A 223,957-nucleotide genomic window follows, 5' to 3' on the forward strand; every position below is an offset into this window, starting at 1 on the left:
TCCCACAAATTGAATTGCGCCAGCATTCAGAGTTTTTTGGAAGACAGTTTCCACAGGCTCTTGGGTTGTCTGAGATGGGAACCCGCCGCACGCGCCTACGACCAAATGACGAGCCGCCCCCTGCCAACGATGCATTCGCCCCCCTGCGCGGGCTTCATACCATCGCTGCATCGCCTGTCGCTGGACAGGCATCGACCCGCAGAGGCTCAGCATGATCTACGCACAACCCGGAACCCCAGGCGCCGTCGTGTCCTTCAAGCCACGCTATGGCAACTTCATCAACGGCGAGTTCGTTGCGCCGGTGGCTGGGCAGTACTTCACCAACAGCTCGCCCGTCAACGGCCAGCCCATTGCCGAATTCCCGCGCTCCACGGCCGCAGACGTGGACAAGGCCCTGGACGCTGCCCACGCTGCAGCCGACGCGTGGGGTAGAACCTCGGTGCAGGACCGCGCCCTGGTACTGCTCAAGATCGCCGACCGCATCGAGCAGAACCTGGAGCTACTGGCGGTGACCGAGACCTGGGACAACGGCAAGGCTGTGCGCGAAACCCTCAATGCCGACGTGCCCTTGGCGGCGGATCACTTCCGCTACTTCGCCGGCTGCATCCGCGCCCAGGAGGGTGGAGCGGCCGAGATCAACGAAGGCACGGTCGCCTACCACTTCCATGAGCCCCTGGGCGTGGTGGGCCAGATCATCCCCTGGAATTTCCCGCTGCTGATGGCCGCCTGGAAGCTGGCTCCGGCGCTGGCTGCCGGCAACTGCGTGGTGCTCAAGCCGGCCGAGCAGACGCCGTTGTCGATTACCGTGTTCGCCGAGCTGATCGCCGACCTGCTGCCGGCGGGGGTGCTCAACATCGTGCAAGGCTTCGGCCGCGAGGCAGGGGAGGCGCTGGCCACCAGCAAGCGCATCGCCAAGATCGCCTTCACCGGCTCTACCCCGGTGGGTTCGCACATCATGAAGTGCGCTGCCGACAACATCATCCCCTCTACCGTGGAGCTGGGCGGCAAGTCACCCAACGTGTTCTTCGAAGACATCATGCAGGCCGAGCCTGCGTTCATCGAAAAAGCCGCAGAAGGCCTGGTACTGGCGTTCTTCAACCAGGGTGAGGTGTGCACCTGCCCCTCACGTGCGCTGATCCAGGAATCGATCTACGAACCCTTCATGGCCGAGGTCATGAAGAAGATCGCCAAGATCACCCGTGGCAACCCGCTGGACACCGACACCATGGTGGGCGCCCAGGCATCGGAGCAGCAGTACGACAAGATCCTCTCCTACCTGCAGATCGCCCAGGACGAGGGTGCGCAGTTGCTCACCGGTGGCAGCGCGGAGCGGCTGCAGGGGGACCTGGCAAGCGGCTACTACATCCAGCCGACCCTGCTCAAGGGCGATAACAAGATGCGCGTGTTCCAGGAGGAAATCTTCGGCCCGGTGGTGGGTGTAACCACCTTCAAGGACGAGGCCGAAGCCTTGGCCATTGCCAATGACAGCGAATTCGGCCTGGGCGCCGGTGTGTGGACCCGCGACATCAACCGCGCCTACCGCATGGGCCGGGGCATCAAGGCCGGGCGCGTGTGGACCAACTGCTACCACCTGTACCCGGCCCACGCTGCCTTTGGTGGCTACAAGAAGTCTGGCGTGGGGCGTGAAACCCACAAGATGATGCTCGACCACTACCAGCAGACCAAGAACCTGCTGGTGAGCTACGACATCAACCCGTTGGGCTTCTTCTGAAGTAGTGCCGCCGCCTGTCCCTGCCGGGGGAAAGTTCGTTCCAAAGTAGCATTTGGCCGTGACGCCCCCCGTGCATTAATGCCGTTACCGGAATCGCCCGGCACAAGAAGAGGACCTGCCCATGTGGACCCGACCCGCCTATACCGACTTGCGCATCGGCTTTGAAGTGACGATGTATTTCGCCAACCGTTGAGGCATCAGGCACCGGCCGCCACGACGGCGGCCGGCGCCGGCCACACGCCTGGTTGGCACTTTGGTCTGGTTGCTTTCGCTGGGGGATGCATTACGCTGGCGGCTAACCTTCCAGAACAATAAGAACAGGCTTGCCCATGAGCCAGAGTTTCAGCCCGCTTCGCAAGTTCGTCTCGCCTGAAATCATCTTCGGTGCCGGTTGCCGGCACAACGTGGCCAATTACGCCAAAACCTTCGGCGCGCGCAAGGTACTGGTGGTCAGTGACCCCGGCGTGATCGCTGCCGGTTGGGTCGCGGACGTCGAGGCCAGCCTGCAGGCGCAGGGCATCGACTATCGCCTGTACAGCGCGGTATCGCCCAACCCCCGGGTTGAAGAGGTGATGCTCGGCGCCGACCTCTACCGCGAGCACCACTGCGATGTGATCGTTGCGGTGGGTGGCGGCAGCCCCATGGACTGCGGCAAGGCCATCGGCATCGTGGTCGCCCATGGCCGCAGCATTCTCGAGTTCGAAGGGGTGGACATGATCCGCGTGCCTAGCCCGCCGCTGATCCTCATCCCGACCACTGCCGGTACATCGGCGGATGTGTCGCAGTTCGTGATCATCTCCAACCAGCAGGAGCGCATGAAGTTCTCCATCGTCAGCAAGGCGGTGGTGCCCGATGTGTCGCTGATCGACCCGCAGACCACCTTGAGCATGGACCCCTTCCTGTCGGCCTGTACCGGCATCGACGCGCTGGTGCACGCCATCGAGGCGTTCGTTTCCACGGGGCACGGCCCGCTGACCGACCCCCATGCCCTGGAAGCCATGCGCCTGATCAATGGCAACCTGGTGGAGATGATCGCCAACCCCCGCGACATTGGCCTGCGCGAGAAAGTGATGCTGGGCAGCATGCAGGCGGGGCTGGCGTTTTCCAATGCCATCCTGGGTGCGGTGCACGCCATGTCACACAGCCTGGGCGGCTTTCTCGACCTGCCTCATGGGTTGTGCAATGCCGTGCTGGTCGAGCATGTGGTGGCATTCAACTACAGCTCGGCGCCGGAGCGGTTCAAGGTGATTGCCGAGGTAATGGGCATCGACTGCCGGGGCTTGAACCACCGGCAGATCTGCGCGCGCCTGGTGGAGCACCTGATCGCCCTCAAGCACGCCATGGGCTTCCATGAAACCCTGGGCCTGCACGGTGTGCGTACCAGCGACATACCGTTTTTGTCCCAGCATGCCATGGGCGACCCGTGCATTCTTACCAACCCCCGCGCTTCCAGCCAGCGCGACGTGGAGGTCGTGTATGGCGAGGCCCTCTGAGGAGCAGCAGCGGGCGCTGGCCGGGTTGCTGGGCCTGGGTGACCACTCGGCGCGCAAGAGCCATTACCCCGAGCTGGCCGCCCGGCTGGATGAACTGGAGGCAGAGCGAAACCGCTACAAGTGGCTGTTTGAAAACGCAGTTCATGGCATTTTCCAGGCCAGCCTGGAAGACGGCATGCGCGCCGCCAACCCGGCGCTTGCGCGCATGCTGGGGTATGACGACCCGCAGGCTGTGCTGGTCAGCCTGAAGGACCTCGCCGCCAACCTGTTCGTCGGCGGCGCTCAGGAGCTGCAGGCGATTACCGCCACCCTGGCCCGCGAGCACAGCCTGCATGGCTACGAAACCCGCCTGCGGCGCCGGGACGGTAGCCCTGTCGATGTGCTGATGAACCTGCTGCTCAAGCCCGGCCAGCAAGCCTTGGTCGAGGGGTTCGTGGCCGATATCACCGAGCGCAAGCTGGCCCAGCAACACCTGCAGCAGCTCAATGACCAGCTTGAGCAGCGGGTAGCCGCCCGCACCGACGAGCTGCTGGAGGCCAACCGCAACCTGCAGCAGCAGATTGCCGAGCGCAAGCAGATTGCCCGGGCGCTGCGTGATGCCAGGGACGCCGCGCAAACCGCCAACCGCAGCAAGGACAAGTACCTGGCTGCCGCCAGCCATGACCTGCTGCAACCGCTGAATGCCGCCCGGCTGCTCATCTCGACCCTGCGCGAGCGGCAGCTGCCCCAAGCCGAGCAGGTGCTGGTGGAGCGTACCCACCAGGCCCTCGAAGGCGCCGAGGATTTGCTTACCGACCTGCTGGACATTTCCCGCCTGGACCAGGCGGCGGTGAAGCCGGACATTGCCGTGTATCACCTGCAGGCGCTGTTCGCGCCGCTGGTGTCGGAATTCCGCTCGGTGGCCGATGCAGCAGGCATCGCGTTGCGTGCCCGGTTCGGGCAGCATGCCGTCAGCACCGACCTGCGGCTGATGACCCGTATCTTGCGCAACTTGCTCAGCAACGCATTCCGCTATACCGCCGAGGGCCGAGTATTGCTGGGGGCAAGGCGCCGCGGGCGGTACCTGCGGCTGGAAGTCTGGGACACCGGGCGGGGCATCGCCGAAGATCGCCTGGGGGCCATCTTTCTTGAGTTCAACCAGCTGGATGTGGGCCGCGCTGCCGACCGCAAGGGTGTGGGCCTGGGGCTGGCCATCGTCGAGCGCATCGCCAAGATCCTCGGCCATTCGGTACAGGTGCGCTCCTGGCCGGGGCGGGGCTCGGTGTTCAGCATCGAGGTGCCATTGGCCGATGCACTGCCAGTGGAGGTTCGCCCCTGCCAGGTGCTGCCGATGGCGGGGGACCCGCTGCCGGGGCGGCGCCTGCTGGTGCTGGATAACGAAGCGAGCATTCTGCAAAGCATGGGCGCGTTGCTGGGCCAATGGGGGTGCGAAGTGGTCACCGCCACCGACCAGCAGGCTGCCTTGCTGGCCTTGCAGGGCCAGGCGCCTGAATTGATTCTGGCCGACTACCACCTTGACCATGGTGTGCTGGGCTGCGATGTGGCTTGCCGGCTGCGGGCGCATTTCGCCCAGCACATCCCTACGGTAGTCATCACGGCAGACCGCAGCGACCCGTGCCGCCGTGCGCTGCAGGCGCTGGGCATGCCGATACTCAACAAACCGGTCAAGCCGGGCAAGTTACGGGCGGTGTTGAGCCAATTGCTGGCCTGACGCTATTTGGCTGACAACGTCAGGGCATTGTCAGGGAATTTTAAGGTTGGCATGGATATCTCATGTAATGCGGGCACGGCGCAGCCGGGTTGACCTTGCAGCTGCTCGCAGCTGAACAAGAACAATAGGGGGCTAACATGAGTTGTCTGATATGCGCGGGGCAGGCCGAGTCCATCGAGTGCAGCAGTGGCTGGGAGCAGCGCCAATGTGCGGTGTGCGGGTGTTACCGAATGTCCCAGGACCTGATACTGGCAATGATGGAAGAAGGGCAGATATTCGATACCGTGCGTATGCGCGAGTGGCTGATGGCCAACCGAAGCCTGGTGCCCGTGCCCTGCATCGATCACCCCCAGGCCATTCTGATGCCGTGATGGCGTGTGCAGGCAAGCCATTCCGGCTTGCCTGACGTCGCTTTACAGGATTGGCTTGCCGCCAGTGACGGCATAGCGCGAGCCGCTGATGTAGCTGGCCTCGTCAGACCCCAGGAGGACGTAGATAGGGGCCACCTCCACCGGCTGGCCCGGGCGACCCATGGGGTAGCCAGAGCCGAAGTTTCGAACGGCCTCATCAGGCATGGTGGCGGGGATGAGGGGTGTCCAGATCGGGCCCGGTGCCACGCTGTTCACCCGCACGCCGCGCTTGGCGAGCGATTGCGCAAGGCCTGCCGTGAAGTTGGCGATGGCGCCTTTGGTGGCGGCATAGGCCAGCAGCGATGAAGACGGGTCGTCCGAGTTGACCGAGCTGGTGTTGATGATCGAACTGCCCTTGGGCATCGATGGCAGGGCGGCCTTGCAGATGCGGAAAATCGCGGTGATGTTGGTGTCGAAGGTTTTTACCCATTCATCATCGTCGATGTCTTCGAAGGCCTCGTGGGCCATCTGGAACGCTGCGTTGTTCACCAGGATGTCAATGCGCCCGAACTGGGCGACGGTTTGCTCGACGATAGCCCGGCATTGCTGCTTCTGGGCCAGGTCACCGGGTAGCAGCAGGCACTTGCGCCCGGCTTCTTCCACCCAGCGGGCGGTTTCCTTGGCGTCTTCGTGTTCGTCCAGGTAGGAAATGGCCACGTCGGCACCTTCTCGCGCATAGGCAATGGCCACTGCACGGCCAATGCCGCTGTCGCCGCCGGTGATCAGCGCTTTTTTGCCCTCCAGCCGGTTATGGCCTTTGTAGCTATGCTCGCCGCAATCGGGTACCGGCTCCATCTTGCGCTGGGAACCTGGCACGGCCTGGGGCTGGGATGGGAAGGGCGGGGTAGGGTATTCGCGCATGGTAGAAGCTCCTGCAGTTGAGAATGCTCATACCTGTTCGAATGGGTAGCGCCGGTTGCGTTGAGTCTGATTGGGCTTGGCACGACGAGCGGCGCAGGGGCAGGTTGCCTGCAGGGCAGTGAAACCCGCTGCGCCGTGGCGCAGCGGTCACGTCACTGGTCAGGCCTTGCGTACCCTCAATACTCCCCACACCAGCCCCAGTACTGCGGCGATGACGGAGGCTGAGAGCACACCCAGCTTCGCCGCCCCGAGCGTTGCTGGGTCGATGAAGGCGAGGTTGGCGATGAAGATCGACATGGTGAACCCGATGCCGGCCAGCAGGCCGATCAAGGTGATGCCGCTCCAGGTGACGCCTGCGGGCAGCGAGCAGAACCCCAAGCGCACCATCAGCCAACTGACACTGATGATGCCGACGGGCTTGCCCACTACCAACGCCAGCATTACCGCCAGCATCACCCCGTGAGGCGCCTGGGCCCCCAGGTCTACGCCCCCCACGCTCACCCCGGCATTGGCCAGTGCAAACACCGGCATGATCGCGTAGGCCACCCACGGGTGCAGGGCGCTTTGCACGCGAACCACAGGCGGCAGCAGTTCCCGTTGCGCCAGGCGCAGGTGCTTCAGCGGGCTGAGCAAGTCGCCAGGGGCCTTGCCGGCGTTGCGGGCGCGGCCCACCAGCTCCTGGGTGAAGCGGGTCACTGCTTCGAGTGGCGTTTCGCGCATAGGGCGGGCAGTGACCGGGGTCATCAGGCCCAGCACCACGCCGGCGAGCGTCGGGTGGGCACCGGTCATCAGCACACCCACCCAGGTAATGGCGCCCGGGATGACATAGGCGTAGGCGGAGCCGACACCAATGCGCTGCAGCCCTACCACCAGCGCAAGGCCCAGGGCGGCGACCGCGAAACCGCTGTAGTCCAGCCCACCGGAATAGAACACGGCGATGATCAGCACGGCGATGATGTCATCGATGATCGCCAGGGCCAGCAGGAAAACCCGCACGTTGGACGGGATCGACTTGCCGAGCAAGGCCAGTACCCCAACGGCGAATGCGATGTCGGTGGCGGTCGGTACCGCCCAGCCCCGCTGATCGTCAGCTGCGTGGCCAAAGCCCAGGTAAACCAGTGCCGGCACGGCCACCCCGCCAATGGCGGCAACCATCGGCAAGGTTGCCTGGCGCAGGTTGGCCAAGGCGCCTTCATGGATCTCGCGGCGGATCTCCATGCCGACCACCAGGAAGAAAATGGTCATCAGCCCATCGTTTACCCAAAAGTGCAGCGGTTGGGCGTACACCAGCGAACCTACACCCAGGGTTATCGGGGTGTGCCACAGGGCTTCGTAACTGTCAGCAGCAGGTGAGTTGGCCCAGACAAGGGCGGCGATGGCAGCGATCAGCAGGACGACGCCACTGACCGCCTCGATGTGAAGGAAGTGCTCGAAACGGGCGAGGGCACGTTCGGCCAATTGCTGGGCTCGGGGCAGTTGGGTGTTATGCATAGGCGCAGGAACTCCCGCATGGCGGCCCGACCTGCGTAGTTTTTTAACCTGCATCACTGCACCACGCAGCTAGCACCCGGGCGCGATTGTAGCGGATGTGGTGGTAGGAGGGGAGGGTAAGCTTGCAAGGTATTTCTGATGCAAGCGTAGATAGATACCGCTGCACCGGCGTGTGATCCAGGCTCCATGAGGGTTTCGCCATGACGGAGCTCACCATGGATACACTTCCTTTTGCAGATACATCTGTCGATACCTTCATTGCCAGCCGCTTGCCAGCGTGGCTGACCAACGCTACTGCCGAGCAGTTGACGGCGCTGCAACAGGCGCTTGCCGAGCAGCAGCGTGCACGCGAGGCCGTTCAGGCGTTGCTGCGCCAAATTCAGCCGCTGGACACCTTCGCCAGTACGCTCCTCAGCGAGGCGCTGGCCAGAAAAGTGCAGCCGCCGCTGGACGTTCGCCTCGCCACCCTACGCCGCGCCGTGCATATCCGTTACCCCTCCAGCGTAGGCTTGGCGCCCGACGGCATTGTCCCCGTTACCTTCGAGCAGAGTTTGCTCGCCTGCGCACTGCACAATTTCACCTTGCATGAAACTGCCGAAACAGCCTGGCTGCAGAACTCGACGTTGCTCGACGCACAGGCCCAGCCGGTCGCCTGGCGGCCCCGGGCATTCGCCGGCCTGTGCCGGTCACTGGATATAGGGGGCGCCTACCAGCAGCATCTCAAGCAGGTGTTGCTGGCGGACAACACCCGCCGTCACCAAACCGAGTCGGTGCTGGAGGAGGGTTGGCGCGCCCGGCTGGTAGCCGCCGCGCACATGGCTTGCGCTCAAGGCAACCTGGATGCGCGAGCAGTTGCGCTTGTGACGAACGCCGTACGTGCATCCAGTGACTCGGCAGGGTGGGCTGCCAACGATGTCCGTTTGCTTGGCCGCCAGATGTGCGGCCTGGTGGTGTTCGAGGAGCATGACGATGCCTCGACACTGCAGCGGATAGTTGCCTGGGTGCCGGATGATCCCGCGGGCGCGATGCGTACCTATGCCTCCTGGGCACAGTGGTTCAGTGCGTTGGGCGCACGCTTGCGCGACCCAGGTTACCGAAGGTTCTTCGAGCGCTTCATCAAGGAACAGGACCGCGTCCCTTTCAGCCAGGCGTTACAGCGTTTGCTGGGCACCGGAGGCGCGCAGGACGCCATCGAGCTTGATGGGCGCTGGCAGCGTATCGAGGGGCCATTGTGCGCTCACCTGCGCCAAGTGCAGGTAGACACACTGCTGGAGGATGCACAGGCACTGGCCGTACCTACCACCAAGGTCGACAGCGTGGAGCGCGACCGCCGCATGCACTGGCTAAAAGGGGTAGGGCTCGACGCGCTGGGGATCGCGAGCTTTTTCGTCCCGGGGCTGGCCTTGCCCTTGCTGGGGCTGACCGCAGTGCAGTTGGCGGACGAGGTGTACGAAGGCTACCAGGACTGGACGCTGGGCGACCGCGAGGCGGCCTTGGCGCACCTGATGGCAGTGGCCGAGAGCGTTGCGATGATGGCCGGCGGTGCTGCGGCCGAGGCAGTGGCCGTCAAGCTGGCGGCGCGGGTGGCTGCGGTGGACGATCTGGCCCCTGTGCGCCTCTGGAACGGCGAACTGCGCCTGGCCCGCACCGACCTCCCGGGCTACGCAGAGCCAGAGCAGACACTTGCACACGGGCAGCGGGGCACGCTCCAGGGCCGGTTACATGTGTCTATCTCGAACAAGGCGTACCCGCTGGGCGACGACAATCACGTGCCGACGGTGATCCATCCGTCACGGCCCGACGCGCCGGCCATCACCCTGCACGATAACGGCGCATCCGGCGTCCGGCATGGGTTGGAACGCCCCCAGGACTGGCAAGGGGCAGGCCTTTTGGTGCGGCGCCTGGGGTCCAACCTGGGGGCAGTGAGTGACGCGTTGGCCAAGCGGCTCTTGCGCACGGTGGCCATGAACGAAAACCAGGTGCGCCTGTTGCAGCTCGATAACGCCCCCGCACCTGCGCGGTTGTGTGATGCCGCTCAACGCCATGAGCTGCATGAGTGGTTCCCCAGGCTGCGCGGTGAGGCCTTCGAGTCCCATTGGCAGCACATGCAGGGCACCCCCAGCCGCGCCGCGCAGCCGTTGCATCGCGATTTTCCCACGCTGTCTACCAGGGCTGGGCGCGCGCTGGTGGAACACGCCAGCGGCAGCCAACTGAGCCAACTACTGGAGCAGCAGCGGGTTCCGCTGGCCATGGCCGAGCAGGCGCGCTGGTTACTGCGTGACGCCTGGCTGGACAGGGCTTGTGCGGGCTTCGAGCAGCCGGCGGCTATCACGACCGACACTGAGCAGCTGGCCCTGGGCCTGGTAGATGACTTGGCGCCATGGCCGGCCGGGGTACAGGTTCAGGTACGCGACGCTCGGCTGCAGGGTGATGTGCTTGCGCGGGTAGGCAGTGCGACCGCCCTGGAAACGCGCTGCCTGATTCGCACGCCCCAGGGTTACCTGGCCACCGACAGCGAGGGTGTCGCTCGGCCCGGCGCGCTGGCGAGCGATGACCTGTTCCAGGCCTTGCTCTGGCACATGGATGCTGAACAGCGTCAAGCTGTTGCGGGGGCTGACGCCTCATCTCGCGGCCTTGCCAGCGCCCTGGCGGACCGCGCAAGCGCCGACCGGGATCAGGCAGCCACCTTGTTGGCAATGGCGCCCGTTGCCGGAGGGGTACGCCCGCCCAGGCGGCTGGGCGATGGCCGCCTGGGTTACCCGCTCAGCGGGCGAGCGGAAGGCTCACGCCGCGCCTTGCTGCACGGTTACCAGCAGGTATTCCCGACGCTGAAGGATGTGGACGTTGAGGCCTACCTTGAAACCGTGCGGTTGCGCGGGGACACCCCTTGGGAACACTTGCGGCATCTGCATCAGTGCTTGCTGGACCTGAACGAAAGCCTGGCGGCCTGGCGGCGCGAGGCAACCGCAGCACCGCTGGCGGAGCGTCGTCGGCAGATTGCCCGGCGCATTCGCCACTGCTGGCGGCGCAAGCGCCCGGACGCTGACGGCCAGTACCGTCTGGTCATCGACAGCGAGCGCATCGACAGCTTGCCGGTGCTTCCCGAAGCGATCACCTTCGAGCACGTCAGCCAGGTGTCCATCCGGCGTGCCCACCTACACACCATCACCCCGGGTTTCTTGCAGCGCTTTACCCAGATACAGGCCCTTGATCTGAGTGAAAACCTGCTGGGCGGTATTCCAGATGGCCTGCAGGCCTTGACCCAACTCACGACGTTGTCACTGGCCCGAAACCAGGTGGTGATCGATGAGGCTGGCCTGGCCAGGCTCGCCGCCTTACAGCGCCTGCGCACGCTCGACCTGTCGTACAACCCCATCGCACTTCTGCCCCCGCTTGGCAGCCTGCTCCACCTGCAGCGTCTGTCGCTGCGCAGCACCGGCCTGACCGAGTTGCCGGTCGAGGTCTACATGCACCCCACCCTTGAAGACATCGACCTGCGCGACAACCGTGTCGAGGACATGAGCCCGACCCTGGCCCATTCCCACAGGCGGCTTGCCGGCTTGAGCCTGCATGACAACGCCATGCCTGATGAAGCCCAGCAAACCCTGCGCGAAACGTTGGGGGCGCAAGGCACGGCCATGCTGCCTGTGCGCAGGCATGGGCCGGGGGGGCAGGAGTCGCTGGAGCGTTGGCTGGACGGCCTGGATGCCACTCAGCGTAGGGTTCGCGAAATGCACTGGGCCCAGTTGTCACAAGAACCCGGCAGTGATGACCTGATGCGCTTCATCCACGACCTGGGCCGTTCAGCGGATTACGAGTACCAGGGCATGGACTTGCGCAGACGCATCTGGGCGCTCATCGAAGCCTGCGTGGAAAACACCGAGGTGCGCCAGGCCATGTTCCAGCAGGCGGCAGGCCCCCGCACCTGCTCAGACCAGATGCTGTTGATACTGAGCCTGCTCGAAGTGCGTGCACTGGTGGTCACGCGTATCGCCGGTTTGGCAGCGTCCGACATCGGCCCGGCACTGGTGCAGCTTGGCCGTGAGCTGTATCGCCTCGACGAGGTCGACCGGGTGGCCAGCCAGCACATCGAGCAGGCCCGCGCTGCCAATCCCTATGGCCTGCACGATGAAGTGGAAGTCCACCTGGCCTACCGCGCAGCACTGGTCAGGCCACTGGGGCTTCCGGCGCAACCGCGCTACATGTATCACCGGTTGTTTTCCAATGTCAGCGAAGCCCAGTTGCAACAGGCGGCCAGCACCATCCTGTCGCAGGAAACCGACACCAAGGTCGCCCAGTCGCTGCTGGAGCGGCCTTTCTGGGTGGATTACCTGCACGCCACCTGCGCCAAACACTTCGAGGTGCTCAACCAGCCCTATCACGACCGCCTCGAAGCGCTGCTGGAGCAGACCCAGGCGTCGGCCGAAAAGCCCACGCTCGACGCCATCGGCACGTTGGCAGAGGAGCGTGCCAGGGCCGAGCGCAAGCTGATGTTGGGGCTGACCTTGCAGTGGGTGATGGGGCATCCCTGGGTCGGCTCTGCCTGAGCCCACGGCTTGGTTCAGTAGGTGTAGCGCAGGGTGGTCATGAAATTGCGCGGTGCACCGTAGATACCGCCCGCGGTAGTGGTGAGGTACTCCTTGTCGAACAGGTTGTTGATATTGACCGTGGCTGACAACGCCGGGGTGACCTGGTAGCGGGTCATCAGGTTGACGATCGCGTAGCTGCTCTGGGTAGTGGCGTAGCTCAGTGCATAGCCTGTCTCGCTCTGCCAGTTCACACCGCCGCCCACGGTCCATTTGTCCAGTTCGCCTGGCAGGCGATAGCTGGTGAACACCTTGACGCTGTTGCGCGGAATCTCGGTAACGATGCGCTCATCGTTCGAGTTGAAACTGACGTTGTACGAGTAGCCCCCCATGACCTGCCAGCCCTCGGCCAGTTCACCGTTGACCTCCAGCTCCACCCCCTCACTGGTGGTACCACTTTCAGCCCGATAGGCCTGGAAGCCGTTGGGCTGCAGCAAGCGGCCATCGGCCACCGCAAGGTTGTCCTGCTCGACGCGGAACACGGCCAGGCTGGCGTTCAGGCGCTTGTCGAAGAAGTCTGCCTTCAAGCCCACCTCGTAGCCGGTGCCCTCTTGGGGATCCAGGGGCGAGCCTTTGACATCGCGCACCTGGTTGCTCTGCGGGTTGAAGATCTGCGTGTAGCTGGCGTAGGCCGTCCAGGTGTCGTTCAGGTCGTAGACCAGCCCGGCATAAGGGATCACTACACCGTTCTCGGTGCGTTCGGTACGTTGGCGGGTGCCACTGTACAGTGCGCTCTTGTTTACCCGATTCCAGTCCACTACCCGCGCGCCGAGGATGAAGCTTGCGGCATCGCTCAGGTGCCAGCGGGAGGTCAGGTACGCGGCGTACTGGGTTTCCGTCATGTCGGTGGTGCCGGCCTTGGTGAACACCGGCTTGGGAGAGCGGCCGTTCCAGGTGAAGATATTGTCGATGCTGTCGTCGTAGCCGGTGCGCGCACTCTGCCAGCCGCCGTAGTTGGAGGTGCCGCGCTCTTCGGTGCGTGACAGGGTCACGCCGCCGATCAATTCATGTTCGCGCCCCAGGAACGGGAAGGCACCGGTCAGATAGGCGTCCAGGCTGTCCTGGGTGGGGGCGGCCTTCCAGCGGGTCGGGTTGATGGTGGCGCCACCGCCTGTGGTTGGGTCGATTTCACCGTCTACATAGGCAATGACGGTGTCATAGGCGTTGCGTGCATGGCTGTACTCCAGCTTGCCGTTCCAGCCGTTTTCAAACTGATGCTCCACGGAGGTGAACAGGGTGCTTTGCTGGCGATCGTAATAGCTCCAGCTCGGCGCGGTATTGAACGAGCGGCTGAAGTGCGTTCGCCCACCGTCCTCGGTGAACAACGGAAAGCCCGTACGAATGGGTGCATTGCTGTGGCTGACCTGGTGGCTGAAGCCCAGCGTCAGCAGCGTTGAATCGGTGACGTCCAGTTCGGTGATGCCATACAGCGTGGACAGTTCCTGGCTGAAGCGGTCGATCCAGGCATGCTGGTCCCTGTGGTCGGCAACCAGGCGCCCGCGCAGGGTGCCGGCATCGTTCAACGCGCCGCTCACATCCACGCCCAGACCGTAGCGGTCCCAACTGCCGGCTTCGGCAGACAGCTGTACCTGGGGATCAGTAGTGGGCCGCTTGCGGATCAGGTTGATGGTGGCTGACGGGTTGCCCATGCCGCTGATCAACCCGGTAGCGCCGCGTACGATTTCCACCCGGTCGTACATCGCGGTGTTCTGGGTGTAGTTGTCCATGTTGGCCGAGGTGGGGACGCCATCGATTTCGAAATTGCGAATGGCGAAGCCGCGGGACATGTAGACGGTGCTGTCCGCACCCAGGCTCTCCCTGATGACGGTAATGCCGGTAGTGGCATCGAGTGCGTCGGTGAGGGTATCGAGTTTCTGGTCTTCCATGCGCTGGCGGGTGAGCACGGTGATGGACTGGGGGGTCTCCTTGAGTGAAAGGTTAAGCCGTGTGGAGCTACTGGACGATTCGGTGGTATACGAGCCGGAACCCTCGGTGACTGCCCCGGGAGCTTTACCGGAGATACTCAGTGCAGTCAGCTCCAGGGCGGTGTCACCGCCCTCGGCAAGGGGCATCAGCAAGTAGCCGCCGTTGTTGTCGCGCTGCACCTGCAGGCGGGTACCTTGCAGCAAGTGCGTAAGCCCCCCTGGACGTCGTAGGCGCCTTGCAAGCCGCGAGACTGCAGGCCATCCGTGTATTCGTTGATAAACGACAGGTTGATGCCAGCGCGGTTGGCAAATTGGGCCAGCACGCTGCCCAGTGGCCCTGCCGGGATGTCGAAGCGGGCTGTCTGCTCACTGGCCGACGCAGCAAGCGGCAACGCAGTGGCGGGGGCGACAATCAGGGTGAGCAATGCAAGAGGGATGGCCCTGGCCAAGGGGCTGGCGACGTTAAACGCGCGGCGCATCATGCGTATGTCCTTCATAAATGTGGGCAAAGGTGCGGCCGTACTCGCCGCTTCAATGCATGGCCGGGCGAGAATGAAAATCAGCAACCCTGTTGCTCAAATATTCAGGCCAGGTCAATCCAGGCCCAATACGGGGTCAGGTAGCGCACGCGGATGGGCAGGGCGCCCGCCAGGTTGCCCAACGCTGCATCGCTGTCGTCCAGACGCAATGTCGTGGTTATCCGCAAGCTTGCGGCTGAGGGGGCGCAGCCAAGATAGCCTGGCCGATAGCGGCGTAACTGCTCTACCACCTGGCCCAAAGGCCAGTCAAAGGCCACGAGCATGCCACGGGTCCATGCATCACTGGCCGCCGGTACCAGCGAGGCAGGGCCGCTACCTTTCCGATCAAAGGTCAGCTGATGACCGCTTTCCAGCTGTACTACCTGGGAAGGCGTGTCGAGCGGGCGTACCTCCACTGCGTGTTCGAACACCTGTACTGTGCTGTGGTCGTACTGGCGTGAGACGCTGAACCGGGTGCCCAGCGCTCGCACGCTGCCCTCGGCCGTAAGCACCAGCAATGGCCGGTGCGCCGCATCGGGTGCCGTTTCCAGCAGCAGTTCACCCTCGTGCAGGTACACCTTGCGCCAGTGCTCGGTGTAATCGATATCTACGGCGCTCTGGGCATTGATCACAAGGTGGGTGCCATCGTGCAGCCGCAGGTCCTGTCGCTCGCCCTTGTTGGTACGGTACTGCGCCATGCGGGCGGGCAGCGGTCTGGCCATCAGCGCCCCGGTACCTGCTGCCCCAGCGACCAGCAGCACACCGAGCAATTTCGCCACTTGCCTGCGCCTTGCCCTGATGGAGGCCAACGTAGGCAGGGCCACATCTGGAGTAAGGCCTGCGCATTGCTGATGCAACCTCTGGACCTGGGCCCAGGCCTGGCGGTGTCGCTCGCTAGCCGCCAGCCAGCGCTGCCACGCGGCGATGGTCGCGGTATCCCCGGGCATGTCTGTCATCTGCACGTACCAGGTGGCGGCTTGCTCCAGCTCGTCGCGCTCAAGCATCGTCGTAATGCTGAGCCAGCAGCATGCAGTGGGTCATGGCCCGGATCACGTGTTTTTTCACCGTCGTCACGGAAACGCCATGGCGCTCTCCCGCTGCGCCGTAAGTCAGCCCTTCGAGCTGAACGGCTAGAAAGATCGCACGGGTTCGCGCGCCCAGGCCATCGAGCATGGCATCCATTGCAGTAAGGGTTTCGATGACCAGCAGGCGTGTTTCCAGTGATGGGGTCTGCGGCTCTGGTAGTAGCGCCAGGGTTTCAAGGTAGGCTTGCTCCACCGCCCGGCGGCGAAAGCGGTCGATCATCAGCCCGCGCGCAATGGCGCTCAGGTAGGTTCTGGGCTCTCGGATATCCGGCACATTTCGCGCAGCCAGCACCCGCACGAAGGTGTCCTGTGCGAGGTCGGCGGCATCGCTGGCATTTCCCAGACGCGCCCGCAGCCAGCCTTTCAGCCAGCTGTTGTGGGCCAGGTACAGCTGATGCATTGAGGAAGAGGAGCTCACTGACATGGCAGAGGTTTTATGAGAATGATTCTCTGTAATGATGGCGAAATGTCCGCCGCAAAACAACCCTGCGCCGACCACGTGTTGCATCGCCAGACATCCTGCGGGTTTGAACTTTCGAAGCGTGGTCATTCTCGAAATATTCAGACATAACTTAACGCGAGGCGGCCATGTCGCTCATTCACCCTCAAGCGCGTTTCAAACCCTATGAAGATGCCGCAGGAGGGTGGGGATCAGCGCGATCGGTCATGGCCATCCTCTGGCGTGAACAGGTCATGGCTTCGGCGTCGCTTGCCCTGGTCAAACAGAACAAACCCAAAGGCTTTGCCTGTGTCAGCTGCGCCTGGGCAAAGCCCGGCGACCCCCATGCCCTTGAGTTCTGCGAGAACGGCGCGAAAGCGACCGCGTGGGAGATCACCCGCCACCGTACCGGCCCTGAGTTTTTTGCCAGCCACACGCTCGCCCAACTGCGAACGTGGAATGACCATGACCTCGAACGCCAGGGCCGGCTAACCCACCCTCTGCACTACGACCCGGTCACCGACCGCTACAAGGTCACCACTTGGGAGCAGGCTTACCGCGAGATCGGTCAACAGCTGCGAGGGCTCACGCCTGACCAGGTGGTGTTCTATGCCTCAGGGCGGGCATCGCTGGAAGCGTCCTTCATGTACCAGTTGTTCGCCCGCGCCTACGGCACCAACAACCTTCCGGACAGTTCCAACATGTGCCATGAAAGCACGTCGGTGGGGCTGCAGGAGAGCATAGGCGTGCCAGTGGGCACGGTCACCCTCACGGACTTTGAACACACCGACTGTATCTTTTTCTTCGGCCAGAACGTGGGCAGCAATAGCCCACGCATGCTGCACCCGCTGCAGGAGGCTCGCAAGCGTCATGTGCCGATCATCACCTTCAACCCGCTGCGCGAGCGTGGGCTTGAGCGCTTCGTCAACCCGCAGTCTCCCAGCGAGATGCTTGGGCCGCAGTCGACAGTCATCAGCACCCAGTACCATCAGGTGAAAATCGGCGGCGACCTGGCGGCGGTGACCGGCATCATCAAGGCGCTGCTGGCCATGGAGCAGGCGGCGCTCAAACAGGGCTTGCCGGCTGTGCTCGATCACGCATTCATCGAGGCGCATACCGAGGGTTTTGCGGCTCTTTGCCGGGAAGTGCAGGGCTATGACTGGGACCTGCTGGAGCGTCATTCAGGCATCGGCCGCGCCGCGATGGAAGCGGCGGCAACGGTGTACGCACGCAGCAATAGCGTGATGATCGTCTACGGCATGGGAATGACCCAGCATCGCCACGGCGTCGACAATGTGCAAATGCTGGTCAATCTGCTGCTGCTACGGGGCAATATCGGCAAGCCGGGGGCAGGGATATGCCCGGTGCGGGGGCACTCCAACGTACAGGGGCAGCGCACGGTCGGTATTACGGAAGACCCGTCCAAAGTGCCCGCAGACAAGCTGCAGGCATTGTTTGGGGTGCAAGTGCCCCAGCAAAAGGGCATGGCGACGGTTGACTGCTGCGAGGCGCTGCTGGCCGGCCAGGTCAAGGCCTTCATCGGTCTTGGCGGCAACTTTCTGCGGGCCATCCCCGACACCCGGCGCATGGAGGCTGCATGGCAGCACCTGGCATTGAATGTTCAGGTAGCCACCAAACTCAACCGCACCCACCTCTTGCCTGGCCAGCAGGGCTGGTTGCTACCTTGCCTTGGGCATATCGAGATCGACCGCCAGGAGGGCAGGGTACAGGCCTACAGCACCGAGGACAGCACCGGTGTGGTGCGGGGCTGGGAAGGCACCACTGAGCCTGCCAGCGAGCACTTGCGCTCTGAAGTTGCGATTATCGCAGGGCTGGCTGAGGCCACGCTAAGCGCAGATCACCGCATACCTTGGGACGAATGGCGGCACGACTATGCCCTGGTACGTACCGCCATCAGCCAGGTCTACCCGGAAATATTCCACGACATGGAAACCCGCATGTGGCAGCAGGGCGGCTTCCACCGCCCGTTACCGGCAGGTCAACGCCAGTGGAAGACCCCCTCTGGCAGGGCCCAGTTCGTGGCGCCGCAGCAACTGGAGGCTGATGAAGACGTGCAGGTCAGCCCCCATGCGCACAATGTGCTGCAGTTGATGACGTTGCGCAGCAACGATCAGTTCAACACCACGGTGTACGGCTATGACGACCGCTTTCGCGGGGTGAAGGGCACCCGCAGCGTGCTGTTCATGAACCGCAGCGATTTGGTACGCCTGGGCTTCGCGCCGGGCGACTGGGTGCTGCTGCGCACCGCGGTCGAACCGCAGGTGCTGCGCGAGGCGGGCCCCTTGCAGATCATCGCCTACGACATACCTGAAGGGTGTGCCGGCGCCTACTACCCGGAATGCAACCCGTTGGTGCCGCTCTGGCACCACGCACAGCGGAGCAAGGTGCCCGCAGCCAAGTCGATACCCGTCACCTTGCACGCTAGCCAGCCGCTGGAACGTACCCAGACCCAAACGATCCGTGTCACGGACCAAGTAGTGTGAAGACGGTGGGCAAGTGGCCGAAGCGTTCAGCTCCACTTGTCCGGATTTCCACAAGATGGCTGAACGCTATCGGCTCCCCGGCCCCTCAAACCTGCAAGGGTGACACCTTGCGGCGAGGGCTGCGCGGCGGCACCCAGGTTGCCTTGTTACGAACACCCTAACCGTCCATAGAGACGACCGGAGTAGCCTTGATGAACAATGAGCCCGTCACACCGGCTGCAGGTGCACCGTTGCCGTTCGACCCTGCTTTCGAACAAATCCCTGAAGACGAAGCGCAAACCAGCCAGGAGCTGCAAGACACGCTACGCCAGATCATGGAGATCACGCTCAAAGACAATGGTCACGCCTACCGCAGCGTGCACGCCAAGGGCCATGGCCTGCTGCGGGGCACCATCACGGTCGCGCCGGGCCTGCCATCGCACCTGGCTCAGGGCGCCTTCGCCAAACCGGGGCGGTTCGATGCCTACCTACGGTTCTCCACCAACCCTGGCGATATCCTGGATGACAAAGTGTCCACCCCACGCGGCCTGGCCTTGAAGATGGTCGGTGTGGACGGGCTCCGCCTGCCCGGTAGTGAGGGTGACACCACCCAGGATTTCGTGATGCAGAACGCCAAGGCGTTCACTGCCGCGACCCCCAAGGCCTTCCTGAAAACCCTCAAGATGCTGGCCAAGACAACCGATAAGGCGCCCGGCACCAAGAGAGCCCTCTCTGCCGTGCTGCGTGGTGCCGAGAAAGTTGTGGAGGCGTTCGGCGGTGAAAGCGGGACGCTGAAGAGCCTTGGTGGGCACCCGCAGACGCACATCCTGGGTGAAAGCTTCAGCACCGTAGTGCCGATTTTGTACGGTCCCTATTACGCGAAGCTCGCCGTAGTGCCCGTGTCGGCCCCGCTTACCGCACTGACCGACCAGCAGGTCGATTTGAGCGATGACCCGGATGGCCTGCGCCACGCCGTAGAGGCGTTTTTTGCAACCCAGGGCGGCGTGTGGGAGCTACAGGTGCAACTGGCGACTGACAGCGAAAAAATGCCTGTTGAAGACGCTTCGGTTCAGTGGCCGGAAGACCTCAGCCCCTATGTGACCGTAGCCCGGCTCGAAGTCGAGCCTCAGGCGGCCTGGAGCGAGGAAAAGGTCCGTGCCATGGACGACGGCATGGCATTCAGCCCCTGGCATGGGCTGGCTGCACATAGGCCGCTTGGGGGTGTGATGCGCGTCCGAAAGCCGGCCTATGACATGTCATCCGGCTTCCGTGCCGAACATAACCGTTGTCCCATCCATGAGCCGCGCCCGGAAAACCCGGGTGACCCCAAACCCTTAGTCTGAACCTATCAAGGAGATAACCCTGTGCAACCGAAAACCGCAGGTAACGAAGAGAAGGGCCCGAGCGATGTGCCCTATATCAATGACCCTTTGAAACCTACCTCGCCCGCGCTGAATGATGCTGATGAAACTGACGCGGCAGAAGTGGACGAAGACATCGACGACGGCGAGTCACTGTAAGGGCGAAGAGGACCGATCAGCTGTCACTCAGCGCACCGGCCCATGGCACAGGTGCGCGAGTGATTAGCGTTAAAAATATCCCCGTATTAGGGGGAAACCCTCATTGCGAGTACTGGCCTTGCCTCCTAGGATCAATGTCTTGGACATCCACTGAGGAAACGCGCCATGCAACCTGTCAATTCCGAAGACAAACGCCCAACCGCAGACCCGGCAGAAGACGGTGCGTTCTTTCCATCGCCGTATTCGTTGAGCCAATTTACGTCACCCACATCTGACCTGAGTGGTGCGGACTACCCCACTCCTTACACGGGTGGGCGCTTGAAGGTGCTGGTGATCGGTGCTGATGAGCGTTACCTGCCCACTGACAATGGCACACTGTTCTCCACCGGCAATCACCCAGTCGAAACTTTGCTGCCGATGTATCACCTGGACAAAGCCGGGTTTGCCTTCGACATCGCGACGTTGTCGGGTAACGCGGTCAAGTTCGAGCACTGGGCGATGCCCGCGCAAGACGCCGAGGTGAAGGGCCTTTACAGCAAGTACCGTGATGCCTTCAGGCAGCCGCACAAGCTTGCCGACGTGCTGGAACAGGCGCTTGGCGAGCAGTCGGATTACATCGGTGTGTTCATACCAGGTGGTCACGGCGCACTGATCGGCTTGCCCGAAAGCCCTGACGTGAAGCGTGTGCTCGAATGGGCCTTTGCCCAGGGCAAGTTCATCATTTCGCTGTGCCACGGCCCAGCGGCTTTTCTGGCGACAAGTGCCACCGAGGGTAGCGAGGGCTCGGCGTTCAAGGGCTACAAGATCTGCGCGTTCCCGGATGCGCTCGATGCCAAGACACCTGATATCGGCTACATGCCGGGCCACCTCACCTGGAAGTTCGGTGAGCGGCTCAAGGCCTTGGGTGTGGAAATCATCAATGATGACATCTCCGGGCTCGTCCATCAGGACCGTAAGCTGCTGACCGGTGACAGCCCGTTGGCAGGCAATGCCTTGGGCAAGCTGGCGGCGACCGCGTTGTTGAAGGAAGCCAACGGTCAATGACGCCCGCCGAGGCTGCATTTAGGGCGGTGCTCACGATGCAGCAGGCCTCTGCGCTGCCTGCCATTCAGGGGGCTGTGCGTGAGTTCGCACAGCCTCTGGGCTACGACCGTTACGTGTTGTTTTCGGTATCTGTCACCGCTGAAGACCTTGTTGACCGTGTGTTCTGGGTAGAGGGGCAGTGGTGGGAGGATGGCCAGGAAGTGGATGCCAAGGCTTACGTGCGGCATTGTCCGGTCACCCGGCACATCCTCGAAGCGCGTGAAGCGTTCTTCTGGTCCAAGACCCATCAGGCAGGCACAGAGCGGTATCGGGTGGTCCGCCGCCCGGCAGGGCCCGGCCTGCAGGGTGTACAGGTGCCTGTCTTCGGGCCTGCCGGGCTGGAGGGCGCCATGAGCCTGGGCGGTCAACGTGTATCGAGCGGTTCCGAAGCCTGCCTTGCCCTGGTCATTGTCGCCGAAGCGGCGTTCAGGGCCGCTCGCCGGCTGTCGATGGCACCGGCAACTTCGGCTGCAAGGCTGCTGACAGCCCGGGAACGTGAGGTGCTTACCTGGACGGCGGCCGGCAGCCGACAAGCCGATATTGCCATCAGCCTGGGCTTGTCGGAACGCACGGTGGAAAACCATTTGCGTTCTGCGCGTCGGCGGCTGGGGGTGGCTACGACCGCCCAGGCGATCAAGGTTGCGATTAGCAAGGGGGAACTTGCGCAAGACTGAGCTCCAACCCTCACTAACCGCCGGTGGCGGCTTCGCACCGGTGGCTGGCCGTTTGCAGCTCTGCTTCGAACGCATCCAGCCCCGCATACATTAGCTGGAGGCTGCTGATCTGAGCCATCACTTGTTGTTTCTTGGCCGCGATCGCCTGGGCAGCGACCGACCACGGCAGCTCAAAATCATCCTGCCCTTGCAGGATGCCCTGCATTTCCTTGAGCTTGAAGCCGAGCTGCTGCGCGCACTTGATGAACTTCAGGCGCGCCACCGTTCGCGGGTCATAGACCCGATACCTGCCATGGCGCACGGGCGTTGGCAGCAGGCCGATGGCCTCGTAATGGCGGATGGTTTTGATCGTAGTGCCCGATAGCAGGGCGGCTTTGCCGATGTACATGAAGGTCCTTTTCAGCAAGGGTGCAACGCATCTTGGCACAGGGTTGGCCTGGCTGGAAATCTGGCCGTTTTCAGCGGCGTGCAAGGGTCTCTGCCTGCTTTAGCCAGGCTTCGCGGCGTTGCGCATTGGCACCCAGCACGGGGCCAAACGTCAGCGTTCTCAACGGTCGGATACCACAGAACTGCAAGGTAGTCTTGCGCAGCTGATGCAGCCCAGGCATGCGATATATCCAACGGTAATACCAGGCCGGCGTGTCCAGGGTTACCAGCAGGTCGGCAGTGCGGCCCTTGAGCAGCGGTTTGGGAAACGCCTTACCCGGCTGATAGCGGAATGCGAAGCCCGGCAGGAATACCCGGTCGATGAAGCCTTTCATCAGCGCCGGAATACCGCCCCACCAAATGGGGTAGACGAATACCAGGTGGTTGGCCCACAGCAAATCGGCCTGCGCCGTCAGCAGGTCAGGCTCCAGTGCCTGCACCTGTTTGTAGCCGTGGCGTAGAACGGGGTCGAACGTCAGGTCGCCCAGTAGCAGCACGCGTGATTCATGGCCTACAAGCTGTGCTGCCTCGGTGTACCGATCGGCCAGTGCTGCGCAGAAGCTCTCGGCACAGGGGTGCCCGAGTATGATCAGTATCCGTTTACCCATTGCAGTGTTCACCCCCAGTAAAAGGCAGGACGTTAGAGCCTGCCCCATACGGGAGAGTCAACACCTGTATTCACACCGGCCAAGGCTGCTTCAGATACTCTCCCGCACCACCAGCTGGCACGCCAGCAGGTTCAAGCGTGGTATATCGCCTTCGCCCGCCAGGGCGCCCAGGTGCTGCAACACCCTCTGCGCCGCCACCACACCGATTGCTCGCGAGGGCGGCCGCACGGTGGACAGGCTGGGCAGCAGCATCTGCGCGAAGGCGTAGTCGCCAAACCCCATGACCGCCACGTCTTCGGGCACCCGCAGCCCGGCGCGCTGGCTTGCGAGCAGGGCGCCAGCGGCCAGGTTGTCATTGGCGAACATGATCGCATCCGGGGCGGGGGTGCGGCGCATCAGCGCTTCGAGCGCCTGGCGCCCGGCTTCGAATGGCGCTGCGTCAGCGGGCGGGACGAACACCCAGGGTTCCAGGCCCGCTTCGAACAGCACCTGGGCATACCCGTCACGCCGCTCCAGGGCGCTGAAGTCGCCAGCGACGCTGTTCTGCACGAATGCGATGCGCTGGTAGCCTTTGTCCAGCAAGCAGCGGCATGCCAGTTGGCCCGCCTCGAAATGACGAAAACCCACCTGCAGCGCAGGGCGTTCAGGCACGTAATCCCAGATTTCAACCACGGGTACGTCCGCCTCCGCCAGCATCTTTTCGGTAGCGGGGCTGTGGTAACGGCTGGTGACCACCAGTGCCGCTGGCGACCATCCCAGAAAGGCCCGCACCGCCTGTTCTTCCTGCTCTTGGCTGAAGTAGCTTGAGGCCAGCAGCAACTGGTAGCCGAATGTGCTCAGGGTATCGCTGAAGGCTTGCAGGGTATCGGCGAAAATCGGCCCGGAGATGTTCGGGATGACCAAGGCAACGATGCGCCCGCGCGCGGAGGCGAGGCCGCCGGCCACCCGATTTGGCACATAGCCCATCTGCTGCACGGCAGCTTGGATCCGCTCGCGCAGCGGTTCGGAAACCTGTTCCGGCTGGTTGAAGTACCGCGAGACGGTGATCGACGACACCTTGGCCACTCGGGCGACTTCCGCCAGCGTCACGCGCCCGGCACCGCGGCGCTTTCGAGTGGGTTCATTGGGCTTGTTCACGCTGACGCCCTGGCAATTGTGGCTAAGAGAGGGCCCATGTTAGCGCTAACCAGAGCGCTTGAAGCAAATAGCCAAAAGGCATAAATGGCGCACTTTTCAGTATTTGACGTGCTATGCGGGCCGCTTGGATACTTGCCGTGTTAGCGCTAACAAGCGCTGCTGTTGGCAAGCGCCTGCCACTCGCACGAGCGAGACCAGACACCCACAGCTTCTCTTTCGTCTGGTCTATCAGGGCAGTGTGCATCATGCAGAAAAGCCGCAATCGGTCTTGTTTCAAACCCCCACGCAAACCCCTGGCTACGGCTGTGCTGCTGGCTGCCATAGGGCAGGGCGCCCAGGCAGAAGAGGCCGTGCAGCCTACTGCGCTGGGGGCCGTCACGGTTACAGCCACCCGGCGGGAAGCACCCCTGCAAAAGGTGCCGGTGGCCGTTTCGGTAGTGGAGGGCGAGCAACTGGAGCGGGATAACCGCAACAACGTCGCCAGTATCGTCCAGCAGGTACCCACCCTCAACTACAGGGCCGGTGCTTCCAACAAGGATACTTCGCTGTTCATCCGTGGCGTGGGCACCATTTCGACCTCACCCGGTGTAGAGCCCACGGTCGCCACAGTGGTCGATGGCGTCGTGTTGGGCCGCCCCGGCCAATCTACCCTCGACCTGCTTGACCTCGAACGTATCGAAGTGCTGCGTGGCCCGCAGGGCACACTGTTCGGCAAAAACGCATCGGCCGGCGTACTCAATGTGATCAGCAAGGCCATCCCGGAGCAGGCCCAGGGGTATGTGGATTACGCTCATTATGGTGGTGGCGACGAGAACCGCCTGCGCTTCGGCATTGGCGGGCGCTTCGATGAGCACCTGAAGGGTTCGCTGAGCACGTTGTGGGGCGGCTATGACGGCAACGTGGACAATGTTGCCAACGGCCACCGCGTCAATGGCTACACACGCAAGGGGGCACGCGGCAAGCTTGAGTTCGAGCCAGACGAGGCGCTGCGCCTTACCCTGATCGCGGACTACATGAAAGGCGAAGATACCCTGCCCAGCGGTGTGGTCACCCGTGCGAGCAACGCCTTTGCCAGCCAGTTACGGCCGGTGACCCCCAGTGCCCACAATCGTGACATCAACAGCGACTTCAAGACCCACGTCGAAGATGAAAACCAGGGCTTGTCTGCGCAGCTGGACTGGCAAATGGGCGACTTCACCCTGACTTCGATCAGTGCCTGGCGGGGCTGGAACAACACCCAGTACCAGGACGGTGACCGGCGCGCCTTGCTGCCGCTGACCGCCTCCCATGACAAGGGCACGGTCGATTACGACCAGTACAGCCAGGAATTTCGCCTGACCTCGCCCAAGGGCCAGTTCAACGAATATGTACTGGGCGCCTTCTACATGCACGGCAAGTCGCAGGAAACCTACCAGCGCCTGTCGGTGAATGGCGGCATCGCCAACCTCGGCCGCGCCGATTACGCTACCCGCAACGACAGCGTGGCGCTGTTCGGCGAAAACACCTTCAACTTCACCGACGACTTGCGCGCCATCTTCGGGCTGCGCTGGACCCACGATGACCTCGACTATGATCACCGCCGCGTGTCCACCTCGGCCACCGCCGTGACCGGTATCCAGCCCTCTACCGCCAGCAAAGCGTCGGTGGACGAGGACGGGTGGAGCGGACGGACCGGGCTGCAGTACGATTTCAACGACAACCTGACCGGCTATGTCACCTATTCCCGGGGCTACAAAGGCCCGGCCTACAACGTGTTCTTCAACATGCAGCCGCGTGACACCCAGGCGCTCAAGCCCGAAACCTCCGACGCCTACGAGATCGGCCTGAAGAGCACGGCGCTGGACAATCGCCTCACCGCCAACCTGGCCGTCTTCCACACCGATTACGACAACTACCAGGCGAACTTCTTCGACACCGTGGCCAACCAGGTGGTCACCCGGCTGGTGAACGCCGGCAAGGTCAAGACCCAGGGTGTAGAACTGGATGCCAGCCTGCAGGCCACCTCGCGCCTGAAACTGTCGGCCGCCGTGGCCTACACCAAGGCGCGCGTCGATCACTTCAACTGCCCGCCAGGGGCAGCCGCCAACTGCAATATTGACGGCGGCCACCTGCCGTTCACCCCGGACTGGAAAACCTACCTGCGGGCTGACTACGTGATCCCGCTGGACAACGGCCTGGACGTGGAACTGAGCAGTGATTACAGCTGGCAGGACGCCGTGCAGTTCAGCCTCGACCAGAACCCGGACACCGTCCAGGGCGCGTATGGCATCTGGAATGCCAGCGTTGCCCTGGCCGACTACAACGCCGGCTGGCGCGTGGCGCTGCTGGGCAAGAACCTGGGCGACACGTCGTACGCGCAGATGCTGTCCAGCGGCGGTGACTACATCTACCGCTCGGTGCCCCGGGACGACGGGCGCTACTTCGGCGTGCAACTGCGCAAGGACTTCTGAGCCTCCGGCTGCCGTATTTGTGTATTGAAGGAGAACCCCATGTCCCGTCAAATGAGCCTGGGCGCGTTTCTGATGGCTACCGGGCACCACGTTGCCGCCTGGCGCCACCCGCAGGTGCCGGCGGACCCGCTGGACTTTGCCATCTACCGGCGCACGGCGCAGATCGCCGAAGCGGCGTGCTTCGACGCCCTGTTCGTGGCCGACAGCGTGGCAGCGCCCGCCGAACCCTGGGCGAGCCTGAGCGCCCGCTCGGTGTATTTTGAACCGTTGACCTTGCTGTCGGCGCTCAGCACGGTCACCGAGCGCATCGGGCTGATCGCCACCGCCACCACCAGTTACAACGAGCCGTACCATGTGGCACGTAAATTCGCTTCGCTGGACCACCTGTCTGCGGGGCGTGCCGGGTGGAACCTGGTGACTTCTGACGCGGCCGCCGAGGCCGGTAACTTCGGCCTTGAGTCGCACATTTCGCACGCCGAGCGCTACGCCCGTGCCCGTGAATTCCAGCAGGTCGTGCAAGGCTTGTGGGACAGCTGGGCGGACGATGCCTTCGTGCGCGACAAAGCCAGCGGCCTGTTTCACCCGCCCCATGCGGTGCGCACGCTCGACCACGCCGGTGAGCATTTCCGTGTCAAAGGCCCGCTGAATGTGGCCCGCTCGCCCCAGGGGCGGCCCGTATTGGTCCAGGCGGGTTCCTCAGAAGCCGGCCGCGCGTTGGCGGCACAGAGCGCCGAAGTGGTGTTCACTGCACAGCCCAGCCTGGAAACGGCGCGGGCGTTCTACGCCGACGTAAAAGGGCGACTGGCCAGTTACGGGCGGGATCCGAACGCCCTTAAGATCATGCCCGGTGTGTTCGTGGTAGTGGGGCAAAGCCAGGCACAAGCCGAAGACAAGTACCAAGCGTTTCAGGACCTGGTCGACCCCCGTGTCGGGGTGGGCCTGCTAGGGCGCATGCTGGGCAACTTCGACCTGTCCGGCTACCCGCTGGACGGCCCGCTACCACCGCTGCCGCCCACCGACAACGGCCAACGCAGCCGCCAGGCTTTACTGACCGAGCTGGCCGGCAGCGAGCAACTGACCTTGGCGCAGCTGGGCCGGCGCATCGCCGGGGGGCGAGGGCACCACAGCGTGGTGGGCACGCCGTCGCAGATTGCCGATGAACTGCAGGCCTGGTTCGAAGGCAGTGCAGCCGATGGCTTCAACGTACTGGTCCCCCACCTGCCGTTGGGGCTCGAAGACTTCGCCCTGCACGTGGTGCCCGAACTGCAGCGACGTGGCCTGTTCCGTCGCCACTATCAAGGCAAGACGCTGCGCGAGCATCTAGGCCTGCAACGCCCGGCCAACCCCCATTTTGTTTGACGAGAATCCCCATGAGCTATCACGCAAACCCCGACCGTTATGCACGCATGCCCTACCGCCGGGTAGGGCGCAGTGGCTTGGTGCTACCGGCCCTCTCACTGGGGCTGTGGCACAATTTTGGTGATGCCACGCCCATCAGCACCCAGCGCGCCTTGCTGCATACCGCCTTTGATGCCGGTATCAACCATTTTGACCTGGCCAACAACTACGGCCCGCCGTACGGCAGCGCCGAGGTGAATTTCGGCCGCCTGCTGCGCGAGGACCTGCGCAGCTATCGGGATGAACTGATCATCTCCAGCAAGGCTGGTTGGGACATGTGGCCCGGGCCGTACGGGCAGGGCGGCAGCTCACGCAAATACCTGATCGCCAGCCTGGACCAGAGCCTGGCGCGCCTGGGGCTGGACTATGTGGATATTTTCTATTCCCACCGCTTCGATGCCGATACCCCGCTGGAAGAAACGGCCATTGCGCTGGCCGATATCGTGCGCCAGGGCAAAGCGTTATACATCGGTATCTCGTCCTACTCGGCAGGCAAAACCGCCGAGATGGCAGCGCTGCTCGACACGCTCAACGTGCCGCTGCTGATCCACCAGCCGTCCTACAACCTGTTCAACCGCTGGATAGAGCGCGACCTACTCGACACCACTGCGGCCGTGGGGGCCGGGGTGATCGTGTTCACCGCGTTGGCCCAGGGGCTGCTCAGCGACAAGTACCTTGACGGCATTCCGGCCGATGCACGGGTCAACCGCGCAGGCGGCGGGTCGCTGCTGCCCCAGCATTTGTCTGAAGCCAACATCGCCCGTGCGCGCGCCCTGAACGCCATCGCCCACCAGCGTGGCCAGAGCCTGGCCCAGCTGGCATTGGCCTGGACCTTGCGCGACCCACGGGTGACCTCGGCACTGATCGGCGCCAGCCGGCCGGAGCAGATCACCGAAAACGTCGCGGCCCTCGACAACCTGGCGTTCAGCGCCGAGGAACTGGCTGCCATTGACCAGTACGCCGTTGAAGGCGGGATAAACCTCTGGGAAAAACCTTCGACCGACTGGAAGGAATAAACCATGGCGCTTGCACGTGTTGCCCTACTGCTGCTGGCAGCGCTGGCGGGCCTCGCCCATGCCGGCGACCCGCCCAGCCTGCGCATTGGTTATCAAAAGGGCTCGATCAGCCTGGTGCTGGCCAAGCAGCACCAGTTGCTGGAACAGCGCTTCCCGAACACTCAGGTCCAGTGGCTGGAGTTTCCCGCGGGGCCGCAGATGCTCGAGGCGCTGAACATTGGCAGCCTGGACATTGGCGCCACCGGTGACATACCTCCGATCTTCGCCCAGGCAGCAGGGGCCGACCTGCTGTACATCGGGGCTGAGCCCGCCAAACCCCAGGCCGAAGTGATCCTGGTGCCCAACGGCAGCCCGATTACCCAGGTGGCCGGGCTCAAGGGCAAGCGTATCGCCCTGCAGAAGGGGTCGAGTGCGCACAACCTGGTGCTGCGTGCGCTGGCAAAGGCAGGCTTGAGCACCCGCGACGTACAGTGGGTGTTCCTGGCCCCGGCTGACGCCCGCGCTGCCTTCGAGCGTGGCAGCGTGGATGCGTGGGCGATCTGGGACCCGTTCTATTCGGCCATGGAACTTGAGGGCAAGGCGCGGCTGCTGGCCGACGGGCATGGGTTGGGCTTGAGTGGCCCCTTCATGCTGGGCGCCCGGGCCTATGTACAGGGCCACCCACGGTTCGTCGCGCAGGTGCTTGACCAAATCAGCCGTGCCGAGGCGCTGACCCGCAGCGACGAAGCCGGCAGCGTGCGGTTGCTGGCGGCGTTCATGGGCCTGCCGGAGGCGGTGGTGCAGCGCAGCTTCAGCCACCGGCCGCCATCACCGGTACTGCCGGTAAGTGACGCTTTGGCTGCGGCTCAGCAGAAAACGGCTGACCTGTTTTTCGAGCACAAACTGCTCCCGAAGCGGGTGCGGGTGGATGCATCGATTTGGCAAAGGCCATGAGGGATCGTGAGACTCGCGGGTATTTCCAGTGTGGCTGTCGGAAAGTTCGGCGGTGCTCGCCTGCGATCAGCCCCAGAAAACCAGGTAGATCTTGCAGGCCACCATGATGACCAGCAAACCCAGCACCACCCGCGCTAACCAGGGTTTGCTGGGTGGTGCGCCGTCCGGGAAGTGGTCAGCGGGGGTTGCCGGCAGTACGCCTTTGCGTTGCAGGCGCATTTCATGCAAGCGCTGGCGCATGCCGCGATGGCGTTTGCTGTTGATCACCAGCAAACCCAGCAGGGCCAGTGCCAGCACCGCCAGTTGCCCTGGGCCGGCGTAGCGAGTACCGAACAGGCTGGCGGCTACCAGCGCGGGCGCCAGCAGGCAAGGCACTACCAGCCAGATGCCCCAACGCAAACCCCGGATGAAGGCGAACTGACCTGTGCACAGCAGTAGTACCAGGCCCAGCAGTACTGCCATGGCGTAGTTCCCGCTGTCAGGCACACCACGCAGATAACTGTGTTGCCAGAGCGCGATGCCGCTTCCTGACGCCAGCGCACAGAGCAAGAAGCCGCCCGCAAAGCTTGGGAAAAACCGCGCCATGAACGCGTCGAATTGGCCGCCGCTCAGCCGCCCTGGGTGTTTCATCGCAACGCTCCTTGTCAGTGATTCAGGCTGTCATTGCCTGGATACAGGGCGCGAACAATAGCAGATTATGCGTTTGTGCCCGAAACCCCTGCTGCACTGCCAAGGACGCTCAGCCTGATGCCGAGACAAGTCACGCGCTGGCGGGCAAGAGGATCACAAAATTCTTTTTCATGTTTTCGAGCACCGTCCATTTGCCCTTGGCGCCTGGTTCGATAATGAACGTGTCGCCAGCGGCGAGTGTGACCGGGGCGCAACCCTCGAGCTCGATCACGCAGCGCCCACCCAGAACGTGGCAGAACTCCCAGACTTTGTAGTCGATGCGCCAGGCGCCGATGCTGGCTTCCCACTCCCCGGAAATGCGACCTTGCTGTTCATCGTGATAGTACTTGGAGGTCAGCGTGTGGGGGTCACCTTCCAGGACTTCTTCGAAAAAGGGAAGGTCGCGCACCGGTTGGATATCCAGGTCGCGGAATACGGTCAGCGTCTTGTTCATCATTATTTCTCGAGCAGGTTGTGGGTAGGGCGATACATCAAGTAGGCGTCACCGGTTACGCCCAGCATCGGGTGCGCAACGATCTGGCAGGTTTTAACAACCTGGAAGCCATGGCGTTCATAGAACCGGCGTGCGCCGTGGTTTTCTGCATAATCGATCAGGCATAGCCCCTCCAGCCCGGCAGCATCGGCGCGCTGCTGGGCATGGCGAAGAAACTGCACGCCAAGCCCTTGGCCGCGCCAGGCCTCATCCAGGGCCAGGCTGGAGATGTACAAGGTGTTGGGTATTTCCATGTCGGCATAAGGCGCAAGCACCGGGTCGGTCTCGACATGCCCGTCAGGCGTGGCGTGCAATGCATAGCTGTGCATCATGCCGATGACGCGCCCTGCGTCGGTGGCCATCAGGCAGTTCTTGTAGGAGAAGTCGCCCTGCTCCCGGGCATAGCGGGCCGCACCGACACTGAGCAGTGCTTCACCCGGTGCGGCAAGCTTGCTCCATATGTAATCGGCCATGCCCTCTGAGGTCAGTTGAAAGAAGCGCGCGATATCGTGCGCATCCGAGGCTTGAGCGGGTCTGAATTCGATGGGCATGCAAGGTGCTCCCGTGGCATCGGGTGGTTAGTTTCTAAAGGGTTACGCCTTTGGCAAGGTGGCAGATTAGGAGGTTGGAAACGTTGCCATCATGCTCTGGGCGAACACTGTCAACACAAGGTGCGACGTTGGCTTCCTGCTCCGACCTTTACCTGGGATGCCTTCAAGGGTGTACAGAATGGCGTGTCTATTTTTGACAAGGGCACGTCCTCTCAAGGCGATAGAGGCCCCTCTTGGCGGGCCATAATTCACATAACGGCTTACTGCGCGCTATCGGTAAGCCGCTGCACTATCTGCGAGTAAGCAGCCTCGTCTCATAATTCCAACGCTGCAGCGCCCCGCACCGGCCCGCCGGTAGCACCTCATAACTATAAATTTCCAATCACACTCAACGCCGCGCTGCGACTGTGCGGATTGCGTTCGCGCACCTTTTGAGACGACTGCCATGATCGCTACTTCTGTTTCTGCGGCCGGTGTTGCCCCCGGTCATCGTAATGCACTGCTCTGGGCGCATATCGCTGCCTTGCTGTTCGGCCTTACCGGTATCCTCGGGGCGTTGATCCTGGCAGACGCCAGTATCATCACCTTTGGCCGGGCGACCTTTGCCTTCATTGCGCTGGGTTTCGTTGCGGGCCTTAAAGGGACGCGTCTACTCGACGCCCTGACCTGGCGCAACGTGCCCGTGCTCGGCCTTACCGGCACGTTGTTGGCAGCACACTGGGTGACATTCTTCATTGCCGTAAAGGTCGGAGGGGTAGCGGTAGCCACGCTCGGTTTCGCCAGCTTCCCGGCCTTCATTGCCCTCATTGACCTGCTGTTCTTCCGCGAACGCATCAGCCGTAGCGAAGGGCTTTTACTGCTGATGGTAACGGCTGGCCTGGTACTGGTGGTGCCTACGTTCGACCTGCTCAACGAGGGTACTGTCGGGCTGATCTGGGGGCTGGGCTCGGGCGTTTCATTCGCGTTGCTGGCAGTGGTGAACCGGCGGCACACCACGCACATGAAAGCCTTGCAGGTGGCATTCTGGCAGAACGTTGTGGTTGCCCTGCTGATGGTGCCCTTCGCGTTTGATCATCTGCCGGCTATCGGTCTGCATGCACAGGACTGGATGTACCTGGCGCTGCTCGGCGTGTTCTGCACCGGGCTTTCGCAGGTTCTCTTCGTCAAGAGTCTGGAGGGTTTGCAAGCTCGCACCGCGGGCATGATCATCGCCCTGGAGCCCGTTTACGCCATCCTTGGCGCGTGGTGGCTGTTCGAGGATGAGCCATCGCTGCGCATGGCTGCAGGGGCATTGCTGGTTGTTCTGGCAACAGTACTCGGTGCGCGCTGCAAGCCTACCCCCCATTAACGCCGCGAACCGGGCACTGAGCCCCAGGTGCGCTGTTGATGGGGCCGGGGCTCACTTCACTTCACGCTGCATGCTTTTAATGCACCCAAAGCGTTTTTCCTTGGAAGGGCTGTAGCCGAAGAATGCCGTATAGCATTTGCTGAAATGGCTCGCCGAAACGAAGCCGCAGGCGATTGCCACACTCAGTAGTGGCAGCTCTGAGTACTGCAGCAGGCGGCGGCTTTCGGTAATGCGCAGCTCCATATAGTACCGAACTGGGGTAGTGCCCAGTTGGTGCTGAAACAGGCGGCCTATCTGCCGCTTCGAACGGCCTACATAGCTGGCCAGCTGATCCTGGCTCAAGGGCTCTTCAAGGTTGGCGCTCATCAGGTTGATGGCCTCGCGCAAAGGCTCGCTGATGTTCGCATGGGGAGCGGGGCTGGCGCGGCGGTAGCGCGACGCCTCGAAAGCCAGGATCGCGGTGATGCCGTCGGTGAGTTGCGTACCCCGTTTCGTGCCCAGCCATTCGAGCACCATATTGAACGCGCCGGCAGGGCTGGCAGCGCTCAAGCGGTCCCGGTCCACCACGAAGCTCTCGGAGCTGACATGGCTGCGCGGCGCTGTCTCGGCCACTGCGGCCCGGTGCTCTGGGTGCACGGTGCAGCGGTAGCCATCCAGCAGGCCGGCCTGGCTCATGAACCATGCACCATTCCAAAGCCCTGCAAGTGCGACGCCTTTGTGCGCGAGCGCCTGCAGCCAACCCGTCAATTGCACCGAAGCGACCAGTGGGGTGCGCAACCCTGCGCAGATCACCAGTAAGTCGAGTGGCTGCTGAAGGCCTGCGGTGATGGCTGCTGCGGGGCAGATCACAATGCCCAGGTCGCTGGTGACGGCGGCCCCGTCAACACTGAAGGTGCTGCTGGCGCAACTTCCGGGCTGGATCAGGTTGGCGGTGACGAGTGTATCCAGCGCCTGCGTGAACGCAGGAAGGGAAAAGTGCTCAAGCAGCAGGAAGCCAACCTGCGTCTGCTGCCTGACACCAGCATCGACCGGGGGCGTGAAGCGTGAGTTGTGACCGCTGAGGGTATTGCTGAAGTTGCGCGTCGGGTTCACGGCGGATTTCTCGAATATTCAAGGCGGGTTAAACGCACTGGCAGAGGGTGCTAGGGCAGGCAGCGGCTAATGTATACCAAAGATAGACAATGAATACAGTAGATGGGTATGGAGCCTGCGGCGGTATTTAAAACGTGGGTATCCGGTAGCGTTCAGGCGTAAATAGACATGATTGAGTCGCTAACAGACGTGCCGCGCGCGTGCGGCTGTGAGCGGTATCGAAAGCAGAAAAATATCTGTAGACACACTGTCTAACGCTGCCTATATTCAGTATACAGACTGTAGACATAGCGCCATCGCACGACCTCCGCGAGCTTCGATAACTCGGGCCGTGCAGGCTCGGTTCACCGATTGCCACGTGATCGCGAGGCGGGATGAGGAACAGGCGCTAACAACAACAACTGGTTCCTGAAATGATAAAAATAAGTTCGTTGCCCGCTGACGACACAACATGCGGCTGGTACCACCTCAGTAAAGGGCGGCAGATCAAGCTCCCGCATACCGGCCACACCCATGCTCGCTGGGTGGTGGTGGGTGCTGGCTTTACGGGCCTGGCCGCTGCTCGGCAATTGGCATTGCATTTTCCGGACGACCAAGTCGTTCTGCTGGAGGCCCAGGAGGTGGGTTACGGCTCGTCTGGGCGTAACGCCGGCTTTGCCATCGACCTGCCGCACGATATCGGCGCCGAAGACTACATCGGTGACATTGGCATTGCCCGTACCACCCTCAAGCTCAATATCAGTGGCCAGTCGTTGCTCAAGGACCTGGTGGAGCGTTACCAGATCGACTGCCAGATGAAGCATTGCGGCAAATACCAGGCGGCCGTCGAGCCGCGCGGTATCGCGGTGCTGGAAGCCTATCGACGGGGCCTGGACAAACTCGAACAGCCCTATCAGATGATCGAGGCGGATGAGTTGCCTGAGCACATCGGCACCCACTTCTATCGCAAGGCGCTGTTCACACCAGGTACCTCGCTGGTGCAACCGTCGGCACTGGTCAAAGGCCTGGCAGATCACCTGCCCGCCAACGTCACGTTGTACGAACACACGCCGATCACCGACGTCGCCTATGGCGCTCAGACCGTGCTCAAGCATGCCAACGGATCGATTACCGCCGACAAGCTGGTGCTCACTACCAATGCCTTTGGCATGAGCTTCGGGTTCCTGAAAGGGCGCATGTTGCCGGTGTTCACCTACGCCAGCCTGACCCGGGTAATGACCGATGAGGAACAAGCGCGCCTGGGCGGCAAGCCTTATTGGGGCGTGATCCCTGCAGACCCGTTCGGCACCACGGTGCGGCGTACGCCGGACAACCGCCTGCTCATTCGTAACAGCTTCAGTTTCAACCCGGATGGCCGCGCAAACCGCAAGTTCATCGACAGGTTCGCGGCCCGTCATCGCGACGCCTTCACGCGTCGTTTCCCGATGTTGCCCAACGTGCCGTTCGAATACACCTGGGGCGGCGCCCTGGCCATGTCGCGTAACCACATGGGGTTTTTTGGCGAACTGGCGCCAAACGTGTACGGCGCCCTGTGCTGCAACGGCCTGGGTGTGACCCGGGGCACGGCCACCGGAAAACTGTTGGCCGACTGGCTGGCGGGGGAGCACAACGAGCTCATCGACTTCGTGCGCAAGACGCCCGGGCCCAATGCCAACCCGCCCGCACCCCTCATGTCGCTGGGCTTGAACATGAACCTCAGGTGGGGGCAATACCGGGCGGGCAAGGAGAGCTGAGCCCTTTCAATGCCTTGAATGCCGTGGCCGGCCTTGGCCGCTGGCTGAACAGGTCGGCACTACAGCGGTAGCAGGAGAAAATAATGACAAACTCTGATGTATCGATTGAAGACGTTCCTATCAGCCGCTTTCACCAGTTGCTGACGGTCAGGTCCGGCGGCGGTTCGTTCGTGGACGGCTATGTCCTGAGCATTATTGGCGTGGCTATGTCACAGATGTCCGTGGGCCTGGGGCTGACCAGTTTCTGGCAGGGCATGATTGCGGCCTCCGCCCTGATGGGTATCTTCTTCGGCGGGTTTTGCGGCGGGTGGTTGACTGACCGGTTTGGTCGCAAACGGGTCTTTTTCGTCGGGCCCACCTTCTTCATCCTCGCTTCATTGGCCCAGCTTTGGGTCGACTCGGCGCTCGCGCTGTTCCTTTTGCGCTTCGCGATCGGTATTGCAGTCGGGATTGAATACCCGGTGGCGACTTCGCTGTTGGTGGAGTTTTTGCCCAAGAAAAGCCGTGGCCCACGGCTGGCGACGCTGACGGTGCTGTGGTTCGCAGGCGCCGCAACGGCCTACATGACCGGTGAGACCATTCTGCTGCAGGGTGGGGAAGATGCGTGGCGCCTGGTGCTGGCCAGTGCCGCCGTGGTCGGCGCCGTGTTGTTTGCGCTGCGCCTGGGCACCCCCGAATCACCGCGGTGGTTGATCAGCAAAGGCAGAACCGCAGAGGCCGAGCAGGTCATCAAAAAGGTGTATGGCCAGGCGTTCTCGCTGCGCAACCTGCCCGAAGAGCCCAAGACCCGCAAGCTCTCGTTCCTTAGCCTGCTGCACTCGGGTTACGGCAAGCGCATGTTGTTCGTCACGATGTTCTGGACCTGCTCGGTGATCCCGGTATTCGCGGTTTATGCATTCGCGCCGAAGGTGCTGGGTGCGCTCAACCTCAAAGGTGAGTGGGCGTCGATAGGCTCTGTGGCCATCACCAGCCTCTTCGTGGTCGGCTGCATCATCGCCACCCGTTTGCTCAACACCTTGGGCCGACGCACCACACTGCTGCACAGCTTTCTGTGGTCGGGGCTGGCGCTGCTTGGCCTGGGTGCCTGCAGTGCCGGCTCCGAGATGCTGATTTTGGTGCTGTTCGGTGCGTACGCCTTGTTCATTGGCGGCGCCCAGGTACTGCAACTGGTCTACCCCAACGAGTTGTTCCCGACCGAGATCCGCGCTGGCGCAGTAGGCGTGGGTACCTCCCTGTCTCGCGTAGGGGCGGCGGTGGGCACCTGGCTCGTGCCAATTGGCCTCGACACCTATGGCATCGGCGCAACGATGTACGCAGCGGCGGGGGTTACGTTCATCGGCCTGGCGTTCTCGTACGCACTGGCGCCTGAGACGCGCTCCATGAACCTGCAGCAGGCGGCGTCACTCGCTTGACCCAGCCAAGCCGCGGCGTGCGTGCGTCGTGGTTTTAATCCAACGACATACTGGAGATATACCGTGAAGTTCGAAGGCATCTACACACCTGCAGTGACCCCGTTGTCGGCCGACGGCTCGATCGACAAAGCGGCCTTTGCCGACGTTCTCGAGTACCTGGTCGATTCGAAGGTGCACGGGGTCATCATCGGCGGTTCAACCGGCGAATACTACGCCCACACCTCCCAAGAGCGCGTTGAACTGGCCGCACAGGCCAAGGACGTGCTCAATGGCCGCCTGCCATTGATCGTGGGCACCGGCGGCATCCGCACCGAAGACGCCGTGGCCTTCGCCCAGCACGCCAGGGACATCAAGGCCGATGCACTGCTGGTGGGCACCCCGCCGTATGCACTGCCGACCCAGCAGGAAATCGCCCTGCACGTCAAAGCGGTCGATGCCGCTGCCGGCCTGCCGATCATGCTGTACAACTACCCAGGCCGCATGAGCGTGAGCATGGGCGAAGCGTTCTTCGACGCCGTTGCTGACGTGAAAAACATCGTCGCCATCAAGGAAAGCTCAGGTGACATGGCCCAGTTGCACCGCCTGGCCATCAAGCGGCCGAACATCCAGCTTTCCTGCGGCTGGGACGATCAGGCCCTAGAATTTTTCGCCTGGGGCGCCAGGAGCTGGGTCTGCGCCGGTTCCAACTTCATCCCGCGTGAGCACGTGGCCCTGTACGAGGCCTGCGTGATCGAGAAGAACTTCGACAAGGGCCGCAAGATCATGGCCGCGATGATGCCGCTGATGGATTTCCTCGAGGGTGGCAAGTTCGTCCAGGCCATCAAGTACGGCGTTGCCCTCAATGGCCTGAATACCGGTGGTGTGCGCAAACCGTTGTCCGACCTGGATGCCGCCGAGAAAGACACGCTCAAGCAGGTTGTAGCTGAACTGAAAGCCACCATCGCCCAGATCAACTAAGGAGCCTTGAACATGGCTGACTTGCTGAGCAAGGATCAATACGCGGCCATCGCCGCCGACCTGCAACTGCGCACCCAGGCGTTCATTGACGGTGAATTCCGCGACGCGATCTCGGGTAATACCTTCGTCACCACCAACCCGGCTACCGGCGAGCAGTTGGCCGAGGTCGCAGCCTGCGATGTCAACGACGTCAACGTCGCCGTGGCCGCAGCCAAACGTGTGTTCGAGAAGGGCACCTGGTCGAAGATGCAGCCGAACGACCGCAAGCATGTGTTGCAGAAGTTCGCCCAGTTGCTCGAAGACAACGCCCACGAGTTGGCAGTGCTGGAAGCCTTGGACAGTGGCAAGCCGGTCAGCGAGTGCCAGACCGTCGACGTGCCGGAGACCATCCACACTGTCCGCTGGCACGCCGAACTGATCGACAAGATCTACGACGCTACCGCCCCGACCGGCAATGCAGCAGTGACCATGGTGGTGCGCGAAGCAATCGGTGTGGTCGGCCTGGTGCTGCCGTGGAACTTCCCGCTGCTGATGCTGGCCTGGAAGATCGCCCCATCCCTGGCTGCCGGGTGCTCGGTAGTGGTCAAGCCCGCCAAGGAAACCACCCTCAGCGCCTTGCGCGTGGCGGAGCTGGCCCATGAAGCGGGCATTCCTGCTGGGGTGTTCAACCTGGTGCCTGGCGGCGGCCGCGAAGTGGGCGAAGCCATCGGCCGCCATATGGATATCCCGATGGTGAGCTTTACTGGCTCCACCGATACGGGGCGGCTGTTCCTCAAATATGCCGCAGAGTCCAACCTCAAACGCATCGTCCTGGAGCTAGGTGGCAAGAACCCGGCGGTGGTCATGAACGACTGCGAAGACCTAGATGAAGTGGCCCAGTTCGTCACTGCCGGCGCGTTCTGGAACATGGGCGAGAACTGCTCGGCGTCCTCGCGCCTGATCGTGCACAAGGACGTGAAGGATGAGCTGCTGGCGCTGATCGGCAAGCACCTGAAAGCGTGGAAACTGGGCGACCCGCTCGACCCGGAAAACCGCCTGGGGGCGATGGTCAGCAAATCGCATTTCGAGAAGGTCAAGTCCTACTTGGACTACGCCAACGAGCACAAGCTCAACGTGGTGCAGGGTGGCCATACTGAGAGCGGCCTGCGTGTGCAGCCGACCATCGTGGATGGCGTTACCCGCGACAGCAAACTGTTCGTAGAGGAAATCTTCGGCCCGGTGCTGAGTGTGACCAGTTTCGAAACCCTCGACGAGGCGATCGAACTGGCCAACGATACCGTTTACGGCCTCGCAGCGTCGGCGTACACCGGCAGCCTGCGCAATGCGCTGCGCCTCTCGCGTGAAATTCGTGCCGGCGTGGTGACCGTGAACTGCTTTGGCGAAGGTGACGTGAGCACGCCGTTCGGTGGCTACAAGGAGTCTGGTTTTGGTGGGCGCGACAAGTCCATCTGGGCCCATGACCAATACACGGAGTTGAAGACCATCTGGATCAACGCTTCGTGATCCGAGCAGTCGCGTTGCTGTTCTGACGGCGTTCGGCACGCAACTGGCCACTGCCCTTTGGGGCAGTGGTTTTTTGGTGGCAGCCCAGGCGCCGACATCAGTAAGCCAAGGCGACCTCAACACCGCTGGGTGCGGTGTATTCGGCCATCCGCCTGCGGGACAGCTCCCAGTGGGCCTGGACGATCTGAGTAGCAGCCTGCGGGTCGCGGCGTTCGATGGCGTCGATCATCTGATCGTGCTGGTCGCAGGCCAGTTCAAGGTCGCGTTGCATGTCATCGGTGGTGGGGTGGCGGTAGAAAATCCGCCCCAGGCGCGCGTGATCAATCAGCAACCGGCGCAGGCTGGGCATCAGGTACTCGTTGTGGGCCATCTTGCCAATTTCGAGATGGAACGCGTCGTTGAGGATGACGCGGTTTTCAACGTCTTTACTGTCGATCGCCTGGCGAAACTGCTGCTGGATACGCTTGAGCTGTTCGATCTCCGCGTCGCTGGCGTGCAGCGCAGCCAGTTGGGTGGTGGCGATGTAGATAAGCGGTGCTGCAAGAAAGAAACTTCGCAGGGAGTCGTGGTTCATCGCTGCGACCCGCGGGGCGCGGTTGGTTTCCAGCTCGATGTAGCCCTCTGCTGCGATCTGGCGTAGCAACTCGCGCACCGGCGGCCTGGACAGGCCGAATTCATTGCCAAGGGCGATCTCGTCGACGACTGCGCCAGGCGCAAGCTCCATATTCAGGATGCGGCGACGGAGTGCCTCGCTCAATACCACTTTGCGATCAATCGGGATATCCGTGGCCTTCGGCGCATTCATGGAAGACTTCTTGTTGGTCATGAGGTTGTCTACGGTTTGGATAAGGGCTTTAGAAGGTGATTAGACAGTAAGCCTACACACAGTCATGAAGGTTTTTCGCCGTCAGTCTACGGTATTGGCTTTGCCATCGCTGCTTTTATCAGGGGGGCACGCTGCTGCGCTCGGTGGCGTATCTGCCGTTCATATTGCTCCGACGCTGTACACCCTACGCCCAAGCCCAGGCGGTAGCGCTGTTCAATTCACGACAGAACAATTCCTGATTACGACTGGCCCTGGCCTCGGCGCCCAGCACCTTGACGTGCTCAAGCGCAGAAGATTCAAAGGTTTGAGTCGGATTAATGAATTCTATCTGTATACACATAGAATTCAGTGAGTATTGACCGGCTTGTGCGCCCGTGCCAGTCTCGCTGCACGCGCCCGGTGGGGAGCCCTCGGCAAGCCCGGGCGTGTACTCGGCATAGGCGTCACTTATAAATTCACAATAAAGGTAAGAGCCAATGGGTTACATGAAGAAAGCGCTCTGTGCGCTCGCGATGTTAGGCGCAGCGGTGCTCAACGCGCAGGCGGAAGACAACGTGATCCAGATGGGTACCTTGTCGTGGGAAGACCTGACACCCATTACCGGTATTACAAAGAAAGTGCTCGAAGACTCCGGCTATACGGTCAAGGTGACATCGTTTTCCGAATGGGGCATTGCCTACGCTGCACTGAGCAAAGGCGATATCCAGATTCTGGCGTCGCAGATCGACTACGTCGCCCAGGATTACTGGAACCGCAACAAGAACCGGCTGGAGAAGTTGTCCCCGGTTTCACACGGGTTGTACCAGGGCATCGCGGTGCCCAAGTACGTACCGATCGACTCCCTCGAACAACTCAACGACCAGGCCGATAAGTTCAGCAATAAGATCATTGGCATTGAGCCAGGCTCTGGGCTGATGAGCGACGCGGCGAAAGCGGTCACCGAGTACGGCATCCGGCTCAACCTGCTGGAGGGCAGCTCTGCGGCTATGACCGCGGCGCTCAAGTCGGCCATCGACCGTAAGGAATGGGTGGCGGTGACGATCTGGGAGCCTTCCTGGATGTCGCAAAAGTATGACCTCAAGTTCCTCAAGGACCCCAAGGGGGTGTTCCCGCCACCTCAAGGCTACTACTGGATCGGGCAAAAAGGCTTCTCGGAAAAGAACCCCCACGCCCGTGAACTGCTGGCCGGGGTCTACGTGCCGCTCAGCGATATCACCGCCATCAATGGTGAAGTCAAGGACGGCAAGACCATGGACCAGGCCGTTGCAGACTGGACATCGCGTAATGCCGAGCTGATCAAACGCTGGGAAAACATTAAAAAGCCCTGACCTGAAGTGTGACCGCTGAAGGGGGCGGTCACGTCATTCTTGCCGATCTGCCACTGACACTGCCGTAAACGACTTAAACAATAAAACCAGAACTTGCTGGGTTGACGGGTGTGAAATGAAGAGTTCAGTTAGTTGCGCTGATGATGTGCTGGTAAGTTGCCGTGGTGTGTGGAAAGTGTTCGGCGAGCATATTGAAGACGCTATCCAGGCGAGCCGTGATCAAGGCATCTCCAAAAAGCAGATACTGCAGGACCATGGCTGCGTTATCGGCGTGTCCGACGTAAGCCTGGACGTCAAACGGGGCGAGATTTTCTGCATCATGGGGCTCTCGGGCAGCGGCAAGTCGACCCTCATCCGGTTGCTGAACAAGCTGATCGAACCCAGTGCAGGGCAGGTGCTGGTCAAGGGGCAAGACCTGGCCACGCTCGATGGCCCTGCCTTGCGCAACGTCCGTTCGCAGCACATCGGCATGGTGTTCCAGAGCGTGGCGCTGCTACCCCATCGGACTGTTCTGGAGAACGTCGCGTTTGGCCTGGAGGTACAGGGCGTCGCCAAGGCGGAGCGGCTGTCGGCGGCCCAACGCTCTCTGGACAAGGTGGGTTTGAGCGATTGGGCCTCGCGCTACCCAAGCGAGCTGTCCGGGGGCATGCAGCAACGGGTGGGGCTTGCCCGGGTGCTGACCTGCGACCCTGAGATCATCCTGATGGATGAACCGTTCAGCGCGCTGGATCCGTTGATTCGTCGCCAACTGCAGGATGAGTTTCGCAGCCTGACGAAATCCCTGGGCAAGTCGGCAGTCTTCATTACCCACGACCTGGAAGAGGCCATCCGCCTGGGCGACCGTATCGCGATCATGAAGGACGGCGTGATCATCCAGGTCGGTACCGCTGAAGACATCGTATTGAACCCGGCCGATGGCTATGTGGCCGACTTCGTTGCCGGGATCTCACGCTTGCATCTGGTGAGGGCGCACTCGGTGATGGCGTGTCACGCAGCGTGGGGCATGCGCCACCCGCACATCGACCTCGCTACGCTGCCCGTTGCAGGCCCGCAGGCCGACCTCGACGAGCTGATCAATTGCCTGGTCTTGTCCAGGCGTGAAGCCTTGCTGATCGTGGACGACGGCCAGCCCATCGGTATTGTCACACCCACCGACCTGCTCCGTGGGGTGCAAGGCGCTGAGCGGGAGGCGAGGGCATGAACCTGTCGACCTTTCCCGCCAATTTCGATGCCGCTGTGGACGCCGGGCTGGAATGGTTGACCGACAGCGGCGCCCAAGTATTCGACTGGATCAACGGGGTGCTCACCAGCCTGGTAGATGCTTTGTCATGGGTGCTGAACCTGGCGCCGTTTTACGTCGTGGCGTTGGCGATCGGCGCACTGGCCTGGCGGCTGTCGGGGCACTGGCGATCAGCAGCGCTGACGGTCATCGGTCTGCTGGTATGCGCACTGATCGGCATGTGGGGCGAAACCATGAGCACACTGGCGCTGGTCCTGGCGGCAACCACATTGGCATTGCTGGTCGGCATCCCATGCGGTGTGATCGGTGGGCTGTGGCCCAAGCTCGACGGTGTGGTCGAGCCAGTGCTGGACCTCTTGCAAACCCTGCCACCCTATATCTACCTGCTACCGGCTATCGCCTTGCTGGGTTATGGCTCGGCGACCGCCTTGGTGGCGACGTTCATTGTCGCTATCCCGCCGGTGCTGCGCCTCACTGCGCTGGGTATTCGCATGACCCCACGCGCCTTCATCGAACTGGGCGAGGCCAGCGGCACCCGCCCAATGCAGCTGTTCTTCAAGATCCGCCTGCCGTTCGCCTTGCCCAGCATCATGACTGGCGTCAATCAGAGCCTGATGATGGCTTTCGGCATGGTGGTGATTGCGGGGATCGTAGGCTCGGGCGGGCTTGGCGAAGCCATCTACGGGGCCATACGCACGCTCGATATTGCCCGCTCCATTGATGCCGCCCTGGCGATCGTGACCCTTACCCTGATCCTTGACCGCCTGGCACAGAACGCCACCCCTTCGCAGCGCGAGGCCCAGAATAATGCTCACTGACATGCGCTTTTCTCCGGGTGCCGTGCTGGCGCCAGGGGTCGACTGGCTCAATGCCAACTTCCACCCGTTGTTTGCGTTCATCAGCCGTGTGGTCGACGCCGTGCTGGGCGGTTTCGAGGCGGCGCTGCTGGCGCTGCCTGCGTGGGGGGTGATTGCATTGGTCACCGCGCTCGCCCTGGTGATGATCAACGTGCGTACGGCCGTGCTGGCCGCCGCCATGCTGGGCTTCTGCCTGCTTTCGGGGTTGTGGACGGCATCCATGCAGACACTCGCACTGGTATCAGTGTCCGTGTTGCTGTCAGTGATGATCGCGTTCCCGCTGGGCATTCTCGCGGCTCGGTTCAAGCGTTTCGAGCAGGCCTCCAGCCCCGTGCTGAACATCATGCAGACCGTACCGCCGTGGGTCTACCTGATACCTGCGGTGATGATTTTCAGCCTCGGCAAGGTGCCCGCCATCATGGCCACCGTGATCTACGGGGTGGCACCCATGATGCGCCTGACCACATTGGCGTTTCGCCAGGTGCCGCGCCACCTGCTGGAACTGGGCCAGGCACTGGGCGCTACGCCCCGGGTGATCCTGTGCAAGATCGAGATTCCTTCGGCTGCCCCCACACTGCTGGTAGGCCTGAACCAGTGCATCCTGCTGTCCCTGGCCATGGTGGTACTGGCCGGCCTGGTGGGCGCTGGCGGCCTTGGTGCTGAAGTGACCCGGGGCCTGACGCGCATGGAGATGGGCCTGGGGCTACGGGCAGGGCTGGCCATCGTGGCCGTTGCGTTGCTGCTGGACCGTCTGTCACGCGGCTTGCTGCAGCGTAAACCGGTACGCCAACACTAAGGAGATCTGCATGCGCAAGACGTTCTTCTGCATCGATGCCCACGCCTGTGGCAACCCGGTGCGTGTAGTGGTCGGGGGCGCGCCGTTGCTGCCCCATGTCTGCATGGCCGAGCGCCGTGCCCTCTTTCTGCGTGATCACGACTGGATGCGCAGGGCACTGATGTTCGAACCGCGCGGGCATGACGTGATGTCTGGCGCCATGATTTACCCGACGGTGCGTGAGGACTGTGATTTCGCCGTGCTGTTCATCGAAGTCAGCGGCTGCCTGCCGATGTGCGGCGCCGGCACCATCGGGCTTAGCACGGTGGTGCTCGAGCACGGGCTGGTATCACCCCGAACGCCGGGGCGGCTGGCTATCGAAACGCCAGCCGGCAAGGTGGAGGTGGAGTACGTTGAAGCCCAGGGCAAGGTGAGTTCGGTGCGGTTGATCAATGTGCCGAGCTACCTCCACCAGGTTGACCTCGAAGTATCAGTGCCAGGCCTTGGGGTACTAAAGGTAGACATCGCCTACGGGGGCAATTATTACGCCGTCGTCGAACCTCAGCCTGGCTGGCCCGGGCTGGATGGCCTGTCGGCGGCGCAGATCGTCGACCAGAGTCGGCGTTTGCGCAGTGCACTTGCCCCGCTGTGCGACCCCAGGCACCCGGAGCACGATGACATCCGCGGGGTGCACCATGTGCTCTGGTGTGATGCAGCGCGGCAAGTCGAAGCCAATGGGCGCGGTATCGTCTTTTATGGTGACAGTGCCCTGGACCGTTCGCCAGGCGGCACCGGCACTTCCGCTCGGCTGGCACAGTTGTACGGCAGAGGGCGGCTAGGGGTGGGCGATACGTATTGCAGCGAGAGCTTGATCGGCACCACATACCTTGGGCGTATCGAGTCGGCCTGTAAGGTGGGTGAGTACGATGCCGTTATCCCAAGCGTTTCTGGGTGGGCCCGTGTGACAGGGCTGAACACGCTGTTCGTGGATGAGCGTGACCCTTTGGCGCATGGTTTTCAGGTACTGTGACAGACGTGTAGTTGCAGTGACAGGTCGAGGCCAGGGCATATAGCGGCACAGGCCTCGTCCTGTTTACGATCTACCTGGAGGGTAGGGGCGCTTAGCTTTAACCTCCGCCACCCGCGCCACCCGTGCCGGAGCCGTTTGAGCCGCCCGTGCCACCGCCCATGTTCGACCCACTACCGTTGCCGTTTCCGGTATCGGTCTCTGAGCCGTCGGTAGTGCCATCCCCACCGGTGTTGTCGGTGCCGTTGCTCCCGGTACCGCTAGCGCCGGTACCCATGCCATCTCCGGGCGTACCTGAGCCTGTGGCTCCGCCATTGCCATTCATGTGGCCGCTGTCTTGGGTTTGCGCGCCCGGTGCGCGTTGGTCGTTCATGTCGGTCGCTGCCAGCGCCAGGGGCGCGCTGGCGCCAAGACACAGAGCCAGCACTAGCGATTGGGACTTGAGGATCTTCATGGTGTATCTCCTTTTGGATGCTCACCCTTGCTTTGTCCTGCCCGCCGGGCGACCTGTGCGATGGGGCCGACGTAAGGGACGAACAGCCTCGGCGCCACACTTTGCGGCGCACGTAAGCACGGCTCCTTGTCTCGCGCACACATTGCGGTTGAACATCGCGCCAAGCCCAGGCTCTGACCAGTAATGGTCAAGCGAGGACGTTCAGATGAGCATCGAACGCAGCATCCCCGAACTTGCAGCTTGGTATGCCCAGTACGACGACATCAGCTACCGGCAGGCGTCGCCGGACGCCTACCACCATGAACTGGTTCGCACGGCTGAGGCCCTGCGTGACGACGGCATCATTGACTGGGACGACTGGCTAGCGCTCAAGTCGCTGGCCGACCAGGCGCATGTGCGCGCACTTGAAGATGCAGTGGCGGCCCACGTCAGTGACCCGGACGCATGAAAGCCCTGAAGATCGCCACCTTCAACATCAACGGTATCCGCAGCCGCCTGCCGGCGTTACTGGCCTGGCTGGCGCGTGAACGGCCCGACATTGCCTGCCTGCAGGAACTGAAGGCAGCGGATCGGCAGTTCCCGCGCCAGGAAATCGAAGCAGCGGGGTACGGCTGCCTTTACCTGGGGCAGCCGGCGTGGAACGGCGTGGCCGTGCTGGCCCGTGACAGCGAGCCGCTGGAAGTTGCCCGGCACCTGCCCGGCATGCAGGACGATGACCAGAGCCGCTACCTGGAAGCTGCCGCCCATGGGGTGCTGGTGGGCTGCCTGTACCTGCCTAACGGCAACCCGCAACCCGGCCCTAAGTTCGACTACAAGCTGCGCTGGTTGGGCTGCCTGGTCAGGCATGCACAAACGCTGTACGACAGTGGTCATCCAACGGTGCTGGCCGGTGATTTCAATGTGGTGCCGACTGACATGGACATCTATAACCCGCGCTCATGGGGCAAGGACGCGCTGGTCCAGCCTGAGTCCCGTGCGGGGTTCGAACAGCTGCTGGCGCAGGGCTGGGTCGACGCCATCCGCCATGTGTACCCTGATGAGCGCATCTACACGTTCTGGGATTATTTTCGCAACCACTGGGCCCGCAATGCCGGGTTGCGGATTGACCATCTGTTGCTCAATAGGGAGCTTGCGGCCTATCTGAAGAGTGCGGGGGTCGATGCCTGGGTGCGGAATGAAGTGAAGGCCAGCGATCATGCGCCTGTCTGGATAGAGTTGGGTGCGCGTCGACGACGTCGCTAGTGCACTTTGCCCAAGCGATCACGTCTAGGGGCTTTGGCTATGACAGGTTCTGGATGAGCACACTCTCTCGGGTAATCCCTCGGTCGCTAGAAATACGATAAGGGTAATACGTTGATATCCCTAAAGCCGATTGGTCGGGTCTGTCTTTCAGCACCTGTCTTGACGTTGACTAGCGAGATGCCCTTGCTCTGCAGGATGTTGCCAGGGCGCTGGTCGCTAGGGGGCATTGCAGCAGCATTGCCAAGCTCAGAACCTACGGCGGGACACGGGGGACGTCCAGGAGGAACGGCGACACGATGGTAAAGAGTGAACTAACTGACCTGAGCGGCAAGCATCCCCTCGACCCGGGGAGCGGCCTTGAAGTCGAGCATGGAAATGAAGCTGTCCATCAACGGTGATTCGTTGTGGATGTTCCAGCTCATGTACAGGCCGATGGCCGGGTTGGGGGAGGCGGTCACGGGGTAGATCCGGCGGAACAATACCTTGTCACGCATGATTGAGTTGGCAATCGACTCGGGTACCAGGGCAACGCCGAAACCGCAAGCCACCAAGCCGATCAAGGTATGGATCTGCGCGGCCTCCTGCACCACCTTGGGGTAGAAACCGGCGGCTTCACACAAGGCGATCAGCTGACTGTGATAGCCGGTGCCCAGGGCTTCGGGGGTGAATACAAAGTCTTCCCCGGCGAAATCCCTCAAATCGATCTGATCTTCTTTTGCCTTGGGGTGGTGGGCGGGCAGCGCCATCATGATCTCCTCGTCCAGCAACAGGCGTGACTCGACGTTTTCCGCCGAGATCGGCAACTTGCGCATGAAGGCAATATCTGCTTCTCCCGACAGAATCGCCTTGGCCTGGCTGGAAGAAGGCATTTCCCTGATGATCAACTGGACTTTGGGGTAGGTCTCGCGGAACTGGCGCAGGGTACTGAGCAGTGACTCGTAGTAGGCGATGGACACCGCCGTCACCGTGAGTTTGCCGGCAATGCCCTCGGACACCTGGCGTGCGTGTTCGATGCCCAGTTCCAACTCTTTCAACGTGCTATAGGCCGCATTCAGGAATGCACCGCCAGCGGGAGTCAGCTTGACCCCGCGTTTATTGCGCGTGAACAGGCTGAACCCCAGTTTGTCTTCCAGCCGATTGATGGCTTGGCTCAACGGCGGCTGGGCCATGTGCAGGCGAATGGCGGCCTTGTGGAAATGCAGCTCTTCAGCCACGGCGATGAATTGGCGTAGCAGGCGGGTTTCGATCATTTCTTCTGTTCCTTCATTTGAACTGATCTGTGGGCGGGTGCGGCAATGTCACCGGTAAATGGGCGCTCGCCTAAAGAATACACAGGGCTAAGTTGAACTTCGGATCCAAAAATTGCAAGGGCTGTCGGGCAGGTCCGAATGCCGTGGCGTAGTGTTAGGAAGAGCCTTCAGATGAATCATCATCAAGGGATCATTCGGATTGAACATCAACTTGATATGAGCCAGGTATCAACCTGCGCCGCCGTTAGTATTAAACAGCGTGGCTGTTCATTGTTAAGGTGAGGCGGCACTCAAGAGGAAACAGCCAATGAATTTTACAGGAAAGACCGCGGTTGTAACGGGCGCTGGCCGAGGGCTCGGTTTAAGTTATGCGCACGCATTGGCCACGCTGGGCGCCAACGTGGTGATCAGTGATATCGGCGCAGATAAGCTGGGCGCTGGGGGCGACAGTTCCATCGCCATGGAGGCTGCGAGAGCCCTCAGGGACAAAGGTTTCAACGTGGTGGGCCATCATGGGGACTTGTCCAGTGAGCAGGGTTGCGAGCAATTGGTGGCAACGGCCATCGACGCATTTGGCCAACTCGATATCCTGATTCACAACGCCGGCTGGGTCGGTTATCAAGCGATTGAAGAGGCTGATGCAACATTCATCGGCCGCGCGGTGGACATCAATATCTATACCCCCGTGTGGTTATGCAAACACGCCTGGAAACACCTCAAGCAGTCTGCTGCCGCACGGGTCGTGCTGACGTCATCCGACCGCGCGATGTACCAGCAGTATGCCCAACCGGGCCTGGTGGCGTATGCCGCTGGCAAGATGGCACAACTGGGCATCATGAATGCGCTAAGCATTGAGGGTACGGAAGCCGGCATTCTCGTCAATGCGGTGTCCCCAGTGGCCAAGACCCGCATGTGGGGCGTGACGGGGGAACCGGAGAACCTTAAGCCTGAATGGGTGACCCCTGGCGTGGTGTTCCTGGCGTCGCAGCAGTGCCAGGACTCCGGTTATGTCCTGCGTGCCAGCAATGGCCAGTTTACGGCGACGCGGTTTGTCGAAAACCCGGGGGTCGATTACCCGGTTGATCTGGCCCGAGTGAAGGCCGCCAGTGCTGAACAGGTTGCCCAGCTTTGGGGCCACATCAAGGAGCGTTGAATATGCCTGCTCAGGAAGAGCTCAAACTGTTTTCACCGTGCCAGGCCGATCTGGGTGAGAGCCCGGTCTGGGATGAAACCCATCAGTGCCTGCTCTTTGTCGACATCAGTGGCGGCCAGATCAATGCCCTGGACCTGCACGGGCAACTGACGCGCCTGTATGACTCGCCTGCGCGCATTGGCGCCTTGGCATTGACTGAAAAGGGCAACCTGATTTTCACCCAGAATGCCGGGGTTGCCATCTTGGACCGCACCAGCCTGCGGGTCACCCAGAACTCAAAGCTGGCCATCACGCTGTCGTCCTATCGTTTCAATGATGGTGCGTGCGACCCGCAGGGCCGCTTCATCACCGGCTTGATGGATGAAGGTCACAGCAGCAATACGGGCAAGCTCTATCGCTACGACGCCGGCCTGAACGCCTCGGTGATTCTGGACAGTATCAGCCTGCCCAACGGACTGGCATGGGCCAGTGGGGGCGACGCGTTGTTTTTCGTCGACTCGGTGGCCCGCACGCTCTACCGCGCTCCTTACCTGGCGAATGGCAACTACCTGCAACAGGTATCGGTGTTCGCCCGGACACCGGAGAAACTGGGCCGACCTGACGGCCTGGCGCTGGATATCGAGGATAACCTGTGGGTTTGCCAGTTCAACGGAGGCTGCCTGCTGCAATATGACCGCAATGGCGCCCTCCTGCAGACCTTGCCAGTGCCGGTGCCACGGCCCACCAGTTGCTGCTTTGGCGGACCGGATATGCGTACCCTGTTCATTACCACCGCCAAATTCGGCATGTCGGCGGACGAGCACGCAGACTATCCGGCAGCGGGCAATATCTACAGCATCCGGTTGCCGGTGCCTGGAAGGCCGCGCCACCGTTTCAAGGAACTGTAGTCGCACATGCTTCAAGGCCGAGGCAGGGCGGCAGATATCCGTGAATAGTCGGTCAACACCATCACCTTTTCCTGAATCCGGCCCACCATTGCGCCGTGCTCCGCGGCGCTTTTTTCCTTGATGGCAGACCATTCCCGGTCAGCCATCAGGTTTGCCCAACCCTGGCGCATCCTCTCGGTATCCGGCCATCTGATCAGGTAGACAAACTCGGTACGCTGGTCGGTCCTGGCTTCCCACAGCGAGATGATGTCGAACCCATGACGGGCCATGATGCGCATGGCGTGATCACGAAGTCGTTCATTGCTCAGGGTGATCCAGAAGGGTGGTTGAAGCATCAGATCGCGACCTCACCATCGATATCTTCGTCCAGGTCTACCCAGTGGTTTGCGTTGACGAGCATGGTTTGCGCCAAGTCGTCCTTTAGGGTGGTGAGATTGCGTCCGCTTCGGATATCAGCCTCCAGCAAACCCAGGAACGCACCGATGGCAGGGTATTCGTAGATGGTATCTAGGCAGATGACCATGATTTCCCCCTGCGTACGTCGAATGCAATCTTGCCACTGGAAGTGGATGGATTTTCATGGCCTATAAAGGCAGAAATGATCAGCTAAATAGCCTGCCCGACGAAGCTCAAAGACTATCCGGGTCCCCAAAGAACATCTGTATCCGCGACCGCAACCACCGCTCCGCCGGGTCATTATCCTGCGCCCCTCGCCACGCCATATGCAGTTCAAAACTCCGTACCTCCAACGGCAGGTCCTCGGCGCGCAGCCCCCCAGCGGCGGTAAGGGCGTCTGCCGTATAGTCCGGCACCGTGGCGACGATGTCGGTACCTGCCAGCAAACTGCCCAGGCCATTGAACTGCGGCACCGCCAGCACCACGTGGCGCCTGCGCCCAAGTTCCTGCAGGGCTTCATCGATAAACCCCGACAGGTCACCTGCAAACGACACCAGCGCATGGGGGCGGGCGCAGAAGTCGTCCAGCGTGATGCTGCCTGGCACGCTGTCGGCCCTGAGCAGTTTTGGCCTGCTGCGGCGCAATACCTTGCGTTTGGCGTTGGCAGGCAGTTCGCTGGTGTAACTCACACCTACCGAGATCTCGCCAGAGGCCAGCAGGGTGGGCATCAGCAGGTAGTTGACCCGCCGCACTACCAGCACAATCCCCGGCGCCTCGGCACGGACGCGTTTCAACAACGGCGGCAGCAGGCCGAACTCGGCGTCGTCCGACAGGCCGATGCGGAATACCGCGTTGCTGGTGGCGGGGTCGAACTCGGCGGCGCGGCTGACGGCGGTGGAGATGGAGTCCAGCGCGGGGGATAGCAGGGCGAAGATTTCGTTGGCGCGGGCGGAGGGCTCCATGCTGCGGCCCGTACGCACGAACAGCGGGTCGTCGAACAGGTTGCGCAGGCGTGCGAGCGCCGCGCTGATGGCCGGCTGGCCGAGGAACAGCTTTTCGGCAGCACGGGTGACGCTACGTTCGTGCATCAGCGTTTCGAACACGATCAACAGGTTGAGGTCTACGCGACGGAGGTCGTTTCGATTCATCGGTGCGCTTCGCCTGAATGGGGGCAGGGGTGAATCTTAAGGCCAAAGGCTGGTAACCTGCACCCGTTTAGGTGGCCAATGCCAGGGAAAGTCAGGTGCCCAATCGATGACAGGCATGTCGACTATTAATGACCACTGATGGCCTAACCGCTAAAGCCCGGATAGAGTCAATGGTAATTAGCGTTTCACACAGGCGAGGTATGCGATGTCCCGCATGATCCGTTTCCACAAGTTCGGCGCTGCCGACGTGCTCCGTTGCGAGGAGCAGGCCGAGCCGACACCCGCCGCCGGTGAGGTGCAGGTCCGCGTTGAAGCGGTAGGTATCAGCTGGTATGACGTGCTCTGGCGCCAGAACCTGGCATCGTCCCGTGCACGGCTGCCTGCCGGCATCGGTCATGAGATGGCCGGCGTGGTGACGGCAGTCGGGGAGGGCATTGACGATATCGCTGTTGGCGATCGGGTGGCGAGCTTCCCGGCCACCAGTGCCAACGACCACCCGGTATACGGCGACGTCATCGTGCTGCCGCGCTCGGCGATCACCCGTTACCCGGATGTACTCACCCCCATCGAAGCGAGCGTGCACTACACGCCGTTGCTCATCGCCTATTTTGCCTATGTCGACCTGGCCCGCGCCAAGGCAGGGCAGACGGCATTGGTGACTGATGCCAGCCACTGTGCGGGGCCGGCCTTCGTTCAGCTGGGCAAGGCGCTGGGGCTCAAGGTGTTCGCAGCTACCAAAGATGCCGAGCAGCGTGAATACCTGTTGGGGCTTGGGGCGGACAAGGTGATCGTCACCGAAGAGCAGGACCTGGTGATGCAGGTGGGCAAATACACCGACGGGCGCGGCGTGGACATGGTGCTCGACGGCCTTGGCGGGCCACAGATGTCGTTGCTGGGCGACGTGCTCGCCCCGCGTGGCAGCCTTGTGCTGTATGGCCTGCAAGGCGGTAACCAGACGCCGTTCCCAGCTTGCGCAGCGTTCCAGAAGAACATTCAGTTCCATGTGCATTGCATCGGCAATTTTACCGGCAAGCCCGAGCTTGGCATTGCCCAGGACCAAGTGGCGCTGCACCGCGCACTTCGCGATATCAACCAATTCACCGCCGACCAGTTGCTGACCCCGCAAATCATCAAGGTGTACCCCTTCGAGCAGGTGGTGGAGGCGCACCGGTACATGGACCAATGCCCATGTGGCGGGCGTGTGGTGCTGGATTTGTCGCAGCCTTGAGCGCACTGCCGTTCATCCACGAACCCGGGCTGGCCCCGGGTTTTTTGTGGGCGATATCATACGATTATTTATTATAAAAAAGAACATTCCTACAACTAGAGCAGTGCTGGACTACATTCCATAGATTGACTAACCAGCTGTTAGTAATATCTCGCCAACTATCCTCGCTTGAACTATCTCGGTCGACTCATCAAGCTGTCTATTCATCTTTGCTGACTGCTTTTTTTACCCCTATCTGTATCTTCAATTCGTTTTCCGTACCTCGATAATGGCCTAATGATAGTTTGCGCAAGGAGCGAGTGATGAACATGGCCAGGCCTGGTCCACGGATATGTGCAGCAGTTAAGTGGCGCCGTATTGCGGTGTTCTCGATGGTATGGCGACAGTGATGGGGCGTGTGCCCTGACCGATTTGCCGTACCCCTCGCGGGGGGACCCCGCAGCGTGCCGGAACAATAAAAGTGTGTTCGGCAGTGCTGGCCGCATGAAGTTGATGAGGTGATACCGTGACTGCTATTCACGACCAGGCGATGCACTATATCTACCAGCAAGTGCTGGAACGTTTGTTGAACCATATGTCGCAAGCCCAGCGCGCGGCCTTGCAGTTGTTGATACAGCGGTTGTTGGTGGCTGCGGGGGGCGCCGAATATATCGGCACCTTTCGTTTGTTGGTACTGCACGGCAGTGACCGGCGCAGTATCCGGTTGCTGGCCATGCTCCGCGCTGCGCAATTGAGCATCGCCCTGCGCGGGCCGGTGACGTTCCAGTTGCGGGTGCTGGTGGTCAGCTTGCCGGCGGCGGGCGAACCGTTGAGGTCTTGTCATGAGCGAAACTTCAGTGCGCTGTTCTTGCAGGATGACCCACGGGTACAGCTGCAGATGATGGAGGGGCGAGGGGTGGTGCCGTTCAGCAGCGTCGGCGTGTCACAGCCACCGGCCTCAACCGTTGCCAAGGATGCCATGCTGGTGTTTGGGCATTTGATCGACGCCAGGCCAGAGGCCTTGCTGGGTAGCCGCCTTCACCTGGAGGTGGCGATGGCAGTGGGTGCTGCCCTGCAGTCACAGGCCAGTGCGGATGTACTGGTCACCGCGATTGCTGCACGCCAGCGGCGGCGGTTTCTGGCCTGGGCGCGGCGTAGCCTGCTGCTGGCGGGGGAGCGAGGGGTTCATGAAACGCACCATTGCCTGGGGGCACTGACCCAGGCGCTCATCCGCCTGGGTAACGCCGCGCAGGCCCCTACGGCGGCCCACGCGGTACCTGAGCCCCAAGCCACCACCGAAGCAGCATCGGTGCGGGTGATGCCCATGGACGATTTTCTGGAGCAGTTACTGGAGGGCCAGAAGCTTGACGTGATGCTCGGCTCCATCGATGAGACTGCCAGGGATGCCTGGCCCTTCGGGGCATTTGTCGACCCTGTGGCGTTGGCACAGTTGCACGAGTTGCGCGCCCGCAGCCAGGAACCGCAGCCCGGTCGCCCGGCGTTGCGCCTGGCGTGCCCGGCAGCGGAGGGCAAACGGCGAGACTCGCAAAGCCTGCAGGTGGGCAAGGCCTACGGTATCGACCATGGCCAACTGACGTGCCTGTGCTTCAATCCCTTCGCCAGGCAAGGCAAGAACCTCGAGCGTTTTTTGCAGTGTCGCCATACCGACATGCTGGTGGCGCTGCCCTACCTGCACAGGGCCCTGCAGGGTAAACCCTGCCCAGAGGCGGTGAAGGCCTGGCTGGTGAACATCAGCGGCTTGCAACTGGGGCAACTGAAGTGGATATACGAAGGGCGGCTGCCGCTTTCAGCCTGGCGCGTACTCAGTAACCTGGCCCGCCGTGATATCCACCTGAGGCTGTTGCCCCGGCGCCTGCCAAACCGACCGCGCAGCCCGGCGGAGATCACTTGATGCACGGCGACATGCCCCGGGAGTTCGCCTACCGCAAGGTGCGCAGGTACCTGGAAGCATTGATCGGCCAGGCCTTGGCCGCGGGTACCTGTCGGTTGCCCTCATTACGTACCCTGTCGAGCAGGTTGCAGGTATCGCTGGCAACCGTGCAGCATGCCTACAACCTGCTCGAAGAAGAGGGCCGCGTGCAGTGCCTGCCACGGTCGGGCTACTTCGTGCACAGTGGCCCCAGCCAATTGCCAGCGACCATGCCTGGCCATCCACCCTTGCCGCTTCGGCCGGTATTGCAGGGCAGCTTGTTGAACCATGAGCGGCGGCTGGCCCGGCAGAAAGCGAGCACCTCGGGCCCATGGGCCGACCCTGCCAGTGCCCGCCTTCGCCTGGTGCTGGCCGAGCGCTACACACGCTCGTGCAGCCGCTACTGGCGCGCGGGTGACGTGCAGTTGGCGCCGGACGTGACGGCACTGCTGGATACATTGCTCAAGGCGCTGGCCCTGGAGGGTGCCACGGTACTGGTGCAGTCCCCGTGTTGCAGGCAGGTATTGCGGGCCCTGACCAACGCCGGTTTACGCGTACTCGAAGTGCCCGTGGATGGCCGTGGCAGCCCGAACCTGCGCGCACTGGCCGGCCTGCTCGACAGCGAGCCTGTGGGCATGGTGGTCATGCCTTCCTGCCTGGGCATGCCCCAGGGCCGGTTGGTAGCTGCCGCCTGCCAGCAACAGATCGGTCACCTGCTGTCACAGCACCCGTTGTGGGTGTTGGAAAACGATCTGGACAGCGACCTGTGCCACGCCGGGCCGCCGATGACCCGGTTGCGTGACTGGGTAGAGCCGCGCTGGCTGCTGGTGTTGGGGGGATTCGAGGCCGCGTTGGGGCCCGAGGTGCCCTACGCGTATGTCTTGGGCCCTGCCGAGGTACTGGAACAGACCTTCATCGAGCGTGCCTACCGGCTGGCGCCGCTGCGGCTGCTGGCACTCGCCTGCATGCTCGGCAAAGGTGAGGTCGACGCCCAGTGGCTTCAGGTGCGCACGGGCCTGCTGCGGCGTGCGCAAACCCTGTCGCGTATGCTGGAACTGCAGTTCGGCCCAAGTGCCGCTGTGCACCCACCCCAGGGTGGCCTGCTGCTCTGGGTACGCCTGCGCCGGGCACCGCAGTGGGGCCGCGTGATGGCTGCCGTGGCAGGGTCTGAGCTGTATGCAATGCCTGGGGCGGAGTTCAGCCTGCAAGGCCGCTATCGGCATTATCTGGCGCTGGGGTGGCTGGGCGACGACCCGGTGGAACTACAGGCGGCTGTAGAGCGTTTGGCGAGGGCCGCAGACAGTCGCTAGCGTGTATGGCCCGACCCGCGGCACTTGCCAGGCTGGCAGGTCTGTATGTATAAACAGTGTCCCTGAGAGCCGCCGCCTGCCCTGATTTCCGTGATTGCCCATTCCGTCGACGACCCTTTCTACTACCTGCACAACTTCCGCCAGGTGCTGGCGTGGGTGGGGCAGCGCTACGAAGACCTCCTCGATGAGCAAGAGAAGGCTTTCATCGCTGCCTTCACTCAGCTTGAGGCGCCTGCCCAGGCGCTGCTGGTGCGCATGGTGATGCGCAAGGGCGAGCTGTTTCGCGGTGATCGCCTTGAGTATGACGAAATAGGCGATACCTGCCAGGCCCTGCAACCGCTGCAGGCGCTAGGCTGGGTACGCGAACCCGAGCGGCTTGAACTTGAGCAATTGTTCGCCCTGTTGCGCAAGGACGAACTGGCCGACTGCTTCGCTGACCGGTTGAGCCGGCCGCGGGCGGCCAAGTATGAATGGCTGAGCCACCTGCAAGAAATGGCCTTGGCACCGCGGTCATTGGCCGAATGGTTCCCTGCCACCGGCGTGCGCATTTATGAGTGGTGCCTGCAACCGGTATGCGACCGGATCCGACTGCTGTTTTTCGGCAACCTCTACCAGGACTGGTCCGACTTCGTGCTGGCCGACCTCGGGGTGATGCGCTACGAACACGTGCCGTTCAGTGCCGACTCTCGTGCCCTGCAGCAGCGCACTGATCTGGACTTGGCCATGGCACTGCATCGATGCGCCGAGCGGCTGGACCAGGGCGACGACACCCTGTCGATACTGGCAACGCTGCAGGGGCTGCGCAGTGAAAACCCATGGTTGGCACGGCGGCAGGCGCGGCTGTTGTTTGCGCTCGGCCAGCAGTGTGAACGGCAGGGTGAGTGGGACCAGGCCATGGCGGTGTACACCCAGTGCAGTCATGCCCAGGCACGCATCCGCCAGGTGCGCGTGCTGGAACGCACCCAGTGTTGGGCCCAGGCGCACGCGTTGGCGCTGCAACTGGCAGCAGCGCCAGCCAATGCCCTGGAGGTGCAGGCGCTGGAGCGCATGCTGCCGCGGCTGGCGCGCAAGCTTGGCGGCCCACCGCAGCGCCGCCAGCGGGCGGCGCCGCTGGAGCTGATTGAGCTGGAACTGCCCCGGGCCCATGCAGCACTGGGTGTTGAAGAGGCCGTACGCCAGCACTTGGCGCAGGCGGGCGGGCAGGTGCATTACGTAGAGAACACGCTGTTCAACAGCCTGTTCGGCCTGTTGTGCTGGGAGGCCATTTTTGCGCCGGTGCCGGGCGCGTTCTTTCACCCGTTCCAGGCGGCGCCCCAGGACCTGCATGACAGTGACTTCCAGCACCGTCGCAGTGCGGATTTCGCCCGCTGCCTGGGCCGCCTCGAAGACGGCAGCCACCAGCAGGCGATTCTCGATTGCTATGCGGCCAAGCGGGGGTTGCAGTCACCGTTCGTGTTTTGGGGCATGCTCAGCGAAGCGCTGCTGCAGCAAGCCTTGGCGTGCCTGCCCGGCGAGCACCTCAAGCAATGCTTTTTGCGCTTGTTGCAGGACATACGCAACAACCGTACCGGCATGCCGGACCTTATCCAGTTCTGGCCAGAGCAGGGCCGCTACCGCATGGTCGAGGTGAAAGGGCCGGGTGACCGCCTGCAAGACAACCAGTTGCGCTGGCTGGAGTTCTGCCGCGCCCATGGTCTACCGGTGGCGGTGTGTCACGTGCGCTGGAGCGATGCGGCGTGAGCTACAGCGTGGCGGTGCGTGCCTTGTGCGAGTTCAGTGCCAAGGTGGGCGACCTGGACCTGCGCTTCACGCCTTCGCCCACCGCACAGGAAGGCATCGAAGGCCATCGCCGGGTGGTCGCACGCCGGGCGGCTGGTTACGAATCGGAAATCCCCCTGGAAGGTGAATACCAGGCCCTGCGAGTGCGCGGCCGCGCCGACGGCTATGACCCTGCCTGCAATCGCCTCGAAGAAATCAAGACCCACCGCGGTGACCTGGCGCGCCAGCCCGCTAACCATCGCCAGCTGCACTGGGCCCAGGCCAAGGTCTATGCGTGGCTGATGTGCCAAGCCCGGCAGCTGCCTGCGATCGAGGTGGCGCTGGTGTACCTGGATGTGGACAACGATGGCCAGACACTGATCAGCGAGCACCACACAGCGGGCGACCTGCAGGTCTTTTTCGAGGCCCAGTGCCAGCGGTTTCTGGCGTGGGCACATTACCAGCAACAGCGCTTGGCCGAGCGTGACCACGGGCTGCAGGCGCTGACCTTTCCCTACCCGCAGTTCCGCCAGGGCCAGCGGCAGTTGTCCGAAACCCTGTACAAAGCCGTGAGCACCGGGCGCTGCCTGATGGCGCAGGCGAGTACGGGGATTGGCAAGACCTTGGGCACGCTGTTCCCGCTGCTGAAGGCAATGGTGCCGCAACAGTTGGACAAGGTGTTTTTCCTGACCGCCAAAACCCCAGGGCGGGCGCTGGCGCTGGACGCTATCGGCCAGATCACTGCCAGCGCCCCTCAGCCCGCCCTGCGCACACTTGAGCTGATCGCCCGTGACAAGGCGTGTGAACACCTCGACAAGGCTTGCCATGGTGAGTCCTGCCCCCTGGCTGCGGGGTTCTACGACCGGCTGCCTGCCGCACGGCAAGCGGCGGCCGGCTTGCCCCTGCTTGATCGTGCCCGGCTGCGGGAAGTGGCCCTGGCCCACCAGGTGTGCCCCTATTACCTGGGGCAAGAGATGGCACGCTGGGTCGATGTGCTGATTGCCGATTACAACTACTACTTCGACGCGCATGCGCTGTTGTTCGGGTTGAGCCAGACCAACCAGTGGCGGGTAGCCGTGCTGGTGGATGAGGCGCATAACCTGGTGGAGCGCGGCCGCAGCATGTACAGCGCCAGCCTGGACCAAAGCCAGCTGCTCGCGTTGCGCCAGGCCAAGCCGCCAGGCCTCGGCAGTGCACTGGACCGCGTGAACCGGCAGTGGAATGCGCTGTACAAGGAACAGCGTGCGCCCTATGAAGCCAGCGAGCACCTGCCAGAGGGGCTTCTACGTGCGCTGCAGCAGTGCGTGGGGTTGATTCAGGAACAGATGAACCAGGCACCTGTGCACATTGACCCGGCGCTGCTGCAGTTCTTTTTTCAGGCCCTGCAATTCACCCGCGTGGCAGAACTGTTCGATGAACACTTTCTGTTCGACATCACCGTGCGCCAGGGCCCGCGCAAGCGGCGCCTGGCAACCCTGTGCCTGCGCAACGTCAACCCTGCGCGGCTGCTGGGCCCACGCATGCGCGCGGCACGCAGCGTGACCCTGTTCTCCGCCACCCTGAGCCCGCAACGCTTCTACCGTGACCTGCTGGGCATGCCTGCCGACACCGCCTGGCTGGAGGTGGCCGCGCCGTTTCGTGCCGAGCAGCTGCAGGTACGCATCGCCAGCCAGGTATCCACCCGCTATCAGCAGCGTCACGCTTCGCTGGCCCCCATCGTCGAGTTGATTGCACAGCAGTACCAGGCCCAGCCGGGGAACTACCTGGCGTTTTTCAGCAGCTTCGAATACCTGCAACAAGTGGTCGGGTTGTTGACACAGCAGCACCCGCAACTGCCCGTGTGGGCCCAGGCGCCTGGCATGGACGAGGCTGCGCGTCAGGGTTTTCTCGATCGCTTCGTTGCCGATGGCCGGGGTGTGGGGTTTGCGGTACTGGGTGGGGCATTCGGTGAGGGGGTGGACCTGCCAGGCACCCGGTTGATCGGGGCGTTCATCGCCACATTGGGCCTGCCACAGGTCAACCCGGTCAATGAGCAGTTCAAACAGCGCTTGGGCCAGCAGTTTGGTGCAGGGTTCGATTATGCGTACCTGTACCCGGGGGTGCGCAAGGTTATCCAGGCGGCGGGCAGGGTGATACGCGGGGACCAGGACCAAGGCGTGCTGGTACTGGTTGACGAGCGCTTCACCGAGCCCCGGGTCCAGCAGATGTTCCCCGGTTGGTGGCCGCCTGCAACCCGCTAACCCGGCAGGCCATCCGCCCGGGGTTGCAGCAGTATCGGCAGGTAGTGCCTCACGAACAACAGCAGTGCCATGCACCAGCACAAGGCAGACAGGCTGAAAGCCAGAGGGGTGAGAAGGGGTAATATCACCCGCGCCAGCGCCGCCAGGTGCAGCAGTGCGAACCCAACGGCCACGCTGGCCGGCACGCTCAACGGGCGGCCTGTGTGCCCCAGGCTCACCCGCGCCATCATTGCCAGCATCAGGCCGCTCATCGCGCCCACGGTCAATGCGTGGGTTACAAGGCTAGGGCTGACGTTCACTCCAGCGTGCCATAACGCCATGCCCAGGGTGGCCACGGCAAGCCAGGCATAGGCCAGGTGCAGCGACCACAGCAGCGGTATGCCCCAAAGCCTGCGGTCATGCCACAGCAGCAGGCGGGCAGCGTGCAAGGCGAACAGGCCACCAAACAGCACGGCCAGGCCCCACTGGGGCGCCTGGCCGAAGCCTGCTGCCATGGCCAGTGCCGCCGTGACACTGAGCACCAGGCAGCTGCGGTCCAGCCAGGGGCGTGGTGTGCTTGCCGTCATGATGCCCAGCCCGCGTTGGGTGAAGAACGGAATCACCCGGCCACCCAATACAGTCATCATTGCAGCCACCAGCCACAACCCGGCCAACACGCCTTGCCGCTGCAACGGCTCGTCCTGGCGCAGGAAGCCTGCGAGGGTGAGCCATTGGCAGCCCGTAAAAACCAACACCAACACCACAATCGGGTAGTTGTTGCGCAACCGCCGCTGCACGATTGGCCTGGCCAGCGCCAACGTCACCAAAGGCAGAAAACCACCCTCGATCACCACAAGCCACTCAACAGGCAGCGGCAGAAACCAGGCCGCGCGCCCCAGCAGCCATATCAAGAACAGTGCCTGAAGGCTTCTCCCATGCAGGCCGGGTAATCCGCTCCAGTTCTGCACCGCCGTTAGCAGAAAGCCGCCGACGATGGCTGCGGTAAAACCGTATAGCATTTCGTGACGGTGCCAGGCCAGCATGCCTCCGCTGGGCACGGGTGCGGACACGCCGGCCAATGTGCCTGCCCATACCATCACAGCGATCAGCGCAAACACAGTGCCGGCCAGGAAGAACGGGCGGAACGCGAGGTTCCACAGCGGTCGGCAACGGCGGTACTCCATCAAGTGTACGAGCATGGTGATGCCTTAGATCTACCAGGGTGATTCAGGTAACATCAGGATCTGTGCCAATGCTGCAGCCCTTGAATATCAAGGTGATGGCACTGCTCAAGGTCGTAATGACCCTACCAGCCGCGAGTCCTAATGACTGGCATCATGTCGCTTTGACTCGTTTCGTTTCAAGATTGCCCTGGCCACTTGCCGCTGCCACAGGATCCACGTTTTGCCCGATCTTCCGAACAACCCGTTGCTGCAGTACATGGCCCGGCTGGCGCCGTCCAGCCAGCAGACCATGCGCTACGTTCTTCAGGACACAGCCGACCGGCTTGGCTTCGTCGACTGCAACCTTGCCGACGTCCCCTGGCACAAGCTGGAGCCTGGCCACGTGATTGGGCTGGTGTCGGCCCTGCGCGAAGACGGCTATGCCCCCAACAGCTCATCGCTGTATGTGAATGCCATTCGTGGGGTGATGAACGAAGCCTGGCGCCAGGGGCTGATCGAGCATGAACACTTGCAGCGCATGCGCGAGGTGAAGCCTGCCACAGGCACCCGGTTGCCGCCTGGGCGCAACCTGCGGCGCAGCCTCATTCGCGAGCTGATGGATGCCTGCGCCGCCGACCCCCGCCCGCAAGGGGTGCGGGATGCGGCAATCATTGCCCTGCTGTATGGCACCGGCATGCGCAAGTCCGAGTCGGTGGACATCAACCTGGACCAGGTGGATTTCCAGGAGCGCAGCCTGCAAGTGGTGGGCAAGGGCAACCACCAGCTGATCAAGTACGCACCGCCTTGGGCCTTCGAAAAGCTGCAGGCCTGGTTGAGCCTTCGCCGCGAGGCGTTACCTGCCGGCGCAGAAGACGACCCGTTTCTGTTCAACCGCATCCGCCGTGGCAACCACATCACCCGCGCACGCATCACCAAACATGCGATTTACTACATCGCCCGCCAGCGGGGTGCACAGGTGGGGGTGAAAATCATGCCCCATGATTTTCGCCGGGCCTTCATCACCCGCGTCATCGAAGAGCATGACCTGTCGATCGCCCAGAAGCTCGCCCACCATGCCAATATCCAGACCACCGCCATTTATGACCGGCGTGACGACAACGAGCGGCGTCGTGCGGTAGACCGTTTCGACTATTAACCCGCCAGGCACTGAAACAGCGCCGCCAGCCGCCCTTGGATAGTGCGCCGTGCCCGACACCGGCGCAGGCCTGCCACAGGTTTAATCTGAGTTCACCTGCGGAGTTGGCCCGCAACCTGCTATATCCAGCCTGAGAATTTGATCGAGTGGTCAGGCCGGGCGCATACCGATATGCGCCAGCCTGGCCCTCGCAACGGCCATCAAGGCCACGGATTTCAGGGGCCGCAGGATGTCGCTGGCGGAGCATATTGCAACACATACCGATGAAGCCGGGTGGAGCGCCTACCTGCAACTGCGCTTCATTGTGCGCGATGGCGTGACCCGCCTTGGTGCGCGACGCCATTACGGACCCCTTTTGGTGCAAAGGCCGTTTTACCCGGAGGGTGCGCCATGTCATGTGTACGTGCTGCACCCGCCTGGGGGCATTGTCGCTGGGGACCGGCTGGAGCTGGACATTCACCTTGAGCCCGGCACCCACGCGTTGCTGACCATGCCCGGCGCCAGCAAGTTCTATCGCAGCATTGGCCCCACCGCGCGCCTTGCCCAGCACTTTCACCTGGGCGCTGGCAGCACGCTGGAATGGCTACCCCAGGACAGCATCTTCTTCTCTGGCGCCCGGGCCAGCCTGGACAGCCGTTTCACCCTGGCGCCAGGCGCAAGGCTGCTGGCTTGGGAAACCCTGTGCCTGGGCCGGCCGGTGATGAACGAGCAGTTTTTGCAGGGGGCGCTCGACAGCCGGCTGCGCATCGAACTGCCCGGCGAGCCTGGCCTGCACGAGAGGCTGCGTATTACGGGGGGCCGCCTTGAAAAGCTGGGTGGCTATCCGCTGCTAGCGACCCTGTGCGCTGCACCTGCTGATCAGCACACCCTCGACCAGGTACGGCCCTTGCTCGAAGCCCTGGGTAACCCGGGTGGCGCCACATTGCTGGGGTCGCTGCTGGTGATCCGCCTGCTCGACCACGACAACCAACACTTGCAACACACCCTGCAATGCCTGTGGCGAGTGCTGCGCCCGGCCGTTCTTGGCCTGCCAGCCTGCCCACCGCGTATCTGGGCTACCTGAGAGAGCACCCATGGAGCTGACACCAAGAGAGAAAGACAAGCTGCTGCTGTTCACTGCAGCGTTGCTGGCAGAGCGGCGCCTGGCCCGCGGCCTGAAACTCAACTACCCCGAAGCGGTGGCGTTGATCAGCGCCGCTGTGCTGGAGGGCGCACGCGATGGGCGTACGGTCGCAGAACTGATGAGCCTGGGGCGCGAAGTGCTGACCCGGGAGCAGGTGATGCCCGGCATCGCCGAAATGCTCCACGACGTGCAGGTGGAGGCCACCTTCCCCGACGGCACCAAGCTGGTGACCGTGCATGAACCCATTGTCTGACTACGCCCAGGGTACCCCCATGATTCCAGGTGAAATCCAGGTCGCCGAGGGCGACATCGAACTCAACGCCGGCCGTGACACGGTCAGTGTCAGCGTGGCGAACCACGGTGACCGGCCGGTGCAGGTCGGCTCCCATTACCACTTCTATGAAGTCAACCAGGCCTTGGTGTTCGACCGTGAGCCCACTCGCGGTTTTCGCCTGGACATCCCGGCCGGTACGGCGGTGCGTTTCGAGCCGGGCCAGGCGCGCACCGTGCAGTTGGTGGCCTATGCCGGCAAGCGCGAAATCTACGGGTTCCAGGGCAAGGTGATGGGCGCGCTGGAGGGCAGGGCATGAGCCGTATTTCCCGGCAGGCCTATGCGGACATGTTCGGCCCCACCGTGGGGGACAGGGTGCGCCTGGCCGACACGGCACTGTGGGTCGAAGTAGAACAGGACTACACCCTGTACGGCGAAGAGGTGAAGTTCGGCGGCGGCAAGGTGATCCGCGACGGCATGGGCCAGGGGCAGATGCTGGCGGCGGACGCCATGGACCTGGTGCTCACCAACGCGCTGATCATCGACCACTGGGGGATCGTCAAGGCCGATATCGGCATCAAGCACGGGCGCATCGCTGTCATTGGCAAAGCCGGCAACCCGGATGTGCAACCTGGCGTCACCGTACCGGTTGGCCCGGGCACCGAGGTGATCGCGGCCGAAGGCAAGATCGTTACCGCAGGTGGGGTGGACTCGCATATCCATTTCATTTGCCCGCAGCAGGTGGACGAAGCCCTCAACAGCGGTGTCACTACGTTCATTGGCGGCGGCACAGGCCCCGCTACCGGCACCAATGCCACCACGTGCACCCCTGGCCCCTGGTACCTGACGCGCATGCTGCAGGCGGCCGACAGCCTGCCGATCAATATCGGCCTGCTGGGCAAAGGCAATGCCTCGCGCCCCGAAGCCCTGCGTGAACAGATCGCCGCAGGGGCCGTGGGCCTCAAGCTGCATGAAGACTGGGGCTCGACGCCAGCGGCCATCGACTGCTGCCTTGGCGTGGCCGAAGAGATGGACATCCAGGTGGCCATCCATACCGACACCCTGAACGAGTCAGGGTGCATCGAGGACACCCTGGCGGCCATCGGTGACCGCACCATCCATACCTTCCACACCGAAGGCGCCGGCGGCGGGCACGCCCCGGATATCATCCGCGCGGCAGGGCAGGCCAACGTACTACCGTCTTCCACCAACCCGACGCTGCCCTATACGGTCAACACGGTGGACGAGCACCTGGACATGCTGATGGTCTGCCATCACCTGGACCCCAGCATCGCCGAGGATGTGGCGTTCGCCGAATCGCGCATCCGCCGTGAAACCATCGCCGCCGAGGATATTCTCCACGACATGGGCGCCTTCGCCATGACCTCGTCCGACTCCCAGGCCATGGGCCGGGTAGGGGAAGTGGTGCTGCGCACCTGGCAGGTGGCGCACCAGATGAAGCTGCGCCGGGGCCCGCTGGCCCCGGATACCGCCTACAGCGACAACTTCCGGGTCAAGCGCTACATCGCCAAGTACACCATCAACCCCGCGGTTACCCACGGTATCGCCCATGAGGTGGGCTCGGTGGAAGCCGGCAAGCTGGCCGACCTGGTGCTGTGGTCGCCGGCGTTCTTCGCGGTCAAGCCGGCCCTGGTGATCAAGGGCGGGATGATCGTGACAGCGCCCATGGGCGATATCAACGGCTCTATCCCCACCCCTCAGCCTGTGCACTACCGGCCCATGTTCGGGGCGCTGGGCGCAGCCCGGCATGCCACGCGCATGACGTTTCTGCCCCAGGCCGCCCTCGACCGCGGGCTGGCACAGGAGTTGAACCTGCGCAGCCTGATCGGTGTGGCCCGGGGTTGTCGCCGGGTGCGCAAGGCCGACATGGTCCACAACACCCTGCAGCCAGTGATCGAAGTCGATTCGCAAACCTACCAGGTGCGTGCTGATGGCGAACTGCTGGTGTGCGAGCCGGCCACGGAACTGCCCCTGGCCCAGCGTTATTTTCTGTTCTGAAGGAGCACTGATGATTGTCCTTACCCGCCGTATTTCAGACCCCGGCGCCCATGCTGAAACCGGCACCGTCACCCTGGACGTCGACAGCCGTATCAAGAGCCGCCTGCGGGTGACCCTGGACGATGGCCGCGAGGCCGGGCTGATGCTCGAGCGTGGCCACCTGCTGCGTGGGGGGGAGTGGCTGGCCGACGCTGCGGGTACCCAGTGCATTCGTGTGCTGGCGGCGCCGGAGGCGGTGTCGACGGTGCGCTGCAGCGACCCGCACCTGCTGGCCCGGGCTGCCTATCACCTGGGCAACCGCCATGTGCCGCTGCAAATCGAGCCCGGCCTGTTGCGCTTCCAGCATGACCATGTGCTGGACGACATGCTGCGTGGCCTGGGGCTGACGGTGGAGGCCGAACAGGCCCCCTTTGAACCTGAGGCGGGGGCCTACCAAAGTGCGCCCCATGGCCACAGCCACGGCCATGATCATCCGTTCGTGCGCCTGCCTGCCCATTCCTGAACTGCACTGGAGCTGATAATGAAAAAGACCCTGCCACTGTTGCTGCTGATGCTGGCCGTACCCGCTTTCGCCCACCCTGGGCATGACACCAACCCCTTGCAGGATGGCCTGCTGCACCCGCTCACCGGCCTTGACCACCTGCTGATGCTGCTGGGTACCGGCGTGCTGGCCGCCCTGACCCGGCGCAACCTCACCCTGCCACTGGCGACCCTGGCCGCGATGTTCGCTGGTGCCGTGTGTGGCCACCTGTTCGGTGGTGTGCTGGGCATGGAAACCCTGATTGCCGGCTCGCTGGTAGTCGCCGGTGCTGCCCTGTTGCTGCCAGGGCGGCAGGTGCTGCTGGCCATGGCCATGCCAATGTTCGCGTTGTTCCACGGTTGGGCTCACGGCGTCGAAGCCACGCCAAGTGCGTTCTGGCAGTTCAGCGCAGGCTTTGTGCTGGTCAGTGGCCTGCTGTTGGCCGGCGGTTTTGCCGTTGGCTGCCTGCTGCGTCGCCACACCGGGTTGCAGAAACTGTTCGGCGGCGGCTTGCTGGCCAGCGCCGCCATGGTGCTGGTCGGTTGATGAGCAGCGACCTGGCGTTACTGCGCTTGCTGCAGCTGGTCAGCCCTGGCCTGCCGGTAGGTGGTTTTACCTATTCGCAAGGCCTTGAGTGGGCGGTGGAAGCTGGCTGGGTGAAGGACCTGGCCGGGTTCACTGCCTGGCAGCGCGAGCAGATCGACGACACATTGGCCTGCCTCGACTGGCCGGTGCTGGTACGCCTGTACCACGCCTGCCTGGCCGAGGATGCTGCGGCGTTCGAGCACTGGAGCCGTTTCTTGCTGGCCAACCGCGAAACCGCCGAATTGCGCCTGGAAGAGCAGCAGCGCGGGGCTGCGCTGGCACGGCTGCTCGACGGCTGGCGGTTGGGCCAGGCCCCCGCCTGGCGAACCAGCCTGGAGATGACCCAACTGGGTGGCATGGCCTGGTTGGCAGCCCAGTGGGCCATCCCCCTGCGCCAGTTGGCCCTGGGCCATGGCTTTGCCTGGCTGGAGGGCGCCGTCATGGCCGGGGTCAAGCTGGTGCCTTTTGGCCAGCAGGCGGCCCAAACGCTCTTACGCGACTTGAGTGTTGAGTTACCTGCAGCCTTCGACCACGCGCTGATGCTGGAGGATGAGCAGATCGGCGGCGGCTTGCCGCTGTTGGCCATCGCCTCATCGCGTCACGAAACCCAATACACCCGTTTGTTCCGTTCTTGAGGACTGCCTGAAATGCAAAGCTATCAACAACCCCTGCGCGTCGGTGTCGGTGGCCCGGTTGGCTCTGGCAAGACCGCACTGCTCGAAGCGCTGTGCAAGGCCATGCGTGACCACTACCAGATCGCCGTGGTCACCAATGACATCTACACCAAGGAAGACCAGCGCATCCTCACCGAGGCCGGCGCCCTGGAGCCCGAGCGTATTGTCGGCGTCGAAACCGGTGGTTGCCCGCACACGGCGATCCGCGAAGATGCCTCGATGAACCTGGCGGCCGTAGAGGCACTGGCGCGCAAGTTCGGCAACCTGGAAGTGATTTTCGTCGAGAGCGGCGGTGACAACCTGAGCGCGACCTTCAGCCCAGAGCTGGCTGACCTGACGATCTACGTGATTGACGTGGCCGAAGGCGAGAAGATCCCGCGCAAGGGTGGGCCAGGTATCACCAAATCGGACTTCCTGGTCATCAACAAGACCGACCTGGCGCCCTATGTGGGCGCCTCGCTTGAGGTCATGGAACGTGATACCCAGCGCATGCGGCCACAACGGCCCTGGACCTTCAGCAACCTGAAAAAAGGCGAGGGCCTGCAGGCGGTAATCGATTTCATCGTCGAGCGCGGCATGCTGGGTGTGCGCACCTAGCCGGCCATGCCGTCAACCCGAATGGGCGACAGGGTCCTCGGTCAACTCATCCAGGCCATCATCCTCACCCGGCAGCGCGGTGATCACGCTGAAGTCACTGACTTCTACCTGGCCACCGCCGTAGCCGAGCAGGTGAAATGAAAAGGCCTTGCGCTCAACGGGGTTGTCGAAACGGAACTCCATTTCAAGCGGCTTCTTGGCGGTCACCTTCACCTCGGCGGGCAGGCCCAGGGCCACTTCCTGCTCCATCTGCTTGGCCTTGAGCTGGATGAATGCTGCACGCTTGGGGTCGAGTGAGCGCACCTTGACCCTGACACGTGTGTGCGAGCCCTGTGGCATTTCCAGATACTGTGCGCCAATCAGGTTGTCGGCCCAGTCGTCGTGAATACGCTTGCGTAGCTGGATGGGGGAGGGCCCACCGAACTGGTAGCGCAGGTTCAGTGGGGTCTGCAGCAAAGACTGGTCGAGTACCGCCGCCAATGCACCGACCTGCTGGCCCAGGTAGCTATCGCCCTGGCCCAGATAGCGGGCCTTGTCGGCGATGAAACCGTCGCTGGCATAGCGCCGGCAGCGCTGCTGGAAATCACACTCGGTGAACACCCCCTGCCCGTTGTGATAGCGCAGCATGCCATTGGTGAACGAGATCATCTCGCGGCCAGTGTCGTAATCCCGATACAAGGAGCGCCCACTCAGGGCCAGGGGGATGGGCAGCGCGAAATAGTCGAGTACGGAGGTGGCCAGGTCAACATGGCCGTAGGTGCCTGACTTGAGGGTTGGCAGCAAACGCTGCTCGGGTGCCAGGGTCAGGTTGAAGCCCCAGGACGAGGCAAGGCGCACACCGTCGATGCCATGGGATTCATCCGAAGTGACCACCACCAGGGTGTCCTTGAGGACGCCCTGGCGCTCCAGGGCGTCCAGGAAGCCGCCAAGGGCGTCGTCCAGGTAGGCGACGGCCGCCTGTTTGGGGGTGTCGTAACGGGCCAGGTAATCCGCCGGTGCCGAATAGGGCTGGTGAGTGCCGACCGTGAGCAGGGTCAGCATCCAGGGCTGGTCCTGTTTGCGCAGCTGGCCCACGTAGTCCAGAGCACCTTCGAAGAAGGCGCGGTCATCCTTGCCCCACGGGAAATCCAGGTAGTTACGGTTGCCGAACCATTCCACGCCATGCACGGATTCAAAGCCGATATGCGGCATGATGCGGTCCTTGGCCATGAAGCGCAGACCCGCCCCTTGCAGGTAATGGGTGGTAAAACCGGCCTGGCGCAGTTGGGCAGGCAGGCACGCCTGGTTGCGCTCGGCCTGGGTCAGCAGCTCTACGCCTTTGGGGGTGCCATTGGCCAGCTTGTCGTAGTCGCCGCACAGCATGGCATAGAGCCCACGGATGGTCTGGTGGGTGTGCAGCACGTAGTCCGGTGTGTTCATGCCCCGAGCCGCCCACTGGCCAAGCCTGGGCATGAGGTCTTCATCGAAGCGGCTGTGCAACGCCTCGCGATTAGGGCGCAGGTAGGCCCCTGGGATGCCTTCTACAGTGATGATCAACACGTTGCGGGCGCTGCCGGTGGCGGCCAACAGGCGCTGGCCGTTCAGGTCGGCCTGGGTCAGCCCGGTGCTGGGCAGGGGTGTGAAGGGCGCGCGCCCCTCGACAAGACGCTGCAGGTTGCCCACGCCCGCTGACAACACCTGGTGGCCAAGGTTGTACTGGCGCCATTGATCGGCATCCGAGGGCGCCAACTGCTGGCTGCCCCAGTGAATGGCGAACAGGCCCATGACACCGACCCACGCACTGCGCGGCAACGGCGCGCCGGGTTGGCCACGGCTGCGCCATGCGCAGACCAGCCAGGTTAGCAGGCCTGCGCCCAGCAGGCCGGGCAGCCAGGCGTGGGCCAGGCTGCCGCCGGTGGAGTTTTCCATGAATTGCGGGTCGAACAAATAGGTGAGGTCGGCACTGGTCGGCAGCCTGCCCACCGCGCTGACCAGCTCGGCCGAAGCCACCCAGAGGCCCGCCCAGGCCAGCAAAACCGGCAAGCCCAGCCACCAGGGGCGGCGATACAGCAACAGCAGCAGAACCCCGCCCAGGGCAAGGTCCGACACATAGCCAAGCGGGTTCGACCAGCCAAGCACGGTGCGCGCAACCAGGGGGATCACCAGCACCAGCATCGCCAGGGCGATCAACCGGGTGCGTGGGCGGTCTGACAGGCTCTTCACAAAAACTTCCCTTTTGCCATTAAAACGTCATGCATCTGTGCTGGATGATAACAGGCAAGGGCGCTCGGAAGCCTTTGTGCAAAGGCCTGCCACACAAAAACCGAGCCCGCACAGGCGGGCCCGGTGTGTGCAACCATCAGAAGTAATAGGGAAATTTCAGGCTGAACGAGAAGTCCGGGGCGTCATCGGTCAGACCGATGGACAGGTTGGGTACGATCGTAAGGTTGTTGCTGGCAGCGAAGGTCATGCCGATGTTGAAGTTGGCGGCGTTGTAGTCGCTGTTGGAGACGGTTTGCCAGTCACCCCCATCGGGCTTGATCTTGCTCTTGCGGCCGATCTGGTCCGACACCGAGAACGACATGCTCATTTTTTCGTTCAGGGCAAAGGCGATACCGCCACCGATCTGCCACGAGTCACCCAGCTTGACGTCGCCCGGCACTTTGCTGTTGACCTGAGGGCTGATGTCACTGAACGAGTCTTGCAGGTTGTAGGTATAGGACAGGCTGCCGAACAGCACCGCCGGGTCGAACGTCTTGACCAGCGAAATACCGGGGGTGATGGACCACACGCCATTGCCGGTCGGCAGGCTTTCAGGTACCGAGAGGTTGTCGTTGCCAGCCACCTGGCGCAGTTTGATGCCATACGGGTCCTTGCCGGTAGGGGCCTTGACCCGCAAGGTGGCAACGGCATCCGGCCAGCTCTCGGACTCGTCGAGGAACTTGTAGGCAACACCCACGTTGATGTCGCCGATTTCCGGGTCACGGGTCACGCTGGCATCGGACGTGGTGGGCCCGGCGCCACCGGCCCCCCCTGAAGAGTAGGTGGACTCGCGGTAGATCACGGGTACGTTGACGTCGAACTGCCAGCGTTGAGCCAAGTTGTAGCGGGCGGTCAGGTCCAGGGTCCAGTTATCGGCCTTGATGCGGTCCAGGTTGATGTTGCCGAGGAAGATCGAGTCCAGGGCCAGAAAGCCGTTGAGGGTCAGTGCACGGGTGTCGTAATGGGTGTAGGTCAGGCCGGTTTCCAGGCTGAACTTGCCACCGCCGAAGAAGCCACTGGCCTCGTCGTACAGGTTGGACACGCTCTGTGCAGGCTCCGAGTCGGCTGCCAACGCCTGGCCGTAGGAGCTGCCGGTGGTGCCAGGGGCCCCGGTGGCCACGGTCTGGCCACCCTTGACGCGTTCAGCCGGGGACTTCACGAGGCGCTTAGGCGGTGGGGCGGCAGGGGTTTCTTCAACCTGACGCACCCGCTGTTCCAGCACCATCAGCGCCTGCTGCTGGGCCTCGTAGCGGCGCTTAAGCTCTACCAGTTCCTGTTTCAATGCTTCTACCTGCGGATCTACAGCGGCGTACAGCGAGGTGGCGGGTGCCAAGGTAGTCAAACAAACAACCGCTTTGAGCGTTAACGATCGTTGCATGGAATTGCCGTCCCTTCCGACTGCTTTGATGAGACTGAGCGTAGATCAGTATCCGAAAGTGCGAAGACCTTTAAGTTGGTCCAGGCTGCCATTGAGCGACGCGGCTGCTGGCAGGTTGTCGCGCATCACCACATTCAACGAGGTCACGTTGTTCACGAAGTTGCCATTGCCCAGCAGGGTGGTGTTCTGCATCAGCCCGCCCTGGGCCAGCCGTTGCACGGTGCTCCCCTGATTATTGTTGGCGTTGATGTTCAACTGCACGCCCACGCCGCTGGACGATACGCTGAGCGCACCGGCGCCATTTTCACCCACCAGCGTCTGGCCGGCGGCCAGCGCCTGGCCCTGGGGCTGGAAGACGGGCGCCTCGTTGGCCTTGGTGACGTTCACATCGACATTGTTGTAGGCGCTGTTGTTGTCACCGGCGGCGCGTACCACCTGGGTGACCCCTTGAGTCGTCCCCAGCCCGCCGCCACCGGTTACCGTACCGGTACCTTGAGCGCCCGCCGGGGTACTGGCATGGGCACTGGTGGGGACTTTTTCATCGATCATCGATACGTAGAACTGAGGTTTGATTGTGGATTGCTGCACCTGCAGGCTGCTGGTGGCGCCAATCACCTCACCCTGGGCGTTCTGCCAGGTGCTGCTCATGACAATGCCGAAACTGACGATGCGCCCTGGCATCACGAAGCGCCCGCGCAGGTTCGCCAGCTCCTGGTCCTTCAGTTCGATGGGCTCGAACGTCTCGGCGTGGATGGGCAGGCTGGCGGCAAGACAGGCCATGGCCAGCCAGATTGGGGTCTTCATGGAATGCTCCCCGGCGCATCATGCACCTTGTCATTGGAAGAGGCGTTAGAAGAAGTCGCTTTTGATGAAACCAAAGTCCAGCAGGTCTGCGTCTTTGACTGGCGTGAAGCCATCCAGGCGGCCCTTGGCGGTGAGCGGCAGCGGTGGGTCTATCAGCGCGTTGTCCTTGTCGTACCCTTGGCCGATCACGGCAAAGATGATGCCGTTCCAGCCTTTGATGAAGTCATCGACCCTGTAGCGTTTGTGCCCCAGCACGGGGTCACCGATGTATACCCAGCCCCTGTCGACCTTCTGCATGACCACGAAGTGCTTGTAGCCACGGATGTCCATCAGCACCACCACCGGGATGCGCACGTCGTGCAGGGTATCGGGTGCTACCCGGTAGCCCCGGGCACGCATGCCCAGGCTCTCCACGTAGCGTTTCATGTCGAGCATCGAGAAGCCTTGCGTACGCACCAGGTCCTGGTCGGCGTGGGCCAGCATGCCCTCGATGATCTGATGTTCGTCCACATCCAGCCAGTAGGCCTGGCGCAGGATGGTGGCCAGCGCGGCAGCACCGCAGCTGAAATCGGTCTTTTGTTGCACCAGGTCGACGAACTTGCGTTCGCGCACACTCTGGATCGGTTTGAACACCACGGCACCGCCCGGCAATACGGACAGCGGCATCTGCGCGGCTTCGCTCACGCAGGCCACGCACAACAGGAACGCCAAGGCGATGGTGCGCATGATCGGTTGCCTTCTGGTGTGTTGGGGATAGGCCCTCCGAAGAGGGCCTTTGGCACGCCACTTAGAACGAGGTGTTGGAGATGGCCAGCGAGTTGCTCTGCTGGTTGCCCACACCTGCCGCCACGTTCACGCCCAGGTTGCCGCTGCCGCCGTTCACCGAACCGCTGAGGGTTGCAGTGTTGGTAACAGGGTTGGCCCAGCCGGTCGGGGTCAGCACTTGGAAGGACACGGTATTGCTCAAGTCGTAAGCGCTGCTTTCGCTGTAGCTCTTGGCAACGTCGTTCGAGGACTGACTGGCTGCTTGGCCAGACTTCTGATACGCCGAGGCCGAGGCGTTCTCGTACGACGAGTCATGCGACTTGGTGTACGAAGAGTCACGCGACTTGTCATAGGACGATTGGTGGGTTTTCTCGTAGTTCGAATCGAAGGCTTTTTCGAACGAGGAGTCATAAGCGCTTTGCTGCGACTTGTCGATCGAGGCGTTCAGCGAGGCATTCAGCGAGCCGTCGACGCTGTTGGTGCGGGTGCGGTCGCCGTTGCCATTGTTGACGGTTACGGTGCGCGTGGCATCCGCTGCAGCTGCGAGGGTGGCTGTCAGGTTGGCACTGCTGGACGAGCTGGCGCTGCCGCTGGCCGAGCCGTTCATGCCCCAGCTGTTCGAGCCGCTGGCACTGCCGCTGTTGGAACCGCTGGCGTTGCTGGAGTGCGAGCCGCTGGCGTTCCAGCCGTTCGAACCGCTGGAGCTCGCGCTTTGCGAGCCGGCCAGGCTGAAGTTGGACGATGCGCTGCGGTTGTCCGTGGAGTTCAGGGTGCCTTCGCGCGAACTCGAGCCGGTGGCCGAGGTGGTGAAGGTCAGGGTGTCGACACGGTAAGTGCGGTCGGCGCCGTTGTTGACCACCAGGCCTGGGCCATTCTGGTCGGCCTTGGCGGTGGCCGTGGCGTTACCGATGCCAGCATTGGTGTTGGCGATGGCCATGCTGTTTTTCTGTTGGTTCAGGTCGCCGCCGGCAATGTTGATGCCCACGTTACCCGAGCTGCCCTCGCCCGAGCCGCTCATCACGGCCGAAGACTGGGTAGACCAGTTGTCGACACGGTTGTTGTTGCTGTACTGGCTGACATCGGCATTGGCTTCGGCAGTGCCGAACACGAAGCTGTTGTCCAGGGTGGAATCAGCCGCCGCATTGGCGATCGCCGACGCGTTGCCCTGCTGGTTGCCATTACCGGACGCCACGTTGACACCCACGTTGCCGCTTGCGCCCGTGGCCGAGCTGCTCATCTCGGCCTGGTTCACAGTGCCCTGGTTGGTGATGGTGTTGCCGGTGCTGCGCTGGGTATCCAGTGCATCGGCTTTGGCCGAAATGGGCAGCCAGGTGGTGCTGCTGCCGTTGTGGTAGGTGCGGCCGTTCTGATCAGCTTGTGCAGCTACAGCCATGACCGCCGCAATTGCGAAAACCAGAGGCTTGAGTGCCATCGAAGGTTTCATGGTGATTCTCCGTGCTCTTAAGGGTTAAGTGTCGTGCTTAACGAAAAGGGTCAATCCGCGACCCGTATGCTCAAGGTGTTGGCCATGCGGTTTCCCACCCCGGCACTCTGGTTCAGCTGTACCACCCCACGGCCACCGGTGAACGCCTGGTCACTGGTCGTGACCTGGCGATGGCCGGCCGAGATGGCAGCTGAATCGGAGTTGTTGAGCAGCGCCACGTTCTGTTGCATGAGGACGCTGTCGTCGATGCTTTGCGGTTGTGCCCCGATACTGATACGCAGGGCGTTGGCCTGCTGCGTGCCGGCACCGGCACTCTGGTTGACGCCCAGGGCGCCACTGCCATGGCTGAACGCAGTGCCGCCGATACTGGCCTTGGCATCCATGGCAGGGTCAGCCGGTACGTTCAGGCGCTGGCGGATCTGGGTACTGGCGCTGGCGCCGTGGCCGGCTGCGAAGGCGCGGGCGTTGGCCTGCTGCTGCATGTCGCCCGCCGCCTGGTTGACCGTCATGTTGCCTTGGTAACCGCTGCCCGAGTTGTCGATGTCGGCGGTGTTGTCGACCGCAGCCGGTGGCTGGGCGAAGGCCGGTGCGCCGCACAGCGCGGCCAGCAGAAGCAGCATGGGCTTCATCTCACTTGCCTCCCGTCAGGATCTGCAGTGGGGCCAGGCCTTTCTGCACGCTTGAATTGACCATGTTCGAAATACCGTTGCCCGAGCCTGTCCCTCTGCCTGCGGCCAGGTTGGGCAGTTGGTTCTGATGCGACAGGTTGCCCCCCAGGTGGTCGGTCTGTTGGGTGATGAGCGAATTGATGCCAGCGCCGCTGCTGATGTTGGCGAAGTCGCCATCGCTCAGTTCGTTGGTTTGCCTGAGCACGTGAGCGACGGGGTTGGCGTTGACGGTGGTCGGGGAGGGGTCAGGCTGCAGAGGAGGCACTACCGCGTTGCGGGTCTGCACATCACGGGTGATCACGATGATGCCGTTGTCAGCCTGGGCCGACAGGCTCAGCGAGCCCAGCACGCACCCGATCAGCATCAGGTGGTTGAGGCGGTGGTTGATCTTCCTCACGACGGCGTTCCCTCTTTAGCCGCTGGCCTTGTTCAGCGATGCGCTAGGCAGAGCAGAAGCCGTGCCGCTTTTTATAACTGCACCAATATCAAGGGCTTGAGCGTTCAGGAGGGGTGATGAGGTGGGGATGTGTGTCAGCCCTGATACAGCGCACCGGCGCCCAGGGTGGGCGGACAGCTGCAATGGCCTCAATCTTGAGGGGGAAACTTGGCTGTTTCAGCGCCTTGACACTCTGCGGCAATTAACACCAAAGCCCCTGAATGCGGGGTATTCGGAGGCTGGCGTGTGTCATGTGCTTAACACTGGGGCGGTTATGACGTCGCGCAGCGCCCCATCAGGGTGGCGACTTGCTCGGCGGCCACCTGCTGACGCTGTTCCCAGGTGCCCTCGATAACATGGTAGGCCTGCTGGTGGCGTTGCAGCCACTGCAGGCTGTCGTCGAAGAACTGCTGGCGGTCCTGCAGCGCCGGCTGGCTGCGTTGGCCATCCGCTACCCAAGGTACCCCGTGAGGGCTGAGCAACAGGTGCAGGTCGTAATGCCGCGCCAGCAATGCCTGCTCCAGCCACGGCGGGCACGCCGCAAACAAGGCTTGGCTCCACAGCATGTTGCTGAGCAGGTGGGTGTCGAGGATCAGCAGTGGCGGGGCCTCTGCACGTGCGTCATCTTCCCAGGCCAGTTGGCCGCGGGCGATGACCGGGATATCGGCATAACAGGTGTCCCGCCCTTGCTGGTCGATGAAGTAGCGCACGTACTCGCCTACCACCACACCCCCGAAACGGGCCTGGATCAACCCGCTCAACCAGCTCTTGCCACTGGATTCCGGCCCGCACAACACCACGACCTTCATGGTTGCGCCAGCGCCGGGTCACGGCGCCACTCCAGCCAGCCGCGTAGGGCGAGCAAGGTCAGCACTACGAAGAAACCCGCCGTGAAGTAAAGTTGCTGATGAAGGTACTGGCCGACGTAGGCGATATCGACCACCACCCACAGCGGCCAGCACTGCACACGCTTCTGCGCCATCCACAGTTGCGCGACCAGGCTGAACCCGGTCAGAGTGGCATCCAGCCACGGCAGCGCGGCATCGGTGAAGCCGGCCATGCTGGCGCCCAGCCCTGCGCTCAGCACCAGGCCGGCAGCCAGGCCGGCGACCATTGGCAATGGCGCCAGGCGCGAGACCCGGCGCGCCTCTTCGGCGCGCCCAGGCCGCTTCCATTGCCACCAGCCGTACAGCTGCAAACCGGCGTAGGCCACCTGCAGCAACATGCCTGAGTACAGCTTGACCTCATAGAACAACCAGCCGTAGATCAGCACAGCGATCAGGCCGATGGGCCAGCACCAGGTGTTCTGCTTGACCGTCAGCCATACAGCGGTAACGCCGAGGACGGCGGCGATGAGTTCAAGGCCGGACATCGGCGATCCTTGGATAATCGGGGAGGGGCGCGATTGTAGCCGTTCGCAGGGGTAAGGTGTAGGGCACAGGCTGCGGTCCAGCCTGTGCCTAGCGTGCTGCGTGCATCAAACCCGGAACTGGCGCAGCAACTGCTCAAGGTCCTGGCTCAGGCGGCCCAGGGCCAGGCCCGCATCGCTGGACTGGCGCGCCGCTTCGGCGGCCTGCTGAGAAAGCCCAGCGGTATCCAGTACGTTGCGGTTGATCTCTTCCACGACGTGCGACTGCTGTAACGTGGCGCTGGCGATGGACGCGTTCAATGCGGTGAGGTTGTTCAACACCAGGTTGATTGCATCCAGGCTGGCGCCAGCTTCACGGGCCTGCTCGACGGTTTGGCGCGACGCTTCGCTGCTGGTGTCGATGGCCTTCACCGCCGCATCGGACTGGCTTTGAAGGTGCTCGATCATGGTGTGGATCTCAGCCGTCGACTGGGCGGTCCGCTGGGCCAGCAGCCGCACTTCGTCAGCGACCACGGCAAACCCTCGGCCCTGTTCACCGGCGCGGGCGGCTTCGATGGCGGCGTTGAGTGCCAGCAAATTGGTCTGCTCGGCGATCGAGCGGATCACCTCCAGCACACCCCCTATACGCGTGCTGTGCCCGGCCAGTTCACGAATGACCTGCACGGCCTGGTCGATGGTCATCGATAGCCGGTCGATTTGCGCCAGGCTGCCGTGGATAGCCTGCTGCCCATGGGCCACCTGCTGCTGGGCTGTGCGCATCTCGCCTGCCGCCTGCTCGGCCGTCTTGGCCACATCCTGCACGGCGTAGGTGACCTCGTTGACCGCCGTGGCTACTTGGTCCATCTGCAGCGACTGCTGCGCACTTTGATGTTGAGCGGCCCCGGCGTTGTCGCCCACATGGCCGGCCGAACGTGCCAGTTCATGGGCCGCCCCCTGCAGTTGGCCGACCACGCCCTGCAGCTTGCCGTTGAAGCGGTTGAAGTGTTCACCCAGGTGAGTGATTTCGTCCCGCCCATGGGTGTCCAGGCGCCGGGTGAGGTCGCTCTCGCCGCTGGCGATGGTGCCCATGGCCTCTACCGCTTCTTGCAAGGGGCGCGCGATGCTGCGGGCAATCAGCCGCACCACCAGGGCCAGCACCAGGGCGATAACCAGGCCCAGCAGCGATGCATCGCGCACCTGGCGGGCAAATTCGGCCTGCACGCCGTCAATGTATACACCTGAACCGATGATCCAGCCCCAGGGCTTGAACAGCTGAATATAGGAAGTCTTGGCAACCGGTTCGCTGGCACCGGGCTTGGGCCAGCGGTAATTGACCGGCCCGGCATCCTGGTGCCGTGCGAGCGCGACCATTTCGTTGAATACAGCGAACCCGTCCGGGTCCCGGATACCCGACAGGTCCTGGCCGTCGAGCTTGGGGTTGGTCGGGTGCATGACCATTTTCGGCCCCAGGTCGTTGATCCAGAAGTAGTCGTCGTGGTCGTAGCGCAGCGCCCGCACCACCTGCAACGCCTGCTGCTGAGCGGCCTCCCGGCTGAGCGTGCCTGCTGCTTCAAGCCCCTGGTAATACGCCAGCACCCCGGCCGCAGTCTGCACCACGTGGCGGGTTTTTTCGGCCTTGGCCTGGTACAGGTCGCCGTGGATCTGGCGCAGCATCAGCAACCCCAGCACCACCAGCATGGCCACCGACACCAGCAGAATCAGCCACAAGCGGCTGCTGATCGACATCGATCTCAACGTCTTCATTCAGGTGCTCCCGTTTGTTCTTTTTATTCAGGTGCATCCAAGCACGGCTGGCTACGTGGCCCCACTCGACCAATGGCTAAGTGCTATCTCAGAAATAGTCTGCAGCAGGTCGCGTAAAGCCAATGCAAAGAGCCTCTGCTAGCATCTCGGCCGCGCAAGATGAAACCTTTAGGGGGCGTGAACTTTTCTTCTGGCTTTGTGACCAACAGGCGCTGTAAAAATGCCGGGCCGCGTGCGGCGACCTAAGCAAATCAAGAACAAGGGGCTTGTCATGCGCAAGCTTCATCGGGGGAATGATGGATTTTTGGACTGCCTTTCAGGCAATCATATTGGGCGTGGTCGAAGGGCTGACGGAGTTTTTGCCAATCTCCAGTACCGGCCACCAGATCATCGTTGCCGACCTGATCGGGTTTGGCGGCGAACGGGCCATGGCCTTCAACATCATCATTCAGCTGGCCGCCATCCTGGCGGTGATGTGGGAATTTCGCAGCAAGATCTTCGATGTCGTCCGGGGCTTGCCCAGCCAGCCGCGGGCAAGGCGCTTCACCGGCAACCTGCTGCTGGCTTTCCTGCCTGCGCTGGTGCTGGGTGTATTGTTCGCCGACATGATCCATGAATACCTGTTCAACGCCATCACCGTGGCAGCGGCGCTGGTGGTGGGCGGGGTGATCATGCTCTGGGCCGAGCGCCGCCAGCACACTGTGGAGGTGGACCATGTGGATGAAATGGGCTGGGGCCATGCGCTGAAAATTGGCTTCGTCCAGTGCCTGGCGATGATCCCGGGTACTTCACGTTCCGGCTCCACCATCATCGGCGGCCTGCTGTTCGGCTTGTCGCGCAAAGCGGCCACCGAGTTTTCATTTTTCCTGGCAATGCCAACCATGGTCGGCGCAGCGGTGTATTCCGGCTACAAGTACCGGCACCTGTTCCAGCCGGGTGACTTGCCCGTGTTCGCATTGGGGTTCGTGACCTCGTTCATTTTCGCCATGATCGCCGTGCGCGCCTTGCTCAAGTTCATTGCCAACCACAGCTACGCAGCGTTTGCCTGGTACCGGATCGTGTTCGGGCTGCTGATCCTGGCCAGTTGGCAGTTCGGCTGGGTCGACTGGACCACCGCCCATGCGTGAGCAGCCAAGCCGCCACGCTCAGGCGGGTGTGCGCAATGTGCGCCTGAAGCTGCTGCTGTTGGGCGTATTGTGCCTGCTGCCGGGGCTTGGGGCTGCGCGCATGGCCTGGAACGATCAGACCTGGTGGCCACTGGCGCTGTACCCGGCCATGAGCCTGATCAGCCTGCTGCTGTACTGGCGGGATAAGCGCCAGGCCATCAGCCAGGGCTGGCGCACGCCCGAGAAGCTGCTGCACGCCAGCGAGCTGTTGGGCGGCTGGCCGGGCGCACTCGTGGCGCAGCAACTGTTCAGGCACAAGACACGCAAGGTGTCGTACCAGTTGCTGTTCTGGCTCATCGTGTTGCTGCATCAGGTGTTCTGGGCCGACTGGTTGTTTTTCGAGGGGCGCTATCTGCCCTTGGGTTGATCGGTCGTTCACAGGCCTGCGGGTGGGTCAGTGCTTAAGACCCACCTGCAAGCGCTTGGGCAAACGCTGCACCACCAGCTGGTGCGAGCGCAGCAGCAGGTCGCTCAATTCGTCGCGGCCCATGGGGTAGGGCGGCGCCATGCTGACCCAGCGGGCCCGCGCCAGATAAGGCGCAGGCCGTACCCCAGGCCGATCGCAATAGCCCAGAAACAGCTCATCGGCCACCTTGAACGATAGCCCCGCCCCCGCCAGGTCGAGCACGGCGAACATTTTGTTGCCTGCCACCGAAAACACGCGGATACCGCCCCACTTATAGTCCTCGCGTGCCCCAGGCAGGCTCAGGCAGTACGCAGCCACTTGCGCTTCACTCATCGTCTTGGCAGGCATGGTGCTCATCTCTTGCACGGTCACCGTGATCAAACCAGCGCTAGGTGCGCCGCGCAAGCGCTGCATCACCAGTCCAGGGTATAGGCCAGGCTGAACGTTCGGCCTTCGGCCCTGGGGTAAGGGGTTCTGCCGTTTGCCTGGGTGAGCAGGGTTTCGTAGCTGCGGTTGGTCAGGTTGTGAATGCTGCCTTCCAACCGGCCCTCGGGCAGTTCCACCGAGCCTATCAGGTCGAGCAGGGTGTAGCCGTTGATCTGCCGGCCATTGTTGTCCCGTGCCGCCGCGTTGTAGTCGGCCAGGCGCATGCCTTGCAGGCGCACGCTGTAGTCGTCATTGGCGTACGCCACAAACAGCGTGGTCTTGGCGGGCGCGATGCGGGTGGCCGGCAAGTCGATCCACTTGCCGTTCTGCTCGGTTTCGCCCTTGGAGTAGGCGTAGGTGCCACCGGTAGACCATTGGTCGGTCAGGTACCAGGTGAGGCTGCTCTCGATGCCGCGTACGCGCTCTTTCTGGTTGATCAGGCGCAGGACGCGGTCGTTGGCATCGTAGAACTGGGTTACGTCCGAGGTGTTGTTGTACACCGTCACCTGCGCCTGCACCGGGTTCCAGTTGCCGCGCCAGCCCAGCTCGTAGCTGTCTACCTTGATCGCCTGGGCATTGAGGTTCTGGATGTTATAGGTGCTGTTCACGTCGCGCAGAAAACGCTGGATATCCGGCAGTGAAAAGCCCTGGCTGAAGTTGGCGAACACGTCCTGGTTTTCAGTGAAGTGGTAGACCGCACCCAGGTTGTACAAGGTGGCGTCGTACTTCAGCGTGTCGCCCGGTAGCGTGGCACGCCGGCCGGTCTGGACGATCTCGCCGTAGGCAATGCTGTCATCGACCTTGCTCTGCACCCACTCACGGCGCACGCCGCCGCGGAATGTCCAGTCCGACACATCCCAGGCCACCTGGGCAAACAGGGCTCGGGTGGTGGTTTCCAGGTCTGGGCCTAGCTCATAGGTGGTGCCGGTTTTACGGTAGTTCAGGCCATTGACGGCGTACTGATCGCCGCGCTGACGCGCAAACTCGTGGCTGTAGTCCGCACCCCATACCAAATTACCGGAGCCAGAGCCGATGGCTGGCAGCGGGGTATCGATGGCCGTGCGCAGGCCATACACCGTGGTTTGGCTGTCGGTGGCCGATACGCCGGCGCGGCCCCGGGAAATGTCGGGAAAAAACAAGGCATCGGACTTGCGCCAGTAGCTTTCTACGTTCAGGCCCTGGCCAAAGAAGTCCTTGTCGGTGTAGTTAAGGTTGGCGGCGCGGTTGTGGGTGGACGGCTGGTCATCCAGGCTCAGGCCTTTCACCGCCACGGCCTCACGCCTGTTGCTGGGGTCTTTGGTGTAGTCGGTATCCTGCTTGTCGCGGTAATCCTGCAGGCCCAGCGTCAGCTTCTTGTTTTCGTCCAGTTCCAAACCGAACCGACCTTGCAGGTCGTAGGTGTCGGTGTCCATGTTCGAGCCCTGGGAGGTGTCCTGAGGGATACGGTGGCCTTTGGCATCGAACTGGTCGTTACGCTGGGTGTAAGCCCCGGACAGGTACCAGTCCGCAGGGCCCTGCCGGCCGGTAGCGCTCTGGAACCCCTCATAGGTGAAACCTTTGCGGCTGAGGTTGTCACCGGCAGTGATCCCCAGCTTGCTGGTGAAGGCCAGTGGCTCGCCCTGGTTGCGCTTGGTGATGATGTTGATCATGCCGCCAGAAGCGCCGGCACCGTACACGCTGCTGGCGCCTGAAATCACCTCGATGCGCTCGATGCTGTCGGGGGAAATGCTGTTCAGTTGGCGGAAATTGTCGCGTGTGGCGTTTTGCGAGACCCCGTCGATCAGGACCAGCATGTTACGGCCACGCAACGTTTGCCCGTAGTTGCTCATGCCGCCACTGGACGGCGCGATGCCGGGGATCAACTGGCCCAGGATGTCGGCGACCCGGCGCCCGGCGCCCATCTGTTCGCGGATCTGGGGCGCGTCGATAACCTGCACTGAGCCGGGAATGGACGCGATGGTGGACTCCACACGCGTGGCGGAGGTTACGGTGGCCTGTAACTGGACAGCGGTGTCGTTCGAGGCTTCCTCAGCCCAGGCAGGCAGGCCAGCGGCGGTTAAGGAAATCAGCAGCGAGAGTCTGGAAAGTTTCATGGCGGTGTTTTCTAGGCGTTATGGGTGGGGTTGGCAGAAACGAAAGAAGCAGAGGCACTGTGGTAGCGGCGCACAAGGCCGATGAACAGCGCAGCACAGAGGTAGGCCGAAGCCACGAACCAGAAAGCGTGGTGCAGGCCGACGGTGGCCATGGCTACCCCGCCGACCACGGTGCCGAGCAACGCACCGGCCTTGGCCGCGCTGTTGCCAAGGCCCATGGCGAAACCTTGTTGCTGGTGACTGACCGTGGTAGCGATGAGCATGTAGGCCACTGGCAGCAGTGCCCCTTGCCAGACACCCCAGACCAGCCGGGTGGCCATGAACGCTGGCCATTGGCCGACGAGCGCGGTGGCTGCCAGCGTTGCCGCACACAGCCAGGTCACGCGCTCGATCACCTTGAGCGTTTGTGCGGGCTGCAGCCGGTCAAACAGGCGCCCCCACAGGGGGGCCGACAACGCCAGGGTCAGTGCGCTGGCCCCATAGGTGGCACCGATGATCCAGCTGGGTGCGGTGAGCACTTCAGCCACATACAGCGCATAGAACGGCTGCGGCATGATCTTGGCAGCCTGAACCAGCACGATGATCAGCAGAATGCCGCCCAGCCAGCGCCTGGGCAGGGGTGACGCCGAGGTGCCCTGGTGTTTCGCGGTGCGGGCACGTGCGGGGTCGGCTGGCAGCCAGGCGCTGACCAAGGCGCACGCCACGCAGATGCCCGTGGCACTGAAGCACAGCACTGCGAAACCTGCGCTGTCCATCAGCCAGCCGCCGAGCACCGGCCCGAGCAGCGAGCCGATCGCGGTGACGGACTGCAGGTGCGCCAGGGTACGGCCCCGGGATGTAGGGGTGCACCAGTACAAGGCATACGCCTGGGCCGCCGCCAGAAAACCTGCCAATGCGCCTTGTGCAATACGCACGCCCACCAGCCCCCACGGGTTACTGATGACCCCCGCCAGCCCTTGGCACAGTGCCAGCGCTAGCAAGGCACGCAGGATCATCGGCTTGTGGCCGGTGCGGTCACCCAGCCGCCCCCACAGGGGTGTCAGCAGCATGGCGGCGATCATGGGGCCGGCATACACGGCCGACGACAGCAGTGCGATCACTCGCGGGTCGTCGCCACCTGACAGGGCCTGAATTTGCAGCGGCCAGAACGGCCCGCTCATCTCCATGGCCCCCATGGACAACAGCTGGATGACGATCAGCAGTCGCAAGGCGAATGCATCAGCCTTCATCAGGTGTGTTCCGCAACGGGTTCGCCAACCGGCCAACGATGTCGGCATGGCTGTCGAGCAAGCGCATGCGCATGAACGACTTGGCCGGCCAATCGTGCTGCAGCAGCGCGTCGTGCTCTTGCTGCCAGCGGCTTGGCAATACCTGGGGTTCAAGGGTATTGAAGCAGCGCTCTATTTCCTCGGCGAGCAAGCCCCACAACGCTGCCTGCGGTGTTTCCCAGTGACGTGCACACAGCAATACCAGCTCGCCCAGGTGGCACATGAACGTGGTATGCAACAGCTTGTCGCGAACGAACGCATCGTCGTCGAACAGTGTCATCAACGGGTCATGCAGTGCCAGGTCCAGACCATGGGCATGCAGGGTGGCACGGTGGATGCGTATATCGCCGAAGTCGCGAATCAACAAGCGGGCGGGAGCGCCATCGGCACCCATGACCATGAAGCTGTTCTGTTGATGGGCCTCGAAAGCCACCCCGTACTTGAGGTACATGCCCAGCAGCGACGGCACGGCGATGCCGATGTAGCGTTGGAAGAAGTCCAGCATGCCGGTACTGTCGTCACACCCTGTGGTCAGCAGCACCCACTGACGCAGCAGTGGCCTGCCTGCTTCGTCGGTGGCGAAGAGGCTGCCCACCGGGATGGCGATTTCCCCTTCAGCCAGACGGCTGGCAGGGTTGTCCCGGTACAGGACACCCAGGTGGCGCGCGCGATCATCGTTGTGAGGTACGGGCGTGTAATGCACGCCAATACGCTCGGGCACGATGTCCAGCAGGGTGGCAATGGCGGGTTCACGCTCAAGCATCTGCAGCAGCAGCTGGCTTACCCTCGGCCCCATGCGCGCCGACCGGGGCGAAACAGTGCGCTGTACGCTGGTCAAGCGCAGCGACACCGGCAGCTTCACCATCGGCGCCGTGAGGCTTGCCTCGGGCAGCACGGTGCGGAATGACATGGTGGGCGCGGCGTTGAAGGCAGTGATGTCGGTCGGCACGAGCAGCCGGTCCGATATCTCCCCGGCAAATGCCTGGTACAGCGATTGTTCAGCCTGCCAGGGGTGCACTGGCAGCGGAACGTAGTCGGCGGCGTTAAGGCCGTTGTCCAGCAAGTGGTCCTGCAACTGGCTGGCTGCCTGTGGGAAGCGCTGCTGCCACCACTGCCAGTAGTCATCGGTGTTGGGCAACCGCTCGATGTGGGCATACTGGCGATGCAGCGCATACAGACGTACGCCAACGTTTGCGCAGAACTCCGGTGAATACTGCACGACCTGCTGCGTGGTCAGGCCAAGTTTGGTCTTGTAGTTGGGGTGCCATGGGTGGCCCAGTGTGCCCCATTGCTCGAGCAGAATGGACGGGTTGGCAGGCGCCTCCATGCGCCTCAGGCCCTGAAGCAAACTGCAACTCGCCATGCTGCGGGAGAGGTCATGCGACCATCGGTTGTGGTAAGCCAGGCACAACGTGTCATTGATCAGGCTGTCGTCAAGTTCGGCGGCCAGCCTGGCAATGATGGCGTCTTCGGGGGCCTGTTCAAAAGTGCCGCTCAATGCGGTGAGCAGTTCGGAAGGCCAGGCGATGCGGTAACTGGCCTGGCCGTCTACTTGATAATTAATGTGGCCGCGAACATCCCAACTATTCATGCGCCCCGGCCGTAAGTAATCGAAGCGGAGTGTTGCGTTGGCGCGTGGCACTTCAATAAAGGGCTGGGCTGCGAATACGGTATCTGTGGCGGCGACCAGACCCTCTCTCAACAAGGCCTGGACCAGGCGCTGGAAACTCCGCGTCTGGGCCGGCTCGAGTGCTGAGTACAAGTCTGAGAGGGTGACGGACCTGGCGGAAAAGTGCGGTGTCGTGAGGGCTTCTGCCCAACGCGCCAATAGAAGTTGCTCGGCGGATTGCGTGAAGGGAAACATGCGAGATCCTTATCGCGGGGTGTCCTGAAGGTGGCAGAGCGTACAAATACGTAAGTGTAAATGCAAGCCAATATCAATAGCATTTGTGTCTGGCGCTCCGTCGCAACTTTCCTGGGTCGCTTCCAGCTCTTTCAACTCGCGCTGTCTGACACTGAAACCTGACGTGATGATCAACTTCAAAGTTGCGTGCCATGCGCAATTGCAAGTTCAGCAAAACTTGCAATGCGGGCAGTGTGCCGGCACTGAGGTAGTCAGGCCTTCACGCGCGGAACCCGAGTTACCAGTGATTGACCTCAACGACCTGTTCATCTTCGTCAAGGTAGTGGAGCACGGCGGCTTTGCGGCGGCCTCCAGGAAAATCGACGTGCCCAAGTCCAGGCTCAGCCGCAGGGTGCTGGCGCTGGAAGAACGCCTTGGCGTGCAACTGATCCACCGCTCTACACGGCGTTTTGCCGTGACCGAGATCGGTATGGACTACTACCGCCATTGCCAGGCCATGGTCGAGGAGGCCGAGGCGGCGGAGGCCAGGGTGCTGTCGGCCAAGCGCGAGCCCCAGGGCATCATCAGGATTACCTGCCCACCGGGGCTGGGGGCCCTCGGCGCCAACGCCATGATTGCCGACTTCATTGCCTTGTACCCCAAGGTGCTCGTGCACCTTGAAAGCACCAACCGTGTGGTGGACCCGTTGAGCGACGGGGTCGACATTGCGTTGCGGGTTCGTTTTCCGCCGTTGGCCGATGATGGCCTGGTAGTGAAGCGCCTGGGGGACAGTTGCCAGCGCCTGGTCGCGAGCCCTGACCTGGCTGCGGGGTACGATCACGGCGACCCGCTGCAGGCGTTGGCGAAACTGCCGACCATGGCGCTCTGGCCTGCCAGGCCGACCCATGAGTGGGTATTGTTCGACGAACTGCGCAATGCCTTGAGGGTGCAGCACGTACCCAAGCTGGTGACTTCGGACCTGAGTGCGCTGCATCATGCTGCGCTGATCGGCGTGGGTGCAGTGCAACTGCCGGAGATCATGGTGCGGGGCGACCTGGCAGCGGGCCGGCTGGTGGAGCTATCGCCGCACTATCGCCCGCAGAGCGGTTTGATTCATGCGGTGTTCACCTCGCGCAAGGCATTGCTGCCAGCGGTGCGTGCCCTGCTGGATATGCTCGGGGAGCGATTTGCGCTGCTTGAAACCTAGGCGCGCAAGCAGGGTTTTTCACGGTCAATCCGCTGGCATTGTCCCACCCATGGAACGAACTGGCACAATTCCACCGCCTTAACAGCGCTTGTCGTTCGACGTAGGATGCTCCCATCCAGGCCGCGCTACATCGCGGTTCTCATTCCAAGGAGCGTCCCATGAAACTGTTGCACATCGATTCCAGCATCCTCGGCGACAACTCTGCCTCCCGTCAGCTCAGCCGCGAAGTGGTCCAGGCCTGGCAGGCCGCTGACCCGAGCGTCGAGGTGGTGTACCGCGACCTGGCAGTAGACGCCATCGCCCATTTCTCCGCAGCTACGCTGATGGCGGCCGGCACAGCCGAAGATATGCGGGACGCCGCTCAGGCGTTCGAAGCCAAGCTCAGCGCCGAAACCCTGGAAGAATTCCTGGCTGCCGATGCGGTGGTGATCGGTGCACCCATGTACAACTTCAGCGTGCCTACCCAACTGAAGGCCTGGATCGATCGCATCGCGGTTGCCGGCAAGACGTTCCGCTACACCGAGGCCGGCCCGCAGGGCCTGTGTGGCGACAAGAAGGTAGTGTTGGTATCCACGGCAGGCGGCTTGCACGCCGAGCAGCCGACTGCCGTTGGCCATGAAGAATTCTTGAAGGTGCTGCTGGGCTTCATTGGTATCACCAACCTGCACATCGTGCGCGCCCATGGGCTGGCGTATGGGCCTGAGCAGCGTACCCAGGCAATTGACGCCGCCCAGGCGCAGATTGCCAATGGGTTGTTTGCTGTGGCTTGAGGGGCAGCGCTTGGCGGGTGAACCCGCTGCCACTGTGGGCATGACGTACTGGCTGTGGCAGTTCTCTGCGCGACAGGTTGCAGCCTCATGGTGGTCGGTGGAATAGGAATACCGTTATGCTGTAACGAAATATATCTAATTCGTTCGCATAAGGAAAACCCACAATGCCGCTCAAGGACCTGCTCATCGCGCTGGTGGTAATCGTCGCGTGGGGCGTCAACTTCGTGGTGATCAAGGTGGGCCTGGACGGCCTGCCACCCATGCTGTTGGGGGCGTTGCGTTTTCTGTTGGTGGCCTTCCCGGCCGTGTTGGTGATCAAACGGCCCAATTTGCCCTGGCGCTGGCTCATCGCCTACGGCGCGACGATTTCCCTGGGCCAGTTCGCCTTCCTGTTTCAGGCCATGTACAGCGGCATGCCGCCTGGCCTGGCATCGCTGATTCTGCAGTCGCAAGCGTTTTTCACGCTGGGTTTTGCTGCGCTGTTTCTGGGTGAGCGCTTGCGCGTGGCCAGTGTGCTCGGCCTGCTGGTGGCCGCCAGCGGCCTGGCGCTGATCGGTAGCGAAGATGGCAGCCATGTGCCCGTGCTGGCGCTGGTGCTGACCCTGTGCGGCGGGGCGATGTGGGGGTTGGGCAACATCATCACCCGGCGGTTCGGCTCGGTGAACTTGGTGGCCCTGGTGATCTGGGGCGGGCTGATCCCACCGTTGCCGTTTCTGTTGCTGTCGTGGTGGCTGGAAGGGCCGCAGCGCATCGGCCATGCCTTGGCCAACATCGGCTGGAGTTCGGTATTTGCCCTGGCTTATCTCGCTTTCGTCGCCACTATCATCGGCTACAGCCTATGGAGCACGCTGCTGTCGCGGCACCCGGCGGGCAAGGTAGCACCGTTTTCGCTGCTGGTGCCGGTAATTGGCCTGAGCTCCTCCGCGTTGCTGCTGGGCGAACGCCTGAGCACGGTGCAGGGGTGGGGCGCGTTGCTGGTGATGGCTGGGCTGCTGGTCAACGTGTTCGGCGCACGCATCGGGCAACGGCTATTGGCCGCCCGCGGCTGAGCTGGCCCGGCGGTGCTGAGCCTTGAAGCGCTGCGCGCCCGACGGCGCCCCCGCCCAACGGCGGAGTTTTCTGGCGATTCATTGACACGCCTCAGGGCATTGCCCGGTAGTGCTCGCGTCTTCGTGTGGGCTATGGTCTTCTGACGCAGTCATTGCGTAACGGAGGATTGGACGCTCATGCGAGTCAGGGAACAGACGTATTGGCAATGGGCAGATGCCCATCTTCACAGCCGCTGTCACGATGAGGCGCTTAGTGACGGCACGACGCTGGACGTTCAGGTTCGCCTGTCGCGTCTTGGGGCAACACAGCTGTTTATAGGGTTGTACGCCCGCGATGGGCGCGCGTTGGTGGAGGAATATTACCCGGCGCGCCCTGGTGAAACCATGACCCGCGCCTTGGTATGGGGGGTTGAACGCGCTCGGGCAATGGCCACTGGCGCGTTGCCTGTGCCTACCCCGCGCAAGCGCCGGGCATGAAAAAGCCCGGCACCTGTGGCCGGGCTTTCTGTAGCAAGCCCCTTCAGTTCAGCGGTTCGATGACCTTGACTGCTTGCTGCTGGCGAGCAGCGGGCCATTCTTGCTGCAAGGTCTGCAGTACCCGGCCGACAAACTCCGTGTCGGCGGCAGCCTTCTTGCCGACATAACCCTGACCGCGGCGGTACACCTTGAAGCGGGCACGCATGCTGGGCAAGTGTTCTTCGAATTCGTCTTCGATGGTATTAGGTGGCAGGCGGTCAAGCCGCACTTCGCCGCTCTGGCTGACCCACAGCAAATGGTCATCGAGGCTGTCCTTGCGCAGGGCGAACAGCTCAGCCAATTGATCGATGGTTGGGTTGTCATTCAAGTTCATCATAAAGCCCCCATTACCTATTCTCAGGTGATTTTCACAGTTGGCGCCAACTCGATGTAGCGCATTGACAAGGCTGCTACCGCAGCATCGCAACAGGGGCTTTCTCACGCTGCCTTTTGGACAGATCCCTCTCCACGAACGGCCTGCGTTACCGCGCAGGCCGTCTGGAATACCCTTGCCACCGCTCCCGATCAGGGAGACGGCTCAATCATGCACAAGGCGGATGAACGGCGTCAACCGTTTTGTAGTGATTATTTTAAGGCACTACATTTTTGTCGATTTGTCTGACAAAGGGGATCTGCCGGCCCTCACCAGGCGTGCTACAGGCACTTCAGGTGACCAGGTTTACCCATGGCCAGTACAGCTTTGAATGGGTTCGAATCCAAACGCCGATCCGGGTTGTCCGTTGCGCGACACTGCCAGGGGTTCCGGCGTTAGCAGGGCAGGTCGCAAACCCCTATCCTTCGGCGTTGCACAATGACAAGACGGGAATGTGATGAAGTACCTGCGTATGCTCTTCGACAATTTCACCCTGGCTTTGCTTGGGGTGGTGTTCATTGCCACCGTGCTGCCGTGTTCCGGTGAGGGCGCCGTGTATTTCGGCTGGCTGACCAACCTGGCCATCGGGCTGCTGTTTTTCCTGCACGGCGCCAAGCTGTCACGTGAGGCGATCATTGCTGGCGCCGGGCACTGGCGCCTGCACTTGCTGGTGTTTTCCTGCACGTTCGTGCTGTTCCCGCTGTTGGGGCTGGCGTTCAAGCCGTTGTTCCTGCCGCTGGTTGGCAATGAACTGTACCTGGGCGTGCTCTACCTGTGCGCACTGCCGGCGACGGTACAGTCGGCCATTGCCTTCACCTCCCTGGCCCGCGGCAATGTGCCGGCAGCGATCTGCAGCGCGGCCGCTTCAAGCCTGCTGGGTATCTTCCTGACCCCGTTGCTGGTGATGCTGCTCCTGGGGGCCAGTGGTGACACCGGTTCGGGCCTTGATGCGGTGTTGAAGATCACCCTGCAGCTGTTGGTGCCGTTCGTGGCAGGGCAGATTGCCCGGCGCTGGATTGGCGCGTGGGTCAAGCGCAACGCTCGCTGGTTGAAGGTGGTGGACCAAGGTTCGATCCTGCTGGTGGTGTATACCGCCTTCAGCGAGGCGGTGGTCACGGGCCTGTGGCACACCGTGTCGCCGCAGCACCTGGCCGGCCTGTTTGCGGTCTGCGGCATCTTGCTGGCGGTGGTGTTGCTGGGTACCCACGTGCTGGGCAAGCTGCTGGGCTTCAACTTGGAGGACCGGATCACCATCCTGTTCGCAGGCTCGAAAAAAAGCCTGGCCACCGGTGTGCCCATGGCCCAGGTGTTGTTCGTGGGCAGCGGGATTGGTGCGATGATCCTGCCGTTGATGCTGTTCCATCAGATTCAGCTGATGGTGTGCGCGGTGCTGGCGCAACGTTACGCCAGCAGGGCCCATGAGCCACAGGATGTGCAGGCTGCGTCCTGACGAGGCGTGCGGCCCTCGCTCGAGGGCCGCTGGGCCGGCTTAAAAGTTGGCGGGTGTATTGGCGCTGATGATCTCGGCCTCGTCCGGGCCGATGTTCTTGAAGCTGTGGGGCAGGGTGGTGGGAATGTAATAACCATCGCCCGAGCTGAGTACACTCACCTGGCCATCGACCCACAGTTCCACGGTACCCCGGGTAACCAGGCCACACTCTTCGCCTTCGGCATGCACGATCGGCTCGCCCGAATCGGCACCGGGGGCATACAGCTCGCGCAGCATGCGCATCTGCCGGCCCTCGACACTGGCCCCTACCAGCAACATACGCAGCCCGTTGCGCCCCAGGTCTGGCTGCTCACCCGCCCGGAACACATAGCGCTCCTCGCGCACGGGTTCATCGAAGCTGAAGAACTCTGCCAGGCTCATGGGGATGCCTTCCAGCAGCTTCTTCAACGAGCTGACCGAGGGGCTCACACGATTTTGCTCGATTTGCGAAATGGTCGAGTTGGTCAGCCCGCTGCGGCGCGCCAGCTCACGCTGGGAGAGGTTGTTGCGTTCACGCACCAGTTTGAGTCGTGTCCCCGTGTCCATAGCCGCCTTGTAATCAGAGGTGTCAAGAATAATGAGCGACGCGCATTAAAACACACTCTGAGGGCACACGCGCAGTGCATCTAGGCGTGCCTGGCCCGAGGCATCGGCCACAGCCCCACCAGCAGCAGCAACAGCGCCACCATCACAAAAGGCAGCCGTGGGTCCAGTGCGTACACCAGCGTACCTGCCAGTGGGCCAAGCACTGCCCCCATGCCCTGTGCAGCGCCCACCGAGCCTGCCGTAGCGCCTTGCTCCGAGGCCTGCATGGCATTGGCCGCCAACGCTGAAAATGCCGGGAATACAAAGCCCATGCCAGCAGCGGCCACGAAGTAGCAAGCCCACAGCCAAGGCGCTGTGGTCGCCAGCGCGCCGGCCGCAAAACCAAGGGCCGAAACGGTTGCACCCACCTGGATCATTTTCAGTGGCGGCCATTGCAGCTGCCGCAACAGGACCTGGGCCAGTATCAGTGCCACACCCACCGTGGTCAGTGCGATACCTGCCGCCTGGGCGGCTTCGGCTGCTGCCAGGTGCAAGCGATCCAGCGCGAAAAAGCCAACCACGATCTGTGACACGGTAACGCTGAACATGGCACTGAACGCGACCAGCAGGGGGCGCCGCAGGCGCCGGTCGCTCAACTTGACCGGGCTGGGCGCGTGGCCCTGGGCCGGTGCATGGGGCTTGAGGTTGAACAACAGCACCAGAAACGCCAATGCCGGCAGCACCGACATGACGTGCAGTGGCAGGCTCAGGCTGTGACGGGCCAGCAGCGCCGCGAGTGCCGGGCCTACCACCAGGCCAACCGCATTGGCCGCCCCCAGCGATGCCATGGCCCGTGCCCGACGCTGGGGTTCGATATGGTCAGCGATCAGTGCGTTGCAACCCACCGGGACCGCGGCGTAGAACGCCCCGATGCAGCCGCGGGCAAGCATGAGGCCGATGAACGCCAGTGTCGGGCCTGGCAACCAGCGCAAGGCCCCCTCGACGAACAGGCACAACACCCAGTACGCCAGGGTAAAGCCTGCGCTGCCCAGCAACAGCACACGCCAACGGCCCAGGCGGTCTGCTGCGCGGCCCCACGGCCGCGCCAGCAGCACCCAGACAACGCCCGCCACCGTCACCGCGGCGCCCGCCTGCCAGGTGGCGAGCCCCAACTGGCGTGCCAGCGGGCCTACCAGCACGACGAAGGCCATCATCGACATGGTGCAGGCCAGGTTGGCCAGTAGCAGTGGGCGGAGGTCCAGGGTGCTTGCGGCAGCTGGGGAGGCAGTGTCCTTTGCAGCGATCATGGCGAAGTCCAGGCAGTGCAGATAAGAGGCCGACGATATTAGTAAGAACCATTATCGGCTGTCGAACCCTTTGCAGCGCCCCCTGGGCCCCGGCGGCGCAGAGGCCCGGGCCACATGCTGCGCATCACGCCATCGCGGCGTACCCATGCGTGCATCAGCGCGGCACCCACATGCACCAGCACCGTGGCGAACAGCAGGTAACCTGCCCAGCCGTGGGCCTGGCGCAGCACCGCATACAGTTGCAGGTCATGCGGGGCGATTGCGGGCAGGCCCAGCGGGCGCGGGTAGCCCCCGGCGGACAACATGGCCCAGCCCAGCAGCGGCATGGCCAGCATCAACCCGTACAGCACCCAATGCGATGCCGCGGCTGCCCAGCGCTGCAGCAGCGGCAGGTCACGAGGCAGTGGCGGGTGCGGCAGGCTCAGCCGCAGGATGATACGCACGATCACCAGCACCAGCAGCGCAAGGCCTGTCGCCTTGTGCAGGCTGACCAGCACAGGGTGGCGTACGGACAGGTCCCCGACCATGCTGACACCGATGAACAACATCACCAGGATCATCACGGCCATCATCCAGTGCAGCAGGCGAGCAAGTGGGTGGAAGGCGGTGGGTTTCATGGCTGGGCTCCGGTGTTGAGGGACTCGCGGCTACGGCGGTTGAACGACTCCGAATAGGCCGCCGAGCGTGCCGCAAGAATCGGGTCCGCGCTCGGTTTTATGCCTTTCGGCAGAATCAACGGATCGAAGTTGAGGTCACGGCAGGCCCCCTGCTCGGGGGCGTCCACGCCCTGTAGCACCAGGGTGCCAGCATTCACGCTGGGCCTGTCGGCAGGCCAGGGTTTGGCAGGGTCGTCCACAGCATCACCGGGCTCTGCCAATACCAGGCGCAGCGTCCAGCGCAACGGGCCTTTGGCCAGGCGTGCCTGCAAGTCGTGCTGCAGGAACAGCTTGTCATCCACCTGGGGCGGCAGTGCCGCGAAAGGGCTCTGGGGTTCGAGCTGCCAGCGCACCGGGTGCTCACCCCCTTTGGCGTCAATCAGGCGAAAGGCATTGATGCTGTGGTAGGCGGTGCTGGCAAAACTGTCGCTAGGTTTGTACCCCGCAGCCCACTGGCGAAACGGCGCACTTTCGGGGTGTGCGGCGAAGAACGCCTGGACTTTGGCCGGGTCTGGCTTGCCGGTTGCAGGGTCCGGTGTGTTGGCCAGCACCTGCTCGTAGAACGCTTCGGCTGTGCTCACTGCGAGCACTGGCGGGTTGTTCATGCCGGTGCGCCAGACCTGGCCATCGTCGGTGGATAGCTGGATCGCCAGGCTGCGCACGGGGATGGCGGTGTCGGGTGCGAACGGGTTTGCACCGCCAATGGCGAAGCGGCCGATCACCGGTACCTGGGGCTGGGTGAACGCGCGGGCGGTGGACAGGCTTGCAGCCTGCCCGCTGGGTTCGAAGTAGCCGCTCACGCAAAGGCCCTTGGCGTGGTTCTTGCGGTAGCCAGCGTAGTGCCCAGCTTGCGCCTCGAAGGTGTCGATGATGCGCTGGGGCGTCAGCGCTGGCGTGCCGAGCCAGCCGGCCGCGTAGGCGAAGCCTGCGCCTGCGGCCAGCATCACGGCGCCAATGGCGGCGAAGCGCAAGGCTTTTGCCGGTCCGTGCAAAGGTGCGTTCATGAGGGCATCCGGTTCAGTGAAGATGCCGGTACGACGGTGATGGCAAAAATTTATTCCCTGATCAGGAATAGTTTTTTCCGCCAGGCGTCTGTTCTCTACACTCACAGCCTTTAGGGCCGGACCATAGCCATGCAGGACCTGGACGACCATCAGTGGCGCCAACTGCTTGCCCGCCTGCGGCGCTTTGCCGTGTGGCTGACCCGCGACCCCGGCAGCGCCGACGACCTGGTCCAGGCCACCGTCGAGCGCGCCCTCAGCCGTCGCCAGCAACAGCGCGACGGCGAAGCCCTGCGCGCCTGGCTGTTCACCATCCTTTATCGGCTGTTCCTCGACGGCAAGCGCCGGGATCGCCTGCATGCGCGCTGGCTGGCCTGGTTCGGGCGCGCTGAGCCGGACGCCGAGCCTGTGGGTGACAATCTGGAGGACATCGTCCTGGCCCAGGCCGACCTGCAGGCCTTCGCCCAGCTCAAGGACGAGCAGCGCGCGCTGTTGCTGCTGGTCAGCATTGAAGGGTTGAGCTACAAGGAAGCCGCCCAAGCCCTGGGCATCCCCATTGGAACCGTGATGTCGCGCCTGTCGCGCGCGCGCACCGCCTTGCGTGAACTTACCGAAGGCGCCCCCCAGCCACCGGCATTGCGGAGACTGAAATGACCCGCCTGATCCCCAGCGAAGACGAACTGCACGCTTATGTCGACGACCGGCTTGACGCAGTGCGCAGGGCCGAAGTGCAAGCCTGGCTGGCCAGCAACCCGCAGGCTGCCGAACGCGTGGAAGGTTGGCGCGCCGATGCCCGTCGCCTGCGCGCAGCACTGGCCGGTTACGCCGAGCCTAACGCGGGCACCCCCGTTAACCGGCAGCACCTGCTGCGCCAGGCGCGGCAACGCCGGCAGCGACGTTGGGCCGCTGCTGCAATGGTGGTGATGGCGCTGGGTGTTGGCGGCCTGGGCGGTTGGCACGTGCGTGACGTGTCACTTGCCCGCGCAGATTTGCCCATGGCCGACGCCGTGCAGGCCCACCGGTTGTTTGCAGGCAGCCAAGTGCTGGACATTCAGGCCCGCGACGCAGAGCAGATGCGTGGCTGGTTGCAGCGGCACTTCAGCCAGGTAGGCCAGCTGCCAGACCTGAGCGGCTATGGTTTCACCCCGGTCGGCGCCCGTTTGCTCAGCAATGAGCAGGGGCCGGCTGCACTGCTGGTGTTCGAGGACGGCAGCGGCCGACGTATCAGCCTGTTTCTGCGTTCACCCGGCGAGCATTACCGCCGCATGCCGACCGGGCAGCGGGTCGACGGCCCACTGGAGGCCCGCTACTGGTCGCACGGGGCGTACAACTTTGCGTTGGTCAGCCAGGCAGACGACAGGCGCGGGGCCGGGGTAGGAGAGGCCCTGCGCCTGGGCTTGTAGCAGCGCCCTGCCAGGGCACGGGCTGATCAGCTGAGCTCAAGCCAGATCGGCGCATGGTCCGACGGCTTTTCCATCCCCCGCAGGTCATAGTCCACACCCGCCGCCTTCAGCCGTGGCACCAACTGCTGCGAGGCCATGATCAGGTCGATGCGCAAGCCGCGCTTGGGCTCGTCCTCAAACCCACGGCTGCGGTAGTCGAACCAGCTGAAACGGTCGTTCACCTCAGGGTGTAGGTGGCGGAAGCTGTCCACCAGCCCCCACCCTTTTAGGCGTTCCATCCACTCGCGCTCTTCTGGCAGGAAGCTGCACTTGCCGGTCTTGAGCCAGCGCTTGGCGTTGTCCGGGCCAATGCCAATGTCGCAGTCCTGGGGCGAGATGTTCATGTCGCCCATCACCAGCACCGGCTGGTCCTGCTGGAACTGGCTTTCTAGCAGCGCCTGCAGGTCTGCATAGAAGCGCTGCTTGGCTGGGAACTTGGTCGGGTGGTCGCGGCTTTCACCCTGCGGGAAGTAGCCGTTCATGATGGTGATCGGGTTGCCTTGGGCGTCGGCGAAGGTACCCCAGATAAAGCGGCGCTGGGCGTCTTCTTCATCGGTGGCGAAACCCTTGTGCAGGCTCAGTGGCGCCTGGCGCGACAGCAGCGCCACGCCGTAATGACCCTTCTGCCCATGGTAGTGCACGTGATAGCCCAGGGCCTGCACGTCTGCGAGCGGGAACTGCTCGTCGCTGACTTTGGTTTCCTGCAGGCCGATTACATCCGGCTGATGCTTTTCGATGAGTGCGGCAAGCTGGTGTGGGCGTGCGCGCAGGCCGTTGATGTTGAAACAGACGATCTTCATGGCAAGACGATCCCGGTAAAACGCGCGATGCTAGCGGACATCGCTGTGCATCACCAGCGTGGCGGCTTCGGGGTGTGGCTGCTAACGTGCGTTGCCAGGTGAACGATGCCCGGCGTAGCGCCTCCAAGGCACAGTACGCCCATTCCAGGAGGTCTGCCCGCAATGCCCCACACTACTGCCGCCCCGGCCCGTGTCTGTGTTCTAGATGGTGGTTATCGCCGTGAGGCGCGCGCGCTGCTGTACAACGTGTACCGCAACGACCCTACTTTTGCCTATCTGTTCGATGCCCAGCGCCCAGGCTTTGAGCGGCGCCTGCGTACGCTGATCCGCGAGTGGGTGCGCCAGCATTTCTACCTGCAGTTGCCGGCCGTCGGTCTGCTGCTCGAAGACCGCCTGATCGGCGTGGCGCTGATCGTGCCGCCCCTGCGGCGCCTGGGCGTAGCCGACAGCTGGGCCTGGCGGCTGCGCATGATGCTGGGCGCTGGTGTGCGCTGCACCCGCCGGTTCATGGACTATCAGGCGGCCATCGCCACCTGCATGCCCAGTGACCAGTTGCACGTGTTGCCGCTTCTGGGCGTGCAGGCACAGCATCAGGGCACTCACTACCCCGCGCAATTGTTACAAGCTGTTCAAGAGTGGTGCGCGCAAGACACCGTCACCGAGGGTGTAGTGGTCGATACCGGAAACGAGCACCACCTTGCCTTCTACCAGAGCCAAGGCTATGCGCAGATCGGCGAAGTTGCCGTTGGGCCGATCCGCCAGCGCGTGTTCCTGCACGCCAACCCGACCGCTGCCCGCGCCGCTTCGCTGTAAGCAGTGCACGGGGCGGCTCCCTTGAACGTTTTGGTCTGGTAGCATGCGCCGCATGACTTATTCAGGAAGATTACGCTGGGGCCTGGTGTTCTGGGCTGCCAGTTTTGCTGCATGGGGCCAGAGTGAGCTGTTGGTCAAGGTGAAACCCGCCAACAAGGCGCTCAAGGCCAATGTCGAAGGCTATATCGGCACCTTGGGTAACCGCGACGAAGAGGCGCTTTTGCGTTTCAGTCGCGGGGCAGAGGAGCAGGCGCGCAAAGCCGCTCAGGCACTGGGCTACTACCAGGCCCAGATCAACACCGAGGTCAAACCCTCCAGTGGTGCAGATGGCTCCCCGCAACTGATCATCAGCATTGTCCCCGGCGAGCCGATTCGGCTGCGCAACGTCAACGTGCGCATCGAAGGCCCTGCCAGCGAAATGGCGGCCTTCCGGGTGCCAGACAGCAGGGCCCTGCGCCCGGGCGAGCAGCTCAACCATGGCCTGTACGAAGACGCCAAGCGGCTGATCCAGAACCAGGCATCGCGCTACGGTTTCTTCGCCGGGCGCTTCAGCGAGCAGCGCCTGGCGGTCGACCCCCGGGCCGGAGTGGCGGATATCAGCCTGGTGTACCAGAGCGGCCCGCGCTATCGCCTCGGGGCTGTGTCGTTCAGCGGTGATACCCCGCTGGACGACGACCTGCTGCAGCGCATGGTCGCGTTCAAGCCCGGTACCCCCTACGATTCCGAGCTGATTGCTGAGCTGAACAACGACCTGCAGTCGAGCGGTTATTTCGAGGGTGTGCGCGTCGATGCCGCACCTACCGCCGCAGTGGGTGAAAACATCCCGGTGGACGTGCGCCTCGAGACCCGCAAACCCCGCACCCTGGGGCTTGGCCTGGGCTACTCGACCGACGTTGGCCCACGCGGCAAGGCCAACTGGACCCGGCATTGGGTCAACGCCCAGGGCCACAGCTATGGTTGGGAAACCGAGCTCTCGGCGCCGCGCCAGAACGTAGGGCTGTGGTACGACATTCCGCTTGATCCCCCACTCACCGACAAGCTGCGTTTTGCTGGCGGCTACCAGAATGAGGAACTGGCAGGCACAGACACCCTCAGCAAGCTGCTCACCGTTGGCCCCGAATGGCACAGCAAGTTGCCCAGTGGCTGGCAACGGGTGATATCGCTCAAGTACCAGCGCGAGGAATACCGTCTGGGTGACGATTCCGGCTTGAGCAACCTGCTGATGCCCGGCATCAGCTATTCATTCCTGCGCAGCGACAACCGCATCGATCCCCACAATGGTTACCGCCTGCAGTTCGACGCCCAGGTAGCCAAGGAGGGGCTGGGCTCGGACACCAACCTGGTGCACGGTAACGTGGTGCTCAAGGGCCTGACCACCCTAGGCCAGAACCACCGGCTGCTTGGGCGCGTGCAGTTCGGGGGCAGCGCCAGCAATGGCTTCAAGAACAGCATCCCGCCCTCGCTGCGCTTCTTTGCGGGGGGGGACCAGAGCGTACGTGGGTACGACTACCAGACCCTGTCACCCAAGAACAGTGATGGCGACCGTATTGGCGGGCGGTATCTGGTCGCGGGCAGTGTCGAGTACCAGTATTCGCTGACTGAAAAATGGCGCCTGGCGACCTTCGTCGACCAGGGTAATGCCTTCAACAACCTGGAACTGCCCAGCCTGAAGACTGGTGTCGGGTTTGGCGTGCGTTGGGTGTCGCCAGTAGGGCCGTTGCGCCTTGATCTGGCCAAGGCACTGGACGAAGACGGTGGCATCCGCCTGCACTTTTCCATGGGGCCTGAGCTGTGAAGCGTGTAATGACGTATGGGGTGCTCGGCCTGCTTGGCCTGGTCGTGACAGTGACGCTGGTGGTGAGTGTGCTGGCAGGCACGCAAGCGGGCAGCCGCTGGGTGCTGGGTAAAGTGCCGGGCCTTGAAGTGGTGGGCTTTGAGGGGCGGCTGGGTGGCACCTGGCAAGCGAGCCGGTTGAGCTTCGTCGATGGGCAGACTCGGGTGGAGGTGCAGGCGCCGCTGCTGGCCTGGTCGCCTGCCTGTCTGCTGCGTGGCACGCTGTGCATCGGCCGCCTGCATGCGCAGCGCATCGACATGGCCTTTGCGCCTGCAGCCGAACCCAGCGAAACAGGCCCGTTGCAGTTGCCAGCCTTGCGCTTGCCACTGGCCATCGAACTGGGCGAGGTGAAGGTGGGGCAACTGCGCCTGGATGGCAGTGATCTGTTGGGTGACCTGCAATTGGCGGCCCACTGGGCCCGCGATGGGCTGCGCATCGACAGCCTGCACCTGCAGCGCGATGACCTGCAACTGAGCCTGCAAGGTGACCTCAAGCCGGAAGGTGACTGGCCGGTGCAGCTCGAAGGCCAAGTGCAGTTGCCTGCGATAGAGGGCAAGCCCTGGCAAGTGGTGTTGAATGCCACAGGTGAACTGCAGAAAACCCTTAACCTGACCGGCACCAGCAGCGGTTACCTGGACGCCACCCTCACTGGTCAGTTGCAGGCGCTGGCAGAGCATTTGCCCGCGACCCTGCAGATCCGCTCCGCGGCGTTCAAACCGGCTGACACGTTGCCGGACACCTTGCAGCTCGATCAACTGGTGCTGGATGCACAGGGCGACCTGAATGACGGTTACACGCTTTCCGGCTCCGCCAGCTTGCCGGCCAGGCAGGGTCCCATCCCGTTGGCCTTATCGGGCATCGTCGACAGCAAAGGGGCGAAGCTCAATGGCCTGGACCTGACGGCCAGCGCCACGCAGCGGGTCAAGCTGCAAGCTTCGGTCGACTGGCAGAATGGCCTGGCCGCCGACGCCCAGCTGGCCTGGCAGGACTTCCCGTGGTTGCGCCTGTACCCGCTGGACGCACCGCCACAGGTAAGCCTGAAGCGCCTGGATGCGGTGGTGAACTATCGCGATGGCCATTACCAGGGCACCTTCAAGGGTGACCTGGATGGCCCGGCCGGTGCGTTCAGCCTGGCGAGCCCGTTCGAGGGCGACCTTGGCCAGGTGTCGTTGCCCAAGCTCGCCCTCAGCGCCGGGCAAGGCAAGGCGGCGGGCAGTGTCGCGGTGCGCTTCGCTGAAGGCGTTGCCTGGGATGTCGACCTGCAGTTATCAGCCTTGAACCCTGCCTTCTGGGTGGCCGAGTTGCCAGGCACCTTGGCAGGGCCGCTGCGCAGCAAAGGGGAGATGAAAGGCGAGGCGCTCAACCTCGATGCGCAGCTCGACCTGAAGGGCCGGCTACGGGGGCAGCCTGCCACGCTGAAAGTGCTGGCCGACGGCGCTGGGCAACACTGGACCTTGGGCACCTTGGCCGTGCAACTGGGTGACAACCGCATCAATGGCAGCGGTAGCCTGCAACAACGGCTGGCCGGCAGGGTGGACATCGACCTGCCACGCCTGGGCCAGTTGTGGCCAGAACTGCAGGGGCAGGTCAAAGGGCGCCTGGACGTCGCCGGTACCCTGCAAGCGCCGCAGGGTGTGCTGACGCTTCAGGGCCAGCGGCTGGCGCAGGCGGATAACAGGCTGCAGCAGCTCAACCTCGATGCCCGCCTGGACAACCAGCAGCGCGGTGTCATCGACCTCAAGGCGAGTGGCATACAGGCAGGCGATACCGCACTGGGCACCTTGCAGGCCAATGGCAAGGGCGATGCCCGTCGGCAGGCCCTTACACTGGCCCTGAACGGGCCGCAGCTCAAGCTCGACCTGGGCCTGGATGGCCAGCTGGACAAGGAGGACTGGCGTGGACGCCTGGCAAGCGGGCGCATCCAGGCCGGTGGCCAGGACTGGCAACTGCAAGCGCCAGCGCGGCTACAGCGCCTGGCCAGCGGGCAGGTGGATTTTGGTGCCCACTGCTGGCGTTCCGGCCAGGCCAGCCTGTGCGGTGATGACCAGCGGCTGGCGCCGGAGCCCCGCCTGCGCTACCACCTCAAACGCTTCCCACTGGAAAGCCTGGCACAATGGATGCCCAAGGATTTTGCCTGGCAGGGCTTGCTGAACGCCGACATCAACCTGGATCTGCCAGCCAGTGGCCCGAAAGGTACGGTTGCTGTGGATGCCAGCGGTGGCACGCTGCGCGTGCGTGACAACGAGCGCTGGGTGGACTTCCCGTACAAGGCCTTGCGCCTGGACAGCACACTGGCACCGCGCCGTATCGACACACGCCTGGCCTTTCGCGGTGAGCGCCTTGGCCAACTGACTGTAAATGCCCGTATAGACCCATTGGGCCAGAACAAACCGTTGTCGGGCGACTTCAACCTGGCCGGCCTCGACCTGTCCATCGCTCGCCCGTTCGTGCCCATGGTCGAACGCCTGGCCGGGCAGTTGAAGGGCAGTGGCCAGCTGTCTGGCACACTGCTCACACCCCAGGTCAACGGTAACCTGATGCTCAGCGGGGGTGAGGTGAGCGGTGCCGAACTGCCCACCAGCTTCGAGGACCTCAACCTGCAGGCGCAGATTGCCGGCGAGCAGGTGAAACTTGATGGCAGCTGGCGCAGCGGTGCGGCAGGGCGCGGCCAGGTGGGTGGCAGCCTGACCTGGGGGCAGGCGCTGGGTATGCAGGTACGCATTCAGGGCCAGCAATTGCCGGTCACGGTGGAGCCCTATGCCACGCTCGAAGTCGCCCCCGACCTGACGCTGCAACTGATCGATGACAAGTTGGCGGTGACGGGCAAAGTGCAGGTGCCCAAGGGCAAGATCACCGTGCGTGAGCTGCCGCCTTCTACAGTCAAGGTGTCGGACGACACCGTGATCGTCGGCAACCAGACCGAAGAAGGCAAGCCGCCGATGGCTATGGCCATGGACATCGATGTGGAAGTGGGCCGGGATAAATTGTCGTTCAGCGGGTTCGGCCTCACGGCCAACCTGCTGGGCCATGTGCATATCGGCGACAACCTCGATACCCGTGGTGAACTCAGCCTGGCCGATGGCCGCTACCGCGCCTATGGCCAGCGGTTGACCATTCGCCGGGCACGGCTGTTGTTTGCAGGCCCTATCGATCAGCCCTATCTGGATATCGAGGCGATCCGCCAGGTGGATGACGTGGTGGCGGGCATTCGCTTGAGCGGCAATGCCGAGCAGCCCACCTCCACGGTGTTCTCGGAACCTGCCATGAGCCAGGAGCAGGCACTGTCCTACCTGGTGCTGGGCCGGCCGCTGGGGGCGTCTGGCGAAGACAACAACATGCTGGCCGAGGCAGCACTGGGCCTGGGCCTGGCGGGGAGTGCCGGGTTTACCGGCGGCGTCGCGTCCCGGCTGGGTATCGATGACTTCCAGCTCGACACCGAGGGGTCGGGCAACACCACCAGCGTGGTGGCCAGCGGTAACCTCACGGAGAAGCTCAGCCTGCGTTACGGGGTGGGCGTGTTCGAGCCGGCCAACACCATTGCGCTGCGCTACAAACTCAGCAAGAAAGTATATGTGGAGGCGGCCAGCGGGCTGGCCAGCTCCCTCGACATCTTCTACAAGCGGGACTTCTAGCGGCACCTGGGCGCTGTTCAGCGCACAGTGGCTGCCTCGATGAACTCGTTGCTGTCAGGGGCGGGAGGGGCAGCCGGGGCCCGAACCGGGATGATCAGGCTGGTGTATTCCTCGATCAACCGGTTGAGCGCCTCGGGTGGCTCGCTGGCCTGGAACTGCATGCGAATCTGTACCTCGTCAGGGTCGCGGTTGTCCCCTTGGCGGCCCTGGCCGCCGATGGTGACCTTGAAGCTTGCCGTCTTGTCATCCCCGGCGCTGCGCAGGGCCTGGCGGGCTTCGGTACCTTTCACCCGCACCGACAAGTCCACTTGCATGCGCTCCAGCGCCAGACCCTTGGGCGACACCAGGGCGAACAACGGCACCCGCATGATGTGATGGCCGTCCATGGCCACCTCCACCATCTTGGCTTTCATGGGTGCGCCCAGTGCGTCGGTGTCGCATTCGAAGAACTGATCGAACAGGTTGATGTACTGCTGTGCGATCAGGCTGTTGGCCGCGCTGGCCGCTTCCTGCAGGCCGCGGGTGATCTCGCGCAGGTCGATGGAGGTCATGGGGGCAGGGGGCTTGTTCAAGGGGTCGACTCTTCAGGCCTTGGGGCCCCCGATGCACGGGGGCTGTGGGCGCGATCAAGGGTGGGGTTCAGGTGATTGCTCCGCCCGGAGCGGGCGTGGTGCTGGGAGGTGTCGGGTTGGTTTCAGGGGCCTTGAGCCTGTCTGCCTGCGAAATATGTTCCTGGCTTTCCAGGGCGGCATTCTTGACCACTGTGGGTTTGGTGGCAGCGTCGGTCAGAAAATCAATCACCCTCATCATCGCCTCGGGCGGCTCCTGGCGTTTGAGCGTGGTGTTGAACGCATAGCGGGCGCGGGTATCGGTCTTGCGGGTTTGCGTGGACTTATGGCTCACGCTGCCTTTGACGTTCAGCTTGAATGGCCCCCAGCCCAGGGACGCAGCACCCTCGGCGTTGATGTCCTTGCCCGAGGTTTCTTCGGACACCTGGTTGATGACCAGTTCGAACTCGACAGTGCCTTGTTCGATGGCGATGTTTGGATGAGTGATGGCCGCCACCAGGGGCACCTTCATGGTCTTGCTGACCACACCTTTGTATTCGCCCTGTTCGTCAACGATGGTTTCGTCGTAGTCGAACTGGATGGCTACCGCCTTGCCATCCTGCACACACACCTGCATCAGGAAGTCTGCATAGGATTTGCTGGCGGTAACCTGGGCCTGGACCATGGCTTGCAGTGGGCCTGCGATCATGCGGTCCATGGGCAAGGCGTTGATGACCGATCCAATTAAGCTGTTGTCTATCGACATGCTGGATTCTCTTTTTAGTGGGGGTAGGGGTGAAATGGCGCTTGACGGTCACGCTGTCGTGCTTAGCGTGCAGGCAAGTCCTGGCGGCGGATGTTGCCAATCTGGCGCAGACTAAGGCCGTACTTGTTGGCCAGCAGGCTGCGCGACAGGCCTTTGGCGCTCTCTTCCTGGATTTGCTGATTGCGCAGCTGGCGCAGGAAGTGGTCGGCCTTGGGAATTTCCAGCGCGACGCCAGCGAAACGCTTGATCAGAGCGTCCAGTGCTGCTGGCGGCAGTACGTCGGCAAGCTTGGTGCGTTCGCGGTGCTTGGGGATGTACTTGGGCCTGCCGCCGTAGGCACAGGTGAGCTGGTAGGCGTTGTCGATGCCGATGCAGTCGATCAGGGCCTGCAGTGAGTGGGGCAGTTGGCTGATATCGATATGGCTGAGGTCTGGCATTTCCATATGACGCTCCTTCGGGATGGATGGAATGTGCTACCCGATCACCCGCGGCGTTGTGTCGAAGGTGTGACCGGATTCTCAGCGACAGCCCAAGCTGCTCGCTAGGCGGTATATAGGCTGGGGGTTGTAGCCTCGATGATTAGCTTTTGCAGGCAGTGATATCTGCCGATGTAGGAAATAAACGCCCGATACCGCCGCAGCGGGCTATTTACGTTGGCCGCGCGCTGGCTGCTGCGCGGTGGGTACCACTACCCTCAATCGCAGGGGTAGCTACTGATCAGCCCCGCACTTTTGAGGTAGGCGTCAGGGGCGTCCCGCATGCGGTCCGGCAGGGTGCGCCAATCCACCAGCAGGCACAGTGCATGCAGTGGCTGGCCATCGCGCTGGCCAATCACCTGGTCTGCGAAGCGGCGGCGGTAAACCACCTGAGTGGCATGTAGCGGGCTTGCCTGGTCGGCATCGGCCAAGGTCTGGCGGGCCAACGCCGGCAGCTGTGCAGCGGGTAGGGTAAAGCGCAGCGAAGACCCGCCGGGGTGCAGGTAGCCCGCTTGACGCACACGTCGCCACAACTGCTGCCACTGGCTGCTACCCGCCTGAGCGCTCAGCCTGCTCCCCAACTCAAGCAATTGTTCGGCCGGGAGCTTTTCGGTATCGAGGGCTTGGAGGGAGGGTGAGGTCAGGTACAACGATGCTAACAACAGGGGCTTGTACATAGAGGCTCCGCATGGGCTGTGAAACCCCATGCTTTCAGCCCGTTGCAGGCCAAACCAGCAGGAAATACAGCGCCAGGGCCGATGCGCGTTGTATCATTGCCGCGGCTCGCAGCGAGCCATTTGCCCATGATGTTGCAAGGAACCTCTGATGACACACGTGCAGCGCCTCAAATACTCCCTTCTGATCATTCTGGTGGTGCTTGGCCTGATGCTTGGCCTTTCCCATCTGCAGAAGGCGGGCACCATCAGCGAACAGACCTTCCAGCTGCTGGCCATCGCCATTGCTGTCGTGGTCGTGGTAATCAACGGGATTCTGCGGCGCAAGGTCAGGCGCTGACCCGTGCCGGCCGGCCTGCCGGGCCGGCCATGCCCTCAGCGTGATGCCGTTTGTTCCAGCATCGCCCGCGCCTGGGGGTTGAGGCTATAGCATTTGTCGCTGCCCAGTTCGATAACGCCTTCTGAGCACAGCCGTTTCAGCACTTCCCGCACGCTGAGAAACGACAGCGGTATGTCCAGTTGCTCCAGCTGCGCATGGACCCCGCGCACGCCTATGCTACGGCCGTTGCGGTCGGCGGCATGCAGCGCATCGATCACCTTCAGCCGGATCAGGCTGGTGCGCAGGCCAAAGCTACGCAACAGCTCGCGAATCTGCTCGTTGCCTACACGTTCGTCGGCAAACGCGTCCTGTCCCTTGGACGCTTTCCCTGGGGGGCTCCCCGCGTGAACCGGGGTTTGCGGGTTGTACATGTGAATGCTCCTTTTCGTGGACGAACCCGAAAGTTGGGTGCCTCACTTATTAGGACGAATGAGCCATAAAAATCTGCAACCAAACCGGTTAAAAAAATGCTTAATTTTGTTTCACAATTGCCTGCGGGTCGATTTGGCTAAAAATCCGGCACATCCGCTCGTCTGAACGGGATGACCCCGAACCCGAGGAGTGCCCGTGCTTTCACTTACCCGCCCCATCCATTTCGCAGGCCTGGCCTGCGCGCTGCTCGCGGTGAGCGTTGGCGCGCAGGCGCAGGCCGTGGTGGCCGATGCCAGTGCGCAGATCCGTCGCACCAGTTACGGCGTGCCCCATATCGTTGCCCAGGATGAGCGTGGGTTGGGGTACGGCGTGGGGTATGCCTACGCCCAGGACAACCTGTGCCTGCTGGGCAACGAGGTGCTGACGGTGAGCGGCGAGCGGTCCCGCCATTTCGGTGCTGACGGCCAGACCCTGGAGCAACGGGAGAACCTTGCCAGCGATGTGTTCTTCAGTTGGCTGAATCGCCCGGAGGCGGTTGATGCGTTTCTTCAGGCCCAGCCTGCGGCGGTTCAGGCGCTGCTTGCCGGGTATGCCAGCGGCTACAACAGGGCGCTGGCGGAGCGCCGCAGCCAGGGCCTGCCGGCCGAGTGCGGCGACGGCACGTGGCTGCGCCCCATCACCAGCCAAGACTTGGTCAAACTCACTCGACGCCTGCTGGCCGAAGGCGGTGCAGGGCAATTCGTCGAGGCCCTGGCGGGCGCGCAGCCACCAGGCCAGGCCCGGCAGCAGGCGCAGGCGGCCACCGATTACGCCCAGGCGCTGGCGCAGCAGGCACGCTTTGCCAGCGAACGCGGGAGCAACGCCGTGGCGGTGGGGGCGCAGCGCTCGGCCAATGGGCACGGGCTGCTGCTGGCCAACCCGCATTTCCCCTGGATGGGGGGCATGCGTTTTTACCAGATGCAGCTGACCATCCCCGGCAAACTCGACGTGATGGGTGCTGCGCTACCAGGGCTGCCAGTGATCAACATCGGTTTCAATCATCACCTGGCCTGGACCCACACGGTTGACACGTCCAGGCACTTCACCCTCTATCGCCTGCAGCTGGACCCCAAGGACCCGACCCACTACCTGCTCGATGGCAAGTCGATACCGCTCGCCAAGCACACCGTCTCTGTCACCGTCAAAGCCAAGGATGGCAGCCTGGGCGAAGTGCAACACGTGATCTACAGCTCACAGTTCGGGCCCGTCGTGCAATGGCCGGGGCGCCTCGATTGGGACTCGCACATGGCGTACAGCCTGCGTGACGCCAACGCCGACAACACCCGGGTGTTGCAGCAGTGGTACCAGATCAACCGCGCCGACAGCCTGAAAGGGCTGAAGCGCTCGGTGGATCAGCTGCAGGGCATCCCATGGGTCAACACCTTGGCGGTGGACGCTGCCGGTAGCACACTGTACCTGAACCAGTCGGTTGTACCCTATGTCGACCAAGCCATGCTGGCGACCTGCGGCGATACCCGGGCGCAAGGGACCCTGGTCATCCTGGACGGCTCGCGCAGCGCTTGCCAGTGGAGGGTCGACCCGCAGGCGGCTCAGGCCGGCATCTTCCCGGCGCGTCTACTGCCGAGCCTGGAGCGTGATGACTACGTACAAAACTCCAACGATCCGGCCTGGATGACGAACCCGGCGCAGCCACTGACAGGCTACTCGCCGTTGGTCAGCCGCAATGACCAGCCGCTGAGCATGCGTGGGCGCTATGCGTTGCAGCGCTTGCAGGGCAAGGGGCGGCTGGGTGTGGACGACCTGCAGCACATGGTGCTGGATGACGAGGTGTACCTCGCGCGCCTGGTGTTGCCTGACCTGCTGCAGTGGTGCAAGGCAGCGGGCGCGGACGTGCAATCGGTTTGTGAAAGCCTCGCGGCTTGGAATGGCAAGGCCGACCTGGACAGTGGCATGGGCCTGGTGCATTTCGAGAACCTGCTCGACAGCCTGGCAGAGCACCCGGAGGTCTGGCGAGTGGCGTTCGACGCCAGGGACCCACAACACACGCCGCGCGGATTGGCAGTGGAGCAGGCAGCGGTGAGCAAGCGGGTGCACGAAGCTGCACTGGCGTCACTGGCGCAATTGAGCGAAAGCGGTACCCCGGGGCAGGCGAAGTGGGGGCAGGTGCAGCAGGCCCTCGATGGCACGCCGGTGCCGGGCGGCCCACAAGCCTTGGGTATCTATAACGCGATGTACAGCGTACCCCACGGGGCGGGCAAGCGCCTGGTGGTCAGTGGCACCAGCTACCTGCAACTGGTCAGCTTTACCGACAAGGGCCCTGAGGCGCGGGGGCTGTTGGCGTTTTCGCAATCCAGCGAAGCGGCATCCCCCCACGCCAGCGATCAGACCAAGGCCTTCGCAGCCAAGCAACTGGCGGCGATTCCGTTTACCGAGGCGCAGATCAAGGCCGACCCCGCGTACACAGAGGTAGTGATCAGCGAGCGCGCTGCTGTCAGGTAAATTCGAACGGCGCGAGCTGGAAGCCTTGTTCGTCCACCTGCAAGGCCCAGCCCCGGCGGTCCCAGTCACCCAGCACGATACGCCGCGCCGGCTGGCCGTCGACCACCAGCTTGTGGATCGCCGGGCGGTGGGTGTGGCCATGCACCAGGGTGAGCACACCCTGGGCAGCCATCACCCTGGGCACTTCCTCGGGCGTGACATCGACGATGTCGGTCGCCTTCATCTGCGTCTGTGCGCGGCTTTCACTGCGCAATTTGCGCGCCAGGCGTTGGCGCATCGACAGTGGCAGGTGCGTCAGAACCCACAGGCTGAGGCGGTTGCGCAGCAAGCGGCGCATCTTCATGTAGCCCAGGTCGCGGGTGCACAGGGTGTCGCCATGCATCAGCAATACCCGCTCACCCCCCAGCTCGATCACGCTCGGGTCGCTGAGCAGCGTACACCCGGCAGCGTCGCAGAATGCCTGGCCTATGAGGAAGTCCCGGTTGCCATGCATCAGGTAGACGGCGGTGCCGCTGTCGCTTAGCCGCCGCAGGGCCTGGCAGATCTGCTGTTGGAACGGGGTCATGGCGTCATCGCCGATCCAGGCTTCGAAGAAGTCGCCCAGGATGTACAACGCCCTGGCGTGGCGCGCCCGGCCATCGAGCAGATCAAGAAACGCCCGGGTGATGTCCGGGCGTTCTTCTTGCAGGTGCAGATCGGAGATCAGCAGAATCACTCAATGATCTCGGCTTTCTCGATGATCACGTCGTCTTTGGGCACATCCTGATGGCCGGCGTTGGAGCCGGTGGCGACTTTCTCGATGGCATCGACGACTTCGCGGCCTTCGGTGACTTCGCCGAACACGGCGTAGCCCCAGCCCTGCACGTTCTTGCCACTGTGGTTGAGGAAGTCGTTATCGGAGGCGTTGATGAAGAACTGCGCGGAGGCGGAGTGCGGCTCCATGGTACGGGCCATGGCAATGCTGTACTTCTTGTTCTTCAGGCCGTTGTCGGCTTCGTTCTGGATGGTGGCGCGGGTTTTTTTCTGGTTCATGCCCGCTTCGAAGCCGCCGCCCTGGATCATGAAGCCTTTGATCACGCGGTGGAACACGGTGCCATCATAGTGGCCGTCCTTGACGTACTGAACGAAGTTTTCAGTGGTCGCTGGCGCTTTTTCAGCGTCCAGTTGCAGGACGATTACGCCGTGGTTGGTGGTCAGTTTGACTTTGGACATGCTGAAACTCGCTTTTTGAAGGCAATCGAAAATTGGGGTACGCAGGGCGCACGTTACCACCTGACGCTGGTTCGGGCGGTTACGACACATGGCGCGCACCGGCCATTTTGCCCGGCCGCGGCAAAAAAGCGGTGATAAATCACGCGAGTTTGCCCGGGCCCGACTGTCAGCAGCTTGACTGCTTCGGCTATGATAGGCCCTTTGATTCAATCGGCCTACCCAGGCCGGCTACGTGCATTCAAGGATCCTATGAGCAAGCCCACTGCCGACAACGCGCCCAACGCCGCTGCCAAAGGCGCCCCCGCTGTCCCTGCGAACTTCCTGCGGCCGATCATCCAGGCCGACCTTGACTCGGGCAAGCACACCCAGATCGTCACCCGCTTCCCGCCAGAGCCCAACGGCTACCTGCACATCGGCCACGCGAAGTCGATCTGTGTGAACTTCGGCCTGGCCAAGGAGTTCGGCGGCGTCTGCCACCTGCGCTTCGACGACACCAACCCGGCCAAGGAAGACCAGGAGTACATCGACGCCATCCAGCGCGATGTGAAGTGGCTGGGCTTCGACTGGGCAGGGGAGGTGCGCTACGCCTCCAGCTACTTCGACCAGTTGCACGACTGGGCGGTAGCGCTGATCAAGTCGGGCAACGCCTATGTCTGCGACCTCACCCCGGAGCAGGCCAAGGAATACCGCGGCAACCTCAAGGAGCCGGGCAAGAACAGCCCGTTCCGCGAGCGCAACGTGGACGAGAACCTGGACCTGTTCGCACGGATGAAGGCCGGCGAGTTCAAGGACGGTGAGCGCGTGCTGCGGGCCAAGATCGACATGGCGTCGCCCAACATGAACCTGCGCGACCCCATCCTGTACCGTATCCGCCACGCCCATCATCACCAGACGGGCGACACCTGGTGCATCTACCCCAACTACGACTTCACCCACGGCCAGTCGGATGCCATCGAAGGCATCACGCACTCCATCTGCACCCTGGAGTTCGAAGGCCATCGGCCGCTGTACGAATGGTTCCTCGAGCACCTGCCGGTGCCAGCGCACCCGCGCCAGTACGAGTTCAGCCGCCTGAACCTGAACTACACCATCACCTCCAAGCGCAAGCTCAAGCAACTGGTTGACGAGCAGCACGTCCAGGGCTGGGACGACCCGCGCATGTCCACGCTGTCGGGCTTCCGCCGCCGTGGCTATACCCCGGCGTCCATCCGCAATTTCTGCGAGATGATCGGCACCAACCGCTCCGACGGCGTGGTGGACATGTCCATGCTCGAGTTCAGCATCCGTGACGACCTGGACCGTACCGCCCCACGCGCCATGTGCGTGCTGCGCCCGCTTAAAGTGGTCATCACCAATTACCCCGAGGGGCAGGTCGAACAGCTGGAGCTGCCGCGTCATCCGAAAGAAGACATGGGCGTGCGGGTATTGCCGTTTGCCCGTGAACTGTACATCGACCGCGACGACTTCATGGAAGAGCCGCCCAAGGGCTACAAGCGCCTGGAGCCCAATGGCGAGGTGCGCCTGCGCGGCAGCTACGTGATCCGTGCCGACGAAGCCGTGAAGGACGCAGAGGGCAACATCGTCGAGCTGCGCTGCTCGTACGACCCGGACACCCTGGGCAAGAACCCCGAGGGCCGCAAGGTCAAAGGCGTGATCCACTGGGTACCGGCCGAAGGCAGCGTGGAGTGCGAAGTGCGCCTGTACGACCGCCTGTTCCGCTCGTCCAACCCGGAAAAAACCGAAGAGGGCGGTACCTTCCTCGACAATATCAACCCTGAATCGCTGCACGTGCTGAGCGGTTGCCGTGCTGAACCCTCCCTGGCCCAGGCCCAGCCGGAGGACCGTTTCCAGTTCGAGCGCGAGGGGTATTTCTGCGCAGACCTGAAGGACAGCCAGCCGGGCCGCCCGGTGTTCAACCGCACTGTCACCCTGCGTGACTCCTGGGGCAGCTGAGGAACCGCCGTGCTTACCATCTACAACACCCTGAGCAAAGCGAAGGAAACCTTCAAGCCGCTGGATGGCAATAAGGTGCGCATGTACGTGTGCGGCATGACCGTCTACGACTATTGCCACCTGGGCCATGGTCGCAGCATGGTGGCTTTCGACCTGGTTACCCGTTGGCTGCGCAAAAGCGGCTACGACCTGACCTACGTGCGCAACATCACCGACATCGATGACAAAATCATCAACCGTGCCAACGAGAACGGCGAAACCTTCGATGCCCTCACGGCGCGCATGATCGACGCCATGCACGAAGACGAGCGCCGTCTGAACATCCTGCCGCCCGACCAGGAGCCCCGTGCGACCGACCACATTGCCGGTATGCACGCCATGATCCAGACCCTGATCGACAAAGGCTATGCCTACGCGCCTGGCAACGGCGACGTCTATTACCGTGTGGGCAAGTTCGTCGGTTACGGCAAGCTGTCGCGCAAGAAAATCGAAGACCTGCGCATCGGTGCGCGCATCGAGGTGGATGAAGCCAAGCAGGACCCATTGGACTTCGTGCTGTGGAAAGGCGTGAAACCCGGCGAGCCGAGCTGGGCATCGCCTTGGGGCCCAGGGCGCCCCGGTTGGCACATCGAGTGCTCGGTGATGTCCACCTGCTGCCTGGGCGACAGCTTCGACATTCACGGCGGCGGCAGCGACCTGGAGTTCCCGCACCACGAGAACGAGATCGCCCAGAGCGAGGCGGCCACCGGCAAGCAGTACGCCAACGCCTGGATGCACTGCGGCATGATCCGCATCAACGGCGAAAAGATGTCCAAGTCGTTGAACAACTTCTTCACCATCCGCGATGTGCTGGAGAAGTACCACCCGGAGGTCGTGCGGTATCTGCTGGTGGCCAGCCACTATCGCAGTGCGATCAATTACTCCGAAGACAGCCTGCGTGATGCCAAGGGTGCGCTCGAGCGGTTCTACCACGCCCTGCGCGGTTTGCCGCGTGTGGCAGCCAGTGGCGGTGAGGCGTACGTCGAGCGTTTCAGCGTGGCCATGAACGACGACTTCGGGACGCCGGAAGCCTGCGCTGTGCTGTTCGACCTGGTGCGCGAGATCAATCGCCTGCGCGAAAGCGACCCGCAAGCCGCCGCTGGCCTGGCCGGGCGCCTGCGTGAACTGGGTGATGTGCTGGGGGTGTTGCAACTGGAGGCGGATGACTTCCTGCGCGCCGGCGCCGAAGGCAAGGTGGATGCAACTGAGGTCGAAGCTCTTATCCAGGCCCGCCTGCAGGCGCGTACGGACAAGAACTGGGCAGAGTCGGACCGCATTCGCGACCAGCTGACGGCCATGGGTGTGGTGCTGGAAGACAGCAAGGGCACCACCACCTGGCGCCTGGCTGACTGACAGGGGCGTGGGGGCCGCCGTGTGGCGGCCCTCCGTTTACTGGGTTACCCCGGGTAGCGGGCAGTGCAGCACCAGCCTGGCACCGCCCAACTCGCTTTCGCCGATTTCCAGCCCAAAGCCATGCAAGTCGACGATTGCCGCAACGATCGACAACCCCAGCCCGAAGCCTGCGTGGCGATGGCCTTCATCGCTGCGGTAGAAGCGCTTCAGCACGGCCGCACGCTCTTCCTCCGGGATGCCCGGCCCGCTGTCCTCGACCCCCAGGTGAACACCCTCGTCGTCGTGCCTGGCGTAGAGGCGTACGTGGCCGCCTTCGGGGGTGAACTTGATGGCATTGCCCACCAGGTTGGCCAGCGCCTCGAACAACAGCTCGCGGTCCCCGTGCAGCGCCGGCAATCGCACCGGCTGCTGCAGCTCCAGGCGAATGCCGCCGTCTTCGGCAAGCGGCAGGTAGAAGTCGTGCAACTCCACCAGCAGGTCGTGGGGCGCGAGTTCGACGAAGCCGGCACGGCGTTGGCGGTCCTCCAGCTCACTGATGCGCAGCAGCCCCCGAAAGCGCGCCATCAGGGTATCGGTTTCGCCAATGGCCTGGTCCAGGGCCTCGGCTTGCGCCGGGTCGTGGCTGCTCTGCTGGCGGATGCGGTACAGTTGGGCGCGCAGGCGGGTGAGGGGGGTGCGCAAGTCATGGGCGATGTTGTCGCACACGCCTTTCACCTCATGCATTAGCCGTTCGATGCGGTCGAGCATGGCATTGACGATGGCCGCCAGCATGTCCAGCTCATCGCGCCTGGCCGAAAGGGGCAGGCGATGGGTAAGGTCGCCGGCCACGATCAGTTCGGCCTGTGCCTGAATGGCGCGGATGCGCTTGAGTGGCCGGCGCCTGAGCAGGTACCAGCCAGCAAAACCTGGTATCAGCGTTAACGAGATGCCCCACAGCAACGCGTGAAGGATGATGCGGGTGACCACGAACAGCGAGCCGTTGTCGCGCACCAGTACCAGCCAGCGGCCATCCTGCACCTTGATGGCCACGGCATCGCAGCTGTCGCGGGGCATGCGTGGGTCATCGGCATCCAGGCAGCGCTTGAGTTCGTGGATTCTGCCGTCAAGCCCAAGCTCCGGCGGCAGGTTGCGAAGGGTGCCGCCCAGTGGGTTGAGCTGGGTGTCGAACAGGCCGTAGGCATCGAAACTGCGCTCTTCGAAGGCTTGGCTGGCGATCAGGGCGTCGTCGAGCTGCTTGCCGCTCATGTGGGCGAACAGGTGCTGGCGCTGCAGCATCGAGTGGCGGGTGAGCTTGTTCAGGTAGCTGGACACCTCGAAATACAGCACCCCCATGAGGATGCTGCTCCAGGCCACGAACAGGAAGCTGTACAGCGCAAGCAGGCGGCTGGTGGACGAGCTCCAGCCTTTAGACGGGTTCAGCAATGGCATAGCCGGAGCCCCGTACGGTACGGATCAGCGGCGATTGGCCTGGCATGTCGATTTTCTTGCGCAAACGGCCAATGTGCACGTCGATCAGGTTGGTGCCGGGGTCGAAGTGATAGCCCCATACCTCTTCGAAGATCATCATGCGGGTAATGACCTGGCCGCTGTGGCGCATCAGGTATTCCAGCAGCTTGTACTCGGTCGGCAGCAGGTTGAGCGCCTGCTCGCCACGGCGGGCTTCATGGCTGATCAGGTCAAGCTGCAGGTCGGCGACCTGCAGGCGGGTCTCGGTCAGGGGCACGCTGTTGCGGCGCAGCAGCACCTCGACCCGTGCTGCCATTTCGTCGGAGGCGAACGGCTTGGTCAGGTAGTCGTCCCCACCTGCGCGCAGCCCGCGCACCCGTTCGTCCACATCGGACAGGGCGCTGATCATCAGAATGGGCGTAGTGATCTTGAGGTTGCGCAAGGTGGTGACGATGGTCAGGCCGTCTACTTCTGGCAACATGCGGTCCAGGGTGATCAGGTCATAGCCGCCGGCAATGGCCTTGGCCAGCCCTTCACGGCCATTGTCGGCCCAATCCACCTCCAGGCCGTGGCTGTTGAGTTCTGCGACGATTTCCTGGCCGGTGACGGCGTCGTCTTCGATGGTGAGTACGCGAGGCATGCGGGTTCCCGGGCATCCAGATAGAGACATGATTGTGCCAAATAATAGCTGGCCGGCGATTTAAGAATAATTCATCTAGCGCCATTGGCACGCTCGGATGCACGCTGCCCCCGTGAACACAGGCAAGCATCTGGAATCTGGCTGTGAGAGGATGTACGGCAATACAGCCAGGACCCGAACACAGCCTGATGAAGACCCCTAAAAGAATCGAACCCCTGATCGAAGATGGCCTGGTCGACGAGGTACTCAGGCCGTTGATGAGTGGCAAGGAAGCGGCCGTGTACGTGGTGCGCTGTGGCACCCAGGTGCGCTGTGCCAAGGTTTATAAAGAAGCCAACAAGCGCAGCTTCCGCCAGGCCGCCGAGTACCAGGAAGGCCGCAAGGTGCGTAACAGCCGCCAGGCCCGGGCGATGGCCAAGGGCAGCAAGTACGGGCGCAAGGAGGCGGAAGATGCCTGGCAGAACGCTGAAGTGGCCGCGTTGTTCCGCCTGGCGGGCGCCGGGGTAAGGGTGCCCAAGCCCTACGACTTCCAGGACGGCGTCCTGTTGATGGAGCTGGTGACCGATGCCGATGGCGATGCGGCTCCGCGCCTGAACGATGTGCACCTCGAGGCAGACCAGGCGCGCGACTACCATGGGTTCGTGATCCGTCAGATCGTGCTGATGCTGTGTGCAGGCTTGGTGCACGGCGACCTGTCGGAATTCAATGTGCTGCTGGGCCCCGACGGCCCGGTGATCATTGACCTGCCCCAAGCGGTAGATGCGGCGGCCAACAACCACGCGTTCAGCATGCTGGAGCGGGACGTGACCAACATGGCCCATTACTTCGGCCGTTTCGCCCCGGAACTCAAGGCCACCCGCTATGCGCAGGAAATGTGGGCCTTGTTCGAAGCCGGCGAACTGCGCCCGGACAGCCTGCTGACCGGGGTATTTGAGGATGAGGAACAGGCGGCAGACGTTGCAGGTGTGATGCGCGAGATCGACGCCGCGCGGCTGGACGACGCACGCCGCCGCGAGGCGCGTGCCGAAGCCGAGCAGGGCGCGCCCAAGGCCGAAGAGCCAACCCCACCCTGGATGCGTTGAAACTGCGCCCTGCGATCATTGCCTTTGACGCAGGGCAATAACTCGTCATTTGGCCTTTTCACTGCGCCGCCGCAGGCATAAGGTATACGCCGTTCAAATTCCCTGGAGCTGTCATGTCCAACCGTTTTCCGTCCGTTCGCCCCCGTCGTCTGCGTCAGAGCGAGTCGCTGCGCACTGTATTCCAGGAAACCGAGTTTCGTCTCGAAGACCTGATTCTGCCGATCTTCGTTGAAGAAGGTATCGATGACTTCGTGCCGATCAGCACGATGCCAGGGGTTAACCGTATCCCTGAAAAACGGCTGGCCCAGGAAATCGAGCGTTATGCCCGCGCCGGCATTCGCTCGGTGATGACCTTTGGCGTGTCCCACCACCTGGACGAGGTTGGCAGCGACACTTGGAACGAAAACGGCCTGGTGGCTCGTATGTCGCGCATCTGCAAGGACACCGTGCCGGAAATGGTGGTGATGTCCGATACCTGCTTCTGCGAATACACCAGCCATGGCCACTGTGGTGTGCTGCACGACCATGGCGTGGACAACGATGCCACCATTGCCAACCTGGGCAAGCAGGCCGTCATCGCTGCCGCCGCGGGCGCCGACTTCATTGCACCTTCCGCTGCAATGGACGGGCAGGTCCAGGCGATCCGCAGCGCCCTGGACGGGGCCGGGTTCCATGACACCGGGATCATGGCCTACTCCACCAAGTTCGCCTCTTCGCTGTACGGGCCGTTCCGCGAGGCAGGCGGCACGGCGCTGAAGGGCGACCGCAAGAGCTACCAGATGAACCCCATGAACCGCCGTGAGGCGGTGCGCGAATCGCTGCTGGACGAGCAGGAAGGGGCGGATGTGCTGATGGTCAAGCCAGCCGGTGCCTACCTTGACGTTATCGCCGACATCCGTGCGGCGTCACGCTTGCCGTTGGCCGCCTACCAGGTGAGCGGGGAGTACGCCATGATCAAGTTCGGTGGCCTGGCTGGGGCGATCGATGAAGGCCGGGTGGTGCGCGAGAGCATCGGCGCCATCAAACGCGCGGGTGCGGATGTGATCCTTACGTATTTTGCGATGGATTTGGCGTTGCAAGGTATTTGATCCAAGCGTCGTCCATGCGGTTTGGCTGGGAGGTGTTCTTCTTGACGGGGGCGCCGCGTGGGAGACCGAGCGCCGCCCCCTGCACAAAAAATCACTAAGCGCTGAATTATTTAGTGTCCCTTTGTATCTGATGGCATAGAGCAGTCACCGTCAGGGATACACAAATGAAGTCTCGCAAGAAAAAAGTCCAGCCAATCGGCCTCAAGGACATCACCATCGTCGACGACGCCAAGATGCGCAAGGCCATCACGGCCGCAGCACTCGGCAACGCGATGGAGTGGTTCGATTTCGGGGTCTATGGCTTTGTCGCCTATGCACTGGGCAAGGTGTTTTTCCCCAACGCCGACCCCAGCGTGCAAATGATCGCAGCACTGGCCACCTTCTCGGTCCCGTTCCTGATCCGCCCGCTGGGCGGGCTGTTCTTCGGCGCCCTGGGGGACCGGCTTGGCAGGCAGAAAGTGCTGGCAGCCACCATCGTCATCATGTCGCTCAGCACCTTTGCCATCGGCCTCATACCGTCATACGCCAGTATTGGCATATGGGCGCCGATACTGTTGCTGCTGGCCAAGATGGCCCAAGGCTTCTCGGTAGGCGGTGAGTACACCGGCGCGTCCATCTTCGTTGCCGAGTACGCACCCGACCGCAAGCGCGGCTTCCTCGGCAGCTGGCTGGACTTCGGTTCCATCGCCGGCTTTGTACTGGGTGCCGGCGTGGTCGTGATGATCTCCGCAGTACTGGGAGAAGAGAAGTTCCTTGAGTGGGGCTGGCGCCTGCCGTTCTTCCTGGCACTGCCGCTGGGCATTATCGGCCTCTATCTGCGCCATGCGCTGGAAGAGACCCCGGCGTTCCAGCAACACGTGGAAAAACTGGAGCAAGGTGACCGTGAAGGCCTGGCCTCGGGGCCGAAGGTGTCGTTCAAGGAGGTGGCAACCAAGCACTGGCGTAGCCTGATCACCTGCATCGGGGTAGTGATCGCGACCAACGTGACCTACTACATGCTGCTCACCTACATGCCCAGCTACCTGTCACACAACCTGCATTACAGCGAAGACCACGGTGTGCTGATCATTATCGCGATCATGGTGGGCATGCTGTTCGTGCAGCCGATCATCGGGCTGCTCAGCGACAAGGTCGGCCGCCGTCCCTTCATCATCGTGGGTAGCATCGGCCTGTTCGTGTTGGCCATCCCGGCCTTCATGCTGATTACCAGTGGCGTGCTTGGCCTGATCTTCGCAGGCCTGCTGCTGATCGCGGTATTGCTGAACTTCTTCATCGGCGTAATGGCATCGACATTGCCGGCGATGTTCCCCACGCACATCCGTTACAGCGCCCTGGCCAGCGCCTTCAACATTTCGGTGCTGATTGCGGGCGTGACGCCCACCCTCGCGGCCTGGCTGGTGGAAAGCACTGGTAACCTGTACATGCCGGCTTATTACCTGATGGTCATCGCGGTGATCGGCCTGGTAACCGGCATCACCATGAAGGAAACCGCCAACAAGCCTCTGCGTGGCGCCGCACCCGCGGCATCGGATATTGGTGAAGCCCGTGAGCTGCTGCAGGAGCACCACGACAATATCGAGCAGAAGATCGAGGACATCGACACGCAGATCGCCGAGCTGGAAGCCAAGCGCAAGCTGCTGGTGCAGCAGCACCCGCGCATCGATTGATCAGTGGGGCATATAGCCCCGCTGCCATGAACGCGGTATGAACAGCGACACCAGGGCCAGCAGGCAGGTCAAGGCACAACTGCCTGCCAGGGCTTGCAGGCCCAGGTGTTTCTGCAGCCACGCCCCCAATGCCGCACCCAGTAGCATCCCCGCCCACGGCACCAGTTGCACCCGCCAGCCGTTACGACGCTCCCCAAGCAGCCAGCGCCCCAGGCCACGGCCAAAGCGCGACAGCGCCCCGGTCACATACGTCAGGCCGATGGGCAGCCCGTTCACCTGTTCCACGACTGCGTTGATCATGCCCATGGCCACGGTGGCCGCGAGTAGAGCAGGGAATGTAGCCGGCCACGGCCAGGCTGCGGCGAACGCCAGTAACCCGGCGACCACCACCAATACCGGCCAGGCACGGCGCCGGCATCCGCGCGCCAGCATCACGCCAACGGCGTTCCCGGCCACGAACCCCAGCACCGCGCCACTTAGGCGCAGCACCATGCCCGCGTCTGCCTCGCTGATGGCGACGGCAAGGCGGGTCGTGTTACCGCTCATGAACGACACGAAGTCGCCCAACGCCAGCAGGCCGATGGCATCGGTCATGCCCGCCAGCACCGAAAGGCCAGCCACCAGGCCTAGGCCGACGCGGCCACGCAAGACTTGCAAGCGCAGGCGCCTGGCGGTGCGTGCGGTTGGAGCGTAAGGCAGCATGGGCAGGCCTCAGGGCAGCAGGTTTTCGCGGGCGAGGGTGCTTTTGATGGTGCGTTCAACCACATCCACCAGCACCATGGTGTGGTGATCCACCTCGATGTTCAGCAGGTCGCCGGGCGTGTAGCGGGCGAACGTGGTTTGCCGCAGCGTCTCCGGGATCAGATTGATCGTGACTACGTTGTCGTCGATATCGGCCACCGTCAGGCTGCAACCATTCACGCCGATGAAGCCCCGGGCGAACACGTATTTCCCCCACTCGGCCGGCATGCGGAAGCGCACGAAGGCACCGCTCTCGGCAATACAGAGCTCGACCACTTCGGCAGTGGTGGCGATATGGCCCGCCATCAAGTGGCCGCCGACCTCCGCGTTCATTTTCGCCGAACGCTCGATATTGACCTGTTGCCCTGAAACGAAGGTGCGCAGGTTGGTGCGTTCGAGGGTGGCGGTCATGGCATCGAAGCGAACCTGGGTGCCGTCGATTTCGGTGACGGAAAGGCAGGTGCCCTCGACGCTTACGCTGGCGCCGACCTTGAGGTCGTCCAGCAGCGCAGGGGTGAGGTCGATGGTGAACTGGTTGTGGCCTGGGTGACGGGTCACATCAAGCAAAGGGCGCACGGCCTGGACGATGCCGGTGTACATGGGGGCTCCTGGGCACGGATGGGAACCCCCGCACGCTATGCCTGTAGCGTCGCAAAAGCAAGTTGCCCGGGGTTCAGACGTGCCCGGTGCTGTTGACGATACGCAGGCAGAGCGCCTCGTACGGGTCCAGGTTCACCATCAGGCGGCCGTCTTCGGTGAGGTCGCCCTCTACGGTCTCATTGATCATGTCCACCACGGGCCCCGGTGTGAAACCGGCCAGCTGAAGTTCTTCGGCGATTACCTGCTGGCTGAAGTTCAAGGCGCTTATCTGGATACCCCGGCCGGCGGGCAGCTCGTGCACCATGACCAACAGCCCGGGCGTGGTGACGTCGGGTACCAGCACTTGGCGGCTGGTGGCGATGCCATAGGCCTGGCGCACCGCCAGCAGTTTCTTGACCTTGCTGGCAAAGGAATCGTCGCGTGCAAGTTGCTCATCCAGGCTGCCATACAGGGCACGGGCACGCGGCATGCCCCGCACCGACGCCTGGGCCTCTGGGTCAAGCCCCGCCAGGTCGTAGGCGCCCCTGTGGATCCAGCGCGTGTCCCCATCAGTCATGCGTTCAGCAACAGCTTCTGCCGGCAGTGGCAGGGCACCCACCAGGTCCCAGCCGGAAATCGCTACCACGCCTGGCTGCATGGCGTTGTACATCACCAGCAGCAAGTGCACCTTTTGCACCCACTCCAGCTGATCGGCACTCAGGTCGTCGAGGTCGCGAATGCCCAGAGCTGCCGTGATCAGGCTGGCGGTGGTGCAGGAAATTCCGTTGGTCACAAAGCGCAGGTTGTAGGGCGCATGTTCGCCAGACAGCCGCTCGTAGATCTCTTCGCGTATATGTTCGCGCAGGATGCTGCCAGGCAACGTCTGGCCTTTGTACAGGTACATGTCGTGAGCATGCAGCGTCCAGAAATGCACCAGCTCCACCGTCAGTTCGTCGTGGTTCTGCAGGGCGTGTATCAGCGAGGCCGGGTCGATGCCGAAGCTGTGCATTTCCTTGAGCATCAGGCGCAGGAACTCGGTGTCGCCGGTTAGCAGGGCGTGCTGGTAGGCGGGCCGGGTGATGAAGTCGTAGGACAGGTCGGCCCCGCCGCTGGACATCTGCGCGATGTCGTCGAGGGTCAGGTTGAGTTCCTGGAAGCTGAAGCCGCCCGCCTTGCGGATCATGCCGCCGATCAGCTGGTTGCCGACGATCGACAGGGGGTGGCTTTCTGACCAGGCGGTGCCGGTGGCGCGGGTTTCAACGCCGAGAAAACCATTGGCATCCAGGCGCAAACCCCGTGCGCCCAGGCAGTCCAGTGCGTGCAAGGCATCGCCGATGATCATCTGCTGGGCGGTGAAGGTTGGGTCCAGCCAGTTCAACGAGGGCTGGCCGTCCTTGAAGTAATGCAGGTAGACCCAGCGGCGGGTCTTGCCGTCGACACCGGTAATGGGTGGGGTAGCACTCCAGTCGGTCTCCTTGACGCCGGGTTCGAAGAAGATCACCCGCTGCAGTTGCCCGACGATGTAGTGACGAGCCTTGAGCTCGTCGCATTGCGCTGGCAGCAGGTTGACCGAGTCGCGCCCCGCGGGTACTTCCGGCAGCAGGTCCCAATCTTCCTCGCGCACCTCGACCATATGGTAGAGGCCGGGGTAGGGCGCCAGGCCCAGCTCGGCCAGGCGGAAGTCCGCGCCCTTGCCGGTGTGCGAGGGGATCAGATCGTCGATGGTCACCGCATTGTGGGCAGCGGCCATGCGGCTCATCTGCACCACTTCCTGCTCACTGCCATAGAGCGGGTCGATATCAAAGCTGATGCGGTCGAAGTTGCCGTCGATGCTCGGCGTGACTTCTTGGCCGGTAATGCCCCCCGAGCGCTTGATGGGGCCGGTATGCACACCCTGGATGCCGATTTCAGACAGGCGCTTCCACAGCGCCTCGTGGGCCAGTGCGCCCAGTACCGAACAACCTTCAGGCGCGATGATCGCGTCCGGGTACACGGTCAGCCACACCGAGGCGATCTCGGTAGCGCGGCGGGGCTGCGCTTCGGCATAGGGTTGCTGCCAAAGCCGCGACTGCCCGGAATACAGGCTGGCACGTTCCTGGGAAGCCTTGAGCATGGAACGCTCTTCAAGCCATTTGACGTATGACGGGTCGGGTTGGGTCATGTCGCGTCCTCTTTGCGTGTCGGCACCGGCTCAGGTTATGACGACGACGCACGCGGAACGTTCGGCCTGTATGCGCGTTTGCCCTCAGCGCCGCGTTGCCAACTGCTGTGGCGCCAGGAAGGCATCGCGGAAGTAATTACGCACAGCCTGCATGGCTGGGCTGAAGGCGCGCTCGCGGTGCCAGGCCAGGCCCACGCTCATGGGTGGCACCGGGTTGCTGATGGTCAACGTCTCGATGCGCTTGCCTTCCAGTGACGAGGGGCGGTGCACCAGGTCCGACAAAATCGCCACGCCGCTGCCATTGGCAACCATGCTGCGCACGGCCTCTACCGAGCTGGTTCGCACCCGTACGTTGGGCCGCTGGCCGGCTTGCTTCCAGTAACGCATGGCGCTGTGCTCGGCTTCGTCGACCGTCAGCAGAATGAAGGGCTCGCCTGCCACGTCTTCCAGGCTGACCGCCGAGCGCTCGCACAAGGGGTGTTGCCCGGGCAACCACAGCCTGCGCTCGGAGTTGAACAGGGTTTCAGAGACGATGTCCGGGTGGGTGAGGTTCGCCGTGAGTACGACGGCCATGTCGAAGCGGCCATCGAGCAGGCCGTGCTCGATGGCGCTGCGCTCCTGTTCGTAGAGTTCCAGGGTGACGTCGGGGTGCCAGTGCTCAAGGCGCTGCAAGTGATGGGGCAAAAAGTAGCCGATGACGGTGTAGCTGGCCGCCAGGCGTAGCAAGCCGCTGGCGCGCCCATCCGGCAGCGGGCTGTTCAATGCATCGTCGACGCTGCGCAGAATCACGTAGGCACGGTTGAGAAAGTGCCGCCCGGCCTCGGTCAGGCTCATGCCCTGGGCAGAGCGCTGAAACAGCAGGGCACCCAGTAGCGCCTCCAGTTCCTTGATGGCGGTGGTGATGGCTGACTGCGAGATATTCAGGTGGATGGCAGCCTGAGAGATCTGGCCGATTTCAGCGGTGGCCACAAAGTAGCGAACCTGACGCAAGGTAAGGGACAACGCTACACCTCCACGGGTATCTGATTTTCCGAAGATACCCCCTCTGTTTATAGATCTTCCCAAGGGGGTGGCAGGAATCTACCGTGGCAGGCATGCAGTCACAAGTGCCGGGAGGCAGGCTTATGCAGGTGGTGGACTTCAATTCCGACATGGGTGAAGGGTTCGGGCCCTGGACTATCGGCGACGGCGTGGACAACGAACTGATGACGCATATCAGCTCGGCCAATATCGCGACCGGCTTCCATGCCGGAGACCCAGGCACCATGCGCCGCACTGTTGCCCGGGCCAAGGCGCTTGGGGTGGCGGTTGGGGCGCACCCGGGGTTTCGCGACCTGGTTGGCTTTGGGCGCCGCCATATCAACGCCACGGCCCAGGAACTGGTGGACGACATCCTTTACCAATTAGGGGCACTGCGTGAGATCGCCCGCGCCCAAGGCGTAAGCCTGCAGCACGTCAAGCCCCATGGGGCGCTGTACATGCACCTGGCACGGGACGAAGAAGCCGCGCGGTTACTGGTGCAGAACCTGCAGGCGGTCGAGCCAACCCTGCTGCTGTACTGCATGCCGGGCTCGGCAATCTGCCGTATCGCTCAACAGCTCGGCCAGCCTGTGATTCGCGAGTTCTATGCCGACCGCGAGTACGATGCGAGCGGCTCGATCGTGTTCACACGCAATGTTCGCGCATTGCAACCTGTAGCTGTGGCCGAGCGCGTGGTGCGGGCCTGCCAGCAGGGTATTGTGCGAACTGTTGAAGGCCAGGACCTGGCAATCGCATTCGATTCCATCTGCCTGCACAGCGACACGCCTGGGGCGTTGGACCTGGTTGAAGCTACCCGTGAAGCGTTGAGGGTCGCAGGCATCGAAGTGCGTGCGCCACGCTAGAAAACACGGCCAGCCGGCGCGCAGAAGCCGGAGCCTGCCACAGTTGCTTTTGCCTGCCTTTCTACAAAGAATCCAAAAAAGGAACAGTCATGGCCGAATCGCTCGCTTCAACCCCCGTCCGTTACAGCTTCGGCGCTGACGAGCACCTGTTCGCCGAAGTGAGCGACAGCATGTCGCTCGAGGCCTTTTTCAAAGGCATGGCCATCACCCGTGCGGTGGAGCGCCTTGCCCTAGACGGTGTGCTGGACATCTGCCTGGCCAACGCCTCGTTCCAGATCCGCTTCGACCCGGACCGCATTGCACCGCAGGCCCTGCTGCACGCCGTACAGGGTGCTGAGGCCGAGGCGGTTGCCGAACGCTCCCTGCACACCCGCATCATCGAAATTCCCGTGCTGTACAACGACCCCTGGACCCACGAAACCCTGATGCGCTTTCGCGACCGCCATCAAGACCCGGACAGCACTGACCTCGAATACGCTGCCCGCATCAATGGTCTGCAGGGGGTGGATGCGTTTATAGAGGCCCACAGTGGTGCGCCCTGGTTCGTGTCCATGGTCGGTTTTGTGGCGGGCCTGCCGTTCATGTTCCAGATGGTGGAGCGCGAGCGGCAATTACAGGTGCCGAAGTACCTGCGCCCGCGCACCGACACCCCCAGGCTTACCCTGGGCCACGGTGGCTGCTTCGGTTGCATCTATTCGGTACGTGGGGCAGGGGGTTATCAGATGTTCGGCGTCACGCCCGCGCCCATCTATGACCCTCAGCAAGCGCTTGGCTATTTGAAGGAGCACATGGTGTTTTTCCGCCCCGGTGACATCGTGCAGTTCAAACCCATGGACCGTGCCGCGTACGACCAGGCGGTGGCGGAGGTGGAGCAAGGGATTTTCGATCTGCGCATCCGCCCGGTGGCGTTTTCCCTGGATGCCTTCCTGGCAGACCCAGCGGGGTACCCCAAGTCGCTGCAGGAGGCACTGGCATGATCAAGGTTCTCAAACCCGGCCTGGCCAGCTCTGTGCAAGATCTGGGGCGCGAAGGGTTCTATCACCTGGGCATTCCGCCGTCGGGTGCGCTGGACCAGTACGCCTTGCGGGCGGCCAATCACCTGGTGGGCAACCCGGCTGGCGCCGCCTGCATCGAATGCGCGTTGGTGGGGCCTGAACTTGAGTTTGTACAGGATGCTTTGGTGGCAGTGTGCGGTGCGCAGATGGCCGTGCTGGTCGACGGCCGTGAGCAGCGCCCCGATACCTCGTTCGCCGTGCGTGCCGGGCAGGTGCTGCGGTTTGGCTTCCCGACGGCGGGCGCCCGGGCGTACCTGGCAGTGGCCGGTGGCATCGATGTACCCGAAGTGCTGGGCAGCCGCTCCACTTACGCGTTGGGTGGCCTGGGCGGTTTTCAGGGGCGCAAGCTGATGGCCGGGGACGGCCTTGCGGTGGGCGTACCCAGCGGCAAGGGCCGCGTCAATGCCAGTCTGCCCATGGCCCTGCGCCAGGCGTTGGGGGGCGAGGTGGTGCTGCGGGTGGTGCCGGGGCTGTACTACCACCGGTTGACCGAGGCAGCGGCCCGCCGATTTTTCACGGACGCCTGGACAGTAGGCTCCGAGGCTGACCGTATTGGCTACCGCTACAAAGGGGGCGGCGCTTTGGGCTTCGAGCCGCGGGAGCAGCCCTTCGGGGCAGGGTCTGACCCGTCCAATATCGTCGACAGCTGTTACCCCATCGGTTCGATCCAGGTGCCGGCAGGGCTGGAGCCCATCATTCTGCACCGCGACGCGGTGTCTGGCGGGGGCTATGCCATGATCGGCACGGTGATCAGTGCTGACCTGGACCTGGTGGGGCAGATGCAACCCAACCAACAGGCACGGTTTCTGGCTGTGACCATGGACCAGGCACTGGAGGCGCGCCGCGTGTACAAGAAACGTATCGGCTGCCTGGAGCGGTTGTTCGGTTGAGGCTGGCGGGCCGCGCTGCACTGCATTACCTGCAAGCCGGCTTTATTTGTTGAGTCAGCAGCGGGGTAACCTGTGGGAGCAACTGTCTTCCACAACAATCTACAAGTCAGCGCAATCACTGTGGGAGCGGGCTTGCCCGCGAACACCGGCAAAGCCGGTGCCACACACCGCGTTGTCTGCTTCGCGGGTAAACCCGCTCCCACACGGATTGCGTCGTCTTCAAGAATTCATGGAAAACATTTGCTCGCCCAGGGAGGCCGCAGCCACCGGCGAAGCCGGTGCCAGTCACTGAGTCGGAGGCTTTGCGGCCAACAGCTCACGCTTCATGGCGCTGATCGTTTTCCCGCCCTGGGCCGCCACTTCCTGAGCCTGGCCATCCCGCTGTTTACCTTGCCGCGCCAGGCCTTCGAGCTGGGGAATGAGCATGCCCTCCGGCAGATGCCGCCAGAACCGGCCTGGCATGTGCAAGCGCAGGGCATCCGGGTTAAGCCTGGCCGGGTTGAACGTGTGGCGATAATACGTACGCCACAGTTCGGCACCTGGGTCCTCAGCATTGCGCGCCCACTGCTGCCATAGCGCAGGGCACTGCCTTTGATAATCGAACGCCTGCCCATCGAACCGAATGCCGTCCCGGGGTGTTGCGATCAACCAGCGCAAGCGCCCCAGCCGGTCTGCAAAATGCCCACTGGCGCTTTGCAGAATATCGTGTGCCGGCTCATGGAAGGCCACCAGGTCCAGTTGCAAAGGGCCCACCAATGATTCTGGCAGGGGTACGAAGCGCAGAAACGCATGCAGATGGTGCGCCTCGCGGCTCACCTGCTTGATGCGCCGGTGTAGTTCACTGCCCAGGCGATCACCCGCCAGCATCGCGGTACGGTCGCCGTGGGCCACGCGCCACAGCACTTCGTACAGAAAATTCCAGCGTTGTTCCCCGTGATAACGGGAGGCCTGCTCCAGCTGGCCAAGCAAGGCAGCGGGGATGGATGCGCGGAACGGCCCTTGAACTTCAGGTAGCGCCACTGCCTCTGCCAGCAGATCAGCCACCGGGCCTTGGGACCAGGTGACCTGCGAAGGATCGACGCCGTGGCTCAACAGCATCCGCGCCTGCGAACGCCAGGTGCTGAACAGGTTGTCGCAATCCAGCGCTATCACCCCCACAGCCCCATTTGCACCGGTGCCTGGGGTTCACGAAGGCGGGCGCGTAACAGCCCGCTGCGCAATTCGGCCTGGGCTGGGCGGTAATCGCTGGTGACGATGAAGGGCCTGGCCTTGTCCAGCACACAGCGCAGCTGAATGAGGTCGTCGTAACGAATGCGCCGCTCTCGCCGCAGCGCCACCAAGCGTTGCACGCTGCGCAGGCCAATCCCCGGGATGCGTGCCAGCAGGGCGGGTTCGGCACGATTCACGTCCAACGGGAATACCTCCCGGTTGGCCAGGGCCCACGCCAGCTTGGGGTCGATATCAAGGGCCAGGTTCCCGGCCTGGCCCAGCAGTTCCCCTGCCTTGTAACCATAACCGCGCAACAGGAAGTCGGCCTGGTACAGCCGATGCTCACGCAGCAATGGCGGCGCCGCCAGCGGTACGCTACCCGGGCTGTCGGGGATGGGGCTGAAGGCGGAATAATACACACGCTTGAGCCCATAGCCTTGGTACAGCGATTCGGCATTGCGCAGCAAGGTGCTGTCATCGGTACTGTCTGCGCCCACGATCACCTGGGTGCTTTGACCGGCTGGCGTAAAGCGTGGCGCTTTCGGCTCGTTCGCCACCGCCTGCTGCCCCTGGTGGATCACCCCCATGGCCTGGCGAATGGTGTGCGCATGCTTTTCTGGCGCCAGGCGCTGGAGGCTTTCGTCCGTTGGCAGCTCGATATTCACACTCAGGCGGTCCGCCAGGCGGCCGGCTTCTTCAATCAGCAGCGGGTCCGCGTCGGGGATGGTCTTGAGGTGGATATAGCCGCGAAAGTTGTGTTCCTCGCGCAGCAGCCGCGCAACCCGTATCAGCTGTTCCATGGTGTAGTCTGCCGAGCGAATGATGCCGGAACTCAGGAACAAGCCGCTGATGCAGTTGCGCCGGTAAAAATCCAGGGTCAGGCGTACCACTTCCTCGGGGCTGAAGCGTGCGCGGGGCACGTTGCTGGAGCGGCGGTTCACGCAGTATTGGCAGTCGTACAGGCAAAAATTGGTCAGCAATATTTTCAGCAGCGATACGCAGCGGCCGTCGGGCGTGTAGCTGTGGCAGATGCCCATGCCATTGGTTGCGCCAAGGCCGTCACCACCCCGCGAATTTCGCTTGGGCGCACCGCTGCTGGCGCAGGACGCATCGTATTTGGCGGCATCGGCAAGAATGCCGAGTTTGGCAATGAGTTGCATGGCGCTGACCCTTTATACTGACTATTCATACAGTATTTAGGGCCGGGGCGGATTGCAAGCGTCCTGACAGCCGCCTGTAAGAAATCCGACAAAATTGGTCAGAAACGGACGCTTTTCATCAAGAGCCGAATGCAGACACCCGTTCTCCACGCCCAATGCCGTAATACGTCAAGCCGGCGCTGGCCATGTGTTCGGGCTCGTACAGGTTGCGACCATCGAATACCACTCGATCGGCCAGTTGCCCAGGTACTGTTTCAAGGTTGAGGACCCGATAGTCCTGCCACTCGGTGACGATCACCAACGCATCAGCGCCTGCTAACGCGTGCTCCTTGCTGGCTGCCAAGGTGAGATGGGTTTGAGCGCCGTACAACCGCTGGATCTCATCCATGGCCTGCGGGTCGTGCGCTTGTACACGGGCGCCTGCGGCCCACAGTGCCTCCAGCAGCACGCGGCTAGGTGCTTCGCGGATGTCATTGGTATTGGGTTTGAACGCCAGCCCCCATACCGCAAACACCTTGCCGCCAATACCTGCCGGATAATGTTGTTGAATCTTGGCGAAGAGCAGGCCTTTCTGCCGTTCATTCACCTGCTCAACCGCTTGCAGGATCTGCGGTTGCAAGCCTGCCTGCTCTGCACTGTGGCGCAAGGCCTGCAGGTCTTTAGGGAAACACGAACCGCCAAACCCGCAGCCCGCATAGATGAAGTCGTAGCCGATACGCGAGTCAGAGCCTATGCCCCGCCGCACCATCTCGATGTCGGCACCCAGGTGCTCGGCCAGGCTGGCCATTTCGTTCATGAACGAAATTTTCGTGGCCAGCATGCAATTCGCCGCGTATTTGCTCATTTCGGCACTGCGTGCGTCCATCACCATCAGTTTTTCCCGGTTGCGGCTGAACGGCTGGTACAACTCGCGCAGCAGTGCAAGCGCGTTTGGCCCTGCACCGCCGATGATGATGCGCTCTGGGCGCATGCAGTCGTCTACCGCAGAGCCTTCCTTCAGGAACTCGGGGTTGCTGATCACCTGAAAGCGGCCGGCATCGCTCACGGCTTGCCCAATGCGCGCTTTGATGAGGTCTACCGTCCCGACCGGTACGGTGGATTTGTTGACGATCACCTTAGGCCCGACGGCGTGCTCGACGATGTTATCGACAACGCTGAGTACTTGGGCCAAATCTGCGCTGCCGTCGGCCAGGGCAGGGGTGCCGACCGCAATGAACAGAACAGCAGCGTGGTGGGTGGCTTGGCCAGCATCGGCAGTAAACTGCAAGCGCCCGCATGACAGGTTGTGCTGGAGCATGGCCGGCAGACCTGGCTCGAACAGCGGGCAATTGCCTTGACCGAGGGCTTGAACACGGTCCGTATCCACATCCATGCACATGACCGTATGCCCAACCTGAGCAAGGCACACAGCCTGGGTAAGGCCAACGTATCCGGTACCGAACACCGACACTTTCATCTGACAGCCCCATGGCGAGAACACCGTCAGAACATGGCACAGCGTTATTTACTTTATATGACTTGGGTGAGGCGGGTGCGAGGGGGCGCACTGATGGCGGCCAAAAGAAAGGGGCGCCTTATTGGCGCCCCCTGGGTGTTGCTCAGGCTTCAGCGTCCCATGGACGGTCGCCTTTTTCATCCTTGACGCGGGTTGGCAAACCCATCACGTCCAGCGCCTTGAGGAACGGCTCTGCTGGTAGCTCTTCGACGTTGACCATGCGCTTGGCATCCCACTCCCCACGGGCCACCAACAAGGCAGCTGCCACCGGCGGTACGCCTGCGGTGTAGGAAATGCCTTGGCTGTCGGTTTCGGCGTAGGCTTCTTCGTGGTCGGCCACGTTGTAGATGAAGACTTCCCGCGGCTGGCCGTTCTTGGTGCCTTTGACCAGGTCACCGATGCAGGTCTTGCCGGTGTAGCCCGGGGCGAGCGAGGCCGGGTCTGGCAGCACGGCCTTGACCACCTTGAGCGGCACCACTTCGAGCCCTTCGGCGGTTTTGACGGGTTGCTCGCTGAGCAAGCCAAGGTTTTTCAGCACCGTGAACACATTGATATAGTGCTCGCCGAAGCTCATCCAGAAACGCACGTTCGGCACGTCGAGGTTCTTCGAGATCGAGTGCACTTCGTCATGACCGGTCAGGTACAGGTTCTGCGAACCTACCACCGGCAGGTCGTCAGTGCGCTTGACTTCAAACATGGTGTTGCTGGTCCACTGGCTGTTCTGCCAGCTCCACACTTGCCCGGTGAACTCGCGGAAGTTGATTTCCGGGTCGAAGTTAGTGGCGAAGTACTTGCCATGCGAACCGGCATTGACGTCGAGAATGTCGATCGAGTCGATGCGGTCGAAGTATTGCTGCTGCGCCAGCTTGGCGTAGCTGTTCACCACACCCGGGTCGAAACCGACGCCGAGAATGGCAGTAATGTTCTTGGCCTGGCACTCTTCGAGGTGTTTCCACTCGTAGTTGCCGTACCACGGCGGGGTCTCGCAGATCTTGCCCGGCTCTTCGTGGATGGCGGTGTCCAGATAGGCCACACCCGTATCGATACAGGCACGCAGCACCGACATGTTGAGGAAGGCTGAGCCTACGTTGATCACGATCTGCGATTCGGTCTCGCGGATCAGGGCCTTGGTGGCCTCGACATCGAGGGCATTGAGCGAGAAGGCCTGGATGTCGGCGGGTACCTTGAGGCTACCCTTGGCCTTGACGCTGTCGATGATGGCCTGGCATTTGGAGATGTTCCGTGACGCGATGGCAATACGACCCAGTTCGTCGTTATGCTGCGCGCACTTGTGGGCCACCACCTTGGCGACACCTCCTGCACCAATGATAAGAACGTTCTTCTTCAATTTACCTGTTGCTCCTTACTCGCTGTGCCCGTCTTACGACAGGCTGGAAACGTAATCTTCAAAACCGAACTCGCGTACGACCTCGACGCTGCCGTCGAGTTGTTTGACCGCGATGGATGGCATTTTCAGGCCGTTGAACCAGTTCTTCTTGACCATGGTGTAGCCCGCCGCGTCGACGAACGACAGGCGGTCGCCGATGGCCAATGGGCGATCGAACTGGTACTCGCCAAAGATATCGCCGGCCAGGCATGACTTGCCGCAAACCATGTAGGTGTGCTCGCCGTCGTTGGGCGCCATCTTGGCATTGAGGCGGTAGATCAGCAGGTCGAGCATGTGTGCTTCGATCGAGCTGTCGACCACGGCGAGGTGCTTGCCGTTGTACAAGGTATCGAGCACAGTCACTTCCAGCGAGGCGCTCTGGGTGATCGCGGCTTCACCCGGCTCCAGGTAGACCTGTACGCCGTAGGTTTCCGAGAACGCCTTCAGGCGTGCGCAAAACGCGTCCAGTGCATAGCCTTCACCGGTGAAGTGCACGCCGCCGCCCAAGCTCACCCACTGCACTCTGTGCAACAGGTGACCAAAGCGTTGTTCGATGTGCGACAGCATCTTGTCGAACAGGCTGAAGTCGCCGTTCTCGCAGTTGTTGTGGAACATGAAGCCGGAGACCTGCTCGATCACCTGCTCGATCTTCGCCGGGTCCCATTCGCCCAGGCGGCTGAACGGGCGAGCCGGGTCGGCCAGCGCGTAGTCGGAACTGCTCACCTGCGGGTTCACGCGAAGCCCGCGCACCTTGCCTTCGGACTGAGCAGCAAAGCGCTGCAGCTGGCCGATGGAGTTGAAGATGATCTTGTCGCAGTTCTCCAGCATTTCCTCTACTTCGTCGTCCGCCCACGCCACGCTGTAGGCGTGGGTTTCGCCGGCAAACTTCTGGCGCCCGAGCTTGAGCTCGTAAAGCGACGAAGAGGTGGTGCCGTCCATGTACTGTTGCATCAGGTCGAACACCGACCAAGTCGCAAAGCACTTGAGGGCGAGCAGCGCCTTGGCACCGGAGTGTTCGCGCACGTAGGCGATCTTCTCCATGTTGCCAAGCAGCTTGGTTTTGTCGATGAGGTAGTACGGCGTTTTGATCATTTAGAGGCCCCCGGCCAGGCCGGCCAAAAAAAGGACACGCATTGTGCCTTCACTTGCTGCAGACCGAAAGGGTGCAATCGCATTTCGTCCGGGTATGGCCAGTGCGAAGGAATTTTTTGGCTGACAGCGGGCTCAGTAAAACAACTGGATATGACGATCTCAATCGTCCCAAGCTTGCAGTCCGGAGAATCCGATGAGTCACGCATACAAGGCAGGTGACAAGGTGCAGTGGAATTCCGAAGCCGGCACCATCCACGGTACTGTGGTGAAGGTGCATACCCAGGATGTGGAGTTCTGCGGGCGCCAGCGCCATTGTTCCAAGGACGAGCCGCAATACGAGGTCAAGAGTGACAAGACCGGGCACCTGGCCATGCACAAGGAACAGGCGCTGAAAAAGGGATGAAACACAGGTTACTGCGTTGCTGCTCAGTTGCCCGTGCCTGCCACGGGCTTTTTTATCACTGAGGCCGGGTTGCAGCAGCCCAGGCCTGTATCTGCGCCAGCGTGGCTGTGGCGCCGCCGCACACCACTATCAGTACAGTGCGATACGCGGCCAGCGCCTGGGTGCTGTAGGCGAGCGCCAGGGCTGCACCGCAGGCCGGCTCCACCAGCAGGCGATGGTCGTGCAAGAACTGCTGGCAAGCTTGCACGGCTTGGTGGTCGCTGACCAACTGGCTGACAACGGGATGCTGACGGGTGCAGGCCAGCGCCTGATCGGCCACCCGCTTCGCGCCCAGGCTCGTGGCGATAGAAGTGAGCTGCTGCAACTCCACGGAGTGGCCGGCGTGCATGGCGGCATGCAGCGACGCCGCACCTTCGGTTTCTACCGCCACTACGGGCACATCCACCCACCCATTGCGCTGCAGCCCCTCGACCACGCCGCTCAACAGCCCGCCGCCGCCCACTGACAGCACCACGGCATCAGGTTTCAAGCCGGTTTGCGCCACCTCATCCACCAGGCTCGCATGGCCGGCCCACAGCAAGGGGTCATCGAACGGGTGAATGAAAGCCGCATCGGCGCCTACCAACGTTTGCGCCAGGGCATTGGCCTCGTGCCAGGCGCTGCCGTGGACGATCACCTCGGCGTCTTCCTGGCGCAGCAGTTCTTTCGCCCGCTCGGTGGTGGTCTCTGGCACCACCACGGTCACCGGCACGCCCAGCTTGCGCCCCGCATAAGCCACCGCCAGGCCTGCATTGCCCCCCGACGATGACACGAAGCGACGGGCCCCCCGGGCGTGGTGCACTTCGCAGGCATGGCCCACGCCGCGCAGCTTGAACGAGCCACTGGGTTGCAAGGCGTCGAGTTTCAGCCACACGTTGCTGCCGCATGCCTGGGACAACGGGGGCGATTCGATCAAAGGGGTCGGGATGTGCAAGGTCACTGGCTGGCTCCGCGCAGTTGTTCGAGGTAGTTGTAAATGGTGTACCGGGTCACACCCAGGGCGGCGGCGGCTTTTTCTACGCCGCCTTTGACGATGAACAGCCCGCGCTCCTGCATCACCCGCACGGCGTCGACCTTGGCTTGTTTGGTCATGCGGCCTTGGCCGCTGCGCTGCAGTGCGGCCTGCATTATGTCGGCCATCAGCACCTCGATGTCCGCGGCCTCCTGAGTGACGGGCACCGCGCCCAGTGGCTGGAACTGCTGCAGAAACGCCATGGCGGCGTCCAGACCGGTGACGTCGGTGTTGATGCACAGGCTGGCAAATGCCTTGCCATTGCTGTCACGAAAAATGGCTGTCGCGCTTCGCAGGCTTCGACCCTTCAGTTGCGTGGGGTAATCCGGCAGCACGATGGGCTCACTGCCGCGCTGGTCGGCCGTGGCCTGCATCAGCGCCTTGAAACCTTGGTCCTGCTCGGGGGCTGCCAGGATAGGGCTGCCGATGCGACGGCCAGACAAGTGCCCGTTGACGATTGCAATGACGGATCGCTCCGGTTGCTCGAGGTCATGCAGGAGAATTTCCATGTTCCGCGCAGCGACGCTCCCCATGGCCTGTAAGGCGGCCTTGAGCACGGTCAGGGTGATGCGGCGTTCGTCGTCAGGTTCGATGGGCATTGGTTTCACGCAGTTCAACAATATGTGCATATTTACACAAAATGTTGACCTGCGCGATAGCCGTTTGGGTAACGGTTGCCAGAGGCTTAGCCAAGCGGGGGCGTGCGAGGCGGAATCATGCGGCGGAGCCCGGTAGCTTCGAACGCAGCGCCGTAGGTTAACAGTGCATTGTCGCTATAGGCGCGCCCGGCGAACGTCAGGCCTACGGGCATACCAATGTCAGCCATCACGCCCATTGGCACGGTCACGGTCGGGACCCCCAGGTGACGGATGGCCAGGTTGCCATTGGCGACCCAGACGCCGTTGCTCCAGGCGATGTCAGCTGACGCCAGGTTAACGTCGGCATCCGCCGGGCCCACGTCTGCCACGGTTGGGAACAGCACCGCATCCAGGCCAAGGCTGTCCATCCAGTCTTCAAGGTCCAGCTTGCGGGTTTTCTCCAGCCCTCGCAGGCCGTCCGGCAAGGTGTCGATCTGGTCCCAGGTTTTGAGGCCGCGCTTGGCCATGACGACGTATTGGTCCATGCCCGCCGCCAGGTCATCCTCACGGTTGGGCAGGGTGCCCGGGTCGTGCGGGAAGATCTGCGGGCCATCTACATCGGCCAGGCGATTGAGCGCGGGGTCGTCGTTGGCGCGCAGGAAGTCATCGAACGCCCACCCTGACAGTTCCCACAGTTCGTCGTGCAAGAATGCCTGGCTGACGATGCCCCGGTTGTACACGGTGGGTGCCCCTGGCCGATCGCCCTCGCAATTGGACACCAGCGGGAAATCCACCTCGACCACCTCGGCACCCGCAGCCTCCAGTGCCTTGCGGGCCTGCTGCCACAGCGCGATGACGCTGGCGCGGGTGTGGATGCGTTGGCCGGTCGGGCCGCCAATGCCGGGCTTCTCCGAGGTGCCAGCCTGTTCATCGGCATTGATGTACATGCGCGGTACACCAAAGCGCTTGCCCTTGAGTGCATCGGCCTTGGCAGCCAGCGCCGGGTACGAGGCTGGGCGCACCTCGGAGGGGGCCGGAATGGGCACCCAAGGTTGTAGGCGCCACAGGTCGCCACGAGGGTCGGCGTCGTCGGCCACCACTACGTCAAGGATTTCCAGCAAGTCGGCCATTGTCCGTGCGTAAGGCACCACCACATCCATGGTCGGGGTGAGCGGCCAGTTGCCCCGCACCGAGATGACGCCTCGCGAAGGGGTATAAGCGCACAGCCCGTTGTTGGACGCAGGTCCTCGGCCGCTGGACCAGGTTTCTTCGGCCAGCCCGAAGGCGCTGAAACTGGCTGCAGTAGCAGTACCGGCACCGTTCGACGAGCCCGATGCAAACGGGGCGGTCAGGTAGTCGGCATTGTACGGGCTCTCGGCTCGGCCGTAGACGCCACGCTGCATGCCGCCGTTGGCCATGGGCGGCATGTTGGTCTTGCCCAGGCAAATGGCGCCGGCAGCGCGCAGGCGCTCGATGGTAAAGGCGTCGCGCTGTGCGACCAGGTGCTTGAAGGCCGGACTGCCGGACGCCGCCGTCAAGCCTTTTACCAAATAGCTGTCTTTGGCGGTGTACGGGATGCCGTCGAGCGGGCCAAGCAGCTTGCCCTGCGCACGCCGGGCGTCCGAGGCCTCGGCCTCCGCCAGGGCCTGCGGGTTGCGCACTACCACGGCGTTGAGGGCAGTGGCGGTGTCTGCGCCATCGTATGCCTCGATACGCGCCAGGTAGGCCTTGACCAATTCGACTGCTGTCGTGCGGCCCGCTTCGAGCGCCTCGCGCAGTGCGGCAATGGAAACCTCGGTTACCTCGATCATGCGTTCACCAAAAATGCGGGTTGGGGCTAGTGCGGGGAGTGTACAAGAAGGGGGTCGCGGGCGCAGGCTTGCGCAGGGGCAAATGGGTGCGTGCAGGGGGGCATTGTTGTTGGGGGGGGCGCCACACTGCACGTTCTCAACGTGCATCTTCAGATGGGCAGCATCCTTCCGGTTGCTGCCTGATCACGGGCAGTGGGTGCGTAAATCAGCCCAGATCGCTGGCCGAATGACGTTCAGCCACCTGGCTGTCTTCATCACCCCAAATACGGTTTACCCGTGTACCACGTTGTACTGCCGGCCGCTCGGCAATCTCCCTGGCCCAACGCAATACATGGGGGTATTCGTCTACCGCCAGAAACTCCGCTGCGTTGTACACGGTGCCCAGTACCAACTGCCCATACCAGGACCACACGGCAATGTCGGCGATGCTGTACTGCTCGCTACCCAGGTAGCGGCTTTCGCCCAGGCGGCGATTCAATACGTCCAGTTGGCGTTTGGCCTCCATGGTGAAGCGGTTGATGGCATATTCGATCTTTTCCGGGGCGTACACGTAGAAGTGGCCAAAGCCGCCACCCAGGTAGGGCGCTGCGCCCATCTGCCAGAACAGCCAGTTGAGGGTTTCGGTACGCTCTGCCGGTGCCTGTGGCAGCAGTGCGCCGAATTTTTCGGCCAGGTACAGCAAAATTGACCCAGACTCGAACACCCGCACCGGGGGCTCAACGCTTTGGTCGAGCAAGGCAGGGATCTTGGAGTTGGGGTTGACCTGCACGAACCCGCTCGAGAACTGGTCGCCTTCACCGATACGGATCAACCAGGCGTCGTACTCGGCACCTTCGTGGCCAAGGGCAAGTAACTCTTCCAGCGCAATCGTAACCTTCACCCCGTTGGGCGTAGCGAGCGAGTAAAGCTGCAGCGGTTGCTTGCCGACAGGCAGTTCCTTTTCGTGGGTGGGGCCTGCAACGGGGCGGTTGATGCTGGCGAACTGGCCGCCGGATGCTGCTTCGTTGCGCCAGACCTTGGGCGGTACATAGGCGTGTTTGCTCATGGGCGACTCTCCTTCAAGGGCGCGTGACGATAACTTCAGGTTGACCTGCATGTATGCCACGGGTTCGATGGCCGGCACAAATGCAACCTGCCGCTGCAACCTTGCACCGTCATTTTTTCATCGAGTTTTCACCTGCAGCAGGCCACGGCAGGGCTATGCTGGAGCAGGTAAGGCGCACGTGGAGCTGGCGGCCGATGACTCTCACTCGCTGCTTGATGGCACTGGCATTGCTCGGTGGGCTTCTCGCCCGTGCCGAGGCTAGCCCTTGGGTAGCCGGGTTGCACCACATGACACTCGCTGACCCTGTGGATGCTCGCCCCATGCAGGCCTTGGCTTTCTACCCCGCAACGGGTCAGGCGCACGCAAGCCGCCTGGATGGCTACCCGCTGGACGTTGCAGACGAAGCACCGGTTGCCTTAGGGCGGTTTCCACTGTTGGTACTTTCCCACGGCAACACCGGCAGCCCGCTGGCCCTGCATTACCTGGCCACGTCGCTGGCACGGCAGGGTTTCGTCGTGGTTGCGGTCGTGCACCCTGGCGACAACGCGCGCGACCATAGCCGTTTGGGCACGCTGAGCAATCTGTACGGCCGGCCTCTGCAAATCAGCGCCGCGATCACCGCTGCGCGTGATGATGCCTTGCTAGGGCCGTATCTGAATGAAGGGAAGGTAGGCGTGATCGGCTACTCGGCCGGCGGTGAGACCGCTTTGATACTGTCGGGCGCTCGCCCCGATCTGGACCGCCTTCGGCAATACTGCCTGGAACGCCCCAACGATGCCGATGCGTGCAAGACCCATGGGGTATTGATTGCTGACCGAAGCGAGTTGACCCCACAAGCCGATGCGCGGGTGGGGGCGGTGATGCTCATGGCACCGCTCAGCCTGCTGTTTGGCCGCCATGCCCTGGCCGATGTGCACGTGCCCGCATTGATCTACAGTGGTGACAGCGATCAGCTGGTGGCTGTTGAGCGCAACGCAGAAGCCTTGGCCCGCAAGCTGCCGGACTCACCTGACTATCGACTGCTGGCAGGCGCCGGCCATTTCGTGTTCATGGCCCACTGCGATGCAGAGCAGTCTGCCCGCATGCCGGCGCTGTGCAAGGATGCCGACGGCGTAGACCGTCGGCATATCCACCATTCGCTGCAACGTGACACGGCCGTGTTCTTTGGCCAGGCGCTGGGCGTGCCGGAGCCCGCCGAGCGCTCAGCCGCAGTGCATCAACCCAGTACGCCCTGACTGCGCAGGTAATCGTCGTAGGTCCCGCTGAAATCCACCACGCCGTCGGCAGACAATTCGATGATGCGGGTAGCCAGGGAGGACACGAACTCCCGATCGTGGCTGACGAACAGCAGGGTGCCCGGGTAGTTTTCCAGCGCCAGGTTCAGTGCCTCGATCGATTCCATGTCCAGGTGGTTGGTCGGCTCGTCCATTACCAGCACGTTCGGTTTCTGCAAGATCAGCTTGCCGAACAGCATGCGGCCCTGCTCACCCCCGGAGATGACCTTGACCGATTTCAGGATTTCATCGTTCGAGAACAGCATGCGGCCCAGGGTACCGCGGATGACCTGCTCGCCGGACGTCCACTGGCCCATCCAGTCGAACAGGCTCATGTCCTCTTCGAAGTCATGGGCGTGGTCCTGGGCGTAGTAGCCAACCTCGGCGCTGTCGGTCCACTTCACTTCGCCTTTGTCGGGCGTCATTTCACCGACCAGTGTGCGCAGCAAGGTGGTTTTGCCAATGCCGTTGGGGCCGATGATGGCAACACGCTCGCCGGCTTCGATGGTGAAGCCTAGGTCCTTGAACAGCACCTTGTCGTCGAATGCCTTGCCCATCTTCTCGACGGTCACGGCCTGGCGGTGCAGCTTTTTGGTCTGCTCGAAACGAATGAACGGGCTGACACGGCTGGACGGCTTGACCTCGGCCAGCTGGATCTTGTCGATCTGCTTGGCACGCGAGGTGGCCTGCTTGGCCTTGGAGGCGTTGGCAGAGAAGCGGCTGACGAAGGTCTGCAGCTCGGCAATCTGCGCTTTTTTCTTGGCGTTGTCCGACAGCAACTGCTCGCGCGCCTGGGTGGCTGCGGTCATGTACTCGTCGTAGTTGCCCGGGAACAGGCGCAACTCGCCGTAATCCAGGTCAGCCATGTGGGTGCACACGCTGTTCAGGAAGTGACGGTCGTGGGAAATGATCACCATGGTGCTGTTACGCGCGGTGAGCACGGTTTCAAGCCAGCGGATGGTGTTGATGTCCAGGTGGTTGGTCGGCTCGTCGAGCAGCAGCACGTCCGGGTCCGAGAACAGTGCCTGCGCCAGCAGCACGCGCAGCTTCCAGCCAGGTGCCACTTCGCTCATGGGGCCGAAATGCTGCTCCAGGGGGATGCCCAGGCCCAGCAGCAGTTCACCGGCGCGGGATTCGGCAGTGTAGCCGTCCATTTCGGCAAACTCGGTTTCCAGCTCCGCGACGGCCATGCCGTCCTCTTCGGACATTTCAGGCAATGAGTAGATGCGGTCGCGTTCGGCTTTCACTTTCCACAGTTGGCTGTGGCCCATGATGACCGTGTCGATCACGGTAAATTCTTCGTAGGCGAACTGGTCCTGGCGCAGCTTACCCAGGCGCGTGTTCGGCTCAAGCATGACCTGCCCACCGGAAGGCTCCAGGTCGCCACCGAGGATCTTCATGAAGGTCGACTTGCCACAACCGTTGGCGCCAATCAGGCCATAGCGGTTGCCATTGTTGAATTTTACCGAAACGTTTTCGAACAGCGGCTTGGAGCCGAACTGCATGGTGATGTTAGCTGTGGAGATCAAGTGCTTGTCCTGCGGGGGTTCCAGAGGTGTATTTAGGCCCGCTCGTCATGTCAGGCCAATTCAGGGCCAATTCGACGAGTGGCGGCAGCTTCTCCAGCTCCCTCCAGTCCGAGGAGGAGCTGATCCATTTCGCGTAGGTAGAAAGCAACATCTCAACGCTGTGACCAGGCCGGTTCGCTATGAACGCAGGGTTCATCCCAGACATCAGGCACATCGTTGCGTAGGTGTGGCGGGTGTCGTACTGACGGCGTTCACGGATGTTCAGCGCCTCGAGCGCTGATTTGAAGTGGCGGATTGTAACACTTGGCTCGTTGATCCACAGCCCACCTTTGCTCGGTTGGAACACAAACGGGCTTGCCGGGTGGACAGATTTGGATGCCATGGGTTGAAGAGACGCCATCCACTGGGCTTGGTTTATGACGCTCGGCGCGCGATACAGATAATGCTCATCGTATTCAGCGGCCTTCCAGGAATCGAAAAAACCACTGTTGCCAAAGGGCTGGTCGATACGATGGGCGCGTTCTACCTGCGGATCTATGCGGCAAGGTGTGACTGCGTAACGCTTACCAGCTACGGACCCGGGTGCGATGCCATGGGTGGTGCAGGTTGCAGGTCGACGTGCTCAGCTAGGGCAACAATCGCAAGAGCCAGGCAATTAAACCCCAGCGCCGGGTAACGTAGACCCGCTTGGCCTGCCTGGCAATCGCCCGGTAGATGCATTGCGCCGCCTCGTCTGGGCTCGCGACCCAGAAGGGCTTATCGGCCTTCATCAACGCGGTGTCTACAAACCCCGGGCATGCTTCGGTAACAACAATATTCAGCTGGCGACGATGGGCCAAGTCACGTAGGCCGTCCAGATACATCGCTACGAAAGCCTTGGACGCACAGTACGATGCCGCCTCGCCACTGGCCCGAAATTTCGCAATGGACGAGATCCCCAGCAAGTGTCCGCCACCCTGGTCTACGAACAACTCAAACGCGGCTTGGGCAATCGCAGCAAAACCCACAACGTTCACCGTTAGCGTGTGATGCTCTTGCGTCCAGTCCAAGTGATGATTCACATCACCGGTAGCGGAACCGATCACGACTAGATCCACTCGCCCTAGTTGTCCTGCCATTCGTGCGAATGCTTGTCGACACTCCTCTACGTTGTTCAAGTCGACACTGCACGTCAGTGAAGGCGTCGGCAGTTGACTGGCTAATTCCTGCAATTTATCAAGACGCCGTGCTGCAAGGCCCAAGCGCCAACCTTTCGCGGCCAGTTGGCGGGCGAGGGCTTCACCTATTCCTGATGATGCGCCAACGATGATTGCGCTACGTCCGGGCTGATCCATATGCCGTTGGTCCTGAAAATCCGCAAGCCTACTCTAAAAAACAGCCAGGCAGGTCCAATAAATCCCCTAGGCTACGGGGATCAGCTTGATAGGAGGCTTGCATCCCATGGGATAATCCAACGGACGACACTTCACCAAAAAGGACTTTCCATGGCACTGACCAGCAAAATCACGCCCTACAGTCTTTCCTGGCCAGCCCAATATCTGAAAGACGAGCCACTCATTGCTTCGGCTTTCAACGACGAACTGATTGCTATCCACCACGTTGGCAGTACAGCTGTGCCGGGATTAGCCGCCAAACCGGAAATCGACGTCCTCATCGAGGTAGACGAGCATCGCAACGTGCTTACACGGGACGAAATATTGTTGGGTTTGGGATACGTGCGGGGCAGTGACCTCTCGGAGGGCCACCATTTCTACAGGCGTAACGTGAAGGGTGTTCGTACGCACAAACTCCACGTCTGTGAGCAGGGTCACGTTTCGATCGCCCACATGCTCGGTTTCAGGGACCTGCTCAAACGTAACGTTGTCATTCGGCAGCACTATCAGGCGCTGAAGCTAGAGCTGGAGGCGAGCAACACAGGCGGGATGGCCGAGTACCTGGCGCGGAAGGGGCCCTTCATCATCGCGACGATGCTAGAGGCCGGCATTTGTGCTGCATAAGCGGAGTCGATATCCCGGTCTGTCGGTTGTTGCAATGGACAGTCCCGTATTCTTCATCCCAGCTTATCGAAGCCCACAACTAGGCCTTAGTACGCCAACCGTCTAACCGGCGTGCTCCCCCAACGAAGCTGCTGGTAACCGGTGTACGGAAGCAAGAGCGTGTCCGCCAAGGCCGATAACCCCATGTCCACGAAAACCGTATCTGCCGACCAGTGAGGGCCCGACCGTTCGGGGCTGCTCAGGTTGCAGAACTGGTAAGCAACGCCGCTATAGGCTTGGGGAATCGATCGGCATTCCGATCCCCACTTCGCCAGGTTGTCCACCGCTTTTGACTTGTCGGATACCGTCGCGACCGTGCCGCACCCGCTCAGCACTACTGCCAGTGCGCACCCCATCCATGTTTTCATGGCATTCCCCTTTAGAAAACGCGCCGTCGATGATGGCCGAATCATAGCGCACCCATGCCGGAGTGGTCCCGTGCAGCGCTGAACTCGCTATTGTGAACGCCTTGGCATTCCTCTAGCCTGCCGGTAAACAGGGCAGGCTCGCAGCGGTGGATCAATTGCAACTTGATGATGACTGTAACAACGCTGCCGAACGTGCTGTACAAAATGCCATGCTCAACGCAACCCCTGACTGCGTGAAGATACTGGCACCTGACGGCACCTTGCTGGCAATGAACAAGGCAGGGTGCGCTGCACTGGGGATACCGGCTGAACAGGTTAATGGCCTACCCTGGGTTCCCTTGTTGCCAGTGCCCGTGCAGCCATCCGCCCAGGCGTCTTTGCAGGCGGCATTGGCCGGGCAGGTAGCCAGATTTTCTGGCCACAGCGCCTCTGCACAGCGGGTATTCCACTGGGACAACCTGCTTACGCCCGTAACCGATTTGCAGGGGCAGGTGGTGTCGGTTCACTGCGTTTCCAGGGACGTCACTGAGCAGACGCTGCTGCGCAAAGAACTGGACCTGGCCCTTGAGCGGGAACAGTTGTTGTCCCGCGAGATGCTTCACCGCATCCAGAACTTGCTGTCGGTGGTGCAGGCTGTGGTATCCATGGCGGACCGCGAGGCCAGGGCGACGGCGGCCACCGACAGTGTCGCCAGCATCGTCAATGCCAAGCTGGGTGCGCTGTCACGGGCTTATGGCGTGATACTCGACAACCCTGACGGGGCCGCAGTCGACATGGCGGTTTTGGCAGGCTCGGTGTTGAGCCCTTATGTAGCCCAATGCCGAATCAGCGGGCCTGGGTACCCGTTACCCGCGCGCTTGCGCAACACACTCGCATTGTGTATCCACGAACTCGCCACTAACTCCATCAAGTATGGCGCCTTGGGGGCCATGGAGGGCTTGGTACATTTCCAGTGGTCGATACACGAGCAGGTGCTGCAAGTGGACTGGCGCGAAGCAGGGGGGCCGGAGGTGTCGGCAGACAGCGGCGAGGCCGGCTTCGGCACGACGATGATCGAGCGGCTGGCGAGGGCTGCGGGTGGTGAGGTCATCTGGAACTGGCACCGTGAGGGGCTTGTTGCGCACCTGAAACTGCCGCTCGCAGAATAACGCCGTCAGCGCGACCTCGTCCGTCCGAAATCCGCTTATCCAGATTGACCAGGCTACCGATGCGAGATTTACTGTATATGCATACAGCTCGCATTGGACTTTTTTCATGAGCATCACTTTTCTGGGTTGGCCACTCGGTAGCACTGGCCCATTTCCGCTCTACTCATTCCATGTTCCCGCCGGTTTTCCATCCCCTGCGGCAGATCATATGGAGGGGCACATTTCCCTCGATGAGCTGTTCGATATCCGCGCCCCTCATGTGTATCTGGTGAGGGTGGAAGGGGACAGCATGCAAGGGGCGGGTATCTATTCGGGCGATATCGTTATCGTGGACCGTGGGCGTGAACCGGAGCACGGCGATATCGTCATTGCCGCCCTGAACAGCGAGCCGGTGTGCAAGCGCCTTCATCGCCGTGACGGCGTGGTAATGCTCAAGTCCGAGAACCGTAACTACCCGCCACGTCATGTCGGGGAAGGGGACGATATGGTGGTCTGGGGCGTAGTGCGCTACAGCGTTCGCGACCATGCGCAGTGAGCCTCTATTCGCACTGATCGATTGCAACGCATTCTATGCGAGTTGCGAACGGGTATTCAGGCCAGACCTGGCCAGGACGCCGATCGTGGTACTGAGCAACAACGACGGCTGTGTGATCGCCAGGTCATACGACGCCAAGCCTTACGTGAAAATGGGTGAGCCGTACTTTCAGGCGCGGGAAAAGCTTAGCCGGCATGGCGTTGTCGCGTTCAGCAGCAACTATGCCTTGTATGGGGACATGAGCGAGCGTGTGATGACGCTGATCGAGGGCATGGTGCCAGCGTTGGAGGTTTACAGCATCGACGAGTGCTTTGCCGACCTGTCAGGTATTCAGCAAGGCCTCACGCAGTTCGGTAACAGCCTGCGTACTCGCGTGTTGCAATGCACCGGCATCCCTGTAGGCGTAGGCATCGCCGGTACCAAGACGCTTGCCAAGCTGGCCAATCACATGGCCAAGAGACTGTTGAGCCAGACGGACGGTGTGATCGACATCACCGACCCGGTCAAGCGTGACTGGGTACTGCGTAACTCCAAGGCCAGTGATGTGTGGGGTATCGGCCGCAAGATGACCGCCCACCTGGAGGCCATGGGCATCTACACGGCAATGGACCTTGCCAGGGCCGACGCCCGTACCCTTCGGCAGAAGTTCAGTGTGGTGGTGGAAAAGACCGCCCGTGAACTGGGGGGCACACCGTGCCTGGAACTGGAGGACGTGGAGATGGCCAAGCATGAGATCTGCAGCAGCCGTATGTTTGGCGAACGCTTGAGCGACCTGCCGCCGATCAAGCAGGCAGTGGCCACTTATGTGGGGCGCGCTGCGCAAAAGCTGCGGGCACAGGGCTCGCTGTGCAAGCGCATGCGCGTGAGCATCCGCACCGGCATGTTCAATCCCAAGGAGGCCCACCATGCTCAGGGAGCATTGGTGGAGTTGCCATACCCAACCTGCGACACGTTACTGATGACAAGATTAGCCACCGATGCGGTGTCAAAGATCTTCCGGCCCGGTTTCCGCTATAGCAAGGCGGAGGTCTTGCTAATGGATCTGCGGCAACCTGGTGAGTTCTCGGAGGATTTGTTCGCGCTCAATCAGCCTGTTGCAAGTGGCCGGCTCATGCGAGTTATGGATGACATCAACGACCGCTGGGGCCGCGGGACGATGCGTACTGCAAGTGTGCCTCTTATTCCGGATTGGGGAATGAAAAGAGGGATGATGAGCCAGTCCTACACCACGCGGATTGATCAGTTATGGACTGTCAAATGTTGAGCTTGCCTGCTTAGTAACTCTGTGGCTGTGATGTACGAGCCCAATTTCGGAAGTAGAAATCTCGCTCGTTACCAGTCCTCGAAAGGAAAATGTAGCGTTCTTAACGCGCCCGCCGACCTTGCCGTCGTTCTTGGCTGAACTGGTGGTTTCAGCAAGTGTAGAGGAACACCTCGATCAGTTTTCGGGAAGCGACAATACCTATCTGACTCAAATCTTCCTGTGTTTGCCGTTGGCAAAAGAAAGCCCGCTGTCAGGCGGGCAAAGGAGCATCTATCACGTAGGGATAGCTTGAGTATGCTCGACGCGAAGTAAAAAAGAGTGAAGGAAAAGTATCCCCCGATGTAATGGTTTTGGTTGACTCAGGTGATTGACTGAGTAGTCCTTTGCTTGGCTGACACCCTCATTTCACGTCATACCCGGATCACAGGAAGCGGTCAAAGCTATAGGGACTAGGATCGATCAACGGCGTTTGTTGCGAAACCAGATCTGCTGCTAACTGACCCGCAGCAGGCGAGGTGCCGAAACCGTGACCGGAAAAACCGGTCGCCAGGGTCAGTCCGGGCAAAGTCGATACTGAGCTAATGACTGGGTTTGAGTCAGGGGTCACGTCAATTGTCCCGGCCCACGCAGAAGCGATCCGTGCTTGCTCAAACACCGGCCACGCAGCCCTGAGGTTGCGCAGTGCGTCGTCGTTCAACGCAACATTTGCCTGAGGGTCTTGAACCCGGACTTTTTCAAAGGGCGATACATCCGTGGCCTTCCAGCGCCGCGCCAGGGCAATATCCTTAAGGAAGTATTTGCCCAGACTGATCTGCAGAAAGTCGCGCTGCGCGCGAAGCTGTGGCAAGTAGCGTGTACCCAGCAGCAGGTGATCGAGGGTAAGGAATGCATCCAGTTTCCCACGCTGGGTGATGATGAAGCCTCCATCCTTGTGTTTACGGAATGAAAAGTCTGGAGCGCCCACAGCAATCTCCGTGGGGCCTTCCATCGGTTCTGTGCGCAGCACTGAGCAGGTCAACGGCAAAGTCGGGAGGTCGATTTTCAGGTTGCCGAGGAATTTACGCGACCATAGACCGCCAGCCAGCAGCACTTGATCACAGCGAATCTCGCCTTGTTCGGTGACCACGCCGCTGACGCATCCGGCACTGGTCTGAAGGGTGCGTACCGCGCAGTTTTCAACGATCACTGCTCCCTTGGCCATCGCCGCACGGGCAATTGCGCTGGCCGCCAAGGTTGGCTCCGCACGAGCATCTGAGGCAGTGTAGATAGCACCGGCCCAGTCAGTGCGCCCTCCAGGAACCATTCTGGCGATCTCGCCATTGCTAAGCAGGCGCGAGTCCAGACCAAGGTGTTCGACGCTCTTCAGCCAACCTTCGTGCATGCCCATCTGCGTGTCGTTACGACCCACGAACATGATTCCGGCCTGCCGGTAGCCCACGTCACTCCCGACCCGTTGCGGCATTTCGGCCCAGAGTCGATCGGCCGCCAAGGCAAGAGGGATGTCGTGTGCATGGCGGTTGGTTTTACGCACCCAGCCAAGGTTGCGCGATGACTGCTCGCCTGCGATACGACCTTTCTCCAGCACCACTACCGGGATTTTGCGCTCGGCGAGAGTCAGCGCGGCGGTCAGGCCTATGATGCCACCACCGATGATCACGACAGTGGTCGCTTCCGGTTGATGGGGGCTGGTGATTACAGGGTCGATAGCAGGGGACATGGCATTACTCGGCGGTGATAAGTACAGGTGGCACGGTGCTGGTGTTAGGCGTTACTGGCCGAGGCGAATCAGCTTGACCTCGGCGCGCGAGGCCCCGCGATAGGCAGTGACTTCTAGCTCAACTTTGTAAACGGTAGAACCCAGCGGTGGGCAGGTGACCGTGGTGGCCGGGTCGATGCCACGAAACTTCTCGCCGATCACCTCCATAACGGCTGGCACGTCGCTCGGCTCTTGGATAAACACACGTGAACAAATCACGTCAGCCAGGCTGGCATCGACGGCTGCCAAGGCGTTTTCAATATTGGCGAACACTTGGTGAGTCTGTTCGATCACGTCTTCGGCGATCAGTTGAGTCTGCGGGTTACGGCCAGCAGTGTTGGAGACATAGATCCAGTTATCGACCGCCACCAGGCGGGAGTAGCTGGCCATGTCTTCAAACTTGGAGCCGGTTTTCAGTTTGGTGATTTGGGTCATGGAGAAGCCTTCATTGCGAGAGAAATCGATTAGCTGAGAACGGGTTGTTCCCAAAGATTTAGCTTGACGCCGATGCCTTTCTCGATGGCATTGCGGTACACCACGGTGCCCCAGGCGACGTCCTCCACCGGCATGCCGCCGACGGACATGAGGATGATTTCCTCGTCGTTCAGGCGTCCCGGCGCTTCACCGGCGATGATCTTGCCGATGTCCTCGACCTGCTCGGCCTGCAGGGTGCCTTCGGCAATCATGTCCATGAAGCGCACGCCCACCAGCGGCACATGGTTGTGGGCCGGTTTGGGGAGTTCTTCGAACCAAGCTTCGTAGAGGCCGGTGTTGTCCACCACCTTGCGCACATCGGCCTGTTCCATCCCAGCGTCGATGCTGCACGGGGCGGGCATGGCTAGGAAGGCGCCGGGCTTGACCCATTCGCGCTTCACCAGCGGGTAGAGGGATGGGTCGCCGACTTCACCGGAACTGCAGTAGCTGACCAGGTCGGAGTCGCGTACCACTTCTTCCAGGGTCTGTACCACCCGCACGTTGGTGATCTGCGGGAAGGCGGTGTTCAACCAGCTGACGAACGCGTCGAGATTCTTCTGGCCGCGGCCTTTGATCTTGATCGTATCGACCTGTGGGCACACGGCCATGAACGCGGCGACCGTAGTCTTACCCATCACTCCCGGGCCGGCCAGGCCGATGACCTTTGAATCCTTGCGTGCCAAGTGACGGGCGCCGACGCCCGGGATCGCGCCGGTACGGTAGGCTGAAAGTAGGTTGGCTGACATGTGCGCGAGCGGGGCGCCGGTGTCGGCGTCATTAAGGGTGAGCATCAGGATCGAGCGCGGAAGGCCCTTTTCGCGGTTCGCGATGTTGGAGCCGTACCATTTTGCGCCTGCGGTCTGGAAGTTACCGCCGAGGTAGGCGGGCATCGCCATCATGCGGCGGTCGGCGGTTGGCTTGGGCATGGTGGAGAACGGTGAATGCTCGGGGAAGGTGATCATTGCGCCGTGCGAGTCACTGTTCGGACCGGCCATGCGGTAGTCGCCGTGGTAGAGCAAACCGAACATTTCTTCCATGGTGTCGACGCAGGCGGGCATGTCAGTCACGCCTGCGCGGATCATGTCCTGTTCGGAGAGGTAGATGAAATCGATACGGGTGTCGAAGGTCATAGCGGGTCTCACTGTACGGACGGCACCTAGGGGCCGCCGTATTGGGGTTTTATTGTTGTGTTACCCGGCTGGACCGGGCTGGACAGGTGATCTCAAGGTAATGGGCAGTTTCGCTAACGACTGGTAGGTCGTCTTGTTTGTGTCTGCCAGAGCAATTGATCATCTGTGCCAGCTCAATCGGTTCGTCTTCAATTCGGGTCGTCAGTTGAGGGCCTCGGCCCTTTGGCACGTCTCCATTCGCTTAGGTGGTACACCACGCCAAACACGATAATTCCGCTGCAAATCAAGTAGCCCAGGAAGTGATTGCTCATTGCACTTCCTCAGTGCCCAGCCAATGAATAGCTTGCTGGCACGTCTCGCAGGCTCAGGGTGGTCAGCACGCAGACCAGCAGTGTGCTAACTGCTAGAAGCCCGGCCCAAGCCACCGGGCCGTGTTGCAGAACTACAGCAGCCAATGGCGAGGCGCTGGAAGACACTGATAGTTGGATGGCGCCGAGCAGGGCGGCGGTCGAGCCCAGGGATTTTTCTTGCGATGACATCACCAGCGACATCAGCGTCGATTCTGTTATGCCAAGTCCGAATAGAGCTAAAGCAATGCCACCGGCTACACCGGGCATCCCCAGGCCGATCACTAAGCTGACCAAGGTCAGCAGGGCGCCAGCAACCATGCAACGCACGCCTAGCGCACTGAGCCTGTTCAAGCCAAGGCGCCCGATCAGCCGGCTGGCGAACAGGGCACCCAGCATCACTGACACGCCGGTGGCACCGAAAAGCAGGCCGAAGGCTTGTGCGGTCATGCCAAAGTGCTGCTGGTACACCAGCGTTGCGCCACCTATGTAGGCGAACAGGAAGAAAAACACCGCAGCCACTGCCAGGGCTGGGCGTAGGAACCGCCGGTCAGCGAGGAGGGACAGGTAGGTTCGGCAAGCGCTGCCAAGGCTTAATGCTTCACGCTGATTGTGTGGCAGGGTCTCTGGCAGGTTCAAAAGACTGTTGACCCATACCACCAGGCCCATACCGGCCAGTGCCAGCATCACCGCCCGCCAGCCGAAATGCGCGTCGATCACGCCGCCCAAAGCCGGCGCGAGGATCGGAGCTACACCTTCAATGGTCATCAACAGGGCGAACAGTTTGGTCGCGGCCACGCCATGGCTGACGTCACGCACCATGCTCATGATCACCACCAGAGTCAGAGCACTGCCGAGTCCTTGAAGGAAACGCAGTGTTATCAGAGCGTTCAGGCTCGGCGCCATCGCTGCGCCGAATGAGCACAGGATGAAGAGCAATAGGCCGGCCATCAGTGGTTTACGCCGACCGAAGGCGTCGACGATGGGGCCGAAGACTAGCTGCCCGGCCCCCATGGCAAGCAAGAAGAACGTCAGGGTCAGCTGCACATGGGTGAAGCTTGCCTGATAGTGATCGGCGATCTCCGGGAGACTCGCCAGGTACATGTCGACCGCTGAAGGCCCCAGAGCGCCGATCAGGCCGAGGCTCAGCGCTAATCTGAACGGTACCAAAGAAGACTGATTGGTTTGCATGGTCATCTCTTTCAGTTTGCTACCTACCGGTCGGTAGGTTTGCGAATCGTATGCTTGCGCGCCCGTGAGGTCAAACGCTGTAAACGTGCAGAGTGGCGGTCGTCACGCCCAGACAAAGGCGCTGGCACGCTGAGGCAAGCAGGCTCAGGGAGGAAAGGGGATAGTGACGCCGCCTCACCAGGGCAGCTTTCATACTTCATAGATACAGCGCTTTGACCGCTGGCCATGGGCCGGCGGTTTTTTTATGTCAGAACGGTACCGCCACGGTCAGTTGGCTGTAGACGTTGGTGCCGTTGCCGCCGACCTGGTTGCCACCGTTATCCTGATCCTTGCGCGGCTGATACAGGCCGACCAGAGGGCTGATGATCAGGTGGTCGTTGACGGCCCATTCCAGATACAGGTCGAGTTCGCGGGCATCGAGGTTCAAGCTGTCGCGGGTACGCACGGTATCGAAGTTAAAGTACAGGGCGCCGACCGTGAGGTTTTCCAGGGGTTTGGCTTTCAGGCCAATATGGTGGATGCCGGTGTTGCTGTTGAACGGGCCGGCATAGTTGGCAGCGACTTCACCCTGGAACCAGGTGCCATAGCCACTGGACAGGCCGCTGAATAGAGGATCCCATTCAGCCGAGTAGCGGGTATACCGGTAGGTCAGTTGCGGAGCCCAAGGCAAGTCTGCAAAGGTGTAGCCGGCCTGCAGGTACCAGGCATTTTCCGGGCCCCCGTGTTTGTCCTGCCAGGCATATTCAAAGGCGAAGCTGGCGTTTTCGATACCAGCACTGCCTTCGCCACGCACGCTGTACACATCCATGCCTTCGCGAGCCTTCTGGAAATCGCTGGCCCACTGGTCGGAGACATCGATGCCGTGAATCCAGGTCAGGCCCAGGGTGCCCAGGGCGTGGGTGTAGTCCAGCGTACCGGCAGCCAGTTCGGTTTCGGCCTGGGCGCGGTTGTCGGATTTGAGCCACAACAGGCTGCCGTGCAAACCGTCCTGGCCACCCAAGCGCAGCACTGCCGTGCGGTCGAAGGCATGGCGCGCCGCCAGGTAGTAAGCGCCACCTCGATCCAGCGTACCGTCTGCGACACCATTGCCCAGGTTCGGCCCGTCGTCGTTGATCAAGAAGCCACTGCCGAGGCGGACCACCTGACGGCCGGCGGAAACATCTACACCATCCTTACCCAGTAGCGGCATCAGGTCGCCCGAACGCCAGCCCAAATAGGCGTCCTCGATCTTGGTGGTGCGCTCGGAGCCGTCCGTATAGCCGGCGGCATCACCGTCGCCCCACGTCGCGGAACTTACCCAGTTCAATGCACCATACAGGGTGCCGTTGCCAGTGAGGCCCTGATCACCACTGAGTCCATACTTGATGAAACCCTCGCGCCAGGTCGAGCACTCCTGAAGTGCCGTCATAGTTCTTGCGGCTGTTGAACATACCCCAGACCGCGAGCATGTCAGCATTCAAGTGGCTGTCTTCGTCAGCGTACAGTTCGTAAGCCGGCGCGACCTGGCTGGCGAGTAGGGCCGCCAGGGCCAGGGTCGACAGCGTTTGTGGTTTGACCATTGCACTTTCCCTCGTTGTCAGTCGCCTTTGATAAGGCGCTTTCTTGTACGTGGGCACCCGCATTGGCGGGAGCCGTCGCGGTTGGCTGCGACGGCTTATTAGTGCGTGAGGGGCAGGTCGGGGTCTTGTTTCTGGCTGCCAAGGCGCTTGCACGGCTTGGCCACACGCACAGATTTACAGCGTTCGATCAGGCTGCAGAAGGGTCGTAACATGATTGGCGGCGGCCTTGGCGCAAAGTTTGTCGATGGCCTCGCTGGCACCAGACACGCCTATCGCCCCGATGACCTGCCCGGCATGGCGCAAGGGTTCGCCGCCACCGAACAAGGCCATTCCTGGCTGCAGCGGCAAACCGTTGCGCACCGCCTCGGAGCAGCGCTCCAACCGTTGCTCCCAGTCTGCCGTGGCCATTCCGAACCCCACAGCCGTAACGGCTTTGCGCAACGCTATGGCATGTGCTGGGCGGGGTGCGCCGTCCATATGAGCGGTATGGATCGGTAGACCACTGCCATCGACGATTGCCAGGCTGACTTTGACCTGCTGCTCAGTGGCCGCGTCGAGCGCGGCCTGCAGCGCCTGCATGGCCAGGGGTAGGGTAACGGTGAGTTGTTCGCGTAGCCAGTGTGACATCTCAAGCCCCTCAATAGCGGATCATGACCGATTTGAGTTCGGTGAAATCGTCGATGAACGCCGAACCGAACTCACGGCCGATGCCGGAGGCCTTGATGCCGCCAAACGGTACAGCCGGGTCCAGCAGGGTGTGCATGTTGACCCACAAGGTGCCCGCCTGAATTTCTGGAATAAGGCGCATGGCCTTGCCCAGGTCGTTGGTCCACAGGCTGGCGCTTAGCCCGTAAGGTGAGGCGTTCATCAACTGAAGCAGTTCCTCTTCGCTGTCGTAAGGCAGGAAGGTCGCCACCGGCCCGAATGTTTCCTGATTGAGCAGGGTGTCACTGGCGGACTTGGCCAGAATTACAGTCGGCTCGACGAAGCATCCTGGGCCATCCCCGATATGCCCGCCGTGGATGATCTGGCTGCCCTCGGCGCGAGCCGTGGCGAACAGTTCGGCAAGCTTCAACTGGTGTGACTTGTTGGCCACTGGGCCGAACTGCGTGGTTTCGTCCAGCGGCGAGCCTACCTTCAACTGGCCCAAGCGCTGGGAGAGGGCTTCGAGCAGTGGGTCGATGCGCGAGCGGTGCACATAGAAACGCTCTCCAGCGGCACAGATCTGCCCCGAATGCAGGAAGCCGGCTTCGATGATGCCGTCGACGGCTTTTTCCAGGCCTACGTCTGGCAGGAACGCCACGGCGTTCTTGCCGCCCAGTTCCAGCGTGGCACGGGTAAGCTTTGCGCCCATGGCCGCTTGGCCGACAGCAATACCTGTAGGCACGGAGCCGGTGAACGATACTTTGTCAGTGCCTGGGTGCTCGATCAGGGCCTTGCCGACATGGCCAGCGCCAGTCAGCACGTTCAATGCGCCCGCCGGCAAGCCTGCTTCGGTGGCCAGCTCGGCGATACGCAAAAGCGTCAGCGGCGTGAACTCGCTAGGCTTGATGATGATGCTGCAGCCGGTGGTCAGCGCCGAGGCCAACTTCCAGACGGCGATCATGGTCGCGAAGTTCCAGGGCACGATGCCGACTACCACACCGATTGGCTCGCGCAGGGTGAAGGCGCTGTAGCGCTCACCGGCGAACGAAGGCAGAGACGGAGTGATGGTCTGGCCAGTGATCTTGGTCGCCCAGCCTGCGTAGTAACGCAGGAAGTGTGCAGCCTGTTCGACTTCGAATGCACGCGAGATGCCGATCAGCTTGCCCGATTGCAGAGTTTCCAACTGGGCCAACTCTTCACGATTGGCTTCCAGCAGGTCGGCGAGCTTGAAGAGTACACCGGCACGCGCAGCTGGGCTGGTACGCGACCAACGGGTGAAACCTTGGCGAGCCGAGTCCACGGCACGGTCGACATCGGCTTGGTTGGCGTCGGCGATTTGAGCGATGGTTTGGCCATTGGCTGGGTTGACTACCGCTAAGCGGTTTGAGGACTCGCCGGCGACAGTTTGGCCATGAATGTACAGACCATTATCACGCGCCAGGAAGGCGGTGACTGCTGGCAGCAGGTTGATATCGCTCATGGTGCGCGAACTCCGGGCAGTGAAGAAGGGAATGCTGGAGCCTAGCGTGGTGTCCTGCTCGACATCTTGTCTGAGCCTGTCAGCCGCATGACGCTGAGTGCCAGCGTGATACGTCGCATCCCGAGCATGGGGCCGGCTTGCGACGTATCTTTGGCTCATGCCAGCTGCAAGGTCAGCGTGTCCAGCAACCCGCGTTGAAACGCGCAGGCCTGTGGGTTCGGCTGTTGCGCCTGGATAAATTCAAGCATCGGGTCGATCACGTCTGTGCGAACACCGCTGAGCGCTTCGAGCGTTGCCAGTCCGCAGAAGGGCACATAGGACTCGGAGTACCCGCCTTCATGTACCAGCACCAAGCGGCCGCCACACACGCGGTCGGCGAGGTCGCGCATGCGCTGAGTCATGGCCCGGAAGGACTCGCTGTGCAGCAGCATCCGGGCCAGAGGATCGACGGCATTGGCATCGTAGCCGCATGCAACGACGATCAGCTCTGGCTCGAAGCGTTCGATGGCAGGGATGATCAGCTTATCCATCGCATACAGGTAGGCATCATCACCGCTTCCCGGCAGCAGTGGAACATTGAAATTGGTGCCCCATCCCTCGCCCTGACCTCGGTCGGTTTCGCCGCTGTACCCGGCTGGAAAGCAGCCCTGCTGGTGCAGGGATATGGTCAGTACATCGCCACGTTGCTCGTAGATTGATTGGGTGCCATTACCATGATGCACATCCCAATCCACTACCACCACCCGACCCAGCCCGTGTCGGAATTTTGCAGCTTCGATCGCTACAGGAATATTGGCAAGGAAGCAGAAGCCCATGGCCTGGTCGGCCAGGCAATGATGCCCTGGAGGTCGTGATAGGGAATAGGCATTGCTGGCTTCACCCAGAAGCACGCACTCGACGGCAGCGATGGCCAGGCCGGCTGAGAGCTTGGCGATCTCATAGCTGCCTGCGCCTATGGGGGCATGAGGCCCGAGCATTCCTCCACCCGCGTCGCTTAGCGCCTTGAACTGCTCAAGATACCGTTGCGTGTGCACCCGCAGCAGGTCTTCTTCGCTAGCGGGTGCTGCACTTCTTACGTCCAGTTGACGGGTCAGTCCGCTGACATCCATGAGGTTCTTCAGGCGGCGCTTGGTCTCGGGAGACTCGGCATGCCCCGCAGTGGCAGGTGGCTGCACCCAGCCCCCGACCGGGATGGTAAGTGCGTGTAATCCGGCGCAGTGCCAGAGGCTCAATTCATCGAAAAAGAATGCAGTCTTGTGAGTCATGATCTCTCCATCGAGCATCAATGTGGGGTAGGGGTGCGGCAGGCCATGGCTAGCAGCAAGGATATCAACGTCAGGAAGGCGGCCCCAAGCAGGGTGGACTGATAGCCCCCACTGTGCTGGATAAGGTGTCCAGCAACCGCAGGCCCGGCCGCCAGGCCGGCGCCGATCACCAGGTTGGAGATATTCATCAGGCGGCCCGAGGGGTCCAGGTCTGCCATGCCGGCCAGGACCATCGGGAGAACGAAGGTCCAGGTGAATTTGAAGGTCAGCGCGGCGAGCGCGAACCGTTGCTCATCAGGCTGACCTTGCAGGAGCAGCACGGCAAAGATCATCAGGCCATATCCCCCCAGTAAGGAGAGCGCCCGCGGCAGTCGGCCACCGATCCACGACGCCAGCCCTGCCCCTAGAATTCCCATTACAGTGGCTATGGCCAATACCTGGCCGCTGTTGTAGGCACTGATCGAGGCAGACTCGGCCAGTGAGCCGATGAACGTCCAGACACCGCTCAGGCTTAAATAAAAGGCGAAGATGGCTGCCAGCCCAAGCAGTGCCTTGCCAGTAGGAAGCTGCCGCGTGTTGCCGGGGGCACCTTGCAACAGGTGTGCGGGGAATGCGCGTGTCATCGGCAGAAACAAGAGCATCAGCGCTGCCAGAATCAGATAGCACGCCCCCAGTCCATATCGGGCGAACAAGCCTGGCAGAACCTGCAGGCCAATCGCGCCCAGAACCAGTTGCCCCAGCACCCACAGCGCATAGATCCGGCTGGAATTGGGCAGTGATGCAGCGCAGCTCATGCAGAGAATCATCAGCGAGCCGCCACCCAGGGCTGTCATGCCTCGCAGGATAAGCAATGGCGCATAGCGCTCGGCCTGAGCGGACAGCAGGTTGCCGATGATGAATAGCACGCCTGAAACCAAGGCAGCCTGGCGCAAATTGACACGTTTGAGCCAGAAGGCTGCAGGGATGGTGGCAAGGCTCATGGCACCAAGCTCGACCATGAACAGGTTGCCGATCTGAGAAGGTGTCAATCCCCATTGACTGGCCAACTGAGCTGCCAGGATTGGGGCAGTCATCAGGACAGATGGCACAATGGCAGCAAACAGCACAATTGCCCCCAAAAGCTTCCAGCGCGGGGCTGTGCGGACAGGAGAGGTAGTCGGCGTTTCCATCGATAGGGTCATGGTCGGGGCTCCGAAAGGGTCAGAACACATGGACAAGGCGCAACAGCGTCTGGCTGCCGTGATAGCTGTTATCGCTGTCCACATCCTGGGTGAAAGCGACCAGCGCCTGATTTTGCCGATCGAGCCAATGCCCGACCTCAAACCCCACCTGGGTCACGCGCTTGTGGGTGTTGTCGATGCGTTGGCCGTTGATACGCAATTCACCACCGTCGGCGTGGATCAGTCGCAGTGCGCCGTAGGTCTTCTGGCTGAAGTCGTACGAGGCGAATGCCTGTAGGCGAAAGAGAGGGGCTTGTTCGAGATCGCTGCCGAAGTAGTTATCGTTCTTGCCATAGACTTGGGCCTCAAGGTTTGCCTCCAGCACCCATCTGTCACCCACGCCCTGGGTATGATTGAGGATGAAATGTCCCGCCCAGCGATTCGCCCCGGGCGATACGTCAGGGTTGTGGCTGTGGTATTCGCCCACAGGCAAAGTGATGAGGCTGAGGAGGCCGGTGTATGTCCGGGTGGCCGGCTCATTCACGAGAAACAGCGTGCCACCGATCTGCGGATCGCCAATCCCGCTTTCCCGACTATTGCGCGAGGCGCCTGGCAAACGAGCGTCGATGTCTACCAGCGGTACGATGAACTGTGGCGTGCACAAGGTTCCACACACATCGGTGAAGAGCAGTTGCCGCCAGGCGAAGGCGTTGACCTGGAGGTTTGCTTTGCCCGTGCTATCTGCCGCCCCGTGATACTCGCTGTTGCGTGTCATTGGCATGTAGAACACGCCTAGCGTGGTGCCAACCGGGGCGCTGAAGAAATCCCTGGCGTTAAGGTCAGCAGCCTTGCACGCGCCGGTCGTCAGACCAGCTATCAGCGTGAGCTGGATTGCGCCGGCCAGCCAATTCATATGCTTCTTCATTACGCATTCTCTTATGGTTATTGGATCGAACTTCCTGGCAGATTTCAGGCATGAGCGTGCCTGGGCCGCTCAAGACGAGCGGCAAAATGGGGGCGGAAGATGAGCGATTGTCAGCCAGGGTCTTTGCGCAACAGCTGCGCGATACGGGCCTTGTCCTTGACGCCGAGCTTGCTGTAAATGGAGCGGATGTGGTGGCGCACGGTGTTGGGGGCCAGTCCCAGGTCACGGGCGACCTCCTTGTAGGTCTTGCCTTCACCGAAGCTTTGGGCGACCTCGTGCTCGCGAGGGCTGAGGGTTTCCAGTGGGCTCTGATGGCGCCCTGCGATCAGGAAAAGGTCACCGGCATGTGAGACGCTTAGGTGTATTCGGTCGATGATGAATTCACCGGTCTCAATGGCAATGGGCAGAGTAGGTCCGCTCCACTGTGGCCAACCTTGCAGCAGTAGCGCGATGAAGGCAGGTTCGGCGCAATGCAGCGTACCGTTGCGGTCACACACGGCCAGGGCAAGGTTCTGAGGGTTGCTCAGGGTTTCGCGGATCGAAATCAGCGTTCGGATGCGGTTGGACGCAGCGGCTGCGGACAAGTGGGGCATGAGGGTTTCTAGGAGCAGAACGTCCTGCGGGCTGAAGGATGCGGAGTCCGGGCTGCGATACAACGTCAGGTGCTCGGAAAGCCGAGTTATCGGGTCGCTTACGATGATGCACATCAGTTGGCCGATATGGTGCTTGGCTCCAAGCCACGTCAGACCAGTTGTGGTGCTCATGTCGATGACAACAGCGTGGCCAGGGCGGCTGTGCACGCTGTCGATCGTGACGTCGTCGTGGCTGATCGATTGCCAGTCCAGCAGATACTGCGCTGGAAGCTTGAAAAGCTGCGTACTGCGTTCCACCGGCACCCCGTTGATCAATGCGGCCAGTCCCCACCACGCCTTGTCGAATGCAATGAGTTCACTGAGACGTTCAATCATGCGGTTGTGGAAGTGTTCGATGCTCTGGCTTTGGGCTAAGCGCTGGATGTCGAGCACGGTGTTACTGAAAGCACTCAGTGTTTGGGCGAGACGATCGCTCATACGGGAAGTCTCCGGGCGATTTTTTATTATTGCTGGCAGGCACTTCGAACGTCGTTGATGTCGAGTGGCTTGGTTACCAGTATTTGACCAGCCAGCCGCGGGTGCCATCCTACAGATGCGGGATAAGCGCTTCCCCGGCGAACTGGCTGTCTGGCAGCCTGTAACAAGGGTCTCGGCAGGCAAAGGCAAGACTACGGAGCACGCAGGGCGCACAGTGCAGGTACATGGAGGTAGGTCGGGCCTGCATGTGCAATGGTCCGCTTACCCTCTACCAGCCAACACTGAAGCCAGGGTCTTGATCAAGATGTCAACCAACAATAAGCTCACTGAGCACCTCAACAAAGGCACGGTCGGTTTCCCTACCGCACTCGCCAGCACCGTCGGGCTGATCATGGCCAGTCCCGTAATCCTGACTGCGACGATGGGCTTCGGTATCGGTGGCAGTGCGTTTGCCATCGCCATGGTCATCGCTGCATTGATGATGTTGGCCCAGTCGACCACCTTCGCCGAGGCGGCCTCGATCCTGCCGACCACTGGCTCGGTCTACGACTACATCAACTGCGGTATGGGTCGCTTCTTCGCCATTACCGGTACGCTTTCAGCCTACTTGATCGTGCATGTGTTCGCCGGCACTGCCGAGACAATCCTGTCTGGGGTGATGGCGTTGGTGAATTTTGAACACCTCAACACGCTCGTTGAGTCTGCGGGCGGTTCTTGGCTGTTGGGCGTCTGTTTCGTGCTGTCGTTCGCGGTACTGAACGCGTTCGGCGTCAGCGCGTTCAGTCGCGCGGAGGTGATTCTCACCTTCGGCATGTGGACGACGCTGATGGTGTTCGGTGTGTTGGGGCTCATCGCCGCACCTGCGGTGGAGCTGGAGGGCCCGTTTGGCGTCTCTCTGGTGGGCTCTGATGTGATGACCATCCTTTCACTGATCGGCATGGCCATGTTCATGTTTGTCGGTTGCGAGTTCGTGACGCCGCTTGCCCCCGAGCTGCGTCGCTCGGCCTGGGTATTGCCACGCGCCATGGCGCTGGGGCTGTTTGGTGTGGCCAGTTGCATGTTCATCTACGGCGCGGCGATGAAGCGCCAGGTGGAAAACGTCGTACTCGATGCCGCCACCGGCGTACACCTGCTGGATACGCCCATGGCCATTCCACGCTTTGCCGAACAGGTGATGGGTGACATCGGCCCAGTTTGGCTGGGTATCGGATTCTTGTTCGCCGGTGCGGCAACCATCAACACGCTGATGGCCGGGGTGCCGCGCATTCTTTACGGGATGGCCGTAGACGGGGCGTTGCCTAAGGTATTCACCTACCTGCATCCGCGCTTCAAGACACCACTGCTGTGCATTCTGGTGGTTGCACTGATCCCGTGCCTGCATGCCTGGTACTTGGGTGGCAACCCAGACAACATCCTGCACCTCGTGCTGGCTGCCGTTTGCGCTTGGAGCACGGCCTATTTGCTGGTGACACTGTCGGTGGTGATCCTGCGTATCCGTCGCCCAGACCTGCCGCGCGCCTATCGTTCGCCGTTGTTCCCGTTGCCGCAAATCGTTTCCAGCGTCGGTATCATCATCGGTATGCTGTTTATCACGCCGCCTGGAATGAATCCGGCGGATGTTTACGTGCCGTTTGCCATCATGCTTGGCGGCACGGCAGCCTACGCGCTGTTCTGGTCTGTGTGTGTGCAGAAGGTCAACCCGTTCAAGCCTGCCCGGGTTGAGGATGTGCTGGAAAAAGAATTCGCCGCCGAACCTGGCCACGCTGCGGAGCGTACGCAACATGATCAGACATTTGCGTGAAAGGCTGCTGGCGCCTCGGGCGCCTGCCGGTTATCGGCCCGGTGTCACCTTGGGGCATCTGCTGCGTAATCTCGGCCCGCTGGAGATACAGCGGGCGCAAGCGGGTGTCGCACAGCTGTGTTTCCCGCCCCAGGGTTGGCAGGCCGAGGTGCGTGAGTGCGTCGAAGCGCACCTGCTGATGCACGTCGTGACATGCGAGTTTCGGTTGAGCGTGCCTGCCCTGCAACAGGGCGATGTGCGGTTGGAGCTGCGCCACACCGGGGCGTTTCGGCGCACCGGCGTCACCTGCGTGTTCCGGGGCGGTGACCAGGCCCTCTTTGCCCAAGTACGCGATCATTTAGGCCGAGATGCGACGCTGTTGGCGCAGCTGATGCCGCTGGATTTCAAGCGGTTGACGCTGCAATGCCGCGATGGCCAATGGCAGCTTGCTCTGGAGCATATGGGTGCTAGCGAGGTGGTCAACCGGATGCCGGCGTTTCGTCGCTATATTCAAGTAAGTCCGCAGCAGCGTTCGCATTTACTCGCCTGCCTGTCTGGCCTCAGGGAGTTTCTGCAGCGGATCTGAAGCGACCTGGCATACCCTTTGCTCAGTGTACTCAACCAAATGTGATAGTTGTGCGGCCATTGTTAACATGTTATCAATGGCTGCATAACAACAAATTCGCGCCGAGGCCACTATGCAGACTCAACAACCCGACCATCAGGGACTTGATCGCTGGACCGCTGCCATGCAGGGGATTTGCGGCCGTTTCGAAACGGAATTGGCTTGCAATCATTCGCTCTTCATTGGCGATGTCTCAGCTCATACGCGCGCAGGCTTGCCAGTCGCCTCTTTGCGTACGAACGCCGGCGTCATTCGGCGGCTGGGTGATAATCCCGCGCTGGATGATGACCAGCATTGTTTTCTGGTCCTGCAGCGTTCGGGGCGCTCTACGGTCGAGCAGGGCGGTTTGACCATCTACCTGGCCCCTGGTGATCTCATGCTCATGGACTCGGTGGGGCGCTGCGAAATCAAGCCGGCGGGTCTGATCGAGCATGTTTCATTGGCGCTTTCCCGCGATCAGGTGCGCAAACAGGTTCCTGGCAGAGGAACTCTGGTAGGAAAGATTTCATCCAGCAACGCGTGTGGACGCATGCTTCATGTGTTGATGGATCAGATGTGCAAGGATGAGAACACAGGCGAAGACGGTGCTCAGGGCGCTGCGTTGGAAGCAGCATTCACCGCGCTTTTGGAGCCGGGCTTTGAGTTTGGAGAAGGCAACCTTGGCAGCATAGATGCGCTTAACGGCGGCAATCTGCGCAGTTATGTGCAGAAGGTGATTGACAAGTCGTTGTCACAACCCGGGTTGACGCCTGCTGCGTTGGCTGGCGGGCTTAACATTTCAGTGCGCCACCTCTATCGCTTGTTCGAAGAGGACGGTGACAGCGTGTGCCGCTACATTCAACGAGCCCGGCTCAAGCGGAGCGCCGAGGATCTCGCCAATCCGTTCTTCAGGTGCGAGTCGATTACCTCAATCGCTTATAAGTGGGGCTTCACGGACTCCGCCCATTTCAGCCGCTCGTTCAAAAAGCAGTATGACCAATCTCCAAAGGACTACCGGGCCACGGCTATGGACTCCTGCTTGCGCTAACCCACCGCAGTAAAAACGCCGCCAGCGCGTGTAGCGCTGGCGGCGTTTTTAATACCTGCTTGCGTCAAGCCACGGCGAAGTAGTGCTTGACGAACGACTCGCTCAAAATCTCCCACAGCACCGGCGTGCCCTTGGTTACGAACCAGGCGTCACCGGCTTTGTAGCGAGTGACCTGGCCTGTGGACTCGTCAGTCAGCTGGATTTCGCCTGTGACGATTACCGCCTGCTCGTTGAACGGGTAAACCATGCGGAATTTGCCGCGGGTGGTGCCAAAGTAAGCGCTGCTGACGGCGTCGGTCGGCGCTCCGTGGGTCATTTTGCCAAAGGCTTTGACTTCGCCTTCGAGGATTTCCGAGCCCAGATCGGCAACGGTGCCCCAGGCATCGAGTTCGGACAGTTGTATGCCTTGCTTGGCGGCAGTGAGGGTCATGGCAGTTCTCCAGTGGGTGAAAGATACGGTTAGCGGCGGCCGTTGAAATAGCCCGAAAGCTGGTGCACGGTCTTGCCGGCGGTGAGCAGCAGCGGGCGGAAATGGTCCTTGCCGAGGATCCGTGCGTGTTTGACCGAACTGATCAGGTCGTAGCGCGATGAGCCTTCGTGCATGCCCTCGGCGAGAATCTTGCAAATGATGTGGCTGGGCGTGACGCCAAAGCCCGAATATCCCTGAACGTAAAATGCGTTGGGGCGATTGCTGAGTGTGCCGATCTGCGGGAACAGGTTGGCGCTTGTGGCCATTGGGCCGCCCCAGGCGAGGTCGATCCGCACATCCTTGAGGTAGGGGAAAATCTTCAGCATCAAGGCACGGTTCCAGGTCTTGAGGTCCAGCGGGATGTGCTCGATGAACGGCGTGGCGGCTCCGAACAGCAGGCGGTTTTCGCGGGTGACGCGGTAGTAATCGATCACCGGGCGGATATCGCTGTAAGCGCCGCGGATCGGGCTGATACGCTGTATCAGTTCTTCCGGCAGTGGCTCAGTCATCATCTGGAAGGCGTAGGTGTTGATGGTGCGTGCGTGCAGCTCCGGTTCCATTTTGTTGAGGAAGCTGTCGCAGGCCCACAGCAGCTTGCTGGCTCGTACCGAGCCGCGGCCGGTGCGCACCTTGATACGCTCGCCGTAGGTCACCTCCAGCGCCGGGCTGTGTTCAAAGATGCGCGCGCCGTGGCCTATCAGGGCCTGGGCTTCGCCCAACAGCAGATTGAGCGAGTGCACGTGGCCGCCGCCCATGTGCAGCAGGGCGCTGCTGTAAGCGTCGCTGCCGATGATCTGCTTGACCTCAGAACCACCCAGAAAGCGGATCTCGTCATGGGTGTTGATCGACTTGAAGTCTTTTTCCCATGCTCGCAGGGTCTTTTCCTGGCGTTTATTGAAGCCCATGTAGCCATAGCCGTGGCAGAAGTCGGCATCAATGTTGTAGCGGGCTATGCGCTCTTTGATGATGCCGGCGCCCAGTTCGCTGATCTCGAAAATCTGCTTCAGCCCCTGGTCGCCGACGCTGCTTCTGATCTTTTCCAGATCATGTCCAATGCCGGCCATGATCTGCCCGCCATTGCGCCCGGTACCGCCAAAACCCAGGTAGCGGGCTTCGAGTACCACCACATTGGTGACGCCTTTTTCTGCCAGTTCCAGTGCTGTGTTGATACCCGAGAAGCCGCCACCGATGACCACGACATCGGCGTCGATGTCGCTTTCCAGGGTGGGGAAGCCAAGGTTGTATTTTTTGGTCGCGGTGTAGTAGGTCGGGGTCTCGATGTTGATCATGACGCAGCCTGCTGAATTGGAATTGTGATGGGGCCTTTGCCGAGGCAGTGCACGTGGTGCCATTGAGCACCTAACGATCGGTAGGCGTCTTGCCTGAGCCTGCCAAGGCGTTTGCTCTGCGTGCCAGGGCGCAGTGTAGGTGGAGGCTTGACGTACGTCGTAGACTCCTTGATCATGGATGTCATGAATATGTTAATAAATCTACCACGTTACCGCCGTTACGCCACCTCAAGCTGAGGCGGTCGTGACTGCGTGCACGTCATCCGCCCGGGGCGGCTGGACGTGTGTCTCGCTCCTCGGGCTTTACCCAGGAGTTATCATGAGCGACCTGCATTCCGACCTGATCGGCCACCTGCAAGCCAGGGGCTTCATTCACCAGAGCACTGACCTCGAAGGACTACGCTCTCATCTGCGCGATGGACCGCGCACGTTCTATCTGGGCTTTGATGCCACAGCCGACAGCCTGCATGTCGGGCACCTGCAGGGTTTGATGCTAATGCGCTGGCTGCAGAAGGCTGGGCACCGTCCGATCCTGCTGATCGGTGGCGCGACCACGCGGATCGGTGACCCAAGCTTCCGGGACGAGAGCCGCCCGGTACTCGATGAGGCGCAGATTCAGGCCAATATCGCTGGCATCACGCGGACCTTCGGGCGCTACCTGCGTTTGGGTGAGGGGGAGGGCTTGGTGGTCGACAACGCGCAGTGGCTCGATGGTATCGGCTATCTGCAGTTCCTCGACCAGGTTGGGCGTTACTTCTCGATCAACCGCCTGTTGACGTTCGACTCGGTGCGCCAACGCCTGGACCGGGAACACTCGCTGTCATTTCTGGAGTTCGGTTATACCCTGCTGCAGGCCCATGACTTTACCGAGCTGGCGCGTCAGCACGACTGCACGCTGCAATTGGGCGGTGCTGACCAGTGGGCCAACATCATCAATGGCGTCGAGCTGGCCCGGCGCCGTGATCAGCGTCAGTTGTTCGGTCTGACCATGCCGTTATTGACCAATAGCGATGGCAAGAAGATGGGCAAGTCGCTCAACGGCGCAGTCTGGCTTGACGAGCGTCGCCTGCCGAGCTTCGACTTCTGGCAGTTCTGGCGCAATTGCGACGATCGGGACCTTCCGCGCTTTCTGGCCCTGTTTACAGAACTTTCGCTGGAGCGGATCGCCGAACTCACGCGCGAGGGTGGTGCGGCCTTGAACCAGGCCAAGGCGCTGCTGGCCGATGAGGTGACAGCCCTGGCGCACGGCGCTGAGGCAGCCAAGGCTGCGCGAGAGGCCGCCAGTGGCGTGTACGGGGACGGCAGCGGCGCTGGGTTGACCACTATTACCGTAGCCCGCAGCACGCTGCAGGTCTTGAGCCTGGCCGAGGTACTGGTGCAGGCCGGTCTGCAACCATCGCGTGGTGCGGCAAGGCGACTGGCGGAGGGAGGGGGCTTGCGCCTGGATGGTGAGGTGGTGCTATCAGTGGACGCCGATTTACCGCCTGGCCAGCATCAATGGCGCCTGAGCTTGGGCAAGAAGCGCCATTACCACTTGCTTATCGAGTAATTGGTTAATGTATTAATGAGCGTGTGCTGGCATACTCGCCTGCACGCTTTTTATCGACGAGCCCCCCGTACGAATGACCACGCCACGCCCCTCCCTTACGCTCACGCTGCTGCAGGCTCGCGAAGCCACCATGGCGTTCTTCCGCCCGGCGCTGAACGCCCACGAGTTGACCGAACAGCAATGGCGGGTCATTCGTATCCTGCGCCAGCAGGGTGAGTTGGAAAGCCATCAGTTGGCTGAGCTTGCCTGTATTCTCAAACCGAGCATGAGCGGCGTGCTCAAGCGCCTTGAGCGCGACGGTATTGTCGCGCGGCGCAAGTCTTCTGAAGACCAACGCAGGGTATTCATCAACCTCACGGTCAAGGGGCAGCAGGTGTTTTTGGCCATGAGCGAGGAAATGGGCCGCAACTACGACAAGATCCTGAGTCAGTTCGGCGAGGAAAAGCTTCAGCAACTGACCCGGCTGCTCGAAGAGATGAAGAAGATCAAGCCGTAGGTCCGCGTGGCTGCCCCTCGCCTCAGCGGTTCAGCGACAATGAGTCGTCAAGGATTTTCAACAGCGATGCCGCACGTCGTGCATAGACGGCGGGGTCGGCATACATCAGTTCCACATGCAGGCTGTCGATGATGCCCAGGTAGGCATCGGCATAGACCTCCAGGCGTGTGCTTGCCAGGTCGGCCCAGCTATAGCGCGCATGCAGCGCTTGGCAAAAACCTTCGCGCACGCCGTCCAGATATCGCTCGAACCCTGAGGTGACGGCCTCCTTGATATCGATCGGAGGCAGAAACGCGGTGCGCAGGATGAAACGCAGGTTCTGCGACTGTTGGTAGCGCTCGGCAAGGTGAAGCACCAGCCAGTGCCCAGGCGCTACTGCGCCCGCCGCCTCCTCTCGAAAAGTGCTCTCGACGAATTGGGTCTCCACTTCCAGTGCACGCTGAAACGCTTCCAGGAACAATGCATCCTTGTTCGCGAAGTGCGCGTAGAGCGAGGCTTTACGCATGCCAGCCAGTTGAGCGATCTCATTCAACGAGGAGGCGTCGTAACCGAATGCTGCGAAGTGGCCGACGGCGGCGTCGCAGATACGTGCCGCAGAGGGGGAAAGCGCTTTCAACCAGGTCACTCCATCAATGGCGCGGGTAGGCCACGCGCGCTTCGAGAAGGATTGTGGTGGCGACTGGGGCAGGGGTCAATCGCTTCGAGGTGAACCCAGGGCCGATACCATGGAAAGTACAATTTTCCCCTCGTAACGTGCATTTCTCGACACCTGCCTCAGCCACATACTGAACGCGTCATTGAGACTATTCGGCTGCCCGCTGCCGCGCAGGGGGTTGCACGCTGGTTATCCAATAATAAAGAGACCGTTCATGAAAAAGCCAAATCCTTTGCTGGAAGACCTCAAAGCCATCCTGCCGGCCATTGCTGCCAACGCATTCAAGGCTGAGCAAGACCGCAGTGTGCCAGCAGAGAACATCGCCTCGCTCAAAAGTATCGGCATGCATCGCGCTTTCCTGCCCAAGCAGTACGGTGGCCTGGAAATTTCCTTGCCGCAGTTCGCCCAGTGCATCGCGTTGCTGGCCGGCGCGTGTGCCAGCACCGCTTGGGCTATGAGCCTGCTGTGCACCCACAGCCACCAGATGGCGATGTTCCCGGCCAAGTTGCAGCAGGACGTATGGGGTACTGACCCGGACGCCACGGCCAGCAGCAGCATCGCGCCGTTCGGCCGTACCGAAGAGGTGGAAGGCGGTGTGACCTTCAGTGGTGAAATGGGCTGGAGCTCCGGCTGCGACCACGCCGAGTGGGCGATCCTCGGCTTCCGTCGGCCCAATGACGAAGGCACCCAGGATTACTGCTTCGCGGTTCTGCCGCGCAGCGACTATGAAATCCGTGACGACTGGTATGCAGTGGGCATGCGCGGCAGCGGCAGCAAGACGCTGATCGTACGCGGCGCTTTCGTGCCCGAGCACCGCATCCAGAAGGCCAAGGATATGATGGAAGGCAAGTCCGCCGGCTTCGGTATGTACCCGGACAGCAAGATTTTCTTCGCTCCGTATCGCCCTTATTTCGCCAGCGGCTTCTCTACCGTCAGCCTGGGCATTGCCGAGCGCATGCTGGAAGTGTTCCGCGAGAAAACCCGCAACCGCGTGCGTGCCTACACCGGTGCGGCGGTCGGTGCCGCCACGCCTGCCCTGATGCGCCTGGCTGAGTCCACCCACCAGGTGGCTGCCGCACGGGCGTTGCTGGAAAAGAGCTGGGACGAGATTGCGCAATACAGCGAACGTCATGAATACCCATCGCGCGCTACCTTGGCGTTCTGGCGCACCAACCAAGGCTACGCGGTGAAAATGTGCATCCAGGCGGTCGATCGCCTGATGGAAGCAGCCGGCGGCGGCGCTTGGTTCGATACCAGTGAACTGCAGCGACTGTTCCGTGATTCGCACATGACCGGTGCCCATGCTTACACCGACTATGACGTCTGCGCACAGATCCTTGGCCGTGAACTGATGGGCCTGGAGCCTGACCCGGCGATGGTTTGACCGCCGCCCGGCTGATCCCCCGCAACAACCACAACAACAAACAGGGGCAGGCCCGTTCGGCCTGCCCGGGAGTCTTGCATGTCCAATTCAACCTCTGTGACCGATTTCGATACCCGTGCCTTCCGCCGTGCCTTGGGTAATTTCGCGACTGGCGTGACTGTGGTCACCGCAGCCGGGCCGAGTGGCCGCAAGGTCGGTGTCACCGCCAACAGCTTCAACTCGGTGTCACTGGACCCCGCATTGATCCTCTGGAGTATCGATAAACGCTCCACCAGCCATGAGGTTTTCGAGGAAGCTTCGCACTTTGCAGTGAACATCCTCGCGGCCGATCAGATCGACCTGTCGAACAACTTCGCACGTCCCAAGGACGATCGTTTCGCCGGCATCGAGTACGAGGAAGGGATCGGTGGTGCGCCGCTGTTCGCCGACTGTGCGGCGCGTTTCCAGTGTGAGAAGTTCCAGCAACTGGACGGCGGCGATCACTGGATCCTGGTCGGCAAGGTCGTAGCCTTCGATGACTTTGGCCGCTCTCCGCTGCTTTACCATCAAGGTGCTTACTCGATGGTGCTGCCGCACACCCGCATGACCCGACGGGCGGAAGGGCAGGCGCCGAGCAGTCACTTCCAGGGCCGTCTGCAGCACAACCTGTACTACCTGATGACTCAGGCCCTGCGTGCCTACCAGGCCGACTATCAGCCGCGTCAATTGTGCACTGGCCTGCGCACTAGCGAAGCCCGTATGTTGATGGTGCTGGAAAACGATGCTGGGCTCAGCTTGAACGACCTGCAGCGCGAAGTGGCGATGCCTGCGCGTGAGATTGAGGAGGCCGTAGCCAACCTCAAGCGCAAGAGTTTGATCGCTGACGACGACGGTCGTGTGCGGCTGTCTGCAAAAGGGGTGGATGAGACCGAAGCGCTGTGGGGCATTGCTCAGGAGCAGCAGGACAAGGTGTTCGGGCAGTTCAGTGCTGAGCAGTTGGAGACCTTCAAGACCGTGCTCAAAGCCATTATTCAGATGTGACAATGGTCTTGAACAAAAACGGCGCCCATCGGGCGCCGTTTTTGTTTCTAGCGATAGCGAAGGTTCAGTACACACCGCCTGCGACACTATTGAACGCAGGCGTATCCTTGAACTTGCCCGCCAGGTCCCGCAGCCCGCGCATGAGCACGGTGGTATCGACGCCGACTGCGACAAAGGCCGCACCCAGTCCGATGTAACGACGTGCCAGCTTCTCATCGGCACTGAGAATCCCCGCCGCCTTGCCGGCCTTGCCGATTCGCACAATGGCATCTTCGATCGCTGCCTGCACTTCAGGGTGCCCCGGATTGCCACGGTGGCCCATGGCAGCGCTGAGGTCGGCAGGGCCGATGAACACGCCATCGACGCCGTCCACCGCGACGATGTCGTCCAGGTTGGCCAGGCCTTCCTTGTTCTCGATTTGTACCAGCAGGCACATCTGCGCGTCCGCGTGGTCCAGGTAGCCGGCGATGCTGTTCCAGCGCGACGCTCGCGCCAGTGCACTGCCCACGCCACGTACGCCGGTCGGCGGGTAATGCACGGCCTTGACCAGTTGTCGCGCCTGCTCGGCACTTTCGACCATCGGTACCAGGAGGGTTTGAACACCGATATCCAGCACTTGCTTGATCAGTGCGGTATCGCCGATCACCGGGCGTATTACGGCCTGGCTAGGGTAGGGGGCCACTGCCTGTAACTGCGCGAGCATGCCGCGCAGGTCGTTGGGCGCATGTTCCCCATCGATGAGCAGCCAGTCGAAGCCAGCATTGGCGGCCAGTTCGGCGCAGTAGGCATCGGCCAGGCCGAGCCACAGGCCGATCTGGGCTTGGCCGCTGCGCAGGCGTTGTTTGAAATGGTTGATAGGCATGTCCATGGTCAGTCCTCAGACGAAGCGGCAGGCGATCGAGCCGAGCATGTCGTAGTCGACGTGGAAGGTGTCCCCAGGGCGAGCGGCGACCGGACGAGTGAAGGAGCCGCCGAGGATGATCTGGCCAGGCTGCAGGGTGACGTCGTACGGCGCCAGCTTGTTGGCCAGCCAGGCGACACCTTTGGCGGGGTGATTGAGCACAGCGGCACTCACACCGGACTCCTCGATCACACCATTGCGATACAGCACCGCCGGCACCTTGCGCAGGTCAATGTCGGTAGGGCGCACGGCCCGCCCGCCCATGACCACGCCAGCATTGGCGGCGTTGTCGGAAATGGTGTCGAACACCTTGCGGGTTACCTGGGTCTGCGGGTCGACCTGCTGGATACGGGCGTCGATGATCTCCAGTGCCGGAATCACCCACTCAGTGGCTTCCAGTACATCGAACACGGTGACGTTGGGGCCCTTGAGCGGCTTGCCCAGGATGAACGCCAGCTCCACCTCGACTCGCGGCACGATGAAACGATCGAAGGGGATGTCGCTTCCTTCGTCGAACAGCATGTCGTCGAGCAAGGCACCGTAGTCGGGTTCCGTGATGTTCGACGATACCTGCATGGCGCGCGAGGTCAGGCCAATCTTGTGGCCGACCAGCTTGCGGCCAGCGGCGATCTTCTTGGCTACCCAGGCGCGCTGGATGGCATAGGCGTCTTCGATGGTAATCGCTGGCTGCTCAAGGGATAACTGGCGGACCTGCTCACGAGAGCGCTCGGCCTGGTCGAGGCGTTCGGCGGCCTGCTGGATGAAAGCGTTATCAAGCATGATGACAATCTCTGTGTTCAAGGGTTGACGATGGCGGCCCGGGTGCGTAGCACCAGCAGGCCTCCGAGGGTAATGAAGCAGGCGAGCGCGTAGAGCGCGAGACTTGCGCTTTGCGTGGTGTCGCGTACCCACCCGATGAAATAGGGCGCCGCGAACGAGGCGATGCTGCCCAGTGAACTGATCAGGGCAATACCGGCAGCTTGGGTGCGGGCATTGAGGAACGCTGGCGGTAATTGCCAGAACATCGGCAAGGCCGCGCTGGCTCCCATGCCCGCCAACACCAGCCCGCCCAGTACTGGCCACGGTTGCTGAGGGGCCAAACCGGTGATGGCGATGCCGGCTGCGGCCATCAGCAGTGGCACGCACAGGTGCCAGCGGCGCTCGCGCTGGCGGTCGCTGGAGCGGCCGCACGCGAGCATGAATACGCAGCCAGCCAGGTAGGGGAGAGCGCTGAGCAGGCCGACGCTCGCGTCGCTGCCGATGCCAGCACCATGAATCAGGCTGGGCATCCAGAAGGCCAATGTGTTGACCGCCAGCATCACTGCGCAGTACACAGCCACCAGCAGCCAGATCGCAGAGCTGGAGAGGATGCCGCCCAAGGATGTCACGGTTTTGCGCTGCTCTTCGCTGCCGAACTGGGCACGCAATGCAGCCTTCTGCCGGTCGTCGAGCCAGTGCACCCGCTCGAAGTGTTCAGGCAGTGCAGCGAGTACCACCAGGCCCAGCAGGATCACGGGCGCGCCCTCCAGTAAAAACATCCACTGCCAGCCACGCAGGCCAGCTGCCTCGTGCATGAATGCCAGGATCGCCCCTGACAACGGCCCGCCAACCACCCCGGCCAGTGGCACGGCGATCGCGAACAACGCGGTGACCTGAGCCCGGCGCCCGGCGGGGTACCAGCGATTGAGGTAGACCAGAATGCCCGGAAAGAACCCTGCCTCGGCGGCCCCCAGCGCGAAGCGCAGCAGGTAGAACGCGCTGCTGCTCTCGATCAGCAGCATGCTGGCCGACAGCGCGCCCCATACCACCATCAATGTGGCGATCCAGCGGCGTGGGCCGAAGCGTTCAAGCATCAGGTTGCTAGGCACCCCGAACAAGGCATAGGCAATGAAAAACAGCCCGGCGCCCAGCCCGTAGACCGTGTCGGACAGCTGCAGGTCCTGGCTCATCTGCATCTTGGCAAAGCCGATGTTGATGCGGTCGAGGTGGGCGAACAGGTAGCAGATCAGTAGTAACGGCATCAGCCGCCAGGTGACCGCGCGGTGGGTCGCGTCGGCCAGTTCGGCCTGAGTGTGGGCCGGCGAGGCATGTTCGAGTGTGCTCATGTTTTTGTACTTGTTGTGTGATGAGGCAGCGGGCGACCTGGACTCAGGCCGGGCGGTTGAACAGGGGGTGCAAGGTGCTGTGCTTGGCGTCGTAGACCTGCTGGGTGCTTTCATCGATCTGCAGGGTGATGCCGATCGGGCGTTGGCGCAGCAGTTCATCCAGACGTTGCTTCAACACCTGCAGCAAGTTGTCGCCGACCGCTTTATGTACAGCGGGGCTTCGGCCACTGCCCATGCGCAGGTTGGCGTACAAGAAGCCGTAGTCGCCGTTGCCGTCTGCCACTGCGCAATGGGCGGCAGGGTAGGCGAGTACGCGGGTGCCACCGGTTGGGAAGACCGCCTTGCCGGATGCGTCGTGCTGTTCGAGCATGCAGTCGGCCAGGGCACGGCACAGGCCGGGAATGTCGGCATCGGCTTCCAGGTCAGGGGTATAGAGCAGAACCAGGTGTGGCATGAGGCGCCTCCTTGTGGCGAGGGCACCAGGCCGCCAAGCGGTGGCCTGGCAGGTGGGTCAGAGTCGGCTGGTGGAAACCACACTCGCCGGATTCGCTGCTTGCGCAGGCGGTATGGCCGAGCCGTCCTGAGGCGTGATCGGGAAGATAGCGTTGATCTGCCCGGTACCGGATGAACCGAAGTACGGGGTCACTACCTCGGCCTTGCCGTCGTACTTCGACCAGCCGAGTACACCCAAGAGCATCGCCGTGTCGTGCATGAACCCTTCGCCGTGGCCCTTGGCCGCGTATTCAGGAAGCATCCCGCAGAATGCCTCCCATTCGGCGTTTTCCCACATTTTCACCACACGGTGATCCATGGTTTCGAGGAACGGGCTCCAGACCTTGGTGGCAAAGTCCGGCGCCTGGCCGTTCTGGGCGAAGCGGTGGGAAAGCGAGCCGCTGGCAAAGAACGCCACGGTGCCGTCGTAGTGGTCTTCCACCGCCTTGCGCATGGCCCAGCCGAGGCGAGCGCTGTCGGCCAGGTAGTGTGAGGTGCACAGCGCCGAGACCGAGATCACCTTGAAGTGTTGGTCCTGGTTCATGTAGCGCATCGGCACCAGGGTGCCGTACTCCGGGCCCAAGGTGGTGGCGTGGTGGGCCATGGTCTCGACCCCGAAGGCATTGCAGGCGTCACTCAGGATCAGGCCCAGTTCCTTGTTGCCGGGGAACTCATAGGCCATGTTGCTGATGAAGTGAGGCAGTTCGTTGGAGGTGTATACCCCCTGGAAGTGCTCGCCGCACAGGATGTGGTAGTTGGCATTGACTAGCCAGTGGGTGTCGAACACGACAATGGTGTCCACACCCAGCTCACGGCAGCGGCGGCTGATCTCGTAATGCCCGTCGATCGCGGCCTGGCGAAATCCCTGGCGAGGGCCAGGCATTTCCGATAGGTACATGCTGGGCACGTGCGTGATCTTTGCCGCTAGGGCCACTTTACCCATGATCAGACTCCTTATTGTTGTAGACCCCGTGGCGCCGGGCGGATCAGGCTGTCGTCAGAACATTGGCCCGCCCGGCGCGTTGGGTTGAAAGTCACACGCCCCAGCGCGGGATGTGGTGGCTACCCATGGAAATGCACACGTTCTTGATTTCGGCGAACACTTCAAAGCTGTACTGTCCGCCTTCGCGACCGGTGCCCGAGCCTTTCACACCACCGAACGGCTGACGCAGATCGCGCACGTTCTGGCTGTTGATGAACACCATGCCTGCCTCAATGCCGCGGGCCAGGCGGTGAGCCTTGCCAATGTCCTGGGTCCAGATATAGGAGGCCAGGCCGTACTCGGTGTCGTTGGCCAGTTGCAGCGCTTCGGCTTCGTCCTTGAATGGAATCAGGCAGACCACTGGTCCAAAGATCTCTTCCTGGGCGATGCGCATCTTGTTGTTCACGTCGGCGAACACGGTCGGCTGGACGAACTGCCCTTTGGCCAGATGTGCGGGCAGGTTGGCTGGGCGCTCCAGGCCGCCTGCAACCAGGCGTGCGCCTTCTTCCATGCCGATCTTGATGTAGCCCGTGACCTTGTCGTAGTGCGCTTGCGTGATCATCGAGCCAACCTGGGTTTTCGGGTCGGTTGGGTCGCCGACGATCAGGCGTTTGGCGCGGGCTGCGAACTCGGCGACGAACTGCGGGTACACGCTTTCCTGGATGAAGATGCGGCTGCCGGCAGTGCAGCGTTCGCCGTTCAGCGAGAAGATGGTGAACAAGGCTGCGTCCAGCGCGCGCTCAAGATCGGCATCTTCGAAGATCAGCACGGGCGATTTGCCGCCCAGTTCCATCGAGTATTTCTTCAAACCCGCAGTCTGCATGATCTTCCGACCGGTGGCGGTACCGCCGGTGAAGGAGATGGCGCGTACGTCCGGGTGGCGGACCAGCGCGTCACCGGCGGTGGCGCCGTAGCCCTGGATTACGTTCAACACGCCATTCGGAATGCCGGCTTCTACTGCCAGGCGGCCCAGCTCATTCGCCGTCAGCGGCGACAGTTCGCTCATCTTCAGTACCGCAGTGTTGCCCAATGCCAGGCACGGCGCGGTCTTCCAGGTGGCGGTCATGAACGGTACGTTCCAGGGCGACACCAGGCCACACACACCCACAGGCTGGTACAGGGTGTAGTTGAGCATCTGGTCGTCGACCGGGTAGGTGTGGCCGTCCATGCGGGTGCACACTTCGGCGAAGAAGTCGAAGTTGTGCGAGGCACGCGGGATCAGCACGTTCTTGGTCTGGTGGATCGGCAGGCCGGTGTCCAGCGTCTCCAGTTCGGCCAGTTTCGGCACGTTCTGGTCAATCAGTTCACCCAGCTTGCGCATCAGGCGGGCGCGTTCCTTCGCCGGCGTGTTGGCCCACTTCGGGAAGGCATCCTTCGCCGCAGCTACGGCCTGGGCAACTTCCTCGGCGCCGCCACTGGCGACTTCGCCGATGGCCTCGCCAGTGGCAGGGTTGTAGTTGACGAAGGTGTCTTTGCTCTCGACCTCACGGCCGTTGATCCAATGTTTGATCATGCTGCTCATGCCTTGTTGTTCTTGAAGAAGTCAGCTTCGCTGACGATGCGGTTGACCAGGCGTGCGACGCCTTCGACTTCCACCACCACTTCATCGCCCGGCACCACGTCGGCCAGGCCCTCTGGCGTGCCAGTGGCGATCATGTCGCCCGGTTGCAGGGTCATGAAGCTGGAGAAGTATTCGATCAGGTGCGGAATGTCGAAGATCATGTCCGCGGTGGTGCCTTCCTGCTTCAGCTCACCGTTGATCCAGGTGCGCAGCTTCAGGTTGCTTACATCTGGCACGTCGGCTGCGTCGACGATCCACGGGCCAACGGGGGTGGTGGCGTCGCGGTTTTTTACCCGCAGGTTGGGGCGGTAGTAGTTTTCCAGGTAGTCGCGGATGGCGTAGTCGTTGCACACGGTGTACCCGGCCACGTACTCCATGGCGTTCTCACGCTTGACGTTCTTCGCCGGCTTGCCGATGACAGCCACCAGTTCACACTCGTAGTGCATGTACTCGACGTTGTCCGGGCGCCAGGTGACCTGGTTGTGTCCGGTGTAGGTGCCGGGGGACTTGATAAACGCCAGCGGCTCGGTGGGTGGAGCGAAGGCGAGTTCTTTGGCGTGGTCGGCGTAGTTCAATCCGAGTGCGAACATGCTTCCGTTTGCCGGTGGCAGCCACTCGACCTGCCGCTCACCAAGCACTCGGCCGTCGGCCAGACGAACGGTGTTGTCGGCTTCGACGGTGACAGCATGGACGCTGCCTTCAAAACGGATACGCGCGTGTTTCATGCTGGCTCCCCCGGCTCGGCAACGATGGTGTTGGCCAGGCGGCCAAGGCCAGTGATCTCGACTTCGACGAGGTCACCAGGATGGACGTCGACACGCCCCTCCGGAGTGCCGGTGATCAGTACATCGCCCGCGTGTAGGGTCATGAACTCGCTCAGTTCGGCGATCAACTGCGGGATGCTGCGCACCAGGTTGGCGGTAGTGTTTTCCTGCACCACAGCGCCGTTCACATAGAGCTTGAGGGTCAGTTGGTGCGGGTCGGCGACTGCGGAAACCGGGATCAGGTCGGGACCAATGGAGCAGAAGCCGTCGCGGCACTTGGCCTTGACCGCAGGGCGGTAGTAGCTGTCTTCCGGCAGGCTGTACTCATTGACGATGGTGAAGCCGGCCACGTGGGTCATCGCATCGTCGGCACTCACCCGGGTCGCGTCCTTGCCGATCACCACGCCCAAGGCCGGGCCTGGTTGCAAGCGTTCACCGGCTGGGTGGATTACGTCGCGACCGTGGGCATTACGGGTGTTGGGCGTCTTGATAAAGAGCACCGGCTTGACCGGCGCCTGTTTGTATGGCGGCTTCTCGAATTCGGCCAGACGCTGCTGTAGCAGACCGTTGTAGTTCAGCGCTACGCCGAACACGGTGCCGTTCGCAACGTCATGCAACGCATGGCTCATGCTTTTCTCCTGGCGGTGGTGGAGCAGCATGCTGCCCCGCAAAGTCGTTAATGTGTTAATGTTATAGTTAATATGTTAACGATGGTCAAGGCTTCCGTTGTAGCTCCCGCTTGGCGGGTGCACCATGAGCCTTGGCAATTTGGGTCAAGTCACTGGCGGACAACCAGCAATGAGCAATCGGCATCCCATTCCGAACATCAACATCGGTCAGGTTTACGACCAGCGCTACAGTGAGAGCGAGGTGCATCACGACCGGCTGGGCAACCTCGCCGGATTTTTCGGACGCAACATGCCGGTGCACCGCCACGATCGCTTCTTTCAAGTGCACTACGTGAAGTCCGGCACTGTGCGGGTGTATCTGGATGACCAGCAGTTCATCGAATCCGGGCCGATGTTCTTCCTTACCCCGCCGACCGTGACTCACTCTTTCGTCACCGATCCGGACAGCGACGGGCATGTACTCACCGTACGCCAGCAATTGGTTTGGCAATTGATCGAGGCAGATGCCAGCCTGTTGCCGATGGGAATGCAGGTGCGGCCGGCGTGTGTGGCGCTGGCCAACGTGCCGGTGGCGGATCAGGCCGAGGCGCGGCGCCTGGAAACCTGGCTGGAGGCGCTCAGCGATGAGTTCGCCAGCTCTAATCCGGGACGTGATGCGGCGCTGCAATCGCTCACGCGGCTGATCATGATCAGCTTGTTGCGGCTTTGCCCCAACTCGCGCGAGGCGACTCCGGCCCGTCATGAAGACTTGAAGATATTCCATCGCTTCAACGCGCTGATCGAGGCGCACTATCTTGAGCATTGGCCGCTGGCGAGCTATGCCGCACAGATCGGGGTGACTGAAGCGCGGCTCAACGACATTTGCAGGCGAATCGCCGATCTGCCATCCAAACGCCTGGTGCTGGAACGGCTGATGCAGGAGGCCAGACGCTTGCTGCTTTTCTCCGGCAGTTCGGTGAATGAAGTCTGCTATCAGCTCGGGTTCAAGGACCCGGCCTATTTCAGCCGTTTCTTCAATCGGTATGCGGGACTCACACCGGGCGAGTATCGGCAGCGGCAGGCGGAGTTGCAGTGAGGTGGCCACGTGGCGATACCTGCAAGGAATTGTCGTTGTTTGAGAGCGATGCTCGCAGCTTGCAGGGCGGGCTTGAATGGGTTTTCCGTGGAAGAGATTGCACTTTCCATAGGCTGGGGCAGTTGTCGCACTCGTCAGATGTCCCTAATCTTGGCAGCTGGATCAAATAGCACAGGCTATACTCATGACCGAGACTCGCCCTTCACTGACGCTGAGCTTGTTGCAGGCCCGCGAAGCCGCAATGGCATTTTTCAGGCCGCTGCTCAATGAGCACGATCTGACAGAGCAGCAATGGCGGGTAATTCGCATCCTGCACCAGCAGGGCGAGTTGGAAAGCCACCAGCTGGCGCACTTGGCTTGCATCCTCAAGCCGAGCATGACCGGGGTTGTCAGCCGCCTGGAGCGGGATGGGCTGGTGTGCCGACGCAAGGGCACCGAAGATCAACGTCGAGTGTTCGTGACGCTAACCGATTCCGGCCGCGCGAGTTTCGATGCCATGCGTGAAGGAATGGAAGCCAACTACCGCAAAATCCAGGCGCAGTTCGGTGAAGATAAACTTCAGCAACTGCTGCAGTTGCTTAACGAGCTCAAACGCGTTGAGCCGTGAGCCCGGCCTGCGTTGATCAATCCAGAGGTCAGGGCTGATCACCTGCGAGCAATTGATAGCTGCGCAGTCGGTCTTCGAAGCGATGGGTAACGGTGACGATGCCGATTTCATTGCATTCGAAGTCTCGCGCAAATTCGGCAATCCTGCGTCGGCAGGTCTGCGCCGAGCCCACCACCATACCCGCCAAGGTTTCATCGTAGTTGGCACGTTCAACCTGGTTCATCTGCCTGTAGCGTTGCTGCACCTCAGCAGGGCTGAGGAGAACCTCGCGTGGCGTCCTGCCGGCGCTGAGTTTTCGGTATACCGCCGTGCCGGCGATGTAGCGGGCCTCTTCATCCGTACTCGCGCAGATAGCCGCGACCGCTAGAAGACCGGGGGGAGGGCTGACCCGTGCAGCATGCCGCCATGCCCCTCTGTGATCGTCAAAAATCCGCGGCGTGCAGGCGCTTGGGGTGATGAACTGCGCCAGGGCCAAGCCCATTCCCAGTTGACCGGCCAGTTGGGAACTGCCCCCGCCGGAGCCCAGCATCCAAAGCGAGGGTATCGACTCGGGCGGCAAATCGAAGGTAAGGACGTGATAAGCGTGACCGGCGGGGAAGCCGTCTCGCAGAAATGCACACAGCATGGCGGCCTGCGTAGGGAACTGATCGACATCCGGCACGAAGCCTGGCACGGCCAGCGCGTGGCTGCTCAAGGCGCTGCCGCCGGGCGCGCGTCCGATGCCAAGATCTATCCGACCAGGAAAAAGTCCGCCGAGCAATGCAAAGGTCTCCGCCACTTTATAGGGGCTGTAATGGCTCAGCATTACACCGCCGCTGCCAACGCGCATGCTGCGAGTAGCGCTGGCGATACGGGTGAGGAGGATCTCCGGCGCTGTGCCGCTGAACTGGATACTGTTGTGATGCTCTGCCAACCAGTAGCGGTGGTAGCCGAGCCGCTCGCATTCGATGGCCAGCTCCAGCGAAAGCCCAGGTGCAGTGAGAAGGGTGTGGTGCTGATGAACCGGTGATTGGTCAATTACGGTCAGGAGCAGGGTCACGGGCGTTACTCATCGGGAGATCATTAAATTGTTAACCATTCTGCCGCTTTGAAGGCAGAATGTTAAGAAGTTATCGAATTCATCTCACATGACGGAGCAATGATGTTGAGTCACCCTGGTCGCCTGATCGTCCTGCTCGCCGCCCTTGTGGCGTTCGCCCCCCTGTCAATCGACACTTACCTGCCGAGTCTGCCGACCATTGCGGTTGACCTGGGTGCAAGCGCCAGTGGCGTGCAGCTCACCATCGGTGCGTTTCTCGCCGGATTGTGCATTGGCATGATGTTTCATGGACCCTGCTCGGATCGCTTCGGCCGGCGGCCGGTTCTGATTTGGGGGATGGTCCTGTATCTGGGAGCAACCATCGGCTGCATGTTCGCCGAGAACATTGAAGCGCTGATCGGGTGGCGCTTCTTGCAGGCGTTGGGTGGTGCTGCTGCGTCAGTGTTGGCTCGAACGATCGTGCGTGACGTTTTCTCGATCGGTCAGGCGGCGCGTACGCTATCGCTTATGCACCTGGTCACCATGTTGGCGACGCTCGTCGCACCCTTGGCAGGTGGGTTATTGATGCAATTGCACAGCTGGCGAAGCATCTTTGCCGCATTGTTCGCTTTCGCCGCGGTATGCCTGCTCGCCAGCCTTCGCTATATACCTGAGACTCATCCTGCCGAGCGGCGCGTTGGGTCGCTCGGTACAGCATTGGCCGGATACTGGCAGATCGCGTGCAACGCCCAGGCGCTCGCTTACATCTTGTGCATGGGCTTGTCGTTCGGCGGTATGTTTGCATTCATCACCGCGTCTCCCTATGTGTACATCGAATACTTTCAGATTTCGCCTCAAGGCTACGGCTGGCTCTTCGGACTGAACATTTTCGGAGTGATTATCGTGACGCTCATTAATGCGCGTCTGGTGACGCGTTTCGGACCACTGGCAATGCTGGGCGCTGGTGCGGCGATCGTCAGCGTTGCGGTGCTTGGACTCAGTGTGGTGGCAAGTACCGAGGCGCCTGGTCTGATCGGGATCGTGTTGCCGGTGGTGTTGTTTGTGAGTGTCACTGGCTTGATGGGCGCCAACTGTGTGGCTAGCTTGCTGAAGCTGTTCCCCAACAATGCCGGCGCCGCCGCCGGGCTGGCGGTATCCAGCCAGTTCGCCCTCGGTGCGGCATTCAGCGCATGGGTGAGTAGTTTGGCTGACGGCTCGCCCCGCCCGATGTGCTGGGTGATTGCAGCAGCAGGGGCGGGTTCGGTGCTCTGTTATGTGTGGCTCAGAGCGCGCTCAAGGACCGCTGAGCAGAGGCGAGCAGCCTGATCGCCAGACTCAGACTTTAAAGCGTCCGAGCAGTGCCTGCTGGCCAACAGCAAGAACATTCATTTGCTGGCTGATGGCCGATGATTGCTTGGCCTGCTTCGACAGTTCGCTCACCACTTCGTTGACGGCTTCGACGTTACGGCTGATCTCCTCGGCAACGCTACTTTGCTCTTCAGCAGCGCAAGCGATCTGGGTGTTCATGTCGGTAATGGTACCGACTGCCTGGCGAATTTGATCAAGCGCCTGGAGCGCCTGGCGCGTTTGTTCAACATTACGGTGCGCTTGGTCATTGCTCTGCTGCATGGATTGACTGAGGTCATGGGTACCTTCGCGGAGGTTGTCGATTAAGCCCGCGATCTCACCCACAGAGGCTTGTGTACGCATTGCCAATGCTCTGACCTCGTCCGCTACGACAGCGAAGCCGCGCCCGGCATCGCCTGCCCGGGCAGCCTCAATGGCGGCATTAAGCGCAAGCAGGTTGGTTTGCTGGGCGATGGATAGAATCACGTCGAGCACTGACCCGATCCGCTCGCTGCTCACCGCCAGGCTGCGCAAACGCTCCATGGCTTCGGCCATCCCGACGGCGAGCGCATTTATATTCCCAACCGACTGCTCGATCACCTGCGCGCCAGTCCCCGTGGCTTGCTCGGCATAACGTGCAGCATCTGCCGCGCGTGCCGCACCTTCAGCCGCAGCCTGAGCGGTTGCTGACATTTCCTGAATAGCAGTAGCCATTTGCTCGATTTCCGTGGCTTGTTGGTGCATGCCACGGCTGGTTTCGACCGCGATAGTCTGCGATTTGTCGGCAGTACTGCGAGTATCGTGGACGGCCTGCTGAGCCTGGGCGATGACCGGTTGAAGTCGATCAAGGAAAAGGTCAAAGGCACCGCATAAATGGCCTAGCTCATCACGGCCGCTGTACGCCAGACGTCGTGTGAGATCTCCGTCGCCATCGGCGATGGCATGCAGCAGTTCGGCGACGCGTGAAATCGGGCGGGTCAGGCTGCGAGAAGCCCATCCCATAATCAATACCCCTGTCAGCGTCAGCAGCAAACCTAGGCCGACTGCAACACCGAGGCTTTTCACCTGTTGCGCCTGCATTTGCTCTTTCAAACGTTGCAGCGGGGCCTCAAGAACCCGTGAGGGTACCGATACCTCGATTAGCCAGGGGAGGGCCTCGGCAATCGGCGCGAAGGGGACAGTAACGTTGAGGTAGCCTGAGTGGGCTTGCGACGCCTTCAGCGTGCCGAGTCGCTGCGGCTGACCGGTGTCGGCCGCTACCACGCCCGCGGGGCTCAGAATCGACAACATGCCTTGCCCTTCGTAAAGGCCTGCACTGGCCGCCGCGGCTTCCTCCTGAAGCTTGTCCAGCGCAATATCCAGCCCTAACACCCCAAGCAATTGCCCGTTGACGATGAGCGGTACGGTCACACTGGTCACCAGTCGAGGAGTGCCGCTTGAGTCGTCCAGGTAGGGTTCCAATACGCACGCCTGCAAACTTTTACGCGAGCAGACGTAGAAGGCGTTAGCGGAGGCTCCGGTAGGACCGATTGATGTATCGGCCAATAGGGATTCGTCGGCCGAAACCGCTTGAAGCTGCCCGGGTGTTGGTTGTAGCCAATATTGGGTAAAGCGGCCACGGTCGTTTCCGCCTAGCGCCGTCTGGCCTGCGAAATCTGCGTCATGTCCGTCCAGCGCGTTCCGCTCGAATATCACGAACAGGCCAAGCAAGTCCCTGCGTTCGCCAATGGCATCATGCAGCAACCTTGAGAGCTCCTGACGCATGACAATGGCGGCGGCATAATCGCTTATGGTCTGCGCACGCAGATGGAGGAGATGCCGGGCTACGCCTTGGGCAAATTCGAAGCTCTGGCCAAATCGCTGTTGGACCTTCAGCGCTTGCACTTGCCCTTCGGCCTGCAACGTGTCTTGGGCCGCCGTACGCAAAAGATCGCCCGACGTGCTGGCGATGCTTTGTACGTCGCTACGGCGCTGCTCCTGTGATAGCCAAGCTAGTATTCCCACGACGGACACCAGACAGATGCTGCTCAATAACGTGATCTTGATCCGAATACTTAAATTCATAGTTTCCCTTGCCACCTAAGCCGAGCTGCTCGGCGAAAGGTACCGGGACTGACAACCAAACCCTATAGACTCAGACTCTATGGCAGGGGCGCTCAAATGTACGGCAGGCGTTGACAAGTCGCCGTTCGGTGTATCAAAAGTGGCTACAACTCATCTGGCCTGATTGGAGTTGGCCGCTTGTCAAGCTGGCCAATCACATGGCCAAGAGGCTGTTGAGCCAAACGGACGGTGTGATCGACATTACCGACCCGGTCAAGCGTGACTGGGTGTTGCGTAACTCCAAGGCCAGTGATGTGTGGGGTATTGGCCGCAAGATGAACGCCCACCTGGAGGCCATGGGCATCTACACGGCAATGGACCTTGCCAGGGCCGACGCCCGTACCCTTCGGCAGAAGTTCAGTGTGGTGGTGGAAAAGACCGCCCGTGAACTGGGGGGCACACCGTGCCTGGAACTGGAAGATGTTGAGATGGCCAAGCATGAGATCTGCAGTAGCCGTATGTTTGGTGAACGCTTGAGCGACCTGCCGTCGATCAAGCAGGCAGTGGCCACTTATGTGGGGCGCGCTGCGCAAAAGCTGCGGGCACAGGGCTCGCTGTGCAAGCGCATGCGCGTGAGCATCCGCACCGGCATGTTCAACCCCAATGAAGCGCATCACGCCCAGGGCGCGCTGGTTGAACTGCCGTACCCTACCTGTGACACCTTGTTGATGACGCGGCTGGCCAGCCAGGCGGTCGAGCAGGTGTTCAGGCCCGGGTTTCGTTACAGCAAAGCCGAAGTACTGCTGATGGGCCTGCGAGCCCCTGGCGACTTTTCAGGTGACCTGTTCGCGGCGCGACAGCCGCCGACCCGTGACCGCGCGATGCAGGTGATGGATGACATCAATCAGCGGTGGGGCAGGGGAACGCTGCGGGTTGCCAGCGTGCCGCTGGTACCTGCCTGGGGTATGAAAAGAGAAATGATGAGCCAGTCCTATACGACACGTATTGATCAGCTGTGGACCATCAGAGGCTGAACTGGCCTACGCCGTAATGAACGCGAAGATTTGGCGAACTGCCGGGCTGCCAGGGTGCCCAATGCTCATCAACCCAAGGAGAGCGACATGACCGAGCCAAAACGTGACCAGCAGGACAACCAGGTGCCTGCCCACTCGACCGAAGAAGAGAAGGCACGCCTGAAGGACAAGAACAAAGACGGTATTCCACCCGGCGCCGAGTGATGGCTGAAGCGTTTCTGCCCTGTTTCCCCCGAGCATGGGTGAACTTCTTCACACGGCAGTTGCTCTGATCTTCGCACCGCGTGCCCAGCACGGGGTGAAAGAATATCGACCCTTGCCAACAGGTTCAGTCACATGTTTTCGGAAGACTTTTACGGGGTTTATCTGGTCGTCGAAGCGGTGTTGGTGTTTACCGTGCTGGCGATCGCCGTGCACTGGAATCAGGACGCCTGAAAAAGGGGCGGAACTGGCCCGCCCTTTTTGCTTGCGCCTCATTTGGCGGTGGGCACGTCGTTAACCTCTGATCACTTCAAGACGGGCGCGGCCCGCCTCGGTGATCGCATTCTCACCTTCGTCACTGATGCGGTAGCGTCCTGACGGCATTTTGCTTATCGAGAACCGCACCAGTCCGCTACGCGACAGGGCTTCGCCCGCCTCAAAACTCATGGCGCACTCCAAATCGAATAACTTGATTTCACCGATTTTGTAGCGAGAAAACGCTATCAGGGCGAGGTCTAGCGCCTCTTGATTGACGTTTTGAACATGTTCCATTTGACTTCCTAGTTCGTGAGAGGCCCGGTCCGTGGGCATATGCAACGGACCGAGACAGTTCGTCGAATGGCCAACGCTACTATGCCGGCGTGGGGCGGGGTACTGGCATTGCATCCACACTGGATGCAAACCCAGCGCCGGACCGGGCGTTAAACTATTTTCACATCGTGGTTTATCCGCAAGCCATCATCTATGTTTGGGGTGTGGGAACCTCCACACTTTTTTGAAGGAAGCGCTGAAATGCTCAAAAAAACGGTTGCCGCTGTTGCCATTGCTTTCGCCGCCGTCATGACGATGTCCGCCGCGCAAGCAGAAGGGGATGTAGCGAAAGGTGTTCGCCACGATGTCCGTGAAGTGGATAAAGGCGCCGATCACGCGGGTAAGGAAATCAGCAAAGGTGTTAAGCATGATGGCAAGGAAATTGATAAGGGCGCCAGCCACATGAACAAGGAACGCCACAAGGCGGGCAAGCATATTGATAAAGAGGTCAAGAAAGACTTCTGATCCGGTAAAAGTCGCTGAGGCGTTTTGCGGGCAAGTCCGCTTCCACACGAATGTTGGGGGCGCCGATTTGCCCGCTATTACTGTAGGCAGCGATTTAAAACGCCCGATGCTCAGTGGAGAGGCGTGACGTGGCGATACCGCAAAACAAGCAGCAACTCATCGAGGCCATTCGCCTCAATTATTCGCGTTTGGAGGCAGACCTGGCAGACATCCCCATTGCCCGCACACGTGAAGCTTCTCTGGCGGGGCATGCGCAGGGGACCTCAATGAGTCTCTCGGACCTGCTCGCCTATTTGGTAGGTTGGAACCGGCTGGTGATCAAATGGTGCAACGCCAAAGCCAGGGGGCTGCCTGTCGACTTTCCAGAAACGGGGTATAAGTGGAATGAGTTAGGTCGCCTCGCACAACGATTTTATACGGAGGGGGCAGGGCTTACCTTTATCCAGTTACGTGAGCAACTGGCTTGTGTAAACGCCGAGATTCTGGCCTTGCTTGAACATGAAACCGACGACTCCCTGTACGGCCGCCCTTGGTACGAGCGGTACAGCAAAGGGCGGATGATCCAGTTGAACACGGCGTCCCCTTACGCCAATGCGCGTAAACGCGTGCGTCAGTGGAAGAAAGCGCTGGGCGCCGAACCGACCTCCCTGCGGGCGCCCTGATCAGGTTTTGCATTTGCCCTGCGCGCCCGCAATAATCGGCCCTTTTAACGGAGGTGGTGGTTGTGCAGGCACGAAGCGTTGTAGCCGAAATGTTCATCGGGATACCGACGCACTTCTGGGTGTTGCCCGTTGCCGGCCTGGTCGCGTTTTATGGGCTCAAGTGGTCCGGTAAAGCGGCGGGGCGTGCCAAGGCCATACAGGTGATCACGTACGCGCTGCTGATTGCGTTGGCCGTGGTCCCCAATGGCATTTATGCGCTCCTGCCGCCAGCGCCCGGGCCAGAGCAGCTTATGAATCAGCAGCCACTGCCCAACTATGCAGGGCGCTTTTACCTGGACGCGTTCTATGTCTTCGGCGGCTGGGCCTTGAGCAAAGTCGTGAAGCTCAGGTTTCGCTGAGGATGGCGCGTTGGCTGGAGTCAACCCTATGACTGCGAGCCACCAGGGTGCGTAAAGCTGACCGTCTGTTTCAGCTTGTGAACCTGATCAGGGTGCATCAGCCTATTTCCGCAGAGCGCCTTGCAGAGCGCATGGGTGTTTCAGTGCGTTCCGTTTACCGATATGTAGACGATGTATCTGTTTCGGGCATCCCGGTCTATGGCACGCCAGGTATTGGCTATGCGTTGGATGCCGATTTTGAGATGCCTCCGTTGACCCTGAATCGCCTGGAGGTGGATGCCTTGATGCTGGGGATGGAAATGCTCGCCTGCACGGCTGACCCAGCCATGGCGCAAGCAGCGAACATGCTCCTGAGTAAGGTGGGGGCAACGTTGACCCAGCACAAGATGGACTCAGCAGATGCCAAGGTGCGGGCACTGGGCGGTATGGCATTGAAAACACGCGCACACTTGGCCGATTTGCGCACAGCCTCGGAACAGCAGCGCCCGGTGCAGATCGTGTACACGAGCTTGCACGGCCTCATCTCGCAGCGAAATATCTACCCGCTGGGGCTGTTTTATTGGGGCGGAAAATGGACAGTTGGCAGTTGGTGCTGCAGCAAAGCGGCTTATCGTGATTTCCGGGTAGATTGCATCGAATCGGTTTCGCTGGCCTATCAGCCAATAGCGCTTCCCGCTGGCATCGGGCTCAAGGCCTACATGCAGTTTCAGACAAAACAATGGAAAGCCAAAACACTCACTGACAGTACGCTGTCAGTAGGCATGGCGGACACTGGGCCTTCTCCATAACTGAGAAGGACCCAAGCCATGTACTATCCGGACGCTGTACTGGAAGTCGCCATTTTCACCGTCAAAGCAGAGTTCGAGTCGCAGATGCCCGCGTTGCGCGCGGGGCTGAGGGAAGTATTGAAAGCGTTCCCTGGGCTGGTCCAGTACGGGGCGTATTGCCCAATCAGTAATGACCGTGTATTTGCTGATCTGGCAGTATGGGACAGCCTGGAGAGTGCACGGCGCGTAGCGGATGCGTTCAACGCCGGCGACATGCGATTTGCCCCCTATATGCAGGCCATTGAGCAATTAACGTTCATGAGTCATTTCGCACTAGAGCCGCAAGAGGGCCGGAGGGACTGACGGCAATAGCAAGTCCGGCCCCCTTATTTGCGACCCTACTTTTCAAGCGCTGTCAGGCAGCGCATCGGCCGCCTCGAGTTTGGCCGCAAGGGTGCGAAGTTCATCCACTACGTGGCTAATCGACGCAATATGTGCGTTTACATCGAGGTGCTCTTGCGCACTGCCACGGGCCTGCATGAACCTGACGTGCCCATTCATGGCCTGCCTCAGCCCATCCAGATGGTCTGCGGTTCTGACCAGGTCCGCTTTGATGCTGTGAAGCGTTTCCATAGGGCAAGGCACTCCATTGATAGTGGCTTCAGCGGTACCCAGAGCATCGCTGGTGTACCGCTTGGAGTGCAACTATTTTGTGCTTTGCCGGCTATGGGTAAGGAGGGGCGAATGGCTCAGTTGTCCGGTGCCTGTACGTTCAGCACCGACCCTTTGTCATCCGTTGCCAGTATCCCGCCCGCTGTACCCCCGTGGGCGCTGATTTCAGCCAGGGGCATCTCTGCGTGTCGGAAGATTTGATGACCTTGCTCCCCCACTCTGAGGGTGACGAGTTTTCCGTTTTGATAAAAAAACAATGTGCTGCTGTCCTGTTTAGGCATGGTGCGAACTCCCAGTCGGGTGTGGATCATTGCGGGTGGTCAATGCCACTGTCGCAGCCCTGTGAGTACCGTGCTACTGGTAAAACTGTCAGTTGTCGGCGTATACCCCTGCTTTGGTTTGATTAGCCACCTTCAGTACCACTGGGTAGAATGCGGCAAACTTCAAGGGGCCTCCTGTATATGCCTATCTTTCGTAACGCGCTCTTCGGGGCGTTAGCCATAACCTTGGCGGGGTGTGCAACGCCTGGTAAACCTACGGCAAGCAAATTGACCGGCAAATCCCCGCAGCAGTATGCCGCCTGTGTCATGCCCAAATGGCAGGCCCTGATGCCAAATGCTACGCAGAAATCCATTCCTCATGGCGTGCGCATGACGGCGCCGAGCGCTGTTGCTACCGATGATGTGCTTGAGGTGATAGAGTCGGGCGACGGTAGCCGAGCGACCTTTTACAAAGGGAGTTTCTTGTCTGGAGACAAACTTCGGCAGGCGGCCAAAGAGTGCCTTGACTGATACGGTTTTAGCGTGGCCTCAGGGCAATAAGATCACACCAACCTATAGCGGAAGTAGATATCGGAAGGGGATGGCGGTCCTTCGCCGCTTGCCGGGCCGTTAGTCTGCTGGCGGGTTCCGGGCTTCATTGCAGCAATGCAGGTTTGCGGGCCTTGCGCCGTACCACATTGCATACCCACCGTTTGCCACAGCGGTAGGGTGCTCGGATGAACGTCAGGTCCGAAATCAGGCGCGCTCCTTGGGCCTTGAGCGTTTGGGCGAGCTCCGCCAGTGTCTTGGCTTCAATGGTCATGATTCACCTCGTCATATTGGCTACGTTCATAATTGTTGACAGGGTGGTAATCAAAGTAATTCAGTTCAATTGGGGTTAGTCGGTTGGTGATAGCAGCCATTCGGATAGTGACCGCAAGAATGTGCGCGTTAGCTCGCCGACACAGGCGTACATTGGCCTTGTACCCCCTTCAGGAGCCCAGGAATGACCAGCGTTTTTACACACATGCATTCGCCCGTCGGCAGGTTGATGCTGGTGTCCCGCAATCAGCGGCTGGCCGCTGTGCTGTGGGAAGAAGAACGCGAAAACCGTGTGCGCCTGGGGCCCTTGGTCGAGCAGGAAGACTGCCCTGTACTGATTGATACAGCGTGTCAGCTGGGCGAATATTTCAGCGGCCAACGCCAGCGATTCGAACTGCCACTGGACTTCGCCGGCACCGATTTCCAGCGCCGGGTGTGGAGCGCGCTGCTCACCATCCCTTTCGGTGAAACCCGCAGTTACAGCGAGATTGCGCGGCAGATCGGCAGCCCCAGCGCGGTGCGTGCAGTAGGAGCTGCCAATGGCCGCAACCCGATTTCGATTATCGCCCCCTGCCATCGGGTAATTGGGGCGTCGGGGCACCTCACCGGGTTTGCCGGCGGCCTGCCGGCCAAGCAGTTTCTGCTGGCGCTGGAGGGCCGTCAGAGCCTGGCACTTGACCTGTGAGTGTCAAACCAGCCAATGCACCACCAGGCAGGCCAGTGCCGCTAGCGGCGTGCCAGCAATGAGGGTGTAGTGCTTTTGAGCCAGGCGCATGCGCACGTGCACCGCACGCAGGTATTCGCCGGGGGGCGGCGCGTCGGGGCGGTGACGCAGCCCTTCGGCAATGTCCGCCAGCTGGCCGTTCAACAGCAGCCCGACCACGTAGTAAGTCAGGGCATAGCTCAACAGGGCCAGAAACCCGTAGATCATGCAGACGTGTCCATGGCAAATACCGACGCGCTGGCGGCGTCAGTGTCCAGTAGAAGCAGCCCTTCACGCTGCTCATCAAGGTGCGCCAGCAGGCGCCCGTCGCTGCCCCACGCTGCAGAGCCACCTGCACCGATGAAGGTGTCGGCAGGGCCGACGCAATTGGCCATGAGTACGGTCATCCCTAGCTCCCGAGCCACTTGAGGGTAATGGGTGTAGCCCTCGCGTATACCCTTGGCGGTTTTGGCGACACTGACCATATACAGGTCGGCACCCTGGTCGTGAGCGGCGGCGGCATGGGCCATGAACATCGACTCAAAGCAGATCGCAGGGGCAACACTGTGCCCGGCTATGCGCAGCAACAGGCCCTCGTCGCCAGGGCAGAAATAGGGCAGTTCATCATCGTGCAGGCGGCGTTTGGCATAAGCCTGGCGCTGTGCACAAGGGCTGAAGATGGGCATGCCGATGCGGATGCCATTGGGCGTGGGCAGCGGCAAACCCACTGCCACCGTGACGCCCAGCCTGTCGCAGGCGGCCTGCAACGGGTCAAGGCGGGTCGAGGACAGCGGCAGGGCAGCCTGTCGCGCCAGGGTCGGCTGGTAACCTGTGAGCGACAGTTCAGGGAACACGACGAGTTCGGCGCCCACGTTCGCCGCCTGTTCGATACAGGCCACATGGCGCTGGACGTTGCCCGGCACATCACCTTTGAGCGACGCAAGTTGAACGGCGCACAGTAGCATCGACAGCCCTTCCCTGGTGCAGGTTGAAAGGCCGAGCATACTACCGGCACGCACGTTGTGCCATGCTGAGCAGAGGAGAGCGCACGTGAACCACGTTACCCATTTATTGCATGCTCAGAGGGCCGTATGATGGGGCGTTTCGAACGCATGGCTGCCAACCCCCTTGGCCGGGACCTGGCAGTGGGTGATATCCATGGCCACTTCGACCGCCTGCAACTGAGCCTGGACGCAGTGGGGTTCAACCCGCAGCAGGACCGCCTGTTTAGTGTAGGCGACCTGGTAGACCGCGGCCCGCACAGTCAGGCGGTGCTGCAATGGCTGGCGCAACCGTGGTTTCACGCGGTGCAGGGCAACCATGAGGCGCTGGCGATCACCCTTGTGCGTGGAGGGCGGCTGGACCTGGCCATGTACCACGCCGCAGGCGGGGCATGGTTCATAGGGTTGCCCCGCAACGAACAACTGCGGTTCGTCGAGCAGTTCGAGCAATTGCCTATCGCCCTGGAAGTCGAGACGGCTGCAGGGCCCGTTGGGCTCCTGCATGCGGACTGCCCATTCGACGACTGGGGTGTCTTGCGCACGTGGCTGGAACTGGATGACGACCCCGATGTGCGGGAGGTATGCCAATGGTCGCGGCGGCGGTTGAAGGCAGGTGACACACGGCCTGTGGACGGTTTGCGGGGTCTGCTGGTCGGCCATACGCCAGTACCGCAGGTGAAGCAGCTGGGCAATGTCTGGCACCTGGATACCGGGGGCTGGGCCAACGGCCATTTCAGCCTCCTGGACATGCACACCTTCGAGCTGGTCAGCCCCGCGCCACCTGCACCAGCAGCCCTGTAGCCACCGCCATCAACATGATGCCAGAGGCCCGTTCCAACCAAGGCAAGCTGCGCCCAAAGCGCCGCAGCAACCGTGGGTTGCCTATTGCCACCGCTACCAACAGGTCCCACAGCAGCACTACGCTGAACATCCACAGCGCGTAGGCGGCCTTCCAACCCACACTGCTACCCGCCACCAGGCTGGCCAGGCTGGCATAGAACAGTGCGTTTTTTGGGTTGAGAATACCGGACAACCCACCCATCAGCAGGCTGCGCCACCAGCCGTGGCCGGCATTGCGGCCCGCTACAGCGCCCAGAGACGTGCCGCCCGCGTGCCGCAGGAACAGCACGCCGATGTACATCAGGTACACGGCACCGACCAGTTGCAGGGTATCGAACAGCAGGGTGCCCTCGCGCAACACGGACACACCGGTGAATGCCAGCACTATGAATGCACCATTGGCCAGTGCGATGCCCAGGCACGCACCTGTGGCCACGCGCCAGCCGCTGTTGATGGAGGTGCGTGCTACCAGGAAAAAGTCCGGGCCGGGGGACAACAAGGCCAAGAAATGGGCCAGGGCAATGATCACGAACGCTTGCATGGGGCAGTGGCCTCGACGTTGAAAGCCGCAGTCTGCCCCTCGCTGCACTGCGCGTATTGAACAATATTGCAGCGTTGCGCTGCTTAGCCCTGGCGATACTGGCCTGGGGTAACGCCCACATGGGCCTTGAACACCCGCTGGAAATGGCTCTGGTCAGCGAAACCCAGTTGGTAGGCCACCTGCGCGAGCGGGTGGCCCTGTCCCAGCAGTTGGCGACCACGGTTAACCCGTGCGTTCAGCAAATAGGCATGGGGCGTGAAGCCAGTTGCCGCGCGGAACGCGCGAATCAGTTGGTAACGCCCCAGGTCTGCCTCCTGGGCCAGGGCGTCCAGGCTCAGGTGCGACGGCCCTTGTGCCTCGATCGTTGCCAGCAAGCGGTGAAGGGTTGGCGCCGCGAGGGACGGGGCGGGGGTGAGCGGGGCGTACGCACGCACGTCGATATCACACAGAAAGGCAACCAAGGCCGCCTGTTTTTCGGCAGGTGTGGCCTGGGAAAACAGCAGCGTATTGAGCGCGGTGAACTGGCGGTACACCCCCGGCTCACGGCAGATACGTGCAGGCTCTGCGCTGCCGTACCCTGCAAGCCCCGCCTCCTCGCGCAAGGCGTCCAGCCACTCGGCGTCCACGTGCAGCATCTGATAGCTCCACGCCTGCCCTGGGTCAGGGTTGCAGGCATGCACCCTGTGCGCCGGTACCATCACCAGCGTACCGGGCCCAAGGTGCGCCTGGCCTTTGCCTGCCCCTTCGAAACGGCTGTGGCCAACATCGACAGCCCCGATGGAGAAAGTAGGGTGGCTGTGGGGCTTGTAGCAGGCGCGACTATGGCAGGCGCGGCGGCTTTCTACCTGCGGCAACGCCGGGTCGCGCCAGATGGCAGTGTGTGCACGGGGCATGGCGAAGTCCTCCTTTTGCGCAGCAGAGTAGCAGTTGGCGCCCATCAGTACAGTTGTCGTTGCTGGCTGTACCTTGACCTGAAAGCGGGGAGTGCGGCGCAATACCGGCGAAACCCAGAGGAAAACAACAATGGATCTTGCAAGCCTGCTGCTTTTCATCCCTGCCTGCTTCGCGCTGAACATGGCGCCGGGGCCGAACAACCTGCTGTCGCTGCACAATGCCAGCCGCTATGGGTTGCGCACCGCCTGTGTAGCCGGGGGCGGCCGCTTGCTGGCGTTCAGCGCCATGATCGTGCTGGCTGCCATGGGCCTGGCCGTGGTACTGCATACCAGTGCGTACCTGTTCTGGGTGATCAAGGTGGCCGGGGCCGCCTACCTGTTCTACATCGCCTGGCAATTGTGGCGCGCGCCGGTCGGGCAGGTAGCAGAAGCGGCTGAGCTGCCGAGGGGGACCTGGCAGCTTGCACGGCAGGAGTTTCTGGTGGCAGCCGGCAACCCCAAGGCCATCCTGATCTTCACCGCCTTCCTGCCGCAATTCGTGTCGGTGGGCAGCATCACCCCGGTGAGCGAACAGTTCCTGTGGCTGGGGGTGTTGTTTCTGCTTCTGGAGTGGGTGGCCATCGCACTGTACGCAGGCTTGGGCACCTACCTGCAGCGCTGGTTCGCCCAGCCGCGCCCACGCCGGCTGTTCAACCGGGTGAGTGCGTCACTGCTGGGGTGCGCCGGTATCGGGCTGCTGGCCGCCCGCCGCTAGAATTGCCAGCGCACACCCAGGTTCACGCCGCTGGCTTGTTGCTGGCGGCTGTCCAGGTTGCTGGTGTACTGCACGCCGCCGTGCAGGCTCAAGGCCTGGTTGATTTGCGCCACTACGCCGCCTTCTACCTGCACCGAGGTGTAGCGGTAATCGGTCTTGATCTTGTCGGTATCATCGAAGACCAGGGTGTCGCGCCCCCCGTCGCCATGCCACAGGTTCACCTGGGCATAGGGTTGCAGCAGGCGCCCGCTGCTGCCCTTGAACGCCCCTTCGAGGCGCAGGCCAACCCGCCCGGTCAACTCGACCTGGGCATCATGGCTGATCCGCGCCACGCTATCGCTGGCCGTGTCGAGCTGTACCTTCTGCGCGATCAGCTGTGCCTGTGGCTCTAGGGTCCAGCGGTCGGAGAGGGCTATTGGGTAGCCGCTCTCAACCGAGCCTGTCCAGGCGTGGCCGTCGATATCCAGTGCGTCACCGCGATCCGAACGGGCCCGGCCATCGAGCCGGGTGTACTGGACTACAGCGTCTACGTAGCCGCCTTGCGGCCCTACCAGCGTCCAGTAGGCACCCACGCTGTCGCCGTCAAGCCTCAGGTCACCGACACGGCGGTCTTGCTGGGCCAGGGCGAAGCCTTTCACGTCTGCAGTCAACCGCGCATGGCTCACGTACACGCCCACTTGCTGGCGGTAGCCACGCTCACTGACAGTGGCGTAAAGGTCTTGCCCTACTTTGAAGCCGTACAGGTCGCCATCCAGGCTCGGGTTGACCGTGCCGCTCCATTGCTGGCGCAGGGTGCCGCCATACGCCTGCCCCCAGGCGGCAGGCAGTGCCCCTTCGCCGCCCATCAGTTGCTGGTCGCCCTGACGTTGGTGGAAGGTGCCCAGCGCCTGGCGGGCGATGATGGCTGCGCCTCTGGGGGCAGCGGCATAAACCGGGACTTCAGGGCGGTAAAGTGGCAGGCTTTCAGTACCTTGAACCGGAGTAGGCAAGTCCGGCTGGCCGGGTGCCGGTGCCGCGACGGGAGGCGTAACGGGCGCCGCCACCGGGGGAGTGACGACCGGCGGTGTGCCGGGCTGCTCAGGCACCTCGGTGGGTGGGGAGGGCGGAGCGATAACAGGCGGTGCTAACAGTGTGGAGCGCAAGTACCAGCTGTTTTCGCTGCCGGCAGTTACCCCACCTTTGAACAACCGATAGTCGTAGGCGCCCGCCGAAAGCGTATGGGTTTGCACGAAGGCGGTGGAGGTACTGGTAGCCCCCTCGCGGGCCTCCACCACCTGAATGCCATTTTGCGCGGTGGCCGCACCAGCACCGCCGAGGTTGTTCACCAGCAATCGGGTCGAGCCATCAATGGCACCACCGCTTACCACCAAGCGGTCAGAGGCGGCATCATCGCCGGCCAGCACACTGTTAATGCGCAGTACACCATTTTCGCCGGTGTAGTTGCCCTGAATGGTAAGGCGGCCCAGAGCATCGCTGCCCTCGGTAAGGTTGAGCGTGCCGGCGTTGCTCACCGTCGCGCGCTGCCCTGGGCCAAACGCTGTGATCACTCCCTGCCGGGAGCTGAGGGTGCTGCTGCTGTCCAGGTTGAGGCTGCCGGTGTTGCTGGTGGTGTCGCCCAGTACCAGCGTGTCATCCAGGCCGAGTGAACTGCTGTTGGTCAAGGCCACGCGTTCCCAGTTCACGTAACTGGCCCCGCCCACGGCCTGGCTGCCATTGAACGTGAGGCTGTCGTTACCTTCGCCGCCGTCCAGCGTGATCACCAGTGCATCCGGCCCCAGCCCGGAAAGCAAGGCGGTGTCATCCCCAGGGCCTGCATCCACTTTGCCGCCGATGCGGCCGCCGTCCCAGACGAAGCGGTCGTTACCGGTGCTCAACAGCACGTCACCACCCACTTCGCCACCATGGATCAACACCTGGTCGTCACCCCCGCTGACACTGATATTGCCGCCAATGGTGCCCTCGAAGACTTCGATGTAGTCCGTATCGAATGCGGTGATGATGTTCCGGTCGACGCTGCCGCCGCGCATGATGAAGGTGTTCTTGTCCAGGCGCATGTTCACGTTGCCGATGCGCCCAGCATCCATCTCGGCATAGTCGCCACTGTCGAAGGTGCCCTTGATCCAGCCACCGTTCATGTAGAAGGTGTCCAGGCCGTCGCCCTGGTTGAGGTTGCCTTCGATAACGCCGCCGCTCATGACGAAGTCATCGATGCCGGCACCTTGGTTGACGTTGCCGCCGATGCTGCCGGATGCCATGTCGATGCGATCGCGCCCTGGGCCGAAGCTGACGTCACCGGTGATGGCGCCGGTACCACCTGCGGGCAGCACCAGGCTGTTGTCACCCTCGGTGTCCACCAGCGCGTCGGCCGTGCCGCTGTCGCAGACGAAACTGTCGTTGCCGGGGCCAGGGGTGAAGGCACATGCGGCGTGGGCGGCGGGAAGCGCAGCACCCAGCAAAGGGAGTGAGCCAAGGGTGAGGATCAGGTGCAGGCGCATCGGCAAAGCCTCCAGAGATTGCCCGCGTGCCTTGACTACCGCGCAGGGTCAGGAGGTTTGTATACAAGCCGTCATCAGCGGCACAACTGGCAAAAATGCTAGGCGGCCAAATGCTATTGCCTTAGTCGCGGTAGAAGGTCTGCACCAGGTGGTAGCCGAACTTGCTCTTGATGGGCCCGTGCACCACCCGCAGCGGCTTCTTGAAAATGACTTGGTCAATGGCCCCGACCATTTGCCCGGGGCGAACCTCGCCAAGGTCTCCCCCGCGTTTGCCGGAAGGGCAGATCGAGCACTTCTTGGCGAGCACATCGAACGCTTCACCGTTGGCGATGCGCTGTTTGAGCTTCTCGGCTTCTTCAGCGGTCTTGACCAGGATGTGGCGAGCTTGGGCTTTCATGATGTACCTGTGCGTGTAGCAGCAAAAAAGGATTCATTATGCCCGACTGACCCGCCACCAGTCATTGGGCCAGCCAGCCCCCGTCCATGTTCCAGGCAGCGCCACGCACCTGGCTGCCGGCTTCGCTGCACAGAAACAGCACCAGCTCACCCAGGTGTTGCGGAGTGACGAAGGCCTGTGACGGTTGTTTTTCTGCCAGCAGTTCGCGTTGTGCCTGCTGGGTGTCGACGCCGGCAGCGGCACGGGCGTCGATCTGCTGCTGCACCAGGGGTGTCAACACGAAGCCTGGGCAGATGGCGTTGCAGGTCACGTTGCTGGTGGCCGTCTCCAGGCCTACCACTTTGGTCAGGCCAACCACGCCATGCTTGGCCGCCACGTAGGCGGCCTTGCCGGTCGAGCCCACCATGCCATGCACCGACGCGATATTGACGATGCGCCCCCAGTTGCGCTCGCGCATGCCTGGCAGCACCAGGCGCGTGCCGTGGAAAACCGCCGACAGGTTGAGGGCGATGATCTTGTCCCAGCTTTCCACCGGAAACTGCTCAACCGGGGCCACATGCTGGATGCCGGCATTGTTCACCAGGATGTCCACCGGGCCCAGTTGCCGTTCGGCAAAGGCCATCAGCGCTTCGATCTGCGCCACGTCAGCCAGGTCGGCCGGGTGATGGACGACATCGACGCCGTGCCGGGCAATGCTGGCGATGGCCGCTGTGGGCTCGCCAAAGCCGTTGAGCACGATATTCGCCCCGGCCCGAGCCAGCACGTGCGCAATACCCAGCCCGATACCACTGGTAGAGCCGGTGACCAATGCGGTTTTGCCTGTGAGTGGCATAGCAGACTCCTTGGCAGCACCTTGGGCGCTGCGTAAAAAAGGCGACGGCCAGGCGCAGCTAACTTCTGGGGTCAAGCGCCTGGCGCAAGCCGTCACCGATGAACACCAGCAGCGACAGGATCACTGCCAGCGCGAAGAATGCAGTAAAGCCTAGCCAAGGGGCCTCGAGGTGCTGCTTGCCTTGCGTCACCAGTTCCCCCAGAGACGCGCTGCCTGCCGGCATGCCGAAGCCCAGAAAATCCAGGGCGGTGAGGGTGGTGATCGCCCCGGTGAGCATGAAGGGAACATAGGTAAGGGTGGCATTCAGTGCGTTGGGCAGGATGTGGCGCAACATCACCTGGCTATCCGGCAGCCCCAACGCCCGTGCGGCCTTGACGTACTCCAGGTTGCGCCCGCGCAGGAACTCGGCGCGCACCACGTCTACCAGTGTCAACCACGAGAACAGCGCCATGATGCCCAGCAACCACCAGAAGTCAGGCTCGACGAAGCCACTGAGGATGATCAGCAGGTACAACACCGGCAGCCCTGACCACACCTCCAGCAATCGCTGGCCCAACAGGTCTACCCAGCCGCCGTAATAGCCCTGCAAGGCACCAGCTGCCAGCCCCACCAGCACACTGGCTGCCGTCAGCGCAAAGGCGAACAGCAGCGAGACACGGGTGCCGTACAGTACCCGGGCCAGTACGTCGCGGCCTTGGTCGTCGGTACCCAACCAGTTGCTGGCGCTCGGCGGGCTGGGCGTGGGCACTTGCAGGTCGTAGTTGGGTGTGTCGGCGCTGAAGGGAATGGGGGCGAACAGCATCCAGCCCCCTTGCTGGTCGATCAGCTGGCGCACGTAGGCACTGCGGTAGTCGGGCTGAAACGGCAACTGGCCCCCAAACTGCTGCTCGGTGTAACGCTTCAGTGCCGGCACGAACAGTTCGCCCTTGTAACCCAACAGCAGTGGCTTGTCGTTAGCCACCAGCTCTGCCAGCAGGCTGGTCAGCAGCAGGGCGGTGAACAGCCACAACGAAACCCAACCCAGGCGGTGGCGGCGAAAGCGCTGAAGGCGGCGGCGTAGCAGCGGCGACAGCATCAGTGCGCCCTCGCGTCAAAATCGATGCGGGGGTCCAGCAGGGTGTAGGCTAGGTCGCCCAACAGGCGGATCAACAGCCCCGCCAAGGTGAAGATGAACAAGGTGCCGAACACCACCGGGTAATCACGTGAAACCGCGGCTTCGTAGCTCATGCGGCCCAGCCCGTCGAGGGAGAAGATCACCTCGATGAGCAACGAGCCCGCGAAGAACACGGTGATCAACGCCTGCGGCAGCCCGGCCACCACCAGCAGCATGGCGTTGCGCAACACATGGCCATACAGCACACGGCGCTCACTCAGCCCCTTGGCCCGCGCCGTCACCACGTATTGCCGGGAGATCTCGTCGAGAAAGGCGTTGCGGGTGAGCAGTGTCAGGGTGGCGAAACCGCCAATCACCAGCGCGCTGACGGGCAACACCAGGTGCCAGAAATAGTCGGCCACTTTGCCCAGCAGGCTGAGGTTGTCGAAGTTGTCCGACACCAGGCCCCGCACCGGGAACCAGGCAAGCGAGGTCCCCCCCGCGAACACTACGATCAACAACAGGGCGAACAGGAACGAAGGCAGGGCGTAGCCGATCACGATCAAGGCGCTGCTCCAGGTATCAAAGCGGCTGCCGTGACGCACTGCCTTGCGGATGCCCAACGGGATTGATACCAGGTAGGTAATCAACGTGGCCCAGAAACCCAGGGACAAGGTCACCGGCAACTTCTGCACGATCAGGTCAGTCACCTTGGCGCCGCGGAAAAAGCTGTTGCCAAAGTCCAGCCGCGCATACTGGCTCAGCATCAGCCATAAACGCTCAGGTGCCGGTTTGTCGAAGCCGTACTGGTGTTTAATTTCTTCGATCAGCTTCGGGTCCAGGCCACGGGTGGCGCGGGAGTCGCCGCTCACCACCTCGGCACGGCCACCGGGTACACCACCGCCCAGCCCCTGCAGGCGCGCCACAGCCTGCTCCACTGGCCCACCCGGCGCCGCCTGGACGATGGCGAAGTTGACCAGCAGGATGGCCAGCAGCGTCGGCACGATCAGCAATAGCCGGCGCAGGATGTAGGTGGTCACGGTGTCGCCCTCAGCCGCTCGGCCATCTGCGCATTGGTAAGGGGTGTGGGGCTGACCTCCCACCAGGTGTCCAGCCCCTCGTCATAGGTTGCCTGAACCTTGGGCAGGCCAAAACGGTTCCACCAGGCGGTTGAACTGCCTGGCGGGTAGTAGTTGGGGATCCAGTAGTGGTTCCATTGCAACACACGGTCAAGCGCGTGGGCGTGCCGCACCATGTCGGCCTGAGTAGCGGCACGCACCAGGCCATCGATCAGGTGGTCCACGGCAGGGTCCTGCAACGCCATGAGGTTATTCGAGCCCGGGTCGTGGGCGGCAGCAGAGCCGAAATAGCTGTAGAGCTCAGCGCCGGGTGACAGGCTGACCGGGTAACCGGTCACGATCATGTCGTAGTCACGGGCCATCAGCCGGTTGACGTACTGGGCCGCATCCACGTTGCGGATGTTCAGGGTGATGCCGATCTGCGCCAGGTTACGCTTCCACGGCAGCAGCAGGCGCTCCAGGCCTGCCTGGCCATTGAGAAAGGTGAATGCCAGGGGCACGCCCTGCGCATTCACCAGGTGGTCGCCCTGCGGTGTCCAGCCCGCCTGCCCGAGCAGCTTCAAGGCTTGCAACTGCTGGTTGCGGATGATGCCACTGGCGTCGGTCACTGGGGCGGTGAAGACCGTGGTAAACACCTCGTCAGGTACCTGCCCCCGCAGGGGAGCCAGCAGTTTCAGCTCATCGGCGTCGGGCAGTTGCGTGGCGGCCAAGGGGGTGTTGGAGAAGAAGCTCTGCTGGCGGATGTACAAGTTGCGCATCATCTGCCGGTTGCTCCATTCGAAGTCCCACAGCATGCCCAGTGCCTGACGTACCCGGCGGTCACGGAACTGCGGTTGGTCCAGGTTGAACACGAACCCCTGGGCGACCTGAGGTTTGGCGGGGCCCAAATGAGCACGCTGCAGGCGGCCGTCCTCCAGTTGGGCGCCGTTGTAGCCCAGGGTGTAGGCAGTGGCGGAGAACTCCCGGTTGTAGTCGTAACCGCCACCCTTGAGCACCTGGCGGGCCACTTCGGTGTCGCCAAAATACTCGATGCGCAACTGGTCGAAGTTGTAGCGCCCCCGGTTGACCGGCAGGTCGCGGGCCCACCAGGTGGGGTCCCGTTCGAAGGTGATACTGCGCCCGTTGTCGATGCGACCTAAACGGTAGGGCCCACTGCCCACGGGCTTTTCGAAGCCGGCGCCACTGGCGAAGTCGCGGGCCTGCCAGTCATGGGCTGGCAGTACCGGCAGGCTGGCCAGGTCCAGGGGCAGGGTACGGCCGTGATCGGGCTGCAAATCAAAACGCACCAAGCGCGGCCCTTCGACCGTAACGCCGGTGACCGCAGCGAACTGTGTGCGGTACTTGAGGCTGCCCTTGTTCATGAGCAGTTCGAAGGTGAAGCGTACGTCTTCGGCGCGCACGGGTTTACCGTCAGCGAAGGTGGCGCGAGGGTCGATCTCGAAGCGCAGCCAGGCGTCAGCGGGGCCGCGTTCCATGCGCCGGGCGATCAGGCCATAAACGGTATAGGGTTCATCGAAGGCGCGGACGGCGAGTGGCGCATACAGCCAGCCATCGACTTCGCTCACGCCGGTGCCTTTGTCGATGTACGGCAAGATATGGTCGAATTGCCCGATCTCGATGGCAGAGCGCCGCAAGCTGCCGCCTTTGGGGGCTTCCGGGTTCACGTAGTCAAAATGCTGGAAGCTTCCGCCGTAGCGCGGTGGTTCGCCATAAACGGTAAGGGCATGGCTGGGTGCGGCCTGCGCTGCAAGGCTTGCGCACAACAGCAGCAGGACCCCCAGAAAAAGCAAAAGCGGGTTTGCCCCAGAACAAGCCTGTATACGCAACGAGGTTGCAGACACAGGCCTGGCCTTGGGCAAACCCGCTTTCACCGGGCACATGATCAGCGCCTGGCGATCAGTCCTGGCGGCTGGTCACTTCCAGCAGGTGGTAGCCAAACTGGGTCTTGACCGGACCCTGTACGGTACTGACCGGAGCGCTGAACACGACGGTGTCGAATTCCTTAACCATCTGCCCTGGGCCGAACGAACCCAGGTCACCGCCCTGGCGGCTGGATGGGCAGGTGGAGTTGGCTTTGGCGATTTCGGCGAAGTCGGCACCGCCTTCGATCTGGGCCTTGAGTTCGTTGCACTTCTCTTCGCTGCTGACCAGGATGTGGCGGGCGGTTGCACGGGCCATGGGTACTGCTCCTCGGGGTAAAAAACGCAAGCCTAGCGCACTTGTCCGGGCTGTGTCTCGCAAGCCTTGCCCGTTGTTTCACGAAGTTGCTGTGCGGCCTGTTGCAACAGGCTTTCGGTGCGCGCCCAGCCAAGGCAGGCGTCGGTGACCGACACGCCGTATTTCAGCGCACCCTTGCCCAGTGCCTGGCAGCCGTCGAACAGGTGCCCCTCGATCATCATGCCGATCAGCGAATGGTCGCCAGCCAGGCGTTGCTGCAGCACATCGTTGAACACGGCCGGCTGGCGTGACGGGTCCTTGCCGCTGTTGGCATGGCTGCAGTCGACCATGATGCGTGCTGCCAGCCCGGCCTTCGCCAGCCCCTGACGGGCCAGGGCGATACTGTGGGCATCGTAGTTGGGGCCTTGGTGGCCGCCGCGCAGCACCAGGTGGGTATGCGCATTGCCCAAGGTTTCAATGATCGCGGGGTAGCCTTGGGCGTCCATGCCGAAGTGGCGGTGAGGGTGGGCAGCGCTGCGCATGGCATCGGTTGCGACCGCAACGCCGCCATCGGTGCCGTTCTTGAAGCCCACAGGCAGTTCCAAGCCGCTGACCATTTCCCGGTGCACCTGCGATTCGGTAGTGCGCGCACCAATGGCCGCCCACGCCAGCACATCCTCGAAGTAGCCGGCGGCCATGGGTTGCAGCAACTCGGTGGCCACCGGTAGCCCGCGTTCGATCATGCTCAGCATCAACCCGCGAGACAGCGCGATACCGGCGTGCATGTCATCGCTGCCATCGAGGTGCGGGTCGTAGGCCAGGCCTTTCCAGCCCACTGTGGTACGGGGTTTTTCCACGTAGGCACGCATTACCAGCAGCAGTTGGTCGCCCACCTGGCGGCTGAGGTTGGCCAGCCGGTCGGCGTATTCGAGCGCTGCGCGAGGGTCGTGAAGGGAGCAGGGCCCGACGATTACCAGCAGGCGCTGATCACGGCCCTGGAGGATATCGCCGATGGCTTGGCGGTGGGCCTGGACTTGCTGGGCGAGGGTATTGGCCAGCGGCATTTGCTGTTTGAGCAGGTGCGGGCTGGGCAGGCGCTTGCTGACGGTGGTATTGGCGGCGTGTGGCTGGGTCAGGGCGAGGCTGGTGGCTTGCATGGTGTAGGTTCCTTTGGGCGGACGGCGCGCGCGCCGTCGGCCCTATCGAGGTGTTCGACAGATCGTTGATAGGTTGTTGGCTGTAGCGAGGCCACCTGTGCAGGACCGGTCGGAGGCGGCAGGCTGGCCCGAACGGTTATGGCTAAATCGCCAGGTGTAGGTGCAAGCGCGGTAATAGGTGACGTAGTTCATGGGGTTGTCCTGTGTGAATCGCTGATTTAAAAGGGCCTGAAAAGCAAAACCCCCGGTCGGGAAGCCGACCGGGGGTTGAGTGTTCTCATGTTCGGCGGCCCCTCGAAGGTGGGCGCCGTCTGGGTATCGGCGCCTAGTGGCTAAACCAATACCCAAAGTAATAGCTGGCAGGTGCGACACAGCCGGCAACAGCCAGCACAGGGCGCAGCGTGCGGCCCGTGGGGTTGGCGTGATTGCAGGTAGATGATGGCATGTTGCGCTCCAGTGAATGAGCCCGAGCTTACTGCAGGTGGCGCGGCTGATTCAATGGATAAATGCTATGGCCGTGATCAGTCGTAGAAATGCCAGTGGCGATCACGGCCTGCACAAGGTCAGTTGCTGTCTTGGTCTTCAGCGGTGCCGCCGCTGGCGCCTGCACCAGACCCGGTGGCTTCACCCGTGCTGTTGGAGCCACCACTGGCGCCGTCATGCACGCCGGCGTTGCTGCTGTCGTTGTCGCGGCTGCTGCCGGGGGTGTTGACGCTGCTACCTTCACCGGCGGTTTTACCACCGGATTGATCGGTTTTAGGGTGCATGTCGGTGTTGGTGCTTTCGGTCGCGGCGTAGCTGGTACCGGCCAGGGTGGCCAGGGCGAAGGCGACGGACAGCGAGAGGCTACGGATGCGGATCATGGCAAAGCTCCTGTGCGGATGATCTGTCCTTGCTTGGGCAGGGCTGCGCACAGGAGGTGCTACTGGGGCGACGGATGGTCGTGTAGGGCGGGGCCGGCTTGCGGCCCCGAGTGCCTCAGCGGGCGTCGCTGGGAGCAGCCTCGGCGGGCTCCAGCGGTGGGTGCTCCTGGGCGGCGTGCATGAGGTCTTCGGTGACGCGCAGCTCTGCGCCGGTAGGCGAGAAGGTGGTCGAGGCCGTGAACGGGGCAGGGTGCTCGGCGGCTGGCCGTTTGCCACGGCGCCACAGGAAAAACGCCACCATGAACAGGTTGACCACGGCAAAGGCCCAGAACAGGCCGGCTTCGCCAAATTCGGTCATCATCGGCGAAATCGCCACCGGTGCCATGGCCGAGCCCAGCGAGTTGATCAGCAGCAGGCCCTGGATCATCGGTACCAGCGCATCGGACGGCGCACGGTCGGCGGCGTGGCTGACCGCCACCGGGTACAGGGTGAACACCCCGCCACCCAACAGGAACAACATGGCCGGCAGCAGGAACGAGTCCGACGGCAGGAACACCGTGACCAGCGCCAGCACCACGCACAGCCCTGCCAGGGCAATCAATACATCCTGGCGATCCTTGCGGTCGGACCAGCGCCCGACGGGGTACTGCAGCAACATTGCGCCCAGGATCACCCAGGCCATCATGTTGCCGACCTCGCCCACCTCCAGGCCGATGCGTTGCAGGTACAGCGGCAGCAGGGTGTAAATGCCGGCAATGGCCACGCCAGAGCCAAAACAGCCGACCAACCCGGAGGGCGCGACACCCAGCAGCTGCCGCGGTTTGAGCGGTTCCACTTGCTCCAGCAGCGGCGACACCCGAGGCAGGATCACGATAGGCAGCACCGACAAGGCAGTCAGCACCCCTGCCAGCATGAACGGTGCGCTGTCGCCCAGGCGGGTGATTTCGCCAAGCCCCGCCTGGGCCAGCACGCCCGCCCCGTAGAACGCGATCATGTACAAGGCCAGCAGGCGGCCGCGGATCTTGGCGTCACCGGCCAGCAGCAGCCAGCTTTCAATCACCAGAAACACGCCCACGGCTGCCCAGCCGTTGATCAGGCGCAGCACTGACCACCAGGTGACGTCGTAGAACAGGCCTTGCAGTAGGATGGTCGCGCCGATCAACGAGGCGAAGCTGGTATAGGCGCGGATGTGGCCAATGCGCAGGATCAGCCGGTCGTTGAAGATGGCGCCCAGGGTCAGGCCGATGAAGTAGGTGGACGACACAATACCGATGGTGGTGGCGGACTCGCCGGCATCGCCCAGCCGCAGGGTGGTCAGGGAAGACATGAAGCCGTTGCCCAGGGCAATGATGAACAGCCCGAGCAGGGGCGCCAGCGCCATGGCCAGCAAACGCGGAGACATAGGTACCTCAGGTTGGATAAGCGGGATGTATGCCTTTGCGGACGCGCGCACGGTCTGGCCCGAAAGTGGGCGAGGGCTGCACGGATGGGACCTGGGCAAGACTCAACCGCTTGGCCATCAGGGAGAAGGCTGGGCGGGGAGGGTTGAGCCTATTTCACATGTGCGTTCATGTGGTCAGGCACGGACTCGGTCTTTGCTGCCGGTTGCCACCGTTCAAGGCGACGGGCGAAAAGGAAGCGCGATTCTACGGGCTTGCGCGGTTTTGCCCAAGGGGCCAGGGCCTGCGACGAGATGCCGCACGCCGGGTTGGGCACGTCAATGTCCTGGGCAGACATATGCTGGCCGTTAACGGGTCGCCGATAACCTGCCGGGCTGCGGCATAATGCAGCACCCCCTGCAAGGAAGGCCCTCATGTTCGCTTCGCTGTTCGCGGTTCTGGCCCCGGTGTTCATCGTTGCCGGTATCGGTTTTGCCTGGGCCCGCGCCGGCCTGGAATACCCCACCACCTTCATCGCCCGCATTGTGATGATGGTCGGTACCCCGGCCCTGGTGTTGTCCACCCTTAGCCGCACCGAACTGGACCCCGGCGCGTTTACCAGCATGGCTCTGGCCTGCCTGCTGTGCACACTGGGCATGGCCATTGCCGCGCTGCTGGTGTGCCGGTTATCTGGCATGCACTGGCGGGTGCTGACGCCCGCCTTCATGTTCCCCAATACCGGCAACATGGGCCTGCCGATCAGTCTGTATGCCTTCGGTGAGCATGGCCTGGCGCTGGCGGTGGCCTTCTTCCTCACCTTGTCGATCGTGCAGTTCACCGTCGGCATGGCCATTTCCGGCACGGCCGCTTCGCTCAAGGCCTTGCTGCGCAACCCCATTGTGATCAGCCTGGCGGGGGCGCTGCCCATCATCTCTCTGGATGTGGAGCTACCGCGCTGGCTGGCCAACACCGGCGACCTGCTCGGTGGCATGACCATCCCGCTGATGCTGCTCACGTTGGGGGTATCGCTGGCCAGCATCCGCCTGCAGCATGTGCGCAGCGGGCTGGTGTTGGGCGGCTTGCGGATCGTGCTGGGCGCCGGCATGGGTTGGGCGGTGGGTACGCTGCTGGGGCTGCAGGGCCTTGAGCGAGCGGTGCTGGTGGTGCAATCGGCCATGCCGGTGGCCGTGTTCAATTACCTGATGGCGGTGCGCGCCAACCGGGAGCCCGAGCAGGTGGCCAACCTGGTGATGTGCTCCACGGTATTGTCTTTTGCCTGGCTGCCGGCGGTGCTGGCCTGGTGGATGTAGGCGCTACTGGTCGCCGTTGGTATCGATACTGACCACCACCGACATGCCGGGGCGCAGGTGCCGGGCCTGGGGCTGGTCAGGGTCGACGGTAATCCGTACCGGGATGCGCTGGGCGATCTTGACGAAGTTACCGGTGGCGTTGTCCGCCTGCAGCAAGGCGAATTCAGAACCGGTGGCTGGCGAGATCTGCTGGATGTGGCCATGCAGCTTGAGGTGGTTCAAGGCATCGACGGTGAAGCTCGCCGGTTGGCCGATACGCACGTCAGCCATTTGGGTTTCTTTCATGTTGGCGATGACCCACAAGGTGTCCGGCACCAGCGCCATCAGTTGCGCCCCTGAGTTCACATAGGCCCCTAGCCGTGTGCCGATCTGCCCCAGCTGGCCGTCCCGCGGTGCGGTGACCCGGGTGTTGTCCAGGTCGATGCGCGCCAGGGCGACAGCGGCCTTGGCATTTTCCACCGCAGCCTCCAGTGCGGCGCGGTTGACCACCACCGTCTCGCGGTCCTGCCGGGCGATTTCCAGGGCCGCCTTGGCTTGGGCCAGGCTGGCGACCGCAGCCGCTTCGCTGGCACGGGTAACGTCCAGGTCACGGCGCGACACCGAACCATCGGTCACCAGCGCCTGGTTGCGGGCAAGGTCTGCCCGGGCCTTGGTTACCTGCGCTGCGGCATCGCCGATGGCCGCCTGGCGCTGGGCGATGGTGGCCTCGGCACTTTTGCGTTGCTGGGCGTTATTGGCCAGCGCCGCCTCTTGCTGCTGCTGTTGCGCAATGGCTTGGGCCAGGCGCTGGATATAGATGCGGTCGTCCAGTTGCACCAGCAACTGCCCGGCCTTCACGTGCTGGAAGTCCTGCACCGGCACATCGACGATGTAACCGCTCAGTTGAGGCCCGATGAGCGTTACCTGGCCACGCACCATGGCGTTCTCGGTGCTTTCGATGGCGCTGCTGAATGGCGGCAGGCGCCAGGCGTACAGCACCACCAGCACGCCTGCCAGCGCCACGCAGGCAAAGGTAACTGCCGACATCACCCGCACCCGCCGCGAGCGCCCGGGGCTGGTGGGTTCACTGGGCGGGGCGGTGCCCTCCGGGGCTTCGGCGATGGCGGTGGTGGTCGTGGTGCGGGTATCGTCGGTCATCAGGTGGTTGCGCCGGAGGTGGAGTCGTTAAGGCTGGCCTGGCGCTTGCTGTACCACAGCCAGGTGCCGCGGATGCAAATCCAGACCATGGTCAGAATAGCGATACTGCCGATCAGCATGAACACATCGTTGTAGGCCATTACATTGGCTTCGCGGGTAGCGGCGCTGGCCAGCTGGCGCAAACCGGCTTCGGTGCGCAGGGCCGGGTCTGCCAGGATGTGCGCATACGCGGCGCCACCGCTTTGAACGCGCGCGCTCACCAGCGGTTCCACGGCGCTCAGGTGGTCCATGAGGTGGCTGGAGTGGAATTTTTCTCGCCAGATCTGGAAGGTGCTCAGCAGTGCGGCGCCAATCAGGCCACCCAGGTTGTTGCAGATACCGAACAGCACCGAAAAACTCACCAGGTTGCGCGGGTTGGCGCGTACATGGCTGATGCCCAGCACCATGGACGGCCCCAGGAAGAACGTACTGCCGAACGCCAGCAGGAACTGGCTGAAATACATCTGTGCCGGCCGTGTGAGGTTACTGGATGAGCTGTCCATGAAGGCGCCAATGGCCATCGCCAGCAGCGATATCAAAAGCGGCAATATCAAGTGATTGGGCGAGATGGTCAGGGCGCTGGTGGCAAGCCCGGCTACGGCACCCAGCAGCATGATCCAGTACAGGGTGCGCATCTGCTCGCTGCCCATGTTGAGCATCTGCAGAAAACCCACCGCGCCGGTGGACTGCTCGGACGTGACCATGCGGATCAGAATAACGCACAGCCCCAGGCGGATGATTGCGCCGCTGCCCAGCCAGCGGGTCATCAACAGCGGGTTCTGGCGGTTGTGCTCGATGGCGAGCCCGCTGAAGATCAAGGCAATGGCACCCGCCAGCGCCATGCCGATCCACGGTGCATCCAGCCACCAGTCGATACGCCCCAACGACAGCGCGGCGCAGAGCAGGGCGGTACCACTGGCCATCAGGGCAAAGGTGAGAAAATCCAGGGGTTCAAAGGTTTTGAAGCGGTCGCCCGGGGGCAGCTTCAACAGCAGCACACAACCCAGGGCGGCCAGCGCCAGGCCCATCTCGAACAGGTACAGCCCGCGCCATTCGCCAATCAGCAGCAGGTCTTCGGAAAAGATGCGCGCCAGCGGCAAAGCCAGCTGCGAGGCGCCCAGCCCCAGCACAATCGACTTCAGCCGCCATTTTGCCGGGAAGGCCTGAATCATGTAGTACAGCCCCAGCGAGGTGAGCGCCGCGCCCACCATGCCGTGGGCCGCCCGCACGGCGATGGCCGAGTTGAGGTCGTTGACCAGCAGGTGGGCGAAGGTGACCACTGCATAAAGCACCAGAAACACTTCGGTGAATGCGCGCAGGCCGAACTGCTGGCGAAATTTCACCAGCAGCAGGTTCATGGACACCGTGGTCATCACATAGGCTGCCGGCAACCAGGCCATCTCAGCGGTGGTCGCACCCAGCGCACCTTGCAGAAATACCAGGTTGGCGGTGACCAAGGCGTTCCCCAGGCCACCGGTGATCGCTACCAGCAGGCCCACCAGGCCATAAGCCAGGCGTTTGCCCGGTGCGTGCAGGGGGGTGGAGGGCGAGCCGGGCAGCACGGGCTTTTCGTGGGGCAACCAGTCGCGAGGGGCGTATTTGTCCATGGTGTGTTACAGCGCCTTGGCCAGAAATGCGGCGGTGCGGCTGCCGTCGCAGCGGGCTACGTGCTGCGGCGTGCCGCACGCTACCACCTTGCCCCCGGCGTCTCCGGCACCCGGCCCAATATCGATCACCCAATCGCTTTGCGCTACCATGCGCATGTCATGCTCGACCACCACCACGCTGTGCCCGCTGTCCACCAGCCGGTTCAACTGCACCAGTAGGCGGTCGATGTCTTGCGGGTGCAGGCCGTTGGTGGGCTCATCCAGCACGTACAAGGTCGCGCCGCGTGCCGTGCGCTGCAGCTCGGTGGCCAGCTTGATCCGTTGGGCCTCTCCGCCAGACAGCTCGGTCGCTGGCTGGCCCAGGCGCAGATACCCCAGGCCGATATCCTGCAATACCTGCAAGCAGCGCCGCACGGGGGGCTGCTCGGCAAACGCCTGCAGGGCCTGGTCTACCGTCAGTTGCAACACCTGGGCGATGTTCATGCCCTGCCAAGTCACTGACAGGGTTTCGGGGTTGTAGCGGGCCCCATGGCAGGTGGGGCATGGCGCGTACACGCTGGGCATGAACAGCAGCTCGACGCTGACGAACCCTTCACCCTCGCATGTGGGGCAACGGCCCTTGGCCACATTGAAAGAGAACCGCCCGGCGTCGAACCCCTGCGCCTTGGCCTGTTCAGTAGCGGCGAACAGCTTGCGCACATTGTCGAACAAACCGGTGTACGTGGCGAGGTTGGAGCGGGGTGTGCGGCCGATAGGTTTCTGGTCCACCTGCACCAGGCGCTTGATGCTGCCGAGGCCTGCACTCACATGGCCGCTGCTGGCCTGTTCCGGTTCATCTTCCAGGCTCTGTTCCGCGGGGTCGCCGGCAGGTTCACCCTGGCCCAGGTGTGCGCTCACCAGCTCCAGCAACGCCTGGCTCACCAGGCTTGATTTGCCCGAGCCCGAAATACCTGTCACCGAGGTAAAACAGCCCAGCGGGAAGGCTGCACTCAGGTCGGCGAGGTTGTTGCGGGTCACTCCTTCGAGGGTCAGCCAGTCCTTGGCCTGGCGGCGCTCAGGGCTGGCCTTGGTCTGCTCGCCGAACAGGTAGGCCGCCGTGCACGACGCCTTCACCTGTGCCAGCCCTTGTGGCGGGCCGCTGTACAGGATATTGCCGCCGTTCTCCCCGGCAGCAGGGCCCACGTCCACCAGCCAGTCAGCGCGGCGCATGGTATCCAGGTCGTGCTCTACCACATACACGGAGTTGCCTGCCTGCTTGAGCCGCACCAAGGCATCGAACAAGGCTTCGCTGTCGGCCGGGTGCAACCCCGCAGAGGGCTCGTCCAGCACGTAGACCACGCCGAACAGCTGTGAGTTGAGCTGGGTGGCCAGGCGCAGGCGTTGCAGCTCGCCAGACGACAACGTGGGGGTGCTGCGCTCCAGTGCCAGATAGCCCAACCCCAGGTCGAGCAGGGTTTCGATGCGGTCCAGCACTTCGTGCGCGATCCGTTGCGCGGCCAGGCGCTTCTCTACGGTCAGTTCACCGTGTTGTGTCAGGTAGTCGGACGCAGCCACCTTGCGCAACAGGTGCGCCAGTGCCTGCAGCGGAAGTTGCGACAGCTCGGCGATGTCCAGCCCTGCGAACGTCACACCCAGTGCCTCGCGCTTGAGACGCTTGCCGCCACAGGCAGGGCAGGGGCTTGGACGCATGAACCGGGCGACGCGTTTACGCATCTGCGCGCTCTGAGAATGCATGAACGTATGCAGCACATAGCGCCGGGCGCCCATGAACGTGCCCTGGTAGCTCGGTTCCTGCTTGCGTTCCAGTGCCGCGCGGGTCTGTGCAGGTGTCAGGCCGGCATACACCGGCGCGGTGGGCGTTTCTTCGGTGAACAGTATCCAGTCCCGTTGCGCCTGTGGCAGGTCGCGCCAGGGCACATCCACGTCATAACCCAGGGTCACCAGGATGTCGCGCAGGTTCTGCCCCTGCCACGCCATGGGCCAGGCGGCCACGGCCCGTTCGCGGATGGTCAGCGACGGGTCCGGCACCAGGGTGGCTTCGTTGACCTCGTACACCCGCCCGAGGCCGTGGCATTCAGGGCAGGCGCCCTGGGGTGTGTTGGCAGAAAAATCCTCGGCATACAGCATCGGCTGCCCCGCCGGGTACTGCCCGGCGCGCGAATAGAGCATGCGGAGGGAACTGGACAGCGTGGTCACGCTGCCGACCGAAGACCGTGCGCTGGGCGTGCCGCGCTGCTGTTGCAGGGCAACTGCTGGCGGCAGGCCGTCGATGGCATCCACGTCCGGCACACCCACCTGGTCGATCAGGCGGCGGGCGTAGGGCGCCACGGACTCGAAATAACGGCGCTGGGCTTCGGCGTACAACGTGGAAAATGCCAGCGACGACTTGCCCGAGCCAGATACGCCCGTGAACACCACTAGGGCGTCACGTGGGATGTCTACATCAATGTTCTTGAGGTTGTGCTCGCGGGCGCCGCGCACCTGGATGAAACCGCTAGGGGGGAGGGGGCGTGGTGTCATCGGGGCAGTCTTTGGCGGTAAGGTGAATTTACGTTACCAGTAAAGTCGATGGAGTACAGCATCCACCCTGCGCAGATTAAGCGCGTACCCAGCCCCTCGCCTTCGTGGGTGTTGATTCATACGACAACGCCCACGAAGGCGAGGGGCTTCGCGGGCGCCGTTGTTAAAGCATGCAGGGGTTATTTCAGGTTGCGAATCGTCAACACCGAATCCCGGTTGATTTTCTGAGGCTTACCGTCCAGCAATTTGAACTCAAAGAAGCCGCTCTGCTTGTCGTACTTCGGCGTATCCAGTGTTTGCAGCTCGCGACCGTCTTTGAGGATCATCGAGGAAGGTGTTGCGCATCCGGCCAGAAGGCACAGGCCCACGGTGACGAAGATGCGTTTGAGCGAATTCATGACAAGGCTCCAGGTGTGAAATGTGACCCGTTAGGGGATCGTTGAACTTCAGATCCAACCCAGCCAGCTCCAGTACGTGCTGGCAAACACCAGCAACAGCACATAGCCAACCAGGGTGACGAGTATACCGACACGGGCGAATTGCTTGGGGTTAAAGGTGTCGGTGCCCAGGCAGACCATGTTCTGCGGGGCGTTGATCGGCAGGATGAAACCAAAGCTGACGGCAAAGCCGAGCAGCATGGTCATGCCGACCCGGCTGAATTCGCTGGGTAGTGTAAGCAGCACGGCCATGAGGATCGGCAGCAGCGCCGAGGTGAGTGCGGTGGCGCTGGCAAAGCCCAGGTGAATGACGATCAGGAAGGCGCTGAGTATCGCGAACACGCCCAGTGGTGAAATGCTGTCGAGCCCAGTGTGGCTGACCACTTGTGCGCCCAGCCACTGGCCGGCCTGCGTGGTCAGCAGTGCTGTGCCCAGGCTGATACCCACACCGAACACGATCACCGTGCCCCACGGAATGCGCGACTGTACGTCTTTCCAGGTCATCACGCCGAAACGGGGCAACAGCAGGATGACCAGCCCGGCATAGGTGGTGGTCGTGGTGTCCAGCGCATGCAACCTGCCTTCAGTGGCCCAGGCCAGCAACAGCAACAGCGAAACCATGCCCAGGCGCTTCTGCGCGGCGGTCATGGGGCCGAGCTCGGCCAGGCTCTGTTTCACGGCGTCCAGGCCGCCTGGCACGCTGTCGCTCTCGGGCGGCAGCATTTTCAGCACCACCACGATCAGCACCACCGACATGATCACTGCCCAGGGTGCGCCGGCAACCAGCCAGTCAATCCACGACACGCGCTGGCCGAGCATCTTGTCCATGAAGCCTACGGTCAGCAGGTTCTGCGCCGCGGCGGTCTGAATGCCGACGTTCCAGATGCTGGTGCCCTGGGCAACGATGATCATCAGGCCGGCGGCGATGTGCGAGCGTTTGGCTACGCCAAAGGCTGCGATGACGCCCATCATGATGGGCACTACGCAGGCGCTGCGGGCCGTTGCGCTGGGTACCACCAGGCTCAACAGCACGATCACCAGCATGGCGCCGAACAGAATGCGCCGGGTGCTGGCGCCGACCTTGGTCAGGGTGACCAAGGCGATGCGTTTGTCCAGGCCTGTATGGGTCATGGCCGCCGCGATGAACAGCGCGCCGACCACCAGCGCCAAAGCCGGGTTGGAAAAACCGCTCAGGGCCATCGACACGCCGGCCGATGAACCATAGATGACGGTGGGGTCCTGCAGCGTCGGCGCCATGCCAATCAAGACCGCCATCAGTGAGGTGATCATGATGGCACTGGCTTCGTAGGAAACCGCCTCGGTCACCCACACCGTCACCGCGAATGCCAGTATTGCCAGCATCCGCTGCCCGGCGACCGGTAACGCTTCGGGCAGTGGCAGGAACAGCACGATCACCATGGCCAGCACCGCGACGATCAGTCCAGGCGGAAAACGTAGCGGCTGTGGCGCGGTGGTGGGTGAGGCACGTTCACTCATGGGATTCTCGCAGTACAGTTAAGAGATTCGAGCGCGCGTGGCTGCGCAGCTCGCACTCACTGACGGTAGGCCGCGCCCCAGTGACGCACTGCTTCAATGGCAACGTCTTCAGCACTGCCGCCAGCCAACGCCAGAATACGCTCGCTGGCACGCTCGCTCTTGATGTCGATCAGCTGGTTCGGCAACTTGCGTAGGCCCTGGGGCGTGGCAGACGGCGCATCCGTCAGCCCGCCTCACCGCGTTTGGCCAACAACGCCCACAAAGCTGGCGCTTCAAAATCGTCAATCACCAACCCCGCACCCGCAGCCATCAACCGTTCCGGCGTCTGCGTGGTCGCAACCCCCACCGTGAAAATACCTGCTGCATGCGCCGCCGCCACCCCGGGCAGGGAGTCTTCGAAGGCCAGGGCCTGACCCGCTTCGGCGTTCAGGTACTGCAAGCCGGTGAGGTAGGGCAGGGGGTCGGGTTTGGGGCGGGCCAGTTCGTCTGCCACCACCACGTGCTCGAACCGCTCGGCCAGGCCCATGGCCCCCAGCATGTGCTGCGCATTCAGGCGGGGTGCGTTGGTGACCACGCAGATGCCCATGCCTGACGTGTTGGCGTAATCCAGCAGGCGGAGCAAGCCGGGCAGCGGGTGCAACGCCGGCGAAAGGCTGCGGAACAGGGCCTCCTTGCGGTCAGCCAGCGCTTTGCATTGCTCAGGGCTGGCACCGGCAAACAATTCGGCGAACAACTGGCCGTTGGCGCGGCCACTGACCTGGGCATCGAACTGGGCCTGGGTGAGTTCGCGGCCATCGTGCTCGTTCAGCAACTGGCGAAAAGCCTGCAAGTGCAGGGTGTCGGTGTCGGTCAGGGTTCCGTCGAGGTCGAACAGCAGGGCGGTGAGCATGGGCAATCCAGTGGTGAACGCATGAGCTTCAGGATCATAACCAAACCTGACGACGAAGGGGGCTGTTCAGTGTGCTACGAAAAGAGTACAAATGTGCTCCATGGACAATCTTACCCCCAAACGCCGCGCTATTTTCGAATTCATTCGGGCGCGCATCACCGAACAAGGCCAGCCGCCGAGCTTGGCGGATATTGCCGTGCACTTCGGTTTTGCCTCGCGCAGTGTCGCGCGCAAGCACATAACCGCCCTGTGCCAGGCCGGTTACATCGACGTCACCCCCAACCAGGCCCGGGGCATCCGCCTGGCGCAGCCGGTACGCCGCCCGGAAATCCTCGAGCTGCCGGTATTGGGCCAGGTGGCTGCCGGTGCGCCCATCGGCCCGGACCTTGGCATCCACGAGCAGTTGCTGCTGGACCCGAGCCTGTTCCGGCGCACGCCCGACTACCTGCTCAAGGTGCGGGGCGACTCGATGATCGGCGACGGGATTTTTGACGGCGACCTGGTTGGCATTCGCCAGCAGGGCGACGCCCGCGACGGGCAGATCGTGGTCGCCCGGCTGGACGGCGAGGTCACTATCAAGCGCCTGCAGCGCCTGGGTGAGGGCTATCGCCTGCTGCCCCGCAACCCCGCCTATGCGCCAATCGACGTGCAGCCTGGCCAGGAGTTCTTCATCGAAGGCATCTTCTGCGGCCTGCTGAGGCGCGACTGATGGGCGCTGTCGTCGATCTGGACCGGCTGCTCGACCAGCGTCGGGTATGGCGTGGGCGCCAGGCACAGGTACAACCCAAGGCATTGCAGCCAACCGGGCATGCCCGGCTGGACGAACGTCTACCGGAAGGCGGCTGGCCGGCTGCGGCCCTTACCGAGCTGCTGTTGGCCAGCCCCGGCTGTGGTGAGTTGCAGTTGATGTGGCCCGCCATGGCACGGCTCACCGCCGAAGGTGGGCGTGTGGTGTTGGTGGCACCGCCGTTCATCCCGTTTGCGCCGGCCTGGCAGGCGGCCGGCATTGATTTGCGTTGGCTGGTACAGGTAGATGCCGAGCAGGCAGACACCCTGTGGGCGGCCGAACAATGCCTGCGCTCAGGCAGCTGCGCGGCGGTGGTGTGCTGGCCCGAGCGGGCTGATGATCGGGCCCTGCGGCGCCTGCAGGTGGCGGCCGAAACTGGCCAGGCACTGGCGTTTGCCTGCCGGCCGCACCAGGCGCAGCTGAATGCATCGCCCGCTGCCTTGCGCATCGCCATCGACACACGGCCAGCGCAATGGCGGGTGATCAAAAGCCGTGGGGGCATGCCGCCTGCCGTGCCCATCGCCTGCCCCGGGCAGGGGTGATGCCGCATGCTTTGGGCCTGCATCGTGTTCCCGCAATTGGCGCTGGACAGCATCCTGCGCGAGCGCGACGACCCTGACACGCCGTTGGTGCTGCTGGGCGGCCCCGCCCAAAGGCGGGTACTGCAAGCGGTAAACCCGGCAGCGGCTGCACTGGGCCTGCGGGCGGGGCAAACCCTGACGGCGGCACGGGCCTTGGCTGAGGCCTTCACCTGCCTCGAGGTGGATGCCAAACGCATTGATGCCCTGCAGCAGTTGCTGGCTGCCTGGGCCTATCGGTTCAGCGCCCAGGTCAGCCTGCATTACCCCCGGGCACTGCTGCTGGAGGTGGGGTCGAGCCTTAAGCTGTTCGGCCCCTGGCCCGCGTTTCAGGCACGCTTGCGCGAGGAACTGGCCGAGCTGGGCCTGCGCCAGCGCATCGTGCTGGCCAGCAACCCGGTCGCCGCACGCATACTGGCCAATGCTCATGATGGCCTGGCGGTCAGCGACGCAGACGCCACGCGCATGGCGCTGTTGAGCATGCCGGTGCAACGGCTCGGGCTGCCAGCCGACGCCGCCGAAGCGTTCGCCCGCATGGGCCTGAAGCAGCTGGGCCAGGTGTTGGCGCTGCCCCGTAGTACCCTGGCCAGGCGGTTTCCTGCCCAGGTGCAACTGCACCTTGACCAGTTACTGGGCCTGCGCAGCCTGGGGCTGGACTTTTATCAGCCCCCAGACCGCTTCGAAACCCGGCTGGAGCTGAATTTCGACGTGGCGTCACACCAGGCGCTGCTGTTCCCCCTGCGGCGCATGCTCAATGACCTGGCCGCCTTCCTGGCGGGGCGTGACTGCGGTGTGCAACGTTTTCGCGTGTACCTGGAGCATGCCCAGGGCGCCGATACCCAGCTCGACGTCGGCCTGCTAGCCGCCGAGCGTGACGCCGGCATGCTCCTGGAGCTGGCCCGTGGTCGCCTGGAGCCACTGCGCCTGCCGGCCCCGGTGCGTAACCTGCGCCTGGTGGCAGATGACCTACCCCCATTTGTGCCCCAGCACCAGGCCTTGTTCGACCCCCGTGCCCAGCAGCTACAACCTTGGGAGCAACTGCGCGAGCGCCTGCGTGCACGCCTTGGCGATGAAGCCGTCAAAGGGCTGCTTGCCGCCGCCGATCACCGGCCCGAGCATGCCTGGCAGGCGGTCGAGCAGGGGGCCCTGGGCAACATGCCGGTCGCACCGGGCAGTCGCCCGGGCTGGCTGCTGGCCACGCCCACGTTGCTCGATGGCCTGGCGTATCAGGTGCAGGGGCAGGCCGAGCGCATAGAGTCCGGCTGGTGGGATGGGGGTGACGTGCGCCGCGACTATTACCGCATAGAAACCCGTGAAGGCTTGCGCGGCTGGGCCTACCGTGACCTCAGTCAGGGTGGCCCGTTGTGGCTGCAAGGCTGGTTTGCATGAGCATGACGGGGTATGCCGAACTGCACTGCCTGAGCAACTTCAGCTTCCAGCGTGGGGCTTCCAGTGCTGATGAGCTGTTCAGGCGAGCACGTGAGCTAGGTTACGAGGCGCTGGCCATCACCGATGAGTGCACGCTGGCGGGCATCGTGCGTGCCTGGCAGGCGGCCAAACAGCATCAGTTGCGGCTGATCGTGGGGAGTGAAGTGCAGGTGCACGACGGCCCCAAGCTGGTGTTGCTGGTGCAGGACCTGGCCGGCTACCAGAACCTGTGTGCCCTCATTACACACGCGCGGCGGCGAGCCGCCAAAGGCCAGTACCAGCTGTTGCGTGATGACCTGCAGGCGCACGCCTACGGCCTGCTTGCCTTGTGGGTGCCTGATGGAACCAGCGACGCAGCCACCGGGCAGTGGCTCCAGGGTTTGTTTGATCAGCGCCTGTGGCTGGCCGTGCACATGCACCGCGACCACGACGATGCCCAGCGGCTGCAGCGCCTGCTAGGCCTGGCGCGCACGCTGGGCATCGCTGCGGTTGCCTGCGGTGATGTGCACATGCACATACGCGGTCGGCGCGCGTTGCAGGACTGCATGACGGCCATTCGGCAGCACTGCACGGTTGCCGAAGCGGGGCGGTTCCTGTTCGCCAACGGCGAACGGCATTTGCGTGCTCAAGAGCAGCTCGCTGAACTCTATCCGGCCGATCTGCTCGCTCATACCGTGGCTATTGCGCAATGTTGCCACTTTGACTTGAGCGAACTGCACTACACCTACCCCCAGGAACTGGTGCCAGGCGGCCATACGCCGGCGAGCTGGTTGCGTCACCTGTGCGAGCAGGGCTTGCCGTTGCGCTGGCCCACGGGGCCGACCGCCAAGGTGCGGGCCGTGCTGGAGCGGGAGCTGGGCCTGATCGAAGAACTGGGCTACGAAAGCTACTTTCTTACGGTGCACGACATCGTAGCCTTTGCCCGCAGCCAGCACATCCTCTGCCAGGGCCGGGGTTCGGCGGCCAACTCGGTGGTGTGTTTCGTACTGGGCATCACCGAGCTGGACCCGATGGAACACCGCCTGCTGTTCGAGCGGTTCCTGTCCCGCGAGCGCAACGAGCCGCCCGACATCGATGTGGATTTCGAGCACGACCGCCGCGAGGAAGTGATCCAGTATGTGTTCCGTCGCTACGGCCGGCACCGCGCGGCGTTGACGGCGGTGGTCAATACCTATCATGCAGCCGGTGCCGTGCGGGATGTGGCGCGGGTGCTGGGGTTGCCCGCCGACCAGGTGGATGCCCTGGCCAAGTGTTGCGGGCGCTGGACCGACCGCATCCCGGACCCGCAACGCCTGGCGGAGGCGGGTTTCGATGCCGCCAGCCCGTCGCTGCGCCGGGTACTGGTACTGGCCGGCGAGCTGATCGGCTTCCCTCGCCACCTGTCGCAGCACCCCGGCGGCTTCGTGATCTCCCAACAGCCACTGCACCAGCTGGTGCCCGTGGAGAACGCAGCCATGGCCGAGCGCACGGTGATCCAGTGGGACAAGGACGACCTGGACATGGTCGGCCTGCTCAAGGTCGACGTGCTGGCCCTGGGCATGCTCAGTGCCCTGCGCCGGTGCTTCGACCTGCTGTACCAGCACAGGGGCCGCACGCTTACCCTGGCCACCATCCCCCCGGAAGACCCAGCCACCTACGCCATGATCAGCCGGGCGGAAACCATGGGTGTGTTCCAGATCGAGTCGCGTGCGCAAATGGCGATGCTGCCGCGGCTGAGGCCACAGACGTTCTACGATCTGGTCATCGAAGTGGCCATCGTGCGCCCCGGCCCGATCCAGGGCGACATGGTGCACCCCTACCTGCGCCGCAGGCTGCAACAGGAGCCTGTCACCTACCCATCGCCCAAGTTGAAGGAAGTGTTCGAACGAACCCTGGGTGTGCCGTTGTTCCAGGAGCAGGTGATGGAGCTGGCCATGGTTGCCGCCGACTACAGCCCCGGCGAAGCAGACCAGTTACGCCGCAGCATGGCCGCCTGGAAGCGCCATGGGGGGCTGGAACCGCACCGTGAGCGCCTGCTACAGGGCATGTTGCGCAACGGTTACGAGGTGGCCTTTGCCGAACGCATCTTCGAGCAGATCAAGGGCTTTGGCAGCTACGGCTTCCCCGAGTCCCACGCCGCCAGTTTCGCCCTGCTGTGTTACGCCAGCAGTTGGCTGAAGTGCCACGAGCCCGCCATTTTCACCTGTGCCCTGGTGAACAGCTGGCCCATGGGCTTCTACAGCCCCGACCAGTTGCTGCAGGAGGCTCGTCGCCAGGGGATCGACGTGCGCCCGGTGGATGTGTGCCACAGCCACTGGGATTGCAGCCTTGAGCCTTGCCCGCAGGGCGTGTTGGCCATCCGCATGGGGTTGCGCCTGGTCCGTGGCCTGGCCGAGGGCGATGCGTTGAGGCTGGAGCAGGCGAGGGCACAGCAACCTTGGCGAGATGTAGAAGACCTGTGCCTGCGCGCTGCACTGGGCAGCCGCGCCCGTGCGCACCTGGCTGACGCCGGTGCCTTGCGCTCGCTGGCGCGCCACCGGCACCAGGCCCGTTGGGAAGTGGCCGCCGTGCAGGCGCAGCTACCCCTGTTCGCGAACGTGCAAGCAGTACCGGAAGCGCGGGTTGAGCTGCCCGCGCCAACGGTGGGCGAAGACCTGGTGGCAGACTACCAGGCCCTCGGCACCACCCTGGGCCCGCACCCGCTGACGCTGCTGCGTTCACGGCTGCGCGCACTGGGCTGCCGCAGCTCCGGTGAGCTGGCGGGTGTGGAGCACGGTGATGCCATTGCCATGGCGGGGCTGGTGGTGGGCCGGCAGCGCCCGCAAACGGCCAGCGGCGTCACATTCGTCACACTGGAAGATGAACACGGCATGGTCAATGTGGTGGTATGGCGCGACCTGGCCGAACGGCAGCGGCGGGCCCTGGTGGGCTCGCAGCTGCTCAAGGTCAGCGGGCGGCTGGAGCAGGAAAATGGCGTGCGGCACCTGGTCGCCCGGCGGCTGGAGGATGTCAGCCAGTTGCTGCAGGGCTTGGATGTGCGCAGCCGCGACTTCCACTGACCGCCACTGCAGGCCGCCCGCCAACGCGGGTTTACACCATCGCCAGGCGCTGTTTGCGTACCGGGCCCGGGAAGGCCTGGTCAATCGCTTGTAGATCCTCTTGGGTCAGGGCCAGTTGCCCGGCACCGGCATTGAGCCTTACGTGCTCTGGCGCAACCGCCTTGGGGATGGCCACAACCGTGTCTTGCCGCGTTACCCAGGCCAGGCACACCTGTGCGGGTGTGGCGCCGTGCCGTTCAGCGACCTGGCGCAGTACCGGGTGCTGCAACAATTGCCCGGCCTGGGCCAAGGGGCAGTAGGCCATGATCGGCATGGCCTGCTGTGTGCACCATGGCAGCAGGTCGAACTCGATGCCGCGCTGCGCCGGGTTGTACAGCACCTGATCAGTAGCGCAGCCAGTGCCGTGCAGTTCCTGAAGGTCGTTCACATCGAAGTTGGACACGCCCCAACGGCGGATCTTGCCTTGCTCGCGCAGGCGCTCGAAGGCTTCGACCGTTTCTTCCAACGGGTGCTGGCCAGCCCAGTGCAGCAGGTACAGGTCGATGCATTCAGTGCCCAGCCGCGCCAGGCTGCGCTCGCACGCTGCCGCCATGCCGCGCCTGCTGGCGTTGTGCGGGTACACCTTGCTGACCAGAAACACTTGGTCGCGTCGGCCGACCAGCGCCTGCCCGACCACCTGCTCGGCCCCGCCCTCGGCATACATTTCAGCGGTATCGATCAGGGTCATGCCCAAGTCGATGCCCTGCTGCAAGGCCCGCACTTCTGCAGTTTTCTGCGCCGGGTCTTCCCCCATGTACCAAGTGCCTTGGCCAATGCAGGGCACCTGTTGGCCTGCGAGTGTCACGTTACGCATGTCACCTCCGGTATTCGGGTAGTGGAAAGCAGCACCTCGAGCAGCGCTTGCGCTGCGGTAGACAATTTGTGTTCGCTCAGGGCGATCACGCCGATACGTCGCTCGACCGTGGGCTGTACCAATGGCACACAACAGGCGCCCAGCTCCTGCATCTGGTTGATGCACAGCGCCGGCACCGCACTCACACCCAGGCCGCTGGCCACCATCCGCCCTACGGTAGACAGTTGGTGGCTTTCGAACGCCACCGCCAACCGGCCATGCTGCGCCGCCACGTTCTGCTCCATCAGCAGCCGTACCGCCGACGGGCGTTGCAGGGCGACGAAATCTTCCGCCATCAGTTGCGCCCAACTGACCTCGGCCAAACGGGCCAACGGCGATTCGGCGGGCACCACCGCCACGAAGCGGTCCATGTACAGCGGGTGGAAATGCAGCCCATCGATATTGTCGGGTTCGAAGCCAATGCCCAGTTCGACGCGGCGATGGCGCACCAGTTCCTGTACCTGCTCGTTGATCACGTCGTGCACGGTCACGTTCACTTTCGGGTAACGCTGGCGGAATACCTTCAAGGAGTGGGGCAGCAGGTTACCGGCAAACGAGGGCATGGCCGCAACGGACACCCGGCCCAGTTGCAGGGTGAAACGCTGGCGGAGCATTTCTTCGGTGTCATCCCAGTCGGCCAGCAGGCGTCGGGCCAGCGGCAGCAGCACCTCGCCTTCGGCCGTAAGGCTGACGCTGCGCGTGGTGCGGGTGAGCAGGGCGCCCCCCAGGTTTTCTTCCAGGGCTTTGATGGTGAGGCTCAGCGCCGGTTGTGAAATGTGCAGGTGTTCCCCGGCCTGGGCGAAACTCTGGAACTTGGCCACGGTGACGAAGGCACGCAGCTGTTTGACATTCATGGGGCTCGCCTATGCTTTGATTTGCAAACGTTATCAATCGATGACGAAAACAAAATTAACAAATCAGTTGCTTGCGGTGAAGATGTGTACACACGCTCACCGACAGCCTCGTCGGTTCTACAACTACAAAAGGCGGATCAGCATGGCCGGACTGGACAAGCGCGTTGCAACTTACGAACAGGCCCTCGAAGGCCTGACCGATGACATGACGGTACTGGCCGGTGGGTTTGGCCTGTGCGGTATTCCCGAAAACCTTATCCAGGAAATCAAGCGCCGCGGCGTCAAGGGCCTGACCGTGGTTTCCAACAACTGCGGTGTGGATGGCTTTGGCCTGGGTGTTTTGCTCGAGGGCCATCAGATTCGCAAGATGATTGCCTCTTATGTGGGTGAAAACGCCGAGTTCGAACGCCAACTGCTCAGCGGCGAGCTGGAGGTGGAGCTGACCCCCCAGGGCACCCTTGCCGAGAAAATGCGCGCCGGCGGCGCTGGCATCCCTGCATTCTTCACCGCCACCGGGTACGGCACCCCGGTTGCCGAAGGTAAGGAGGTGCGCGAATTCAACGGTCGCAAGTACATCCTGGAAGCATCCATCACCGGTGACTTCGCCATCGTCAAGGGCTGGAAGGCCGATCACTACGGCAACGTGGTGTACCGCAACACCGCGCAAAACTTCAACCCGCTGGCGGCCACCGCTGGCAAGGTCACCGTGGTGGAAGTGGAAGAGATCGTCGAGCCTGGCGTGCTGCTGCCCAGCGAAATCCATACCCCAGGCATTTACGTGGACCGGGTCATTGTCGGCACCTTCGAAAAACGTATCGAAAAGCGCACCGTCAAGGCCTGAGTGCCACCTTCCAGAACAACAAA

Annotated in this window: 211 protein-coding genes and 6 pseudogenes; 98 read left to right on the top strand and 119 right to left on the bottom strand. The window is 62.3% G+C overall.

The genetic code is table 11. The features are described from left to right. Window positions 1-211: 211 nt before the first annotated feature. The 5 genes from exaC (at window position 212) to PPA02S_RS22925 (ending at window position 5,307) form a co-directional block, all read left to right on the top strand. Window positions 212-1,732, top strand: a complete 1,521-nt coding sequence (gene exaC, locus PPA02S_RS00225) for an acetaldehyde dehydrogenase ExaC (protein ID WP_028634284.1) — start codon at window positions 212-214, stop codon at window positions 1,730-1,732. A gap of 121 nt (window positions 1,733-1,853) precedes the next feature. Then, on the top strand, window positions 1,854-1,925 hold the full coding sequence (gene pqqA / locus PPA02S_RS22410) for a pyrroloquinoline quinone precursor peptide PqqA (RefSeq protein ID WP_080667878.1): 72 nt from the start codon (window positions 1,854-1,856) through the stop codon (window positions 1,923-1,925). A 136-nt stretch (window positions 1,926-2,061) separates the two neighbouring features. Beyond that, a complete protein-coding gene (ercA, locus tag PPA02S_RS00230) occupies window positions 2,062-3,225 on the top strand; it encodes an alcohol dehydrogenase-like regulatory protein ErcA (protein ID WP_028634283.1) in 1,164 nt (387 codons plus the stop codon). Next, window positions 3,209-4,936, top strand: a complete 1,728-nt coding sequence (locus PPA02S_RS00235; protein ID WP_028634282.1) for a PAS domain-containing hybrid sensor histidine kinase/response regulator — start codon at window positions 3,209-3,211, stop codon at window positions 4,934-4,936. Before ercA ends, PPA02S_RS00235 begins: the two co-directional genes overlap by 17 nt. Window positions 4,937-5,073: 137 nt before the next feature. Beyond that, window positions 5,074-5,307: a hypothetical protein gene (locus PPA02S_RS22925; RefSeq protein WP_154660085.1), complete on the top strand. Its 234-nt coding sequence runs from the start codon at window positions 5,074-5,076 to the stop codon at window positions 5,305-5,307. Window positions 5,308-5,349: 42 nt separating this feature from the next. Here the strand turns inward: PPA02S_RS22925 and PPA02S_RS00240 are convergent, their stop codons facing one another. Then, window positions 5,350-6,207, bottom strand: a complete 858-nt coding sequence (locus tag PPA02S_RS00240; protein ID WP_028634281.1) for an SDR family oxidoreductase — start codon at window positions 6,205-6,207, stop codon at window positions 5,350-5,352. Window positions 6,208-6,366: 159 nt separating this feature from the next. Further along, window positions 6,367-7,698: a Na+/H+ antiporter NhaA gene (nhaA, locus tag PPA02S_RS00245; protein WP_028634280.1), complete on the bottom strand. Its 1,332-nt coding sequence runs from the start codon at window positions 7,696-7,698 to the stop codon at window positions 6,367-6,369. Between the two features lie 215 nt (window positions 7,699-7,913). On the opposite strand from nhaA, the gene PPA02S_RS00250 reads away from it, so the two are divergent. Continuing rightward, window positions 7,914-12,245 carry an NEL-type E3 ubiquitin ligase domain-containing protein gene (locus PPA02S_RS00250; protein WP_161629591.1) on the top strand — a complete coding sequence of 1,444 codons (4,332 nt, stop codon included), beginning with the start codon at window positions 7,914-7,916 and terminating at the stop codon, window positions 12,243-12,245. A 14-nt stretch (window positions 12,246-12,259) separates the two neighbouring features. Here PPA02S_RS00250 and PPA02S_RS00255 read toward each other — a convergent pair whose 3' ends face one another. The 4 genes from PPA02S_RS00255 to PPA02S_RS00265 all read right to left on the bottom strand — a co-directional run bounded on the left by PPA02S_RS00255 (window position 12,260) and on the right by PPA02S_RS00265 (window position 16,236). Beyond that, window positions 12,260-14,413 (bottom strand): TonB-dependent siderophore receptor, encoded by a 2,154-nt coding sequence (locus tag PPA02S_RS00255; RefSeq protein ID WP_245614618.1) that lies wholly within the window; start codon window positions 14,411-14,413, stop codon window positions 12,260-12,262. Then, the gene (locus PPA02S_RS23255; protein WP_245614619.1) at window positions 14,356-14,688 is read right to left on the bottom strand and encodes a hypothetical protein; all 333 of its coding nucleotides are present in this window, start codon (window positions 14,686-14,688) and stop codon (window positions 14,356-14,358) included. The genes PPA02S_RS00255 and PPA02S_RS23255 overlap by 58 nt, the downstream gene beginning before the upstream one ends. Window positions 14,689-14,792: 104 nt before the next feature. Further along, complete coding sequence (locus PPA02S_RS00260; RefSeq protein WP_033728067.1) at window positions 14,793-15,731, bottom strand: FecR domain-containing protein; 939 nt, start codon at window positions 15,729-15,731, stop codon at window positions 14,793-14,795. Next, window positions 15,724-16,236, bottom strand: a complete 513-nt coding sequence (locus PPA02S_RS00265) for a sigma-70 family RNA polymerase sigma factor (protein WP_028634278.1) — start codon at window positions 16,234-16,236, stop codon at window positions 15,724-15,726. Before PPA02S_RS00265 ends, PPA02S_RS00260 begins: the two co-directional genes overlap by 8 nt. 164 nt (window positions 16,237-16,400) lie before the next feature. Between PPA02S_RS00265 and PPA02S_RS00270 the strand changes: the two genes are divergently transcribed. The 5 genes from PPA02S_RS00270 to PPA02S_RS00285 all read left to right on the top strand — a co-directional run bounded on the left by PPA02S_RS00270 (window position 16,401) and on the right by PPA02S_RS00285 (window position 22,011). Next, entirely contained in the window at window positions 16,401-18,755 is a 2,355-nt protein-coding gene (locus PPA02S_RS00270) for an FdhF/YdeP family oxidoreductase (protein ID WP_028634277.1), read from the top strand. 191 nt (window positions 18,756-18,946) lie between these two features. Beyond that, window positions 18,947-20,077 (top strand): catalase family protein, encoded by a 1,131-nt coding sequence (locus tag PPA02S_RS00275; protein ID WP_042141101.1) that lies wholly within the window; start codon window positions 18,947-18,949, stop codon window positions 20,075-20,077. Between the two features lie 21 nt (window positions 20,078-20,098). Further along, entirely contained in the window at window positions 20,099-20,254 is a 156-nt protein-coding gene (locus PPA02S_RS23145) for a hypothetical protein (protein WP_169338818.1), read from the top strand. A 165-nt stretch (window positions 20,255-20,419) separates the two neighbouring features. Continuing rightward, window positions 20,420-21,298, top strand: a complete 879-nt coding sequence (hchA, locus tag PPA02S_RS00280) for a glyoxalase III HchA (protein WP_028634276.1) — start codon at window positions 20,420-20,422, stop codon at window positions 21,296-21,298. Further along, window positions 21,295-22,011, top strand: coding sequence for a PA1136 family autoinducer-binding transcriptional regulator (locus PPA02S_RS00285; protein ID WP_028634275.1), 717 nt, complete (start codon window positions 21,295-21,297; stop codon window positions 22,009-22,011). The genes hchA and PPA02S_RS00285 overlap by 4 nt, the downstream gene beginning before the upstream one ends. A gap of 13 nt (window positions 22,012-22,024) precedes the next feature. On the opposite strand, the gene PPA02S_RS00290 is transcribed toward PPA02S_RS00285, so the two are convergent. From PPA02S_RS00290 to PPA02S_RS00300, 3 genes are all read right to left on the bottom strand, one after another. Next, complete coding sequence (locus PPA02S_RS00290; RefSeq protein WP_028634274.1) at window positions 22,025-22,399, bottom strand: MerR family transcriptional regulator; 375 nt, start codon at window positions 22,397-22,399, stop codon at window positions 22,025-22,027. 70 nt (window positions 22,400-22,469) lie between these two features. Beyond that, window positions 22,470-23,045: an NAD(P)H-dependent oxidoreductase gene (locus tag PPA02S_RS00295; RefSeq protein ID WP_028634273.1), complete on the bottom strand. Its 576-nt coding sequence runs from the start codon at window positions 23,043-23,045 to the stop codon at window positions 22,470-22,472. 90 nt (window positions 23,046-23,135) lie between these two features. After that, entirely contained in the window at window positions 23,136-24,182 is a 1,047-nt protein-coding gene (locus PPA02S_RS00300; protein WP_028634272.1) for a LacI family DNA-binding transcriptional regulator, read from the bottom strand. 245 nt (window positions 24,183-24,427) lie between these two features. Here PPA02S_RS00300 and PPA02S_RS00305 point away from each other — a divergent pair, with 245 nt between their 5' ends. Genes PPA02S_RS00305 through PPA02S_RS00320 form a run of 4 tightly spaced genes read left to right on the top strand, consistent with a single transcriptional unit; the run spans window position 24,428 to window position 29,979 of the window. Further along, complete coding sequence (locus PPA02S_RS00305) at window positions 24,428-26,632, top strand: TonB-dependent receptor (RefSeq protein WP_028634271.1); 2,205 nt, start codon at window positions 24,428-24,430, stop codon at window positions 26,630-26,632. A gap of 39 nt (window positions 26,633-26,671) precedes the next feature. Further along, on the top strand, window positions 26,672-27,991 hold the full coding sequence (locus PPA02S_RS00310; RefSeq protein WP_028634270.1) for an LLM class flavin-dependent oxidoreductase: 1,320 nt from the start codon (window positions 26,672-26,674) through the stop codon (window positions 27,989-27,991). A gap of 11 nt (window positions 27,992-28,002) precedes the next feature. Beyond that, window positions 28,003-29,046, top strand: a complete 1,044-nt coding sequence (mgrA, locus tag PPA02S_RS00315; protein ID WP_028634269.1) for an L-glyceraldehyde 3-phosphate reductase — start codon at window positions 28,003-28,005, stop codon at window positions 29,044-29,046. A 3-nt stretch (window positions 29,047-29,049) separates the two neighbouring features. After that, a complete protein-coding gene (locus PPA02S_RS00320) occupies window positions 29,050-29,979 on the top strand; it encodes an aliphatic sulfonate ABC transporter substrate-binding protein (RefSeq protein WP_028634268.1) in 930 nt (309 codons plus the stop codon). 66 nt (window positions 29,980-30,045) lie between these two features. Here the strand turns inward: PPA02S_RS00320 and PPA02S_RS22335 are convergent, their stop codons facing one another. From PPA02S_RS22335 to PPA02S_RS00335, 3 genes are all read right to left on the bottom strand, one after another. Then, window positions 30,046-30,609 carry a hypothetical protein gene (locus tag PPA02S_RS22335; RefSeq protein ID WP_050577099.1) on the bottom strand — a complete coding sequence of 188 codons (564 nt, stop codon included), beginning with the start codon at window positions 30,607-30,609 and terminating at the stop codon, window positions 30,046-30,048. Between the two features lie 130 nt (window positions 30,610-30,739). Further along, a complete protein-coding gene (locus tag PPA02S_RS00330; RefSeq protein WP_028634267.1) occupies window positions 30,740-31,102 on the bottom strand; it encodes a cupin domain-containing protein in 363 nt (120 codons plus the stop codon). A gap of 2 nt (window positions 31,103-31,104) precedes the next feature. Beyond that, a complete protein-coding gene (locus tag PPA02S_RS00335; protein WP_028634266.1) occupies window positions 31,105-31,692 on the bottom strand; it encodes a GNAT family N-acetyltransferase in 588 nt (195 codons plus the stop codon). A gap of 445 nt (window positions 31,693-32,137) precedes the next feature. Between PPA02S_RS00335 and PPA02S_RS00340 the strand changes: the two genes are divergently transcribed. Continuing rightward, a complete protein-coding gene (locus PPA02S_RS00340; protein ID WP_028634265.1) occupies window positions 32,138-33,040 on the top strand; it encodes a DMT family transporter in 903 nt (300 codons plus the stop codon). A gap of 51 nt (window positions 33,041-33,091) precedes the next feature. On the opposite strand, the gene PPA02S_RS00345 is transcribed toward PPA02S_RS00340, so the two are convergent. Further along, entirely contained in the window at window positions 33,092-34,132 is a 1,041-nt protein-coding gene (locus PPA02S_RS00345; protein ID WP_028634264.1) for a GlxA family transcriptional regulator, read from the bottom strand. A 413-nt stretch (window positions 34,133-34,545) separates the two neighbouring features. Between PPA02S_RS00345 and PPA02S_RS00350 the strand changes: the two genes are divergently transcribed. From PPA02S_RS00350 to PPA02S_RS00365, 4 genes are all read left to right on the top strand, one after another. Then, window positions 34,546-35,865 (top strand): NAD(P)/FAD-dependent oxidoreductase, encoded by a 1,320-nt coding sequence (locus tag PPA02S_RS00350; RefSeq protein WP_028634263.1) that lies wholly within the window; start codon window positions 34,546-34,548, stop codon window positions 35,863-35,865. Window positions 35,866-35,948: 83 nt separating this feature from the next. Then, the gene (locus tag PPA02S_RS00355) at window positions 35,949-37,277 is read left to right on the top strand and encodes an MFS transporter (RefSeq protein ID WP_028634262.1); all 1,329 of its coding nucleotides are present in this window, start codon (window positions 35,949-35,951) and stop codon (window positions 37,275-37,277) included. A 63-nt stretch (window positions 37,278-37,340) separates the two neighbouring features. Beyond that, window positions 37,341-38,234: a dihydrodipicolinate synthase family protein gene (locus tag PPA02S_RS00360; RefSeq protein ID WP_028634261.1), complete on the top strand. Its 894-nt coding sequence runs from the start codon at window positions 37,341-37,343 to the stop codon at window positions 38,232-38,234. A gap of 12 nt (window positions 38,235-38,246) precedes the next feature. After that, window positions 38,247-39,737, top strand: coding sequence for an aldehyde dehydrogenase (locus PPA02S_RS00365; protein ID WP_028634260.1), 1,491 nt, complete (start codon window positions 38,247-38,249; stop codon window positions 39,735-39,737). A 97-nt stretch (window positions 39,738-39,834) separates the two neighbouring features. Here the strand turns inward: PPA02S_RS00365 and PPA02S_RS00370 are convergent, their stop codons facing one another. Beyond that, window positions 39,835-40,542 (bottom strand): GntR family transcriptional regulator, encoded by a 708-nt coding sequence (locus tag PPA02S_RS00370; RefSeq protein ID WP_028634259.1) that lies wholly within the window; start codon window positions 40,540-40,542, stop codon window positions 39,835-39,837. Between the two features lie 497 nt (window positions 40,543-41,039). Here PPA02S_RS00370 and PPA02S_RS00375 point away from each other — a divergent pair, with 497 nt between their 5' ends. The 5 genes from PPA02S_RS00375 (at window position 41,040) to PPA02S_RS00395 (ending at window position 45,793) form a co-directional block, all read left to right on the top strand. Next, window positions 41,040-41,891, top strand: coding sequence for a glycine betaine ABC transporter substrate-binding protein (locus tag PPA02S_RS00375; RefSeq protein WP_028634258.1), 852 nt, complete (start codon window positions 41,040-41,042; stop codon window positions 41,889-41,891). A gap of 115 nt (window positions 41,892-42,006) precedes the next feature. Continuing rightward, window positions 42,007-43,092: a quaternary amine ABC transporter ATP-binding protein gene (locus PPA02S_RS00380; protein ID WP_028634257.1), complete on the top strand. Its 1,086-nt coding sequence runs from the start codon at window positions 42,007-42,009 to the stop codon at window positions 43,090-43,092. After that, window positions 43,089-43,949, top strand: coding sequence for an ABC transporter permease (locus PPA02S_RS00385; RefSeq protein ID WP_028634256.1), 861 nt, complete (start codon window positions 43,089-43,091; stop codon window positions 43,947-43,949). Before PPA02S_RS00380 ends, PPA02S_RS00385 begins: the two co-directional genes overlap by 4 nt. After that, window positions 43,936-44,784, top strand: a complete 849-nt coding sequence (locus PPA02S_RS00390) for an ABC transporter permease (protein ID WP_028634255.1) — start codon at window positions 43,936-43,938, stop codon at window positions 44,782-44,784. The genes PPA02S_RS00385 and PPA02S_RS00390 overlap by 14 nt, the downstream gene beginning before the upstream one ends. A gap of 10 nt (window positions 44,785-44,794) precedes the next feature. Further along, window positions 44,795-45,793, top strand: coding sequence for a 4-hydroxyproline epimerase (locus PPA02S_RS00395; RefSeq protein ID WP_028634254.1), 999 nt, complete (start codon window positions 44,795-44,797; stop codon window positions 45,791-45,793). A gap of 97 nt (window positions 45,794-45,890) precedes the next feature. Here PPA02S_RS00395 and PPA02S_RS00400 read toward each other — a convergent pair whose 3' ends face one another. Next, window positions 45,891-46,244 (bottom strand): hypothetical protein, encoded by a 354-nt coding sequence (locus PPA02S_RS00400; RefSeq protein WP_028634253.1) that lies wholly within the window; start codon window positions 46,242-46,244, stop codon window positions 45,891-45,893. 205 nt (window positions 46,245-46,449) lie between these two features. Here PPA02S_RS00400 and PPA02S_RS00405 point away from each other — a divergent pair, with 205 nt between their 5' ends. Together PPA02S_RS00405 and xth are read left to right on the top strand one after the other, a co-directional pair. Further along, window positions 46,450-46,692, top strand: a complete 243-nt coding sequence (locus tag PPA02S_RS00405) for a hypothetical protein (RefSeq protein WP_028634252.1) — start codon at window positions 46,450-46,452, stop codon at window positions 46,690-46,692. Next, entirely contained in the window at window positions 46,689-47,486 is a 798-nt protein-coding gene (gene xth / locus PPA02S_RS00410; RefSeq protein WP_028634251.1) for an exodeoxyribonuclease III, read from the top strand. The genes PPA02S_RS00405 and xth overlap by 4 nt, the downstream gene beginning before the upstream one ends. 311 nt (window positions 47,487-47,797) lie before the next feature. On the opposite strand, the gene PPA02S_RS00415 is transcribed toward xth, so the two are convergent. Then, window positions 47,798-48,736 (bottom strand): LysR family transcriptional regulator, encoded by a 939-nt coding sequence (locus PPA02S_RS00415; protein ID WP_028634250.1) that lies wholly within the window; start codon window positions 48,734-48,736, stop codon window positions 47,798-47,800. A gap of 307 nt (window positions 48,737-49,043) precedes the next feature. Here PPA02S_RS00415 and PPA02S_RS00420 point away from each other — a divergent pair, with 307 nt between their 5' ends. Together PPA02S_RS00420 and PPA02S_RS00425 are read left to right on the top strand one after the other, a co-directional pair. Next, window positions 49,044-49,889, top strand: a complete 846-nt coding sequence (locus PPA02S_RS00420; RefSeq protein ID WP_028634249.1) for an SDR family NAD(P)-dependent oxidoreductase — start codon at window positions 49,044-49,046, stop codon at window positions 49,887-49,889. Between the two features lie 2 nt (window positions 49,890-49,891). Then, window positions 49,892-50,776, top strand: coding sequence for an SMP-30/gluconolactonase/LRE family protein (locus PPA02S_RS00425; RefSeq protein ID WP_028634248.1), 885 nt, complete (start codon window positions 49,892-49,894; stop codon window positions 50,774-50,776). 11 nt (window positions 50,777-50,787) lie between these two features. On the opposite strand, the gene PPA02S_RS00430 is transcribed toward PPA02S_RS00425, so the two are convergent. From PPA02S_RS00430 to PPA02S_RS00440, 3 genes and pseudogenes are all read right to left on the bottom strand, one after another. After that, on the bottom strand, window positions 50,788-51,111 hold the full coding sequence (locus PPA02S_RS00430; protein ID WP_080667866.1) for an NIPSNAP family protein: 324 nt from the start codon (window positions 51,109-51,111) through the stop codon (window positions 50,788-50,790). Beyond that, window positions 51,111-51,340, bottom strand: a pseudogene (locus tag PPA02S_RS00435) (type II toxin-antitoxin system PrlF family antitoxin); the annotation flags it as partial. The gene PPA02S_RS00430 and the pseudogene PPA02S_RS00435, both read right to left, overlap by 1 nt. Before the next feature lie 65 nt (window positions 51,341-51,405). Beyond that, window positions 51,406-52,320: a LysR family transcriptional regulator gene (locus tag PPA02S_RS00440; RefSeq protein WP_028634247.1), complete on the bottom strand. Its 915-nt coding sequence runs from the start codon at window positions 52,318-52,320 to the stop codon at window positions 51,406-51,408. 205 nt (window positions 52,321-52,525) lie between these two features. Between PPA02S_RS00440 and PPA02S_RS00445 the strand changes: the two genes are divergently transcribed. The 5 genes from PPA02S_RS00445 to PPA02S_RS00465 all read left to right on the top strand — a co-directional run bounded on the left by PPA02S_RS00445 (window position 52,526) and on the right by PPA02S_RS00465 (window position 60,765). Further along, the gene (locus PPA02S_RS00445) at window positions 52,526-53,548 is read left to right on the top strand and encodes a zinc-dependent alcohol dehydrogenase family protein (RefSeq protein WP_028634246.1); all 1,023 of its coding nucleotides are present in this window, start codon (window positions 52,526-52,528) and stop codon (window positions 53,546-53,548) included. A 505-nt stretch (window positions 53,549-54,053) separates the two neighbouring features. Beyond that, on the top strand, window positions 54,054-55,439 hold the full coding sequence (locus PPA02S_RS00450; protein ID WP_028634245.1) for a hypothetical protein: 1,386 nt from the start codon (window positions 54,054-54,056) through the stop codon (window positions 55,437-55,439). Continuing rightward, window positions 55,439-56,767 (top strand): aminotransferase class I/II-fold pyridoxal phosphate-dependent enzyme, encoded by a 1,329-nt coding sequence (locus PPA02S_RS00455; protein ID WP_028634244.1) that lies wholly within the window; start codon window positions 55,439-55,441, stop codon window positions 56,765-56,767. The genes PPA02S_RS00450 and PPA02S_RS00455 overlap by 1 nt, the downstream gene beginning before the upstream one ends. Before the next feature lie 90 nt (window positions 56,768-56,857). After that, window positions 56,858-58,507, top strand: a complete 1,650-nt coding sequence (locus PPA02S_RS00460; protein WP_028634243.1) for a VRR-NUC domain-containing protein — start codon at window positions 56,858-56,860, stop codon at window positions 58,505-58,507. Then, window positions 58,504-60,765 carry an ATP-dependent DNA helicase gene (locus tag PPA02S_RS00465; protein WP_028634242.1) on the top strand — a complete coding sequence of 754 codons (2,262 nt, stop codon included), beginning with the start codon at window positions 58,504-58,506 and terminating at the stop codon, window positions 60,763-60,765. Before PPA02S_RS00460 ends, PPA02S_RS00465 begins: the two co-directional genes overlap by 4 nt. Here PPA02S_RS00465 and PPA02S_RS00470 read toward each other — a convergent pair. Further along, window positions 60,762-61,943: an NnrS family protein gene (locus PPA02S_RS00470; RefSeq protein ID WP_028634241.1), complete on the bottom strand. Its 1,182-nt coding sequence runs from the start codon at window positions 61,941-61,943 to the stop codon at window positions 60,762-60,764. The genes PPA02S_RS00465 and PPA02S_RS00470 overlap by 4 nt on opposite strands. Window positions 61,944-62,148: 205 nt before the next feature. On the opposite strand from PPA02S_RS00470, the gene PPA02S_RS00475 reads away from it, so the two are divergent. From PPA02S_RS00475 to ureG, 9 genes are all read left to right on the top strand, one after another. Then, window positions 62,149-63,063 carry a site-specific integrase gene (locus PPA02S_RS00475; protein WP_028634240.1) on the top strand — a complete coding sequence of 305 codons (915 nt, stop codon included), beginning with the start codon at window positions 62,149-62,151 and terminating at the stop codon, window positions 63,061-63,063. Between the two features lie 229 nt (window positions 63,064-63,292). Next, window positions 63,293-64,126, top strand: coding sequence for an urease accessory protein UreD (locus PPA02S_RS00480; protein WP_028634239.1), 834 nt, complete (start codon window positions 63,293-63,295; stop codon window positions 64,124-64,126). A 10-nt stretch (window positions 64,127-64,136) separates the two neighbouring features. Beyond that, window positions 64,137-64,439 (top strand): urease subunit gamma, encoded by a 303-nt coding sequence (locus PPA02S_RS00485; RefSeq protein ID WP_028634238.1) that lies wholly within the window; start codon window positions 64,137-64,139, stop codon window positions 64,437-64,439. A gap of 19 nt (window positions 64,440-64,458) precedes the next feature. Next, window positions 64,459-64,776 (top strand): urease subunit beta, encoded by a 318-nt coding sequence (locus tag PPA02S_RS00490; protein WP_028634237.1) that lies wholly within the window; start codon window positions 64,459-64,461, stop codon window positions 64,774-64,776. After that, window positions 64,773-66,476 carry an urease subunit alpha gene (gene ureC, locus PPA02S_RS00495; protein WP_028634236.1) on the top strand — a complete coding sequence of 568 codons (1,704 nt, stop codon included), beginning with the start codon at window positions 64,773-64,775 and terminating at the stop codon, window positions 66,474-66,476. The genes PPA02S_RS00490 and ureC overlap by 4 nt, the downstream gene beginning before the upstream one ends. A gap of 10 nt (window positions 66,477-66,486) precedes the next feature. Next, window positions 66,487-66,978, top strand: a complete 492-nt coding sequence (gene ureE, locus PPA02S_RS00500; protein ID WP_028634235.1) for an urease accessory protein UreE — start codon at window positions 66,487-66,489, stop codon at window positions 66,976-66,978. Between the two features lie 18 nt (window positions 66,979-66,996). Beyond that, entirely contained in the window at window positions 66,997-67,542 is a 546-nt protein-coding gene (locus PPA02S_RS00505) for a HupE/UreJ family protein (protein ID WP_028634234.1), read from the top strand. Continuing rightward, window positions 67,542-68,216 (top strand): urease accessory protein UreF, encoded by a 675-nt coding sequence (locus PPA02S_RS00510; RefSeq protein WP_028634233.1) that lies wholly within the window; start codon window positions 67,542-67,544, stop codon window positions 68,214-68,216. The genes PPA02S_RS00505 and PPA02S_RS00510 overlap by 1 nt, the downstream gene beginning before the upstream one ends. A gap of 12 nt (window positions 68,217-68,228) precedes the next feature. Next, window positions 68,229-68,852 (top strand): urease accessory protein UreG, encoded by a 624-nt coding sequence (gene ureG / locus PPA02S_RS00515; protein WP_028634232.1) that lies wholly within the window; start codon window positions 68,229-68,231, stop codon window positions 68,850-68,852. 12 nt (window positions 68,853-68,864) lie between these two features. On the opposite strand, the gene PPA02S_RS00520 is transcribed toward ureG, so the two are convergent. From PPA02S_RS00520 to PPA02S_RS23520, 11 genes and pseudogenes are all read right to left on the bottom strand, one after another. After that, entirely contained in the window at window positions 68,865-71,054 is a 2,190-nt protein-coding gene (locus tag PPA02S_RS00520; RefSeq protein WP_028634231.1) for an LTA synthase family protein, read from the bottom strand. 136 nt (window positions 71,055-71,190) lie between these two features. Then, window positions 71,191-72,471, bottom strand: a complete 1,281-nt coding sequence (fapF, locus tag PPA02S_RS00525; RefSeq protein ID WP_028634230.1) for a fibril amyloid transporter FapF — start codon at window positions 72,469-72,471, stop codon at window positions 71,191-71,193. A 45-nt stretch (window positions 72,472-72,516) separates the two neighbouring features. Continuing rightward, window positions 72,517-73,275: a fibril amyloid subunit FapE gene (gene fapE, locus PPA02S_RS00530; RefSeq protein WP_028634229.1), complete on the bottom strand. Its 759-nt coding sequence runs from the start codon at window positions 73,273-73,275 to the stop codon at window positions 72,517-72,519. 45 nt (window positions 73,276-73,320) lie between these two features. Then, window positions 73,321-74,001: a fibril amyloid maturation endopeptidase FapD gene (fapD, locus tag PPA02S_RS00535; protein WP_028634228.1), complete on the bottom strand. Its 681-nt coding sequence runs from the start codon at window positions 73,999-74,001 to the stop codon at window positions 73,321-73,323. 61 nt (window positions 74,002-74,062) lie between these two features. Beyond that, window positions 74,063-75,484 (bottom strand): amyloid-like fimbrin subunit FapC, encoded by a 1,422-nt coding sequence (gene fapC, locus PPA02S_RS00540; protein ID WP_028634227.1) that lies wholly within the window; start codon window positions 75,482-75,484, stop codon window positions 74,063-74,065. Between the two features lie 50 nt (window positions 75,485-75,534). After that, window positions 75,535-76,113 (bottom strand): fibril amyloid subunit FapB, encoded by a 579-nt coding sequence (fapB, locus tag PPA02S_RS00545; RefSeq protein ID WP_028634226.1) that lies wholly within the window; start codon window positions 76,111-76,113, stop codon window positions 75,535-75,537. Between the two features lies 1 nt (window position 76,114). Then, on the bottom strand, window positions 76,115-76,549 hold the full coding sequence (gene fapA, locus PPA02S_RS00550; RefSeq protein ID WP_028634225.1) for a functional amyloid chaperone FapA: 435 nt from the start codon (window positions 76,547-76,549) through the stop codon (window positions 76,115-76,117). A 311-nt stretch (window positions 76,550-76,860) separates the two neighbouring features. Next, window positions 76,861-77,397: an AAA family ATPase gene (locus PPA02S_RS00555; protein ID WP_028634224.1), complete on the bottom strand. Its 537-nt coding sequence runs from the start codon at window positions 77,395-77,397 to the stop codon at window positions 76,861-76,863. Continuing rightward, window positions 77,394-77,960: a nicotinamide riboside transporter PnuC gene (pnuC, locus tag PPA02S_RS00560; protein WP_028634223.1), complete on the bottom strand. Its 567-nt coding sequence runs from the start codon at window positions 77,958-77,960 to the stop codon at window positions 77,394-77,396. Before pnuC ends, PPA02S_RS00555 begins: the two co-directional genes overlap by 4 nt. Before the next feature lie 105 nt (window positions 77,961-78,065). Further along, window positions 78,066-78,800, bottom strand: coding sequence for a methyl-accepting chemotaxis protein (locus PPA02S_RS23515; protein WP_428829806.1), 735 nt, complete (start codon window positions 78,798-78,800; stop codon window positions 78,066-78,068). Window positions 78,801-78,938: 138 nt separating this feature from the next. Then, window positions 78,939-79,700, bottom strand: a pseudogene (locus tag PPA02S_RS23520) (cache domain-containing protein); the annotation flags it as partial. Window positions 79,701-79,996: 296 nt separating this feature from the next. Between PPA02S_RS23520 and PPA02S_RS00570 the strand changes: the two are divergent. Beyond that, entirely contained in the window at window positions 79,997-80,827 is an 831-nt protein-coding gene (locus PPA02S_RS00570) for an undecaprenyl-diphosphate phosphatase (RefSeq protein ID WP_028634221.1), read from the top strand. After that, complete coding sequence (locus PPA02S_RS00575) at window positions 80,820-81,233, top strand: DUF1294 domain-containing protein (RefSeq protein WP_028634220.1); 414 nt, start codon at window positions 80,820-80,822, stop codon at window positions 81,231-81,233. The genes PPA02S_RS00570 and PPA02S_RS00575 overlap by 8 nt, the downstream gene beginning before the upstream one ends. Window positions 81,234-81,260: 27 nt before the next feature. Here the strand turns inward: PPA02S_RS00575 and PPA02S_RS00580 are convergent, their stop codons facing one another. From PPA02S_RS00580 to PPA02S_RS00595, 4 genes are all read right to left on the bottom strand, one after another. Then, window positions 81,261-81,620, bottom strand: a complete 360-nt coding sequence (locus PPA02S_RS00580) for an MmcQ/YjbR family DNA-binding protein (RefSeq protein WP_028634219.1) — start codon at window positions 81,618-81,620, stop codon at window positions 81,261-81,263. A gap of 65 nt (window positions 81,621-81,685) precedes the next feature. After that, the gene (locus PPA02S_RS00585) at window positions 81,686-83,791 is read right to left on the bottom strand and encodes a TonB-dependent receptor (protein ID WP_028634218.1); all 2,106 of its coding nucleotides are present in this window, start codon (window positions 83,789-83,791) and stop codon (window positions 81,686-81,688) included. Window positions 83,792-83,802: 11 nt separating this feature from the next. Next, a complete protein-coding gene (locus PPA02S_RS00590) occupies window positions 83,803-85,020 on the bottom strand; it encodes an MFS transporter (protein WP_028634217.1) in 1,218 nt (405 codons plus the stop codon). Then, a complete protein-coding gene (locus tag PPA02S_RS00595) occupies window positions 85,010-86,923 on the bottom strand; it encodes an IucA/IucC family protein (RefSeq protein WP_028634216.1) in 1,914 nt (637 codons plus the stop codon). Before PPA02S_RS00595 ends, PPA02S_RS00590 begins: the two co-directional genes overlap by 11 nt. Before the next feature lie 283 nt (window positions 86,924-87,206). Here PPA02S_RS00595 and PPA02S_RS00600 point away from each other — a divergent pair, with 283 nt between their 5' ends. From PPA02S_RS00600 to PPA02S_RS00615, 4 genes are all read left to right on the top strand, one after another. Further along, window positions 87,207-88,109: a LysR substrate-binding domain-containing protein gene (locus PPA02S_RS00600; RefSeq protein WP_028634215.1), complete on the top strand. Its 903-nt coding sequence runs from the start codon at window positions 87,207-87,209 to the stop codon at window positions 88,107-88,109. A gap of 158 nt (window positions 88,110-88,267) precedes the next feature. Continuing rightward, a complete protein-coding gene (locus tag PPA02S_RS00605) occupies window positions 88,268-88,879 on the top strand; it encodes an FMN-dependent NADH-azoreductase (RefSeq protein ID WP_028634214.1) in 612 nt (203 codons plus the stop codon). Between the two features lie 164 nt (window positions 88,880-89,043). After that, window positions 89,044-89,928: an EamA family transporter gene (locus PPA02S_RS00610; protein WP_028634213.1), complete on the top strand. Its 885-nt coding sequence runs from the start codon at window positions 89,044-89,046 to the stop codon at window positions 89,926-89,928. 177 nt (window positions 89,929-90,105) lie between these two features. Continuing rightward, window positions 90,106-90,405, top strand: a complete 300-nt coding sequence (locus PPA02S_RS00615) for a hypothetical protein (protein ID WP_028634212.1) — start codon at window positions 90,106-90,108, stop codon at window positions 90,403-90,405. A 43-nt stretch (window positions 90,406-90,448) separates the two neighbouring features. On the opposite strand, the gene PPA02S_RS00620 is transcribed toward PPA02S_RS00615, so the two are convergent. Further along, window positions 90,449-90,781 (bottom strand): hypothetical protein, encoded by a 333-nt coding sequence (locus tag PPA02S_RS00620; protein WP_028634211.1) that lies wholly within the window; start codon window positions 90,779-90,781, stop codon window positions 90,449-90,451. A 493-nt stretch (window positions 90,782-91,274) separates the two neighbouring features. On the opposite strand from PPA02S_RS00620, the gene PPA02S_RS00625 reads away from it, so the two are divergent. Beyond that, complete coding sequence (locus PPA02S_RS00625; RefSeq protein ID WP_028634210.1) at window positions 91,275-92,267, top strand: bile acid:sodium symporter family protein; 993 nt, start codon at window positions 91,275-91,277, stop codon at window positions 92,265-92,267. 39 nt (window positions 92,268-92,306) lie between these two features. On the opposite strand, the gene PPA02S_RS00630 is transcribed toward PPA02S_RS00625, so the two are convergent. The 4 genes from PPA02S_RS00630 to PPA02S_RS00645 form a co-directional block, all read right to left on the bottom strand. Then, window positions 92,307-92,852 carry a cupin domain-containing protein gene (locus tag PPA02S_RS00630; protein ID WP_028634209.1) on the bottom strand — a complete coding sequence of 182 codons (546 nt, stop codon included), beginning with the start codon at window positions 92,850-92,852 and terminating at the stop codon, window positions 92,307-92,309. An 80-nt stretch (window positions 92,853-92,932) separates the two neighbouring features. Beyond that, on the bottom strand, window positions 92,933-94,138 hold the full coding sequence (locus PPA02S_RS00635; protein WP_028634208.1) for an MFS transporter: 1,206 nt from the start codon (window positions 94,136-94,138) through the stop codon (window positions 92,933-92,935). A 38-nt stretch (window positions 94,139-94,176) separates the two neighbouring features. Then, the gene (locus tag PPA02S_RS00640) at window positions 94,177-94,755 is read right to left on the bottom strand and encodes a cytochrome b (protein WP_042141109.1); all 579 of its coding nucleotides are present in this window, start codon (window positions 94,753-94,755) and stop codon (window positions 94,177-94,179) included. Beyond that, window positions 94,752-95,798: a catalase family peroxidase gene (locus PPA02S_RS00645; protein WP_028634207.1), complete on the bottom strand. Its 1,047-nt coding sequence runs from the start codon at window positions 95,796-95,798 to the stop codon at window positions 94,752-94,754. The genes PPA02S_RS00640 and PPA02S_RS00645 overlap by 4 nt, the downstream gene beginning before the upstream one ends. A 129-nt stretch (window positions 95,799-95,927) precedes the next feature. Here PPA02S_RS00645 and PPA02S_RS00650 point away from each other — a divergent pair, with 129 nt between their 5' ends. Beyond that, complete coding sequence (locus PPA02S_RS00650; protein ID WP_028634206.1) at window positions 95,928-96,449, top strand: sigma-70 family RNA polymerase sigma factor; 522 nt, start codon at window positions 95,928-95,930, stop codon at window positions 96,447-96,449. Further along, entirely contained in the window at window positions 96,446-97,198 is a 753-nt protein-coding gene (locus PPA02S_RS00655; protein WP_028634205.1) for an anti-sigma factor family protein, read from the top strand. The genes PPA02S_RS00650 and PPA02S_RS00655 overlap by 4 nt, the downstream gene beginning before the upstream one ends. Before the next feature lie 26 nt (window positions 97,199-97,224). Here PPA02S_RS00655 and xthA read toward each other — a convergent pair whose 3' ends face one another. Next, window positions 97,225-98,037 carry an exodeoxyribonuclease III gene (xthA, locus tag PPA02S_RS00660; protein WP_028634204.1) on the bottom strand — a complete coding sequence of 271 codons (813 nt, stop codon included), beginning with the start codon at window positions 98,035-98,037 and terminating at the stop codon, window positions 97,225-97,227. A 162-nt stretch (window positions 98,038-98,199) separates the two neighbouring features. On the opposite strand from xthA, the gene PPA02S_RS00665 reads away from it, so the two are divergent. From PPA02S_RS00665 to PPA02S_RS00675, 3 genes are read left to right on the top strand one after another with little or no spacing between them, the layout of a single operon-like run. Next, window positions 98,200-98,850 (top strand): N-acetyltransferase, encoded by a 651-nt coding sequence (locus PPA02S_RS00665; RefSeq protein WP_028634203.1) that lies wholly within the window; start codon window positions 98,200-98,202, stop codon window positions 98,848-98,850. Window positions 98,851-98,902: 52 nt separating this feature from the next. Continuing rightward, complete coding sequence (locus PPA02S_RS00670; protein WP_028634202.1) at window positions 98,903-100,645, top strand: autotransporter assembly complex protein TamA; 1,743 nt, start codon at window positions 98,903-98,905, stop codon at window positions 100,643-100,645. 8 nt (window positions 100,646-100,653) lie between these two features. Then, the gene (locus PPA02S_RS00675) at window positions 100,654-104,316 is read left to right on the top strand and encodes a translocation/assembly module TamB domain-containing protein (RefSeq protein ID WP_428829804.1); all 3,663 of its coding nucleotides are present in this window, start codon (window positions 100,654-100,656) and stop codon (window positions 104,314-104,316) included. Between the two features lie 17 nt (window positions 104,317-104,333). On the opposite strand, the gene PPA02S_RS00680 is transcribed toward PPA02S_RS00675, so the two are convergent. From PPA02S_RS00680 to PPA02S_RS00695, 4 genes are all read right to left on the bottom strand, one after another. Then, the gene (locus PPA02S_RS00680; RefSeq protein WP_028634200.1) at window positions 104,334-104,888 is read right to left on the bottom strand and encodes a DUF2589 domain-containing protein; all 555 of its coding nucleotides are present in this window, start codon (window positions 104,886-104,888) and stop codon (window positions 104,334-104,336) included. Window positions 104,889-104,955: 67 nt separating this feature from the next. Continuing rightward, window positions 104,956-105,630: a DUF2589 domain-containing protein gene (locus PPA02S_RS00685; RefSeq protein WP_042141112.1), complete on the bottom strand. Its 675-nt coding sequence runs from the start codon at window positions 105,628-105,630 to the stop codon at window positions 104,956-104,958. A gap of 62 nt (window positions 105,631-105,692) precedes the next feature. Further along, on the bottom strand, window positions 105,693-106,073 hold the full coding sequence (locus tag PPA02S_RS00690) for a Mor transcription activator family protein (protein WP_028634199.1): 381 nt from the start codon (window positions 106,071-106,073) through the stop codon (window positions 105,693-105,695). A gap of 251 nt (window positions 106,074-106,324) precedes the next feature. Continuing rightward, complete coding sequence (locus PPA02S_RS00695; RefSeq protein ID WP_028634198.1) at window positions 106,325-106,783, bottom strand: hypothetical protein; 459 nt, start codon at window positions 106,781-106,783, stop codon at window positions 106,325-106,327. A gap of 148 nt (window positions 106,784-106,931) precedes the next feature. Here PPA02S_RS00695 and PPA02S_RS00700 point away from each other — a divergent pair, with 148 nt between their 5' ends. Beyond that, window positions 106,932-107,120: a hypothetical protein gene (locus tag PPA02S_RS00700; protein ID WP_028634197.1), complete on the top strand. Its 189-nt coding sequence runs from the start codon at window positions 106,932-106,934 to the stop codon at window positions 107,118-107,120. Window positions 107,121-107,155: 35 nt separating this feature from the next. Here the strand turns inward: PPA02S_RS00700 and PPA02S_RS00705 are convergent, their stop codons facing one another. Further along, window positions 107,156-107,530 carry a fe2+ zn2+ uptake regulation protein gene (locus PPA02S_RS00705; RefSeq protein ID WP_028634196.1) on the bottom strand — a complete coding sequence of 125 codons (375 nt, stop codon included), beginning with the start codon at window positions 107,528-107,530 and terminating at the stop codon, window positions 107,156-107,158. Window positions 107,531-107,726: 196 nt separating this feature from the next. Here PPA02S_RS00705 and pvdQ point away from each other — a divergent pair, with 196 nt between their 5' ends. Beyond that, a complete protein-coding gene (pvdQ, locus tag PPA02S_RS00710) occupies window positions 107,727-110,030 on the top strand; it encodes a bifunctional acylase PvdQ (RefSeq protein ID WP_028634195.1) in 2,304 nt (767 codons plus the stop codon). On the opposite strand, the gene PPA02S_RS00715 is transcribed toward pvdQ, so the two are convergent. After that, on the bottom strand, window positions 110,023-110,745 hold the full coding sequence (locus PPA02S_RS00715) for a UDP-2,3-diacylglucosamine diphosphatase (protein ID WP_028634194.1): 723 nt from the start codon (window positions 110,743-110,745) through the stop codon (window positions 110,023-110,025). The two genes, pvdQ and PPA02S_RS00715, sit on opposite strands and share 8 nt — an antisense overlap. Then, on the bottom strand, window positions 110,742-111,242 hold the full coding sequence (locus tag PPA02S_RS00720) for a peptidylprolyl isomerase (RefSeq protein ID WP_028634193.1): 501 nt from the start codon (window positions 111,240-111,242) through the stop codon (window positions 110,742-110,744). Before PPA02S_RS00720 ends, PPA02S_RS00715 begins: the two co-directional genes overlap by 4 nt. 249 nt (window positions 111,243-111,491) lie before the next feature. On the opposite strand from PPA02S_RS00720, the gene PPA02S_RS00725 reads away from it, so the two are divergent. Both PPA02S_RS00725 and cysS read left to right on the top strand, forming a co-directional pair. Then, window positions 111,492-113,195, top strand: a complete 1,704-nt coding sequence (locus tag PPA02S_RS00725; protein ID WP_028634192.1) for a glutamine--tRNA ligase/YqeY domain fusion protein — start codon at window positions 111,492-111,494, stop codon at window positions 113,193-113,195. Window positions 113,196-113,204: 9 nt separating this feature from the next. After that, complete coding sequence (gene cysS / locus PPA02S_RS00730) at window positions 113,205-114,587, top strand: cysteine--tRNA ligase (protein ID WP_028634191.1); 1,383 nt, start codon at window positions 113,205-113,207, stop codon at window positions 114,585-114,587. A 36-nt stretch (window positions 114,588-114,623) separates the two neighbouring features. Here the strand turns inward: cysS and PPA02S_RS00735 are convergent, their stop codons facing one another. Together PPA02S_RS00735 and PPA02S_RS00740 are read right to left on the bottom strand one after the other, a co-directional pair. Continuing rightward, complete coding sequence (locus PPA02S_RS00735; RefSeq protein ID WP_028634190.1) at window positions 114,624-116,015, bottom strand: sensor histidine kinase; 1,392 nt, start codon at window positions 116,013-116,015, stop codon at window positions 114,624-114,626. Then, window positions 115,993-116,673 carry a response regulator transcription factor gene (locus tag PPA02S_RS00740; protein ID WP_028634557.1) on the bottom strand — a complete coding sequence of 227 codons (681 nt, stop codon included), beginning with the start codon at window positions 116,671-116,673 and terminating at the stop codon, window positions 115,993-115,995. The genes PPA02S_RS00735 and PPA02S_RS00740 overlap by 23 nt, the downstream gene beginning before the upstream one ends. 188 nt (window positions 116,674-116,861) lie before the next feature. Between PPA02S_RS00740 and PPA02S_RS00745 the strand changes: the two genes are divergently transcribed. The 3 genes from PPA02S_RS00745 to proP all read left to right on the top strand — a co-directional run bounded on the left by PPA02S_RS00745 (window position 116,862) and on the right by proP (window position 120,510). Further along, window positions 116,862-117,755: a PA4780 family RIO1-like protein kinase gene (locus PPA02S_RS00745; protein WP_028634189.1), complete on the top strand. Its 894-nt coding sequence runs from the start codon at window positions 116,862-116,864 to the stop codon at window positions 117,753-117,755. Between the two features lie 113 nt (window positions 117,756-117,868). Beyond that, window positions 117,869-118,843, top strand: a complete 975-nt coding sequence (hemB, locus tag PPA02S_RS00750) for a porphobilinogen synthase (RefSeq protein ID WP_028634188.1) — start codon at window positions 117,869-117,871, stop codon at window positions 118,841-118,843. 164 nt (window positions 118,844-119,007) lie between these two features. Further along, the gene (gene proP, locus PPA02S_RS00755) at window positions 119,008-120,510 is read left to right on the top strand and encodes a glycine betaine/L-proline transporter ProP (RefSeq protein ID WP_028634187.1); all 1,503 of its coding nucleotides are present in this window, start codon (window positions 119,008-119,010) and stop codon (window positions 120,508-120,510) included. On the opposite strand, the gene PPA02S_RS00760 is transcribed toward proP, so the two are convergent. The 4 genes from PPA02S_RS00760 to PPA02S_RS00775 all read right to left on the bottom strand — a co-directional run bounded on the left by PPA02S_RS00760 (window position 120,511) and on the right by PPA02S_RS00775 (window position 124,993). Next, window positions 120,511-121,212: a YoaK family protein gene (locus tag PPA02S_RS00760; RefSeq protein ID WP_028634186.1), complete on the bottom strand. Its 702-nt coding sequence runs from the start codon at window positions 121,210-121,212 to the stop codon at window positions 120,511-120,513. Window positions 121,213-121,221: 9 nt separating this feature from the next. Next, on the bottom strand, window positions 121,222-121,851 hold the full coding sequence (locus tag PPA02S_RS00765; RefSeq protein WP_028634185.1) for a riboflavin synthase: 630 nt from the start codon (window positions 121,849-121,851) through the stop codon (window positions 121,222-121,224). A 73-nt stretch (window positions 121,852-121,924) separates the two neighbouring features. Continuing rightward, a complete protein-coding gene (gene treS / locus PPA02S_RS00770) occupies window positions 121,925-123,991 on the bottom strand; it encodes a maltose alpha-D-glucosyltransferase (protein ID WP_028634184.1) in 2,067 nt (688 codons plus the stop codon). 84 nt (window positions 123,992-124,075) lie between these two features. Continuing rightward, entirely contained in the window at window positions 124,076-124,993 is a 918-nt protein-coding gene (locus PPA02S_RS00775; protein ID WP_028634183.1) for a LysR family transcriptional regulator, read from the bottom strand. A gap of 122 nt (window positions 124,994-125,115) precedes the next feature. On the opposite strand from PPA02S_RS00775, the gene PPA02S_RS00780 reads away from it, so the two are divergent. From PPA02S_RS00780 to PPA02S_RS00790, 3 genes are all read left to right on the top strand, one after another. Beyond that, window positions 125,116-125,874, top strand: coding sequence for a 5-oxoprolinase subunit PxpA (locus PPA02S_RS00780; RefSeq protein ID WP_028634182.1), 759 nt, complete (start codon window positions 125,116-125,118; stop codon window positions 125,872-125,874). A gap of 89 nt (window positions 125,875-125,963) precedes the next feature. Then, window positions 125,964-126,851: a 5-oxoprolinase subunit B family protein gene (locus tag PPA02S_RS00785; protein ID WP_028634181.1), complete on the top strand. Its 888-nt coding sequence runs from the start codon at window positions 125,964-125,966 to the stop codon at window positions 126,849-126,851. Beyond that, window positions 126,848-127,819: a 5-oxoprolinase subunit C family protein gene (locus PPA02S_RS00790; protein ID WP_028634180.1), complete on the top strand. Its 972-nt coding sequence runs from the start codon at window positions 126,848-126,850 to the stop codon at window positions 127,817-127,819. Before PPA02S_RS00785 ends, PPA02S_RS00790 begins: the two co-directional genes overlap by 4 nt. Before the next feature lie 285 nt (window positions 127,820-128,104). Here the strand turns inward: PPA02S_RS00790 and PPA02S_RS00795 are convergent, their stop codons facing one another. The 5 genes from PPA02S_RS00795 to nspC form a co-directional block, all read right to left on the bottom strand. Next, the gene (locus PPA02S_RS00795) at window positions 128,105-128,977 is read right to left on the bottom strand and encodes a TIGR03915 family putative DNA repair protein (RefSeq protein WP_042141120.1); all 873 of its coding nucleotides are present in this window, start codon (window positions 128,975-128,977) and stop codon (window positions 128,105-128,107) included. Further along, a complete protein-coding gene (locus tag PPA02S_RS00800) occupies window positions 128,968-130,188 on the bottom strand; it encodes a putative DNA modification/repair radical SAM protein (protein WP_028634179.1) in 1,221 nt (406 codons plus the stop codon). Before PPA02S_RS00800 ends, PPA02S_RS00795 begins: the two co-directional genes overlap by 10 nt. 118 nt (window positions 130,189-130,306) lie before the next feature. After that, on the bottom strand, window positions 130,307-131,644 hold the full coding sequence (locus PPA02S_RS00805; protein ID WP_028634178.1) for a UDP-glucose dehydrogenase family protein: 1,338 nt from the start codon (window positions 131,642-131,644) through the stop codon (window positions 130,307-130,309). A 142-nt stretch (window positions 131,645-131,786) separates the two neighbouring features. Further along, entirely contained in the window at window positions 131,787-133,031 is a 1,245-nt protein-coding gene (locus tag PPA02S_RS00810) for a saccharopine dehydrogenase family protein (protein ID WP_028634177.1), read from the bottom strand. A gap of 33 nt (window positions 133,032-133,064) precedes the next feature. Then, window positions 133,065-134,162: a carboxynorspermidine decarboxylase gene (gene nspC / locus PPA02S_RS00815; protein ID WP_028634176.1), complete on the bottom strand. Its 1,098-nt coding sequence runs from the start codon at window positions 134,160-134,162 to the stop codon at window positions 133,065-133,067. Between the two features lie 193 nt (window positions 134,163-134,355). Here nspC and PPA02S_RS00820 point away from each other — a divergent pair, with 193 nt between their 5' ends. Continuing rightward, on the top strand, window positions 134,356-134,565 hold the full coding sequence (locus PPA02S_RS00820) for a hypervirulence associated TUDOR domain-containing protein (RefSeq protein WP_028634175.1): 210 nt from the start codon (window positions 134,356-134,358) through the stop codon (window positions 134,563-134,565). Window positions 134,566-134,620: 55 nt separating this feature from the next. Here the strand turns inward: PPA02S_RS00820 and PPA02S_RS00825 are convergent, their stop codons facing one another. The 4 genes from PPA02S_RS00825 to yghU form a co-directional block, all read right to left on the bottom strand. Next, a complete protein-coding gene (locus PPA02S_RS00825; RefSeq protein ID WP_028634174.1) occupies window positions 134,621-135,544 on the bottom strand; it encodes a pyridoxal-phosphate dependent enzyme in 924 nt (307 codons plus the stop codon). Beyond that, a complete protein-coding gene (locus PPA02S_RS00830) occupies window positions 135,541-136,215 on the bottom strand; it encodes a helix-turn-helix transcriptional regulator (protein ID WP_028634173.1) in 675 nt (224 codons plus the stop codon). The genes PPA02S_RS00825 and PPA02S_RS00830 overlap by 4 nt, the downstream gene beginning before the upstream one ends. An 86-nt stretch (window positions 136,216-136,301) precedes the next feature. Then, a complete protein-coding gene (locus tag PPA02S_RS00835; RefSeq protein ID WP_028634172.1) occupies window positions 136,302-138,005 on the bottom strand; it encodes an amidase in 1,704 nt (567 codons plus the stop codon). Between the two features lie 205 nt (window positions 138,006-138,210). Next, complete coding sequence (gene yghU / locus PPA02S_RS00840; RefSeq protein WP_028634171.1) at window positions 138,211-139,050, bottom strand: glutathione-dependent disulfide-bond oxidoreductase; 840 nt, start codon at window positions 139,048-139,050, stop codon at window positions 138,211-138,213. A 194-nt stretch (window positions 139,051-139,244) separates the two neighbouring features. Between yghU and PPA02S_RS00845 the strand changes: the two genes are divergently transcribed. Next, on the top strand, window positions 139,245-140,285 hold the full coding sequence (locus tag PPA02S_RS00845) for an alpha/beta hydrolase family protein (RefSeq protein WP_028634170.1): 1,041 nt from the start codon (window positions 139,245-139,247) through the stop codon (window positions 140,283-140,285). Here the strand turns inward: PPA02S_RS00845 and PPA02S_RS00850 are convergent. Beyond that, window positions 140,267-141,853, bottom strand: coding sequence for an ABC-F family ATPase (locus PPA02S_RS00850; protein ID WP_028634169.1), 1,587 nt, complete (start codon window positions 141,851-141,853; stop codon window positions 140,267-140,269). The two genes, PPA02S_RS00845 and PPA02S_RS00850, sit on opposite strands and share 19 nt — an antisense overlap. Continuing rightward, window positions 141,837-142,235: a site-specific integrase gene (locus PPA02S_RS00855; protein ID WP_245614621.1), complete on the bottom strand. Its 399-nt coding sequence runs from the start codon at window positions 142,233-142,235 to the stop codon at window positions 141,837-141,839. The genes PPA02S_RS00850 and PPA02S_RS00855 overlap by 17 nt, the downstream gene beginning before the upstream one ends. A 60-nt stretch (window positions 142,236-142,295) precedes the next feature. On the opposite strand from PPA02S_RS00855, the pseudogene PPA02S_RS23260 reads away from it, so the two are divergent. Continuing rightward, window positions 142,296-142,388 (top strand): annotated as a pseudogene (locus PPA02S_RS23260) (AAA family ATPase); the annotation flags it as partial. Window positions 142,389-142,479: 91 nt separating this feature from the next. Here the strand turns inward: PPA02S_RS23260 and PPA02S_RS00860 are convergent. Then, complete coding sequence (locus PPA02S_RS00860; protein ID WP_028634168.1) at window positions 142,480-143,187, bottom strand: SDR family NAD(P)-dependent oxidoreductase; 708 nt, start codon at window positions 143,185-143,187, stop codon at window positions 142,480-142,482. Window positions 143,188-143,337: 150 nt separating this feature from the next. On the opposite strand from PPA02S_RS00860, the gene PPA02S_RS00865 reads away from it, so the two are divergent. After that, window positions 143,338-143,850, top strand: coding sequence for a GrpB family protein (locus PPA02S_RS00865; RefSeq protein WP_028634167.1), 513 nt, complete (start codon window positions 143,338-143,340; stop codon window positions 143,848-143,850). 86 nt (window positions 143,851-143,936) lie between these two features. Here PPA02S_RS00865 and PPA02S_RS00870 read toward each other — a convergent pair whose 3' ends face one another. Further along, the gene (locus tag PPA02S_RS00870; protein ID WP_369403349.1) at window positions 143,937-144,302 is read right to left on the bottom strand and encodes a YceK/YidQ family lipoprotein; all 366 of its coding nucleotides are present in this window, start codon (window positions 144,300-144,302) and stop codon (window positions 143,937-143,939) included. 164 nt (window positions 144,303-144,466) lie between these two features. Here PPA02S_RS00870 and PPA02S_RS00875 point away from each other — a divergent pair, with 164 nt between their 5' ends. The 3 genes from PPA02S_RS00875 to umuC all read left to right on the top strand — a co-directional run bounded on the left by PPA02S_RS00875 (window position 144,467) and on the right by umuC (window position 147,204). Next, a complete protein-coding gene (locus PPA02S_RS00875) occupies window positions 144,467-145,405 on the top strand; it encodes a PAS domain-containing protein (RefSeq protein ID WP_154660084.1) in 939 nt (312 codons plus the stop codon). A 106-nt stretch (window positions 145,406-145,511) separates the two neighbouring features. After that, window positions 145,512-145,940 carry a LexA family protein gene (locus tag PPA02S_RS00880; protein WP_028634164.1) on the top strand — a complete coding sequence of 143 codons (429 nt, stop codon included), beginning with the start codon at window positions 145,512-145,514 and terminating at the stop codon, window positions 145,938-145,940. After that, a complete protein-coding gene (gene umuC / locus PPA02S_RS00885) occupies window positions 145,930-147,204 on the top strand; it encodes a translesion error-prone DNA polymerase V subunit UmuC (protein WP_028634163.1) in 1,275 nt (424 codons plus the stop codon). The genes PPA02S_RS00880 and umuC overlap by 11 nt, the downstream gene beginning before the upstream one ends. 421 nt (window positions 147,205-147,625) lie before the next feature. On the opposite strand, the gene PPA02S_RS00890 is transcribed toward umuC, so the two are convergent. The 11 genes and pseudogenes from PPA02S_RS00890 to PPA02S_RS00940 form a co-directional block, all read right to left on the bottom strand. Then, window positions 147,626-148,921: an NAD(P)/FAD-dependent oxidoreductase gene (locus tag PPA02S_RS00890; RefSeq protein WP_028634162.1), complete on the bottom strand. Its 1,296-nt coding sequence runs from the start codon at window positions 148,919-148,921 to the stop codon at window positions 147,626-147,628. Between the two features lie 51 nt (window positions 148,922-148,972). Further along, entirely contained in the window at window positions 148,973-149,395 is a 423-nt protein-coding gene (locus PPA02S_RS00895) for a RidA family protein (protein WP_028634161.1), read from the bottom strand. Between the two features lie 29 nt (window positions 149,396-149,424). Further along, on the bottom strand, window positions 149,425-150,564 hold the full coding sequence (locus PPA02S_RS00900) for an ornithine cyclodeaminase family protein (RefSeq protein ID WP_028634160.1): 1,140 nt from the start codon (window positions 150,562-150,564) through the stop codon (window positions 149,425-149,427). A gap of 320 nt (window positions 150,565-150,884) precedes the next feature. Then, window positions 150,885-152,102, bottom strand: coding sequence for a multidrug effflux MFS transporter (locus PPA02S_RS00905; RefSeq protein ID WP_028634159.1), 1,218 nt, complete (start codon window positions 152,100-152,102; stop codon window positions 150,885-150,887). Window positions 152,103-152,349: 247 nt separating this feature from the next. After that, window positions 152,350-153,661, bottom strand: a pseudogene (locus PPA02S_RS00910) (alginate export family protein). A gap of 174 nt (window positions 153,662-153,835) precedes the next feature. After that, a complete protein-coding gene (locus tag PPA02S_RS00915) occupies window positions 153,836-154,288 on the bottom strand; it encodes a GlcG/HbpS family heme-binding protein (RefSeq protein WP_028634158.1) in 453 nt (150 codons plus the stop codon). Window positions 154,289-154,298: 10 nt separating this feature from the next. Beyond that, complete coding sequence (locus PPA02S_RS00920; RefSeq protein ID WP_028634157.1) at window positions 154,299-155,786, bottom strand: aldehyde dehydrogenase family protein; 1,488 nt, start codon at window positions 155,784-155,786, stop codon at window positions 154,299-154,301. A 155-nt stretch (window positions 155,787-155,941) separates the two neighbouring features. Continuing rightward, on the bottom strand, window positions 155,942-157,051 hold the full coding sequence (locus PPA02S_RS00925; protein ID WP_028634156.1) for a class II histone deacetylase: 1,110 nt from the start codon (window positions 157,049-157,051) through the stop codon (window positions 155,942-155,944). A gap of 17 nt (window positions 157,052-157,068) precedes the next feature. Continuing rightward, window positions 157,069-158,232 carry an MFS transporter gene (locus PPA02S_RS00930; protein WP_169338817.1) on the bottom strand — a complete coding sequence of 388 codons (1,164 nt, stop codon included), beginning with the start codon at window positions 158,230-158,232 and terminating at the stop codon, window positions 157,069-157,071. A gap of 19 nt (window positions 158,233-158,251) precedes the next feature. Next, window positions 158,252-159,136, bottom strand: coding sequence for a transporter (locus PPA02S_RS00935; protein ID WP_245614622.1), 885 nt, complete (start codon window positions 159,134-159,136; stop codon window positions 158,252-158,254). A 110-nt stretch (window positions 159,137-159,246) separates the two neighbouring features. Continuing rightward, window positions 159,247-160,206, bottom strand: coding sequence for a helix-turn-helix domain-containing protein (locus PPA02S_RS00940; RefSeq protein ID WP_028634153.1), 960 nt, complete (start codon window positions 160,204-160,206; stop codon window positions 159,247-159,249). A gap of 304 nt (window positions 160,207-160,510) precedes the next feature. Here PPA02S_RS00940 and PPA02S_RS00945 point away from each other — a divergent pair, with 304 nt between their 5' ends. The 3 genes from PPA02S_RS00945 to feaR all read left to right on the top strand — a co-directional run bounded on the left by PPA02S_RS00945 (window position 160,511) and on the right by feaR (window position 163,638). Then, entirely contained in the window at window positions 160,511-162,007 is a 1,497-nt protein-coding gene (locus PPA02S_RS00945; RefSeq protein ID WP_028634152.1) for an APC family permease, read from the top strand. A gap of 49 nt (window positions 162,008-162,056) precedes the next feature. Then, window positions 162,057-162,572, top strand: coding sequence for a DUF3156 family protein (locus PPA02S_RS00950; protein WP_345940163.1), 516 nt, complete (start codon window positions 162,057-162,059; stop codon window positions 162,570-162,572). A 112-nt stretch (window positions 162,573-162,684) separates the two neighbouring features. Then, window positions 162,685-163,638: a transcriptional regulator FeaR gene (feaR, locus tag PPA02S_RS00955; RefSeq protein ID WP_028634150.1), complete on the top strand. Its 954-nt coding sequence runs from the start codon at window positions 162,685-162,687 to the stop codon at window positions 163,636-163,638. Window positions 163,639-163,702: 64 nt separating this feature from the next. Here feaR and PPA02S_RS00960 read toward each other — a convergent pair whose 3' ends face one another. Continuing rightward, window positions 163,703-164,068 (bottom strand): cupin domain-containing protein, encoded by a 366-nt coding sequence (locus PPA02S_RS00960; RefSeq protein ID WP_028634149.1) that lies wholly within the window; start codon window positions 164,066-164,068, stop codon window positions 163,703-163,705. Between the two features lie 29 nt (window positions 164,069-164,097). Beyond that, window positions 164,098-165,396: an NAD(P)/FAD-dependent oxidoreductase gene (locus PPA02S_RS00965; protein WP_028634148.1), complete on the bottom strand. Its 1,299-nt coding sequence runs from the start codon at window positions 165,394-165,396 to the stop codon at window positions 164,098-164,100. 319 nt (window positions 165,397-165,715) lie between these two features. Between PPA02S_RS00965 and tyrS the strand changes: the two genes are divergently transcribed. Further along, window positions 165,716-166,945 (top strand): tyrosine--tRNA ligase, encoded by a 1,230-nt coding sequence (gene tyrS / locus PPA02S_RS00970; protein WP_028634147.1) that lies wholly within the window; start codon window positions 165,716-165,718, stop codon window positions 166,943-166,945. 73 nt (window positions 166,946-167,018) lie between these two features. Beyond that, the gene (gene hpaR / locus PPA02S_RS00975) at window positions 167,019-167,441 is read left to right on the top strand and encodes a homoprotocatechuate degradation operon regulator HpaR (protein WP_028634146.1); all 423 of its coding nucleotides are present in this window, start codon (window positions 167,019-167,021) and stop codon (window positions 167,439-167,441) included. Between the two features lie 22 nt (window positions 167,442-167,463). Here the strand turns inward: hpaR (PPA02S_RS00975) and PPA02S_RS00980 are convergent, their stop codons facing one another. After that, window positions 167,464-168,057 carry a TetR/AcrR family transcriptional regulator gene (locus PPA02S_RS00980; RefSeq protein WP_028634145.1) on the bottom strand — a complete coding sequence of 198 codons (594 nt, stop codon included), beginning with the start codon at window positions 168,055-168,057 and terminating at the stop codon, window positions 167,464-167,466. A 253-nt stretch (window positions 168,058-168,310) separates the two neighbouring features. Here PPA02S_RS00980 and PPA02S_RS00985 point away from each other — a divergent pair, with 253 nt between their 5' ends. Together PPA02S_RS00985 and PPA02S_RS00990 are read left to right on the top strand one after the other, a co-directional pair. Next, window positions 168,311-169,480 (top strand): p-hydroxyphenylacetate 3-hydroxylase oxygenase component, encoded by a 1,170-nt coding sequence (locus PPA02S_RS00985; RefSeq protein ID WP_028634144.1) that lies wholly within the window; start codon window positions 168,311-168,313, stop codon window positions 169,478-169,480. Between the two features lie 78 nt (window positions 169,481-169,558). Next, window positions 169,559-170,500, top strand: coding sequence for a p-hydroxyphenylacetate 3-hydroxylase reductase component (locus PPA02S_RS00990; protein WP_028634143.1), 942 nt, complete (start codon window positions 169,559-169,561; stop codon window positions 170,498-170,500). 64 nt (window positions 170,501-170,564) lie between these two features. Here the strand turns inward: PPA02S_RS00990 and hpaI are convergent, their stop codons facing one another. The 8 genes from hpaI to PPA02S_RS01030 all read right to left on the bottom strand — a co-directional run bounded on the left by hpaI (window position 170,565) and on the right by PPA02S_RS01030 (window position 177,934). Next, window positions 170,565-171,368, bottom strand: coding sequence for a 4-hydroxy-2-oxoheptanedioate aldolase (hpaI, locus tag PPA02S_RS00995; protein ID WP_028634142.1), 804 nt, complete (start codon window positions 171,366-171,368; stop codon window positions 170,565-170,567). 9 nt (window positions 171,369-171,377) lie between these two features. Then, a complete protein-coding gene (gene hpaH, locus PPA02S_RS01000; protein ID WP_028634141.1) occupies window positions 171,378-172,181 on the bottom strand; it encodes a 2-oxo-hept-4-ene-1,7-dioate hydratase in 804 nt (267 codons plus the stop codon). Between the two features lie 17 nt (window positions 172,182-172,198). Beyond that, entirely contained in the window at window positions 172,199-173,506 is a 1,308-nt protein-coding gene (locus PPA02S_RS01005; protein WP_028634140.1) for an MFS transporter, read from the bottom strand. 43 nt (window positions 173,507-173,549) lie between these two features. Continuing rightward, entirely contained in the window at window positions 173,550-173,960 is a 411-nt protein-coding gene (locus PPA02S_RS01010; RefSeq protein WP_028634139.1) for a 5-carboxymethyl-2-hydroxymuconate Delta-isomerase, read from the bottom strand. A 57-nt stretch (window positions 173,961-174,017) separates the two neighbouring features. Further along, window positions 174,018-174,941, bottom strand: coding sequence for a 3,4-dihydroxyphenylacetate 2,3-dioxygenase (hpaD, locus tag PPA02S_RS01015; RefSeq protein WP_028634138.1), 924 nt, complete (start codon window positions 174,939-174,941; stop codon window positions 174,018-174,020). 91 nt (window positions 174,942-175,032) lie between these two features. After that, the gene (gene hpaE, locus PPA02S_RS01020; RefSeq protein ID WP_028634137.1) at window positions 175,033-176,493 is read right to left on the bottom strand and encodes a 5-carboxymethyl-2-hydroxymuconate semialdehyde dehydrogenase; all 1,461 of its coding nucleotides are present in this window, start codon (window positions 176,491-176,493) and stop codon (window positions 175,033-175,035) included. 5 nt (window positions 176,494-176,498) lie between these two features. Continuing rightward, the gene (locus PPA02S_RS01025; protein WP_028634136.1) at window positions 176,499-177,266 is read right to left on the bottom strand and encodes a fumarylacetoacetate hydrolase family protein; all 768 of its coding nucleotides are present in this window, start codon (window positions 177,264-177,266) and stop codon (window positions 176,499-176,501) included. After that, window positions 177,263-177,934, bottom strand: coding sequence for a fumarylacetoacetate hydrolase family protein (locus PPA02S_RS01030; RefSeq protein WP_028634135.1), 672 nt, complete (start codon window positions 177,932-177,934; stop codon window positions 177,263-177,265). Before PPA02S_RS01030 ends, PPA02S_RS01025 begins: the two co-directional genes overlap by 4 nt. Window positions 177,935-178,103: 169 nt before the next feature. On the opposite strand from PPA02S_RS01030, the gene hpaA reads away from it, so the two are divergent. Next, window positions 178,104-179,009 (top strand): 4-hydroxyphenylacetate catabolism regulatory protein HpaA, encoded by a 906-nt coding sequence (gene hpaA / locus PPA02S_RS01035; RefSeq protein WP_028634134.1) that lies wholly within the window; start codon window positions 178,104-178,106, stop codon window positions 179,007-179,009. Between the two features lie 184 nt (window positions 179,010-179,193). After that, window positions 179,194-179,616, top strand: coding sequence for a homoprotocatechuate degradation operon regulator HpaR (hpaR, locus tag PPA02S_RS01040; RefSeq protein ID WP_028634133.1), 423 nt, complete (start codon window positions 179,194-179,196; stop codon window positions 179,614-179,616). Window positions 179,617-179,644: 28 nt separating this feature from the next. Here the strand turns inward: hpaR (PPA02S_RS01040) and PPA02S_RS01045 are convergent, their stop codons facing one another. Further along, window positions 179,645-180,655, bottom strand: coding sequence for an MsnO8 family LLM class oxidoreductase (locus tag PPA02S_RS01045; RefSeq protein WP_028634132.1), 1,011 nt, complete (start codon window positions 180,653-180,655; stop codon window positions 179,645-179,647). Between the two features lie 102 nt (window positions 180,656-180,757). On the opposite strand from PPA02S_RS01045, the gene PPA02S_RS01050 reads away from it, so the two are divergent. Beyond that, window positions 180,758-181,960, top strand: coding sequence for a Bcr/CflA family multidrug efflux MFS transporter (locus PPA02S_RS01050; RefSeq protein ID WP_245614623.1), 1,203 nt, complete (start codon window positions 180,758-180,760; stop codon window positions 181,958-181,960). Window positions 181,961-181,969: 9 nt separating this feature from the next. Here the strand turns inward: PPA02S_RS01050 and PPA02S_RS23525 are convergent, their stop codons facing one another. Both PPA02S_RS23525 and PPA02S_RS23530 read right to left on the bottom strand, forming a co-directional pair. Then, on the bottom strand, window positions 181,970-182,725 hold the full coding sequence (locus PPA02S_RS23525; protein ID WP_439646110.1) for a methyl-accepting chemotaxis protein: 756 nt from the start codon (window positions 182,723-182,725) through the stop codon (window positions 181,970-181,972). A 102-nt stretch (window positions 182,726-182,827) separates the two neighbouring features. Further along, window positions 182,828-184,045, bottom strand: a pseudogene (locus PPA02S_RS23530) (cache domain-containing protein); the annotation flags it as partial. A 176-nt stretch (window positions 184,046-184,221) separates the two neighbouring features. Between PPA02S_RS23530 and PPA02S_RS01060 the strand changes: the two are divergent. Next, a pseudogene (locus PPA02S_RS01060) lies at window positions 184,222-185,058 on the top strand (DUF4113 domain-containing protein); the annotation flags it as partial. A gap of 495 nt (window positions 185,059-185,553) precedes the next feature. On the opposite strand, the gene PPA02S_RS01065 reads toward PPA02S_RS01060, so the two are convergent. Then, the gene (locus PPA02S_RS01065) at window positions 185,554-185,811 is read right to left on the bottom strand and encodes a hypothetical protein (protein ID WP_028634129.1); all 258 of its coding nucleotides are present in this window, start codon (window positions 185,809-185,811) and stop codon (window positions 185,554-185,556) included. Between the two features lie 240 nt (window positions 185,812-186,051). Here PPA02S_RS01065 and PPA02S_RS01070 point away from each other — a divergent pair, with 240 nt between their 5' ends. The 5 genes from PPA02S_RS01070 (at window position 186,052) to PPA02S_RS01090 (ending at window position 188,505) form a co-directional block, all read left to right on the top strand. After that, window positions 186,052-186,315, top strand: a complete 264-nt coding sequence (locus PPA02S_RS01070) for a hypothetical protein (protein ID WP_028634128.1) — start codon at window positions 186,052-186,054, stop codon at window positions 186,313-186,315. A 128-nt stretch (window positions 186,316-186,443) separates the two neighbouring features. Beyond that, on the top strand, window positions 186,444-186,977 hold the full coding sequence (locus PPA02S_RS01075) for a ClbS/DfsB family four-helix bundle protein (protein WP_028634127.1): 534 nt from the start codon (window positions 186,444-186,446) through the stop codon (window positions 186,975-186,977). Between the two features lie 89 nt (window positions 186,978-187,066). Next, window positions 187,067-187,375 carry a hypothetical protein gene (locus tag PPA02S_RS01080; RefSeq protein ID WP_028634126.1) on the top strand — a complete coding sequence of 103 codons (309 nt, stop codon included), beginning with the start codon at window positions 187,067-187,069 and terminating at the stop codon, window positions 187,373-187,375. Between the two features lie 47 nt (window positions 187,376-187,422). Continuing rightward, window positions 187,423-188,163: a helix-turn-helix transcriptional regulator gene (locus tag PPA02S_RS01085; protein ID WP_028634125.1), complete on the top strand. Its 741-nt coding sequence runs from the start codon at window positions 187,423-187,425 to the stop codon at window positions 188,161-188,163. 18 nt (window positions 188,164-188,181) lie between these two features. Continuing rightward, window positions 188,182-188,505 carry a hypothetical protein gene (locus PPA02S_RS01090; RefSeq protein WP_028634124.1) on the top strand — a complete coding sequence of 108 codons (324 nt, stop codon included), beginning with the start codon at window positions 188,182-188,184 and terminating at the stop codon, window positions 188,503-188,505. A gap of 42 nt (window positions 188,506-188,547) precedes the next feature. Here PPA02S_RS01090 and PPA02S_RS01095 read toward each other — a convergent pair whose 3' ends face one another. Further along, window positions 188,548-188,775, bottom strand: coding sequence for a hypothetical protein (locus PPA02S_RS01095; RefSeq protein WP_028634123.1), 228 nt, complete (start codon window positions 188,773-188,775; stop codon window positions 188,548-188,550). Window positions 188,776-188,891: 116 nt separating this feature from the next. Then, entirely contained in the window at window positions 188,892-189,095 is a 204-nt protein-coding gene (locus PPA02S_RS01100; protein WP_028634122.1) for a hypothetical protein, read from the bottom strand. Window positions 189,096-189,275: 180 nt separating this feature from the next. On the opposite strand from PPA02S_RS01100, the gene PPA02S_RS01105 reads away from it, so the two are divergent. Beyond that, window positions 189,276-189,605, top strand: a complete 330-nt coding sequence (locus PPA02S_RS01105; RefSeq protein ID WP_154660083.1) for a hypothetical protein — start codon at window positions 189,276-189,278, stop codon at window positions 189,603-189,605. A gap of 124 nt (window positions 189,606-189,729) precedes the next feature. Here PPA02S_RS01105 and PPA02S_RS23150 read toward each other — a convergent pair whose 3' ends face one another. Beyond that, window positions 189,730-189,897, bottom strand: coding sequence for a hypothetical protein (locus tag PPA02S_RS23150; RefSeq protein WP_169338816.1), 168 nt, complete (start codon window positions 189,895-189,897; stop codon window positions 189,730-189,732). 183 nt (window positions 189,898-190,080) lie between these two features. Here PPA02S_RS23150 and PPA02S_RS01110 point away from each other — a divergent pair, with 183 nt between their 5' ends. After that, window positions 190,081-190,581, top strand: a complete 501-nt coding sequence (locus PPA02S_RS01110) for a methylated-DNA--[protein]-cysteine S-methyltransferase (protein ID WP_028634120.1) — start codon at window positions 190,081-190,083, stop codon at window positions 190,579-190,581. Window positions 190,582-190,584: 3 nt separating this feature from the next. Here PPA02S_RS01110 and PPA02S_RS01115 read toward each other — a convergent pair whose 3' ends face one another. Together PPA02S_RS01115 and PPA02S_RS01120 are read right to left on the bottom strand one after the other, a co-directional pair. Beyond that, on the bottom strand, window positions 190,585-190,827 hold the full coding sequence (locus PPA02S_RS01115; RefSeq protein WP_028634119.1) for a hypothetical protein: 243 nt from the start codon (window positions 190,825-190,827) through the stop codon (window positions 190,585-190,587). Continuing rightward, window positions 190,824-191,564, bottom strand: a complete 741-nt coding sequence (locus PPA02S_RS01120; protein WP_028634118.1) for a carbon-nitrogen hydrolase family protein — start codon at window positions 191,562-191,564, stop codon at window positions 190,824-190,826. The genes PPA02S_RS01115 and PPA02S_RS01120 overlap by 4 nt, the downstream gene beginning before the upstream one ends. Before the next feature lie 129 nt (window positions 191,565-191,693). Between PPA02S_RS01120 and PPA02S_RS01125 the strand changes: the two genes are divergently transcribed. Further along, complete coding sequence (locus PPA02S_RS01125; protein WP_028634117.1) at window positions 191,694-192,401, top strand: metallophosphoesterase; 708 nt, start codon at window positions 191,694-191,696, stop codon at window positions 192,399-192,401. On the opposite strand, the gene PPA02S_RS01130 is transcribed toward PPA02S_RS01125, so the two are convergent. Both PPA02S_RS01130 and PPA02S_RS01135 read right to left on the bottom strand, forming a co-directional pair. Further along, window positions 192,367-192,981: a LysE family translocator gene (locus PPA02S_RS01130; protein ID WP_028634116.1), complete on the bottom strand. Its 615-nt coding sequence runs from the start codon at window positions 192,979-192,981 to the stop codon at window positions 192,367-192,369. The genes PPA02S_RS01125 and PPA02S_RS01130 overlap by 35 nt on opposite strands. Before the next feature lie 83 nt (window positions 192,982-193,064). Then, window positions 193,065-193,874: an AraC family transcriptional regulator gene (locus tag PPA02S_RS01135; RefSeq protein WP_028634115.1), complete on the bottom strand. Its 810-nt coding sequence runs from the start codon at window positions 193,872-193,874 to the stop codon at window positions 193,065-193,067. A 130-nt stretch (window positions 193,875-194,004) separates the two neighbouring features. Between PPA02S_RS01135 and PPA02S_RS01140 the strand changes: the two genes are divergently transcribed. Beyond that, on the top strand, window positions 194,005-194,628 hold the full coding sequence (locus PPA02S_RS01140; RefSeq protein WP_028634114.1) for a LysE family translocator: 624 nt from the start codon (window positions 194,005-194,007) through the stop codon (window positions 194,626-194,628). On the opposite strand, the gene PPA02S_RS01145 is transcribed toward PPA02S_RS01140, so the two are convergent. The 10 genes from PPA02S_RS01145 to PPA02S_RS01190 form a co-directional block, all read right to left on the bottom strand. Next, window positions 194,625-197,123: an autotransporter family protein gene (locus PPA02S_RS01145; protein WP_042141129.1), complete on the bottom strand. Its 2,499-nt coding sequence runs from the start codon at window positions 197,121-197,123 to the stop codon at window positions 194,625-194,627. The genes PPA02S_RS01140 and PPA02S_RS01145 overlap by 4 nt on opposite strands. A gap of 121 nt (window positions 197,124-197,244) precedes the next feature. After that, window positions 197,245-197,520 carry a peptidylprolyl isomerase gene (locus tag PPA02S_RS01150; protein WP_028634112.1) on the bottom strand — a complete coding sequence of 92 codons (276 nt, stop codon included), beginning with the start codon at window positions 197,518-197,520 and terminating at the stop codon, window positions 197,245-197,247. 61 nt (window positions 197,521-197,581) lie between these two features. Then, entirely contained in the window at window positions 197,582-198,352 is a 771-nt protein-coding gene (gene hbdH / locus PPA02S_RS01155) for a 3-hydroxybutyrate dehydrogenase (protein WP_028634111.1), read from the bottom strand. Window positions 198,353-198,410: 58 nt separating this feature from the next. Beyond that, a complete protein-coding gene (locus PPA02S_RS01160; protein ID WP_028634110.1) occupies window positions 198,411-199,427 on the bottom strand; it encodes an ABC transporter permease in 1,017 nt (338 codons plus the stop codon). Continuing rightward, window positions 199,427-200,485: a microcin C ABC transporter permease YejB gene (locus tag PPA02S_RS01165; RefSeq protein ID WP_028634109.1), complete on the bottom strand. Its 1,059-nt coding sequence runs from the start codon at window positions 200,483-200,485 to the stop codon at window positions 199,427-199,429. Before PPA02S_RS01165 ends, PPA02S_RS01160 begins: the two co-directional genes overlap by 1 nt. After that, window positions 200,482-202,410, bottom strand: a complete 1,929-nt coding sequence (locus PPA02S_RS01170) for an extracellular solute-binding protein (RefSeq protein ID WP_028634108.1) — start codon at window positions 202,408-202,410, stop codon at window positions 200,482-200,484. Before PPA02S_RS01170 ends, PPA02S_RS01165 begins: the two co-directional genes overlap by 4 nt. Window positions 202,411-202,420: 10 nt before the next feature. Then, window positions 202,421-202,702, bottom strand: a complete 282-nt coding sequence (locus PPA02S_RS01175; RefSeq protein ID WP_028634107.1) for a peptidylprolyl isomerase — start codon at window positions 202,700-202,702, stop codon at window positions 202,421-202,423. 32 nt (window positions 202,703-202,734) lie between these two features. Continuing rightward, the gene (locus tag PPA02S_RS01180) at window positions 202,735-203,838 is read right to left on the bottom strand and encodes a 3-deoxy-7-phosphoheptulonate synthase (RefSeq protein ID WP_042141131.1); all 1,104 of its coding nucleotides are present in this window, start codon (window positions 203,836-203,838) and stop codon (window positions 202,735-202,737) included. A gap of 563 nt (window positions 203,839-204,401) precedes the next feature. After that, window positions 204,402-204,701: a hypothetical protein gene (locus tag PPA02S_RS01185; protein ID WP_028634106.1), complete on the bottom strand. Its 300-nt coding sequence runs from the start codon at window positions 204,699-204,701 to the stop codon at window positions 204,402-204,404. A gap of 115 nt (window positions 204,702-204,816) precedes the next feature. After that, on the bottom strand, window positions 204,817-206,103 hold the full coding sequence (locus tag PPA02S_RS01190) for an MFS transporter (protein ID WP_028634105.1): 1,287 nt from the start codon (window positions 206,101-206,103) through the stop codon (window positions 204,817-204,819). Window positions 206,104-206,514: 411 nt separating this feature from the next. Between PPA02S_RS01190 and PPA02S_RS01200 the strand changes: the two genes are divergently transcribed. Next, window positions 206,515-207,390 (top strand): AEC family transporter, encoded by an 876-nt coding sequence (locus PPA02S_RS01200; RefSeq protein ID WP_028634103.1) that lies wholly within the window; start codon window positions 206,515-206,517, stop codon window positions 207,388-207,390. A gap of 3 nt (window positions 207,391-207,393) precedes the next feature. Here PPA02S_RS01200 and PPA02S_RS01205 read toward each other — a convergent pair whose 3' ends face one another. The 7 genes from PPA02S_RS01205 to PPA02S_RS01230 all read right to left on the bottom strand — a co-directional run bounded on the left by PPA02S_RS01205 (window position 207,394) and on the right by PPA02S_RS01230 (window position 215,516). Further along, the gene (locus PPA02S_RS01205; RefSeq protein WP_028634102.1) at window positions 207,394-208,527 is read right to left on the bottom strand and encodes an HlyD family secretion protein; all 1,134 of its coding nucleotides are present in this window, start codon (window positions 208,525-208,527) and stop codon (window positions 207,394-207,396) included. Beyond that, entirely contained in the window at window positions 208,527-210,173 is a 1,647-nt protein-coding gene (locus tag PPA02S_RS01210) for an MFS transporter (protein WP_028634101.1), read from the bottom strand. The genes PPA02S_RS01205 and PPA02S_RS01210 overlap by 1 nt, the downstream gene beginning before the upstream one ends. A 6-nt stretch (window positions 210,174-210,179) precedes the next feature. Next, on the bottom strand, window positions 210,180-212,693 hold the full coding sequence (gene uvrA / locus PPA02S_RS01215) for an excinuclease ABC subunit UvrA (RefSeq protein ID WP_028634100.1): 2,514 nt from the start codon (window positions 212,691-212,693) through the stop codon (window positions 210,180-210,182). A gap of 179 nt (window positions 212,694-212,872) precedes the next feature. Beyond that, window positions 212,873-213,091, bottom strand: coding sequence for a YgdI/YgdR family lipoprotein (locus PPA02S_RS01220; RefSeq protein ID WP_028634099.1), 219 nt, complete (start codon window positions 213,089-213,091; stop codon window positions 212,873-212,875). A 48-nt stretch (window positions 213,092-213,139) separates the two neighbouring features. Beyond that, window positions 213,140-214,627, bottom strand: a complete 1,488-nt coding sequence (locus PPA02S_RS01225) for a DASS family sodium-coupled anion symporter (RefSeq protein WP_028634098.1) — start codon at window positions 214,625-214,627, stop codon at window positions 213,140-213,142. Between the two features lie 56 nt (window positions 214,628-214,683). Beyond that, entirely contained in the window at window positions 214,684-214,812 is a 129-nt protein-coding gene (locus PPA02S_RS23410; RefSeq protein WP_272867580.1) for a hypothetical protein, read from the bottom strand. A gap of 38 nt (window positions 214,813-214,850) precedes the next feature. Beyond that, window positions 214,851-215,516, bottom strand: coding sequence for an HAD family hydrolase (locus tag PPA02S_RS01230; RefSeq protein ID WP_028634097.1), 666 nt, complete (start codon window positions 215,514-215,516; stop codon window positions 214,851-214,853). A gap of 100 nt (window positions 215,517-215,616) precedes the next feature. On the opposite strand from PPA02S_RS01230, the gene lexA reads away from it, so the two are divergent. From lexA to PPA02S_RS01250, 4 genes are read left to right on the top strand one after another with little or no spacing between them, the layout of a single operon-like run. Further along, window positions 215,617-216,225, top strand: a complete 609-nt coding sequence (gene lexA, locus PPA02S_RS01235) for a transcriptional repressor LexA (RefSeq protein WP_080667877.1) — start codon at window positions 215,617-215,619, stop codon at window positions 216,223-216,225. After that, the gene (imuA, locus tag PPA02S_RS01240; protein ID WP_028634095.1) at window positions 216,225-216,845 is read left to right on the top strand and encodes a translesion DNA synthesis-associated protein ImuA; all 621 of its coding nucleotides are present in this window, start codon (window positions 216,225-216,227) and stop codon (window positions 216,843-216,845) included. The genes lexA and imuA overlap by 1 nt, the downstream gene beginning before the upstream one ends. 6 nt (window positions 216,846-216,851) lie before the next feature. After that, window positions 216,852-218,270, top strand: a complete 1,419-nt coding sequence (locus PPA02S_RS01245) for a Y-family DNA polymerase (RefSeq protein WP_028634094.1) — start codon at window positions 216,852-216,854, stop codon at window positions 218,268-218,270. Then, the gene (locus PPA02S_RS01250) at window positions 218,267-221,347 is read left to right on the top strand and encodes an error-prone DNA polymerase (protein ID WP_028634093.1); all 3,081 of its coding nucleotides are present in this window, start codon (window positions 218,267-218,269) and stop codon (window positions 221,345-221,347) included. Before PPA02S_RS01245 ends, PPA02S_RS01250 begins: the two co-directional genes overlap by 4 nt. Window positions 221,348-221,378: 31 nt before the next feature. Here the strand turns inward: PPA02S_RS01250 and PPA02S_RS01255 are convergent, their stop codons facing one another. Both PPA02S_RS01255 and PPA02S_RS01260 read right to left on the bottom strand, forming a co-directional pair. Beyond that, window positions 221,379-222,200: an aldo/keto reductase gene (locus PPA02S_RS01255; RefSeq protein ID WP_028634092.1), complete on the bottom strand. Its 822-nt coding sequence runs from the start codon at window positions 222,198-222,200 to the stop codon at window positions 221,379-221,381. Next, window positions 222,188-223,093: a LysR family transcriptional regulator gene (locus PPA02S_RS01260; protein WP_028634091.1), complete on the bottom strand. Its 906-nt coding sequence runs from the start codon at window positions 223,091-223,093 to the stop codon at window positions 222,188-222,190. Before PPA02S_RS01260 ends, PPA02S_RS01255 begins: the two co-directional genes overlap by 13 nt. A 142-nt stretch (window positions 223,094-223,235) precedes the next feature. Here PPA02S_RS01260 and PPA02S_RS01265 point away from each other — a divergent pair, with 142 nt between their 5' ends. Then, window positions 223,236-223,934, top strand: coding sequence for a CoA transferase subunit A (locus PPA02S_RS01265; protein WP_028634090.1), 699 nt, complete (start codon window positions 223,236-223,238; stop codon window positions 223,932-223,934). Window positions 223,935-223,957 lie beyond the last annotated feature (23 nt).

This window comes from Pseudomonas parafulva NBRC 16636 = DSM 17004 (assembly GCF_000730645.1).
Taxonomy (GTDB): domain Bacteria; phylum Pseudomonadota; class Gammaproteobacteria; order Pseudomonadales; family Pseudomonadaceae; genus Aquipseudomonas; species Aquipseudomonas parafulva.

Excerpts from the sequence above, each read along its gene's own strand:
- exaC (WP_028634284.1), top strand. The coding sequence starts at position 212 with ATGATCTACGCACAACCCGGAACCCCAGGCGCCGTCGTGTCCTTCAAG.
- PPA02S_RS23255 (WP_245614619.1), bottom strand. The coding sequence starts at position 14,688 with ATGCGCCGCGCGTTTAACGTCGCCAGCCCCTTGGCCAGGGCCATCCCT.
- PPA02S_RS01110 (WP_028634120.1), top strand. The coding sequence starts at position 190,081 with ATGACCAGCGTTTTTACACACATGCATTCGCCCGTCGGCAGGTTGATG.
- PPA02S_RS01200 (WP_028634103.1), top strand. The coding sequence starts at position 206,515 with ATGTTCGCTTCGCTGTTCGCGGTTCTGGCCCCGGTGTTCATCGTTGCC.
- PPA02S_RS23525 (WP_439646110.1), bottom strand. The coding sequence starts at position 182,725 with ATGCACCAACAAGCCACGGAAATCGAGCAAATGGCTACTGCTATTCAG.
- fapB (WP_028634226.1), bottom strand. The coding sequence starts at position 76,113 with ATGAAGCCCATGCTGCTTCTGCTGGCCGCGCTGTGCGGCGCACCGGCC.
- PPA02S_RS00605 (WP_028634214.1), top strand. The coding sequence starts at position 88,268 with ATGAAACTGTTGCACATCGATTCCAGCATCCTCGGCGACAACTCTGCC.
- PPA02S_RS01190 (WP_028634105.1), bottom strand. The coding sequence starts at position 206,103 with ATGTCTCCGCGTTTGCTGGCCATGGCGCTGGCGCCCCTGCTCGGGCTG.
- PPA02S_RS00365 (WP_028634260.1), top strand. The coding sequence starts at position 38,247 with ATGGCTGACTTGCTGAGCAAGGATCAATACGCGGCCATCGCCGCCGAC.
- PPA02S_RS01210 (WP_028634101.1), bottom strand. The coding sequence starts at position 210,173 with ATGGACAAATACGCCCCTCGCGACTGGTTGCCCCACGAAAAGCCCGTG.
- PPA02S_RS00915 (WP_028634158.1), bottom strand. The coding sequence starts at position 154,288 with ATGTCACACTGGCTACGCGAACAACTCACCGTTACCCTACCCCTGGCC.
- PPA02S_RS01095 (WP_028634123.1), bottom strand. The coding sequence starts at position 188,775 with ATGGAAACGCTTCACAGCATCAAAGCGGACCTGGTCAGAACCGCAGAC.
- PPA02S_RS00855 (WP_245614621.1), bottom strand. The coding sequence starts at position 142,235 with ATGGCATCCAAATCTGTCCACCCGGCAAGCCCGTTTGTGTTCCAACCG.
- imuA (WP_028634095.1), top strand. The coding sequence starts at position 216,225 with ATGGGCGCTGTCGTCGATCTGGACCGGCTGCTCGACCAGCGTCGGGTA.
- PPA02S_RS00785 (WP_028634181.1), top strand. The coding sequence starts at position 125,964 with ATGGCCGAATCGCTCGCTTCAACCCCCGTCCGTTACAGCTTCGGCGCT.
- PPA02S_RS00400 (WP_028634253.1), bottom strand. The coding sequence starts at position 46,244 with ATGAAGATCCTCAAGTCCCAATCGCTAGTGCTGGCTCTGTGTCTTGGC.
- PPA02S_RS01005 (WP_028634140.1), bottom strand. The coding sequence starts at position 173,506 with ATGAGCACACTCGAACATGCCTCGCCGGCCCACACTCAGGCCGAACTG.
- fapF (WP_028634230.1), bottom strand. The coding sequence starts at position 72,471 with ATGCAACGATCGTTAACGCTCAAAGCGGTTGTTTGTTTGACTACCTTG.
- nspC (WP_028634176.1), bottom strand. The coding sequence starts at position 134,162 with ATGATCAAAACGCCGTACTACCTCATCGACAAAACCAAGCTGCTTGGC.
- PPA02S_RS00725 (WP_028634192.1), top strand. The coding sequence starts at position 111,492 with ATGAGCAAGCCCACTGCCGACAACGCGCCCAACGCCGCTGCCAAAGGC.
- ercA (WP_028634283.1), top strand. The coding sequence starts at position 2,062 with ATGAGCCAGAGTTTCAGCCCGCTTCGCAAGTTCGTCTCGCCTGAAATC.
- PPA02S_RS00745 (WP_028634189.1), top strand. The coding sequence starts at position 116,862 with ATGAAGACCCCTAAAAGAATCGAACCCCTGATCGAAGATGGCCTGGTC.
- uvrA (WP_028634100.1), bottom strand. The coding sequence starts at position 212,693 with ATGACACCACGCCCCCTCCCCCCTAGCGGTTTCATCCAGGTGCGCGGC.
- PPA02S_RS00940 (WP_028634153.1), bottom strand. The coding sequence starts at position 160,206 with ATGAGCGATCGTCTCGCCCAAACACTGAGTGCTTTCAGTAACACCGTG.
- PPA02S_RS01125 (WP_028634117.1), top strand. The coding sequence starts at position 191,694 with ATGGGGCGTTTCGAACGCATGGCTGCCAACCCCCTTGGCCGGGACCTG.
- PPA02S_RS00790 (WP_028634180.1), top strand. The coding sequence starts at position 126,848 with ATGATCAAGGTTCTCAAACCCGGCCTGGCCAGCTCTGTGCAAGATCTG.
- PPA02S_RS00270 (WP_028634277.1), top strand. The coding sequence starts at position 16,401 with ATGTCGCTCATTCACCCTCAAGCGCGTTTCAAACCCTATGAAGATGCC.
- PPA02S_RS01265 (WP_028634090.1), top strand. The coding sequence starts at position 223,236 with ATGGCCGGACTGGACAAGCGCGTTGCAACTTACGAACAGGCCCTCGAA.
- PPA02S_RS00635 (WP_028634208.1), bottom strand. The coding sequence starts at position 94,138 with ATGATCGCTGCAAAGGACACTGCCTCCCCAGCTGCCGCAAGCACCCTG.
- PPA02S_RS01145 (WP_042141129.1), bottom strand. The coding sequence starts at position 197,123 with ATGCGCCTGCACCTGATCCTCACCCTTGGCTCACTCCCTTTGCTGGGT.
- PPA02S_RS01150 (WP_028634112.1), bottom strand. The coding sequence starts at position 197,520 with ATGAAAGCCCAAGCTCGCCACATCCTGGTCAAGACCGCTGAAGAAGCC.
- PPA02S_RS00905 (WP_028634159.1), bottom strand. The coding sequence starts at position 152,102 with ATGCAAACCAATCAGTCTTCTTTGGTACCGTTCAGATTAGCGCTGAGC.
- PPA02S_RS23515 (WP_428829806.1), bottom strand. The coding sequence starts at position 78,800 with ATGGACCAAGTAGCCACGGCGGTCAACGAGGTCACCTACGCCGTGCAG.
- PPA02S_RS00335 (WP_028634266.1), bottom strand. The coding sequence starts at position 31,692 with ATGCCCATCGAATTCAGACCCGCTCAAGCCTCGGATGCGCACGATATC.
- PPA02S_RS01260 (WP_028634091.1), bottom strand. The coding sequence starts at position 223,093 with ATGAATGTCAAACAGCTGCGTGCCTTCGTCACCGTGGCCAAGTTCCAG.
- PPA02S_RS00985 (WP_028634144.1), top strand. The coding sequence starts at position 168,311 with ATGAAAAAGCCAAATCCTTTGCTGGAAGACCTCAAAGCCATCCTGCCG.
- PPA02S_RS01090 (WP_028634124.1), top strand. The coding sequence starts at position 188,182 with ATGTACTATCCGGACGCTGTACTGGAAGTCGCCATTTTCACCGTCAAA.
- hpaI (WP_028634142.1), bottom strand. The coding sequence starts at position 171,368 with ATGGACATGCCTATCAACCATTTCAAACAACGCCTGCGCAGCGGCCAA.
- PPA02S_RS00295 (WP_028634273.1), bottom strand. The coding sequence starts at position 23,045 with ATGGGTAAACGGATACTGATCATACTCGGGCACCCCTGTGCCGAGAGC.
- PPA02S_RS01220 (WP_028634099.1), bottom strand. The coding sequence starts at position 213,091 with ATGAATTCGCTCAAACGCATCTTCGTCACCGTGGGCCTGTGCCTTCTG.
- PPA02S_RS00890 (WP_028634162.1), bottom strand. The coding sequence starts at position 148,921 with ATGTCCCCTGCTATCGACCCTGTAATCACCAGCCCCCATCAACCGGAA.
- PPA02S_RS01140 (WP_028634114.1), top strand. The coding sequence starts at position 194,005 with ATGGATCTTGCAAGCCTGCTGCTTTTCATCCCTGCCTGCTTCGCGCTG.
- PPA02S_RS00350 (WP_028634263.1), top strand. The coding sequence starts at position 34,546 with ATGATAAAAATAAGTTCGTTGCCCGCTGACGACACAACATGCGGCTGG.
- PPA02S_RS00620 (WP_028634211.1), bottom strand. The coding sequence starts at position 90,781 with ATGATGAACTTGAATGACAACCCAACCATCGATCAATTGGCTGAGCTG.
- PPA02S_RS01065 (WP_028634129.1), bottom strand. The coding sequence starts at position 185,811 with ATGGAACATGTTCAAAACGTCAATCAAGAGGCGCTAGACCTCGCCCTG.
- PPA02S_RS00650 (WP_028634206.1), top strand. The coding sequence starts at position 95,928 with ATGCAGGACCTGGACGACCATCAGTGGCGCCAACTGCTTGCCCGCCTG.
- PPA02S_RS00645 (WP_028634207.1), bottom strand. The coding sequence starts at position 95,798 with ATGAACGCACCTTTGCACGGACCGGCAAAAGCCTTGCGCTTCGCCGCC.
- PPA02S_RS00285 (WP_028634275.1), top strand. The coding sequence starts at position 21,295 with ATGACGCCCGCCGAGGCTGCATTTAGGGCGGTGCTCACGATGCAGCAG.
- ureC (WP_028634236.1), top strand. The coding sequence starts at position 64,773 with ATGAGCCGTATTTCCCGGCAGGCCTATGCGGACATGTTCGGCCCCACC.
- PPA02S_RS00445 (WP_028634246.1), top strand. The coding sequence starts at position 52,526 with ATGTCCCGCATGATCCGTTTCCACAAGTTCGGCGCTGCCGACGTGCTC.
- PPA02S_RS00250 (WP_161629591.1), top strand. The coding sequence starts at position 7,914 with ATGGATACACTTCCTTTTGCAGATACATCTGTCGATACCTTCATTGCC.
- PPA02S_RS01050 (WP_245614623.1), top strand. The coding sequence starts at position 180,758 with ATGTTGAGTCACCCTGGTCGCCTGATCGTCCTGCTCGCCGCCCTTGTG.
- PPA02S_RS00490 (WP_028634237.1), top strand. The coding sequence starts at position 64,459 with ATGATTCCAGGTGAAATCCAGGTCGCCGAGGGCGACATCGAACTCAAC.
- PPA02S_RS01180 (WP_042141131.1), bottom strand. The coding sequence starts at position 203,838 with ATGCAAGCCACCAGCCTCGCCCTGACCCAGCCACACGCCGCCAATACC.
- PPA02S_RS00505 (WP_028634234.1), top strand. The coding sequence starts at position 66,997 with ATGAAAAAGACCCTGCCACTGTTGCTGCTGATGCTGGCCGTACCCGCT.
- PPA02S_RS00640 (WP_042141109.1), bottom strand. The coding sequence starts at position 94,755 with ATGAAACCCACCGCCTTCCACCCACTTGCTCGCCTGCTGCACTGGATG.
- PPA02S_RS00945 (WP_028634152.1), top strand. The coding sequence starts at position 160,511 with ATGTCAACCAACAATAAGCTCACTGAGCACCTCAACAAAGGCACGGTC.
- hpaH (WP_028634141.1), bottom strand. The coding sequence starts at position 172,181 with ATGCTTGATAACGCTTTCATCCAGCAGGCCGCCGAACGCCTCGACCAG.
- fapC (WP_028634227.1), bottom strand. The coding sequence starts at position 75,484 with ATGAAACCTTCGATGGCACTCAAGCCTCTGGTTTTCGCAATTGCGGCG.
- hemB (WP_028634188.1), top strand. The coding sequence starts at position 117,869 with ATGTCCAACCGTTTTCCGTCCGTTCGCCCCCGTCGTCTGCGTCAGAGC.
- PPA02S_RS00960 (WP_028634149.1), bottom strand. The coding sequence starts at position 164,068 with ATGACCCTCACTGCCGCCAAGCAAGGCATACAACTGTCCGAACTCGAT.
- PPA02S_RS00690 (WP_028634199.1), bottom strand. The coding sequence starts at position 106,073 with ATGGAAATGCCAGACCTCAGCCATATCGATATCAGCCAACTGCCCCAC.
- lexA (WP_080667877.1), top strand. The coding sequence starts at position 215,617 with ATGGACAATCTTACCCCCAAACGCCGCGCTATTTTCGAATTCATTCGG.
- PPA02S_RS00275 (WP_042141101.1), top strand. The coding sequence starts at position 18,947 with ATGAACAATGAGCCCGTCACACCGGCTGCAGGTGCACCGTTGCCGTTC.
- PPA02S_RS00580 (WP_028634219.1), bottom strand. The coding sequence starts at position 81,620 with ATGCCTGCCAAGACGATGAGTGAAGCGCAAGTGGCTGCGTACTGCCTG.
- PPA02S_RS00900 (WP_028634160.1), bottom strand. The coding sequence starts at position 150,564 with ATGACCTTCGACACCCGTATCGATTTCATCTACCTCTCCGAACAGGAC.
- PPA02S_RS01070 (WP_028634128.1), top strand. The coding sequence starts at position 186,052 with ATGCTCAAAAAAACGGTTGCCGCTGTTGCCATTGCTTTCGCCGCCGTC.
- PPA02S_RS00820 (WP_028634175.1), top strand. The coding sequence starts at position 134,356 with ATGAGTCACGCATACAAGGCAGGTGACAAGGTGCAGTGGAATTCCGAA.
- PPA02S_RS22925 (WP_154660085.1), top strand. The coding sequence starts at position 5,074 with ATGAGTTGTCTGATATGCGCGGGGCAGGCCGAGTCCATCGAGTGCAGC.
- PPA02S_RS01245 (WP_028634094.1), top strand. The coding sequence starts at position 216,852 with ATGCTTTGGGCCTGCATCGTGTTCCCGCAATTGGCGCTGGACAGCATC.
- PPA02S_RS00895 (WP_028634161.1), bottom strand. The coding sequence starts at position 149,395 with ATGACCCAAATCACCAAACTGAAAACCGGCTCCAAGTTTGAAGACATG.
- PPA02S_RS00670 (WP_028634202.1), top strand. The coding sequence starts at position 98,903 with ATGACTTATTCAGGAAGATTACGCTGGGGCCTGGTGTTCTGGGCTGCC.
- PPA02S_RS01115 (WP_028634119.1), bottom strand. The coding sequence starts at position 190,827 with ATGATCTACGGGTTTCTGGCCCTGTTGAGCTATGCCCTGACTTACTAC.
- hpaA (WP_028634134.1), top strand. The coding sequence starts at position 178,104 with ATGAGCAATCGGCATCCCATTCCGAACATCAACATCGGTCAGGTTTAC.
- PPA02S_RS00865 (WP_028634167.1), top strand. The coding sequence starts at position 143,338 with ATGGCACTGACCAGCAAAATCACGCCCTACAGTCTTTCCTGGCCAGCC.
- PPA02S_RS00835 (WP_028634172.1), bottom strand. The coding sequence starts at position 138,005 with ATGATCGAGGTAACCGAGGTTTCCATTGCCGCACTGCGCGAGGCGCTC.
- PPA02S_RS22335 (WP_050577099.1), bottom strand. The coding sequence starts at position 30,609 with ATGAAACACCCAGGGCGGCTGAGCGGCGGCCAATTCGACGCGTTCATG.
- tyrS (WP_028634147.1), top strand. The coding sequence starts at position 165,716 with ATGAGCGACCTGCATTCCGACCTGATCGGCCACCTGCAAGCCAGGGGC.
- PPA02S_RS01185 (WP_028634106.1), bottom strand. The coding sequence starts at position 204,701 with ATGATCCGCATCCGTAGCCTCTCGCTGTCCGTCGCCTTCGCCCTGGCC.
- PPA02S_RS00625 (WP_028634210.1), top strand. The coding sequence starts at position 91,275 with ATGAAGTACCTGCGTATGCTCTTCGACAATTTCACCCTGGCTTTGCTT.
- PPA02S_RS00675 (WP_428829804.1), top strand. The coding sequence starts at position 100,654 with ATGACGTATGGGGTGCTCGGCCTGCTTGGCCTGGTCGTGACAGTGACG.
- PPA02S_RS00685 (WP_042141112.1), bottom strand. The coding sequence starts at position 105,630 with ATGTCGATAGACAACAGCTTAATTGGATCGGTCATCAACGCCTTGCCC.
- PPA02S_RS00415 (WP_028634250.1), bottom strand. The coding sequence starts at position 48,736 with ATGATCGAAACCCGCCTGCTACGCCAATTCATCGCCGTGGCTGAAGAG.
- PPA02S_RS01080 (WP_028634126.1), top strand. The coding sequence starts at position 187,067 with ATGTTCATCGGGATACCGACGCACTTCTGGGTGTTGCCCGTTGCCGGC.
- PPA02S_RS00555 (WP_028634224.1), bottom strand. The coding sequence starts at position 77,397 with ATGAAGGTCGTGGTGTTGTGCGGGCCGGAATCCAGTGGCAAGAGCTGG.
- PPA02S_RS00610 (WP_028634213.1), top strand. The coding sequence starts at position 89,044 with ATGCCGCTCAAGGACCTGCTCATCGCGCTGGTGGTAATCGTCGCGTGG.
- PPA02S_RS00990 (WP_028634143.1), top strand. The coding sequence starts at position 169,559 with ATGTCCAATTCAACCTCTGTGACCGATTTCGATACCCGTGCCTTCCGC.
- PPA02S_RS00375 (WP_028634258.1), top strand. The coding sequence starts at position 41,040 with ATGGGTTACATGAAGAAAGCGCTCTGTGCGCTCGCGATGTTAGGCGCA.
- PPA02S_RS01010 (WP_028634139.1), bottom strand. The coding sequence starts at position 173,960 with ATGCCACACCTGGTTCTGCTCTATACCCCTGACCTGGAAGCCGATGCC.
- PPA02S_RS00780 (WP_028634182.1), top strand. The coding sequence starts at position 125,116 with ATGCAGGTGGTGGACTTCAATTCCGACATGGGTGAAGGGTTCGGGCCC.
- PPA02S_RS00290 (WP_028634274.1), bottom strand. The coding sequence starts at position 22,399 with ATGTACATCGGCAAAGCCGCCCTGCTATCGGGCACTACGATCAAAACC.
- PPA02S_RS00510 (WP_028634233.1), top strand. The coding sequence starts at position 67,542 with ATGAGCAGCGACCTGGCGTTACTGCGCTTGCTGCAGCTGGTCAGCCCT.
- PPA02S_RS00240 (WP_028634281.1), bottom strand. The coding sequence starts at position 6,207 with ATGCGCGAATACCCTACCCCGCCCTTCCCATCCCAGCCCCAGGCCGTG.
- PPA02S_RS00585 (WP_028634218.1), bottom strand. The coding sequence starts at position 83,791 with ATGAAACTTTCCAGACTCTCGCTGCTGATTTCCTTAACCGCCGCTGGC.
- PPA02S_RS00570 (WP_028634221.1), top strand. The coding sequence starts at position 79,997 with ATGGATTTTTGGACTGCCTTTCAGGCAATCATATTGGGCGTGGTCGAA.
- feaR (WP_028634150.1), top strand. The coding sequence starts at position 162,685 with ATGCAGACTCAACAACCCGACCATCAGGGACTTGATCGCTGGACCGCT.
- PPA02S_RS00440 (WP_028634247.1), bottom strand. The coding sequence starts at position 52,320 with ATGAATCGAAACGACCTCCGTCGCGTAGACCTCAACCTGTTGATCGTG.
- PPA02S_RS01175 (WP_028634107.1), bottom strand. The coding sequence starts at position 202,702 with ATGGCCCGTGCAACCGCCCGCCACATCCTGGTCAGCAGCGAAGAGAAG.
- PPA02S_RS01250 (WP_028634093.1), top strand. The coding sequence starts at position 218,267 with ATGAGCATGACGGGGTATGCCGAACTGCACTGCCTGAGCAACTTCAGC.
- PPA02S_RS00630 (WP_028634209.1), bottom strand. The coding sequence starts at position 92,852 with ATGGACACGGGGACACGACTCAAACTGGTGCGTGAACGCAACAACCTC.
- PPA02S_RS01105 (WP_154660083.1), top strand. The coding sequence starts at position 189,276 with ATGCCTATCTTTCGTAACGCGCTCTTCGGGGCGTTAGCCATAACCTTG.
- PPA02S_RS01205 (WP_028634102.1), bottom strand. The coding sequence starts at position 208,527 with ATGACCGACGATACCCGCACCACGACCACCACCGCCATCGCCGAAGCC.
- PPA02S_RS00265 (WP_028634278.1), bottom strand. The coding sequence starts at position 16,236 with ATGTCAGTGAGCTCCTCTTCCTCAATGCATCAGCTGTACCTGGCCCAC.
- PPA02S_RS00575 (WP_028634220.1), top strand. The coding sequence starts at position 80,820 with ATGCGTGAGCAGCCAAGCCGCCACGCTCAGGCGGGTGTGCGCAATGTG.
- PPA02S_RS23150 (WP_169338816.1), bottom strand. The coding sequence starts at position 189,897 with ATGACCATTGAAGCCAAGACACTGGCGGAGCTCGCCCAAACGCTCAAG.
- ureG (WP_028634232.1), top strand. The coding sequence starts at position 68,229 with ATGCAAAGCTATCAACAACCCCTGCGCGTCGGTGTCGGTGGCCCGGTT.
- PPA02S_RS00595 (WP_028634216.1), bottom strand. The coding sequence starts at position 86,923 with ATGTTTCCCTTCACGCAATCCGCCGAGCAACTTCTATTGGCGCGTTGG.
- PPA02S_RS00655 (WP_028634205.1), top strand. The coding sequence starts at position 96,446 with ATGACCCGCCTGATCCCCAGCGAAGACGAACTGCACGCTTATGTCGAC.
- xth (WP_028634251.1), top strand. The coding sequence starts at position 46,689 with ATGAAAGCCCTGAAGATCGCCACCTTCAACATCAACGGTATCCGCAGC.
- PPA02S_RS00485 (WP_028634238.1), top strand. The coding sequence starts at position 64,137 with ATGGAGCTGACACCAAGAGAGAAAGACAAGCTGCTGCTGTTCACTGCA.
- PPA02S_RS00615 (WP_028634212.1), top strand. The coding sequence starts at position 90,106 with ATGCGAGTCAGGGAACAGACGTATTGGCAATGGGCAGATGCCCATCTT.
- PPA02S_RS00700 (WP_028634197.1), top strand. The coding sequence starts at position 106,932 with ATGACACACGTGCAGCGCCTCAAATACTCCCTTCTGATCATTCTGGTG.
- PPA02S_RS00805 (WP_028634178.1), bottom strand. The coding sequence starts at position 131,644 with ATGAAAGTGTCGGTGTTCGGTACCGGATACGTTGGCCTTACCCAGGCT.
- PPA02S_RS00370 (WP_028634259.1), bottom strand. The coding sequence starts at position 40,542 with ATGAATGCGCCGAAGGCCACGGATATCCCGATTGATCGCAAAGTGGTA.
- PPA02S_RS00310 (WP_028634270.1), top strand. The coding sequence starts at position 26,672 with ATGTCCCGTCAAATGAGCCTGGGCGCGTTTCTGATGGCTACCGGGCAC.
- PPA02S_RS01255 (WP_028634092.1), bottom strand. The coding sequence starts at position 222,200 with ATGCGTAACGTGACACTCGCAGGCCAACAGGTGCCCTGCATTGGCCAA.
- PPA02S_RS00470 (WP_028634241.1), bottom strand. The coding sequence starts at position 61,943 with ATGCTCGTACACTTGATGGAGTACCGCCGTTGCCGACCGCTGTGGAAC.
- hpaE (WP_028634137.1), bottom strand. The coding sequence starts at position 176,493 with ATGATCAAACATTGGATCAACGGCCGTGAGGTCGAGAGCAAAGACACC.
- hchA (WP_028634276.1), top strand. The coding sequence starts at position 20,420 with ATGCAACCTGTCAATTCCGAAGACAAACGCCCAACCGCAGACCCGGCA.
- PPA02S_RS00340 (WP_028634265.1), top strand. The coding sequence starts at position 32,138 with ATGATCGCTACTTCTGTTTCTGCGGCCGGTGTTGCCCCCGGTCATCGT.
- hpaR (WP_028634133.1), top strand. The coding sequence starts at position 179,194 with ATGACCGAGACTCGCCCTTCACTGACGCTGAGCTTGTTGCAGGCCCGC.
- PPA02S_RS00735 (WP_028634190.1), bottom strand. The coding sequence starts at position 116,015 with ATGCCATTGCTGAACCCGTCTAAAGGCTGGAGCTCGTCCACCAGCCGC.
- ureE (WP_028634235.1), top strand. The coding sequence starts at position 66,487 with ATGATTGTCCTTACCCGCCGTATTTCAGACCCCGGCGCCCATGCTGAA.
- treS (WP_028634184.1), bottom strand. The coding sequence starts at position 123,991 with ATGACCCAACCCGACCCGTCATACGTCAAATGGCTTGAAGAGCGTTCC.
- fapD (WP_028634228.1), bottom strand. The coding sequence starts at position 74,001 with ATGCGCACCATCGCCTTGGCGTTCCTGTTGTGCGTGGCCTGCGTGAGC.
- PPA02S_RS00765 (WP_028634185.1), bottom strand. The coding sequence starts at position 121,851 with ATGTACACCGGCATCGTCCAGGCCGTGCGCCCTTTGCTTGATGTGACC.
- hpaR (WP_028634146.1), top strand. The coding sequence starts at position 167,019 with ATGACCACGCCACGCCCCTCCCTTACGCTCACGCTGCTGCAGGCTCGC.
- PPA02S_RS01025 (WP_028634136.1), bottom strand. The coding sequence starts at position 177,266 with ATGAAACACGCGCGTATCCGTTTTGAAGGCAGCGTCCATGCTGTCACC.
- fapE (WP_028634229.1), bottom strand. The coding sequence starts at position 73,275 with ATGAAGACCCCAATCTGGCTGGCCATGGCCTGTCTTGCCGCCAGCCTG.
- pnuC (WP_028634223.1), bottom strand. The coding sequence starts at position 77,960 with ATGTCCGGCCTTGAACTCATCGCCGCCGTCCTCGGCGTTACCGCTGTA.
- PPA02S_RS01135 (WP_028634115.1), bottom strand. The coding sequence starts at position 193,874 with ATGCCCCGTGCACACACTGCCATCTGGCGCGACCCGGCGTTGCCGCAG.
- PPA02S_RS00720 (WP_028634193.1), bottom strand. The coding sequence starts at position 111,242 with ATGTCCAAAGTCAAACTGACCACCAACCACGGCGTAATCGTCCTGCAA.
- PPA02S_RS00590 (WP_028634217.1), bottom strand. The coding sequence starts at position 85,020 with ATGAAGGCTGATGCATTCGCCTTGCGACTGCTGATCGTCATCCAGCTG.
- PPA02S_RS00260 (WP_033728067.1), bottom strand. The coding sequence starts at position 15,731 with ATGCTTGAGCGCGACGAGCTGGAGCAAGCCGCCACCTGGTACGTGCAG.
- PPA02S_RS00380 (WP_028634257.1), top strand. The coding sequence starts at position 42,007 with ATGAAGAGTTCAGTTAGTTGCGCTGATGATGTGCTGGTAAGTTGCCGT.
- PPA02S_RS00925 (WP_028634156.1), bottom strand. The coding sequence starts at position 157,051 with ATGACTCACAAGACTGCATTCTTTTTCGATGAATTGAGCCTCTGGCAC.
- PPA02S_RS00880 (WP_028634164.1), top strand. The coding sequence starts at position 145,512 with ATGAGCATCACTTTTCTGGGTTGGCCACTCGGTAGCACTGGCCCATTT.
- PPA02S_RS00480 (WP_028634239.1), top strand. The coding sequence starts at position 63,293 with ATGTCGCTGGCGGAGCATATTGCAACACATACCGATGAAGCCGGGTGG.
- PPA02S_RS00875 (WP_154660084.1), top strand. The coding sequence starts at position 144,467 with ATGCTCAACGCAACCCCTGACTGCGTGAAGATACTGGCACCTGACGGC.
- PPA02S_RS00920 (WP_028634157.1), bottom strand. The coding sequence starts at position 155,786 with ATGAGCGATATCAACCTGCTGCCAGCAGTCACCGCCTTCCTGGCGCGT.
- PPA02S_RS00420 (WP_028634249.1), top strand. The coding sequence starts at position 49,044 with ATGAATTTTACAGGAAAGACCGCGGTTGTAACGGGCGCTGGCCGAGGG.
- PPA02S_RS00800 (WP_028634179.1), bottom strand. The coding sequence starts at position 130,188 with ATGCAACTCATTGCCAAACTCGGCATTCTTGCCGATGCCGCCAAATAC.
- PPA02S_RS00385 (WP_028634256.1), top strand. The coding sequence starts at position 43,089 with ATGAACCTGTCGACCTTTCCCGCCAATTTCGATGCCGCTGTGGACGCC.
- PPA02S_RS00235 (WP_028634282.1), top strand. The coding sequence starts at position 3,209 with ATGGCGAGGCCCTCTGAGGAGCAGCAGCGGGCGCTGGCCGGGTTGCTG.
- PPA02S_RS01130 (WP_028634116.1), bottom strand. The coding sequence starts at position 192,981 with ATGCAAGCGTTCGTGATCATTGCCCTGGCCCATTTCTTGGCCTTGTTG.
- hpaD (WP_028634138.1), bottom strand. The coding sequence starts at position 174,941 with ATGGGTAAAGTGGCCCTAGCGGCAAAGATCACGCACGTGCCCAGCATG.
- PPA02S_RS01225 (WP_028634098.1), bottom strand. The coding sequence starts at position 214,627 with ATGAGTGAACGTGCCTCACCCACCACCGCGCCACAGCCGCTACGTTTT.
- PPA02S_RS00740 (WP_028634557.1), bottom strand. The coding sequence starts at position 116,673 with ATGCCTCGCGTACTCACCATCGAAGACGACGCCGTCACCGGCCAGGAA.
- PPA02S_RS00965 (WP_028634148.1), bottom strand. The coding sequence starts at position 165,396 with ATGATCAACATCGAGACCCCGACCTACTACACCGCGACCAAAAAATAC.
- PPA02S_RS00405 (WP_028634252.1), top strand. The coding sequence starts at position 46,450 with ATGAGCATCGAACGCAGCATCCCCGAACTTGCAGCTTGGTATGCCCAG.
- PPA02S_RS01160 (WP_028634110.1), bottom strand. The coding sequence starts at position 199,427 with ATGCTGTCGCCGCTGCTACGCCGCCGCCTTCAGCGCTTTCGCCGCCAC.
- PPA02S_RS00395 (WP_028634254.1), top strand. The coding sequence starts at position 44,795 with ATGCGCAAGACGTTCTTCTGCATCGATGCCCACGCCTGTGGCAACCCG.
- proP (WP_028634187.1), top strand. The coding sequence starts at position 119,008 with ATGAAGTCTCGCAAGAAAAAAGTCCAGCCAATCGGCCTCAAGGACATC.
- xthA (WP_028634204.1), bottom strand. The coding sequence starts at position 98,037 with ATGAAGATCGTCTGTTTCAACATCAACGGCCTGCGCGCACGCCCACAC.
- PPA02S_RS00330 (WP_028634267.1), bottom strand. The coding sequence starts at position 31,102 with ATGAACAAGACGCTGACCGTATTCCGCGACCTGGATATCCAACCGGTG.
- PPA02S_RS00695 (WP_028634198.1), bottom strand. The coding sequence starts at position 106,783 with ATGTACAAGCCCCTGTTGTTAGCATCGTTGTACCTGACCTCACCCTCC.
- PPA02S_RS01100 (WP_028634122.1), bottom strand. The coding sequence starts at position 189,095 with ATGCCTAAACAGGACAGCAGCACATTGTTTTTTTATCAAAACGGAAAA.
- PPA02S_RS00935 (WP_245614622.1), bottom strand. The coding sequence starts at position 159,136 with ATGAAGAAGCATATGAATTGGCTGGCCGGCGCAATCCAGCTCACGCTG.
- PPA02S_RS00870 (WP_369403349.1), bottom strand. The coding sequence starts at position 144,302 with ATGATTCGGCCATCATCGACGGCGCGTTTTCTAAAGGGGAATGCCATG.
- PPA02S_RS00425 (WP_028634248.1), top strand. The coding sequence starts at position 49,892 with ATGCCTGCTCAGGAAGAGCTCAAACTGTTTTCACCGTGCCAGGCCGAT.
- mgrA (WP_028634269.1), top strand. The coding sequence starts at position 28,003 with ATGAGCTATCACGCAAACCCCGACCGTTATGCACGCATGCCCTACCGC.
- PPA02S_RS00455 (WP_028634244.1), top strand. The coding sequence starts at position 55,439 with ATGCACGGCGACATGCCCCGGGAGTTCGCCTACCGCAAGGTGCGCAGG.
- PPA02S_RS00705 (WP_028634196.1), bottom strand. The coding sequence starts at position 107,530 with ATGTACAACCCGCAAACCCCGGTTCACGCGGGGAGCCCCCCAGGGAAA.
- PPA02S_RS00665 (WP_028634203.1), top strand. The coding sequence starts at position 98,200 with ATGCCCCACACTACTGCCGCCCCGGCCCGTGTCTGTGTTCTAGATGGT.
- PPA02S_RS00355 (WP_028634262.1), top strand. The coding sequence starts at position 35,949 with ATGACAAACTCTGATGTATCGATTGAAGACGTTCCTATCAGCCGCTTT.
- umuC (WP_028634163.1), top strand. The coding sequence starts at position 145,930 with ATGCGCAGTGAGCCTCTATTCGCACTGATCGATTGCAACGCATTCTAT.
- PPA02S_RS00430 (WP_080667866.1), bottom strand. The coding sequence starts at position 51,111 with ATGCTTCAACCACCCTTCTGGATCACCCTGAGCAATGAACGACTTCGT.
- PPA02S_RS00845 (WP_028634170.1), top strand. The coding sequence starts at position 139,245 with ATGACTCTCACTCGCTGCTTGATGGCACTGGCATTGCTCGGTGGGCTT.
- PPA02S_RS00930 (WP_169338817.1), bottom strand. The coding sequence starts at position 158,232 with ATGACCCTATCGATGGAAACGCCGACTACCTCTCCTGTCCGCACAGCC.
- PPA02S_RS00860 (WP_028634168.1), bottom strand. The coding sequence starts at position 143,187 with ATGGATCAGCCCGGACGTAGCGCAATCATCGTTGGCGCATCATCAGGA.
- PPA02S_RS00830 (WP_028634173.1), bottom strand. The coding sequence starts at position 136,215 with ATGCCCATCGAACCTGACGACGAACGCCGCATCACCCTGACCGTGCTC.
- PPA02S_RS00305 (WP_028634271.1), top strand. The coding sequence starts at position 24,428 with ATGCAGAAAAGCCGCAATCGGTCTTGTTTCAAACCCCCACGCAAACCC.
- PPA02S_RS01030 (WP_028634135.1), bottom strand. The coding sequence starts at position 177,934 with ATGAGCCATGCGTTGCATGACGTTGCGAACGGCACCGTGTTCGGCGTA.
- PPA02S_RS01120 (WP_028634118.1), bottom strand. The coding sequence starts at position 191,564 with ATGCTACTGTGCGCCGTTCAACTTGCGTCGCTCAAAGGTGATGTGCCG.
- PPA02S_RS01230 (WP_028634097.1), bottom strand. The coding sequence starts at position 215,516 with ATGCTCACCGCCCTGCTGTTCGACCTCGACGGAACCCTGACCGACACC.
- hbdH (WP_028634111.1), bottom strand. The coding sequence starts at position 198,352 with ATGCCACTCACAGGCAAAACCGCATTGGTCACCGGCTCTACCAGTGGT.
- nhaA (WP_028634280.1), bottom strand. The coding sequence starts at position 7,698 with ATGCATAACACCCAACTGCCCCGAGCCCAGCAATTGGCCGAACGTGCC.
- yghU (WP_028634171.1), bottom strand. The coding sequence starts at position 139,050 with ATGAGCAAACACGCCTATGTACCGCCCAAGGTCTGGCGCAACGAAGCA.
- PPA02S_RS00760 (WP_028634186.1), bottom strand. The coding sequence starts at position 121,212 with ATGCTGCCTTACGCTCCAACCGCACGCACCGCCAGGCGCCTGCGCTTG.
- PPA02S_RS00320 (WP_028634268.1), top strand. The coding sequence starts at position 29,050 with ATGGCGCTTGCACGTGTTGCCCTACTGCTGCTGGCAGCGCTGGCGGGC.